Genomic DNA, 182793 nt, shown 5'->3' with positions numbered 1-182793 from the left:
GTCCGCGCGATGACGCGCTACGCAAAACTCAGACGTCGGACCCTATTTTGCCAAGGCGGCACTCACCGGAGGCGTACGAGCATGCGAAAGCTCCGGCCGTCGTGGGTGCGGTCGGTTACGAAATCATAGGCGCAGACGTGGTTCGGCCAACTCGGGCGCAGACGCACGCACGAGCCGTCGTTCAGCCACAGCCGGCCACGCTTGGGCTGCTTCTTGGGTACCTTCAGCCCCTCGCGGCGCCAGATCCGCTCGACCCGCTTGTGGTTCACCCGCCAGCCCGCCTGACGCAGCAAGGCGGTGATGCGCCGGTAGCCGTAGCGGCCATACTGACCGGCCAGCCGCAAGATGGCGGCGGTGAGCGCATCCTCGTCGGCCGGAACAACGGATACATGACGCTGGGTCGAGCGTGCCTGGCCAAGCACCCGGCAGGCCCGGCGTTCGGAGACGCCAAGGGTCTGCTGGACCTGCCCGACGCAGGCGCGGCGCCGCTCGGGGCTCAGAAGTTTCCCCGCGCCGCCTCCTGCAGGATCAGCTTGTCCAGCGTGAGGTCGGCCACCGCCTTGCGCAGGCGCTGGTTCTCGCGTTCCAGTTCCTTGAGCCGCTTGGCCTGATCCAGCTTCAGGCCGCCGAACTCGGCGCGCCAGCGGTAGTAAGTCTGCTCCGAGATAGCGTGCTCGCGGCAGGTCTCCGCGACCGTGCGCCCTTGCGCTACCGCCACCTCGATGGCGCGCAGCATGCTGATGATCTGCTCGGGGGTATGCCGCTTTCGACGGGCCATTCCTTCCTCCTGTTTTGCCCATCCCTCAAATAGGGGCTGGAGCGGGTTCAGGGGGGCAGGTCAGATGCCGACGTTCTTAATTGCTGAGGATGGGGTGGGCGGAGGTCATGCTGAACGGTCTAGGTGTCTCAAGATCAAGGGATAGACGGCGGTCGCGGCCTCCTTGCCGAAGATGCAGTCGATATGCCCGTACCCGTCGATGACATGCCGTTCGTACCATTCATGGCCGTTGGCTGCGGTCAGTCGCTCCATCGTGCGTTGCGTGCCGGTAGGCGCGAAGCAGTGGTTCAACGAACCGTGCAGAAAGGTGATGGGCAGCTTCAGCCTTCGGATATTCGGCAGGTACCGTTCCTCGCCGTGGGCATCGACCACATGACCGGCACGGGCAATGCGTCCCAGGTGCACGAAGGCGTCTATGTTGGCGACACCGAACATCTCCGGCAATGCGTCAAAGGTCGCTTGATTGAGGCGGTCAAGCTGATAGAGCTGGCCGTAAAGCGCGGTGATCCGCCGGCTGGTCAGGCTGTGGCTACGGTCTTCCGGGCGGAATGGATAGACCAATCCTATGGTCCGGTCGACCATGCGGCCCATCCAGCCGCGGGTGGTTGACGCGCGGGCGTCGAGCACACGCACGCCGACGAGGCGCATCAGGTCGGCCGCACGCATGTGGGCTAGCAGCCTCTGCGGGAACCACGGCACATCGGCATCGGCGGCGATCTGTGAGGCCACTGCGGAACGAACGCCGCACAGCCCATTCAGCATCGCCATGAAGAATGTCATCGAACCGAAGCAGTGCGCGACCATCTGCACGCTCGCAGCCCCGGTCAGGGCAAGAACCCTCTGCACAGCCGCCTCGAAGTCGTGCGTGGCAACGGTATCAGCGGTGAAGCCCTCTTCGCAGTAGGGAAGGGCGACACTCGCACGGTAGTCGAGAAGCCAGCAATCGTAGCCGGCGGCGAACAGATATTCGAGGAGGTTGGTGTCGATGGTATCGACGGTGAATATCAAGCTGGACACCCCCAGTCCATGGGTCAGGATGACCGGCCCCTTGGTGCCGCCCTTGTACTGGGTGAGCAGCAACTTCTTTCCGTCCCGCGTCTCTGCCACATGGACTTCGGGCGCGCAGGCCCGCAAGCCGCGGCGCTTCCGGACAGCGTTGGAATCATAAGCGGTGGCGCCGGCAAATACCCCGCCGAAGGTTGTGAATAGCTGTCCGGCGAAGAAGTGGCCAAAGCGGGCCAGCACCCGCAAGCCCGCTTCCGGCGTCGGAGCGTTTGTCGTGCGCATGGTGCGCAGCTGCTTGAGAAAGTCCGCAACCGCAAGTCGCAATACCCCACGGGCTATTATCTCACCATCGTCGCCGGTACGCAGCGTCACGTACAGCGTTGTCGTGTCGGGCCACAGATCGAAGCCGCGGTCGTCATGGACGATTTTCTCCCCCTCGAGACGATACCGGCTGCCGTCGACGGCGACCAGCGGCATGCTGTAAGTCATGAGCTTTGATTCGACCCGCCCGGGATCGGGGCAGAACAGGTTGAAGCGGCCGTTGGTGACGGTTAGGGGCTGCGACGAGAGTGCGGGTGCTAATACCTCGCCAATGAGTGTGGCGCTGTGCTCGGGATCGTCGATAAAGCGTGCGACGTCGTCGACCACGATCGTTGCTATGAAAGAGAGGGCGCCGGTGCTCCCGGACGGAGTGTCTCGTCCCTGCCGGGCGGCCTCCTCGAAATCGACGGCCAACGGTGGCCCAACCCACCCCGCCATGCGTTCGGTGAAGTGCAGGCCGACCGGACCGGCGGCCGGTTCGCTCCCAGTTACCGGCGGGTTCGGCGCATCGTCGAAGCGCCACCCCTCGCGCCCGGCCAGCAGCGCCATCGCCCGCTCGGCGAAGGCCGTTATGGTCAGCAGCGGGTTGATCCCCAGCGAGCGCGGCATGACCGAACCGTCGCACACAAGCAAGGTTTCGTAGACGGCGGTGTCGGCTCCTCGGAACACCCGGCAGGCATGATCCACGGCCCCGTCGGTTCCCGTCTCGCCCATTGGACAGCCGCCCAACGGGTGAACGGTGACCAGTTCATGATGGAGAAGCGGCGTCCAGAGCGGGTTGGGGATGAAGGTTCCACCGGTCGCTTCGGCCACTGCTCGCAGCCGCTCGGCGATATTTCCAAACGCACGGCGTTTGCCGACGCCGGGCCAGTCCACGCGCAGCCGGTCGTCGCGCAACGCGAGGCGACCATCGGCCCCGTCGTGCGCCATCACGAGCAGGGTCTGCGTGTGATTGATTGCGCCATGGTACGGGCCGCGCAGCAGGCTCTCCACTTCCCGCACCTTCTCCTGTATGTCGTCGGCCAACCCGTCATCGGTGTCGTCGCCGACCAGGGCCGCCGCTCCGGTGAAGGCCGCGGCGAGGAGCGGCCCGAGTGCGCCGGGAAGTGCCCCCTCCTCGATGACCATGCCGTCGTCTAGCGCGGTGTCCCGTAGGTCAATTACGCCGGTGATGGTCGGGCCCGGCGCCCGCCTTGACGACGTCCCGGGTCGGTATGTGGCGGCCTCCGTTCCCAACCCGACCCCCTCAATCGATGCGTTGTTGTTGTAGGAGAACGCGAGGACATCGCCGTTGCCGGAGAACCGCGTGCCGACGGCCGCGGAAACGGGCAGGCCCTTTTCTTTCGAGCGCAGCAGGATTTCCGTGCTGCCGAGGGTGCCGGCGGCCAGCACCACGATGCGCGCTTCCACGGCAGGGTCTTCCGCGTCAGCGAAGACGTTCTGCCCGACGCCCAGGCGGTGAAAATGGACACGCCATGCATCGTGCCCGGGTGTCCGTTCCAGCCAACGGACTCCCACTTCGCAGAAGATCTCAGCCCCATGCGCCTTGGCGTCGGGCAGATAGTTCATCAGCACGGTATTCTTGGCGCCCACGTTACAACCGGAACAGCAGTCGCCGCACAGGGTGCATCCTTTCTGGAAGACGCCGGCGTGATTAACGCGATCGGAGAAGCCGACCGCGATGGGAGGGCAGTTGGCCAGGTGGCCGAGCGACACTCCGGCTGTACGCAAGGCATCCAGCTTCTTCAGATGGACATGCTCGGGGTAGGGCACCGGCTCCAGCATGCGCCGAGCACGAGTGTAGGCCTCAACAAGTCCGCCGCCGACGTCCTGCCGCAGCGCCAGTGGGAAGCGGGGGTCGTCGAAGACCCGGGGGTCCGGGGGAAGCGCGACATTCGCGTTGATCAGCGACGTCCCGCCCAGACCACATCCCACGACCACGTGCACGTCGTCGTTAAGCCGCATGTCGAACAGCGCCGTAGGCCGCCCGATGCCGCCGGCGCCGGTGTCGATCTGGGCCTCTGCTTGCGCCTTGAGCAGGGTGTCGGGGTAGTCGCCGGGCTGCAACTCCCGGCCGCGTTCGAGCACCGCAACGCTCTGTCCGGCCCGCGCCAAACGGCTCGCCGCCACCGCGCCGCCATACCCGGAGCCGACGATTACCACATCGTAGAACGGGCGAATCGCCGTGTTCGGACGTGACAAGCGGTCCATAGCCTCTCCTCTCCATATCCGTATCGGCTGCGGATCAGCGGCCCTCGATCGTAACGGTATCAATCAGCGTCACCGATGGCGAAATGGGGCCGTCCTCGGGACGGCCGCTGCTGCGCGGCACGCGCTCGACGCCCAGGGCGTACACCGAGAGTGTGCCATCCCTAGCGATCCGAAGACGCAGCAGGTTCTTGTAGTCCGGGCAACGCAAGGCTGAGAAAGCCTCGTTCCAGTGCAGGTGCAGGCCGTTCAGCATAGCGATAAGGTAGATCCCCATGGTCGTGGCGGCGCTCAGACCGCCGGCGCCTCCGCCCAACAGGATCACGAGGAGGGAGGCGAGCGGCGAGCCCGCCTTCACGCCGAATAAGACTGCCAAGCCCTGCGAGATGAGGACGAGGGCGGCGACCGCCAGCACGAATTGTCCGGCAAAATGGGCGCCGCCGTACAGCACCCTCCACGGCCATTGCTGCTTCCCCGCGATGCGCTCTCCGGGATCGGAAAGCGACGGGTCGCTTGCTCTCTCGACATCGACGAAAGCGGTGTATGCGGCCGCCATAGTCAGGACCAGCACAATGCCGAGAGGGCTTTCGGCGAGGAATGAGACGGTTCGCGACACGCCTTCGGTCAGTGCCGTTCCGCCCAGCGATTCCACGAGCCCGGTGTTGGCGGTTACCCGGCTCGTCGCATCGAGGATCCAGATCAACGCGGCATAGACGCTGGCTACCGCGGCTGTGAAGCCGGCGTTGGTGGCGGCAAAAGCGAGATTGCGCCACGTGAGCCTGCGCGACGTCTTGGGGTCGGGAAAGCTCCCGATCAGATCGAACCGGCGCGTCCGGCGGTTCTTGGATCCGGGCTCCACGAATGAGATCCCATGCGGCAGGTGGTGCGTCGGATGAAGGAAGGCACCGCCGCCACCGGCGGTGATGTAGTGGCGCGTGCGCTCGGCATGGCTTGTCCGTTCCACGATGTGGCCCAGATAGTGGTTGTAATTGTGCATATCGCCGGATAGCACGAGCGCCAACTCATGCCCGTGATGCTCGATGATGTATTCGACGTAGGCGAGATTGCTGAACTTTCCCCGATCACAGTGCGCATAGATCCAATCGGGTTGCGCCGTGCACAGGACAACACGGCTTCCGGCTTCCATCCAGTGTGTCGCCACATGCTGGAAATAATCGATCTGTGGCTGGTCTACGTAGCTGTTGAGTTGGATGTCGAAAGCCCAGACCCACCATTTGCCGGGAAGCTTGAGGACAAAATAACTCCGATTCTGTTGCGTCTGCCAGAGCCCGATGCGCCGCCCATCGCGGCTACCGCCCCAGTTTCCGCTTGGGCGCCGTCGGCAGAATAGGCCCAGGAAGGACGACAGCCCGTCGTACCAATCATGGTTACCAGGAATAGCGTACAAGTGGGGGCGCTCTTCCTGTTCCTCGGAGTCCTTCACGTCGGGCAACGCCGCCGCGAAGGGCCTGACCAGACGCTCCCGGTAGGAATCGCGCGAGGGGGTGGGGTAGACCTCGTCACCGCCGAGGATCAGGAAACGCCCCCGCGGCAATCGCCGACCGTCCAAGTCGATCACGCTCGCGCCGAGGAGCGACGCAATGGCAAACGTCGAGTCCCAGCCGTCACCGGTGTCAGCTGCATAGTCGAACCAAAAATCATTATTGGTGTCGCTGTAGTCGAAGGCCGGATCAAGACCACCCGGCAAGATGGGTCGGCTAATCGCCTGTACCTCGCGTGCGTCGCTGTATTCTCCGAATATCGTAGATATCACGAGCCGCACGGCTGTGGCCGCCATCCGGCGAGGGGCGTACCAATAATTCATATCTGGCTTGGCGCTGTTTCGAGGCATGCCCCCTCCGTTGCTCAATGCTGCCACAAGCGCGTTGCGCTAATAATCAGCTATTAAACAATTCGGTGGCGGAATTTTCGCATATTCAGCTCAGGATGTCGAGTTTATGGAGACTCGAAGCGCGATGAATACACCGGTATTTTTTCCTGTCGGTAAGTGTCTAGACCTCGATGCCCCTGGGAACTCAAGTTGGGACGGAAGAATGGTCACAGCTGTCGAACAATTGGTTGAGGTCGGACGAAGGGCGATCCCTCTGAAGCGCCGCAAATCTCACCGCCGGCCCTCCTGGCACCGATTGCAGCACCGTGCTCGGGCCGCTAAGGACGCTTCGCGTCCGCTACCCCGCAGACTCCTAACCAAGCCAGCGCCTGCGCGCCGGTAATTTTTGTTCACCACATTAAATTCCTGCAAGTACCGTAACTATACGCGTCAGCGTGCCAATGAGTTGCGTTGCAACCTCCGCTGCGTTGATGATTCTCTTCACCCCGTCGGATAGGTCAGCAAGCTTCTTCTTGGCGGACCGTATTTCCTCTGTGAGGCCGGGATAGGCCTTTCCGCTGTTTTTGAGCTCCGCTGCATCGATCCTCATGCGCTCGGCTCGGAGATCGTCAATCAGCTGTAGTAAGGCCGTTTGTTCTGCACCTTTGGCGCTGTCCTCAGCCTTCTCACAAACGGTAATGAAATTACTGATAGCTTCTCTCGCCTCCCGGTATGTCGCCATTTCAGATATCCTCCTGTTCGTGATGGCTTAGGCTGGCGTGAACTCGGCCTATTCCTGACCTCAGCAGTAAATCGACAACTACTTTGCGCGAAAAGTATTGACCGCTTCGCGAAGATCTTCGGCTCTATCCAAGAACAGGTTAACCTGACTAAGTGTCGTTTCTACACTTGGCGTCCGGAGAGCCTCGTGAGCCTCAAGCATTTCGTCGAGGGCTGGGACGAGGGAAGTCAGCAGCATGTCCGCGTTGCCAAGGGCTTGGATCCGACCCTGGCTCTCCCGGATCTCATCATGCAAACGTGGTTTTCCAATGCTTTTGACGTCTTGTGCAAAGGTACCGATTAAGATCGTCTCCTGACCAACCAGTCGTTTCGTCGCGTCGTTCATGAGTGCCCGGAAGCCGCCAGCACTGGGATCTCCCAGATCGGCCTTAAAAGCTTCGACCCCGGCCTTCAAGTTTTCGTGTGTGCTTGATACAATTTTCGGGATTTCGTGATTGAGTTTCGCATCGACAAGTATTGCCGCAATTGACGCGAACGCTGTAGCCGCGCTATTTACTTTCTCAGCCGGGAAGTTTGCGGCGTCTCCTCTGATTGCTACTCCGAGTGCTCCAAAGGCTTTGCCCGCTTCTTCGATCTTTACCTTGACCGATGTCGCTTGCTCTGGCGACGCCGCCGCTGCGAGAGCAGAAGCATAGTCTGAGAGAGCCACGAAGAATTCAAGCCGGGGCTTTAGCACATCGTTGGTTACAATCTCGTTTTTGGCTTCGAGTTCAACATGCGCATTGCCTGGCTTCGCGCTAAGGATGGCGTTGGCGTTCTTCGCATTGATAGTGGCAAGTTCACGCTTCTGAATCTCGAAGAGACCTTGTCTGGCCGAGGTGGAAGTGGTGTCGAGCGCAGCAGAATAGGTTGCGATCGCTTCTTGGGTCGGTCGTCCAGCACATGCAGCGACGGATGATGCAATGGATACTGCCAACGCAGCACGCCAAATAGACCAACACCCAGCAGACCTCATCGGGACCTTACGCATGGTTTCTTTCCCTTATTTCAGTGTGTAGATGTCGTCATGACAAGTCTGCCTCGCACCGGGATAGCGGGTCCGAGGTAGAATCTGCACGTGATTGGCCGGTTCCGCGGATTGAAAGCGGCTTAGAGGTGTTGCGTTCCGATAGGCAGCGGTGGGTATGGACACGAACATGCCGCATGCGGAGCTCCAGTTCCATATCTTCTGGGCGCTCACCCAATATGAAGTTGCCTTAACTTACGAAGCAATACAAGGCATGCTTGTATCTTCAGGTAGCGGAAATCAAAATAGCGGCCTACCTACGACTTTTGATTCTGAAAAGTTGGAGGCCGTAGTCGCAACCTTCAACGGTGATGCCAGCAAGGCTAAGGCCTGCCATACCATTGGCATCTCCCGGTGGTGGTGCTGGGCGAGAACCCGGCGCCGCCCTCCGCCAGCACGCTCTGCGCGTCAAGCTTGACGCGGTCCATATCCGGACAATATAATCCGGATATGGACTAGAGGAGGCCTTTGCCATGCCAACCCGTGCCCACCGCAGCACTGTCCCTATCGCCACAGGACCTGCTTTCCTCCTACCGGACCGTTTTGCCCCGGCCAAGCGGCGGCAACTCAGCGCGCCGGCCCTGCGGACCTTTTTGACCATCGCTGACCGCTGGGGCTGGGCGGAGGCCGAGCGCTTGCTGGTGCTGGGTTCGCCCGGGCGCTCAACTTACTTCGGCTGGGTCGCCAAGGCGCGCGACGGCCATGATCTGATCCTGCCGGTCGACGTGCTGCTGCGCATCTCCGCCGTCCTCGGCATCCACAAGGCGCTGATGATCCTGTTCGGCTCGGAGCCGGCTGGCCTGGACTGGCTGACCGGGCCGCACGATGGTCCGTCGTTCGGCGGTCAGCCGCCGATGGCGCTGGTCACCAACGGCACGATGGACGGTCCTATGCTGGTGCGGCGCTACCTCGATGCCGCACGGGGAGGCGTGTTCGGACCACCCGGTTCAATGGACGAGACGAGCACTCCTTACAGCGACGACGACATCGTGATCGTGTGACACCGTGACGACCTCGATTGCAATACCGCAACCGACGCACCGCCTGATCCCGTCGCGGTTCCCACCGATCCCGGCCTTTGACAGTGTTGCCCGGCCGGACGATCTGGAGGCTGTCATGGAGTTGGAGGGCTGGACTAACGACCGCCTCGTGCAAGAGCGAGTCGCCCGGCTTCCCCGCGACCAGTGGGTCTACGGCGTCCACAACGCCTCCGTGGTGATGGCCGCTTTCCTGCATGCCGCTTCCGCCGGCGGGCGTTTCAACAGCGGCGAACTTGGCGCATGGTACGGGGCATGGGCGCTGAAGACCGCCATCGCCGAGGTTGCCCATCACCTCCGGCGCGAGGCCGTCTACCGCCGGCTTACCGAAATGCGGCTGACCTACCGTCTCTACACCGCTCGTCTCGACGGCGAATTCCTCGATATCCGCGGCCAGAGCACGGCGTTGCCCGACCTTTACGCGGCCGGAGACTACCGTGCTTCTCAGGCCTTCGGAGAGGAGATGCGCCGGGCAGGGCAGGCCGCCGGCATCGTCTACGACAGCCTGCGCCACCGCGGAGGCACCAACACCGTCGCCTATCGGCCGCGCCTGATCCTGGAGGTGACCCAGGCGGATCATTACGAGATCACTGCGCCCATAGAGGGTACCGTGGTCGCACGTCGGCAGGTGGTTCGCTGATTGCCTGCCGACCCAGACAAGGAGCGGACCTGTGGATGAGATTGACCACGTCGCCGTAATCCCCACCGCACCGGGTCTGTGGCGCATGGCAGAAACCTACGCAGACGCCGCTGAAGTGCTGATCACTTCCGGCGAACCAAGTTCCCACCAATTCGACGAACCGGCACTGCATCTCATTGAGCAGTCAATCGAGCTTGCGCTGAAAGGCTTCCTGCGCGGGGCTGATTGGCCTCCCAAAAAGCTGGAGGCATTTGGCCACCGTCTTCGTAACCTTGCGGAGGCATGCAGGTCCTGTGGATTGGACGAGTCCTTCCTGGCAAGCCACGACACCATCCGCGTGGTTGACGCTTTCGTGGCGCTCGGCAAATCAGGCCATGGATTGCGCTACCCCTGTAACGAGGCCTGTGTGTGGATTGAACCCAGCGTCGCCCTGGCCGTCGCGCGCAGACTGTTGGCGATCATCAAGGATCGTTGCACCTTGGAGCGCCAAAAAGTCGCCTTCGGTCAGGTGAGCGACGCGTCCATTTAAGGAGGGGAGGGGATGACTGAGCGGATTGCGGGTGGACTGGACAGTGGCTGGCTGATTGCTGTCGGGATACGGGACCCGCACCGGGTTATTATTGCTGCTTCCCACCAGCATCTTGCTTGAGAGCCGTAGAGAACTGCCTGTTCGCTTCGTCAATACTACGCAGCACGTCACTGCTCAGTATCAGACGGCGACGGGTTGACCGCTCGAACTGCTGGATCGATGCCCCGTATTCGCTTGGCCGCCTCCAGGGCTGCGGGCAGTTGGTTGATAACTTGTTCATAGAGTGCAAGCACATCATTTTGCTCGTCCGCTGACATGCTATCGATGCTTTCCACGGCGAGTGATTTCTGACACTTTCCCAATAGCAAGAGGTCGATGACTGCCCGCAGGTCGTTTCGGCGATCCGCATCATGCATGACCTACTCCGCTGTACCGTTCCTTTAAAATATTCCATCTCGCGTCTGACAGAATTGATGGTACGTCAGCCTGCTGGATAACGGAAGTAACCTGGCATCTTGCCAAAGCACCTGATCGCAGAACATTCAAGTGGTTTGGTAACATACAAGGCCAGAAGCGTTCGGCGACGGACGGGGGCGAATCAGCCACGGCGACGGGCGGGCCACCTACCAGATCGCCAACGACGCGCTGCGGCAGGTCGGCAATTGCAAGGAGATATAACGATGAACTTCATGCCCATTACGCCGATTGCCGAGACGACGTACACCGTGACGCTAAGCAGGGCCGACTATGAGGCCTTGACCGAACTGGTCGTCGACGCCTCGGATCTGATCGATGCCAACGCGGTGAAGGTTTGTTTGACCTCCGGCGAGACGGAGACGTTCCCCTTCGAACTCGCCGAACGTCTCCTCGACGGCGACCACCCTATCACCGCCTTCCGAGAACATCGGGGTTTTACGACGCGCCGGCTGGCGGAAACGGTGGGTGTCCTGCCGTCGTGCCTGTTGGAAATCGAGAACGCCCGCGAGCCCGGCAGCCTCGATACGATGGCGAAGATCGCCTCTGCGCTGCATGTCCCACGAGACCTGCTGGTGGGCCTGTAACCGACCGTCCAGAGAGGTAGCGTCTTCCGACCATGGACTGTGCCGAGGAAATTGCGCATTGCGCAGTTGAGCCCTTTCGCGCGCTCTTCCGGAAAGGAGCCGAATATGTGTATGCGCGTCTCGGGCAACTGGTGCATCACGTTCACCTTCGATGAGGTTGATGTCACCGTCTTGGACTTGGAGGATTATCGCTGATGGCCGCGCTTGATCGAAACCGCCGCCCCACTGCGCCCGGGGTAGTCCTCAAAGCCCATTACATGGAGCCGCGCGCTATCAGCGTAACCGACCTGGCGGATGCGCTGGGTTTGAGCCGGAAGCACGTCAGCCAGATCGTGAACGGCCATAAGAGGGTCGAGCCGACCACGGCGGCTCGACTGGCGCTGGTGCTTGGTACCACACCACGCTTCTGGATGAACCTCCAAGCCGCCCTCGATGAATGGGACGCCTCGGTAGAAATCGGTGACTGGACGCCCAGTGTCACGTTCGCACCGCCGCAGCCGGCCAGTAACGATCAGCCACTCCGGCGACGTAGGGCCGTCTACCAAAGGCGGGAAGTCTAAGAGCAAACATTTTTGTCGGATATCTATCGCGCATGCTGTTCACACAGGAGCTTGAAGAGCAAACTTTCTTCACGCTAGCCATAGAGCGCTCTAGAAAATTCAATGATTTAGCGCGCAATTAGGAGCAAACATTTTTGTCGGCCTACAACAAAAATGGGATATCGCCGATCGGGCATGATTTGGCCGAAAATGAAACTTTGACGAAGCGATGAGGGATTGGGCATGCATCCGGCAGATTTTCCCACTTAACTTGAGCTTGGCCGTTCCCGTTCGCTGGAGATGCTGCGGATCAAGGTCAAATGCCGAACTTTTTTGATGCTTTGACTTGGTGTTTTCGCGACAGATAGGGCGAAGGGCACCCGTGTGGCGAATGACGGGGCGAATGGAACCGAGCATGCTGCTGGTCCTGGCGACGCAAGGACGGCGAACGCTTCGATGCCCACACCCATCCGGAGTGACGGGGGCGGAGTGAAAGGGACACCGCCATGTTGCGGCGCGCAAAAAACACATAAGCAAAATTATGGAAATTAAATGCGGGCGCCGGGAGGAGAAAATTTCGGAGGTCGCGGAATAATCCGGTTCGCCTCCGGTCCACCCCCGCAAGACCGCGGCGAGACAGATCGAAGAGTTCCTTATGCGACATTCCACAGTGGCAGCCATAGCCCTCGTCCTGATGGCCGGAATAGCGGCTTCGAGGCAGGCCGAAGCCCAAAGCGCCGACGCTGCTTCAATCGAGCCGCCCGCAACGGCAGCACTCGACGAGGAAGCCCCGTTCCTCGCGGAAAACACCGTCGCCATGGACAAAATGATGTCCGGCATGGCGGTCAAGCCAACGGGCGATGTCGACGCGGACTTCACCGCGATGATGATTCCCCATCATCAGGGCGCAATCGACATGGCGCTCGCCGAACTGCGCTATGGGAAGAACGAGCAGCTTCGGCGCATCGCCCAAGAGATCATCGTCGAGCAGCAGCAGGAGATCGCCGCCATGCGCATGGCGCTGGGGCAGCCGCTGCCGCCGTCCATGCCGGTGCCGACCCAGGTCCAGCCTCGATCACCGGACCTGAAGACCGCCCCCTCCCCAATGCAGACGCATATGCACATGCACACGAACAAGGATCAGTCCCGATGAAGATTCGTCTGCTTTCCACGCTGGCGATGATCGCCGGTTCCGTGCTTGCCGCGGATCTGCCCGCCTATGCCGGGCAAGCGCCGTACGCCGGCACCGCGCCGGATTTCCCGATCAGCCATCGTGATCGCGTCTACGCGGCCGAACAGTTCTCGAACACGGTTTCGGTCATCGATCCCGTCGACAACAAGGTCCTCGGCGTCATTCGCCTGGGCGATCCGCAGCCGGCGAACTTCAGTCCGCTCTACAAGGGGCAGGTCCTGGTCCATGGCATGGGCTTCTCGCCCGACCGCAAGACCATCGCGGTCGTGTCGATCGGCTCCAACTCGGTCACCTTCATCGACACGGCAACCAATTCGGTCAAGCACACCACCTATGTCGGACGCTCGCCTCACGAAGCGTTCTATACTCAGGACGGCAGCGAGGTCTGGGTCACCGTGCGCGGCGAGGATTATGTCGCCGTCCTCGATGCCAAGACCTTCGAAGAAAAGACCCGCATCAAGACGCCGAACGGCCCCGGCATGCAGATCTTCTCGCCGGACGGAAAATACGGCTACATCTGCTCGTCCTTCAACCCGGAGACGGACGTCGTCAGCGTGGCGGACCACCAGATCGTCGCCCGTGTCCCGCAGGCAAGCCCATTCTGCCCGAATATCGCCGCGACGCCGGACGGCCAACAGGTGTGGTTCACGCTGAAGGATGTCGGCAAGACCCAGGTCTTCAACGCCCAGCCGCCATTCAACGTGATCAAGACGCTCGACACCGGCCCGATCACCAACCACGTCAACTTCGCGCACAACGCCAATGGGATATTCGCCTACGTCACCGTCGGCGGCCTGAACGAAGTGAAGGTCTTTCGTACCGATACGTTCGAGCAGGTCGCAACCATCCCCGTTGGCAACCTGCCGCACGGCATCTGGCCGTCCGGCGACGGCAGCCGCATCTATGTCGGGCTGGAGAATGCGGACGGGATGGCAGCGATCGACACCCTGACGAACAAGGTGATCGCGACCGTGCCCATTGGTCAGGCACCGCAAGCGATCACCTATGTGCCCGACGCTGTGCCCGAGGGCCCCGGTACCGACAACCTGACACCGCTCGGAATCGCCGGGCAGGCGGCGCATCTTGATCTTGCGGTCTCGGCGAACGGGAAACCCGGTAAGGTCGTCACGACGGTGTCGTTGTTCGAACAGGGCCTGATCCAGGTTCTTCAGGCCTCCGTGACCGGCCTGGAGCCCAAGAAGCCCTATGTGCTGGCGTTGGCCGAGACCGGCGCCGGCCAAGGCGCATTGCATCCGCTCGCCGCGTTCATGACGAACCCGGCCGGTTCTGCGATCGTCAATGCGTCGGGGCCGATCCGGCAGATCGTGCAGAGCACCACGAAAGCCGAAAAGCGATATCTGGTTATCGCCGAGGGCACGGCGGCCCAGCCCGGCGCCGTCGTCCAAATCCAGGCGCGATAGCATCCGGCCCGCCCGCCGCGAAAGCAGCGGGCGGGCTGGCCCGAAGTCCAGCGCCACCCAAATCTCATAGTCTACAGTCGCACGATGTCCGATCATGATCGAACTTCTCGAACCCCTCATTCCGGCGCTTCGCCGATACGCGCGTTCGCTGCTTCGCGACCGCACGGCGGCCGACGATCTGGTTCAGGACTGCCTCGAACGCGCGATCGCCCATTGGAGTCAGCGTCGGGTCGGCGGCGACACCCGCAGCTGGGTCTTCACCATCCTCCATAACCTCGCGATGACGGAGTTGAAGCGCAGGGCTCCACGATCTTCGGACATCAGCGTCGAGTCCGCCGAAAACTGGCTCTCGACGCCTCCATCGCAGGAGGATGGCCTGCACCACCGCGCCTTGCTGCACGCGCTCGAAGCGCTTCCCGAGGATCAGCGCGCGGTCATTCTGCTTGTCAGCATCGAAGACCTTTCCTATGCGGATGCAGCCAAGGTTCTGGATGTTCCAATAGGGACCGTGATGTCACGCCTGTCACGTGCGCGCGAAAAGCTGCTGAAGAGCATCAAGGACATGCCGGCCGAACCCGCCGAACGACCCCATTTGCGGAGGGTGAAATGACCAGTCGCCCGATCACCGAGGACGATCTCAACGCCTTCGTCGACCAGCGTCTCGATCCCGCCCGGCTGGCCGAGGTGGCGGCCTATCTGGAGGCCCATCCCGACGTGGCGGAGCGTGTGAACGGGTACGTTGCACAACGCGGCGAACTCAGAGCCCTTCTCTTGCCGATCGCCGACGAACCGATCCCCGCGGCGCTCAACGTCCGGCACATCGCGGAACGTCACGGACGCCGATCCCGCCTGCCTTGGTGGGCGGCAGCGGCGGCGGCCGTCCTGTTGATCGGGTTGGGCGGCGCCGGCGGCTGGACGATGCGGGGGTGGTCCGGCCCGCCGCTGCAAGGCATCGCCTCGCTCGGTCAGGAGGCCGCGGACAATTATGCCGTCTACGGTCCCGACCATGTCCGTCCCGTCGAACTGCGTGCCGGCGCCGGCCCTGAACTGGCCGATTGGATCTCGACGCGCCTGGGACGGCAGATCGCAGCCCCCGACCTCCAAGCGTCGGGCTACCGCTTCATGGGCGGACGTGTCGTCGCAACCCCGCATGGGCCGGCGGCGCTCTTCATGTATGACAACGACCACGGCACGCGCCTCGTCATGCTCAGTCGCCCGATGGCGGTCGATCACGACATCCCGATGCAGCCCCTCAGCCAAAAGGCGGCCAGCGGCTTTTCATGGGCGGCCAAGGGCATGGGCTACAGTCTGGTGGGTCCCGCCGATGCGCAGTCACTTCTGCATCCGATCGCCGACGAGGTGCGGCGTCAGATCGGCAACGATGCGTGAACGCCGCCCGGCCTCGCGACCGGACGGCGTTCGGAACCCTCCCGACGAAGGCGCGTGAGGCTCAGGCGGCGTTCTCGCTCAGCACGCCGCGGCGGATCTGGTCGAGTTCGATGGATTCGAACAGGGCCTTGAAGTTGCCCTCGCCGAAGCCCTCGTTGCCGATGCGCTGGATGATCTCGAAGAAGATCGGGCCGATGACGTTCTGGGTGAAGATCTGCAGCAGCAGGCCCTGCCCTTCCGTCGGGGCGCCGTCGACCAGGATGCGGTTGGCCTGCAGGCGCTTCAGGTCCTGGTTGTGGCCGGGCACGCGGGCATCGACGCGCTCGTAATAGGTGTCGGGCGTGTCCTGGAACGGCGTGCCCATGCCGCGCATCGTCTCCACGGTGTGGACGATGTCGTTGGTGCCGAGCGCCACGTGCTGGATCCCCTCGCCCTTGTAGTCGCGCAGATATTCGACGATCTGCGACTTGTTGTCGGCGGACTCGTTGATCGGAATGCGGATCTTGCCGCAGGGGCTGGTCATCGCCTTCGAGCGCAGGCCGGTCAGCTTGCCCTCGATGTCGAAATAACGGATTTCGCGGAAGCCGAACAGGCGGGTGTAGAAATCGGCCCACTCCTCCATCCGCCCGGTGTGGACGTTGTGGGTGAGGTGGTCGATGTAGGTCAGGCCGGCGCCCTGCGGATGCTGGTCCACACCCGGCAGCGGCACGAAATCGACCTCATAGATGCTGCCCCGCTCGCCATAGCGGTCGACGAGGTAGATCAGCGAATCGCCGATGCCCTTGATGGCGGGGATGTTCAGTTCCATCGCGCCGACGCGGTTCTCGACACCCCAGGCGCCGAGGTCGACGGCCCGGCGATAGGCGAAGGCGGCGTCGGCGACGCGGAAGGCGATGGCGCAGATCGACGGGCCGTGCTGCGCGGCGAAGTTGCGCGGAAAGCCCGACGGCTCGGCATTGACGATGAAGTTCACGTCGCCCTGGCGGTAGAGCGTGACGTCCTTCGACCGGTGGCGGGCGATGGCGGTGAAGCCCAGCTGCTCGAACAGGCGGCCCAGCGCCACCGTGTCCGGCGCGGTGAATTCGATGAACTCGAATCCATCGGTCTTCATCGGGTTTTCCCACATGTCGGCCATGATCGCCTCTCCCTTGGTTCGTTCTGCGATCAGTATGCCGGACTGTCAGTGGAAATAGCTTTCAAAGTGGGGCTGGTACACCTATGATTTTGGCAAGCTTTCCCGCTATGCTCGGCCCTGTCGGAGAAATTTGCCGTTGCCCGCGACCCTTTCGGAAATCGACATCAGAATCCTGGTCGCCCTGCAGGAGGATTCCCGCCTGACCGTGCAGGAGTTGGCCGACCGCGTCGGCACCTCGCCGTCGTCCTGCTGGCGCCGTCTGAAGTCGCTGGAGGAGACCGGGGTGATCCGCCGCTACACCGCGCTGGTCGATCCCAAGGCGGCGTCGGTCGGCGAGTGCGTCTTCGCCCATGTGACGCTGGACCACCATTCGGCCGAGACCGCCGCCGTCTTCATCGACGCGGTGCGCAAGCGGCCGGAGGTGCTGGAATGCTATGCGGTGTCGGGGGATGCGGACTATCTGCTGCGGGTCGCGGTGCGGGCCATCGCCGACTACAACCGGTTCCTGGAGGAATTCGTCTTCCAACTGCCCTTCCAGGTCCGCATCCGCTCCAACTTCGCCCTGAAGGAAATCAAGTTCGAGACGGCTCTGCCGCTGGGGGGCGGGGCGTAGCTCCCCCCTGCATCCCTCCCCTATCCCGCCACGCGGCGCTTGGCCTGCACGGCGGCGGATGCTGCGGCCGGATGCGGGCCGGCGATGCGGTCGAGCAGCAGGTCCAGGCCAATGCGGCTGGTCTCGAAGGCCACCCGGGCACGGGTCAGCGTCTGCGCCGAGGCGGCGGCAAGCGCCTCGCGGTCGTCGGCCCAGGCCGCCAGGATCGGCAGCGCCGCCTTCACGAAGTCGGCGTCCCGCGGCACCAGCCCGTCGGCCGGAATGTCGGAGCCGATGCAGCCGCGCTCATAGGCCAGCACCGGCACGCCGGCGGCCATCGCTTCGAACAGCACCAGCGGCTGCGCCTCGTTGCGGTACTGGGTGGGGAAGACGAAGACGTCGATGTCGCGATAGAAGGCCTCCTTGGCCTCGCCATGGACCGGACCGTGATACTCGACTGCCCCGTCGAAGGCCATCAGCCCGGCGGCGACCATCGCATTGTCCCTCGGCTTCAGCCCCGGCCCGGCCAGCACCAGCTTGGCGTCCACCCCTTCCAGCTGAAGGGCGCGCAGCAGGGCGAACAGCGTGTCCAGCCCCTTCTCGCCGCACAGGTTCGACAGGTGGCCGATTCGCAGCGGGCCGTCGCGCCGCGGCCGCGGGGCTGCGTCGGGCGTGGAGAAGATGGCGTTCGACATGGTCATGCAGGTGCGCGCCGCCGGATAGATCGACTGGAAGCGCATCTGCATCGCCGGGCACAGCAGCACATGGGTGCAGCCGGCGCCGGCCACCCGGGTCAGCAGCCGCATCCGCCAGGTCGGTTTGCTGATGGTGGCGAAGGAGTGATGGTGCAGCACCCGCTCGTAGCCGAACAGCCTTGCGGTCCCGGCGAGCGCGGCGGTGTAGAGCGTGCCCCAGCCGGAATCCACCGGCATGTAGAAACGGCGGTCCGGCTTGCGCAGCCCGGCGGCGAGCCGGCCCATGGTGCCGAACACCCGCGTCATCTTGCGCAGATGGTAGGCGACGCCGCCGCCGTTCCAGCCGGGCGACAGGTCGGCGACCTCCACGCGGCCGCGCCCCCGCATGCGGTCCTGCAGACGCTCCAGCACCAGGGCCGTCACCCGGCTCATCCCGTCCACCGGAGGCGGCAGGCGCCCGGAGACGACCACATGGGTGCGCGCGTTCCGTTCCATCGTCAACTCCCGGTCAGTGCCGCTCCGGTCGACCGGCCATGCTGGCCACCCTCCGGATCGGCGGAATAGTCGGACACATAGTCCGTGTCCGCGCTGCGCTCCGCCCTGGGACCGCCCAGCGCCACCACGGCCTTCTCCACCGACTGGGCGAAGAAGCTGGCGTCGGCCAACGCCTGGAAGGGCCGCCCGTTCAGACTCAGACGGCGCCACTCGTCCTCGTCCCCCGCGACCGACAGCATGTAGCGCGCCAGCCCCTCGGGGTTGTCCGGCTCCACGATGTGGCCGTTCAACCCGCTGCGGATCAGAACGTCGCGCGCGCCGCACTGATCGGACAGGATGGTCGGCACCCCCATGGCCAAAGCCTCGTTCACCACCAGACCGAACTGCTCCTCCAGCGACGGCAGAAGCAGGCAGAGCGTCGATCCCAGCGTCTCGGCGATCCCCTTCTCCTGCAGGAAGCCGCGGAAGACGATCGACCCGTCCAGCCCGCGCCGCGCCACCTCGGCCCGCAACTCCGCCTCCAGCGGACCGGATCCGCAGAGGTGGAGCGGACGGGCGGCCGGACCGGCCAACTGCCGGTAAATGTCGTAGGCTTCGACCGCCCGGAACAAGTTCTTCTTCGGGACGAAACGCGCGATGATGGTGAAGTGGCGGTCGGCGAAGGGTACTCCCCCAGGGGCCGGCTCCATCCCGGACAGTCGTCGGATGCGGTCCAGCGACAGCGTGTCGTACCCGATATAGAGCCGGTCTTTCGGGAGTCCCAACAGTCGGAAGTAATCCACCGTGCGGTGACTTCCGCCGATCCCCGCCTGATAGGGGGAGTAGAAGACGCTCTTGACCATCTCGCGCCACAGGATGCGCGGCTTGTCGTCGTACTTGGAGGCGTTCATGTTGATGACCTTGCGCCCCATCAGCCGCATGGTCAGGGCGAGCGCGAAGACGTCCGGATCCTCGTAATGGCACAGGAAGACAAAGCGGGCGTCGACGCGCCGGCATTCGCGCAGCAGGGCGCGGTACACCGTGGCCGTGGAGAGGTCCGCCTTCGACTGGCCGGGAAACAGGGTGATCTTGCGGAAATTCTGCCCCGACCCGGTCGAATCCCAGGCGTAGGTGTGCGATTTCGACCCGACTTCCAGCCCGATCACGTCATAGACATGGCCCAGCCGGCGGCCGACAGCCTCCAGCCGGTCCATGTGGTAGGGGCCGAACATCTCCCAACTGAAGACCAGCGCGGGCTTCTTCATGCTGCCTCTCCCAACAGAAGGCGGGCGTAGCGGTCCAGCGCCACGGCGCGGGTGGCATTCGCCTCCACCCAGGCACGGCCGCGCCGGCCCATGGCGGTGGCGCGGGCGGGGTCCGACAGCAGGGCCGCCACCGCCTCGGCCATGGCGCGCGGTTCCTCCGGCGGGGTGCACAGGAAGGCGCCGACCTGCGCCTCCAGCGTGGCGAGCGCCGATCCGGGCAGGCAGGTGCTGACGAAGGGCCGGCCGGCGGCGAGGATGGTCACCGCCTTGCCGGGCATGGCGAAGGCCGCCCCTTCCGGCCGCTGGGGCACGAGATGGACGTCGCCCTCCGCCATCGCCTCGTTCAGCTGGTCCTTGGGCGCCAGCGGCTGGAAGATCACGTTGCCGAGCCCCATGGCGCGGGCGCGCGACTTAAGCTCCTCCTCCAGGCCGCCTTGCCCGCGCAGCTTGATGCGGGCCTGCGGCATCAGCTCCGCCAGATGTCCCGCCATGTCCAGCACCTGCTCCAGCCCCTGCTTGCGGGCGAAGGCGCCGCTGTAGAGCGCCGTCGGCGGCTGGTCGGGGCGCGGCAGCGGGTAGACCGCGTCGGCGTCGACGTGGGGCGGGATCACATGGATCGGCCGGATGACGCCCAGCTCCTCCAGCACGCCGCGCATCGGTTCCGACAGGACGACGATGGCGTCGGCGCGGTTCAGCGCCCGACGCTCCATGGCGCGGATCGCCTTGACCGCCGCCTTGCCGCCCATGCCCAGCGCGCCGGCAAGGCCGGACTGGATGTCGTGGACGATGGCGACGTGGCGCCCGCCCGGGGCCTTGAAACGGTCGGCGACACCCACCGACAGGATCGACGGGCAGAGCGACAGCACGGCGGCGTGCCGCCCGACCCGGCCGCGGACGCGTGCGGCGGCGAAGCCGGCATGCAGCACGCCCTCGTGGATCAACCGGGCCTTCATGCCGCCGCCGGCCGGCGGGATGGTGTGCAGCCGTTCGATCAGCACCCCGTCCACCGTCTTGCTGTCCTGCGACCCGTCGGCGTAACCGTCATAGACCTTGTTGCCGGGATAGTTGGGACGCGCGGTCAGCACCGTGGTCTCGGCCCCGGCCGCCGCGAAGGCGGTGGCGAGGTCGGTCATCATCGGCGCACTGCCGGCCGGTTCCGGCCAATAGCTCTGCGCCACGAGCAGCAGCTCTTCCGGCACGGGCACGTCCGCCAGGGAAAGCGCGCCCGCTGACGCCTTGGAAGCCGGCCGGTCCAAGACCGGCGGCCGCAGATGGATGGAATCGTCCGGCATCGGGCTTTACTCCGCGGCCTGCCTGGAAGCCTGACGGCGCTCGGGCGCCGCATTTTCCAGGAACCAGTCGTAGGTGCGGCGCAGCCCCTCCTCCAGCGACACCTTCGGGCGCCAGCCGGTGGCGAACAGGCGCGACACGTCCATCAGCTTGCGCGGATGGCCGTCGGGCTTGCTCAAATCGTGGGTCAGCGTGCCGGTATAGCCGACGGTGTCGCGGATCGATGCCGCGAGGTCGGCGATGGCGATGTCGTCGCCGGGGCCGACATTGATGATCTCCCCGCTGTCGTAATGATCCATCAGATGCAGGCAGGCGTCCGCCATGTCGTCGACATAGAGGAACTCGCGCCGCGGCTTGCCGGTGCCCCACAGGGTGACGGTCGGATCGCCCGCAATCTTGGCGTCGTGGAAGCGGCGGATCATCCCCGGCAGCGCGTGCGAGGTCTCGGGGTCGAAATGATCGCCGGGGCCGTACAGGTTGGACGGCATGGCGCAGATGGCGTTGAAGCCATATTGGCGCCGATAGGCCTGGCACATGGTGATGCCGGCGATCTTGGCGACGGCGTAGGGCTTGTTGCTCGGCTCCATCGGGCCGGACAGCAGCGCCTCCTCCTTGATCGGCTGCTCGGCATGCTTCGGGTAGAGGCAGGAGGAGCCGAGGAACAGCAGCTTTTTCACGCCGGCGCGCCAGGCGGCATCGATGACGTTGTTCTGGATCAGCAGGTTGTCGCGGATGAAGTCGCCGCCGAAGCGGTCGTTGGCGAGGATGCCGCCCACCTTCGCCGCGGCCAGGATCACATGCTCGATCCCCTCGCGGTCGAAGAAGGCGCGCACCGCCGCCTGATCGGTCAGGTCGAGCTGCGATCGGTCGCGGATCACGAGGTCGGTGTGCCCAGCCTCGGTCAGCCGCCGCAGAACGGCGGATCCGACGAGTCCCCGGTGGCCGGCGACGAAGATACGGCTGTTGCGGTCCATGCGGGCCGTCTCCTTAAGGTCTTGTGCGAGCACTTGCCGCCGATTGCCCCCACCCCGACCCTCCCCCGCTGGGCGGGGGAGGGAGATTGGAGCTTTGTCGGCGCTCAGCGGCAGTCCCCTCCCCCGCCCAGCGGGGGAGGGTTAGGGTGGGGGTCTAACTCCCCCAAACGACGCCCTACTCCGCCGCCTGCCCCATGCGCCCCAGGTCCGCCCGCGCGCGCTCGGCATACCACTCGACCACGCCGGGCAGGCCGGCGGAGAGCGGGATGCGCGGGGTGAAGCCCAGCGCGGTCAGCTTGGCGATGTCGGGGCTGCGGCGGTCGGTGCCGCCCGGGGCGGCGGGACCCGGCATCACCTGGGCCTCGCGGCCGAGGCAGGCGACCGTCCGGCGGGCGAGGTCGGCGATGGTGACCTCCTCCGGGTTGCCGATGTGGTAGATGCCGAGATGCTCGCCCTTGTCGATCACCGTCACGATGCCGTCGATGGCGTCGTCGATGTGGACGAAGGCGCGGGTCTGACGGCCGTCGCCCTGGATCTTGAAGGGCACCGCCCCGCTCGGGTGGCCGGCGATCGCCTCCACCGCGCGACGGGAGAATTCCGGCACCACATGCTCCCAGCCCATGTCGGGGCCATAGACGTTGTGCGGGCGGAAGATCGCCACGCGGTCGAAGCCGCTGCGGCCCCAGTTCACGGCCAGCAGCTCCGAGATCAGCTTGGAGCCGCCGTAGCTGTAGCGGGCGTTCAGCACATCCGGCACCACCAGCGGCACCTCCTCCGGCGTCGGCACCAGCGGCGGGGTCTGGTAGGCCTCCGAGGAGGAGGCGACGACGAGGTCGCCCACGCCGTCGGCGCGGCAGGCGTCCAGCACGTTCAGCATGCCGCGCACGCCGACGTCCAGAACCACCTCCGGCTTCTCGTAGAAATGCTTGGTGCCGTTGACGGCGGCCAGATGCAGCACGCCGTCGACGCCGCGCACCGCATCGCGCACCGCGGCCGGGTCGCGGATATCGCCCTGGACGAATTCGACATCGTCCAGCACGCCGGCCAGCCGCCCGGTGTGCCCGCGCGAGTTGTCGTCCAGAACGCGGACGCGGTGGCCGTCACGGACCAGCCGGTGGACCAGGGCGGCGCCGATGAAGCCGCTGCCGCCGGTGACGAGATAGTGTTTCATGTCGGTCAAATTCCTCTTCTGGCCCGGATAACGTCAGGCCACATGCGCGTAACGGGCGGCGCCATGGCTGCCGAGAGCCACGTAGGCGGTGCCTTCCGGCAGGTCGACATCACGGCTGTTGAAGTTGTTCCAGAAGTCGTAGATCACGCCCGGCCGGTCCATCCGCTGGGCCAGGTCCGGCAGCGGCATCGAGGTGAAGACCGGGTGGTTGTTCAGAATGACCGCCAGATTGGCGCCGGAAACCGCCTCGGCCATGTTGGCCGCCGGCTCCAGCCCGAAGGAGCGGATGTCGTCCGGCCGCACCACCGCGTCGAAGCCGCGCAGGCGGGCGGTGGGGAAGCGCTGGCGCAGTTCCTCCAGCACCGGCTTTGCCATGGTGCCGCGCAGGTCGTCGGTCGCCGGCCGGCCCTTGAAGGCGAGGCCCATCAGGCTGATGGTCGGCACCTGCGGGAAGCCCTGCATCGAATTGGCGAGCTTGCCGAGGAAGTCGGCGACCTCGATCGGCTGGCTTTCGTTCACCAGGCGGCCGGCGGCGGTGATCGCCATCTCCACCCCGACCTCGCGCGCCGCCTCGATCAGGATGTGGGGGTCCTTCTCCAGGCAGGGGCCGCCGACCGGGCCGGGCAGCGGCAGGTTGGTGCGCGGATAACCCAGCTTGCCGGCGCGCGCCACCTCGACCGCCGAGATCTCCATGGCGTTGCACAGCTTGGCGATCTCGTTGGAGAAGGCGAAGGTGACGTCGCGGTAGGTGTTGTCGACCAGCTTGATCAGCTCCGCCGTCTCCAGGGTGGAGACCTTGACGGTGGTCGGCGTCAGGAAGCCGAAGATCTGCGCCGCGCGGGTGGCGACATCCATGCTCTCGGCCCCGACGATCTGCGGCAGCTGGTTCAGCTCCAGCAGCGCCTGGCCTTCCAGCGTGCGTTCCGGGCAGAAGGCGATGTCGAACTGCTTGCCGGTGGCGCGCAGGATCGGCGCCACGATGTTGCGGGTGGTGCCCAGCTTCACGGTGGAGCGCAGGATGACCAGATCGCCGTCATGCAGGCAGCTGGCGACCTGACGGGTCGCCGCCTCGATCATGTCGGTGCGGACCCGGCCGTCCTTGCTCAGCGGCGTGCCGACCGTGATGATGAAGACGCTCGCCTGGCTGCAATCGTCCTGGTTGCGGCTGAAGGTGAAGCGGCCGCGCGCGATGACGTGGCGCAGCTTTTCCGTCAGGCCCGGTTCGTGGAAGTGCGGGTTGCCCTGGCCGAGCTTGTCGAGCACGTCCTGCCGCACCTCGACCCCATGCACCTGGAAGCCGGCGTCCGCCATCGCCACCGCCAGCGTCAGGCCGACATAGCCGAGCCCGAGGACACAGACGTTACGATCGGAAAAAGTCTTGGGAAGCATCGTCGCTCCTGCCGTTTGCTGAGGCCCCGCCACCGGCGGCGGGTTGCCGAGAGTTTGGAGACGCCCCGACTGCCCAACCCTGTTGCCAAGGGTGCAGACGGAGAAACCTCGAAATTCGAAATTGTTTTATTGTTGTGACTTCGCCGTGACGATGAAGTACCCCGTTCCCGGCGTTGTGCAGCGCGAAGTGTTTCAGAAATCACCGTCCGATGAAAAGACTATGATTGCCGTTCACCGACGTATTAAGAGTACTAACCCTCGCCGCGGCCAAATGAATGCTTGGAGGGACCAACAGAGACGTTCGGAAGTGGTACAATAGGCGCAAGTCGTTACAGCTGCCGGCATGGATCTACCCGGCATTGCATAATTGAGGGTTGCATCCGACCGCCCTGCCACGACCCGCCCCCTCAGGCCGTGGCGCTGGTCAGACGGCGCAACCGTTTCAACTGCACCAGTCCCGTCAGCACGGCCATGGCCGCATAGACCGCGACCATCGCCACGCTGCCGACGACGAAATGCACCAGCGCCGGCATCCGGTCGAACAGCGGGGCGGCGAACTGGTCGAGCGCCAGTGCCGCGGCGACGGCGGCGCCGGCGCAAAGCAGCGCCTTCGCGGCGATCCCGCCATACAGCTCGCCGACCGTCTGCCGATGGATCCAGGCGATGGCGACCGTGGCGGCCAGTTCCGCGGTGAAGGTCGCCATCGCGGCCCCCTCGATGCCATAGCGCGGGATCCACCAGATGTTCAGACCGGCGTTCAGCGCGCCGCCCGACAGCATGGCGATCATGTAGCCGGTCTGCCGGTGCCAGACGAGCAGCGGATTGCCCAGGATCATGTTCGCGTAGACCACCGCCGATGCCAGCATCAGCAGCCGCAAGGCCAGCGTCGCCGGAGCATAGGCATCGCCGAACAGCGTGCCCAGGATGGACGGCGCCAGGGCGAAGCCGCCGGCGATGACCAGCCCGCCGACCGCCAGCATGACGGAGGCATAGGCCCGCATCCGGTCGCGCATCGGCCCCAGTTCGCCATAGGCCGCCGCCAGCTGCGGCAGGAAGGCGTTCATCACGATGTTGCCGACCAGATTGGCCAAGGTCTGGATCTTCACCGCCGCGCTGTACCAGCCGACCTCGGTGTGCGGGGCCAGGAAGCCCAGCATCACCACGTCCAGATGGGTGAAGATCGCCCAGGCGAAGACGCCGACGGCCATCGGCGTCGCCGCCGTCAGGATCTCGCGCCACACCTTCAGGTCGACCCTGGGGCGCAGCGTGCCGAAATCGCGGCGGAAACGGCCGATCATCACCAGCGCGTTGACGGTGATGGATCCGCCGGTGATGGCGGCCGCGGTGATGGCGTCCTCAGGCCCACGCACCAGCAGAAAGACGAGAAGCATCGATCCGATGGAGGTGCCGATCTCGCGCGTGGCGATCACCCCCATCTTCTCGGTCGCCTGGTAAACAAAGTCGAGCACCAGGGCGTTCCCAAGCAGCTGGACCGCCTGCACCAGAAGAACCGCCTTCACCTCCATCGGCTTATCCAAGGAGAGAATGAAAGCCGCATAGAGGGCGCCCACCACCACGGCAAGGACGGTGCGCAGGGTCAGCACATGCTCCGACAGCTCGGCCGCCTGCTCGCGGTCGCGGGCGATCTCGCGGATGGCGTAGGTGGACAGGCCCATGTTCACGAACAGCGCCGCATAGGCCATCAGCGAGGTGCCGAAGCCCAGCACGCCGAAACTGTCGGGCCCCAGCACCCGCGCGGTCCAGGCCGCGGTGACCAGGCCGCTCGCCATCGTCGCCGTCTTGGCGGCGGCAAGGGCGCGGATGTTCCGGAAGATGCGGTGTCCAGCCGACATTCATGGGCTCTTCAGTGGTTCAAAACGTCACGTTGCACGGCGCAAAAACTCTTCTCCCGCCCTTTCGGGGCGGGAGAAGCTGTCCTCAGTTCGCGTAATAGCGGCGGTAGCCGTGATAGCGGCCGCTGTCCGGGAACTCGTATTGGGCATGGCGGCGGGTATCGACCTGACTGAACAGGACGCCCACCACCTCGCCACCGGCTTCGATCACCTCCTTCAGGCCGGCCATCGCGGTTCCCCGCTTGGTCATGCCCCAGCGGACGATGAAGACGGTCTGGTCGGCGAGCGCCGCCAGCAGCTTGCCTTCCGACACCGCCAGCACCGGCGGCGAATCCAGCACGATGCGGTCGTAGTTGACCGACAGGCGCGACAGCAGCTGGTGCATGGCCGACGACCCCAGGGCATCCTGCGGCAGCGACGAGCCATGGCCGGCGACGATGACGTGCAGACCGGTGCGCGGATCGACCTGGATCACGTCCTCCAGCGCCGCGGTGCCGGCCAGCACCTCCGACAGGCCGCGGTTGTTGGACAGGCCCAGCATCTCGTGCAGGCTCTTCCGCCGCAGGTCGCAATCGACCAGGATCGTCCGCTGACCGGCGTTGGCGCAGGTGCGGGCGAAGGCCGCGGCGACGGAACTTTTGCCCTCGCCCGGAACCGAGGAGCTGAACAGGATCACCCGGTGCCGTCCGTCCGGATTGGCGAGCAGAAGCGAGGTGCGCAGGTTCTGCATCGATTCCGCAAAGGCGGAGATCGGCTTGTCGACCACATAGGCGGCCGGCGAGCCGCCGAAGCGCGGGATGCGCGGCACGATGCCCAGGCTGCGCACGCCGGTCGCCAGCTCGAACTGGTGCGGGCTGCGGAAACCGCCGTCGGCCCGTTCGCGCAGCATGGCCAGCAGCACGCCCAGCGTGCCCGACGCCACCAGCGCCAGCAGCAGGATCAGCTTGCGGTTGGGCTGCGACGGGTCGAGCGGGATCGACGCCTCCGACACCACGCGGGCGTCGGGCTGGCGCATGTCGGTCTGCGCCGCGATCTGCTGCGAGCGGGTCAACAGGGATTCGTACATCGCCTGGGCGGTGCTGGCGTCGCGTTCCAGCGTGCGCAGCCCGACGGTCGCCTGCTGCTGCTGGTTCTGCTTCGTCTCCGCCTGGTCCAGGCTGGCCTTCAGCGCCTGCTCGCGGCCCTTCGCCAGTTCGACCTCGTTGCTCAGGTTGGCGACGATCTTGCCGACGTCGGCCTTGATCTGGCCCTGCAGATCGCGCAGCTGGCTCTGCAGCGCCTGCAGCATCGGGTGCTTGGCACCGTAGCGGTTGGTGGCGTCGGCGATCTGCCTCTGCAGGTCGACCTCACGCTCGCGCAACGCCTGGATCAGCGGGGAGCCCAGCACGTCGCCGACCGCCGAGGCACCGCGCGCCGAATTCGCCATCGCGGTGACGTCGCGCAGCTTGGCTTCCGCCTCCTGCCGCTTGGTGCGGGCCAGGATATAGTCGGTGTTGAGCTGGCTCAGCTGCTGGCCGACAACCGTGCTCTCGTTGTTGGACGAGGTGGTCAGGCCATGCTCGGTGCGGTACTTCTCCACCGCGTCGCCGGTGGTCTGCGCCTCCTTGCGCAGGTCGGTCAGCCGTTCCTCCAACCACTGGGTGGCGCGCTTGGACGCCTTGAACTTCTCGTCGAGCTGGTCGACCAGATAGAGGTCGGCCATGGTGTTGGCGATCAGCGACGCCTTGCGCGGATCCTCGCTGTCGAAGCCGACGGCGATGACGTAGGAACGTCCCTGCGGCCGGACCGAGGTGTTGTCGAGCACCGCATTGACCACGGAGGTCATCTGGTTGCGCTCGATCTCATCCGGCGACAACGGCACGGTGCCGCCGTTCTTCCAGCTGTCGGGGATCCAGTTGCGCGGATTCAGCGCGGCAAGCCATCCGGGAGGCGGCGGACGCAGCGCCGAATTGAATTCCGGATCGTTCATCAGCTTCAGCTTCGCCACCACCTTTTCGGCGAAGGCCGGCGACTTCAGGATCGCGACCTCGCTCTGCAGCGCGCTGATGTCGGGGGTCATGTCGGACACCACGCCCTCGAAATTCAGGACGGTGTTCTTGCGGTGCTCGACCATGATCAGGGTTTCGGCGGTGTAGAGCGGCGTCATCCGGAAGGCGATCAGGGCCGCCAGCCCGGTGCCGAGCACGATCACCGTGCCGATCAGCAGCTTGTGCCGGCGCAGCAGGCCGGTTGTCCGGCGCACCGCACTGGCGGCGCTGGCCGACAGATCGTAAGAGATTCCGGGGGAGGCGGAACCGGAGCCCCGCCGAGACTCAGGGGTATTGCGTCGGGGTTGTTCCTGAAGTTCCTGGGTGGCCAAAGGGTCCTCCTCGCGTAACGACCAGAAGCGCGGCCATAGGACCGTCCGTTAGCCCGATCCTCCATTCCGGGCAGCGGCTGCTGTCCGGCGGGCAGGCTCGGCGGTTCGTCCGATTGGCTGAAACGCAGTGTTAGTCCAGCCGTTGCATCGGCCATCCAGTGCATGAGGCGAGCAATGGGCGCGCAGTGGGTAGCCTTCCTGACCCTGTTGCAGTGCAGTATGGACCGTCGATGCAGGACCGGGGATAATGGGGGTTACTCGAAAGGACAGGTTCCATGACGTTCGATCGCACCGGCTGGACCGCGGAAATCCCGGCACTTTTCCCGACTTTGGCGAAGCTGGATCCGGATCAGGCGGCTCATTTCGCCAACGCCGGCCGGCGGGTGAACGTTCCGCGCGGAACCGTCCTGTTCCGCGCCGGCGACCGTTGTCACACCTTCCTGATGGTTCTCGACGGCGCGGTGCGGGTGCAGATGGCATCGGAAACCGGGCGCGAGATCGTGCTGTACCGCGTCGGCCGCGGCGAGACCTGCATCGTCACCACCTCCTGCCTGTTGACCGACAAGCCCTACAGCGCCGAGGCGGTCGCCGAGACCGACATCGACGCGGTGGCGCTGGCGGCCGGCCCCTTCCACGATCTGGTTGCGCGCTCCGCCGCCTTCCGCGACTTCGTCTTCGCGTCCTTCGGCAACCGGCTGACCGGCATGATGATGCTGATCGAGGAGGTCGCCTTCGGCCGCGTCGACCTGCGGCTAGCCCGTTTCCTGGCCGACCGCCGCGACGCGACCGGCGGGCTGGACATCACCCATCAGGCACTTGCGGTGGAACTGGGCACCGCGCGCGAGGTGGTGAGCCGCCAGTTGAAGGAGTTCGAGCGCCGCGGTTTCGTATCCCTGTCGCGCGGCCGCATCCAGGTGCTCGACCCCGCGGCCCTGCAGGACCTGGCGGAGGAGCGGTGAGATCTATTGCATGGAAAAATGTATTGTATACGTATTTTGTGCTTAACAGCATATGAGAAACAGGATAGGATTACCCATCCTTTTGGACGGGGGACGAGTCATGCCGCACCGTCACGATACCGCCGCCGTCTGTGTGATCCGACAAATCCGCGACCACAGCCGTGAATGCCACAATCTGCCCGCCCGCGAAGTGCTTCTGCGGGTTGAACGGCGCATGATTGAACTTCTTGAAGACGGGCCGGAGTCATCGGTATCCGGCTCTTGGCAGGACCACGCTGCGGTCTCTCCAATGTGATTCCGTCACAGACGGAATAGCGGCCCAGGCGTAGTTGTGTGGGCGAAAACATCCACACATGACAGGTGCCGCCATGAATTGCCGCAACATGGGCCCGGTTGATCGCGCGCTGCGCGCCATCGTCGGGCTGATCCTGATTTCGCTGACCGTCGTCGGGCCGCAGACCCTGTGGGGGCTGGTCGGACTGGTGCCGCTGCTGACCGCCGTCGTCGGCATGTGCCCGGCCTACACGCTGCTGGGCATCAAGACCTGCCGGACGGAAGACCGCACCGCCTGACCGGTGCGGCGACCGGACATGCGAACGGCCCGCTCCCTTCCGGGGCGGGCCGTTCGCGTTTCCTGACCAAGAACCTCGGCCGAAGCCGCGAATCTTCAGGCGCGCGGGGCGTGCTTGTTCAGGATGCGCTGCAGGGTGCGGCGGTGCATCTTCAGACGGCGCGCGGTCTCGGAGACGTTGCGGTCGCACTGTTCGAAGACGCGCTGGATGTGTTCCCAGCGGACGCGGTCGGCCGACATCGGGTTTTCCGGCGGCTGCGGCAGCGGCCGGCCATCGGCCAGCAGCGCCGATTCCACCGCGTCGGCATCGGCCGGCTTCGGCAGGTAATCGACGGCGCCAGCCTTCACCGCGGCCACGGCGGTGGCGATGTTGCCATAGCCGGTCAGCATGACGACGCGGGCGTCGGGGCGGGCGTCGCGCAGGGCCGACACCACGTCCAGCCCGTTGCCGTCGCCCAGCCGCAGGTCGACCACCGCGAAGGCGGGGGCGGATTCCTGCGCCACCTCGATGCCGAGCTGGACGCAGTCGACCGCGACGACGTTGAAGCCGCGCTTTTCCATGGCGCGGGCAAGCCGCGTGCGGAAGGGGGCGTCGTCGTCGACGATCAGGAGGCTGCGGGTGACGTCGCCAGTGAATGTCAGTTTGACGGCATCGCCCGACAGCAGGTCATCGGTTGTTTTGAGGGTGTCCACCGTAAAACCTCATTTCTTGGCGTTGATGGTCTTCCAGCGCACGGAAATCCGCGCACCCGTTCCGCCCTGGTTGGCATGCCCGCCGGCGGTCTGGTCGGCGGGCGGAGTGCCGGCCGGCGGATTGTTGGTGTAGCGCACGGTCGCGCCGGTCTTTTCCAGCAGCGTCTGCGCAATGAAGATGCCGAGCCCCATATGCCCGCCGCCCGTCTGCCCCTTCGGGCCGGAGCGTTCGCCGCGCACCGACAGGTACGGCTCGCCGATGCGGCCCAGCAGATGGGGCGGGAAGCCCGGACCGTCGTCCATCACCGTGATGGTGACGCCGCGCCCGTCCCAGGCGGCGGCGACCGTCACCTTGTGGCGGGCGAACTGGTGGGCGTTCTGGATGAAGTTGCCGATGCCGTGGATGATCTCCGGGCTGCGGCGCAGGAAGGGCTCCTCCGCCTCGCCGACCGGATGCGGTTCCACGACGAAGTCGATGTGGCCGAGACGGTGCGGAGCGGCGGCGGCCTCGATCAGCGTGGTCAGCGGCAGCCGTTCGAACGGATCGCCGCCGTCGGCCTCGGGCTTGCGCGCCAGATCGGCCAGGATCTCGCGGCAGCGCATCACCTGGCTCTGCAGAAGCTCGACATCCTCGCCATAGGGGCTGTCGGGCGGCAGGTCGCGCGCCAGTTCCTTCGCCACCACGGCGATGGTGCCGAGCGGCGAGCCCAGCTCATGCGCGGCGGCGGCGGCAAGCGCACCCAGCGCGCCGAGGCGCTGTTCGCGGGCGAGCGCCACCTGCGAGGCGGCGAGCGCGTCGGCGAAGCGCCGCGCCTCGGCGGCGACGCGGAAGACATAGCCGGCGATGAAGACCGCCGACACCGACAGCGACAGCCAGACGCCGAAGGCATAGAGCGGCGCCATCGAGCGCACCGGCTCCTCCCACGGCAGCGGAAAGTGCCAGAGGGCGAGCGCGGTCAGGCAGATCAGGTTCAGCCCGGTCAGCAGCACCGTGCTGTAACGCGACAGGATGGCCGCACCGACGGTCATCGGCGCCAGCAGCAGGATGGCGAAGGGGTTGCTCAACCCGCCGGTCAGATAGAGCAGCAGCGTCAGCTGCAGCATGTCGTAGCTGAGATACAGCGCGGCATCGCGGTCGGCCAGCCGCAGCCGGCCGCCGCGCTGGGCCATCGCCACCACGTTCAGCAGGGCGGACGCGCTGATGGCGGCCAGCACCGGCCCCAGCGGCAGCGGAAAGCCCAGGCCGAGATTGACGAAGGTCACCGCGGCGAGCTGTCCCAGCACCGCGACCCAGCGGATCAGGATCAGCGTGCGCAACGTGATGCGGCCGTCGGGCTGCGCCCATTGCGGCGGCGGAGCGGCCGGGATCGGCGCGGTCAGCGCGCTGGCCATCATCACCATGATCCTTGTCCCCGGCCTGCATGCATCTGGATCGTATGCCCCTGGCGGTTGCGGCTGACGCCGCCATATTCTGTGCCCATGACCGAGCCAACCATCACTTCCCGCCCTTCGGCCGCTTTATCACCCGCCATCCGGGCGGACGGGCTGACCAAGCGCTTCCCGGCTCCCGACGGACGGGACGTGACGGCGGTCGACGCCATCGCATTCACCGTGCCGCGCGGCAGCGTCACCGGACTTCTCGGCGGCAACGGGGCGGGCAAGACGACGACGATCTCGATGCTGCTGGGGCTTTTGCTGCCGACGGCCGGGACGGTGGAGATCCTGGGCGTCGACATGGCGCGCCACCGGCATGCCGTGCTTCCGCGCATGAACTTCTCCTCCCCCTACGTCGAGCTGCCCCATCGGCTGACGGTGCGGGAGAACCTTACCGTCTATGCCCACCTCTACGGTTTGACATGCGTCAAAAAGCGCGTCCGAGAATTGGCCGAGCATCTTGACCTGTCGCGTTTTCTCGATCGCCCGTCCGGCGGGCTGTCGGCGGGGCAGAAAACCCGCGTTGCCCTTGCGAAAGCCATGCTGAACGATCCGGAAGTCTTGCTGCTGGACGAGCCGACCGCCTCGCTCGACCCCGACACCGCCGATTGGATCCGGACATATCTTGAGCGGTACCGCCTCCGCACCGGCGCTACCATCCTGCTCGCCTCCCACAACATGCTGGAGGTGGAGCGCCTGTGCGACAGCGTGCTGATGATGCGGCAGGGCCGGATCGTCGACCGCGGCGCGCCGTCTGCACTGGTCGCCCGCTATGGCCGCCAGACGCTGGAAGAGGTCTTCCTGGACATCGCCCGCGCCTCGGGCGGGGCTGCATCCGATGGCGGGATCCTGGCCGGGGAGGCCGCCGATGCAGCCGAATGAGGCGGCGATCCCCCATGCCATTCCAAGGGCCGACTTCTCGCTGCGGCGGGTCGGCGCCATGGTGCTGCGCTACTGGTATCTGCTGCGCGGGTCCTGGCCGCGCATCCTGGAGCTGGCCTATTGGCCGACCATGCAGATGATCCTGTGGGGCTACATCAACCAGTTCATGGCCTCGACCAACGGCGGCGGCAGCGGTTGGGTGGCGCAGGGCGCCGGCGTTCTGGTCAGCGCGGTTCTGCTGTGGGACGTGCTGTTCCGCGGCCAGCTCGGCGTCTCCATCTCCTTTTTGGAAGAGATGTGGTCGCGCAACCTCGGCCATCTGTTCGTCAGCCCCTTGCGCCCCGGCGAGTGGGTGACGGCGCTGATGACCATGAGCCTGCTGCGCACCCTGATCGGCGTGCTGCCGGCGACGGCGCTGGCGATTCCCTTCTTCGGCTATTCGGTTTACGCGCTGGGTCTGCCGCTCGCCGCCTTCTTCGCCAACCTGATCGTGCTGGGATGGTCGCTGGGTCTGCTGATCGTCGCGCTGATCCTGCGTTACGGCATGGGGGCGGAGGGGCTGGCTTGGATCGTCGTCTTCATGCTGGCCCCGGTCAGCGCCGTTTATTACCCGGTCTCGGTCCTGCCAGCGTGGCTCCAGCCGGTGTCGCTGGCCCTTCCGTCGGCCCATGTGTTCGAGGGCATGCGGGCACTGGTGTTCGACGGCGTCCTGCGCTGGGACCATCTGGCCTGGGCGGTCGGGCTGAACGTGCTCTACATGGCGGGCGGCATCGCGGTGTTCCTGTACGCCTTCCATCAGGCGCGCGTACGCGGGGCCTTGCTGCAAACCGGCGAATAGCGGGTAGAGTGTCCGCCCGCTTCCGTCAGCCGCATCGGAGACCGCAACCATGACCGCCCACACCCGCAGCCCTGACCTGTTCGACCGGCTCGTCGCCGAGGCGCGGCCGGACTGGTCGGCCTATGTCGACCACGCCTTCGTGCGCGGGATGGGCGACGGGACTCTGCCGCAGGCGTGTTTCCGGCATTATCTGGTGCAGGATTACCTGTTCCTGATCCATTTCGCCCGCGCCTATGCGCTCGCCATCTACAAGGGCCGCGACCTGCGCGAGATGCGGGCGTCGCTTGCCGGGCTGAAGGCGATCCTCGACGTTGAGATGGACCTGCATGTCGGCCTGTGCGCCGGCTGGGGCCTGCCGGCCGCCGAGCTGGAACAGGCGGCGGAGGCCAAGGCGACGATGGCCTACACCCGTTATGTGCTGGAGACCGGGCTGCGCGGCGACCTGCTGGATCTGCATGTGGCGCTCAGCCCCTGCGTCATCGGCTATGCCGAGATCGGCCGCCGGCTGGCCGCGCTGCCGGGTGCGCTGGACGAAACCAACCCGTACCGCGTCTGGATCGCCGAGTACGCGGGCGAGGCCTATCAGGAGGTGGCGCAGGCGGCGCGGGAGAACCTGGACCGGCTGGCGGCGGACGGGATGACGGAGGCACGCTTCCCCCGTCTGGCCACCATCTTCCGCCAAGCCTGCCGGCTGGAAGCCGATTTCTGGGAAATGGGCATGACGCTCGCGGGGTGAGGAGTCACCCCTGCTTGCCGGCCGCCGCCTTCTCCCGGTCCACCGCCTCCAGAATCCGCTGCAGCGCCTCGGTGCTCAGCGGAGAGTCCATGGTCAGGCCGTCACCGAACTTGCGGATGGCGCCGATGGCGCGGCGGCGGGCGATGAACTCGTCGTCGCCGGCCTCGAACGGCTCCACCACCGGACCCTTGTAGTAGCCGCCGCGGAAGCTCCACTGGCGGCGCCCGTCGGCGCGCCATTCGCTGCCGTCGGACAGGACCATGCAGCGGCCGCCCTCGGTGTAGCGTTCCACCGTTGCGATGGATTGCGGAATGGACTGGCCGCTGCGGATCGTCACGCGGTCGCCGACGCGGAAGCTGGCGGCAGTGAACATGCTGTCTCCCTGAATGGCGCACCCCCTCGATTGGGCCGGAGCACCGCAAAATTCGCGAAGGCGCTGTTTTCCACCAGATGCCCCGGCAAATCCAGCACCAAGTCCGATCCCCGCCTCAGCCGGCCTTCTCGGCGGACGGGGGAGCACCTGCCGGGGCGGAAGCCTTCTTGGTCAGCTGGGCGATGTAGATCCGGGCCAGCGACTTCAGGATCGGCGGCATCGCCGCCACCGCGTCCTCGAAGCTGCGCTTGTCGATGACCTCGCAGATGCCGCCGGCGATCGCCACGGCGGTGACGTCGGGCTGGCGTCCGGTCAGCAGATAGATCTCGCCGAACAGGCGGCCGGGCCCGAGGGTCGCGATGTCGTCACCCAGCGTGCCGCGGCCGGGGCGGAGTGCCACGCGGCCGGACTGGATCAGATAGGCGGCGTTCACCGGCTCGTTGGGGCCGAAGAAGACATGCCCCTCGCGGATCATCCGGCGGTCGACCACCTTCTGGAAGGAGTTGGTGGAGCGGAAATCCACCGCATTGCCGTACCGCTCGACCGCCGGCAGGCCATAGTCGCGGCGGATGGCGGCGATCAGGCTCTGCAGCAGGAACGACGCCAGCGGCGGACTGCGCTTCAGCAAGCCCTGGAAGGCCTCCCGCGTCACCTCGACGCAAGACACCTCGGTCAGCGAACGCACGGTGGCGCTGCGCTCGCCATCGTCGATCAGCGCCATCTCGCCGACCACCGCGCCCTTGCCGACGACGCTCAGCCGCCGGATGCCGCCGTCCGGCAGGGTCAGCAGAACCTCCAGCTCGCCGGATTCGATCAGCCACGCCCGGTCGGCGCGCTCTCCCTGCCGCATCATCACGATGCCGGGGCCGATGGTGTAGCGCTTGGGGCCGGGAGAGGCGGATTGCGTCATGGAAAGGCTCGGGACAGGCGGATAAACGAAGCGTCAGAGTACCCCATCACCGGAAAACCGTCAGCCGCCCGTCTTCATCATCCCGCCGCGGCCGCGCGCCGGCCCGCCACCATGACCGAGGAACTGGCGCAGGAAGGCGACGACCTCCGGCGAATCCCACTCCACCGCCCCCTCGACGCGGCCAAGCTCGCGCCCCTCCGGATCGACCAGGATGGTGGTGGGCAGGCCGCGCAGCGACAGCGCCTTCATCGATTCCGATCCGGGATCGAGGAACACCGTCAGATGCTCCACCCCCGTCTTCTTGTAGAAGGGCTCCACCGCCGTCCGTCCGCCGCGGTCCAGCGACAGCGCCACCACCTGGAAGGCGTCGCCGCCCAACTGGCCCTGCAGACGGTCGAGCGACGGCATCTCCTTCACGCAGGGCCCGCACCAGGTCGCCCACAGGTTCAGCAGGATCACCCGGTCCTTGAAATCGGCCAGATCGACCTTCCGGCCTTCGGCATCGACGAAGGACAGCGGCGGCATCGGCTTCGGCTCCGCCCCCTTGAACTTCTCCAGCTTGTCGGCACCGGTGGAGGCGACAGGCATGACGCCGCCCGCAGGCGCGTCCGGCGTGCCCAGCCGCACCACCTCGGGGGCGCCCGAGCCGGGGTTCGGCGCCGCACCGGCGCTCCACCACAGGCCGGCCCCGGCCATGCACACACAAACCGTTGCGACGGCCGCCAAAGTCCGCATACTCACGCTTCCTCGCTCCCCTTCACCCGAATGCCCCGGTATCCGTCCCCATGAGCGCCGATCAGACCCCGCCGAATTCCGCCACCACCACCGGCGCCACCACCGGCGCCGCCGCACCCGCCGCCAGCCAGATGTGGGGTGGGCGATTCGCGCGCGGCCCCGCCGCCATCATGGAGAAGATCAACGCCTCCATCGGCTTCGACAAGCGTCTCGCCGACCAGGACATCGCCGGGTCGAAGGCCCATGCCGCGATGCTGGCCAAGCAGGGCATCATAACCCAGGCGGACGCCGACGCCATCATCGACGGCCTCGACCGCGTGAAAGCAGAGATTGACGCCGGCAGCTTCACCTTCAAGGTGGAGTTGGAGGACATCCACATGAATGTGGAGGCCCGGCTGGCCGAGCTGATCGGCGAACCGGCCAAGCGCCTGCACACCGGCCGCTCGCGCAACGATCAGGTGGCGACCGACTTCAAGCTGTGGGTGCGCGACGCCATCGACCGCACCATCGCCGGCCTGACCGCCCTGCAGACCGCGCTCATCGATCTGGCGGAGCAGCACACCGGGACGGTGATGCCGGGCTTCACCCACCTGCAGGCGGCGCAGCCGATCAGCTTCGCCCATCACCTGCTGGCCTATGTCGAGATGTTCGGGCGCGACCGCAGCCGCTTCCGCGACGCCCGCTGCCGGCTGAACGAATGCCCGCTGGGTTCCGCCGCGCTGGCCGGCACGCCCTACCCCATCGACCGCTTCATGACGGCGGAGGCGCTGGGCTTCAACCGACCGACCGCCAACTCGCTGGACGCGGTGTCCGACCGCGACTTCGCGCTGGAATACCTGTCGGCGGCGTCGATCTGCGCCATGCACCTGTCGCGCTTCGCCGAGGAGATCGTGATCTGGTGCTCGGCCCAGTTCCGCTTCATCAAGCTGACGGACGCCTTCACCACCGGCTCCTCCATCATGCCGCAGAAGAAGAACCCCGACGCGGCGGAGCTGGTGCGCGCCAAGGCCGGCCGGGTGATCGGCAGCCTGAACAGCCTGCTGATCGCCATGAAGGGCCTGCCGCTGGCCTATTCCAAGGACATGCAGGAAGACAAGGAGCCGGTGTTCGAGGCCGACGACACGCTGGCGCTGTGCATCGCCGCCATGGAGGGCATGGTGCGCGACATGCAGCCCAACGTCCCGGCGATGCGCGAGGCGGCCGACCGCGGCTTCCTGAACGCCACCGACCTCGCCGACTGGCTGGTGCGGGAGCTGAACATGCCCTTCCGCGAGGCGCACCACGTCACCGGCCGCGCCGTGAAGGCGGCGGAGGACCGCCGCGTCGGCCTGACCGACCTGACGCTGGAAGAGTTGCAGGCCATCGAGCCGCGCATCACCGAAGCCGTCTATCCGGCGCTGAGCATCGAGGCATCGCTGAACAGCCGCACGAGCTTCGGCGGCCCGGCCCCCGTCCGCGTGCAGGAGGCGGTGAAGGCCGCCCGGGAGCGTTTCCTGTGAACCGCAGTCTGACCCTGACCATCCTCGCCCTGACCGGCGCCCTGGCGCTGGCGGGCTGCGGCAAGAAGCCGAAATTCGTCGACAGCCCGGTTCCGGAAGGTCAGGTCGATCCGTTCCCGCGCACCTACCCCAACCCCTCACAGGACCCGAAGCCCGCCAAGCCGGCCGGTTCCGGAGTGCAGTTCCCATGAACGCCGCCCGCCCCGGTTCTCCGAATGGCTCGCCGATGAGCGTCTTCGCCTACCGCAACGGCGTTCTGCACGCCGAATCCGTGTCGCTGGAGGATATCGCGCGGGAGGTGGGCACCCCCTTCTACCTCTATTCCACCGCGGCGCTGGAATCGCACTACAACGCCTATGCCGGCGCCTTCGCCGGCCAGGACGCCGGCGTCTGCTATGCGTTGAAGGCCAATTCCAACCTCGCCGTCATCCGCACCCTGTCCAAGCTGGGCGCCGGCGGCGACGTGGTGTCGGTGGGCGAGATGAAGCGGGCGCTCGCCGGCGGCATCCCGGCGGAACGCATCGTCTTTTCCGGCGTCGGCAAGACCCGCGACGACCTGCGCGCCGCGCTTGAGGCCGGCATCCACCAGATCAACGTCGAATCGGTGCCGGAACTGGAGGCGCTGAGCCAGATCGCCTCGTCCATGGGCGTGGAGGCTCCCATCGCCTTCCGCGTCAATCCGGACGTCGACGCCAAGACCCACGCCAAGATCGCCACCGGCAAGAAAGAGAACAAGTTCGGCATCGACTATGACCACGCGCGCGAGATCTACCGCCGCGCCGCGGCCCTGCCGGGCATCAAGCCGGTCGCCATCGCCGTTCATATCGGATCGCAGCTGACCGACCTCGCCCCCTTCCGCGCCGCTTACGAGCGGGTGGCGGCCCTGCTGCACCAGCTGCGCGAGGACGGCCACGACATCCAGCGCCTGGACCTCGGCGGCGGTCTCGGCATCACCTACAAGAACGAGGCGCCGCCCGATCTGGCCGACTATGCCGCGATGGTGCGCTCCATCACCGGCAATCTCGGCTGCCGCATCACGCTGGAGCCGGGCCGCTCGCTGGTCGGCAACGCCGGCATCCTGGTCAGCCGCGTCATCTATGTGAAGCAGGGGCTGCACCGCCGCTTCGCCATCGTCGACGCGGCGATGAACGACCTGATCCGCCCGTCGCTGTACGACGCCTATCACGGCATCGTGCCCGTCGCGGAGCCGGCCGAAGGGGCCGCTGCCGAGCCCTACGACGTGGTCGGCCCGGTGTGCGAGAGCGGCGATACCTTCGCCCTGCAGCGCCCGCTGCCGCCGCTGGCCGACGACGACCTCGTCGCCTTCCTGTCGGCCGGCGCCTATGGCGCGGTGATGGCCTCGACCTACAACACCCGGCCGCTGGTACCGGAGGTGCTGGTCAACGGCGACCGCTTCTCCGTCATCCGCCCCCGCCCGACGGTGGAGGAGATGCTGGCGGCCGAGCGCGTGCCTGATTGGCTTTAGAAAACGCTGGCTGTAAAGGACCGGCAGCGCGAAGGCGGCGCGAAGGGAGTATGCGGCTGGCCGCCGCGGTCGATGGCCCTAGGTCAGGCTCGACCGGTCCCCGCGATGGCGGCGGGCCGGTCCGACCATGACCAGCAAGGGGAGACATCACCATGGCGATGCGGCAATCGGATGCCGAATGGCGCGGCGACCTGAAATCGGGCAGCGGCAAGATGCGGCTGGGCAGCGGCGCCTTCGAAGGCAGCTACTCCTTTCCGTCGCGCTTCGAGAACGGCCAGGGCACCAATCCTGAGGAGTTGATCGCGGCGGCGCATGCCGGCTGCTTCTCCATGGCGCTGTCGGCCGGACTCAGTCAGGCCGGACACACGCCGACCCGCGTCCACACCACCGCCAAGGTGCATCTGGAGAAGGCCGGCGCCGGCTTCGCCATCAGCCGGATCGAGCTGGAGTGCGAGGCGGAAATCCCCGGCATCGACGAGGCCACCTTCCAGGAGCAGGCGAATGGCGCCAAGGCCAACTGCCCGGTGTCGAAGGCGCTGGCCGGAACCGAGATCAGCCTGACCGCCAAACTGGTCTGAGCAAGCCGGTCCGATCCACCCGACAGGCGCGCGCCGCCCACCGCCGGATGGCGCGCCTGTCGCAATTTTGCCCCCTGCGATAATAATGAGCGCTGCCGACAAGCAACTTGCCACAACGGCACAGGTGTTCCGCATCCGCTGCTCGGCCGAAGGGCAGATTGACCCCGCCGGTCCACCCACCCATAGTGCCGCGTTACGCGTGCGGGAGCCGATCTTCCGTCCGCCGATCCAATCGAACGACGGTCAATGTTTTCCGAAGTCCTCCGCCTGTTCCGCCCAATTCTGGTTCTGCTTGCCCTCGCGCTTTCGCTTGCGGCAGTACCGGCTGGCGCCGCCGGGCAGGTGGAGCGGCAAAGTGCCGGGGAACCGGTGGTGCTGGCGCTGGACGGCGAATTCGGGCTGAACAACAGCACCTCGGCCGAATCGATCGAGCGCGGGATCCTGACAGCCATCGACGACATCAACCGCGGCGGCGGTGTTCTGGGCGGCCGGCCGCTGACGCTGGTCACGCGCGAACACCGCTCGATTTCCGCCCGCGGAATCAAGAACATCCGGGAACTGGCCACCATCCCCGGATTGGTCGCCGTCTTCGGCGGCCGGTTCAGCCCGGTGGTGATCGAGGAACTGCCGATCCTGGAACAGACCCGCACCCTGTTCCTGGCCCCCTGGTCGTCGGCCGACGCAATCGTCGACAACGGGATGGAGCCCAATTACATCTTCCGCCTGTCGCTGCGCGACAGCCTGGCGATGCCATTCCTGCTGAAGCGTGCCACCGACCGCGGCCTGACCCGCGTCGGGCTCCTGCTGACCAACACCGCCTGGGGCCGCTCCAACCTGGAGGCGGCCAACCGCCACCTCGTGCGGCACAGGACGCCGGAATTGGTCGGCACCGCCTGGTACAACTGGCGCGACCGCACCCTGATCGACAAGTACAAGGCGCTGGCCGATGCCGGCGCCCAGGCGATCCTGCTGGTCGCCAACGACGACGAGGCCGCCGTGCTGGTGCGCGAGGTTGCCGCCCTGCCGCCGGCGCGGCGGCTGCCGATCCTCAGCCATTGGGGCGTCACCGGTGGCGATTTCGTCGGACAGGCCGGGCCGGCCCTGCAGGAGGTGGACTTCAGCGTGGTCCAGACCTTCAGCCCCTTCCGCATCCCCAAGGACCGGCTGGCTCCGGTGCTGGACACCGCCGGACGCCTGTTCGACATCCACCGGCCGGAAGACATCGTGTCGCCGGTGGGATTCCTGCACGCCTATGATCTGACCCGCATCCTGGCGCTCGCCATCGACCGCGCCGGCACCACCGACCGCGCCGCCGTGCGCGACGCGCTGGAACAGGTCGGCCCCTATCACGGGGTGACCCGCGACTACGACCGTCCCTTCGCCCCCGGCCGGCACGAGGCGCTGGGGCCGGACGACCTGCTGATGGCCCGCTTCCGCGCCGACGGCGTGCTGGTTCCGGTGGATTGAGGGCACGGATGACCGATCCAAACCCCACCGGCCCGATCCACAACGGCACCATCCCCCGGGTCGCCCAGCGGATGCTGACGTCCGGGCGGCTGGCCCGCCGCTTCGCGCTGGTGTCGCTGGCGCTGGGCGTGCTGATCGCCATCCTGATCGGCGCCAGCCTGTATCTGGTGTCGAGCCGCCATCTGGTGCGCCAGCACCATGCCAATGTGGAGGCGAACGCCAGCCTCGCCGCCCGCCAGACCGAAGGGCTGCTGTCCACGCTGGTGACGACGGTGCGCGAACTGACCGAAAACAGCGTGCTCGCCACGGCGCTGGTCGATTCGGCGGGTAAGGAGACCTATCTGATCCCCTTCCTGGGCAGCTTCAACCACATCGCCAGCGTGCCGGTGGCGCTGGTCTTCACCGATTTCGAAGGCGAGCCGATCGCCGACAACGGGCGCCATGTCGCCCCGCTGGCCATTGGGCCGGCCGACATGGCCTGGCTGCGCGCCGCCATCGCCGCCGGCAAGCCCGCCGCCAGGGTGGTGCAGGAGGGCGAAACCCAGTTCCTGTTGGCGGCGGAGATGCTGATCTATTCCCGCACCGCCTCGCCGGAAGGGGCGCTGCTCTACAAGGTGCCGCTCGACTCCCTGGTCCTGCATCCGGAGGCGGAGCTTCTCCACGGCAGCGGGCCGCCCCCGCCGGTTCGGCCCGACATGATGGCGGTGACGGTGCCGCTGACCGTGCCGGAACGGCTGGCGAAGCTGGGGTTGAAGCTGCGGCTGGAGGCGCCGGATACGCCGACCACGGCGCACTTGTCCTGGATGCTGCCCGCCTATGGTCTGGTGGCAATCCTCTCCCTGCTGGCGATCTATATCGGCAGCCGCGCCGTCGGCAACCACATGACCCGGTCCCTGCGCGAACTGGAACGGCTGGCCGGCGCCATCGCCACCGACGGCTTCACCGGGCAGCGCGCCCGGGTGCGCGGCAACGACGAGGTTTCGGCGCTGGCGCGCGGCTTCAACGCCATGCTGGACCACATCGCGGCGATCCAGCGCGAGCGCGAGATGCGCGCGGCGGAGGAGATCACCATCCAGCGCACCTTGGCCGAGCGCGCCGAACAGGCCCGCGCCGAGGCGGAAAGCGCCCGCAACGAGGAGGAGCGCTCGCGCCAGGAGGCGGTGATGGCGCTGATGGTGGCGGAGCGCGCCAACGCCGCCAAGACGCATTTCCTGGCGGCGGCCAGCCACGACCTGCGCCAGCCGGTGCAGTCGCTGGTCCTGCTGACCTCCGCCCTGGCGATCCGGCTGGGCGACCATCCCGCGGCATCGCTGGTCGGCAGCATCGAGGCGTCGATGGACGCGCTGTGCCGCCTGCTCGATGCCATCCTGGACATCTCCAAGCTGGATGCCGGCACGGTCTCCCCCAACATCCAGGCGGTGTCGCTCGGCACCATCTTCGCCCGGCTGGAGGGAGAATACCGGCTGCGCGCCGCGGAGAAGGGCGTCGCCTTCCGCAGCGTCCCCACCAACGTGACGCTGAACGCCGACCCGGCGCTGCTGGAACGGATCATCCGCAATCTGGTGGAGAACGCGCTGCGCTACACCGACCACGGCCGCATCCTGTTGGGCTGCCGCCATCGTCCGGGGGCCTTGCGCATCCAGGTCTACGACACCGGCATCGGCATCCCGCCCGAGCATCTGGAGCGGATCTTCCACGAATTCTACCAGATCTCCAACCCCACCCGCGACCGTGGCAAGGGGCTGGGGCTGGGGCTGGCCATCGTCGACCGGCTGGCGCGGCTGCTGGGCTACCGTGTGCATGTCGCGTCCCGGCCGAACAAGGGGTCCTGCTTCACGCTGGACATCCCCACCTCCGCCCTGCCGGCGGCCACGGCGGCATCCGGGGCACCCAATGCGGAACAGGCGCCGGAACCCGGACGCGGAACCGCCCTGGTGATCGACGACGATCCGCTGGTGCGCGAGGGGCTGACCCTGCTGATCGAGGATTTCGGCTGGCGCGTGACCGCGGCCGACAGCGCCGCCGACGCGCTCCGACTGCTGCGGGACCAGCCGCGCCCGCCCGATCTGGTGATCGCCGATTACCGGCTGGAGGCGGGCGCCACCGGGCTGGAGGCCCTTCGTGCGGTCGAAGCCGCTCTGCGGGAGCGGGGATTTCCCGCCCCGGCCTGCGTCGTGCTGACCGGCGACACCGCACCAGAACGCATCGCCGATGCCGAGGCCAGCGGCTACCGCATCCTGCACAAGCCGATCGCCGCCAAGGAGGTCGCGCAATTGTTGAGCGATTCCCTGACGGACCAGCCCACCGGCCGGCCGGAGACCGGCGACCGGCGCAATTCGACCATCCTGCAGGACTGATCGCGCCGGTCCGCCCTTACCCGTGCGTCAGCTGCGACCGTAGTGGCCGGCGGCGTCCACCTGAAGGGCGAGACGCTCGATGAAGCGTACCGCCAACTCCTGACGCAGGCTTGCCGGTTCCGGCATTTCCTGCCGCAGATGGGCGGCAGCGGCGTCCTCGAGCACGCCCCGTGCCTCCTCGACCGTGAGGAGGCCCTTTTCGACCATGGCGATCACCAGCGATTCACAAATCGAGAGAGCGGCCATACCCGCCGCCTCTTCCTCCGACGTCATCATGCCCCCCGTTCGATTTGGTTCTCCGCCCCGCCCGGCCAAACCGCCGGTAGGTCCAATTGCATAGGGAACAACACACGGGTCGGCTGCGCGTCACAGGCCGTTCGAGAAAAATATCGGGCCGATTAACCTATGTTGTGGCTGCCTCGCCTGAAAACCCTAAACGTTCGAGACATCGCGGAACCGGTTCAACGGCGCGCCCGTTTATCGAAACGCCAATATTAGGACAAAGAAGGCAAAGAGACGACCATGACTCGCGCCCCGGCGAGCCGCGCCCTAGAGTCCACTCCATTGTGGCTCAAATTGAGCAGCTACCTCGTCCTGTCGGATGAGGAAAAGATGTATCTTGCCGATCTGGAAAGGACGATCGATCGCGTGCCGCCACGCACCGATCTTCTCCAACAGGGCGAAAGATATCGGGACGTCCGCGTCATGAGGGAGGGATGGGCGATCCGCCACAAAGCCTTGCCCGACGGACGGCGCCAGGTCGTCAACTTCGTGTTGCCGGGCGACATCATCGGCATGTACTGCACCCTGTTCGAATCGGCCGACCACAGCGTCACCACCTTGACCCCGGTCGAGGTGGCGAGCTTCCCGCCGGAGAAGATCGGCGAGCTGTTCCGGTCCTTCCCGCGCCTTGCCGCCGCGCTGGCCTGGTCCGGCGCGCGGGAGGAGGCCATCGTCGCAGAACGGCTGCTCAGCCTGGGCCGCCGCACCGCGCTGGAGCGCACCGCCCATCTGATCGTCGAGCTTTTGCGCCGCCTCAGCATCGTCAACATGGTGACCGACGGGCATTTCGTCCTGCCGGTGACGCAGGAGATCCTGGCCGATGCGCTGGGTCTCAGCATCGTCCACATCAACCGCACCCTGCGGCGGCTGCGCGACAGCGGCCTGATCGAGCTGAACGGCCAGCGGATCACCGTCAACGACGTGCGCCAGCTCGCCTCCGTCGGCCAGTTCGACGAACTGTACCTCCACCTGATCCGGGCGCCCCGCCGCTTAGAGCGCGCCTTCTCCGGCGCCCACCACCACAACGGCGCCAAGATGGACAGCGAAATCCGCTCGAAGGCGTGACGGGAGTCCGGTTCGGTGCGAGGCGGGGGGCCGGCGCCTTCCACCCCCCGAAATTCCCCCCGCCACCCCTGGCCCTTCCCGGGTCCACGCGCCATCATCCCCGTCGATCAACAGCCACGACCGACAGCCATGGAAGGCCCGACGCGATGAAACAGGTGATGTTCGTGGAACTCGGCATGGGGGTGGATCTGCATGGCCAGGACGTGACCAAGGCCGCCATCCGCGCCGTGCGCAACGCCATAGAGCGCAACTCCATGCCCGGCATGCGCGCCCTGGTCGACGGCGACACCGGCAGGATGCAGGTGCGCGTCCACCTCGCCGTGCCGGCCGATGCCGACCGGCTGGACCACGAGGCGGTGAAGGCCGTCTTCCCCTATGGCGCCGTCAGCATCCACGTCACCAGCGGCGGCATGCTGGCGCCGAGCGGCATCTTCCTGGCCGACAAGAACGACCGCAACGAGCAGATCTACGTCGTCAACGCGGCGGTGGAGGTCGGCATCTGAACGGCGGCGACAGGGGCCGGGCAGTGGGTGATTTCCTTCAATACCGGCCCCCGCCCGATCCACGACAGTCCCCGGCCTGACCTTCGTCCAACAAAGGGAATGCCGGACGTGACACGCTGTGCCTTCATCATCGACCGCGCCCTGCCGCCGGGGCTGATCGCCAACACCGCCGCCGCCCTGTCGATGACTCTGGGGAAACTGCGGCCCGAACTGGTGGGCTGCGACCTGCAGGATGCCGACGGCGTCGGCCATCCCGGCATCACCTCCATCGTGATGCCGATCCTGGTGTCGGACGCCGACGGCCTGCGCGACCTGCGCCGGACCGCGGCGGAGCGCGAGGCCGAGGGGTTGGGCGTGATCGGCATGACCGACGTCGCCCAGCGCGCCAAGAGCTACGACGATTACAGCCGGCGGCTCGCCGCCACCCGGCAGGAGGAGCTGCGTTATCTCGGCCTCTGCCTCCACGGCCCGGCGGCGCTGGTGCGCTCGCTGACCGGTTCGCTGCCGCTGCTGAAGTAGGGCGGTGGCAATGATGACGCTCTACCTGTCGATGGCCGGCTTCGCGCTGGCCGCCTCGATCTCTCCCGGCCCGGTCAATGTGGTGGCGCTGTCCAGCGGAGTTTCCCACGGCCTGCGCGCCACCCTGCGCCATGTCGCCGGCGCCACACTGGGCTTCGTCCTGCTGCTGGTGCTGGCCGGGCTTGGACTGGCGGAGCTGTTGCGCGGCTGGCCCGCCGCCGCTGCGCTGACCCGCTGGGCGGGCGTGGCCTTCCTGCTGTGGATGGGCTGGAAGCTGTGGAGGAGCGACGGCGCGATCGCCGACGACGAACCACCCCCGGCTCCCTCGGTCTTTCAGGGCGCCGCCATGCAGTGGCTGAACCCCAAGGCCTGGGTCGCGGCGCTGGCCGGGGTCGGTGCCTATGCCGGGGACGATCCTGCCCGACTCTGGATCTTCGCCGGGCTGTATTTCGTCATCTGTTATCTGTCCGTCGGCTGCTGGGCCTATGCAGGCGCCCGGCTGCGCCATCTGCTGGCGGATGGGCGGCGGATGCGGCTGTTCAACCGTGCGATGGCCGCCCTGCTGGCGGCGAGCGCCATCCATATCGGCATCGCCGCCTGATCGCCACCCCCGCCTTCGTGCCGGCCTTTCACTCCCGGCGCATGTACTGGCCGGGGGTGGCGGCGACATGCCGTTTGAAGGCGCGCTGGAAATGGGCCTGATCGGCGAAGCCGGCATCCAGCGCGACCTCCACGATCGGGCGGCCGCGTTGCAGCTCCCGCCGGCCGAACTGGATGCGGCGGTTGATCTGGTAAGCGTGCGGCGTCAGCCCGTAGCGCGCCTTGAATGACCGCACCAGATATGAGGGCGAAAGGCCCGAGACCTCGGCGATCTCGCCCAGCCGCAGCGGCCGGGTGCAATGAGCGGAGATGAAGGCGGCGGCCCGGTCCAGCGCCGCATGCTCGCCGCCCCGATCCGCGCCGGCCGGCAGTCCGCCATATCGTTCACCGCCCAGCGCCTGCCGCAGCCCGGCGAAGAAGGCCCGGACCGCCGCCTCCTTCCCGGCGCAGTCGGGAAGCGGATCGAACAGCAGCCCGAACAGCCGCTCCAGCCGACCGGCCAATTCCGGATCGCGGCTCAGATGCGGGGCGAAGGGCCGGAACGCCGCCTCCCCCTCCAGCGCCGCCAGCCATGCGGCATCGGCATGCAGCATGCGATAGGACCATGGCCGGCCGTCCAGCGGGTTGCAGACATGGGCCTCGTCGGGGTTCATCAGCACGACGGTGCCGGCGGCGATCCGGTGGCAGTCGGCGCCGATGCGGAAGTCGCTGACGCCGCCGGTGACCAGCCCGATGGAAAAGGTCGGGTGGCTGTGCCAGCCGTAACTGACCTCCTGCCCCTCCTCGATGCTCCGCGCCTCCAGATGCGGAAGCGAGGGGTCCCGCCAGAAGCGGTGCCGATTCGTCGATGCGCGCGCCATGCCGGACCTGTCCTGCCCCGGAAATTTCCCGGCACCGATCTTATGACAGGAGGCTCGCGACCGCCATCCGCTGCCGCTTCAGCCCTTGCCCCCGCGCATCATTGCCGGCGACGCGCCGAACCAGCGCCGGAAGGCGCGGCTGAAGGCGCTGACCTCCGAATAGCCGAGCAGGGCGCCGATGTCGGCGATGGGGACGTGGCGCTGGCGGATGTAGACCGCCGCCAGATCGCGCCGCACCCCCTCCACCAGATCGGAGAAGCTCAGGCCATCGTCGGCCAGCCGGCGTTGCAGGGTCCAGCGGGCGATGCCCAGCCGGTCGGCGATGTCCTCGACATAGGGCGGACCTTCCGGCAGCCGCGCCCGCACCTCCGCCTTCACGCGGTCGAGCAGCGGCGGCGTGCCGGTGCCGCGGGCGATGTCGATCAGCGTGCCGCACAGCCCGGTCAGCCGCGCCATGTCGCCGCCGGGCATGCGGCGGTCCAGATGGCGGTCGCGCAGCAGGATGGCGTTGGTGCGCTGGCCGAAATGGGCGGGCGCGTCGAACAGCGCCTGATGCTGGCGCCAGCCCTCCGGCTTGGGATGCTCGAAATGCACCTCCTCCGGCATCCAGTTCGGGCCGAGGCAGGCGCGCACCACATTGGCGAACATGCCCATGGTCAACTCGGCATCCTGCCGCCGCTCGACGATGCGGCCGTCGAGGATGCGGTATTCCAGCCGCAACAGTTCGCCCTCGCGGACGAAGCGGGTCTCGGTCGCCTGCTGGTGGAAGGGAAACAGCCGGGCCAGATGGTCCAGCGCGGCCCCCAGAGTGGGAGCGGCCAGCGCGATGGAGCCGATCAGACCCAGCATTTCCGGCTGGAACTGCCGGCCGTAGAGCAGGCCGAAATTGTCGTTGCCGGTCTCCGCCGCAGCCACCTCCATCATCGCCACATAGGCGCGGAGGTCGAGCGCCACCGTCGGCTGGCCCAACGCCCTCTCCTCAACGCCGGCGCGGTGGAACACCCGGTCGGGACAGCCCCCCTGCCCGGCGATGAAGTTCGACACCCCGGACGCGGCGGCGGCCAGGATGTTGTGTTGCACAGAACCTGTGCGGCCATCGCCAAGCTGGCCGGCAGTCTGCCCAATAGTCGGTCGGTGCGGCGTCATGACACAGCCCCTCGCAGCCGTTTTGCCGCAGCGCAGCAAACATCGTGCCGGAGTTCAGCCTGCCAGAATTGGTTTGCTTAGGAAATTATACGATCGCCTTACGATCGCGTGGGAGAGCGGCAGTCCCGTCAGCCCGGCGCCTGCCGGATCGCTTCGTAGGCAGCGTTCAGCCGCTGCAAGACAGACTCCCGGACCGGCGAGCCGCTTGCCTCGGCATCCAGGTGACGCGCGCGCAATTCGCCCATCAGCGCGTCCCACAAGGGCGGGCCGCCCTCTTCGAGAAGCTGCGCGCGGATCGACAGCTCTCTGGACGCAGGCGCATGCCGCCGCCCCCATGCGCCCATCTGGGCCAGCAACGGCACAAGCTGGATCGCCGGTTCGGTCAGGCTGTAGATCGCGCTCTGCCGGTGACGCGGGTCGTCGGACTTGGTCAGCAGGCCCGCCGCGAGCAGCCGCTTGAGCCGGTCCGCCAGGACATTGGAAGCGATACCCTCTTCCGAGCGGGTGAGGAGTTCGCGATAGCGGCGCCGGTCGCCGAAAATGATGTCGCGGATGACGATCAGGCTCCAGCGGTCGCCCAGGACCTCCAGCGTCAGGTTGATCGGACACCCCGATCGATGTGCGTCCTGCAAGACCGGTCTCCTTCCGCTTGCAAAGTAGGATCAGTCGCGGTAGCTTTCAACTGCTTGCAAATCGCAAGCGGTTGGAGGTGCCCCGATGTCGCTGACGCTCTATGCACATCCCTTCTCTTCCTATTCCCAGAAGGTGCTGATCGCGCTGTGGGAGAACGACATTCCCTTCACCTACCGCAATCTGGAGGATCCGGACGCGGCGGCGGAGCGGGCGGCGCTGTGGCCGCTCGGTCGCTTTCCCGTGCTGGTGGACGACGGCCGCACGGTGGTGGAATCCAGCATCATCATCGAGCATCTGGACCTCCACCATGCCGGGCCTGTCCGCTGGCTGCCCGGGGATGGCGACGCCGCCCTGGAGGTCCGGCTGATGGACCGCTTCTTCGACAACTACATCATGACGCCCATGCAGGCGCCGGTGTTCGAATCGCTGCGACCGGACGCGACGCGGCTGGACGAGGTCAAGGAGAAGACCCGCCGGGATCTCGATACGGCCTATGCCTGGCTGGAGGAGAGGCTGTCGGGCCGACGCTGGGCGGCAGGCGAGAGTTTTACCATGGCCGACTGCGCCGCGGCCCCGTCGCTCTTCTATGCCGATTGGGTTCACCGGATCGGCCCCGGCTTCCCGAGGCTGCGGGACTATCGCTCGCGCCTGCTGGCGCGGCCGTCCATCGCGCGCGCCGTCGACGAAGGGCGGCCTTACCGGTCCTACTTCCCGCTCGGCGCGCCCGATCGCGACTGACCGGCGGAGAGCGCATGCCGGCGACCACTGGGCAGGCGATCTCTGGGCAGGCGATCTCTGGGCAGGCGGTCTCCGGATATGGCCGAGATCACGGGCTCAGACCGCCGCCGTCATCCCGCCGCCGCCCGGGGAGTTGTTCTCCCGATGGCAGTGCCGCAGCCGGAAGGCGGTCACCAGCGCCAGCACCCCGAAGGCGATCAGGTACGCCGCGACACCCCAGGCGAGCGCCAGCAGCCCCAGCGCCGGCAGCACCCACATGCTGAGCCCGAACAGGATCGACAGCAGGCCGGCCACGCCCCAGGCCCATTTCCCATGGGTGCGGTCCATCCGCCAGGCGCCCATCACCTCGGCGAAGCCGGTGATGACCGACCATGCCGCGATCAGGAACACCAGCGCGAACAGGCTGGCGGCCGGCCACAGCGCGGCGACGATGCCAGCGACCAGGCTGACCACCCCCTCCAGAATGAAGGGCAGCGAGCGCTCATGGTGGCGGGAGGCGCGGATGCCGGCCAGGATGGCGAAGACGCCGTCCAGCAGCAGATAGGCGGCGAAGGTCAGCGCCAGGGTCGCCACCGTCACGCCCGGCATCAGCAGGGCCAACACCCCCAGCAGGATCGCCGCCGCCCCGCGCAGGGCCAGAGCCCACCAGTTGCGCGCCAGCACCATGTTCATGCTGCGCAGGCGGCCCGCCGGCTCGACTCCCGTCCGGTCGGTTCCGGTCTGATGTGCCTGATCGTAGGACATGGAACGCCTCCTGTTGCCGGTCGCGCGACAAGACAACAGGAGGAGAAGGGTTTTGTTGCCCGCTCTCTGATAGGCCGGTCAGTTGTTGCGGCCGAAATCCGACCCGCGCTGCGGCTCCTTGAAATAGAACATGTCACGGTCGAAGGTGACGTCGGTGCGCGGGTTCAGCAGCGCCACCTCGGTCGTCGTGCCCTGGGCGTCCAGCACCCGCCACTTGCGCAGCTGGAACGGATGATCCTCGAACACCAGGGTCAGGGTGCCCTTGCCGGGATCCTTGCTCTCCAGCAGGCTGACCTCGATCACGCCGGGGGCCTGGAACACGTCGGTGACGGTGACGTCGCCCGACAGCCGGATGTTCTTGCGCAGGATGAAGTCGGCGAGCGTCGAGCCGATGGGCGCGCTCGACTGCTGGCGCATCTCGCCGTCCCAATAGAAGACGAAGGTGCCGTCGGCGACGATGAAGTCCTTCAGCGGCCGGTCATACTCCAGCCGCATCCTGCCGGGCCGCCACAGATAGAAGGTGCCGGTCGCCTGCCGCCCGTTGGGCGCCACCTGCAGGAACTTCGACTGCAGGGTGGTGATGCCGTTCAGATACTCCTCCACCTTGGCGACGACCGCCTGATCCTGCGCCGACAGCGAGACCGGGGTGGCCGGCGCGGCTTCGGCGGGCGAGGCGAACAGGGCCGGCAGCGGGGCCAGAAGAGCGGCGGACAGCAGGGCGCCGGTCAGCAGAGAGCGGGAAAGGCGGCGAAGCACGATCTTCATCCTTGGTCGGAGTGGCCCATGATCCTTACTCGGGCGATGAGGCGGACATAAGGCGTCCGCCCCCCGCTGCCAAGGAGCATCGATGGCGGGACCACCGAAGTGAAATTAGGCGAGAGCCGTCAAAGCGGCTGTCCCTTGATCATCCGCGGCAGGTCGCCGACCACGCCCATCGCATGCTTCATGAAGAAGCGCTTGACCGGCGGCAGCCGGTTGATCACCGCCATCCCCAGGTCGCGCGCCAGCTTCACCGGCGGGATGCTGTTGGAGAACAGATGGACCAGCCCGTCGCACACCGCCGCCAGCAGCACGGTGTCGAAGCGGCGCCAGCGCTGGAAGCGGGCCAGCACCTCCGGCCCGCCGACGTCGAGGCCGAGGCGATAGGCGTCGACCACCACCTCCGCCAGCGCGGCGACGTCGCGCATGCCCAGGTTCAACCCCTGCCCGGCGATCGGGTGGATGGCGTGCGCCGCCTCCCCCACCAGGGCCAGACGGTCGGCGATGAAGCGGTCGGCCAGCAGGACCGACAGCGGCCAGGCCTCGCGCTTGGTCAGAAGCGTGATCTCGCCGAGATAGCCGCCGGACCGGCGCTGCAGCTCGTCGACGAACTGGTCGACGGGCAGCTTCAGGTAGGTTTCGACCAGCGAGGTCTTCTCGCTCCACACGATGGAACAGCGGTTGTCCGTCATCGGCAGGACGGCGAAGGGGCCGTTGGGCAGGAAGTGCTCGACCGCGACGCCCTTGTTCGGCTCGGTGTGGCGGATGGTGCAGATGATGGCGCTCTGGTCGTAGGACCAGCGCCGCACCTTGATCCCGGCACTGTCGCGCGCCATCGACCGCCGCCCGTCGGCGCCGACCAGCAGCCGGCCGCGCACCGTGCGTCCGTCGGCCAGCCGCACCGCCACGCCCGACCGCGTCCGCTCCACCGTTACCGCCTTGGCCGGCGCCAGATGGACCAGCCCCGGCAGTTCGGCCGCGCGGGTGAACAGGGCGTGGCGGATGTCCTTGTTGTCCAGGATCCAGCCGAAGGGCTGGTGCTTGCCCTCCATCGCCAGTTCGGTGTGGTCGTAATGGATGAACAGGGGCGAGAACTGGTCGGCGATGCGGATGTCCAGCATCGGGCCGGCCTGATCGGCCATGTGGTGCCAAACCCCCGCCGCCTCCAGCACCATCTTGGAGGCATAGGAGATCGCGGTGGTGCGGATGTCGAAATCGCCGCCGCCCATGCGTTCGGGGCTGTCCTGGTCGATGCAGACCACCGGCACGCCGGCGCTGGCCAGCGCCGCCGCCATGGTCAGCCCGGCCAGACCGCCGCCCAGCACCACGACCTCCGTGGTGATGTCGCCGCCCTGCGGCGGGACGGTCGCGTTGCCCGATTCGGTGCCCGGTACGGCCATGATGCTCGCTGCCCTCTCGCCTTCGATGCCTGTGGCGCGGTCGTCGGCCGGGATTGAGCCTTGTGCCCAAGCCTTGCCGGCGCCGCCACGCGACCAAACAATTGTCGCACGGGCGCGTCCTGTCCAGTGTCCTGTCCCCGGCCGGGCGCGGCCGGCCACCGGACAGATTGTCGCTGAATGTTTTTTGGGCAGATGCCGCCCTTTTGGGCGCCCATTCGACAGGCATATTCCCATCCTTTCAGCGCAATTCAACCGGCACGATTCTTGTAATCGTTGATTTTTGCGGTCGACGCGAACAGGCTTGGGCCATCGGCGGAAGGACGGTACGGTGACAGGCCGGACTGGAACCGCAACGGGGCGGCCACAGCCTTACACGCGGCCGGAACAACGCTTTAAGGGGAAGCCACATGAAACTGGTTATGGCCATCATCAAGCCGTTCAAGCTCGACGAAGTGCGCGAGGCGCTGACGTCGCTCGGGATCCAGGGCCTGACCGTCAGCGAGGTCAAGGGCTTCGGCCGCCAGAAGGGCCAGACGGAAATCTACCGCGGCGCCGAATATTCCGTGAGCTTCCTGCCCAAGGTGAAGGTCGAGGTCGCCGTGTCCGACGACCAGTATGAGCAGGTGGTGGAGGCGATCCAGAAGGCCGCCAACACCGGCCGCATCGGCGACGGCAAGATCTTCGTGCTGGAGATCGCCCAGGCCGTGCGCATCCGCACCGGCGAGACCAACTCCGAGGCGCTGTAAGGCTTCTAGCCCCAGATTGCCGGCCATTACGGGTCCGCTCCTTCCGGCGGGAACGGACCCGATGGGCGCACAAGCCGCGCGCCTTCCCGTTTTTCAGCCGCCTTCGTTCAGATTGACGAACGCCTCCGCCGCCAGCGCACGGGCATAATCGCGCGTGTCGACCGGCCAGTCCGCCGTCAGCGCGTCGAACCGCGCGCGGTCCGCGGCATAAAGCGCCCGCACCGCTTCCTCGTATCCCGGCCGGTCGCCGGCAAGTTCCAGCATGACGCGATAGGCGGCCTCCTGTGCCCGGCGCACGCGGTCCTTCGTCTCGCTCCCTTTGCGCGCCTCGTCCACCAATTTGCGCAGCGCCACCGAGGCCCCACCCGGCTGGGCGTTCAGCCATTCCCAATGGCGCGGCAACAGCGTGACCTCCCGCGCCACCACCCCCAGCTTCGGCCGCCCCGGCCCGCGCGGCAAGGGAGGCGGCGGCGGAGCAAGACGCCACGCGACCTCCTCGTCGCTTCCCCGCAGATCGAGGTCGACCCTCTTGCCGGTGGCATCGTCGAACACCAGCACCGGCGGTCCATCCGTCTCCGCGTCCAGTGCGGCCCGCAACGCCCGCGCAACGCTCAGCGCATCCCCGGCCGCAAGCCGGCGCTCGCCCCGGAAGGCGGTACAGAGGGTCTCGGCGGTGACGGACATGATCGGAACTCCGGTTGTGAGGACGGATTTATACCCGGATAAAATAGGCGCGTCAATATCACCCGGGTGAAACGGAGAAGGTCCCTCCGCCCCCCCCTGTGACCGTTCGGCCACCTGCCGCGCTCAGCCGCAATCAAAGGCTTTGTGCGCTTGTGCCCCCCGTGCCGCGCCGATAGGATCGGCCCTTCACGAGACGTGGCCGCCTCCCCGCGCCGGGGTGCGGCATCCGGGGTGCGAAGAGGGTTGCGGTCGCCATGGTCCTCACCGATTTCAGCGTCAACAGCGGTGCCGTCTTCACCGAGGCGATCGGCAACGACCGGCTCGACCTGCTGACCGACTATCCGTTCACCCGGCTGGCCAACCTGCTGGCGCCGATCACCCCGCGCGCCAACGTCGCCCCCATCCTGCTGACGGTGGGCGAGCCGCAGCACACCCCGCCGTCCATCATCGAGGAAACGCTGCGCGCCACGGCGTCCGGCTGGAACAAGTATCCGCCGGTCGGCGGCACTCCGGAGTTCCGCGCCGCGGTCGGCGACTGGCTGGCCCGCCGCTACGAATTGCCGGCCGGGCTGCTGCATGCCGACAGTTCGGTCCTGCCGCTGTCCGGCACGCGGGAGGCGCTGTTCATGCTGGCGCTGCTGGCGGTGCCGACGCAGAAGGCCGGGCGCCAGCCGGCGGTGCTGATGCCGAACCCCTTCTACGCGCCCTATGAAGGGGCGGCGGTGATGGCGGGGGCGGAGCCGGTGTTCCTGTCGGCGACGCGCGAGACCGGCTTCCTGCCCGACCTCGACGCCCTGACGCCGGAGTTGCTGGAGCGCACCGCCCTCTTCTATCTCTGCACCCCCGCCAACCCGCAGGGCGCAGCGGCGACGCCGGCCTATCTTGCCAAGGCCATCGGGCTGGCGCGGCAGTACGGTTTCGTGCTGGCGGTCGACGAATGCTATGCCGAGATCTGGCTGGACACCCCGCCGGTCGGCGCGCTCCAGGTCGCTGTCTCCCTGCCCCACGAGGACGGCAAGCCCTGGGCCAACCTGCTGGTCTTCCATTCCCTGTCCAAGCGGTCGAGCGCCGCCGGCCTGCGTTCCGGCTTCGTCGCCGGCGACCCGGCGCTGATCGGCCGCTTCTCCCGCCTGCGCAGCTACGGATGTGCCGGCATGCCGCTGCCGATCCTGGCCGCCAGCACCGCGCTGTGGCGCGACGAGGCGCATGTGGAGGAGAACCGCGCCGCCTACCGGGCCAAATTCGCGGCGGCGGAGGCGGAGCTGGGCGGCCGTTACGGCTATTACCGCCCGGCCGGCGGCTTCTTCCTGTGGCTGGAGGTCGGCAACGGCGAGGAGGCGGCGAAGCGGCTGTGGGCGGAGGGCGCCGTCCGCGTCCTGCCCGGCGCCTATCTGTCGCGCAACAACCCCGGCGAGGCGAACCCCGGCGAGGCCTTCATCCGCGTCGCCCTGGTACAGGACGCCGACACCGTCGCCCAGGCCTGCGCGTCCATCGTCCGCATTCTCGGCTGACCGGTCCCGGCCAATCCCAGGTCCGATCAGCTCCCTGTATTTTCGGTTTCTACAGCACGAGGTTCCCGCCCCATGGCCCGACCCGCCGGCCCCTCCTCCGCGCGCCCCCGGCCCAGCCTGGGACGGCCCGCCCCCAGCCCGCGCAAGGGGGCGCCCCGCGACGGCATGAAGGAACCGACGAAGGACCGCATCCGCGCCGGCCGCGGCCGGCAGGAGAAGCCGCCCTTCTTCTCGCCCGCCATGCGCGCCTTCGTCGTCGCCCGCGCGCGTGAGGCGATGGGGTTCGTGCTCGGCCTGTTCGGCCTGCTGCTGATGGTGCTGCTGGGCAGCTACGACCCGCATGACGCCTCGCTGAATTCGGTCCCCGCCACGGCGGGCGGCACGCACAACCTGTTCGGCCTCCCCGGCGCCTATGCCGCCGACCTGCTGATCCAGTCGCTGGGCTGGGCCGCCTTCGTCATCGCGCTGGTGCCGATGTTCTGGGGGTGGCGGCTGGGTGCCCAGCGCAAGCTCGGCAACCCGCTGTTCCGCACCGTGCTGGCGCTGTGGGGCGTGTTCCTGGTGTCGATGGCGCTGGCCGGCCTGACCGACGCCTCCACCGATCCGCTCGCCCCGCTTCCCGGCGGCAGCATCGGTCAGGTGTTGCTGCGCGGGGTCGGCAACCTGTTCGGGGCCGAACCGATGGTGGCGACCGCCGCCGCCGTCGGCGGCGGGCTGGTGCTGTTCCTGGCCGCCGGTCTGACCATCGGCGAATGGATCGCCAGCGTCCGCTCGCTCGGCCGCGGCACGGTCAACGGCCTGCGCATGATCCGCCAGGGTGCCCGCAACGGCGTCGATGTCCTGCGCCGCCACGGCCGCACTGCCGCGCAGGCCGCCTCGGTCGCGGTGGACGACGCGCTGCGCGGCGACGATGCGCCGAAACGCAATCGCCCGCGCTTCGACGAGGCCGTTCAGGTGACCCCGCTGCCGCCGGCCGGCCTCGACGCCGGCCCGGTTCCCCTGTCCGCCGGCCCGGCTGCCGCCCCGAACGCCGCCGACAAGCCGGTACGCGCCGTTCCGATCATCGCCCCGCCGAAATCCGCCGCGTCGGAGCGCGAGGCGGCCAAGGCCGACCCGCGCCAGAGCCGCCTGCCGCTGGGCGAGGAAGACGGCCCGCCGGGCTACGAGTTGCCGCCGCTCGACCTGCTGCAGGTGCCGCCCACCGGCATCCGCGGCGAGCAGCTGGACGAGGCGGCGCTTCAGCGCAATGCCGGCCAGTTGGAAGGCGTTCTGTCCGACTTCGGCGTGCGCGGCGAGATCCAGAAGGTCCATCCCGGCCCGGTCGTCACCCTCTACGAGCTGGAACCGGCCCCCGGCACCAAATCGTCCCGCGTCATCGGCCTTGCCGACGACATCGCCCGTTCGATGAGCGCGGTGTCGGTGCGCGTCGCCGTGGTGCCCGGCCGCAACGTCATCGGCGTCGAGCTGCCGAACGCCAAGCGCGAAACCGTGCTGCTGCGCGAGCTGATGGCGGCGGAAGGCTTCGACAAGCATGGCGGCAAGCTGGCGCTGGCGCTCGGCAAGGACATCGGCGGCCAGCCGGTGGTCGCCGACCTCGCCCGCTTCCCCCATCTGCTGGTCGCCGGCACCACCGGCTCGGGCAAGTCGGTGGCGATCAACACCATGATCCTGTCGCTGCTCTACCGGCTGCCGCCGGAGCGCTGCCGCTTCATCATGATCGACCCCAAGATGCTGGAACTGTCGGTCTATGAGGGCATTCCCCATCTGCTGACGCCCGTCGTCACCGACCCCAAGAAGGCGGTGGTCGCGCTGAAATGGACGGTGCGGGAGATGGAGGACCGCTACCGCAACATGTCCAAGCTGGGCGTGCGCAACATCGAGGGCTACAACGCCCGCCTGCGCGAGGCGCGCGAGGGCGGCGAGTCGCTGACCCGCCGCGTCCAGACCGGCTTCGACCCCGACACCGGCAAGCCGCTGTTCGAGGAGCAGCCGCTCGACCTGACCGAGTTGCCCTACATCGTGGTCATCGTCGACGAGATGGCCGACCTGATGCTGGTCGCCGGCAAGGACATCGAAGCGGCGATCCAGCGCCTCGCCCAGATGGCCCGCGCCGCCGGCATTCACCTGATCATGGCGACGCAGCGCCCGTCGGTCGACGTCATCACCGGCACCATCAAGGCCAACTTCCCGACCCGCATCAGCTTCCAGGTCACCAGCAAGATCGACAGCCGCACCATCCTGGGCGAACAGGGCGCCGAACAGCTGCTGGGCCAGGGCGACATGCTCTATATGGCCGGCGGCGGCCGCATAACCCGCGTCCACGGCCCCTTCGTCTCCGACCACGAGGTCGAACAGATCGTCAGGTTCCTCAAGGCGCAGGGCGAGCCCAACTATGTCGACGCCATCCTGGAGGACGAGGAGGGCGAGGAGTCCTTCGACGACGGCAACCTGCCCGGCACCGGCGGCGGGTCCGGCGACGACCTCTACGACAAGGCGGTGGCTGTGGTCTGCCGCGAGCGCAAGGCCTCGACCAGCTTCATCCAGCGCCAGCTCCGCATCGGCTACAACTCCGCCGCCCGCCTGATCGAGCGGATGGAGACCGAAGGGGTGGTCAGCAAACCCAACCACTCCGGCAAGCGCGAAGTGCTGGCGCGCAACGTCGATGAATGAGTGTTTTCGGGGTGCCCGTTGACAGCGGACGGGTGCCGCACCAATATCGGGGGTAGGCAGGCCGAGGAATGGTACTCCCCGGCCCGCCCGCCCGATCTTAGTGCGTCAGAAGGTCAAGCAGCCGCTTGACGATCTCCAGCACCAGGATCAGGAGAGTGAGGATCTTCTCCATCCTCCAGCCCTCCCTTGGTACGGCGGCAGTGGCGGCCAGTCCGCCACTGCGTCCGCCGGCGGACTATGGCGCAGGCGGTCACGTCCGCAAACGGGAAATCCACGCAAGCGTATTCTTTTTCTGATTGCAGGCAGCGCTGCGCTTGCCGCGCTTTGCGTCAACGCCGCACAGGCACCAGCGATCCCAGCAGGAACAGGGCGGCGGCGGCCACCACAACGCTCGGGCCCCCCGGCAGATCCCAGTTCAGCGACGCCAGCAGCCCGGCGATGACCGCCAGAATGCCCAGGACTGACGCCAGCACCGCCATCCCTTCCGGCGTGCGGGCGAAACGGCGGGCAGATGCCGCCGGAATGATCAGCAGCGACGTGATCAGCAGGATGCCGACGATCTTCATGGCGATGGCGATCACAAGCGCGATCAGCAGCATGAAGGCCAGCCGCAGGGCGTCGACCGACATGCCTTCCACCCGCGCCAGATCCTCGTCCACCGTCACCGCCAGCAGCCGGCGCCACAGCAGCGCCAAGCCGGTCAGCGCCACCGCGCCGCCGCCATAGATCGCCATCAGGTCGCCGTCGGTCACCGACAGGATGTCGCCGAACAGATAGGCCATCAGATCGACGCGCAGCGTTTCCAGGAAGGCCAGCGCCACCAGCCCCAGCGACAGCGACCCGTGCGACAGGATACCCAGCAGCGTGTCCGCCGCGAGGTTGCGCCGCCTCTGCAGCGCCACCAGCGCCAGCGCCAGCGTCACGCACACCACCATCACGCCGATCATCGGATTGACGCCCAGCAGGAAGCCCAGCGTCACGCCCAGCAATGCCGAATGGGCCAGCGTGTCGCCGAAATAGGCCATGCGCCGCCACACCACGAAGGAGCCCAGCGGCCCGGCCAGCAGGGCGATGCCGCCGCCGGCCAGCAGGGCGCGGATCACAAACTCATCCATGGCAGCAGTCCCCGTCATGGTCATGCACGACCTTGCCGTCTTCGGCATGGGCGTGGTCGTGGTGATGGACATAGACGGCCAGATCGCGGGCATGGCCGCCGAACAGAGCGTGATATTCCGGGTGCCGACTGACGTCCTCCGGCCGGCCGGAACAGCAGACATGGCTGTTCAGGCAGATCACCCGGTCGGTGCGCGCCATCACCGTGTGCAGGTCGTGGCTGACCAGCAGCACGCCGCAGCCGCGCCGCTGCCGCACCTGGGCGATGCGGTTGAACAGTTCCGCCTGTCCATGCACGTCCACCGCCTGATCGGGTTCGTCCAGCACCAGCAGGTCCGGTTCGCCCAGCAGGGCGCGGGCCAGCAGCACCCGCTGCATCTCGCCGCCGGAAATGGTCTGCACCGCCGAATCGGCCAGCCGCGTCACCCCGGCCTCCTCCAGCGCCGCCTCCACCTTGTCGGCGGTCACCGGCCGCCACAGCGCCAGGAAGCGGCGCACCGTCAGCGGCAGCGTCCGGTCCACCGACAGCCGTTGCGGCATGTAGCCGACGCGCAGGTTCGGGCGCCGCAGCACCCGCCCGCCGTCGGGCGCCACCAGCCCCAGCACGGCGCGCACCAGCGTCGTCTTGCCGGCGCCATTCGGGCCGATCAGCGTCACCACCTCCCCCGGCTGGACGGCGACGTTGACGCGGTCCAGCACGGTGCGGCGGCCGAAGCGCACGGTCAGATCCTCGGTCCAGGCGAGCGGACCGGCGAACAACGTGGACGCATCGCGGGATGCGCCCTGCAAGAGGCTGGGTGTTGACATGTTATGTTATAACGTGACACCAGTTGAACGTGACTTCCCTATGCGCTGAAACCAGCGACCTGTCCAGCAAGTCGAGAGGATCCCTCCCATGCGCCTTACCGCGCTGTCCGCCATTCTGACCGCGGCCCTTGCCGCAACCGCCTCCCTGCCGGCCTGGGCCGGGGTGCCGAAGGTGGTGGTGTCGATCAAGCCGATCCATTCCCTCGTCGCTTCGGTCATGCACGGGGTGGGCGAGCCGACGCTGCTGGTCCGCGGCGGCGCCTCTCCCCACAGCTACACGATGAAGCCCTCGGACGCGAAGGCGCTGTCGGCCGCCGATCTGGTGGTCTGGGTCGGCCCCGAACTGGAAGGTTTCCTGGAAAAGCCGCTGCAGGCCAACGCGCCGAATGCGACGCGGCTGACCCTGATGGACCTGAAAAGCCTGACCCTGCTGCAAGCCCGCGAGGGCGGCGCCTGGGAACCCCACGACCATGGCCATGAGCAGCATGGTCATGAGCAGCACGGCCATGCCGACGAGCATGAAGAGCTGAACAGCCACATCTGGCTCGATCCCGCCAACGCCCGCGCCATCGTCACGGCGACGGCCGAGGCGCTGGCCGCCAAGGATCCGGCCGATGCGGAGGTCTACCGCACCAACGCCGACCGCACGCTGCAGGCGCTCGACGCGCTGGATGCGGAGCTGAAGGCCACGCTGACACCGCTGAAGGACAAACCCTTCGTCGTCTTCCACGACGCCTACCAGTATTTCGAGGCGCGCTATGACCTGTCGGCGGTGGGATCGATCACCGTCAGCCCGGACCGTCGTCCCTCGGCCAAGCGGCTGTCCGCCATCCGCACCAAGATCGCCGGGCTGAACGCTGCCTGCGTCTTCTCCGAGCCGCAGTTCGAACCGACGCTGGTCCGCACGGTGGTGGAGGGCACCAAGGCCAAGACCGGCGTGCTCGACCCCGAAGGCGCCGACCTGCCGGAAGGCGAATCGCTCTACCCGACCCTGATGCGCAACCTCGCCGCATCGCTGCGCGGCTGCCTTGGCGCTTAAGCCCCGGCCGGGCCTGTGCTAAACCGCTGGGAGGGCGGGAAGAAAGCCGGCCGGCAGAGCTGAACAGAGGATGGGCGTCATGAAGATCGGTATCGTCGGGTGCGCGGGGCGCATGGGCCAGATGCTGGTGCGCGAGATCGCGGCGACCGCTGGCTGCACGGTGGCCGGCGGAACCGAGCGGGTGGGCGGCCCGGCGCTGGGCAAGGATCTGGGCGTTCTGGCCGGGATCGACCCGCTGGGCGTCACCGCCATCGACGACCCGGTCGCCCTGTTCGCGGAGGCCGACGCGGTGATCGACTTCACCAGCCCCGAATCGACGGAGCGGCACGCCGCGCTGGCCGCCCAGTCGGAAACCGTGCTGGTCGTCGGCACCACCGGCCTGAACCCGTCGCAGCAGGCGGCCATCGCCACCGCCGCCACCCACACCGCCATCGTCCAGTCGCCCAACATGTCGCTGGGCGTCAACCTGCTGCTGGCGCTGGTGGAACAGGTGGCCCACACGCTGGGCGACGACTTCGACATCGACATCCTGGAGATGCACCACCGCCGCAAGGTCGATGCGCCGTCGGGCACCGCGCTGGGCCTTGGCCGCGCCGCGGCGGCCGGGCGCGGGGTGGCGCTGGAGGATGTCTGGCAGAAGGTGCGCGACGGCCACACCGGCGCCCGCCCGCGCGGGGAGATCGGCTTCGCCACCCTGCGCGGCGGCGACGTCATCGGCGACCACACCGTGATCTTCGCCAGCGACGGCGAGCGGGTCGAACTGACCCACAAGGCGTCCGGCCGCCAGATCTACGCCAAGGGCGCCGTCCGCGCCGCCCTGTGGGCGCAGGACAAGACGCCCGGCCTCTACAGCATGCGCGACGTGCTGGGCGTATAAGCTCCAAAGGGGCGCCTTTTGACGGGATGGGGGACCTACACCCCCGCCCCGTCGCACTCCAGCACCGCCAGGAAGGCGTCGACCACGCGCGGGTCGAAATGGCTGCCCGACTCCGCGCGCAGCAGGTCCAGCACCTCGGCGATGTCCCACGCCTTCTTGTAAGGGCGGCGGTGCAGCAGCGCGTCGAACACGTCGGCGACGGCGACGATGCGGCCGGCCAGCGGAATGGCGTCCCCGGCCAGGCCCCGCGGATAGCCGCTGCCGTCGAACTTCTCGTGATGGCTCTCGGCGATCTCCGCCCCCATCGACAGATAGCCGCGGCGGTCGCCGCCGCAGGCGTCGCGCAGGATGCTGCCGCCGATGGCCGCGTGGTCGCGCATCACCGCCATCTCCGCCTCGTCCAGCCGGCCCGGCTTGCGCAGGATGGCGTCGGGGATGCCGACCTTGCCGACGTCGTGCAGCACGCTCGCCAGCCCGATGGTGTCGCAGAACCAGTCGTCCAGCTCGTCCGCGAAGGCGTTGCGGGCGTAGAGTTCGCGGGCGATGGCGGTGGCCCAGCGGCCCAGCCGCTTCACATGGTCGCCGGTGACCTCGTCCTTGTATTCGGCCAGCTTGCCCAGCGCATGGACGGTGGCGATCTGCGCCTGGTTCAGCCGTTCATAGAGCCGCAGATTGTCCAGCCCGACCGCCGCCTTGGTGCAGAGCAGTTCCACCAACGGCCGGTCGCCCTCGGCAAAGGGGCCGCCAAGCAGGCAGAGCGCCAGCGGCGCGACGTCGCGGCCGCGCAGAACCGTCACCCCATGCCGGCTTCCCCAACGCGCCTGACCGTCGCCCAGCGCCGCCACGATGTCGGCCACAACCTCCGTCGGCAGGTCGGCCGGCAGCCCGGCCTCCGCCACGATCGCCGGCCCGTCGCCCTCCCCCGGCCCGCACAGCAAGGCGGACTGTACGCCGGTCAGCAGCGCTGCCGCCCGCCCGACCAGCCCGGCGAGGAATTGCGAGCGCGAGCGCAGCCCGGCCAGATGGTCGGCCGCCTCCATCACCCGCTCCAGCCCCTGCCGGCCGCGTTCGATGGTGGCGATGTGCTGGTAGGAGCGCAATGCCGCGACGGCGGCGGTGTAGAGCTTCTGCGCCGTCAGCTCGCTCTTCGCCTTGTAGTCGTTGATGTCGTAGGCGGCGATCACCTGCCGTTCCGGCGCCTGCCCCGGCTGGCCGGTGCGCAGGATGATGCGGACCTGCCGGTTGCCCATCTCCTCGCGGATGTGGCGGACCAGCTTCAGCCCGGCGTCGTCGGTCTCCATCACCACGTCCAGCAGGATGGCGGCGATGCCCGGATGCTCGACCAGCAGCGACCGCGCCTGCCGCGCGGTGTAGGCCGACAGGAAACGGACCGGCCGCTCCTCGAAGCTCATCTCGCCCAGCACGACGCGGGTGATGGCATGGACCTCGTGGTCGTCGTCGACGATCAGGATCAGCCAGGGCGGATTGCGCCGCCAGCCGTCTCCATCACCATCGGCGGCGTCCTCGGTCTCGGCGGCGAACTCCAGAACATCGCTTGCGGACTCCCGCCGGCGCTCATCCGTGCCGTCGCCGTTCCCGCCCCTGTCGCAGCCGTCGGCCATCACCGCCCCCGCGGTTCGATTCGCTCGGCCGGCTTCACGAAATTACCGGCGCGTGCATCCCCAGATGCGCCGACAATTTTCGATGAAGCCATCATGATCTGTCAACAAACCGGCGTCCGCGTCAGGCCGTCCGCTTCCAGGCGACGGTCAGCAGCCCGGCCCCCATCAGCAGCGACCCGCCGACCCGGTTGACCGCGCGCTGCACCGACGGCCTCCGCACCGCGCGCCGCGCCGCCGAAGCCAACAGGGCATAACCGGCGGCGTTCAGCGTCGCCAGCACCAGGAAGGTCGCCTCCATCACCACCATCTGCCCGGCCAGTGGCCGGCCGGTGTCGAGGAACTGCGGCAGGAAGGCGACGAAGAAGACGATGCTCTTGGGGTTCAGCGCGGTGACGGCATAGGTGTGCAGCATCATGCGCCAGGGCCGCACCGCCGATTCGTCGGCCACCGTCTCCACCCCCTTGACCGGCGCCCGCCACAGCTTGATGCCGAGATAGACCAGATAGGCGGCTCCGACCCATTTCAGCACGGTGAACAGCGCCGCCGACGTCGACAGCAGCACCCCCAGCCCCAGCATGGAGGCGGTCATCGCGGTGAAGTCGCCCAGCGCCACCCCCGCCACCGTCGCCATCGCCGATTGCCGTCCATGGCCCAGCGCATAGGACACGACGATCAGCACCGTCGGTCCGGGGATCATCAGCATGATGGCGGACGCGGCGGCGAAGGCGAGCCATAGATCGGGGGACATCGGACGGGTCTCCGGTTAGTGTCAGGAACCCGTCCATCAATCCACAGCGCGGCGGCCGGCGCAACGGCCGCTTGACGTCAAATCCGCCGCAGCGGACGCCGGGCGCTCCACACCCCGGCCAGGAAGGGCAGAGCCAGCAGGATCTGCAGGGCCGCCCAGCCCAGCGCCTCCCAGTTCGGCCGCGTCCAATCGACCTCGTGCAGCGCCTCCATGAAGGGCAGCTGGCCGTAGATCAGCGATTCCAGCGGCACGAAGCCCTCGGCCACCACCGTCAGCAGCGCCCCCAGCAGCAGCCCGAAGCCCAGGACCGCTTCGACCGGCAGGCGGCGGACGGCGCCGCACAGGCCCCGCGGTTCGCCATCTGCGGCGGGCACCGCCGGGCGGAACAGGCTGGCGATGCCCAGCGCGTTGCGCGTCTCCGTCCCGACCGGCCGGCGGGCGGCACGGATCAGCCCCAGCGCCGGCAGCGCCACCGCCGGAATCAGCAGATACGGGTTGGGGAAGTCACGGTAACGGCCGTCGAAGACGATCAGCAGCGACCACGCCAGCGCCGCGACGCCCAGCGCCACGGCGCTCCACCGCCCCACCCGCTCGGTGCGGGTCAGGGCCGGGCGGGCGTGGCGCAGGCCGACCAGCGGCTCGCGCGCCAGACCGCCGCTCGCCAGCGTGCGATGGGCGGTCAGCAGCACCGCCAGCGCCAAGGCGGCGGTCAGCGCCAGCATGACCACGGCCAGCGTGGTGTCCTGCCAGTAATGCTTGCCATGCTCCGCCACGAAGGCGGCGCGGACATAGAGGGTCGAGAGCGCCTGGGCCAGCAGGATCAGCGCCACCCAGCCGGTGCCCGGCAGATGGCGGCGGAGCAGGGCCAGCCCGCCCAGCAGCCCCAGAGCCAGCCCGCTGGACGCCGCGAACAGCCAGGGCCACGCGACATTGCCGACCACCGGCCCGGCCAGCGAGAATTTCGGCGTGCGGTCGGCGTTGTACAGGCCCCAATGGCCGCCGACGGTGCCCTCCAGCTTGGCCTTCCATTCCTGGTCGAAGGCCTCGATCACGTTGTAATCGAAGCCCTCCTGCTCGGCCATGCGGACGAAGGCGTTGACGAACTTCGCCTTGTTGACCAGCCCCGGCACGGCGGCCCCGCGCGAGCGGCCTTGCGTCGGCCAGCCGGTCTCGCCGACCAGGATCGGCTTGCCGGGGAAACGGTGGGCGATGGTGCGGTAGCTCTGGCGGATGCGCTCGGTCGCCGCTTCGACGCCGGCCGGCACGTCCTCCCAATAGGGCAGCAGATGGATGGTCAGGTAATCGACGTGATCGGCGATCTGCGGGTATTTCAGCCACCATTCCCAGACGTCGGCATAGGACACCGGCTGCTTCACCGCCGCCTTGACGCGGTCGATGTAGCCGGCGACCTGCTCCGGCGTCAGTTCGCGGCGCAGCAGCACCTCGTTGCCGACGATGACGCGGGTGATGACGTCGGGATAGCGGTTGGCGAGGTCGATCAGCGAGGCGATCTCCGCCTCGTTCTTGTCGGTCCGCGAGGACAGCCACGCCCCCATTGTGACCTGCAGACCATGCTTGCGCGCCAGTTCCGGCACCACCTGCAAGCCCTCCAGCGAGGTGTAGGTGCGGATGCCGGCCACCTGCGGTGCGAGGGCGACCATGTCCTCCTCGATCTGGGCGGTGGAGGGCAGGACGCCGGTCAGCGGGCTCTGCCCGTCGCGGAAGGGCGCGAAGGACACGCTGCGCAGCTTGCCGCCGGGCGGCGGATCGAGCGGCACCGGGCGGTTGGGCAGGGACCAGACGGCGAGATTCGCGAGGCCGGCGACGATCATCGCGGCGAGGATGAGGATCAGGCGCATGGGCGGGATGTCTACACCAAAGGCTTGACGGTTTGAACGGTGACCGTCGCACCAACAGGCCGGACGGTGATTTTATTCACCGGCCCCACCGGAAAATCGATGGACAGAAAATAGGCGCGCCCCCCGGAGGAGGCGCGCCCAGTCGGTCAAGGATTGAGTGACGTGCCTTCGTCACGGATTGGTAAACCGGTGGGAGGGGGTGTTTATTCCATGGGAAATTGCTTCCCCACCCTCCTCACCGCTCGACGAACGCCTTCTCGATGACGAAGCCGCCCGGCTCGCCGTTGGTGCCCATGACGAAGCCGCGCTTTTCCATCATCGCGGTGGTCTCGGCCAGCATCGCCGGGCTGCCGCAGATCATCACGCGGTCCTTGTCGGCATCCAGCTCCGGCAGGCCCAGGTCGCTGTACAGCTTGCCGGTCTCCATCAGCGTGGTCAGGCGGCCCTGGTTGCGGAAGGGCTCGCGCGTCACCGTGGGGTAATAGAGCAGCTTTTCCTTCACCTGCTCGCCGAAGAACTCGTTCTCCGGCAGGCTGTGGTGGATCAGGTCGTCATAGGCCAGCTCCGCCACCGTGCGGGTGCCGTGGGTCAGGATCACCCGGTCGAACTTCTCGTACATCTCCGGGTCCTTGATGATGCTGAGGAACGGCGCCAGGCCGGTGCCGGTACTCAGCAGATACAGGTTCCGCCCGGGAAGCAGGTTGTCGGTGATCAGCGTGCCGGTCGCCTTGCGGTTCACCAGCAGCGTGTCGCCTTCCTTCAGGTGCTGCAGGCGCGAGGTCAGGGGGCCGTCCTGCACCTTGATGCTGAAGAACTCCAGCGTCTCCTCGTAGTGCGCGCTGACCAGGCTGTAGGCACGCAGCAGGGGCCGGCCGTCGACCTCCAGCCCGATCATGGTGAACTGCCCCGGCAGGAAGCGGAAGGACGGATCGCGCGTGGTGGTGAAGCTGAACAGCGTGTCGGTCCAGTGGTGAACGGTCAGCACGCGCTCTTTGATCAGATTGCTCATGGGGGCGTTCCAAAACCTGTCGAGGCCAAGCTCGGTTGGCAATGTTCAATACCAAAGTCCGGGACGCTGCGTTCAGGTGGCCGGCGCGAGGACGCGAGCGGAGCTGCCGCGACGCAACGGCCGAAACCTATCAACAAACCCGGTCGAAGGCCACGGATTTCTACCAGTCGAATGACGGGCTTTCCGGCAAACAACACAAACGGCGCCGTACAACATTGATCCCGGTCAATTCTCGGTCCTATTCGGCACTGGGCGGCGCGAACAGGTAGGGAGAGAGGCCGCGCAGGTTCTCGTCGACGATAAGCCGATGATTCAGCGGCGGAAACGCCCGCTGCGAGCAGTCCAGCCGCGGGCAGAGCCGGCAATTCACCCCGATCGGCGTCGCCGCATCGGTGTTGGACAGGTCGAACCCATCCGCATAGGTGACCTGAGCCGCATGCTGGACATCGCACCCCAGCGCGACGGCGAATTGCTGCGGCGGGCTGCGGTGGCCGCCGCCGGCCTTCACCACCGTGCGGGCGATGGAGAAATAGGCGGTGCCGTCCGGCATCTCCGCCATCTGGCTGTGGATCTTGCCCGGCGTGCGGAAGGCCTCATAGACGATCCAGCGCGGACAGCCGCCGCCGAAACGGGCGAAGTGGAAGCCGGCGCCGGAAAAGCGCTTCGACACGTTGCCGGCGCTGTCCACCCGCATGAAGAAGAAGGGCACGCCCTTGGCCCCCGACCGGTGCAGCGTGGTCAGCCGGTGGCAGACCTGCTCGAACGACGCGTCGAAGCGCCGCCGCAGGATCTCGATGTCGTAGCGCAGCTGGGTCGCCGCCTCGTGAAAGCGGTCGTAGGGCATCAGCACCGCCGCCGCGAAGTAGTTGGCCAGCCCGATCCGCGTCAGCCTCCGCGCCTCGTCGTCGGACAGGTTGGCGGCATCGACGATGCCGTTCAGCAGGTCGCGGTGGCGCAGCAGCGCGATCTGGCAGGCCAGCTGGAAGGTGCGGCCCGACGGCGCCAGCATCTCCGACAGCAGGATGCGCCGGCTGTGGCGGTCGAAGCGGCGCACGGCATAGCCCATCACCTCAGACGGCAGCAGGCGGACGCGCACGCTGTGCTGGGTGTTCAGCCAGTCGACCAGCCCGCGATAGAGGTCGCCGCGCTCCAGCTTGCCGTCCTGCCACAGGCTTTCCGCCGCCGCCTCCAGCTCCGGGAAATGGTTGGAGTGGGTCTGGAACAGGTCGCGCACCTCGTCCTGCGGGAAGCCGGTGGCCTGCACCAGATGCAGCTTCTCGCGGTCGGCCACCCGCTCCGCCAGCGCCTGCAGGTCGTCGCGCGCCCCGCGGAACCCGCGATAGAGCGCCACCACCGCCTGCCCCAGCGTCGGCGCCACCGCCGCCAGTTCGCGGAAATCCTGGTTCTTGATGTCGGAACCGTCGAACAGCGGGTCGGAGAACACCTCGCGCAGGCCCGCCACCAGCCGGCTCTCCTCATCCTCGGCGAAGGCCTGGAGATCGACCCCGAACTGCTGGCCAAGCTTCAGCAGCAGCGGCACCGTGACGGGGCGCTGGTTGTGTTCGATCAGGTTCAGATAGCTGGGGGAGATGCCAAGCTGTTCGGCCATCTGCGCCTGGGTCAGGGCGTGGTCGCGACGCAGGCGGCGGACCTTCGGACCCAGCATCGCCTTCTTTTCCATGGTCGCCACGATCAGTCCCCCAACCAGTTCTCTGGAATTCAGTTCTCTGGCTTTACAAGATTTACGGATTTACAGGATTGTGAAGACGGCAGTTTACAAACGGACCTTTTTACAAACAAGGGCTTATTGCAACGCACTCGGGGCAGGTTTAAGTCTTGGTTCACGGCCGCGCTGTAAAGCGCAAGCGGCCCCGAAGACGGAAGAGTGCAGACGCAACCGGCGGGAGGAAACGCCGCTGCACAACAGCCGCAGGGACCGACAAAAGGCCCGCCCCGAGACCCCAGTTCCGCCCCGATCAACCGGGCGCACCGGACAACAAGGAACCTGACCCATGTCGCTCGATGAAAAGACCAAGGCCGCCATCCACGCCGCCCGTTACGAGGGCATCCGCCGCGACTACACCATGGACGACGTCAAGCGTCTGAGCGGCTCGGTCAAGATCGAGTACACGCTGGCCGAGCTGGGTGCGCGCCGCCTGTGGGAGCTGCTGAACACCGAGCCCTACATCAACACGCTGGGCGCGCTGACCGGCAACCAGGCGATGCAGGCGGTCAAGGCCGGCCTGAAGGCCATCTACCTGTCGGGCTGGCAGGTCGCCGGCGACGCCAACACGGCCGGCCAGATGTACCCGGACCAGAGCCTGTATCCGGTGAACTCGGTCCCGGCGGTCGTCGAGCGCATCAACAACACCTTCAAGCGCGCCGACGAGATCCAGACCTCCGAGGGCAAGGGCGACACCTACTGGTTCGCGCCGATCATCGCGGATGCCGAGGCCGGTTTCGGCGGCCCGCTGAACGCCTTCGAGCTGATGAAGTCGATGATCAAGGCCGGCGCCGCCGGCGTGCACTGGGAAGACCAGCTGGCTTCGGAAAAGAAGTGCGGCCATCTCGGCGGCAAGGTTCTGATCCCGACGCAGCAGCACATCCGCACGCTGAACGCCGCCCGTCTGGCCGCCGACGTCTGCGGCACCTCGACCCTGGTGATCGCCCGCACCGACGCGGAGTCGGCGCAGCTCATCACCTCGGACATCGACGAGCGTGACCATCCCTTCATCGACTTCGACGCCGGCCGCACCACCGAGGGCTTCTTCCGCCTGAAGAAGGGCATGGGCGTCGATCACTGCATCGCCCGCGGCCTGTCCTACGCGCCGTATTCGGACCTGATGTGGTGGGAGACCTCCAAGCCGAACCTGGACGAGGCGCGCCGCTTCGCCGAGGCCGTGCACAAGCAGTTCCCGGGCAAGATGCTGGCCTACAACTGCTCGCCGTCCTTCAACTGGAAGGCCAACCTGGACGACGCCACCATCGCCAAGTACCAGCGCGAGCTGGGCGCGATGGGCTACAAGTTCCAGTTCGTCACGCTGGCCGGCTTCCACAGCCTGAACTACTCGGCCTTCACCCTCGCCAAGGGTTACGCCGAGCGCGGCATGGCCGCCTACTCCGAACTGCAGCAGGCCGAGTTCGCGGCCGAGAAGGACGGTTACACCGCCACCAAGCACCAGCGCGAAGTCGGCACCGGCTACTTCGACGCGGTCGCCACGGCGATCTCCGGCGGCACCTCCTCGACCACCGCGTACAAGGACTCCACCGAGGCTGACCAGTTCCATTGATCGCAGGTTCCGATCATCGGGATTGGTCCGTGATCCAGTGTGCGAGCTGGATCTTTTCGAACGGCTGATGCTTTGACTTGCCGACGGCCGGGGGCCTTCCCCCCGGCCGCTTTTTTGTGCCCAAACGGATCCAGCAAGGGTCATCGGGGATAATTCCCCGGCGAAGCCACGCCCCTATGGTATGGCAGCTCTGCGCCGCATCAACCGGTGGTACGGCCCGGCTGGCCCGAAAGTCTTGAACTGGGCTGGAAAATACCGGCAAATCCACTGTCGGGGCCGGTTTCAGGGCGGCGGCGGCCTTGGGTGCGCCGCGGAATCCCTTGTTGACTTGGAACGGCATCGGGACCAATTAAGTCCGCATGCTGAAAACAAACCGATCCGGGACGTAAAGGTCCCACACGCCGGCACCTGACCTAGGGGTCCCGGCGGGCGGAACTGGCCGCCGCGCATCCCCGTGCGCGGCGATGACCGTTTCCCGACCGCCTCTTGCCCCGGCGGGTTCTCCCCTGGCCGACATGCCATCGGAGATGTTCCGGCGTTCTTTGGTGAAACGATGAAAGGACAAGACAGTATGGATCAATCGCTCGCAGGAAAGTCCATCGCCATCCTCGTCTCCAACGGCTTCGAAGAAGCGGAGATGACCGAGCCGCAACGCGCCCTCATCAAGACCGGCGCCACGCTGCGTACCATCTCCACCGAGACGGGTCTGGTCAACGGCTGGCACGGTAAGTCCTGGGGCCATTACTTCCCGGTGGACAAGCATCTGAGCGAGGCGCTGGGCGCCGACTTCGACATGCTGCTGCTGCCGGGCGGTGAGCGCAGCGTGGCGAAGCTGCAGCAGTCGGCCCACACCCGCCGCATCGTCGGCCATTTCCTGGATGCCGGCAAGCCGATCGCCGCCATCGACCAGGGCATCCAGCTGCTGGCGATCCCCGGCAAGCTGCGCGGCCGCCTGCTGGCCGCCCCGGAAGCCTACCGCGCCGACCTGACCGCCGCCGGCGGCCGGATCAGCGACGAGGCTCTGGTCGTCGACGACATCACGGTCTCGGCCCTGGGCCAGGATCAGCTGAACGAGTTCGTCGAAGCCGTGGTGAAGCTGTTCACCGAGCTGGGTTCCGTTCGCAAGGCCGCCTGATCTCCATCCTCAGCCGGTCCCGAAACGGCCGCCGCACCAACCGGGTGCGGCGGCCGTTTCGTTTTGGGGTCCTTTTTCAGACCCGCCGTCTTCCCCGACTGTGACCATTGCCCGGCCCCCCTGTGATCTCCGACCATTTCACTCACCTTCCGCGTTGATAATTTTAAACATTCGGATTAGTAAGATTGAGGGTCGAACAATTCCTTCGGGCGGGATGACGTCTTGCCGGAAGCTTGGCGGGGGTGTGGGCAAATTGGCTAAAATTCGTGCATTCGGACGTCTCACCATCCGCGCCAAGATCATCATCGCCGTGCTTGGCACCGTGGTGATGGCCGCCGCCTTCGGACTGTTCACGCTCAGCCGGCTGGAAATCCTAAACAACGCCGCCGAAACGATGCGCAGCCGCTCGCTTCCGGCGACCCAGTTGGCCGGTCAACTGACCTCCGCCGCGCAGGGCCATCGCATCGCCGAGGCCGCCTATGCGCTCGCCACCAACGAGATGCAGGTGAACCAGGCCGAAAAGGGCTGGACCGACGCGGAGGCCGAGGTGAAAGCCCGCCGTCAGGCCGCAGGATCCCGCTTCACCAGCGGCGAGGGCGCGGCGCGGCTGGCGGCGTTCGACGAAGCCTGGACCGCCTACGCCTCCAACGCCGAGCGGGTGCGCGCGCAAGCCCGCGACGGCAACGCCCAGTCCGCCGTCAGCGTCTTCAAACGTCCAAGCGCCGTCGCGTTCACCCGCGTGCAGGAGGCTCTGGACGCACTGGTCGACGGCACGATGGCCGATGCCGGCGCGGTCGCCGACCAGGGGGCGGCGGTCTACAACAGCGCCCACGGCATGGTGCTGGGCGGGGTGACGCTCTGCACGCTGCTGGCGCTCGGCTTCGGCGCCGTGCTGGTGCGTGGCATCTCCCGCCCGATCCTCGATGTGGCCAGTTCGCTGGAACGGCTGGCCGCCCGCGACTTCACCGCCAGTTTCGAGGAGGGCCGCCGCGACGAGATCGGCCGCATGGCCACCGCCGCCCGTGTCTTCCGCGACACCATGCTCGACACCGAACGCCTGCAGCAGGAGCAAGAGCGGCTGAAGACCGCCGCCGCCGAGGAACGCCGCCGCGAGCTGCGCACGCTTGCCGACGGCTTCGAGGCGACGGTGAAGCGCCTCGTCGAGGCGCTGTCGGCCTCCACCGCCGAGATGACCGCCGCCGCCGCGGCGATGGCCGATGGTGCCGCCGAGACGGCGCGCCATTCCGACGCGGTGTCGTCGGCGGCCGGCCGCGCCTCGGCCAATGTCGACAGCGTCGCCGCCGCCACCGCCGAACTGTCGGCCAGCTTCGCCGGCATCTCGCAGCTGGTCGCCGATTCAGCCGGCATCGCCGCCGACGCCACCCGCGACGCCGAACGCAGCACCGCCGTGATGGGCAGCCTCGCCGAAGCCGCGGAAGAGATCGGCAAGGTGGTAGACATGATTTCCGGCATCGCCGGCCAGACCAACCTGCTGGCGCTGAACGCCACCATCGAGGCCGCCCGCGCTGGAGAGGCCGGCAAGGGCTTCGCCGTGGTGGCGAGCGAGGTGAAGCAGCTCGCCGGCCAGACCGCCAAGGCGACCGCCGAGATCCAGGCGCGCATCGCCGAAATCCAGAGCGCGTCGGGCACCGCGGTCGACACCATCGGCGCCGTCACCCGTACCATCGCCCGCCTGAACGAAATCGCCGGCGAGGTCGCCGCCGCGGTCGAGCAGCAGTCCGCCGCGGTGGGCGAGATCGCCGCCAACATCCAGGACGCGGCCGACGGCACCCGCAGCGTCTCCGACAACATCGCCGCCGTCACTGCCGCCGCCGCGTCCGCCGAGCAGGCGAGCAGCGTCATGGTGCGGTCGGTCGAGACCGTCACCGGCGACGCAGGACGGATGCGGCAGGAGGTGGATGGGTTCCTGGGGGCTCTGCGGGCGTCGTAACCCCCCGTCGATCCTCCTCTGCCGACGACGCGTCCGAGGGCCGTCGCGACTACCGTAGAACAGGCCGGATACCCCTCGGACATACATGGGTCCGGCGGGCGGGCGTGGCGGAATCATGCCACCTCGCCCGCCCAATCCAGAGCGCCGCAGTCGGTTATATGCCCGGCGGCGCCCCTCCCCCTTCGCCTTGCTTCTTCTGCATCGCACAAAATCGGAAAAACTGCGCCGACTGTGTATCGGGGCATGCCCATACGTGCCCGTATCCGGCGGAGCGCGGCCCAAGCCATGCCCTGAACTTTCAAAGCAAGTTTCTGTTTTTCAAAAGATTTTTCAAGGTCAACCCACCCACCCCGAAAGCGACACACATTTCCGCTTTACAGTCTTTGATCTGTATCATATTTTGCTTTCAGAAAATGTTCGCTGGACGCGCAATCCATCTCGGGGATGCCGATGTACACGCAAGGTTTGGATGCCAAGACCGAGCAGAGCGCTCAACCGTCTCCCCGCCTGGTGACGGAACAGGAAGCCGCTCTCCAGGGCCGCTTCCAGGAGCGCGTCGACGCCGAGGAAAAGATCGAGCCGCGCGACTGGATGCCGGAGGGCTACCGCCGCACGCTGGTCCGCCAGATCTCGCAGCACGCTCATTCCGAAATCGTCGGCATGCTGCCGGAAGGCAACTGGATCACCCGCGCGCCGACTTTGCGCCGCAAGGTGGCCCTGCTGGCCAAGGTGCAGGACGAAGGCGGGCACGGCCTCTACCTCTACAGCGCCGCCGAGACGCTGGGCGTGTCGCGCGACGAGCTGGTCGGCCAGCTGCTGTCGGGCAAGGCCAAATATTCCAGCATCTTCAACTATCCGACCCCGACCTGGGCCGACATCGGCGCCATCGGCTGGCTGGTCGACGGCGCGGCGATCATGAACCAGGTGCCGCTCTGCCGCTGCTCCTACGGCCCCTATGCCCGCGCCATGGTCCGCATCTGCCGGGAGGAGAGCTTCCACCAGCGCCAAGGCTACGAGCTGATGCTGGCGCTGGCCCAGGGCACGGCGGAGCAGAAGCGGATGGCGCAGGACGCGCTGAACCGCTGGTGGTGGCCGTCGCTGATGATGTTCGGCCCGTCGGACGACCAGTCCGCCCACTCCGCCCAGAACATGGCCTGGAAGATCAAGCGCTTCTCCAACGACGAGCTGCGCCAGCGCTTCGTCGACGCCACGGTGCCGCAGGCGGAGTTCCTTGGCCTGACCATCCCGGATCCGGAGCTGCGCTTCAACGCCGAGACCGGCCATTATGAATTCGGCGCCATCGACTGGACCGAGTTCAACGAGATCCTGAAGGGCAACGGCCCCTGCAACCGCGAGCGCATCGAGGCCCGCCGCAAGGCGTGGGACGACGGCGCCTGGGTGCGGGAAGCCGCCGTCGCCCATGCCGCGAAACGCAAGCAGCGCGCCATGAAGAAGGCCGGCTGAGCCAAGAAATCCGAGGGAACGAGACCATGGACCGTAAAGACTGGCCGCTGTTCGAGATCTTCATCCGGCCGAAGAACGGGTTGTCGCACAAGCATGTCGGCAGCCTGCACGCCGCCGACGCCCGCATGGCGCTGGACAACGCCCGCGACGTCTACACCCGCCGCGGCGAGGGCGTCAGCATCTGGGCGGTCCCAGCATCCAGCATCGCGGCGTCCGACCCGTCGGAGAAGGCCAGCCTGTTCGATCCGGCCGACGACAAGGTCTACCGCCACCCGACCTTCTACGACATCCCCGCCGACGTCAAAAATATCTAGCTGGAAGACCATCTGATGAGCACGGATCTCAAGGATGCCCTGTTCGGCTACGCGCTGCGGTTGGGCGATACCTCGCTGGTGCTGGGGCACCGGCTGTCGGAATGGTGCGGCCATGCGCCGGAGCTGGAAGAGGACATCGCGCTGACCAACGTCGCGCTCGACCTCGTCGGCCATGCCCGCATGCTGCTGACCTATGCCGGCGAGCTTGAAGGCAAGGGCCGCGACGAGGACCGTCTGGCCTACCGCCGCGACGTCTTCGACTACCGCAACCACCTGCTGGTCGAACAGCCGAACCGCGACTTCGGCCACACCATCGTCCGCCAGTTCCTGCACGATGCCTGGTCGGTGGAGCTGTATGAGCGGCTCTGCGCCTCCAAGGACGAGACGCTGGCCGGCATCGCCGCCAAGGCGGTGAAGGAGGTGCGCTACCATGTCCGCCACAGCGGCGACTGGCTGGTGCGGCTGGGCGACGGCACCGACGTCAGCCATGCCAAGGTCGCCGACGCGCTCGGCCGCCTCTGGCCCTACACCGGCGAGATGTTCGAGCGCGACGAGGCCGAACAGGCGCTGGTCGCCGCCGGCATCGTCCCCGACCCGGCCGAGATGAAGGCCGCCTGGACCGCCCGCGTCGAAGCGGTGCTGAATGACGCCACCCTCGACCGCCCGGCCGACGGCTGGATGCAGAAGGGCGGCCGCCGCGGCGAGCACAGCGAGCATCTGGGCTATCTGCTGGCCGAGATGCAGTTCCTGCCGCGCGCCTATCCCGACGCGAATTGGTGAGGCCGAGATGCCGGATGCAGCAGGCTGCTGGGGACCGGAGCCGGGCGCCGATGCGGTCGTGAAGGCCGCCTGGGACGCGCTGGCCGGGGTGATGGATCCGGAGATCCCGGTGCTGAGCATCGTCGATCTCGGCATCGTCCGCGCGGTGTCGGCGGACGCCGACGGCCGGCTGTCGGTGGCCCTGACGCCCACATATTCCGGCTGCCCCGCCACCAACGTCATCGTGCTGGAGGCGGAAACCGCGCTGGCCCGCGCGCGCCTCGACGCCCGCGTCTCGGTGGTGATCGCCCCGCCCTGGACGACCGACTGGATCAGTGACACCGGCCGCGCAAAGCTGGCCGAGGTCGGCATCGTCCCGCCGCCGGCATCGGGCAAGCGCGCCCTGACAGCACCGGACGAGGTGATCGCCTGCCCGCGCTGCGGGTCGCAGGACACCCGCCAGATCAGCCGCTTCGGCTCCACCGCCTGCAAGGCGCTGCACGCCTGCAACGCCTGCCTCGAACCGTTCGACGTGTTCAAATGCCATTGAGCGGCTTCGGCGGAGGCCCCCTCCGCGCCGCAAGGACGGACCCCATGACCAGCCCCAGCTTCCACCCGCTGACCATCCGCGAGTGCCGCCGGGAGACGGCGGACACCGTGTCGATCGCCTTCGACGTGCCGGCCGATCTCGCCGACCGCTTCCGCTTCGTCCAAGGCCAATACCTCACCCTCAAGACCCACATCGGGGACGAGGAGGTGCGGCGCTCCTACTCCATCTGCTCCGGCGTGGGCGAGGGCGAGTTGCGCGTGGCGGTGAAGAAGGTCGATGGCGGCCTGTTCTCCACCCACGCCAACCAGTCGCTGGCGCCGGGCGCGGTGCTGGAGGTGATGACGCCGATGGGGCGTTTCCACACCCCCATCGACCCGAACGCCGCCCGCACCTACGTCGCCTTCGCCGCCGGCAGCGGCATCACCCCGGTGATGTCGATCCTGAAGACCGTGCTGGCGCAGGAGCCGAAGAGCCGCTTCGTGCTGGTCTACGGCAACCGCTCCGTCTCCTCCATCATCTTCCGCGAGGAGTTGGAGGATCTGAAGAACCGCTATATGGGCCGGCTGGTGATCCACCATGTGCTGAGCCGCGAACCGGAAGAGGCCGGGCTGCTGGGCGGCCGTATCGGCGCCGGTCTGGTGCGCGAGCTGTGCGCCGGGCCGCTCAAGGCCGAGGACATCGACGCCGCCTTCCTCTGCGGCCCCCAGCCGATGGTGGAGGAGGTGCGCGACGCGCTGGCCGCCTGCGGCACGCCGCCCGCCAACATCCATGTCGAGCTGTTCGGCACCACGACCCCGGCGCGCCCAACGGTCAGAAAGGTGGCGTCCGACACCCCCACCGACGCCGCCACCATCGCCATCCTGCAGGACGGCAAGCGCAAGGAATTCACGCTGCCCTATGACGGCGAGAGCATCCTCGACGCCGCTCACCGGCATGGCGCCGACCTGCCCTATTCCTGCAAGTCCGGCGTCTGCTGCACCTGCCGCGCCAAGGTCCGCGAGGGCAAGGTGGAGATGGCCGAGAACTACTCCTTGGAGCCGTGGGAGGTCGAGGCCGGCTATGTCCTGACCTGCCAGTCCCGCCCGCTGACCGAACGGGTCGTCATCGACTTCGACGCCGCCTAATCAACGAGAAAAAGGAAACGCCCCGCCATGACCACCACCCCGCAGAGCCTGTTCGAGACGCACGAGGCGACGCTGCAGAAGGCCGTCGAGGCCTGCCGTAGCCGCGCCTATTGGTCGGCCTTCCCCGAAATGCCGAGCCCGCGCGCTTATGGCGAGACGGCGGCGGCGGATGGCGATGCGGCCTTCGCTGCCTACCGCGACAAGCCCTTCGAACTGGACCAGCCGGGCGTCACCGGCACGGCGGGTGGCGAGCGCTCGCCCTTCGGCTTCGACCTCGGCATCACCTATCCGGTGTCGGACGTCGATGCGCTGGTGACGGCGGCCAAGGCGGCGATGCCGGGCTGGCGCAAGGCCGGGCCGAACGGCCGGGCCGGCGTCTGCCTGGAAATCCTCAAGCGGCTGAACGCGCGGTCCTTCGAGATCGCCAACGCGGTGATGCACACCACCGGCCAGGCCTTCATGATGGCCTTCCAGGCCGGCGCCCCCCACGCCCAGGACCGCGGGCTGGAGGCCGTCGCCTATGGCTGGAAGGCGATGACCGACCAGACCCCGGCGGCGCGCTGGGAGAAGCCGCAGGGCAAGAACCCGCCGCTGGTGATGGACAAGCGCTTCGAGGTGGTCGGCCGCGGCGTCGGGCTGGTCATCGGCTGTGCCACCTTCCCGACCTGGAACGGCTATCCCGGCCTGTTCGCCAGCCTCGTCACCGGCAACGCGGTGATCGTGAAGCCCGGCCCGACCGCCATCCTGCCGCTCGCCATCACCGTGAAGATCGCGCGCGAGGTGCTGGCGGAGTGCGGGCTCGACCCCAACCTCGTCACGCTGGCCATCGGCGACACCGTCGCCAAGGATCTGGCGCTGCGTCCGGAAGTGGCGGTGATCGACTACACCGGCTCCACCGGCTTCGGCGACTGGCTGGAGCAGAACGCCCGTCAGGCCCAGGTCTACACCGAGAAGGCCGGCGTCAACACGGTGGTGATCGACGGCACCGACGACCCCAAAGGCATGGTGCGCAACCTCGCCTTCACGCTCAGCCTCTATTCCGGCCAGATGTGCACGACGACCCAGGTCATCTTCGTGCCCAAGGACGGCATCCAGGCCGGCCCTGACCGCATGAGCTTCGATCAGGTCGTCTCGGCACTGGCCGGCGGCGTCGACAAGTTCCTGTCCGACCCGGAACGCGCCGTGGAGGTGCTGGGCGCCATCCAGTCCGACGCCACGCTGGCCCGCATCGACGAAGCCGCCAAGCTCGGCACCGTCGTGCTGCCGTCGCGCGCCATCACCCATCCGAAGTTCCCGGACGCCCGCATCCGCACGCCCCTGATCCTGACCATGGACGCGGCGGACGAGGACAAGTACGGCCATGAGCTGTTCGGCCCCATCTCCATCATCGTGAAGACCGACAGCACCGCCGACAGCCTGGAGCGCGCCGCCCGCCTGACCCGCACCAAGGGCGCCCTGACCACCGGGCTCTACAGCACCGACCCGCAGCTGATCGAGCAGGCGACCGACCTGTTCGTCGAGGCCGGCGTCGCCCTGTCGGTCAACCTGACCGGCGGCGTCTTCGTCAACCAGTCGGCGGCCTTCAGCGACTTCCACGGCACCGGCGCCAACCCGGCGGCCAATGCGGCGTTGTGCGACCTCGCCTTCGTCGCCAACCGCTTCCGCGTGGTGCAGAGCCGCGTTCCGGTTCTGGAGGCCGCGCAATGAGCGAGACTATGGGGAGCACCGACAAGACCATCCTTCTCGACATCGCCGACGGCGTCGCCACCATCACGCTGAACCGGCCGGACCGGCTGAACAGCTTCACCGCGGCGATGCATGAGGAGCTGCGCGAGGCCGTCGGCGAGGTGCGCGACGACAAGGCCGTGCGCTGCCTGCTGCTGACCGGCGCCGGGCGCGGCTTCTGCGCCGGGCAGGATCTGTCCGACCGCGCCGTCGCGCCGGGCGCCCAGGGCCCCGACCTCGGCGTGTCGATCGAGACCAACTACAACCCGCTGGTCCGGTCCTTGCGCGCCCTGCCGATGCCGGTGGTCTGCGCCGTCAACGGCGTCGCCGCCGGGGCGGGCGCCAACATCGCTCTCGCTTGCGACATCGTGCTGGCGGCGCGGTCGGCCAGCTTCATCCAGGCCTTCTGCAAGATCGGGCTGATCCCCGACAGCGGCGGCACCTGGACCCTGCCGCGTCTGGTCGGCCATGCCCGCGCCATGGGCCTCGCCATGCTGGGCGACAAGGTGTCGGCCGAGCAGGCGGAAGCCTGGGGCATGATCTGGAAGGCGGTGGACGACGACAGGCTGATGGCGGAGGCCGGCGCGCTCGCCCGCCAGCTCGCCACTCAGCCGACGCGCGGTCTGGCTCTCATCAAGCAGGCGCTCAACGCCTCGTCGGCCAATGACCTCGACACCCAGCTCGACCTGGAGCGCGATCTCCAGCGCGAGGCCGGACGCACGCACGATTATCGCGAGGGCGTCGCCGCCTTCGTCGAGAAGCGCGCGCCGAAGTTCGAGGGGCGGTGATGGCGGCGCTCGATCCCTCCATCACCGTCGCGGTGGTCGGGGCCGGCGCCATGGGCCAGGGCATCGCCCAGGTCGCGGCGCAGGCCGGCCACCCGGTCCTGCTGGTCGACACCCGCCCCGGCGCCGCGCAGGCCGCCGTCGAGTCCATCGCCAAGGCGTTGACCGCGCTGGTCGAAAAGGGCAAGCGCACGGCGGCGGAGCGCGACGCCACCGTCGACCGTCTTCGTGCCGTGAACGGCCTGTCCGACCTCGCCTCCGCCGGCCTGGTGGTGGAGGCCATCGTCGAGGATCTCGACGTCAAACGCCGCCTGTTCGCGGAGCTTGAGAGCATCGTCGGCGCGGACGCCATCCTCGCCACCAACACCTCGTCGCTGTCGGTCACCGCCATCGGCGCCGGGGTGCAACGACCGGAACGGCTGGCCGGCCTGCATTTCTTCAACCCGGCGCCGCTGATGGCGCTGGTGGAAATCGTCAGCGGTCTCGCCACCGATGCGGCGGTGCTCGACACGCTGTTCGACACCGCAAAGGCCTGGGGCAAAAGCCCGGTGCGCTGCCGCTCCACCCCTGGCTTCATCGTCAACCGCGTCGCCCGCCCCTTCTACGCCGAAGGGCTGCGGCTGGTGCAGGAACAGGCGGCCGATCCCGCCACCATCGACGCCGTGATGCGCGAGGCCGGCGGCTTCCGCATGGGGCCGTTCGAGCTGATGGACCTGATCGGCCATGACGTGAATTTCGCCGTCACCCGCTCGGTCCACGCCGCCTATTTCGGCGACCCGCGCTTCCAGCCCTCGCTGATCCAGCAGGAGCTGGTCGAGGCCGGCCGTCTCGGCCGCAAGACCGGCCGCGGCTTCTACGACCACAGCCCCGGCGCCGCAAAACCGGTGCCGCGCAACGCCGAACCGGCGCCCAAGCCGCAGCGGGTGACCGTGCAGGGCGACCTCGGCCCCGCCGCGGCTCTGGCCGGGCTGCTGCGCGAGGCCGGTGTCGCCGTCGAGGAGACCGCCGGTCCCGGCATCCTGCTGGTGGACGGCGTCACCCTGGCCCTGACCGATGGCCGCACCGCCACCGCCCGCGCGGGCGGCGACGGCATCGCTCCCCTGGTGCTGTTCGACCTCGCGCTGGACTACGCCAAGGCGACCCGCGTGGCGCTGGCCCCCGCCGACGGCACGCCGACGGACGCGGTCGCCGTCGCCGCCGGGCTGTTCCAGGCGCTGGGCAAGGCGGTATCGGTGGTCGACGACGCTCCCGGTCTGGTGGTGATGCGCACCGTCGCCATGCTCGCCAACGAGGCGGCGGACGCGGCGATGCAGGGCGTCGCCAGCGCTGCCGACATCGACACCGCGATGACCAAGGGCGTGAACTACCCGCTGGGTCCGCTGGCCTGGGCCGACCGCATCGGCCTGCCCCATGTGTTGGCCGTGCTCGACGCGCTGGCCCGCACCTATGGCGAGGATCGCTACCGCGCCTCCGCCCTCCTGCGCCGCAAGATTTCCGGAGGAAACCGCTTCCATGGCTGAGACCCACACCGATCCCCAAAGCCTCGCCGAAGCGGTCGGCCGCGGCATGTACGAGCGCGACCATTGCGCCCAGGCCCACGGCATCGAGCTGCTGGAGATCGCCCCCGGCTATGCCCGCATGGCGATGACCGTGCGCAAGGACATGGTGAACGGCCATGACATCGGCCATGGCGGCATGACCTTCACGTTGGCCGACACCGCCTTCGCCTATGCCTGCAACGCCGCGAACGAAGTGACGGTGGCGGCAGGCTGCTCCATCACCTTCCCGGCTCCGGCCAGGCTGGGCGACGTGCTGACCGCCGAATGCCGCGAGGTGCACAAGCGCGGCCGCTCCGGCGTCTACGACGTCACCGTCACCAACCAGGACGGCACGGTGGTCGGCCTGTTCCGCGGCCAGTCGGCGCGCATCGCGGGGACCGTGATTCCCGTGGACTAAACGCCCCTGGCGGCCACGGTCACGATCCCCATCTGATAGTTTCTGGAGCGAACCATGCGTGAAGCCTACATCTGCGATGCCGTCCGCACCCCCTTCGGCCGCTACGGCGGCGGGCTGGCCCCGGTGCGCCCGGACGACCTCGCCGCGGTGCCGCTGAAGGCGCTGATGGAGCGCAACCCCGGCGTCGAGTGGTCCGCCGTCGACGATGTGATCCTCGGCTGCGCCAACCAGGCCGGCGAGGACAACCGCAACGTCGCCCGCATGGCGGCGCTGCTGGCAGGATTGCCCGACACGGTGCCCGGCACCACGGTCAACCGCCTCTGCGGCTCCGGCATGGACAGCATCGGCATGGCCGCCCGCGCCATCAAGGCGGGCGAGGCCGAGCTGATCGTCGCCGGCGGCGTGGAAAGCATGACCCGCGCCCCCTTCGTCATGGGCAAGTCGGACAGCGCCTTCTCCCGGCAGGCCGAGATCTTCGACACCACCATCGGCTGGCGCTTCGTCAATCCGCTGATGAAGGCGAAGTTCGGCATCGACAGCATGCCGGAGACGGCGGAGAACGTCGCCGCCGACCACAACATCTCCCGCGCCGACCAGGACGCCTTCGCCGTCCGCAGCCAGCAGCGCGCCGGCCGCGCCCAGGAATCGGGCCGTCTGGCCCGCGAGATCGTCCCGGTCAGCATCCCCCGCCGCAAGGGCGAGCCGACGGTGGTCGCCGCCGACGAGCATCTGCGCCCCGACACGACGCTGGAGGCGCTGGCCAAGCTCTCCACCCCCTTCCGCAAGGAGGGCGGCAGCGTCACCGCCGGCAACGCGTCCGGCGTCAATGACGGCGCCGCCGCGGTGATCGTCGCCTCGGCCGAAGCCGTCAAGCGCTATGGCCTGACCCCGCGCGCCCGCGTCGTCGGCACCGCGGTGGCCGGCGTGCCCCCGCGCGTCATGGGCATCGGACCGGCCCCGGCGACGCAGAAGCTGCTGGCCCGCCTCGGCCTCTCCATCGGCGACGTCGACGTGATCGAGCTGAACGAGGCTTTCGCGGCCCAGGGCCTTGCCGTGCTGCGCATGCTGGGCCTGCCCGACGACGCCGAGCATGTGAACCCCAACGGCGGCGCCATCGCGCTCGGCCACCCGCTGGGCGCCAGCGGCACCCGTCTGGTCGCCACTGCCGTCATGGAGTTGGAGGACCGCAAGGCGACCCGCGCGCTCTGCACCATGTGCATCGGCGTCGGCCAGGGCATCGCCATGATGGTGGAGCGGGTCTGAACGAAAATCGGCAACGAACAAAGGCAACACTGGCCGCCAAGCGCCGGGCATCAGTACGAAGGGAGAAGCGCACCATGTCCATCATGACCGATACCGGCGTTAACCAGGGCGCGAAAGCCGGCATGGACCGCTATGAGTTCGCCAGCCGCGACGAAATCGTGGCGATGCAGACGGAGCGGCTGGCATGGTCGCTCCGCCATTCCTACGCCAACGTCCCCTCCTTCCGCGCCAAGTGCGAGGCGAAGGGCGTCCATCCCGACGACTTCAAGGAACTGAGGGATCTGGCGCTGTTCCCCTTCACCGTGAAGGACGATCTGCGCCAGGCCTATCCCTTCGGCATGTTCGCCGTGCCGATGGAGGACATCGTCCGCGTCCATGCCTCCAGCGGCACCACCGGGCGGCCGACGGTGGTCGGCTACACCAAGGGCGACATCGACGTCTGGGCGGAGGTCGTCGCCCGCTCCATCCGGGCGGCCGGCGGCACGCGCGGCGACCGGGTGCACATCGCCTATGGCTACGGCCTGTTCACCGGCGGCCTCGGCGCCCATTACGGGGCGGAGCGGCTGGGCTGCACCGTCATCCCGATGTCGGGCGGCCAGACCGAGAAGCAGGTCCAGCTGATCCAGGACTTCAAGCCGACCATCATCATGGTCACGCCGTCCTACATGCTGAACATCGCCGACGAGATGCGCCGCCAGGGCATCGACCCGCGCAGCACCAGCCTGCGCGTCGGCATCTTCGGCGCGGAGCCCTGGACCGGCGCATTGCGCGAGGAGATCGAGCGCACCTTCAACATCCACGCCGTCGACATCTACGGCCTGTCGGAGGTGATGGGGCCGGGCGTGGCATCCGAATGCGTGGAGACCAAGGACGGCCCGGTGATCTGGGAGGACCATTTCTATCCCGAGATCATCGACCCCGAGACTGGCGAGGTGCTGCCCGACGGCTCATACGGCGAGCTGGTCTTCACCACGCTCACCAAGCAGGGCATGCCGGTCATCCGCTACCGCACCCGCGACCTGACCCGGCTGCTGCCGCCGACGGCGCGCGGCATGCGGCGGATGGACAAGATCACCGGCCGGTCGGACGACATGCTCATCATCCGCGGCGTGAATGTCTTCCCGACCCAGGTCGAGGAACTGATCTGCAAGATCCCGGCTCTCGCCCCGCATTATGAACTGGTGGTGAGCCGCGACGGCCACATGGACAACCTCGCCGTCCGGGTGGAGATGCACGAAGACATCCACCCGTCGGAATGGGACGGCCATGCCAAGCACCTACAGCACTCGATCAAGTCGCTGATCGGCATCAGCACCCGCGTCGAAGTGGTGGAGCCCGGCGGCATCGCCCGGTCCATCGGCAAGGCCAAGCGCGTGCAGGACTTGCGTCCGAAAGCTTGACCCCCTCAGCCCTTCTGCGACAGCAGCGGGAAGGCGTCCAGAACACCGGTCAGCAGGATCTGGACGCCGACGCAGAACAGCAGGAAGGCGAACAGCCGCGTCAGCACCCGCACCCGCGTCGGACCCAGGAAGGCGACGATGCGGTCGGCGGAGCGGTATGACAACCAGACCAGGGCGGCGATTGCCAGGGCCGCCCCCGACATGCCGATGAAGAACTCCATCAGCCCGCCGGCCCCGCGCGTCGGACGGGTGGATCCCAGCGCGATGGCGACCGAAATGGTGCCCGGCCCGGTGGTGAAGGGGATCGTCATCGGGAAGAAGGCCGATTCGGCAAGCCGGTCGTTGTCGCCGGTCGGGGCGGCCTGTTCCTGCTTGCGCGCTTCGTGCCGTTCCGGCGCCGACAGCAGCGCCCAGGCTCGCTCAGCCACCACGAAACCGCCGGCGATCCGCAGGGCCGCCATCGACACGCCGAAGAAGTTCAGCACATAGGCACCGGCCCACAGCGCGGTCAGCATGACGATGGCCGAATAGACGCTGACCAGCCCGGCCAGCCGCGCCCGGTCGCGCGGACTGCTGTCCGCCGTCACCTGACTGAAGATCAGCGCCATCGCCAGCGGATTGACGATGGAGAACAAGGCTGTGAAGGCGAGCAGGAAACTGTCGAACATGGGATCCACAGGTTTGTCGGCCGTCCGAACAGTTAGCGGGGACTGGGCAGGACTGGCAAGGGCGGCGTTGTTTCCCTCTGCCCCTCCTTAGTCCCCTCTCCCCCCCGGGGAGAGGGTTAGGGTGAGGGGGACGCGTGGCGAGGATTCTCGGGAAGGCACACAATGCATCCCCCTCACCCCGACCCTCTCCCCGGGGGAGAGGGAGATTTCCCCACCCCTGCCCGAAAATTCATCACCCAATCAGCCTCCGCCCGAAAATTGCGCATCTTCCGAAAAGCACACCAACCCGAACACTGTCCACCCCGTCAGTTCCTGTCCCGACGGACAAGTTTTCCCTTCGTAATAACAATGCCCTACTCGACAACCTCCCCGCCCCCGCGCCATCTGGCTCGCTTCTTGCTCCCGTCCTCCTCGACAGACGACAACGCGAAGGGACGACCGCCGTGCCAGCCGCCCAGCCCGCACCGCTCACTCTGGTTCCGCCGGCCGCAGACACGGCACCGCGCACCATCGTCGACATCCGCAACCTGACCCTGACCTATCAGGCGGCCGACCATCCGGTCTACGCGCTGAGCGACGTCAGCCTGTCGATCGCCAAGGGTGATTTCATCTCGCTGATCGGCCCCAGCGGCTGCGGCAAGACCACCCTGATGCGGGTGGTCGCCGACCTCGAACAGCCGACCTCCGGCGAGGTGACGGTCAACGGCATGACGCCGGAACAGGCACGGCTGAAGCGTGCGTATGGCTACGTCTTCCAGGCCCCGGCGCTCTACCCGTGGCGGACGGTGGAGCGCAACGTCATGCTGCCGCTGGAGATCATGGGGATGCCCAAGGCCGACCGGCAGCAGCGCGCCCGCGAGCAGCTGGACCTCGTCGGCCTGTCCGGCTTCGAGCGCAAATTCCCCTGGCAGTTGTCGGGCGGCATGCAGCAGCGGGTGTCCATCGCCCGCGCGCTGGCCTTCGACCCCGACCTGCTGCTGATGGACGAGCCGTTCGGCGCGCTCGACGAGATCACCCGCGACCACCTGAATTTGCAGCTCACCCGCCTGTGGCTGAGCACGCGCAAGACCTGCATCTTCGTCACCCATTCCATCGCCGAGGCGGTATTCCTCTCCACCCGGATCGTGGTGATGAGCCCGCGCCCCGGCCGCATCCTCGACGTCATCGACTGCGACCGCGACCTGCCGCGCGAGCGCACGCTCGACATCCGCGAAAGCCCGGAGTTCCAGCGCATCGCCCACCGCGTCCGCGAAGGGCTGATGGAGGGCCACAGCTATGACGACTAAGAACATGCTCCCCGTCGCCGTGATGGCGCTGGCGGTGCTGGTGCTGTGGTACGCGGGCGCGGTCTGGCTGAACGCGCCGACGGCGACGGACGCGCTGAACCGCGCCGGCCACGACTGGACGACCGCCGACCTGATCCGCGCCACGCTGGCGATGAAGCGCCCGATCCTGCCGACACCGGATCAGGTGGCGCGGGACCTCTACACCTCCCTGACCGGCTATCCGGTGACCAGTATCCGCAACCTGCTCTACCACACCGGCGTCACCGCCGGGGCGGCGATGGCCGGCTTCGGCATGGGGGTGGTGCTGGGCGTGGCGCTGGCGGCGGGGATCGTCCAGGCGCGCACGCTGGAATCAAGCCTGCTGCCCTGGGTCATCGCCTCCCAGACCGTGCCGATCCTGGCGATCGCGCCGATGATCGTGGTGATCCTCGGCAACATGGGCTTCACCGGCCTGCTGCCCAAGGCGATCATCGCCGCCTATCTGTGCTTCTTCCCGATCACCATCGGCATGGTGAAGGGGCTGCGCTCCGCCGATCCGCTGACGCTGGACCTGATGCGCACCTACAGCGCCGGCACCGCCCAGACCTTCCGGCTGCTGCGCCTGCCGGCCTCCCTGCCCTACCTGTTCACCAGCCTGAAGATCGCGGTCGCCGCCAGCGTCGTCGGCGCCATCGTGGCGGAACTGCCGACCGGCGGACAGGCAGGATTGGGCGCACGCCTGCTGTCCGGCTCCTACTATGGCCAGACCGTCCAGATCTGGAGCGCGCTGGTGATGGCAGCATTGCTGAGCGTCACGCTGGTGGCTGCCGTCGGCCTCGCCGAACGGGTGCTGGTGCCGGGCGGACGGGGAGGTGCGCGATGAGCCGTTCCAACATGGCCCGCCCCGCCATGGCGCCTTGGCCGCTGGTTATGCTCGCTGCCCCGCTGCTGCCCTTCGCCATGCTTGACGGCGCCGCCCTCTATCTGCCGCAGATACCGGTGGCGCTGGCCCTCTTCGCCCTGAGCGTCGCCACGATTCTGGCCCGCCGCCTGCCCGCTTCCGCCCTTGGCGAGGCCGTTCTTCTGCTGGTGGGAGTCGCCGCAGCCTATGCCGCGCCGCTGGTGCTGCTGAACCAGGGCCACGCCCTCGCCCAGGCCGGTGGGCTGTGGCTCTACCTGGCCGGCGCCACGCTGCTGCTGTGGCGGGTTCTGGCCCTGCTGGCGGGCGTCACCGGCCCGGCGCGGCTGGCCGGTCCCGCCCTGTTCGGGATGGCGCTGGTGCTGCTGTGGGAAATCCTGACCCGCGGCTTCCAGGTGCCGACCATCCTGCTGCCGCCGCCCAGCCTCGTGGCAACCGCCTTCGCCGCCAATGCCGCCGATTTGTGGGACGATTTCCGCCAGACGGTGCTGATCTCGGTCCTGCGCGGCTATCTGATCGGCTGCGGCGCCGGCTTCCTCGTGGCGATCCTGGCCGACCGGGTGCCCTTCCTGGCGCGCGGGCTGCTGCCACTCGGCAACCTCGCCAGCGCCGTGCCGGTGGTGGGCATCGCGCCGATCATGGTGATGTGGTTCGGCTTCGACTGGCAATCGAAGGCCGCGGTCATCGTCGTGATGACCTTCTTCCCCATGCTGATCAACACGCTGGCCGGTCTGCAGAGCGCCGAGCGCATCCAGCTCGACCTGATGCGCTCCTACGGTGCCGGCTACTGGCGCACGCTGGCGATGCTGCGGCTTCCCTGCGCCTTGCCCTTTTTGTTCAACGGACTGAAGATCAACTCGACCTTGGCCCTGATCGGGGCCATCGTCGCCGAGTTCTTCGGGACGCCGGTGGTGGGGATGGGCTTCCGCATCTCCACCCAGGTCGCCCGGATGAATCTGGACATCGTCTGGGCGACCATCGCCGTCGCCGCCCTGACCGGATCGCTGCTCTACGGTGCGCTTGCACTGGCGGAGCGGCATGTCACCGCCTGGCACCCGTCTTTGCGCAAACGCTGACCGCCTTTCTTCAAGCCAAAACAAACTCCAGCCAGAAGAGGATCGAACGCGATGAAGACCCTTGCCTCCGCCGTCCTGCTCGCCGCCACCGCGCTCACCGGCCTCGCCGGCTGGGGCGCGCCGGCCGCCGCCGCCGATCCGCTGACGCTCCAGCTGAAATGGGTCACCCAGGCCCAGTTCGCCGGCTATTACGTCGCCGCGGCCAAGGGCTTCTACAAGGACGCCGGGCTGGACGTCACGATCAAGGCCGGCGGCCCCGACATCAACCCGACCCAGGTCATCGCCGCCGGCGGCGCCGACGTGATCGTCGACTGGATGCCCTCGGCGCTCGCCAGCCGCGAGAAGGGCGTGCCGCTGGTCAACATCGCCCAGATGTTCCAGAAGTCGGGCATGATGCTGACCTGCCGCAAGGACGCCAACATCAAGGATCCGAAGGACTTCAAGGGTCACACGCTGGGCGTCTGGTTCTCCGGCAACGAATATCCCTTCCTGTCCTGGATGAGCAAGCTGGGCTACTCCACCTCCGGCTCCAGCCCGGACGTCAAGGTTCTGAAGCAGGGCTTCAACGTCGATCCGCTGCTGCAGAAGCAGGCCAGCTGCATCTCCACCATGACCTACAACGAATATTGGCAGCTGATCGAAGCCGGCATGAAGGCCGACGAGCTGACCGTCTTCAAGTATCAGGACCAGGGCGTCGCGACGCTGGAGGACGGCCTCTACGCCACCGAAAAGGCGCTGGCCGATCCGAAGGTGGTGGAGAAGCTGGCGAAGTTCGTCAAGGCCTCGGCCAAGGGCTGGGAATACGCCGCCAAGAACCAGGCGGAGGCGGTGAAGGTCGTGCTGGAGAACGACACCACCGGCGCCCAGACCGAGGAACACCAGACCACCATGATGCAGGAGGTCGCCAAGCTGATCGACGGCGGCGCCAAGGGCACCGGCTATCTCGACCCGGCCGACTTCAACCGCACGGTCGACATCCTGATGTCGGGCGCCTCGACCCCGGTCATCTCGAAGAAGCCGGAAGGCGCCTACAGCCACGCGGTGTTCGACGCCGCGGCCAAGCTGTAAGGCGGTTGCCCGTTGGGGAGCGGGTGCCTCGCGTGCCCCCTCCCCGACCCTCCCCCGCTAAAGCGGGAGAGGGTGCCTTATGCGAAGCGGCGGCAGTTCCCTCTCCCGCGTGAGCGGGGGAGGGTTAGGGAGGGGGCCGCGGTTACCGCTCTCCCCCTACCCCCGCGCCGCCATCAGCGTGCGCAGCATCCGCTCGAACCGCGCGCCGGCGAGCGAGACCTGATCGAGCAGCCCCTCGTCCAGCTCGTCCTCCATGATCCGGCCAGCATCCATCGTCTGGCCCTTGCCGTATTTCAGCCGGTCGACGGTGCCGCGCAGGCGGTCGGCCAGGAAGATCGCCAGGGCCTTGTAGAAGCGCCCGGCGAAGCCGCCGTCGCTGCGCAGCCGCGCCTCGATCTCCCGCTTCGCCAGCGCCAGCACGATGCAGCGCCCGTCCGCCGACACGGTGGCCGAGGGCGGCGCCGAATCGACGAAGGACACCTCGCCGACCACCTCGCCGCTGCCCAGCCGCGCCACCGTCCCGACCCCGGCGACATCGACGGTCGCATGGCCCTCCAGCACGATGTAGAGCGAGTCCGATGCCTCCCCCTGGCGCACCAGCACCTGCCCGCCGGCCAGATCGAGCCGACGGCCGGCGCGGGCCATCCACTCGATGTCCTCATCGCTGAGATTTCCCAGAATATACAGGACCTTACGCATCATCCCCCCTAAAGCAGCTGCCGGCTGGCCAGCGTCCGGAACGGCCCGTCCACTGCCATCAGATCCTCGTATCGCCCGGACTGCACCAGCCGGCCGCCCTCCAGCACAAGGATGCGGTCGACGTCGCGGATGGTGCTGAGCCGGTGGGCGATCACCACGCGGGTGACGCTGAGCTTGGCGAGCGACGCCGTCACCACCGCCTGGGTGCGGTTGTCGAGCGCGCTGGTCGCCTCGTCCAGCAGCAGCACACGCGGGCGATGCACCAGGGCGCGGGCGATCATCAGCCGCTGGCGCTGGCCGCCCGACAGGGTGCCGCCGCCGTCCATCAGCACCGTGTGCATGCCCATCGGCATCTGTTCGATGTCGCGGTCCAGCCCGACCAGCCGCGCCGCGTGCCACGCATCGTCCAGCCCGAGCGGCGCGGTGCCGACGATGTTCTGGAACAGGCTGCCCGACGTGATCCGCCCGTTCTGCAGAACCACGCCGATCTGCCGGCGCACGGCGGCGAGGTCGAGCCGTTCGGCGGCGCGTCCGTCGAAGAACACCTCCCCCTGGTCCGGCCGCTCGAAGCCCAGCAGCAGGCGCATCACCGTGGATTTGCCGCTGCCCGACGCGCCGACGATGGCGACGAACTCCCCCGGCCCGATCGACAGGCTGAGGTCGTGCAGCACCGGCGGCGCATCGGGGGCATAGCGGAAGCCGACGCGGCTCAAGGTGATGCCGCCCTGCAATTCGCCCGGCGCGTCGCGGCCGGCCTGAACTTCGGGCGCGGTGTCCAGGATCGGGCGGGCGCGCTCCAGCAGCGGCAGGACGGTCAGGCTCTTGGTCAGGGCATGCGCCATCTCGGTCAGCGCCGCCAGCAGCTGGCCGAAGGCGGTGATGAAGGCCAGGAAACTGCCGGTGGAGAAGGCGGCCGGCGCCTCCTGCCCCGGCGTGGCGGCGAGCGCCTGGAGCGCCTGCTGCTTGGCGTCCGATTCCATCAGCAGCGCCACCGCCAGGAACACCGCGATGGTCGCCAGCGTCGGAAAGGCGGCGTGGAAGGTCTCCAGCGCGTTGCCGTAGCGCTGGGCGGCCACCGCGCGGGACTTCTGCGCCGAGAATCCGCGTGCCCATTCCGCCATCGCCCGCGGCTCCGCCCCGGCGACGCGCAGCTTGCCGATGCCGACGATCAGCTGCAGCACCAGCCCGTCCAAGCGGCCCTGACGGCGGATATGCTCCCGCTCGTGCCGCAGCTGGCCATAGGACAGCGCCCCGGTCACCAGCGCCGACAGCAGCGCCAGCCCGGTGGCGATCAGGGCGAGGCGCCAGTCATAGACCGCCAACAGCCCCAGGCTGACCGATCCGAACAGCCCGCCCAGCAGGCCGGTCACCGTGCTGGCGGCCAGGATCTCGCGCACAGTCTGCAACCCCAGCGCCCGGTCGGCGAGATCGCCAGCGGTGAAGCGGCGGAAAAAGCCCACCGGCAGGGCGAACAGCCGGTCGATGAAGGCCGCCTGCATCACCCCGTCGATCCGGCTTTCCAGCCGCAGCACCGCCATCACCTTGACGATGTCGAACGCAGCACCACCGATGGCGGCGGCGACCAGCCCGGCGATGATGAAGAACAGCTGCCCGGTATCGGCGCGCGGGATGGCGCTGTCGAACAGGAATCCGGTGGCGACCGGCATCAGCAGCCCCAGCACCGCCGCCGCCAGCCCGCTCAGCCCCAACCGCATCCCGTCGCCGCCAAGACCGCGCAGGGGAAAGCGGATCGCCTCCGCCGCCCCCAGCGCGCGGGCCGGCAACGGGCGGTAGAGATGCAGCGCCTCCGCCGCCATGCCGTCGGCGAGATCCTGCGTCACGCGGTGCCGGCCGCCGGGGTCCAGCATCTCGAAGCCGGCGGGAGTGGGCAGCAGCGCCACCGGCACCCTGCCCTCCTCCAGCCAGCCGAGCATCGGCGCCCCTTCGCTCCGCCACCAGCCATCGCGCAGGATCACCTTGCGACCGCGCAGGCGCGCCGCGGCCAGCATCAGGTCCAGCGTTTCCGAGGCCGGCTTGCCGGCGGCATCGATGCGGGGAAGCGGCTCCTCCAGCCCCATATGCGCCATCAGTGCGGCAAGCGCACTCGACAGCGGGTCGCCAAGGACCGGAGCCGCCGTGTTCGCCCGCCCGTCGACGAGATCGGACAGGCCGCCCAGCGCCTGGGCCAGCGACTCCCGTGCCGAGTCCCGGCTGCGCAGGGCGCGCTTCGCCTCGCCTTCTGACTGGGCGGCGACGCGGGTGCCGATGCGGTCCAGCACCAGCGCATGGAAGCGGTCGAGGGCCGGCCACAGCGTACCGGCGTCGGGCCACGCCTCGGTCACCGAAACGGCGGCCCCGCCAGCTCCCTCTATCCAGGCGCGGTCGGCCATCGGCAGCGGCGGCTCTCCCGCCGCCGTCGCCGGACCGCCCAGCCACGCGGCTTCCCCTTCCGTCACGATCAGCCACAGCGGCCGGCGCGGGTCGGCATGGAGCCGTTCGCCGGGGCCGAGCGAGCGCTCGCCCGGTTCCGCCACCCGGTCGGGCCAGACCGCCTCGCCGCCGGTCGCGGCATCGGTCAGGCGCAGGATCCAGGCCTCGGCATGGGGCAGGAAATCCTCCTCCCCGGCCAGCGCCTCCCGCTCCACCCCGCTGAGGCGCGAGCCGATGGACCCGACCGCCACCAGGGTGGCGTCCTCCCGCTTGCCGACCCCGAACAGCAGCGCCCCGGTTTCCGCCCGGAACAGGTGGCGGCGCCGGCCGCTGTTTCCCGCGAGGTGGAACAGGTCGACATAGCCGTCCTCCACCCGCCAGCCCAGCCGCGGGTCGTCCAGCGTCAGCGGCCGGTGGTTGCCGCCCTCCACCAGAATGGGGGCATTCAGTGTCGCGGGCAGGGTCGCGGGGCTGTCCAGAACGTCCATCGCCTCACCCCGCCGCGATCAGCGAGGCATACTCGCCGCCGCGCGCCAGAAGGTCCTCATGGCTGCCGCGCTCCACCACCCGGCCCTGGTTCAGCACGATGATCTCGTCGCAGTCGCGAATCGTGCTCAGCCGATGGGCGATGATGATGCAGGTGCATCCGCGCCGCCGCAGATTGTCGTCGATCAGCTTTTCCGTCGCGACGTCCAGCGCCGCCGTCGCCTCGTCCAGCACCAGGATCGACGGGTTGCCGGTCAGCGCGCGGGCGATCTCCAGACGCTGGCGCTGGCCGCCGCTGAAATTCACGCCCCCTTCGGCGACCGGCGCGTCGAGCTGGCCCTGGCGCCCGGCGACCTCGCCCAGGATGGCGGCATCCTCCAGCGCGCGGGTCAGCGCCGCTTCCGGCACCGTGCGGTCCCACAGGGTCAGGTTGTCGCGCACCGAGCCGTCGAACAGGAAGACGTCCTGGTCGACATAGGCGATGGAGGCGGCGCGCAGCCCCACCGGGATCTCCGCCGGTGCCCGCCCGTCGAACAGGATTTGCCCCGACCAGGGCTGGACGAGGCCGCAGATCAGCCGGCCGACGGTGGATTTCCCGCTGCCCGACCCGCCGACCAGCGCCACCCGCATCCCCGGCGCCAGCGACAGCGACAGCCCCTCGATCAGCGGCGGGTCGAGCACGCTGTAGCCGAAGGACACGTCGACCAGCTCCACCGCCCCGCTCAGCCGCGCCGGCCCTTCCGCAACCTCGGCCCCCTCGGCGGCAAGGCCGGACTGCGGGTCCGGCGCATGGTCCAGCGTGTCGTTCAGCCGCTGCAGGTCGGCCTTAACCCGCTGCAGCGTCCCGCCCATGCCGACCAGCTTGGCGACCGGGTCGGAGAAGCTGGCGGCAAGGCTCTGGAACGCCACCAGCGCGCCGACGGTCAGCGCCCCGTCCATCACCCGCACAGCACCCAGCCCCAATATCGCCGCCGTTCCCAGCGCGTTGAGGAAGGCCGGCGCCACCGCCAGAATCGCCGAATGCACCCCCAGTGTCTGGCGCACCGACAACAGCCGCGCCTGATAGCCGGCCCAACGTTCGAACGCCTGCCCCTCCAGACCGGCCGACTTCAGCGTCTCGATCGCCTGGATGCTGCCGATGGTGACGGCGCCCAGCTTGGCCTGTTCCGACAGCAGGCGCCGCCCGGCATCCTCCCGCCCGCGCGAGGCGCCGCGCAGGAACAGCACGTTGCCCAGCACCAGCAGGATGGTCACCGCCGCCAGCGCCACGTCGTAGGTCAGCATGACCAGCCCGAAGAAGACGACCGTCAGCAGGCTCATCGCCGCCGTCGCCATCTCCCCCGACAGCAGCCGCGCCACCCGGTCGTTGGCGGCGACGCGGCCGGCGATGTCGCCGGGATGGCGCTGGCCGAAGAAGGGAACCGGCAATTGCAGCAGCCGCCAGACATAGCGGCTGGCCATCACCATGGCGAATTTGGTCTCCAGCTTCAGCAGGGCCGACTGCTGCAATGCCGTCAGCGCCGCCCGCAGCAGCGCCGTGGCGCCCATCCCCAGCAGCAGCGGCACCAGCCAGCTGCGCTGCCCGCCGATCAGCACCTCGTCGACGAAGGCCTTGGTGAAGGCCGGCAGGGCGATGCCCGGCAGCACCAGCGCCAGACTGGCGGCCAGCGCGAATCCCACCGCCGCGCGCGACCGCTTCAACTGCCGCCCGAGCATGCCGGCAAGGCCGGGCGGCTTGACCCCGGCGACGAACTCCGGCCCTTTCTCGAAGGCCAGCGCCACGCCGGTGAAGGCCTCGGAGAACTCCGCGCGGGTGACGCGGCGCGGGCCGGTGACCGGATCGTTCAGATAGGCGTATTCGCCCTTGAAGCCTTCGAAGACCAGATAATGGTTGAAGTTCCAATGGACGATCAGCGGCCAGGGCATGTCGCCCAGCGCGTCGGGCTCCTTCTTGAAGCCCTTGGCGGTCAGGCCGTAGCGCCGGGCGGCGCGCAGCAGGTTGCTGGCCTTGCTGCCGTCGCGCGACACGCCGCAGGCGACGCGCAGCTCCTCCAGCGGCACCCAGCGGCCGAAATGGGCCAGAACGATGCCGAGCGAGGCGGCGCCGCACTCCACCGCCTCCATTTGCAGCAGCGTGGGCGTGCGCACGCGGGTCTGTTTGCGAACCGGCGGCTTTGCGCTCACAGGCCGGTCGCCTTGCGCAGGGCCGGGATGACGAAGGCCATCGGCGGCTGTTCGCGCACCGTCACCTCGCCCTCGGCCAGGGTGCCGCTGGTGATGGTCATCGCCGGTCCGGCACCGGACGACCAACGGTAGCCGGACGGCGTGCCGGCCTCCGGCACCAGATCGACGCGCACGGCGAAGGGCGGTCCCTTGGCGGAGAACTGCGTCACCAGCCGGTCGTTCTGCAGCACCGCCTGCATGCCCTGCGGGGTGGAGGGAAAGTCCGACACCCCGGCGACCCGGCCGACCAGCGTGCCGTATTCCTCCTTGCGCACCGTCGAGGGCGCGATGCGGACATCCATGCCGGGCTTCAGCTTCTTGCCATGCTCCGGCGGGACATAGAGCACCAGCTGCAGGCCGCGCGATCCGCTTTCGATGCTGACCACCGGGGTGCCGGCGGCGACCCGCGCGCCCTCCGCCACCTTCCATTCGGTGACGCGTCCGTCGGTCGGGCTGAGGATCCGCGTGTCCTGCTCCAGCTGCAGGGCAAGCTCGTCCACCCGCCGACGGGCGTCGGCGACGCGGTCGCGCCCCTCGGTCAGCGTCTGCTCGGCCCGGCTGGCCATGTCCAGCTCCTCGGTGTCGATCTGCAGAAGCTGGCTCTTGGAGTCGCTGACCTTCTGGCGGGCGGCGGCCAACTCCTGCCGCGTGTCCTCCACCCGCTGGCGGGTGGTGAAGCCGCGGCTGGCGATGTCCTCCTGGCCCCGCAGCAGGGTGTCGAGGAACTGCACCCGCGTCTCGGCGGCGGCCACCACCTGCCGCAAGGCGGCGCGGCGGGCGGTGAAATTGGCGCGGCGGGCCTGCGCCTCGCGCTCCAGCTGATTGGTGCGGCGCGACAGATCCTGCTCCCGCTCCCTCACCACCGCCCGCGCGTGGTCGAGCGTCTGTTCAAGCTCCACCTTGTCGACGCGGGCCAGCAGCTGGCCGGCGGTCACCGTGTCGCCCGGCTTCACCAGCGGCGCGACCAGCGCACCGGACGCGCTGGCGACCGCGTCGAACACCCGGCCGCCGCTGCTGACCAGCAGGCCGGAGCCGGTCACCCGCGTCGCGATGGTCCCCACCACCGCCCAGATCAGCGCCAGCCCCAGCAGCCCCAGCAGTACGGTCAATGCCAGCCAGCCCCGCGGCGTGGTCAGCGTGACCAGCCGGTCCAGCTCCTCCGGCGACGACAGCCGGTCGAGCGCCGCCTTGCGGAACAGCCTTTCCGACGGCGAGGGGGTGGTCGGCGCTGCGGTCATGCGGATCGGGCTCGCAATGGGCGGTGTAAAGGTGGGTATACGAATGGGTAGGTTGTGGAGAGTGAAACAAGCAGCCCGGCCAATGCAACCCTGCTGAACCGCCCGTCCCAAGCTGTCACAGGAACTGTTACTGGACGGCCATGAATTTCCGGCGGCAAAAGGCTTTTCGCTCACGGAAGCGCAGCGATATATTAGTAACCGCGGCATCAGGCCGAAGGACATGAACGGGACGACCATGGATTCCAATGCGGGCGATTCGAATTTGGTGGCCGTGGCCGCACCGGCGCGCCGCCGCCGTCGCCGGCCCGCCAGCGCCACCGCAAGGCCCGCGCATCGCGGTGCCACCGTGTCGGGCACCATTTATCGCGACCTGCGCGACGACATCGTCTCGCTGCGCCGCAAGCCGGGTGAGCCGGTGATCGAAAAGGAGGTGGCCGAGGCCTATGGCGTGAGCCGCACGCCGGTGCGCGAGGCGATGCTGAAGCTTGCCGACGAAGGGCTGGTGGAGGTGTTCCCGCAGTCCGGCACCTTCGTCGCCCGCATCCCCCTCGGCGCCCTGCCGGAGGCCATCGCCATCCGCCGCGCGCTGGAGGAGGCGACGGTGCGCTACGCCGCCGAACAGGCGACCGGCAGCCAGATCGCCCGCCTGCGCGCCAACCTGGAACTGCAGCGAGAGATGAAGGAGGCCGGCAACTTCGACGGCTTCCACGATGCCGACGAGGCGTTCCACGCGCTGCTGGCGGAGATCTCCGGCTATCCCGGTTTCTGGGCGGTGACCCAGCAGGTGAAGCGGCAGATCGACCGCTACCGCCACCTGACCCTGCCGGCGGCCGGCCGGATGGACAAGGCGCTGGGCGAACACAGCGCCATCGTCGAGGCGGTCGCCGCCCGCGACCCCGACCGCGCGGTGGGCGAGCTGCGCCACCACCTGACCGACCTGCAGCTGGGCATCGCCGACGTCCGGCAGACCTATCCGCAGTACTTCACCGCATGACGACGGCGGGACGCGCTCATACCTTGCGGGTCTCGTACGCCGTGAAACAGGCGGTGCGCGGGGCGTAGCCGCTGGCGAAATGGGCGGAGGAGACGATCATGTCGGCCGTCGCCTCGTTGCAGGCCATCGGGATGTTGTAGAGCGTCGCCAGCCGGGTCAGCGCCTTCACATCCACGTCGTGCGGCTGGGCGGTCATCGGATCGACGAAGAAGACCAGCAGGTCGATCCGCCCCTCCGCGATCATCGCGCCGATCTGCTGGTCGCCGCCCAGCGGGCCGCTCTTCAGCGGGGTCACGTCCAGGCAGGGGTGGGCGTCGCGCACCTTCTGGCCGGTGGTGCCGGTCGCCCAGAAGGCGTGGCCGTCCAGCGCCGCGATGTTGGCGCCGATCCAGGCGATGAGGTCCGCCTTGCGGGCGTCGTGGGCGACGAGGGCGATGCGCTTGCGGGGCTGCTGGCCAGATTGGTGGGTGGACATGACTGGACACTCCGGACGAGGAGCGTCCACTAATATATTACTCTGGTCGCCAGCGCAACGCAGGGACCCCGGCCCGCCACGGTTCGACCGCCCCCGGCGTCTTTGTCGCACCCTCCGCTGGATGAAATGTCCGGATTTCCATCAATAACCCTTGCCCGGCTTACTAGTATATTAGTATGATGGCGCCAGACCCGCCGGACAGCCGGCTGCACAGATTTGAAAGGACCACCCCATGAAAATCTCCGTCCGGCACGCTTCGCACCCCGATGCCGTCCGCGCTTTCGACACCGAGACGCTGCGCGACCATTTCCTGGTCCCGACCCTGTTCGAGGCCGACGAGACCGTCTTCACCTACAGCCACATCGACCGTTTCGTCGTCGGCGGCGCCATGCCGGTCGCCGGCCCGGTGAAGCTGGAATCGTCGAAGGAGATCGGCTCGCCCAACTTCCTCGACCGGCGCGAGCTGGGCGTGGTCAATGTCGGCGGCGCCGGCCGCGTCACCGTCGACGGTGCCGTGTATGAACTGGCGCCGCGCGACGCGCTCTATGTCGCGATGGGCAGCAAGGACGTCACGTTCGAGAGCCTGGACCGCCGCGAGCCGGCCAAGTTCTACCTGAACAGCACCCCCGCCCATGCCCGGTTCGAGACGATGAAAATCTCGATCGGCCAGGCCAAGGCCGTGCATCTGGGCGACCCGGCCCAGTCGAACGAGCGCACCATCTACCAGATGATCCACCCGGATGTGGTCCGCACCGCGCAGCTGGTGCTGGGCATGACGGTGCTGAAGCCGAACAACATGTGGAACACGATGCCGTGCCACACCCATGACCGGCGCTGCGAGGTCTATTTCTACTTCGACCTGCCCGATGACGCCCGCGTCATCCACATGATGGGCGAGCCGGAGCAGACCCGCCACATCGTCGTCGCCAACGAGCAGGCGGTGATCTCGCCGCCCTGGTCGATCCATTCCGGCGTCGGCACCCGCAACTACACCTTCATCTGGGCGATGGGCGGCGACAACCAGGACTTCACGGACATGGACTTCGTCGCCATGGACCGCCTGCGCTGACGCGCCGCCGGATTTGAAACCCCGGATTTGAAATCAACGTATAAGAACGGAAACCGACCATGAGCATTTCGTTCGACCTGACCGGCAAGGTGGCGCTGGTCACCGGCGCCAACACCGGCATCGGCCAGGGCATCGCCGTGGCGCTGGCGCAGGCCGGCGCCGACATCGCCGCCGTCGACGTGGTGTCGCTGGACGAGACCAAGGGTCTGGTCGAGGCGGCCGGCCGCAAGTTCCACGGCATCCACGCCGACCTGACCTCCATCGCCCCGGTCCAGGGGCTGGTGGAGGAGACGGTCGGCAAGTTCGGTCACCTGGACATCCTGGTCAACAACGCCGGGCTGATCCGCCGCGCCGACGCCGTCGACTTCAGCGAGGCCGACTGGGACCTCGTGATGAACATCAACATCAAGACGGTGTTCTTCCTCTGCCAGGCCTTCGGCCGCTACGCCATCAATGAAGGCCGCAAGGGCAAGATCATCAACATCGCGTCCATGCTGTCCTTCCAGGGCGGCATCCGCGTGCCGTCCTACACCGCGTCCAAGAGCGGCGTTGCCGGCATCACCAAGCTTCTGGCCTGCGAATGGGCCGGCAAGGGCATCAACGTGAATGCCATCGCGCCGGGCTATGTCGCCACCAACAACACCGCCGCCCTGCGCGCCGACGAGAATCGCAGCGCCGAGATCCTCGGCCGCATCCCGGCCGGCCGCTGGAGCATGCCGTCAGACATCGGCGGCCCGGCGGTGTTCCTGGCCTCGGAGGCCGCGGACTATATCCACGGTACCATCCTGCCGGTCGACGGCGGCTGGCTGGCGCGCTGAGGGAAAACGGCCCTCCCCGCCCCTCACGGGCGGAGGAGGGCTTTCCATTGGGGGAGGAAATCAAGCGATGACCACCGACGTGTTCGTGACCGCGGGCGACATTCCGTGGCAGGATCTCGGCGACGGCGTGCGCCGCAAGATTCTCGGCTACAACGACACGATGATGATGGTGCGGGTGGAGTTCGAGGCCGGCGCCATCGGCGCGCAGCATCGCCATCCCCATGTCCAGTGCGCCGTGGTCGAGAAGGGGTCCTTCGACGTCACCATCGACGGCCGCACGCAGCGCCTGAACACCGGCGACGGCTATATGGTGCCGTCCAACATCCTGCATGGCGTGGTGGCGCTGGAGCCGGGCGTCCTGCTCGACATCTTCACGCCGATCCGCGAGGACTTCCTGGGCGAGCCGGTGGCCTACGCCGCGGAAGCCGACGCGAAGTAAGCCCCCGGTCCCGGTTCAGGCCGGCCCTTCAGACCGGATCCCCTGGCGCCGTGAAGTAACGCGGATAATCGCGCCGGATGTCGGCGATCGAGATCTGCAGGTCGTCCAGATGGTCGTCCAGCGCCTTGATGGCGGCCGCGGGATCGTTGGCCGCCACCGCCTCGAGGATGGCGGCATGCTCCGCGATCACCTCGGCGATGCGGCCGCGCACCGGCAGGGTCAGCAGACGGTAGCGGTCGATCTGCACCTTGGTCTGCTGGATCAGCGTCCAGAATCCGGGATAGCCGGCGATGTCCGCGATCAGCGCGTGGAACGCCTCGTCGGCCTGATGGAAACCTTCATAGTTGGCGGTTTCCTGCATCTCCCGCTGCAATTCCAGATTGGCGCGGAGCGCCGCGATCTGGCTGCGGCTGGCCCGCGCCGCCGCATAGCGCACCGTCGCCTCCTCCAGCGCCTTGCGGATGGCGAAGGCCTCCGGCAGGGCGTCGAGCGGAATGCGCGACACGAAGGTGCCGGACTGCGGGAAAATCTCGATCAGCCCTTCGTCGGCCAGCTTCAACACCGCCTCGCGCACCGGCGTGCGGCTGACGCCATAGGCCTCGGCGATCTGCTTCTCGGCGATGGCGTCGCCGGGCTTGCGCTTGAGCGAAACGATCTCCGCCCGCAGATCGCGGTAGATGCGCGACGCCACGGTCGCGGCGCGACGCGGCGGACGGACCGCCGCGGCCGGGGCCGCCGCGCGGCGCACGGTTGCGGAAACCAGGCCGCCTTCATCCTCTGTCGTCGCGACCTTCTTCACCGATGGCTCCATTCCGGCAGGCATGTAACCGGGCGGCGCTCCGCCACCCGTGGGAAATTCGTCATACCCGTCAATCTACCCGTCCCCCTTCACCAAGGTCAAATCCATCGCCGTCCTCTCAAAAGGATCGGGTGCGGCGACTGGGCGCAGGCTGCCGAGGCGCCGAAGCCGCGGAGCGGGAACGATTGGGCTTGCAATCTAATCTGATATATTAATATTATACAGCCAGCCGGTAGGGACGGTCCCCCGCACGGACCCCGCCTTCTCCCCACCCTGCTTTTGCCCTTTTCTTGCAGCGTAGAGGCTTCCGATGCTTCACCCCGACCGTCTTTTCCCGAGCGACCCGACGCAACGCGACATCGCGCGCCGCCTGTATGGCGAAGTCGCCGCCCTGCCGATCGTCAGCCCGCACGGCCACACCGATCCGTCCTGGTTCGCGAAGGACGAAGCGTTCCCGGACCCGGCCAGCCTGTTCGTCAAGCCTGACCATTATGCATTCCGCATGCTCTACAGCCAGGGAATTCCGCTGGAGCAGCTGGGTGTTCCGCGCCGGGATGGCGGCGAGACCTCATCCGATTCGCGCGCCATCTGGCGCCTGCTGGCCAGCAACTGGCACCTGTTCCGCGGCACGCCCACCTCGATGTGGCTGACCCACGCCTTCGAGACGGTCTTCGGCGTCACCGAGCGTCTGAGCGCCGCCAGCGCCGACCGCATCTATGACCAGATCGAGGACTGCCTGCGCAAGCCGGAGTTCCGCCCGCGCGCGCTGTTCGAGCGCTTCAACCTCGAAGTGCTGGCGACCACCGAATCGCCGCTCGACCCGCTGGTGCACCACAAGGCGATCCGCGAGAGCGGCTGGAAGGGCCGGGTCATCACCGCCTTCCGTCCCGACCCGGTCGTCGATCCGGAGTTCGAGGGCTTCCGCGACAACCTCGCCGAACTGGGCCGCATCACCGGCAAGGACACCGCGACCTGGGACGGCTACCTCGCCGCCCTGGCCGACCGCCGCCTCTATTTCAAGAGCTATGGCGCCACCTCGACCGACCACGGCCACCCGACGGCGGCGACCGCCGACCTGTCGCGCCCCGAGGCCGAGAAGCTGTTCGACATCGTCCGCCGCGGCGGCGCCACGGCCGAGGAAGCCGAGCTGTTCCGCGCCCAGATGCTGACCGAAATGGCGCGGATGAGCCTGGAAGACGGTCTGGTCATGCAGATCCATCCCGGGTCTTTCCGCAACCACAACGACCTCGTGTTCCAGCGCTTCGGCCGCGACAAGGGCGCCGACATCCCGAGCGGCACCGAGTATGTGCGGGCGCTGAAGCCGCTGCTCGACCGCTTCGGCAACGAGCGTGACCTGACCATCATCCTCTTCACCCTGGATGAGGACAGCTACGCCCGCGAGCTGGCGCCGCTGGCCGGTCATTACCCGGCGCTGCGCGTCGGCCCGGCCTGGTGGTTCCACGACAGCCCCGAGGGCATGCGCCGCTACCGCGAGATGATCACGGAGACCGCCGGCTTCTACAACACGGTGGGCTTCAACGACGACACCCGCGCCTTCTGCTCGATCCCGGCCCGCCACGACGTGTCGCGCCGCGTCGATTGCGGCTTCCTCGCCCGTCTGGTCGCCGAACACCGGCTGGCCGAGGACGAGGCAGCGGAACTGGCCGTCGACCTCGCCTACCGCCTCGCCAAGAACGCCTACAAGCTGTAACGGCCCGGCCGCGCCGGACCCGTTCCGGCGCGGCCCAGCTTCCTTCCCAAGGACATCTTCCCATGGCATCGCTGACCATCCGCCTGCACCCCGCCGACAACGTCGTCGTCGCCGGCGCCGACCTGGAGCCCGGCATCACTCTGCCCGGCACTGAAGTCGCGACCACCGGGCCGGTGCCGGCCGGGCACAAGGTCGCGGTGCGCGCCATCGCGCTGGGCGAGCCGGTGCGCAAGTACAACCAGGTCATCGGCTTCGCCACCGCGGCGATCCAGCCGGGCGACCATGTCCACGTCCACAACATGGGCATGGGCAGTGATTTCGAGCGCGATTACGCCTTCGGCGCCGACGTCCACCCGGTCGAAATGATCCCGGAGGCCGAGCGCGCCACCTTCCAGGGTATCGTTCGCCCGGATGGCCGCGTCGCCACCCGCAACTACATCGGCGTGCTGACCTCGGTGAACTGCTCCGCCACCGCGGCGCGGATGATCGCCGACCATTTCCGCGGACCCGCGCTCGCCGCCTATCCCAACATCGACGGCGTCGTCGCGCTGACCCACGGCTACGGCTGCGGCATGGCCGGCAGCGGCGAGGTGATGGACACGCTGCGCCGGACCATCGCCGGCTATGCCCGCCACCCCAACTTCGCCGCGGTGATCCTGCTGGGTCTCGGCTGCGAGGTGAACCAGATCGACAAGCTGATGGAGGCCACCGGCCTGGAGGAGGGCGCCCGCGTCATCCCCATCGGCATCCAGGACATGGGCGGCACCGCCGCGGCGGCCCGCGAGGGCATCCGCCGGATCGAGGCGCTGCTGCCGGAGATCAACGACGTCAAGCGCCAGACCCTGCCGGCCAGCCACCTGACGCTGGCGCTGCAGTGCGGCGGCTCCGACGGCTATTCGGGCATCACCGCCAACCCGGCGCTGGGCTATGCCGTCGACCTGCTGGTCCGCAACGGCGGCACCGCCGTGCTGAGCGAGACGCCGGAGGTCTATGGCGCCGAGCATCTGCTGACCCGCCGCGCCGTCCGCCGCGAGGTGGGCGAGGCGCTGGTCGAGCGCATCGGCTGGTGGGAGGAATACACCAGCCGCACCGGCGGCGAGATGAACAACAACCCGTCGCCCGGCAACAAGAAGGGCGGCCTGACCACCATCCTGGAAAAGTCGCTGGGCGCGGTCGCCAAGGGCGGCACCACCCCGATGACCGCCGTCTACCGCTATGCCGAGCCGATCACCGACAAGGGCTTCGTCTTCATGGACACCCCCGGCTACGACCCGGTGTCGGCGACCGGGCAGGTGGCGGGCGGCGCCAACGTGCTGTGCTTCACCACCGGCCGCGGCTCCGTCTTCGGCTGCAAGCCGACGCCCAGCCTGAAGCTGGCGACCAACAGCACGCTGTTCCGCCGGATGCCGGACGACATGGACATCGATTGCGGCGCCATCGCCACCGGCGACGCCACCATCGAGGAGGTCGGCCGCGCGATTTTCCAGCTGGTTCTCGACACCGCGTCGGGCCGCAAGACCAAGAGCGAGGAACTCGGCGTCGGCGCCGATGAATTCGCTCCTTGGCAGATGGGAGCGGTTATGTAAGGGGTCCGCCCCCTTGTCGGAAACCGTTGAAGAGCCGGCGCCATGCCTGACAGTTCCACCCCTCTCTCTGGCCCCCACCGCGACCCCGGCCCCCAGCCGGTGAACGCCCCGCAGACCCCGATCCAGCCAACCGGATCGGGGGGCAAGGGCACGGAGCCGATGCGGGCGATCCTGCTGGTGGTGCTGGCGGTGGCCTGCCTGTCCTGCTCCGACGCCACGGCGAAATATCTCGGCCGGACCCTGCCGCCGGCCGAGATCGCCTGGATGCGCTATGTCGTCTTCACCGCATTGGTGATGCCGCTGGCCCTGCGCGGCGGCTCGCTGCACGTGCTGAAGACGACGCGGCCGGGGCTTCAGGTCGTACGCGGCCTGGGAATGCTGGGTTCCGCGTTGTTCTTCATCATGGCGATGCAGCATCTGCCGCTGGCCGAGGCCGCGGCGATCAGCTTCGTCTCCCCCGTCTTCGTCACCGTGCTGTCGATCCTGCTGCTGAGCGAGAAGGTCGGCATCCGCCGCTGGGCGGCGCTGCTGGTCGGGCTGGCCGGCGTCATCATCGTCATTCGGCCGGGGGCCGACGGCTTCCAGCCGGCCTCGCTGCTGCCGATCCTGACCGCCTTCAGCTGGGCGCTGGGGCTGGTGGCGACGCGCAAGATGACGGTGCAGGAGAACCCGCTGACCACCATGGTGTGGAGCGCGCTGACCGGCCTGATCGCGCTGACGGCGCTGCTTCCCCTGCACGCCGCATGGCCGACGCCGTGGGAGATGCTGCTGGGGGTCTTCATCGGGCTGGTCTACACCGCGTCGCAATGGCTTCTGATCCTGGCCTACCGCCAGGGCGAGGCATCGGTGCTGGCGCCCTTCACCTATGTGCAGCTGATCTGGTCGACCGCGCTGGGATTCCTGGTCTTCGGCGCGGTGCCCGACCATTGGACCTTCGTCGGCACCGGCGTGATCATCGCCAGCGGCCTCTACACCGCGCACCGCGAACGGATGCGGGCGCGCCAAAGCCGCCCTGCGGCGGCATGACATAAGGATTTGCCGGGGGCATCCCCGGCTTGCGGAGAACAAGCATGACCGACACGCCCAACCGCGTCGCCGCGCTCGGCGAATGCATGATCGAGATGTTCCGGCGGCCTGACGGGTCGCTGACCATGGGCTTCGGCGGCGATACGCTGAACACCGCGGTCTATCTGGCGCGTCTGGGCACGCCGGTCGACTATGTCACCGCTCTCGGCGACGACACCATCAGCGAGGACATGATCGCCGCCTGGGCGGCGGAGGGTGTGGGCACCGGCCATGTGCTGCGCGTGCCGAACCGCCTGCCCGGCCTCTATCTGATCGAGACGGACGCCAACGGCGAACGCCGCTTCCTCTACTGGCGCGACCGCGCGCCGGCGCGCGAGCTGTTCGCCCTGCCCGAGACGCCCGAGCTGTCCAAGGCGCTGGAGGGCTACGGCGTCGTCTACCTCTCCGGCATCAGCATCGCCATCCTGGGCGAGCAGGGCCGCGAGCGGCTGTTCCAGGTGCTGCAGCGGGTCCGCGCGCGCGGCGGCAAGGTCGCCTTCGACACCAACTGGCGCCCGCGCCTGTGGCCGGACATCGAGACCGCCCGCGCCGCCTTCGACCGCATGCTGCGGCTGACCGACATCGCGCTGCCCGGCGTCACCGACCTGCGCGACCTCTATGGCGATGCCGATGCCGACGCCGTGCTGGCCCGCATGCGCAACGCCGGGGTCACCGAGATCGTGCTGAAGCTGGAGCAGCCCGGCTGCGTCGTGATCGAGAACGGCGAGGCCGTCGAGGTGCCCGCGCAGAAGGTCGCCACGGTGGTGGACACCACGGCGGCCGGCGACAGCTTCAGCGCCGGCTATCTGGCATCCCGCCTGCGCGGCGAGGGTCCGGCCGATGCCGCCCGCGCCGCCCACAGGCTGGCCGCCGCCGTCATCCAGCACCGCGGCGCCATCATCCCGCGCGAGGCGATGCCGGCCTGATCGCAGGTCGACGCCCCCGGTTCAACCTTCCGCCGCCAGTTCGCGGCGGAAGGCGCGGTTCGCCATCTGCGCGAAGCTGGTGAGCGCCGCCTCGTCGGCGCCGTCACGCGCCGCCGCCGACATTCCCCGCATCGCGATTGTCACGAAGTCGGCCAGCTCGCCGGCCCGCTCCGGCGCCTCCCCGGCGATGAAGTCGCGGATCGCCGCCACGCCGGCCTTCCTCATCTCTTCGGCCAGCGCGCAGGCTTCCGGATCGGCGCTGTTGCGCGCGCCGTCGAGCACGAGGCAGCCCGCCACCCCGTTCCGCTCCGGATAGAGCCGCGCCGCCAGCAGCAGCGTGCGCTCGATCACCTCGGCCACCCCGCCGCCGTCGGCCAGGGCACGGCCGAAGATGTTCGCCTCCCCCGCCGCATAGCGCCGAAGCGCCCGCTCGAACAGCCCGGCCTTGCTGCCGAAGGCGGCATAGAAGCTCGGCGGCTTGATCCTCAGCTCCGACCCCAGTTCGGCGACGCCCACGGCGTCGTAGCCGCGCGCATGGAACAGCTTCATCGCGGTCTCGACCGCCTCGTCCACATCGAAGGACCGCCGCCGTCCCCGGGCTCCGGACGTTTCTGTAGCGACCACTATATTTTCTCCTTGCGCAAACCCCCTGCCTGAATTTATATAGCGCTCACTACATTTTCTCAAGGAGCGCATCATGGGTGAGTTCATCGGCCGCAAGATCCTGGTCCTCGGCGGCAGCCGCGGCATCGGCAAGGCCATCGTCCGCCGCTTCGCCAAGGCCGGCGGCACCGTCGCCTTCACCTATGCCGGGTCGAAGGACGCCGCCGAGGCGCTTGCCGCCGAGACCGGCGCGGAAGCCATCCAAACCGACAGCGCGAACCGCGACGCCCTGATCGCCACCGTGGCCGATCGCGGCGCGCTCGACGTGCTGGTCGTCAATGCCGGAACGGCGATCCTGGGCGATCCGCTGACCTTCGATCCCGACGCCGTCGACCGGATGATCGACATCAACGTCCGTGCGCCCTACCACGCGGCGGTCGAAGCGGCCCGGCGCATGAACGACGGCGGGCGCATCATCGTCATCGGCTCGGTCAACGGCGACCGCATGCCCTTCGCCGGCGGGGCCGCCTATGCGCTGACCAAATCGGCGGTCCAGGGCATGGTGCGCGGACTCGCGCGTGATTTCGGTGCCCGCGGCATCACCGTGAACGCCATCCAACCGGGTCCGACCCACAGCGACATGAACCCGGCCGACGGTCCGATGGCGCCCGCCATGCACAGCTTCATGGCGATCAAGCGCCACATCGACGCCGACGAGGTCGCCGAACTGACCGCCTATGTCGCCGGACCGCATGCCGCGATGATCACCGGCTCGTTCCAGACCATCGACGGCGGCTTCGGCGCCTGACGCCAGATTGCCGGATCAATTAGGAAGACCGTGGGGGGCGATCCGGGCAGGACGCCCCCTCATGCGTCAGCAGCCAGCGCTTGCGTTCCACCCCGCCGCCGTAGCCGGTCAGCGTTCCATCCGATCCGATCACCCGGTGGCAGGGCACCACGACACTGATCGGGTTGGCGCCATTGGCATGTCCCGCCGCCCTGACCGCCGCCGGGCGCCCGACCAGCGTCGCCAGTTCGCGGTAGCTGACGGTGCGGCCGCAGGGAATCCCGCGCAGTGCCGACCACACCGCGCGCTGGAACGGCGTTCCGCCGGTGCGCACCGCCAGCCGGTCGATTGCCGCAAGCTCGCCCGCGAAATAGGCATCCATCGCACGGGTCAGTCCACCCGGATCGGCGGACGGCCACAGTTCGTAACCGCCGGGATGGTGCAGGCGCAGCAGCCGCTGCAGCCGGTCCTCATGGTCGGTCCAGTCGATGGCGCGCAAGGCGCCGTCGGTGTCGGCGACCACGATCAGTTCGCCGATGGGCGTGGCGGTGCGGTCGATCAGCAGGCTGGACGGAGCGGACATGGCGGCACCCTCTATCCCTCTCGCATGAGGCGCACTGCCGAAATTGAAGGCAGCGGCCCGCTGATGCAACCCTTTGATACAGCGCAATTTCCTGTTTCCACGCTTGCGAATTCCCATGCGTTTCTTGCGCCACGCCGCCAAAAGAGGCGCCAAAAGGCTGAGTTGCGTGCAATCCGCATGGCTGGCATGATGGAGCTATGCCTGTCCATCTCGTCAGTTCTTGACCGAACAGTCAGCTTTTCCGCCGCCCCTCTCCGTTGGCAGTGCTGGTTGGTTCTCTTGGCACGCGGGTTGCTGACACTTCGGTAGACACGCCGCTCCGCGACCGAAGGGAAGCCATCCGCCATGACCCTGATCGCTCCGCTTGCCACCGCCCCAATCCCTGCCGAAGATGATCGCGCCTCGCCCTATGTCGACCTGAGCCCGGCGATGACGCCGGTGCAGGCGCTGGCCGAGTCCAACCGCTGCCTGTTCTGCTACGATGCGCCCTGCATCAAAGCCTGCCCCACCGGGATCGACATCCCCGCCTTCATCCGCTCGATCGCCACCGGCAACCTGAAGGGCGCCGCGACGACGATCCTGTCGGAGAACATCATGGGCGGCACCTGCGGCCGCGTCTGCCCGACCGAGACGCTCTGCGAGCAGTCTTGCGTGCGAAACCGGGCGGAAGATCGCCCCGTCGCCATCGGCCGGCTGCAGCGCCATGCCACCGACCGCCTGATCGATGGCGAGCCGGCCCACCCCTTCCCCCGCGCCGCCGCCACCGGCAAGCGCGTCGCCGTGGTCGGCGCCGGCCCGGCCGGCCTGTCCTGCGCCCACCGCCTCGCCACGCTCGGCCATGAGGTGACGGTGTTCGAAGCCAAGGCGAAGTCTGGCGGCCTCAACGAATACGGCCTCGCCCCCTACAAGATGGCCGATGATTTCGCCCAGCGCGAGGTCGCCTTCATCCTCGGCGTCGGCGGCATCAGCGTGGAGCATGGCCGCAAGCTGGGCGCCGACCTGTCGCTCGACAGCCTGCGCGCCGATTTCGACGCGGTGTTCCTGGGCGTCGGCCTGGGGTCCAACAATCGGCTCGGCATCCCCGGCGAGGAGCGTGCCGGTGTGGAAGACGCCACCGCCTTCATCGAGCGCGTCCGTCAGGCCCCGCCCGGCCAGCCGCCTGCGGTGGGGCGCAGCGTCGTGGTGATCGGCGGCGGCAACACCGCCATCGACGCCGCCATCCAGGCCAAGCGGCTGGGTGCCGAGGACGTCACCCTGGTCTACCGCCGCGGCCGTGCCCAGATGGGCGCCACCGCCTGGGAACAGGAGCTGGCCCAGACCGAGGGCGTCGTGATCAAGACCTTCGCCGCTCCTTCGGTGATCGGCGAGACCGACATCACCTTCGAACGCACCCGCCTGACCGACGGCAAGCTGTCCGGCACCGGCGAGACCTTCACCCTCCAGGCCGACATGGTGCTGAAGGCGGTGGGGCAGAAGCTGTCGGCCGACGCGCTGGACGGGCTGCAAATCACCGGCGGCAAGATCGCCATCGACGAGGCCTATCGCACCACGCTCTCCAAGGTCTGGGCCGGCGGCGACTGCGTCGCCACGGGAGAGGATCTGACGGTCCAATCCGTGCAGGACGGCAAACTCGCCGCGCTCGCCATCCACAGCCACCTGACCGCCTGAGGAAAGGGAGCCACATCATGGCCGATCTCAGCAGCACCATCGCCGGCATCCGCTCCCCCAACCCCTTCTGGCTGGCCTCCGCCCCGCCGACCGACAAGGCCTACAACGTCGTCCGCGCCTTCAAGGCGGGCTGGGGCGGTGTCGTCTGGAAGACGCTGGGCGAGGACCCGCCTGTGGTCAACGTCTCCAGCCGCTACGGCGCGCATCTCGATACCGACCGCCGGATGATCGGCTTCAACAACATCGAGCTGATCTCCGACCGGCCGCTCGCCGTGAATTTGCAGGAGATCATCGAGGTCAAGCGCGACTTCCCCGACCGCGCCATGGTCGTCTCGCTGATGGCCCGCATCGAGGAGGAGGCCTGGGCCGGCCTCGCCCGCCGCATCGCCGAGACCGGGGCGGCCGACGGCCTCGAACTCAACCTCGGCTGCCCGCACGGCATGTGCGAACGCGGCATGGGCTCCGCCATCGGGCAGGTGCCGGAGATGGTGGAGCAGGTCACCCGCTGGGTGAAGAACGCCGTCAATTTGCCGGTGATCGTCAAGCTGACCCCCAACATCACCAACATCCTGTGGTCGGCCGAAGCGGCCAAGCGCGGCGGCGCCGACGCGGTGTCGCTGATCAACACCGTCAACTCCATCGTCGCGGTGGATCTCGACGCCATGGCCCCGACCCCGGTGGTCGACGGCAAGGGCAGCCATGGCGGCTATTGCGGCCCGGCGGTGAAGCCGATCGCGCTGAACATGGTGGCGGAGATCGCCCGCAACCCCGACACGCACGGCCTGCCGGTCAGCGGCATCGGCGGCATCACCACATGGCGCGACGCGGCGGAGTTCCTGGCGCTGGGCGCCACCAATGTCCAGGTCTGCACCGCCGCCATGACCTACGGCTTCAAGATCGTCGAGGACATGATCGGCGGCCTGTCCAACTGGATGGACGAGAAGGGCTACCGGACCCTTGACGAACTGAGCGGCCGCGCGGTGCGCAATGTCGTCAACTGGAACGACCTGAACATGAACTTCTCGACCAAGGCGGTGATCGACCCCGCCTTGTGCATCGATTGCGGCCGCTGCCACATCGTCTGCGAAGACACCTCGCACCAGGCGATCCGCATCGACGCAGGCGAGGGCCGCCGCGTCTTCACCGTGGTCAACGAGGAGTGCGTGGGCTGCAACCTGTGCAGCCATGTCTGTCCGGTTCCGGACTGCATCACCATGGTGCCGGAGCAGACCGACCTGCCCTATGTCACCTGGCCCAACGACGCCCGCAACCCGATGCGCGTCCCCGAAGCCGCCGAATAAGAACGCTGCCCGACAACGACGTTCAGGAGAGAGCAATCATGTCCACCCCGCAGAATGTCGCCGTAAACGGCTCGCGCCTGTGGCAGAGCCTGATGGACATGGCGCAGATCGGCGCCACGCCCAAGGGCGGCGTGTGCCGGCTGGCGCTGACCGACCTCGACAAACAGGGCCGCGACCTGTTCGTGCGCTGGTGCGAGGAGGCCGGCTGCACGGTCTCGGTCGACAGGATGGGCAACATCTTCGCCCGCCGCCCCGGCCGCGACGACAGCCTGCCCCCCGTCATCATGGGCAGCCATCTCGACAGCCAGCCGACCGGCGGCAAATATGACGGCGTCTATGGCGTGCTGGCCGGACTGGAGGTGGTGCGCAGCCTGAACGACATGAACTACGTCACCGAGGCCCCGGTGGAGGTCGCGGTCTGGACCAACGAGGAAGGCTCGCGCTTCGCCCCGGCCATGGTGTCGTCCGGCGTCTTCGCCGGGGTGTTCGACCTGGAATACGGCCTGTCCCGCGCCGACCTCGACGGCAAGACGATGGGCGAGGAACTGGCCCGCATCGGCTATGCCGGCGACCGGGAGGTGGGTGGCCGCAAGGTCGGCGCCTATTTCGAGGCCCACATCGAACAGGGTCCGATCCTGGAGATCGAAGGCAAGACCATCGGCGTCGTCACCGACTGCCAGGGCCAGCGCTGGTACGAGATCACCTTCACCGGCCAGGAGGCCCATGCCGGCCCGACCCCGATGGTCCGTCGCAAGGATGCGCTGCTGGGGGCATCCCGCGTCGTCGATGCGGTGAACCGGATCGGCATGAAGTACGGCCCGCTGGCCTGCGCCACGGTGGGGCTGATGCAGATCCATCCCAACAGCCGCAACGTCATCCCCGGCCGCGTCTTCTTCACCGTCGATTTCCGCCATCCCGACGACGCCATCCTCAAAGCCATGGACGGCGAACTGCGCGCCGAGGTGGAGCGCATCGCCGGCGAGATCGGGCTGGAGAGCGATTTCCAGCAGATCTGGTACTACGCCCCGATCAAGTTCGACGAGACCTGCGTCGCCGCCGTCCGCAAGGGGGTGGAGCGCACCGGCCACAGCTTCCGCGACATCGTCTCGGGCGCCGGCCACGACGCCTGTTACCTGTCCAAGGTCGCGCCGACGGCGATGGTCTTCATCCCCTGCATCGACGGCATCAGCCACAACGAGGTCGAGGAGACGACCCCGGAATGGTCGACCGCCGGCTGCGAGGTGCTGCTGCACGCCGTGCTCGACCGCGCCAACGCCATGGCGGAGCAGGTGAAAGCGCCCGCGGAGTGATACGCTCCCTCTCCCGCCCCGGGAGAGGGCTTTGAACAACAGCAATGGCGAACGCGATGGCGCGAACGGCTGCCGACACCACCGATACCACGTCGCCCCAGGGGCGCATCCGGCGTGAGAACGTCGAGCGCATCCTGAAGGCGGCCGAGCGCATCTTCGCCGAGGCCGGCTTCGCCGGCGCCACCATGGCCGACATCGCCGAGCGGGCCGGCCTGCCCAAGGCCAACCTGCATTACTATTTCGGCACCAAGGAGGATCTCTACCGCGCGGTGCTGGACAACATCCTGCGGATGTGGCTGGCGCCGATCGATTCCTTCACCCCCGACGCCGATCCGTCCGTCGCGCTGACCGCCTACGTCACCGCCAAGATGGAGGCGTCGCGCACGCGGCCCCATGCCTCCAAGGTCTTCGCCAACGAGATCCTGCATGGCGGGACCCAGGTCGAACGCTTCCTGGCCGAAGACCTGAAATCGCTGGTCGACGCCAAGGCAGGCGTCATCGACGGCTGGGTCGCCGCCGGCCGCATGGCGCCGGTGGACGCCCGCCAGTTCCTGTTCATGATCTGGGCGGTAACCCAGCATTATGCCGACTTCGACGTCCAGATCCGCAAGGTGCTGGGCCGCCGCACTCTGACCCGCCAGGACTTCGCCGCCATGACGGCGGAGGTGCTGCGGCTGGTCCTGCGCGCCGCCGGCCTGCCGGAACTGCAAATCGCCGAACCACAAGTATCCGAACTCGAACCGCCCACCGACTCCGTCCCATCCATTTCCTGAGGGAGCGCCCGAGCATGTCCACCATCCTGATCCGCGGCGGCACCGTCGTCACCGCCGAGCATACCCGCCGCGCCGACGTCCTCTGCCAGGACGGCATCATCACCGCGGTGGGCGAGACGCTGGACGTGCCGGCGGGGGCCGAAGTGGTGGATGCCGGCGGCTGCTACGTCATGCCCGGCGGCATCGACCCGCACACCCACATGGAACTGCCCTTCATGGGCACGGTGACGACGGAGGACTTCTTCAGCGGCACCGCCGCCGGCTTTGCCGGGGGCACGACGATGATCATCGACTTCGTCATCCCCAACCCGAAGCAGAGCCTGATGGAGGCCTATCACACCTGGCGCGGCTGGGCGGAGAAGGCGGCGGGCGACTACAGCTTCCACGTCGCGGTGACGTGGTGGGACGAGAGCGTGCGGCAGGACATGGGCACGCTGGTCGCCGACCATGGCGTGAACAGCTTCAAGCACTTCATGGCCTACAAGAACGCCATCATGGCCGACGACGAGACGCTGGTGAACAGCTTCCAGCGCTGCCTGGAACTGGGCGCGATTCCCACCGTCCATGCCGAGAACGGCGAACTGGTCTTCCAACTCCAGAAGAAGCTGCTGGCACAGGGCCTGACCGGTCCCGAAGCGCACCCCCTCTCCCGCCCGCCGGAGGTGGAGGGCGAGGCCGCCAACCGCGCCATCCAGGTCGCCCGCGTGTTCGGCGTCCCGGTCTACATCGTCCATGTCTCCGCCAAGGAGGCGCTGGCCGCCATCGAGCGCGGCCAGAACGACGGCCAGCGCGTGTTCGGCGAGGTTCTGGCCGGCCATCTGCTGATCGACGACAGCGTCTACCGCGACCCCGACTGGGACTTCGCCGCCGGCCATGTCATGAGCCCGCCCTTCCGCCCGAAGGAGCATCAGGACGCCTTGTGGCGCGGCCTGCAGGCGGGGCACCTGCACACCACCGCCACCGACCATTGCTGCTTCTGCGCGGAACAGAAGGCGATGGGCCGCAACGACTTCACCAAGATCCCGAACGGCACCGCCGGCATCGAGGACCGCATGACCGCGCTGTGGACCCACGGCGTCAACACCGGCCGGCTGACGATGAACGAGTTCGTCGCCGTGACCTCCGCCAATGCCGCCAAGATCTTCAACCTCTACCCGCGCAAGGGCTCGGTCAGCGTCGGGGCCGACGCCGATCTGGTGGTGTGGGATCCGAAGGCGACCAGGACCATCTCGGCCAAGACCCAGATGCAGAAGGTCGGCCTGAACATCTTCGAAGGCATGACCGTCACCGGCACCCCGGCCTACACGCTGAGCCAGGGCCGCATCGTCCACGCGCTCGGCGAAAGCCGCGCCGTGCGCGGCGCCGGGCGCTACGTCAACCGCCCCGCCTTCCCCCCGGTCTACGAGGCGGTGGCGAAGCGCAATGCCCTGAACGTCCCGGTGGCGGTGGAGCGGTAGGGCGATAGCACCTAAAATCCCCTCTCCCCCCGGGGAGAGGGTTAGGGTGAGGGGGAAGCGCCGCAGGATTTTCTCAACGGTCCCGCCATACATCCCCCTCATCCCGACCCCCTCCCCAGGGAGGAGAAGGAAAAACTCACCCCACCGAACTGGCGAACAGGAAGTTCTCCGCCGTCAGGCTGTTGCGGTCGACGCCCATCAGCTTGATGGAGTTGAATGTACCGAGTTCGATCGACATGTCGGCACCGCTCTGCGCCGAGTGGGTCAGCACGTCGTTCAGGCTGGAGAAGCCGGAGATGCTGCGGAGGTCGATCACGTCGCCGCCGGTGCCGGCCTGGAAGTCGCCGATGCAGTCCCAGCCGTCGCCGGGATTCTGGACGAAGGTGTCCCGCCCGGCGCCGCCGACCATGTAGTCGTTGCCGCCATTGCCGGTGATGGTGTCGTTGCCGCTGCCGCCGGCCAGGAATTCGCCGGCCGAGGTGCCGGTGATGGTCTGGCCCGGAGTGCCGCCGGTGGACCCACCGGTGGAGCCCCCCGTGGAACCGCCAACCGTCGCGAAGGAGAAGTTGGCGGCGGTCAGGCTGCTGCGGGTGACGTTGGCCAGGATGGCGCTGTTGCCGTTGTCGAACCGGACGACGGTGTTGGCGCCGTCCTGTACGGTGACGGCCATGACCGAGGCGAAATCCTTCAGCCCGGACCAGCCGGCGACATTCAGCACGTCGCCGCCGCTGCCGGCCTGGAAGTCGCCGATGTAATCCCAGCCGTCGCCCGGCTTGAAGACGAAGGTGTCGCTGCCGCCGCCGCCGACCATGTAGTCGTTGCCGGCGTTGCTGATGATGGTGTCGTTGCCGCTGCCGCCGGCCAGATAGTCACGGGCGTCGGTGCCGGTCAGGGTCAGCCCGGCCGTCCCCCCCGTACCGCCACCAGTACCGCCGCCGGTTCCACCCCCGGTATCGCCGCCGCCGGTGGAGCCGCCGGAGCCGGCCTGCCCCAGCGTGATGGTGTTGCCCGACAGGCTGATGTCCGATGCGGCGAAGCTGCCGGCGATGCGCAGGGTCATGTCGGACCCGGCGGTCTGGTCCAGCCCGACATGGACCAGGGTGACGCCATTCACCGTCTCCGCCTGGACCTGCCCGGCCTGCAGCGCGCTGCCGGTGCCGGACCCGACGCTGCCGGAAAGCGACGCCCCGGCGATGGCGAAGGCGTCGCCGGTCACAGCCCCGGTGATGCTGGTGAAGCCGTTGGCCTGGGCCGCCGTCATCGTCACGGTGTGGCGCTTGCTGCCGGTCAGGGCCAGCGTCTCGACGCTGGTCAGCGTCATGCCGCTGATGTCGATCTTCGGCGAGGCGACGTCGGTGTAATATTCCAGATCGTAGCCGTTGTAGCTGGTCAGGTTGTCCGACCGCAGTTCCAGCGTGTCGGTGCCGGTGCCGCCGTCGAAGCTGACGGTGCCGGCGTCATACTGGCTGACCACGATGTAGCGGTCGTTGCCAGCCTCGCCATAGAGGGTGTCGGCCTGGGTCTGGGCATAGCTGCCCGAACTGACGATGCCGGCCAGGATGGTGTCGTCGCCGTCGCCGCCATGGATGGTGTCGCGTTCCCAGTCGCCCTTCATCAGGTCGTTGCCGGCATCGCCATAGAGCAGGTCGGCGCCGCCGCCACCGGCCACCGTGTCGTTGCCGATGCCGCCGTGAAGCTCGTCATTGTCGGCGCGGCCGTACATCAGGTCGGTGCCGCCGCCGCCGAAGATGGTGTCGTTGCCGTCGCCCGCCTCCAGCGTGTCGTTGCCGGCCCCGCCATATTCGACGTCGTTGCCGCCATGGCCCCAGAACCACACGGCGGTATCGCCGGCGGTCAGGCTGTCGGCATATTCGGAGCCGACCCAGCGCTGGATGTCGACGAAGGTATCGCCGGCCGCCTCGCCGGTGTTGTTGGCGCCGTTGGTCAGGTCCAGGGTGAGGCCGGTGGTGGCGTTCTCGTAGGTGACGATGGTGAAGCCGTTGCCGCCGACATAATGATCGCCGCCAAGCCCGCCGTTCAGCGTGTCGCCGGCCGACTGGCCGCTGTTGCCGCCGCCGACCAGCGTGTCGTTGCCGATGCCGCCGAGCAGGCTGTCGTTGCCGGTGCCGCCGACGATGCTGTCGTTGCCGGCCAGCCCGTTGATGGTGTTGCCGCTGTTGTCGCCGATCAGCGTGTCGTTGCCGCTGGTCGCCGTGCCGCTGTAGGCCAGCCGGTGCGGCCAGGCCTCCGCCCCCGCGAACGGGCGGGCGGCAAGGATCGGGCCGGTCACGACATCGAGATCCCACGAACCGCCCTGGTCGGCATGGCCCACCGGATGGCTGGCGGCGGCGACGCGGGCGCCGGTGACGGCGGCCAGACGCTCGACGAAGCGGCGCCCGTTGCTGCCGGCGCCGACGTCGCAGGCATGGATCAGGATCTCGCAGCCGGACGCATTGGGCCAGCGGCGGTCGAACAGGGCGCTGGTGTCGAGCGGCGTCGCCCCCAGCTTCACCACACCCGGCGCGCCATGGGCGATCAGGTGGACCGCGTTGGCTCCCGTCGCCGATGCCGTTTCCAACGCCTCGACAAGCAGGGCGACGGCGTCCTCGTCGGCGGTAACCCGGACCACCGTCATGTCCGGCGCGTGCGGGCCGATCAGCGTATCGATGTCGGACAGGTCGGCGTCGGCAAGAATGATCCCGTGCATGAAAGCCCCTTTCTGGGGAGTAGTTGGAAATCGTTTTGCTGGTCTGTGATGTACGGGATCATGTCCACAGAACAACGTCCAATAAGCCGATCATTCCTTGGGAAGCATCGGCCCCGGCTGGGCGACCTTTTTCTCTCCGGAAGCGCAAGCAGTACAGTCGCTATCGATTTCGACGCCATCCGGCTGGTCCGGCCTGTTGCGTCGGCTTGCCACTCTTTTTCCCGAACTGGGGAGTCTCCTGCTCGATTACCTCCAATTCGGGATAGGTGCGGCCCGATGCACAAAAAAATTGGGCCACCGGGAGGATCCCGATGGCCCAGTCCAGGAGAGAAGTCGTTCAGGAGACCCTGAACCCGCTCCCTCTCAATGCATCAGCATGCGCGGCAGCCACAGTGAGAAGGCCGGGACATAGGTGACCAGCAGCAGCGCCACGAACAGCGCCCCGTAGAAGGGCGTGATGGAGCGCATCACCTCGCCCACCGACACGCCGCCAATGGCGCAGCCGATGAACTGGGTGGTGCCGACCGGCGGGGTGTTCAGGCCAAGGGCACAGTTGATCAGCATGACGATGCCGAACTGCACCGGGTCCATTCCGTACTGCATGGCGATCGGCAGGAAGATCGGCGTGCAGATCAGGATGGTGCTGGCCATGTCCATGAAGGTGCCCAGCAGGAACAGGATGATGTTGATCAGCAGGAAGATGACGATCGGATTGGTCGACACGCCGGCCAGAAGCTCGCCGGTCATGTCCGCCACCTCATAGAGACCCATGAGGTACTGGAACATCGTCGACACGCCGATCAGCAGCAGCACCACGCCGGTGGTCTTCACCGTCTTGGCGGCGGCGGCCAGGAACTTCTCCCAGCTCAGCGTGCGGTAGACGAAGGTGGTCAGCAGCAGCGCGTAGATCACGGCCACCGAGGCCGACTCGGTCGCGGTGAACACGCCGGTGGTGATGCCGGCCAGGATGATGACGACGATCAGCAGGCCCGGCAGGGCGGCGGCGAAGGAGTGCGCCAGGATGTCCCAGCCGGGGAAGGTCCCCTTGGGATAGCCGCGCTTAACCGCGACATAGTAGGCCGCACCCAGGTTGCACACCATCAGCAGCAGCGCCGGCATCAGACCCGCGGCGATCAGCGCCCCGATGGACGCCTTTCCGCCGGCGGCCAGCGCATAGATGATCATGTTGTGGCTGGTCGGCATCAGCGCGCCGACGAGTGCCGCATGGGTGGTGACGTTGACCGCATAGTCGGCGTGGTAGCCTTCCCGCTTCATCATCGGGATCATGACGGCGCCCATGGCCGACACGTCGGCGACGGGCGAGCCGGCGACGCCGCCGAACAGCGTGCAGGCCACGACGTTGGACATGCCCAGGCCGCCGCGGATATGGCCGACCATGCTCTTGGCCGCGGCGACGATCTTGTCGGCGACGCCGCCGTGCAGCATCAGCTCGCCCGAGAAGACGAAGAAGGGAATGGCCAGGAACGAGAAGACGTTCATGCCCGACATCATCTGCTGGAAGACCACCGCGACGGGCAGGCCTTCATAGAGGATGGTGCAGAGCGCCGACAGGCCGATGGCGAAGGCGACCGGAATGCCGAGGATGAGGAAGCCGAAGAAGGTGATGGACAGGATGGTCAGTTCCATGACGGCTTGACCTCCTCGCCGCGCACGATGGCGACGATATGCTCGATGGAAAACAGGACGATCAGCACGCCCGACAGCACCAGCGGCACGTACCGCACGGCTTCGGAGATATGAAGGTTCGGAATGGTGTAGGAGGCGACCGAGCTGCCCAGGATCCAGCCGTTGTAGGCCATGCAGCCGCCGAAGATGCCGACCAGGGCATAGATCAGGACGTCCATCTTGCGGCGCGCGCTGTCCGACAGCATCACCAGCAGCGACTCCAGCCCGATATGGCCGGCATCGCGGACGCCGACGGCGGCGCCGATCAGCGTGACGTAGAGCACCAGCACGATGGCAAGGCTTTCCGCCCAGGTCGGCGAGCTGTTCAGCACGTAGCGGCCGAACACCTGATAGAAGACGACGCACACGATCATCATCAGGCCGATGATGGCGACATACATGCCGGTCTTGGCCAGCACCGCATTCATGCGGGTCAACCAGCCGGCCGCATGCGGCGGGCTGACGTCCATTGCTTGCAGCTCGATATCCATGCTGCGGCTCCCCTCGGATGGCGCGGCTCGTCCCACCCGGGACGAAGCCGCGAAGCCACCCCTTCTTGGCGTTACCGAAAAGTCGTCACTTGGTTTCCTGGACGCGCTGGACGAGGCTCTGCAGCTTCGGCGTGTTCGCGAACTGGGCGTAGACCGGCTTCATCGCGTCGATGAATTCCTGCTTGTTCGTCACCTCGACGATCTGGGCACCGGCCTGGGTGACGATCTCCTTGGACTTCAGCTCGCGCTCGTCCCACAGCTTGCGCATGTAGGGCACCGAATCCTTGGCGGCCTTGCGGATCAGTGCCTGATCGTCCTTCGACAGGCGGTCCCAGGCGACCTTGGAGAAGACCAGCACTTCCGGCGCCATCGCGTGTTCGGTCAGGGTGAAGTACTTGGCCGCCTCGAAGTGGCGCGAGGATTCATAGGACGGGTAGTTGTTCTCGGCGGCGTCGACGATGCCGGTCTTCAGCGCGGTGTAGACCTCGCCGAAGGGCATCGGCGTGGCGTTGGCGCCCAGCGCCTGGATCATGGCGACGAACAGGTCCGACTGCTGGACGCGGATCTTGGCGCCCTTCATGTCGGCCAGCGTCTTGTAGGGCTTGGCGGCCGAATACATGCTGCGCGAACCGCTGTCGTAGAAGGCCAGCCCGATCATGCCCTGGCTTTCCATCGCCGCCAGGATTTCATCACCGATCGGGCCGTCCAGGACGCGGCGCATGTGGCCGGTGTCGCGGAAGATGAACGGCAGCGCGGTGACCATCGTCTCCGGCACCACGTTGTTCAGCGGCGCCACGTTGATGCGCATCATCTCCAGCGCACCGATCTTAAGCTGCTCGATGGTGTCCTTCTCGGTCCCCAGGGCGCCGTTCGGAAACACCTTGACGCCCAGCTTGCCGTTGCTGCGCTCGGCCACCAGCTTGCCGACATAGCGCACCGCTTCGACGGTCGGGTAGTCGGTCGGGTGGATGTCGGCGGATCGGAAGTCGCGCGCATCGGCCGGCGCCGACAGCATGGGGGCGGCCAGGATGCCGCAGATCGCACAGGCGGTCAGCATCGCAGTGCGGATCGAAGTCAGACCAAACTTCATTAGGATCTCCTCCTGATTACGGAGCCGGAGCCTTAGGCAATCCGGCCTCTTTTGTTCTGGTGTTTCCGGTTTTACCTGGCGGGCGGCAGACCGCCCGCACGTGACTGGACGAATTGGGGACCGGCGGCAGGCGGGGAATGGGTGAGAGGCCATTGCGACGCCCGGCTTTCGCAGCGCTGCGATCGGACCATGCGACCGGGAAGTCGCACTTGGCCGCCGCCGGCCTTGCCCTCGCCCCCATCCATATCCGGCCCCCGCTTGGCTGCGGCGCCCTGTTCTCGTCGCTTAAGATATTAGTATATCAATCTGCGCGCAACCCTGAAAGTTCAAAGCGGCAACTACCATTTGGACTTTAACTCAATCGGATTGGCGGCGAGAGGGGCAATGTAAGCGCGGAAACGCTGTTTCAGACAGCGCACGGATTGCCGCAGGGGGATGGCGCGACATTCCGCCTCAGCTCTCGCCGCAGCCATTTCCCCCACTCGCCCGAAAGCGGCGTCCGGAGCCCCCCTTGGCCGATCAGGCGTGACCGTTCACCAGGGGCCACACCTCCATGGCGCCGCGGTAGATCATGTGCAGGGCGACGTAGAGGATGATGGAAAGACCGACATAGGCCAGCCAGCGGTGCTTGTGTAGGACTCTGGCGATGACGCTGGCGGCGAGACCCATCAGGGCGATGGACAGTGTCAGGCCGATGACCAGCACCCCCAGATGTTCGCGCGCCGCACCGGCGACGGCCAGAACATTGTCGAGCGACATCGACACGTCGGCGACCACGATCTGCCAGACCGCCTGACCGAGGGTCTTCCGCGGCCCGGAGGCTTCGGCCCCGCCATCGTCCTCCAGCGCCTCGACCGCCTCGTCCTCCTCATGGGACTGCCGCAGTTCGCGCCACATCTTCCAGCAGACCCACAGCAGCAGCACACCACCGGCCAGCAGCAGCCCGATGATCTGGAGAAGCTGGGTGGTGACCGCCGCGAAAGCGATGCGCAGCACGGTGGCGGCCAGGATGCCGATCAGGATTGCCTTGCCGCGTTGTTCCCGCGGCAATCCGGCGGCGGCCAGACCGATGACGATGGCGTTGTCGCCGGCCAGCACCAGATCGATCATGATGACCTGGAGCAGCGCAAAGAGCGCATCCGTGGTGAATAGTTCCGTCATTTGGGCACAAGTCCTCGCATCACGATCAGTGTCGGAGGAGAGGCCGCGCGGGAGTCTGCTGACCGGTCGGGCCGCGCCGAAGGCATCGGACGGAAAGCCCCCGGTCAGGGGCACGAGGCGCGGGCCGCTCCTTGTCTTCCCAGTCCGACATCGCAACCGGTGACGGTTGCCAGAGGGGCCCGGCCTGGTTCTGGCGCTTTACGCCAAAGTGGTGGATTCCGCAAGGCCGCGCTTGCGACCTCCGGAACCGCGATGGGGAATGACGATCAGGAAGTACCGACCTCCACGCTTCCGCCGCTGCCGGACGCCTCCAGCATCGCCTCGATCAGCCGGTGCACCTTCAGCGCTTCGCGCCCGTCCACCCGCGGCCGGCGTCCTTCGTCCAGCGCGTCGAGGAAATCGGACAGCACCGCGCGGTGATGCTGGTGGGAGAAGGCCATCGGGTCGGCCCCGCCGCCCAGCGTGGCGCCGTCCGCGCCGGCGGTGATGCGCTCGCCATTGACCAGTTGCACCTCCAGACGGTCGCCGGCCAGAACGGCGGAGCCATCGGACCCCGCGATCTCGATCCGCTCCGGATAGCCGGGATAGACGGCGGTGGTGGCATTCACGGTCGCCAGCATGCCGTTGCCGTAGCGCAGGGCCATGGCAACCACATCCTCCGTGTCCATGTCCGATTTGCGCAAAACGCTCGTCGCGGCAAAGCCCGCGACCCGGTCCGGCAGGCCGAGCAGGCTGACGAAGGCGTCCAGCGTGTGGATCGCCTGGGTCAGCAGCACGCCGCCGCCGTCGCGCGCCCTCTTGCCGCGGCCGGGTTGGGCGTAATAGGCGGCGTCGCGCCACCAGCGCACCGAAACCGCCGCCGTCAGCGGCCGGCCCAGCGCACCGTGGCGCATCAGCCCGGCCAGCCGTTCCACCGACGCCCGGAAGCGGTGCTGCAGCATGACGCCCAGCGTCAGCCCGGCCGCCTCCATCGCGGAGACCACCGCCCGCGCCCCTTCCGGGGTGGCGTCCAACGGTTTTTCCAGCAGTACATGCTTGCCGGCGGCGGCGCAGCGCGCCACCAGTTCGGCATGGGTGTCGGGCGGGGTCAGCAGCAGGACGGCCGACAACGCCGGATCCTCCAGCAGCGCCTCCAGCCGGTCAACCACCGGCAGACTGTGGCGGGCGGCGAAGGCGGCGCGGCGTTCGGCCGACGGGCTGAAGCAGCCCGCCACCTCCACCCGGCCAGCCAGATCGATCAGGCTCTGCGCATGCGGGGCCGACGCCATGCCCAACCCGATGACGCCGACGCGGCGGCTGACCTTGCTCATCATCAGGGTGCTCCATCGGAAAGGGCGGTCCCGTCGGTCAGGCTGCCGGAGAAATAGAGCGGGGCGGCGTTGCGCACGTCGTCCACCGTGATCTGCAGATTGTCGAGATGGCGGATCAGGCTCTGTTCCGCTCGGTCGGGGTCGTGGCCGGCGATGGCCTCGACGATGGCCTCATGCTCGGCGATCACCGTGCGCATGCGGCCGGGAACCGGCAGAGTCAGGCGACGGCAGCGGTCGAGCTGGACCTTGGCCTGCTGGATGATGCCCCAGAAGCCGGGATAGCCCGCCATCTCGGTGATCTGGGCGTGGAAAGCTTCGTCAGCCTGATGGAAGCCGTCGGCGTCGCCCTCCGCATCGACTTCGCGCTGCTGTTCCAGGCAGGCGTGCAATGCTGCGATCTGGCTGCGGGTGGCCCGTTCGGCGGCGAAGCGAACGGTCGCCCGCTCCAGCACCTTGCGGATCACCCCGGCTTCCGGCAGGGCGCCCAAGGGTATGCGGGCGACGAAGGTGCCGGACTGCGGGAAAATCTCGATCAGCCCCTCGTCCGCCAGCCGCAGCACCGCCTCGCGCACCGGCGTGCGGCTGACGCCATAGGCCTCGGCGATCTGCTTCTCGGCGATGGGCTCGCCCGGCTTGCGTTTCAGCGACACGATCTCCGCCCGCAGGTCGCGGTGGATGGCGTCGGCGGCGGTCGGACCGCGCCGCATGTCCCGGCGTGCCGGCGGGCGGCTCAGGAGCGGAGCGGCCTTGGCCGACAAGGTCGGCGTCGTTGATGGCGGGGGGGCCGCGATGGAACCGGTTTTGGCCGGCGGGTTGCCCGATGGCATGGCGTCCAGCCTCCTCAGAAGCACATGCCTAAGAATACTAATATATCAGCTGTAACGGCAAGCAATTTCGCTCGTGATGCGTCCGCCCACGGGTGTGACAAAGACGCCCTCATTCCCGCCATGGCTGTGGGGAGAGGGCGCGTTGCCGTTACAACCCCGCCGCCAGCCGCGTCCCCTGTGCGATGGCGCGCTTGGCGTCTAGCTCCGCCGCCACGTCGGCGCCGCCGATCAGGTGGACGGCGATGCCGGCGGCCTCCAGCGGGGCGTGCAGCTCGCGCAACGGCTCCTGCCCGGTGCACAGCACGATGGTATCGACCGCCAGCGTCTGCACCCGCTCGCGCTTCTCGCCGAAGCTGACGGTCAGCCCCTCGTCGTCGATGCGCTCGTAGTTGACGCCGGACAACGCCTTGATGTTCTTCATCTTCAGCTGTGCCCGATGGATCCAGCCGGTGGTCTTGCCCAGTCCCGCGCCGGGCTTGGTCGCCTTGCGTTGGAGCAGCACGATCTCGCGCGCCGGCAGCGTCAGATGAGGGCGGATGCCGGCGACGCCGCCGCGCGCCTCGGCCGGATCGGCCACCCCCCATTCGGCGCGCCACAGCGCCGGGTCGAGGCTGGGCGACGGTTCCTCCTGCGCCAGGAACTCGGCAAGGTCGAAGCCGATGCCGCCGGCCCCCACCACCGCGACGCGCCGGCCGACCGGCTTGGCGCCGCGCAGCACGTCGACATAGGTCAGCACCTTGGGGTGGTCCTGGCCGGGGATCTTCGGGTCGCGCGGCGCCACCCCGGTCGCCAGCACCACGTCGTCGAATCCCGCGCCCGACAAGTCGTCGGCCGTCACCCGCCGCCCCAGATGCAGCGCCACGCCCGTCTCCGCCAGCCGGTTGCGGAAATAACGCAGGGTCTCGTGGAACTCCTCCTTGCCGGGAATCCGCTTCGCCATGTTGAACTGGCCGCCGATCTCGTCGGCCGCGTCGAACAGATGCACCTCATGCCCGCGCTCCGCCGCCGTGGTGGCGCAGGCGAGGCCGGCCGGGCCGGCGCCGACCACGGCGACGCGCTTGCGCTTCGCGGCGGGGGCGATCACCAGCTCCGTCTCTTGGCAGGCGCGCGGGTTGACCAGACAGCTCGCCGTCTTGCCGGAGAAGATGTGGTCCAGACAGGCCTGATTGCAGGCGATGCAGGTGTTGATCGCCTCCGGCCGGCCCGCCGCCGCCTTGGCGACGAAATCCGGATCGGCCAGGAAGGGCCGCGCCATCGACACCATGTCGGCCAGCCCCTCGCCGATCACCGCGTCGCCGACCTCCGGCGTGTTGATGCGGTTGGTGGTGCAGAGCGGGATGGACACCGCCCCCTTCAGCTTCCCCGTCACCCAGGCGAAGTTGGCGCGCGGCACGCTGGTGGCGATGGTCGGCACCCGCGCCTCGTGCCAGCCGATGCCGGTGTTGATGATGGTGGCCCCGGCCGCCTCGATGGCCTGGGCAAGCTGCACCACCTCCTCCCAATTGCTGCCGTCGGGGATCAGGTCCAGCATCGACAGGCGGTAGATGATGATGAAGTCGCGCCCGACCGCCTCGCGCATGCGCGACACGATCTCCACCGGGAAGCGCATGCGGTTCTCATAAGCGCCGCCCCATTTGTCGGTGCGCTGGTTGGTGTGGGTCACCAGGAACTGGTTGATGAGGTAGCCTTCCGACCCCATCACCTCCACCCCGTCATAACCGGCCTCGCGCGCCAGTTCGGCGCAGCGGACATAGGCGCGGATCTGGCGCTCCACGCCCCGCGCCGTCAGGGCGCGCGGGGTGAAGGGGGTGATCGGCGACTTGATGCGCGACGGCGCCACCGACAGCGGGCTGTAGGCATAGCGGCCGGCATGCAGGATCTGCAGCGCGATCTTGCCGTCTTCGGCATGTACCGCGTCGGTGATGACCCGGTGCGCCCGCGCCGCGCCATGCCGGGCCAGGGTGGAGCCGAAGGGCGACAGCCATCCCTCCACATTGGGCGAGAAGCCGCCGGTCACCATCAGCCCGACCCCGCCGCGTGCCCGCTCCGCGAAATAGGCGGCCAGCCGGGGGAAATGGCGGCGCCGATCCTCCAGCCCGGTGTGCATCGACCCCATCAGCACCCGGTTCTTCAGCACCGTGAAGCCGAGATCGAGCGGGGCCAGCAGATGCGGGTAGGGCTGGGAGCCGGGCATGGTCACGGGCTGGGTCACGGGACGCTTCCTCCGGTTATGGAACCCGCGCTTCTTGCGGCGCCGGGCAGACCAATCATGGATACGGATGATTGATGTCGCGAAGCCTAGTTCAGGTTGACGTATGCGTCAACTGAGTTCCGTGACCGCCCTCAACGGGATCGTTCGCGCACCCCGCTTTCCGCTGTGTGAAAAAGCCGTTCGGCGAACTGGCTCAAGGGCCTGCGCGGCGGTCAAGCTCCCTTCCCAAGGGCCGCCCCTCCATCCGCGGCGGCCAATTCGCGTAACCGGGAGTTCGGTCATGGTGCAATTCGCCGCCAACCTGACGATGCTCTACAACGAGCGTCCCTTTCTCGACCGATTCGCCGCGGCGGCCGATGCCGGCTTCCGTGGGGTCGAGTACCTGTTTCCCTATGATTTCCCCGCCGACGCGCTGGCCGAGAAGCTGCGCCAGCATGGGCTGACCCAGGTCCTGCACAATCTGCCGGCCGGCAACTGGGGCGGCGGCGAGCGCGGCATCGCCATCATGCCCGACCGTGTCCAGGAATTCCGCGACGGCGTCGCCCGCGCCATCGACTATGCCGGCACGCTGGGCTGCAAACAGGTCAACTGCCTCGTCGGCATCCTGCCGCAAGGCGCCGACGCCGCCGCGGCCGAAAGCACGCTGGTCGGCAACCTCGCCTATGCCGCCGACGCGCTGGCCGGCGCCGGGATCAAGCTTCTGATCGAGCCGATCAACACCCGCGACATCCCCGGCTTCTACCTGACCCGCACGAAACAGGCGCTGGACCTGATCGACAAGGTCGGTTCCAACAATCTGTACGTGCAGTACGACATCTACCACATGCAGATCATGGAAGGCGATCTGGCCCGCACGATCGAGGCCAACCTCGCCCGCATCGCCCATGTCCAGCTGGCCGACAACCCCGGCCGCTTCGAACCGGGCACCGGCGAGATCAATTATCCCTTCCTGTTCAAGCATCTGGACGCCATCGGCTACAGCGGCTGGGTCGGCTGCGAATACAAGCCGAAGACGACGACGGACGAGGGGCTCGGCTGGTTCGCCCCCTACAGGACCGAACCGGCGAACGCCTGAAACGCCCCCAACATCACGCGAGAAAGGACCAAAGTCATGAAGGTCGGATTCATCGGTCTCGGCATCATGGGCACCCCGATGGCGGGGCACCTGCTGGACGCCGGTCACACGCTCTATGTCCACGACATCAAGCCGGTCCCGGCCGACCTGACCGACAAGGGCGCCATCCCCTGCCCGAGCGGCGCGGAGGTCGCGGCGGCGGCCGAGGTCATCATCACCATGGTGCCGGACACCCCCCATGTCGGCGCCGCCCTGTTCGGCGAGAACGGCGTCGCCGCCGGCCTGTCGTCGGGCAAGATCGTGGTCGACATGTCCTCGATCTCGCCGATCGAGACCAAGGAATACGCCAAGCGCATCAATGACCTGGGCTGCGCCTACCTCGACGCGCCGGTGTCGGGCGGCGAGGTCGGCGCCAAGGCCGCCTCGCTGACCATCATGGTCGGCGGCCCGCAGGAGGCCTTCGACACGGTCAAGCCGCTGTTCGACAAGATGGGCAAGAACGTCACCCTGGTCGGCGGCAACGGCGACGGCCAGACCACCAAGGTCGCCAACCAGATCATCGTCGCGCTGACCATCGAGGCGGTGGCCGAGGCCCTGCTGTTCGCCTCGAAGGCCGGCGCCGATCCGGCCAAGGTCCGTCAGGCGCTGATGGGCGGCTTCGCCTCCTCCCGCATCCTGGAGGTCCATGGCGAGCGGATGATCAACCGCAACTTCACCCCCGGCTTCCGCATCGAGCTGCACCAGAAGGACCTGAACCTGGCGCTGAGCGGCGCCAAGGCGCTGAACCTGTCGCTGCCGCACACCGCCAGCTGCCAGCAGCTGTTCAACGCCTGCGCCGCGCAGGGCGGCTCGGCCTGGGACCACTCCGGCATGCTCCGCGCGCTGGAACTGCTGGCCGGGCATGAGGTCGGGTCGAAGTGAGGTGATGGGGCGTCGTCGGCGGACGGTGCCCCACCCTAACCATTGGCCCACCCCTCATTTGTGTGCATTCTACCCGCCCCGCTCCCGACGCGACCATGAGCACCGCCATGACCACCGAAGCCCTGCTCCACGACCTGTTCCAGGCGGCCCTCACCGCGGTGACCGCCGAGACCCGGCTGCCGGCGGCCCTGCCGCAGCCGCCGAAGGGCCGCACGGTGGTCATCGGTGCCGGCAAGGCGGCGGCGGCCATGGCGAAGACGGTGGAGGACCATTGGCCGGGCCCGCTGACCGGTCTCGTCGTCACCCGCTACGACCATGATCTGCCGACCGAGCGGATCGAGGTGGTGCAGGCCAGCCACCCGGTGCCCGACGCCGCCGGGCAGGAGGCCGCGCGGCGCATCGTCGACATGGTGCAGGGGCTGGCCGCCGACGACCTCGTGCTCTGCCTGATCTCCGGCGGCGGCTCCGCCCTGCTGGCCCTGCCGGCGCCCGGCATCACGCTGGAGGACAAGCGCGCCGTCGCCAAGGCGCTGCTGAAGAGCGGCGCCGACATCGGCGAGATGAACTGCGTGCGCAAGCACCTGTCGGCGGTGAAGGGCGGCCGGCTCGCCGCCATGGCCCACCCGGCCCGCGTCGTCTCGCTGCTGGTCTCCGACGTGCCGGGCGACGATCCGTCGGTGATCGCCAGCGGCCCGACCGTGCCCGACCCGACCAGCTTCGCCGACGCCCGCGCCATCCTGGCCAAGTACAACATCACCCCGCCGCCCGCCGTCGCCGCCTTCCTGGAGGCCGCGGAGGACGAGACGCCGAAGCCCGGCGACCCGCGGCTGAGCGGCGCCGAGACCACCATCATCGCCACCCCGCAGGACGCGCTGGAAGCGGCGGCGGCGCTGGCCCGCGACCGCGGCTACACCCCCGTCATCCTCGGCGACGCCATCGAGGGCGAAGCGCGCGAGGTCGCCAAGGTCCATGCCGGCATCGCCCGGCAGGTCGCCCGCCACGGCCAGCCGGCGGCGGTCCCAGCCGTGATCCTGTCCGGCGGCGAGACCACGGTGACCGTGCGCGGCCAGGGCCGCGGCGGCCGCAACGTCGAATTCCTGCTGGCGCTGGCGGTGGCGCTCGACGGCCAGCCCGGCATCTGGGCCGCCGCCTTCGACACCGACGGCATCGACGGGACGGAGGACAATGCCGGCGCCATCCTGCGCCCCGACACGCTGACCCGTGCGGAGGAGATGGGCCTCGACGCCAAGGCCTTCCTCGCCGACAACGACGGCTACAGCTTCTTCAAGGCGCTGGGCGATCTGGTCGTCACCGGCCCGACCCGCACCAACGTCAACGATTTCCGGGTGATCGTCATCGACCGGACATGATCGACCGCAGCTGACGGCGGGGCGGCCTACAGCGAGAAGGTCGCCACCACCGGCGCGTGGTAACTGACCGGCGAGGGCTCGTCGGCATGGTCGACCTCGTCGGTCAGATCCTCGTTGTGGATGGCGATGTCGCGCAGCCGCTCGGTCAGGCGCGGCGAGGTCATCAGATGGTCCAGCAGCACCGCCGTGCCGGCATGCAGCACGGTGTAGCGCCGCTCCTCCGGGATCGCCTCCTCCAGCGGCTCCAGCACGCGGCCGGCCAGGTCTGGATTGCCGGTGAAGTCGGAGGCGGCGCGGATGATGCGGACGGCGGTCTGCTCCAGATCGGCGTTGCAGTCGCCGGCCACCACGATCAGCGCGTCGGGATCGGCGTCGAACAGCCGGTCCACCGCCATCCGCGTCTCCAGCGCCTGACCCGCCCGCTTGATCGAGGCGAGATAGAAGCCCTCGGCCCAGCCGGACGCCGTCCTCCAGGTCTGGGCGCTGGTCTTCTGCCCCGGCACCGGCGCGGCGATGGGGGCGCGCAGATGCAGGTCGAAGACATGCAGGATGCGGCCGTCCGGCATCTCCACCTCGGCATGCAGCAGCGGCCGGTCCCAGCCGACCTCCGTCTCCGTGTCCGCCGCCGGGTCGGCGGTGGCGAGGCGCACGCGGGCCGGCGGCACCAGATGATGGCGCAGCAGCCGCGCCGCCCGGATCGGCCAGCGGCTGACGATCACCGGGTTGTGGCGGTCGGCCGGCGACGGGCCGTCGCCGGCGGTGACGTGGTAACCGGCATAGCGCGTGCCCTCCAGCAGGCGGGACAGCGCGCGCAGGGTCCGCGGCTCGCTCTTCACCGGATGCTGGGCGTCGACCTCCTGCAGGCAGAGGATGTCGGCCTCCAGCCGCTCCAGCTGCGGGCGCAGCGTGGCGATCCGCGCCTCGAAGGGCGGCTCGTCGGCATCGTCGTCCAGGTTTTCCAGGTTGAAGGTGGCGATCCGGAACAGCGTGTCGGCCATGAAGGGCTCCGCGGAAGGACGGCGGGTGTCGGCGGCGCAGCCCATCGCTGACGAAACGCCGCCGGTCGAGCTTATCAGAACAGCTCGACGTCGCCTTCGATCCGCGATTTGCGCAGATGCTCGATGTAGGACGATTCGTTGCGGGCGATGTCGTGCAGAGTCTCGTCGCCGATCAGCCGGCGCTGGCTGCGCCCGCTGGTGGGAAAGAAGCGCACGGCGCGCGGGCTGGCGCCGCCGACGTCCCAGCTGACGGTGGGAATGCCCTCCGTCGCCAGATACTCCATCACGAATTCGACGTTGCGCTGGCCGATGTTCGCGGTGCGCAACGTGGTCAGGTTGACGTTGGCCCCGCCGAACAGCTTGGCGCGCAGCCGGTCGCGCCGGCCGGTGACCTTCAGCAGCCGGTTGATCAGTTGCTCCATCGCCGTGGCGCCGTAGCGCGAGGACAGCGACAGCGTGTCGCTCCCGGCGTCGGGCAGCAGGAAATGGTTCATCCCGCCGATCTCCGCCACCGGATCATACAGGCAGGCGGCGACGCAGGAGCCCAGCGTGGTGGTGATGACGACGTTCGGGTCGTCGGTGACGACGCAGCCGCCGACGACGATGTTGACGACCTCCGCCCCCAGCCGCCGGTCATGATAGCGGTTGGCGGCGACGTCCTGACGTTCCAGCCGGCGGCGCAGCACGTTGCGCGCGGTAGAGGTGCAGGAACGGTCTGTCATCATCGGGTCTGGGGTTCTCTCTGCCGGGTGTGCACGGATATGGGGCGGCCGGGACGGCGATCAATCCGTTGCAGGCCGCTTGAGACCGATTCAACTTTGATCTGCATTTTAGCGAAGGCGCGATCTTCCCTCCTATGACTTATGTCAGTCAATAGGTGGAAACCCACCGCTCCAGAATCTCGCCCTGCAACCGGCGGGCACCGGCGGCCCAGGCGCGCGCCTCCGCCGGCGTCGCGGTCACCCGGCGGTCGAGCGCGGCATCCATCGCCGCGCGGCGCGCCGGATCGGCGATGAACAGGACGAATCCCAGCCTCCGGCCGCTGGCCGCCGTCAGCAGCCCGGACAGCCCCTTGACGTAGGCCAGCGTGCCCGATTTGGCATGGACGCCGGGGGGCAGCGCCTTGCCGTCCTCCTCCCCCGGCAGCAGGTCCCACAGGGCCGGTCCGCCGGCCTGCAGCAGCGCCGCCATCTGCCGCGGCGTGGCGCGCGACCCGGTGCCCAGCCCGGAATGGTTGGCCAGCCGCAGACCATTCCAGCTACCGCTCCAGTTCACCGCTCCGACCGGCTGCCGCGTCAGCCAACGCTGCAGCAGCCCCGCCGACCGGTCCAGGGTGGTGGCAGACGGATCCAGCCGGCGCGACGCGGCCAGTCCGATCACTTCCGCCGACAGGTTGTTGGAATGGCGCAGCAGGCCACGTGCCAGTTCCGCCAGCGGCAGGCTGTCCAGCACCGCCAGAGCCGCCCCACCCGCCGCCCCACCCGCCGCCCGGCCGACGACGGGCGCCGGCAGGGCGATGCCGGCATCGGCGGCCAGCCGGCGGAACAGCATGGCGGCGGCCAGCCCCGGCCGCGCCACCGGCACCCAGGCGCCCCCCGCCTCGCCGGAGGAGGGCGGCGCCATCAGCCAGCGGTCCACCCCGTCCGGCAGCAGCGGAAAGCCTCCGCCCATCGCCATCGGCCGGACCGTGACGCTGTCCAGCGGCAGCCGCCCGGCATCGGCCACCGTCAGCGCGTCCGGCCCGGCAGGAGTGCCGCCGCGCCGCCAGTTCAGCAGGGCGCGGTTGTAGTTCAGCGACAGCGCCCCGACCCCGGTGTTGTAGGGCGCGGCCCAGGGCTGTCCGGAATCGATCTCCGCCAGTTCGGGCAGCAGCGCGGTGTCGTACAGGAATCTCCCTTCCACCTGCCGCACTCCGGCGGCGCCAAGCGCGCCCAACAGCTGCAGCAGCCCTTCGGTCGCCAGGGCCGGATCGCCGCCGCCCTGCAGGATCAGGTCGCCGCGCAGCACCCCGCCCTCCAGCGGCCCGGTGCCCAGCAGGCGGGTGGCGAAACGGTGGTCCGGCCCCAGCAGCGCCAGCGCCGCCGCCACCGTCGGCAGCTTCGCCACCGATGCCGGGATGAAGGCGGTGTCCGCCGCCTGCTCCTCCAGCGCCCGGCCGCTGTCGGGATCGAACAGGAAATATCCGACCGAACCACTTTCTAAACCATTGGTGGTTCGTGACGATCCTGCCGCCCAGGCCCCGCCACCCGGCAGGGCCAACGCCCCGAGCGCGCCCCCGAACAGTCCGAGGAACGGGCGGCGGCCCAGCAACGACCGGGGCGACGGCGGGGGCGGGTTGGAGTCCGAATGGAAACTTGCGGTCAAGGTCCGGGTCTTTCCGCTTCTGATGTTAAGGTTCATAAAGTATTTTGGTGAAAAATCGCTGGAAATAGCGGATGGGGACGTAGCCGGACACCATGCCGGATCGGGCATGGCCAAGGGGGGACGCTATGGCGATGTCCAAACGGCGCGAAGCGCGCTTCGAGGTGGTGGTCGAACAGGGCGGCAAGCCCAACATCGACGGCGTCTTCGACGACGAGAAGTCGGCGACGGAACGTGCCAACTTCCTGTTGCGGCTTGCCAAGTTCCCGGTGGTGCGCGTGGTGAAGGTCACCGGCACCGGACGGGAGGAGACGATCTTCCAGAAGACCTCCTCCGGCGGCGCCAAGCTGACGACCATTTCGCCGATCGACAGCGCCAACCTCTGCACCGACGTGCTGCAGGTCTTCTCCTTCGACAGCCGGATGACCCTGCTGCGATTGCTGCGCGGTTACTGGGACGACCAGGGCGTCATTCCGTCGGAGCAGCTGCACCGCTACTATCCGTTGCGCTACTTCGAGCGCGAGGCGCTGCTGTTCAACCCTTCGATCAGCCGGCTCGCCACCCTCCAGGCGCCGATGCTGGGGGTGAAGCCGCATGAGCGCTACGACCAGCTCAGCCGTCTGTTCACCGCGCTGAAGGACCTCGCCCAGAAATCGGAGACGCTGGCCCCCTTCGACCAGGCGCTGATGCGCGGCGGGGTTTCCGGCCTGCTGCTGGCCGCCGTCGACCGCCCGGTTGAGGAGCGCGACCGCATCGTCACCCATGCCTTCGGCACCCTGCTGGAACCGCACCGCGAATGGGGGGCCAAGCTGTCCGCCGTCCTGCGCCTGCACAATGAGGAGGACGGCGAGAGCACCCGGCTGGTCGACGAATTCGCGGCGGAAATCACCGACGGGCGGGAGCCGATCCGCGCCCTGATCGGCTATTCGCCCGACCTCGCCTCCGCCATCCTGGCGCTGCTGGCGGCGCTGCGCGGCGACCTGGACGACCGGCTGCCCCACACCGAACCGCTTCTGGCCCTGTCCAACACGCTGGCCTCCGACGGGACGGGGCTCGGCTTCGCCCGGACGCGCGAGGCGCTGCTGCATCGCATCCGCGGCGGGCTGGACGGGCTGACTCCGCTGACCCGCACCGGGGCGGCCAGCGACGCCCGCGCCTTCTCCGCCATCGTCGACGGCATGATCGCCTTCGACGGCTACATGGGCGGCCCGGCAATGGCGGAATCGCTGACCCGCCGCGGCAAGACCGTGTGGGCGGCCGGCGGCAGCGACCTGCCCTTCGAAGAGACGATGACGCGGCTGGCCGGCCGCTTCAACACGGCGGCGGGGCGGCTCGGCTACCTGCTCGACCTCGGCGCCAGCCCCTACGGCCACAAGAAGATCAGTGTCGTCATCCAGCGCGTCGCCGACGAGTTCAACCGGGTCAAGACCGCGGCGGAACTGGCCGCCCCCGGCGCCTCCATCCAGGAGGTGCGCGAGGGGCTGGGCCGCCGCCTGCGCGCCGCCGGCATCCCGCGGGCTCTGGCCGACGGGCTGATCGCCAAGATCGCCGCCATTCCCGACGACCGGCGCGTGTCGGTGACCGGCAGCGGCGTTGTGGCGGGTCAGCGCCTGGCAGCGCAGCCGACGGACATGACCGTCGACATGCAGGCTCCGCCGACGCCGGCCCCCCGCCTGACGCTCAGCTACCAGGGCCGGACGGTGGCCCTGCGCGATGCGGGCGAAGACGTCGTGATCGGCCGTTCCGCCGACTGCGGGATCGTGCTGGACCATGCCTCCGCCTCGCGCCGGCATGCGGTGGTGCGGCTGCGCGACGGCGCCTTCACGCTGGAGGATCTCAGCCGCAACGGCACCCGTCTGGTGCCGCAGGACGGCGAACAGCGGCTGCTGAAACTGGGCGACGTGGCACCGCTGTCCGGCCGGGGGGAGATCGTCATCGGCTCCCTCGACCTCGGCGAACATCCGGCGCGCATCGCCTGGGATCTGTCGGGACGCTGAAAGGCCGCTCAGTCGCCGGCGCAGGCTTCGGCCGCCAGTTCCGTATTGGCAGTCATCCGGTCATCCAGCATCGCCACCGCCCACACCGCCAGACCGCCCAGCGCCAGCGCCGCACCGACCCAGCCGGTGGAGGTCCAGCCCCAGCCCGCCGCGATCGCCATGCCGCCCAGCCAGGGGCCAAGCGCGTTGGCGGCGTTGAAGGCGCTGTGGTTCAGCGCGGCGGCCAGCGTCTGCGCATCCTCCGCCACATCCATCAGCCGGGCCTGCAAAGGCGTGCCCAGCCCGCCGCCGCAACCGATCATGAAGACGACCACCGACACCAGCCAGACATTGCCGGCGGCGAAGGGATAAAGCGCCAGCGACCCGGCGCTCCACAGCAGGATGAAGGCGACGGTCGGCATCAGGGCGCGGTCGGCGGCCCAGGCGCTGACCAGCGTGCCGACGGTCATGCCGGCGCCGAACACCGCCAGCACCACCGGCACCACCGCCGGCGACACCTGCGTCACCTCCATCAGGGTTGAGGCGACATAGGTGTAGACCGCGAACATGCCGCCGAAGCCGATGGCGCCGATGCCCAGCGTCAGCCAGACCTGCCGCCGCTTCAGCGCCCCCAACTCGCGCAGCGGGCTCGACTCCGGGTGCGGCCGGTCGTTCGGCGCGAAGATCCAGACCAGCAGCACCGTCAGCAGGGCGAGCAGCCCGACGACGCCGAAGCCCCAGCGCCAGCCCAGCACCTGCCCGATCCAGTTGGCCATCGGCACGCCGACGATGGTCGCCACCGTCAGCCCCAGCATGGTCCGCGCCACCGCCTGCGCGCGGCGCTGCGGCGGCACCAGCGAGGCGGCGACCAGGGCCGCCACGCCGAAATAGGCGCCGTGCGGCAATCCGCTCAGGAAGCGGAAGACCAGCATCCAGCCGTAGGAGGGCGAAAAGGCGCTCGCCACGTTGGCGGCGGCGAAGACCGCCATCAGTCCGATCAGCAGGGTCCGTCGCGCGACCCGCGCCGCCAGCACCGCGATCACCGGCGCGCCCACCACCACGCCCAGCGCATAGGCGCTGATGACGTGGCCGGCGGTCGGCTCGTCGATGCCCAGGCCCTGGGCGAAATAGGGCAGCAGGCTCATCGTCGCGAATTCGGTCGTTCCGATGGCGAAACCGCCCATGGCGAGCGCAAGCAGCACCAGCCCGGGATGGGCCGGGGCCAGCTGTGCCCCGGCACGCATGTCGCCGTTATGGGCGGCAGAAGCCATGATCGTTACTCCGCTGTCGCGCAGGATGGGGACGGGAAAGGCCCGGCGGCAGGGAGGGACGGAAAGCAACCGGGGCGAGGTCAGGATATTTGCCGGACCCCCGATGAGGCAATCCGCCGCAGGCCGTCATTTCCGCAGGTGCGAAATGAGCGGCGGGCATGGCTGACGGCCGGTTCGTCCCGGCGAAGCGGCCCGTCCGGGCCGCCCGGCCTTGCCAGTCAGGCCACTGCCGCCATCGGCGTCAGGCCGCGCGTCAGGCGCTCCACCTCGCGGTCGAACGCCTCCTGATCGGCGTCGGACAGGTCGAACTTCACATGCAGCCGGTCGTGCTCGCTGGATTTGATCCGGGCGGTCAGCGGGCGGGCCACCCCGTCGATGCGCAAGCTCAGCGTCCGGCCGGTCACGCCGCCGATCATCTGGTCCGGCACGCCGGTCAGCATGGCGCCGCCGGCCGACAGGTTGGCGATGGTGGCGCGCATCGGGCCGGCGCCGGCCCCCTCGAGCACGCAGCCGACCGACAGGGCGAAGCGCGGGCGCTGGCGGCGGTCGACATCGGCGGTGGCGGTGCGGACGACGCGGATCAGCACGTTGCGCAGGGCATCGATGCCGCCGGCCACGTCGGCGGCGACCGTCCGCACCTCTCCGGCGCGGCTCTGGGTCGCGTCGGCCTCGGTGGAGACGCGGCCGATGCGCACCGACACCTCCTTCGCCGCGTCGCTGGTCTGGCTGACGGAGCGGGCGATCTCCTGGGTCGCGGCCGCCTGCTCCTCCACCGCCGCGGCGATGGAGGACGAGATGCCGGCCACCTCGTCGATGGTCTCCGACACCTCGCCGACGGCGCCGACGGCCGATGCCGTCACCGATTCCACCTCGGCGATCAGCGACCCGATCTCCTCGGTCGACCGCGCGGTCTGGCTGGCGAGATTCTTCACCTCGTTCGCCACGACGGCGAATCCGCGCCCGGCCTCGCCGGCGCGTGCCGCCTCGATGGTGGCGTTCAGCGCCAGCAGGTTGGTCTGGCTGGCGATGTCGCCGATCAGCCGGGCGACCGCGCCGATCCGCTCGACCGAGGCCGACAGCCGTTCGATGGTGGACCGCGCCAGCCCGGCCCGTTCCACCGCGCGGCCGGTCACCCGCGTGGCGGCCGACACCTGCATGCCGATGTCGCCGATGGACGCCGACAGCTCCTCCGTCGCGGCGGCGACGGTCTCGGCATTGTTCAGCGCCTGCTGGGCGGCGGCGGCGACGTTCTGGGCGTTGTCGCTGACCTGCACCGCCGACTCCGCCATGGCGCCGGCATTGCTGCTCATGCGGTTGGTGCGTTCGGCCACATGGTCGACGGCGACGCGGGTCTCGCGCTCCACCTTCTCCGCCATCGATTCCAGCGCCTGGCGCCGCTCTTCCTCGCCGCGGCGGCGCGTCTCCTCCTGGGCGGCGCGCAGGCGCGCGTTCTCCTGCGCGCCTTGCTGGAACACGCGGACGGTGTCGGCCATGTGGCCGATCTCGTCGCGGCGCTCGGTCAGGCCGATCTCGACCTCCAGGTTGCCGCCGGCCAGCGCCACCATGGCGCGGCGCAGCCGCTCCATCGGGCGGATCATCGCCGCCTCCAGGAAAACGACGCAGGCCGCCGCCATCAACAGGATGGCCAGCCCGGCGCCGATCAGGGTCAAGCGCAGCCCGTCCGCCGTCTCCCGTACCGCCTCGATGCCCGCGGTCAGTTCCGTCAGCCGGTCAGAACTGACGGCGACCACGCTGGCGCCCAGCGCCTCCAGGCTGTCGCCCATGGCGTCGGCGACCTTGTCGAACTGGCCCATGATCTGGTTGCCGGCCGCCGGGCCGCCGTCGACATAGGCCTGCGCCATGCGCCGGCCCATCTCGTAATAGGGGCCGAAGGCCTTGTGGGTGCGCTCGATCTCCGCCACCACCTGCGGCAGCTTCAGCGCCCGCGCAAGTTCGGTCGCCCTGGTGGTGTGCTCTTCGAACCGGCGGGCGTAATCCGCCGCCTTTTCCGGGCCGTCGTTCATCCCGTCCAGCCCGCGGGTGGCCGACACGTCGGTCAGCCACTGCTGCGTCTGCACCACGTCGAACCGGATCTCGCCCACCAGCGAGACCAGGGGAATGACGCTGCCGACCACCTCGTGCGTCTCGCGCTGGACATCGGACAGGCGGTCGGTCTGCCGCCCCATGTCGCGCATGGTGAGGACAGAGGACAGGCCGACCGCGGCGAAGACGAACACCGCGACCGCCACAACCTTCGCCCGGATGGAAATGACGTGGAGAATGTTGCCGGCAGCGATCATGTTGAGGACTTCACTGGTTAAGAGTACGAATGATCGGCAGCAGCCGACCACCACGCACTCTAGACCTTCCAAGCCATTCCGTCACCGATAACACTGATGATACTAAAGATCTGCGACCGCAGGCCGCTGTTTTTCCTTGAGAAATTACCTCATCCACATCCAGAAACAAAGTAATCGTCAGAGGGATGTTTCATTTCCTCATACCGCCGCATGTTCCGCTTGGCTGCCGGCCGCCGGCTGGACATGGGACGACAGCGCGTCCAGCGTGGCGTCGGCAACGGGACCGAGCGCTTCGGCCAGCGGATCGCCGGCAGGGCAGCCGCCGAGGCTCTGCACCCGCTGTTCCAGCAGCGAGGCCAGACGGCTGAGCCGCACGGCGCCGACGTTGGCCGCGGTTCCCTTCAGGGTGTGGGCCATGCGGACCAGGGGCGCCCCATTCCTTCCGGCCCCATCGCGAATCGCGGCCACGCTGTCGTCCACCGTCCGCCGGAAGGCGGTCACCGTCTGGATCCAGGCCTCGTCGCCGATCACCGAGCGCAGCGAGTCGGCCTGTTGGGCATCCAGCAGCGGCGCCGTGCGCCAATGCTCCGGGTCCCTGGCGCCGGGCGATGGGTCGGAGGATGGGGCGGGCGGCGGGACGGGCGGCAGCAGGGCGGCGGCCGGCCTGGGAGAGGACTGCTCCGCACCCCGTTGCGTCGGCGCGGCGCCTCCCGATCCGGCGTCCCCCCCAACCTCCGCCCCAGCCTCCGCCCCAACCTCCGGCGTCCGCGGCGCAGCCGCCGTCGCCAGAACCTCATACAGGTCGGCCGACACGATGGGCTTCGTCAGATAGGCGGTCATGCCGGCGGCGAGATATTCGGTACGGTGGCCGGGCATGACGTTGCCGGTCAGCGCGACGATCGGCAGGCGGCCCGCCTCGCCCGGCATCGCGCGGATGTGCCGGGTGGCGGTGACGCCGTCCATCACCGGCATCTGCACGTCCATCAGGACGAGGTCGAAGCCGCCCTCCTCCACCAGCCGCACCGCCTGCAGCCCGTCCTCCACCGCGGTCACGCGATGGCCGGCGCGGCGCAGCATGGTGACGACGATGTCGCGGTTGATCTCGTTGTCCTCGGCCACCAGCACATGCAGGCCCGCAGCAGCCGGAGTTTCCGAAGCGCCGGCCGGCACCGGTTCCGGCGCGCAGGGCACGGAGAGCACGCCGGCCGACGGATCGGCGGCGGGTTCGCAGCGGACGGTGAACCAGAAGGTGCTGCCCTTGCCCTCGGCACTGGTGACGCCGATGCGCCCGCCCATCAGCGTCACCAGCTCGCGGCTGATCGCCAGCCCCAGCCCGGTGCCGCCGAAGCGCCGGGTGGTGGAGCTGTCGCCCTGGGTGAAGCGGCGGAACAGGGTCGGCTGCACGTCCTCCTGGATGCCGATCCCGGTGTCGGCCACCTCGAACCGCAGGAAGAAGGCGCCGGCCGCCGGCACCTCCCCCTCCAGCCCGACCCGCACGGCGACGCCGCCGCGGTGGGTGAACTTCAGCGCGTTGCCCACCAGATTGACCAGCACCTGCCGGATGCGGCGCAGGTCGGCGCGCACGCGGTCGGGCACGGCGGGCGCCACCTCCCGCGTCAGGATCAGGCCGCGCCCGCAGGCGGCCGGTTCCAGCAGGTCGATGCTGTCGCCCAGCACCGCGCGCAGTTCGAAATCGACCGGCTCGACCTCCGCCTTGCCGGCCTCCAGCTTGGACAGGTCGAGGATGTCGTCGATGATCTGCAGCAGCGCGTTACCCGACCGGTTGGCGACGTCCAGCAGCTGGCGCTGGTCGTCGTTCAGGTTCGGCCCGTCCACCAGGGCGAGCGCGCCCAGAACCCCGTTCATCGGCGTGCGGATCTCGTGGCTCATCGTCGCCAGGAATTCGCCCTTGGCGCGGTTGGCCTGATCGGCCGCCTCCTTGGCGCGGCGCAGGCTGGCCTCGATCTCGCGCTGGGCGGTGACGTCGCGCAAAGCGCCGGTGACGTAACGGCGGTCGCCCTCGCGCCAGCCGGCCAGCGTCACCTCCAGCGGGAACTCGCTGCCGTCCTTGCGGCGGCCGGTCAGCTCCCGCACCTCCGACCGCGGGACCGAGGCGTCGCTCTCGCGGTATGTGGCCAGCAGCCCGTCATGCACCGCGCCGACGGCGCTCGGCATCAGCCGGGTCATCGGCCCGCCAACCACGTCGGCGGCGCGGTAACCGAACAGCCGCTCCGCCGCGCGATTGAAGGCGTCGACGGTCCCATGTTCGTCGATGGTGACGATCGGCTGGCCGACCGCCTCGAACATGGCGCGGTAGCGGGCTTCACTGGAGGCCAGGCGGTTGGCCGCCAGCTCCCGCTCGGTGACGTCGGTGGCGGAACCGCGATAGCCGCGGAAATGACCGCCCTCGCCGAAGACCGGACGGCCGCTGACGCTGAAATAGCGCAGGCCGGCCGCCGTCATCACCCGGTAGCGGAAATTCCGGAACGGCTCCCGCCGTTCCATCAGCCGGTGGTGCCGCTCCCACTTGGCGGCATCCCCCGGCTCGCGCAGGGCCACATCCTCCCGCCGCAATCCGATGGGCAGCGTGCCGTTGGCGACGTGCGGAACCAGCGGCCCGACCAGATGGGAGAACCGCAGGTCGGCGTCCATCTCCCAGAACCAGTCGGAGGCGGTCTCCGCCTGATCGCGGAACCGCTCCTCGCTCTGGGCCAGCTGGCGGGCCAAGGCCGCGAGCCGCGCCGCCTGCCGCGTCGCCAGCAGCGCCATGCCGACCAGCACGACGCTGCAGGCGGCCGCCGCCAGCAGATAGAGCCGCTGCCGCGTTCTGGTGTCGGCCAGGAAGGACGCCTCGTCGAAGGCGGCGATGACGATCAGCGGATAGGTCGTCAGGGTCCGGAAGGACTGGAGACGCGGAATGCCGTCGATCACGCTGGTGACGCGCAGGAATCCGGTGGGCTGGCGGCGCGCCATGAGCTGAACCGGCGATTCGCCGACATCCCGGCCGACGATGCGGTCGTTCATCTGCGACCGGGCGCGCAGGATGCCGTCGGTTCCGACGATCGCCACCGCCCCGTTGGGGCCGACGTCCAGTTCCTCCAGCGAGCGGCTGAAATAGAAGGGGTCGATCGACGCGACCAGCACCCCGGCGAAGCTGCCGTCGTCCTTGTCGACGCGCCGCGTCAGCTGGATCGACCATTTGCCGGACGCCCGGCCGAACACCGGCTTCCCGATGAACAGCCCGGCATTGGGGTTGTTGACGTGGACGCGGAAATGCTCGCGGTCGGCCAGACGGACGCGGGCCGGCGCATCCTCCACGCTGGTGTGGATGAGATCGCCGTGCTCGTCGATCACCGCCAGCTGGAGCAGGATGCCCGAGCGCTCCACCGCCTGGCGCAGCATGCGGGTCAGGCCCGGGGTCCAGCCGTCGCCATGCTCGTGGAAGTCGTCGATCAGGAACAGCAGGATCTGGTCGGCTTCGGCCATGGTCCGGGTCGCCTGCTCGGCGACGACGCGGGCGAGGTTGCCGCTGTCGCGCTCGGCCCGCGCCATCGCCTCGGCATCGTCGTAATGGGCGAGCGCCAGGGCAGCCGCCCACAGCCCGGCGGCGATCACCAGGGTCGCGGTCCAGATGGCGGCGATGAAGCCTTGCAGATGAAGGCGCCCGCCCATCAGCGCCGCTCTCCCGCATCGTCCGCGTGCCGCGGACCGCCTGCATCGTCCGCGTGCCGCGGACCGCCCGCATAGTCCGCGTGCCGCGGACCGCCCGCGGCGAGCGCCGCCACCCCGCGCGCCAGCCGCGGCAGATCGACCGGCAGCGGCAGCAGCAGGTCGGCCGGCCCGCCGGCCTCGGCCCCCAGCCCCGCGGAAGCGGGGCCCGCCGCGGCGTAGAGGACGCAGGGCAGGTCGGTCCGCAGCGACTTCAGGCGGCCGGCCAGCGCCCGGCCGGCCGGAAGCGCGCTCAGTCCCGGCCCGATCACCACCGCATCGAAGAAGCCCGGCTCGTCGGTGACGACCTCCAGCGCTTCGCGAAGATCCTCGCAGACCGAAACCTCAAACCCCTGCCGCTCCAGCCCGGCCTGGAACCGGTCGCCGGACGCAGGATCGGCATCCACCACCAGGATCTTGTATGTCGGCGCGACATGGTGCCGGGCCGGGGCTTTCGCCCCATACGGAAAGGACGCCGCCAGGGCTGAAGCTGGGACCGGGGCCGGCGATGCGGCCGGAATATGCAGCCGCACCGCCATGCCTTCCGCCGGGTGGGTCAGCAGGCTGAGGCCGCCGTCGTGGCGCCGCGCCGTCTGCAGGGCCGCCGGCCAATGGGCGTCCTCCGTCCCGGCCGACTGGCCGCGGCGATAGCAGGCGCGGGCGGCCAGCAGGGGATCGGCCAGCCCCGCCAGAACCTCGTCCGCCAGCGGCGGGCCATCGACCCGCAGTTCGAACAGGGCGTGCGGACCGGACAGCGGCGTCAGCAGCGGTCGGACGGTCCAGCCGGCCGCGACGGCGTCGGCATCCGGATCGTCCGCGTCCGCCGGGAAGAAGGCGCGCAGGCAGAGCCGGGCGTCGCCGCCCCTGCCGGTGGCGGTGAGGATCTCCGCCGCCAGTCCGGCCAGCGTCCGCGCCAGCAGGCCGGCGTTGCAGATGGGGTCGGGCGTACCGGCGTCATGACGGATGGAAAGGCTGCCCGGTGCCGCCGGTACCGAGCGCAGAAGCGTCGCGGCCTCGTCCACAACCGTCGCGGCCCGTTCGGGCTTCAGATGGACCCGCTCCGTCCTGGCTTCCGCCACCAGCCGGCGGAGGCCGGTGCGGGCGCGGTCGACGGCAGCGGCGGCCCGGCCCGCGTAATCGGCCTGGGGCGAGCCTTCCGGCAGGTCGCAGACGAGGAAGTCGGCATAGCCGGCAACCGCGCCCAGCGTGTTGTTCATGTCGTGGACAATCGCGCCGGCAAGGTCGGCCCGGGCATCCATCGCCGCGATCTGCTGGCCGCGCAGCCGCGCGTTCGCCTGCCGGCCACACTCCCGCAATGCTTCCTGAAGGGCGGCGATGTGGGCGGCGTTCGCGGCGGAAGTATCCGCCTCCGGCACCTCCGCCCTGTCGGCCGATGCGGAGGGAAGCGGCTCGGGATGGACCTGCGGCCTTTCGTCTCCGGCGGGACGGCGGCGCGCGTTCCGGATCGACAGAAGCGCCAGCCCGCCCGCCGCACCGCTGCCGGCCGCCGTCAGGGGAAGCAGCCAGGGCAACGACTCGCGCAAGGGGGCGAGCGCCGGCAGCAGAAGCACCGCCGCCCCGGCCAGCGCGGCGATCGCCGGCGCCGCCATGCCGCTGCCGGAAGCGCCGGCCGGAACCGCCGGAACGGTTCGGCCCACTCGTGGCCCGGACAGGGAATGGTCGGATGGGCTCATCAGCGACTCGGAATGCGGCCGTATTGCGGTTGCGTCCGCCCCAACGGCGCCGGACGAAAACGGACGGCCGGGCCAGTGGAGCGAGGGCGAGGTGACCATACCAGAAAGGGCGGGATCATGCTGCTGGGACCACCCCTATACGGTCCCCCATTTGCCCCAACATGCGACCATGCCACTCATCCACCATAGCCCGGGCAGGCGGCGGGTCAGGGCGACGCTTCGTTCAGGCTGCGCGACAGCAGGCCGGCCTGCTGGGCGCGGCGCACGGCGTCGGTGCGGTTGCGTGCCCCCAGCTTGCGCAGGATGCGGCGGGTGTGCAGCTTGACCGTCACCTCCTGAAGGCTCAGGTGCCGCCCGATCTCCTTGTTGGTGGCGCCGGTGGCGAGCATCGACAGCACCTGCTGCTCCCGGTCGGTCAGGGGGGACGACGGCGCCCCCTCCCCCTCCGCGGACGGCCCCTCGCCCTCCTCCGCCTCGTCGATGTCGAGCGACAGGTCGGTCATGTGGATCAGGTCGAGCGCCACGCATTTCGGCACGAAGCTGCCGCCTTCCACCACCAGACGCAGGGCCTGGGCCAGGACGCGGCGCGGCGTGGTCTTCGGCAGGAAGGCCTCGGCGCCGCATCGCAGCACCTCCAGCGCGGTCAGCGCATCCTCCGCCCCGGTCACGACGGCGACCGGCCCCTGGACCCCCGACCGGCGCAGCACGCTGATCGGGTCGCTCCCCTCCGCGCCCGGCATGCGCCAGTCGAGGACGATGAGGTCGTACCGGAAGACCGCAGCGGGAACGTCGTCGCCCAGGTTTCCCGCGGCCGGCAGTTCCAATAACGAACCGATGCAGCCGACCTCCGCATCCGGCCATGCCTGACGGATCGACAGCTCGAGCGCGTCCCGGAACAGGGGGTGGTCGTCTGCCACCAAGATCTTCATCAGCCAGCCTCCGCCACCTTCGGCCAACGCTCATCCAAAGGTATCAACATTCCCTTTTATGCCGGCCGAAATCTTAAGTTTTCGTGGCTTTGCCATATTTCACGTCGGTCATATTCCGCAGCCGCTTCCGGCACGGCTTTTCCGGGGCCGCGGGATAATACCCCCGCTATCCCATTTCCCGCCGCCGCTATCCCAGACACAGCGGGTGCGCGCGCCGGTGGACGGCTATGGTTAGGCTTAGCGAATTCCATCCGGTGCAACCCACCGGTGTGCGGCGGAAGACGGAAGCGGCGACCATGGATATGACACTTTACGAGCTGCGGCCCAAACCAGCCCCCAGTTCCGCTCCCGCCGCCGCTCCCGCCGGCTCCGTCCTGCTGGTCGACGACGATCCCGATTTCCGCGAGATGGTGCGCACCGCCTTCGTCCGCGCCGGCTACCGCGTGCTGGAGGCGGAGAACGGCAATGCCGCGCTGGCCATCATGGCCGTCCATCCGGTCGATCTGGTGGTGACCGACATCATCATGCCGGAGGCCGACGGGTACGAGGTGATCCTGCGGCTGAAGGACCAGAAATCGCGTCCGCCCCTGATCGCGGTGACCGGCGGCAGCCTGCGCCTGCGGATGGAACTGCCGGGGATGGCCCGGCTGCTGGGCGCCGAGGCGGCCTTCGAAAAACCGGTCGACCTGAAGGCCCTGCTGGCCGAAGCCGGCCGGCTGATCGCCGCCCGCAAGGCGGCGGAAGGCAGGATTGCCGAACACAAGAGCGCCGAAAACGAGGCGGAGAGCACAGGGTGAACATCCTCATCGTCGACGACGACCGCACCAACCTGTTCATCATGGCCGCCATCGTCCGCCGGCTGGACGATGTCGAACCGGTCTCGATGGAAAGCCCGCTCGACGCCGTCGAGTGGCTGCGCGGGAACGAACCCGACCTGATCCTTTTGGACCAGATGATGCCGGACATGGACGGCATGGAACTGCTGCGCCACATCCGCGACGATGGGCGGCTGGACAATGTCCCGGTGGTGATGGTCACCGCCAACACGGCGGTCGACATCCGCGTGCGGGCGCTGGACGAGGGTTGCAACGATTTCCTGACCAAGCCGGTCGTCGTGCCGGAGGTGCAGGCGCGGCTGCGCAACCTGCTGGCCCTGCGCCAGAGCCGCGCCCTGCTGCGCGACCGCGCCGCCCTGCTGGCCGACGAGGTGGAGCGGGTGACCGCCGTCCTCCAGCGCCAGGGGGAGGAACTGGTCAAACGCCTGTCGCGCGCGTCCGAATACCGCGATCCCGAAACCGGCGCCCATATCGAACGGATGGCGCTCTATTCGCGGCTGATCGCCGAAGCGGCCGGCTGCGGCGCCGCCTATGCCCAGGAGCTGATGAAGGCGGCGCCGATGCACGACATCGGCAAGATCGGCATTCCCGACATGATCCTGCTGAAGCCGGGTCGCCTGACCCCGGAAGAGATGACGGTGATGCGCCAGCATGCCGCCATGGGCCACCGCATCCTGGCCAACAGCGATATCCCGCTCCTGCGGCTGGCGGCGGAGATCGCGCTCAGCCATCACGAGAAGTTCGACGGCAGCGGCTATCCCAACGGCGTGGCCGGGACCGGGATCCCGCTGTCCGGCCGCATCGTCGCCATCGCCGACGTGTTCGACGCCCTGACCTCCACCCGCCCCTACAAGCGGTCATGGACGCTGGAGGAGGCGCGCGCCTATCTGGTCCAGAACCGCGGCCGGCATTTCGACCCGTCCCTGCTCGACGCCTTCCTGTCGCGCTGGGACGAGGTCTGCAGGATCCACCACGAGAACGCCGACGAACTGGCGCATCCGGTCCCGCTCGACGTATGAGCCGAGCGGGGGCTTTCAGTTGACGATGCGCCAGGTCCCGTCGGGCTGGAGACAGGCGGTGCCGTAGACCGGCTGCGACCGGCCGCCGACCATGGCGCGGCTCTGGTATTCGCGGCATTGCTGACCGCTGCGCGAATAATAGACCGGACCGGCCGGATCGACGCCGACCGCGGCGGGCGGCGGCGCATAATATTGGACCGGCGGCGGGGGCGCATAGACGACCGGCGGCGGCGCGTAATACTGCACCACCGGCGGGGGCGGGGCATAATAATGGTAGGGGCGGTAATAGCCGTAGCCGGGGAAAACCGGCCCGATGCCGATGCCGACCGACACCGACGTGCGCGCCTGCGCCGTTCCCGGAACCGACACCACCGCAACGGCGGCCACGGCCGCCAGAATCACAGCACCCAGGGCGACCGCCCTCCGCACCGTCTTCATCATCTCTCTCCCGCCACGACGCGAGGCCGCGGCCCCGCCGATCGCATGGCTCCGGCAGGCATCATACACCGGTCCCGCGGCGCATCACAGGGGCTGCGCGCGCGGGGCCGCGTCCAGGGCGGTATGCAGGACGATCAGATGTCGAGCGGCAGATTGTCGGGGTCGAAGCCCAGCTGCTCCACGATGGCGCGGGCGAGCGGGATGCTGGTCTCGAACCGCCATTCGGCCATGCCGGGGCGGTATTCCGACACGTTGGGCCGGCCATTGGCGAAGCGGCGCGGGTGCAGCTCGTACCAATAGATGTCGCTCAGCGACACGCCCTGTTCCTGCGCATAGGCCTCGGCAATGCGGGGCCAATCATTCACGGCGGGCTGGGGCGACCCGGCCGCCTTGGCGATGTCGGTCTGTTCCAGGAAAGCGACGATGCGCTTCCCCTCGCGCTCGAAATCGGCGACCCGGATGGTGACGGGCTGCCTTCCTTCACGCTGATAGGTCCACTCGCGGTTCTTCTCGACCAAGGCCTTGTCCACGGCAAATGCTCCGGTTTACTCCTGCAAAGGCTAACCGACCGGCCCGCCTTAAGCCAACTGTTCCGTTGCCTTATCCGAACAGGCACGGCGCATCGCTGCCGCGTGCCGTCCGGCAAGGGAGATCGCAGGTTACCAAAGCACGCTGTTTTTTCTTTGTATACGGGAATTGTGACGCCCGGCCGTCAGCCGGGCGCCTCGTCGCTCCTCTCCCTCAATATCCAATCGTCATGCCGTCGGGGTTGCGCGGGTCGGAATAGCCGTACAGCCCGTCGTCGCGCAGTTGGATGGTCTGGGTGCGGCCCATCGTCGGCTTCACCGCCACCTTGTGGCCCATCTGCTCCAGCAGACGCACGGTATCGGGGCTGAGACCCTTCTCCACCCGCAGCTCGTCGGGGGTCCACTGGTGATGGACGCGCGGCAGGGCGGCGGCCTCGGCCGGGTTCATGTTGAAGTCGATGTGGTCGATCACCGTTTCCATGGTGGTGGTGATGATGCGGCTGCCGCCGGGGCTGCCGGTGACCAGCCAGGGCTTGCCGTCCTTCAGCACGATGGTCGGCGACATCGAGCTGAGCGGCCGCTTGTAGGGCTGGACGGCGTTGGCGTCGCCGCCGACCAGGCCGAAGGCGTTGGGCACGCCCGGCTTGGCCGAGAAATCGTCCATCTCGTTGTTCAGCAGGATGCCGGTGCCCGCGGCGACGATGCCGCTGCCGAAGTTGAGGTTCAGCGTGTAGGTGGTGCTGACCACGTTGCCCTGGCTGTCCGCCACCGAGAAATGGGTGGTCTGGTCGCTCTCGTAAGGGGCCGGCTTGCCGGGCTTGATGCTGCTGGCCGGGGTCGCCTTCTCCGGATCGATCTTCGCCGCCAGCTCGTCGGCGTATTTGCGCGAGGTCAGGCCCTTCACCGGCACCTTGGTGAAGTCGGGATCGCCCAGATATTCGGAGCGGTCGGCATAGGCGAGCTTCATCGCCTCCGCCATCAGGTGGATCGCCTTGGCGCTGTCGGGGCCGTAGTCCTTCAGCGGCCAGCGTTCCAGGATGTTCAGCATCTGGATGATATGCGTCCCGCCGGAGCTGGGCGGCGGCATCGACTTGACCGTATAGCCGCGGTAGGTGCCGCTGACCGGCTCGCGCTCCACCACCTTGTAGGCCCTCAGGTCCTCCTTGGTGATGTAGCCGCCGTGTTTGGCCATCTCCGCCGCGATTTTTTCGGCGATGGCGCCTTCATAGAAGGCCTTCGCCCCCTGCTGGGCGATCATCTCCAGCGAATTGGCGAGGTCGGGGTTGGCCAGCGTCTCGCCGGCGGTGAGCGGGCGGCCGTCCTTGAAGAAGATGGATTTGGTGGCGTCCCACGCCGCCAGATGGTCGCGCTCGACCTCCAGCAGGCCGGCCAGCTGCGGGGTGACGGTGTAGCCGTCCCGCGCCAGCTTGATCGCCGGGGCCATCACGTCGGCCAGCTTCATCGTGCCGTATTTTTCCAGCGCATGCGCCAGCCCGGCGACGGTGCCGGGGATGCCGACCGCCAGATGGGTGTAGAGCGAGCGGTCGGGGACCACCTTGCCCTGCTGGTCGAGATACATGTCGCGGAAGGCCTTGGCCGGGGCCATCTCGCGGAAGTCGATGGCGACGTCCCTGCCGCTCTTGGCGTCATGGACGACCATGAAGCCGCCGCCGCCGACATTGCCGGCGTTCGGCAGCACCACCGCCAGGGCGAAGCCGACGGCCACCGCCGCATCGACCGCATTGCCGCCGCGCTTGAGGATGTCGACGCCGATCTCGGTCGCCAGCCGGTGTTCGGAGGCGACCATCCCGTTCTGGCCGCGGACGGGATAGAAGATGTCGTAGCCGATGTCGTAGCGGACCGAGGCCGGTGCGGAGGTGGCCTTCTGGGCGAGCGCCGGCACCGGCAGCACGAGTGCCGAACCTAGGGCCGAGCCGACGCAGAGCGCCGCCAACGCCGCAACGGCGGAACGGGATCGAATAGCGGGGAACCACATGCGGTGAATCTCCTGAGCGGGACGTCAGGTCGGGGGCCGCAGCCCGGTGGAAGGCAGGATGTCACACCCGCCTTCCCCGGTCTTCACCCCGTCGCTGGTCTGCCCAACAATTCACCATCAGGGTTAATGGCGTCGCGCATTCCCGTGAATGGAATGCGACAGACGGTGAACGGATCCGATCCGGCGTGCCGCCGGTCAGTAGGTCTCCGCCATGCGCGAATGGCCGACATGCCCCGACTCGCCATAGGAGCCCCGGGGGCCGTCATGGCCCAGCCGGTCATGCTGGTGGCCGGACAGGCGTTCCTTGACCGGGCAATGGCCGCTCATGCCACGGGCGACCAGGGCGGCGCCGACCAGCCCCATGATGGCGCCGGGAATGCTGGCGCCCTTGCGCAGGCCGCCCGCCGCGACGGCGAGGCCGAGACCGGTCGAGACGATGCGCTCGCCCATGCCCAAGTTGGTGTGGCCTTCGAACACGCTGTCGTAAGCGTCGCGGATCGTGGATTGGGCGTTCATGGCTGCTCCGGGGCTGAAATGGACTGGGACCGCCCTTCCAACGCCGCGACGCCCCTTCCTGTTCCCTCCGGAGACCTCACGGGGCCGCGCTCAGCCCTCCACCGCCGCCATGTCGCGGATGGAGCGGACCAGCCGGGACGGTTCGATCGGCTTGGACAGCACGGTCAGCTCCACCTCCTGCGCCGCGGCGGTGGAGGTCAGATCCTCGGCATAGCCGGTGACCATCAGGATCGGCGTCGCGTCGCGACGGGCGCGCAGGGTGCGGGCCATCTCCAGACCGGTCATCCCCGGCATCATGTGGTCGGTGACGATCACGTCCGGCCGGAAGCCGTGGTCGAGCAGCGAGAGGGCCGCCGCCGCGTCGGCCGCCTCGCGCACCGCGAAGCCCGCCTGTTCCAGATAGCCGGCGGTGGCGCTGCGCACCAGCTCCTCGTCATCCACCAGCAGGACGGCACAGCCCTCGCCGATGCCCACCGCGTCCGCCCTCTCCGTCTCCGGCGCCGGGGGCGCTGCCGTCCCGGTGGACGCCGGTCCGGCGGAGGGTGCATCCGCCTCCTGACGGGCGCGCGGCAGATAGAGCGTCACCGTGGTGCCCAGCCCCTGCCGGCTGTCCAGCTCCACCCCGCCGCCGGACTGGGTCGCCAGCCCGTGCACCATGCTGAGGCCCAGCCCGGTGCCGCGCCCGACCTCCTTGGTGGTGAAGAAGGGTTCGAAGGCGCGTGCCTGCACCTCGGCCGGCATGCCGGTGCCGGTGTCGCGCACCCGCAGCACGACATAGTCGCCGGCCGCCATGCCGAGCACGGGCCCGGCGCCGACCGACCGGTTGCCGGCCAGGATCCACAGCGTGCCGCCGCCGGGCATGGCGTCGCGGGCGTTCAGCGCCAGGTTCAGCACCGCCATTTCCAACTGGGTCGGGTCGATCATCGCCGGCCACAGGTCGGGCGCGACCTCCGTTTCGATCCGCACCGACTGGCCCAGCGTGCGGCCGAGCAGGCGGCTGACCCGCTCCACCAGCGCCGCGACGTCGACCGGGACCGGGCGAAGCTGCTGCCGGCGCGAGAAGGCCAGCAGATGCTGGGTCAGGGTCGCCCCCCGCTCCACCGCCTGCAAGGCCAGCCGCGCCGGGCCGGTGATGCGCTCGTCCTCGGTGCGGCTGTCGATGACGTGCAGATTGATGCCGATGGCCTGGAGAAGATTGTTGAAATCATGGGCGACGCCGCCGGTCAGCTGGCCGATCGCCTCCATCTTCTGGCTTTGGCGCAGGGCGTGTTCGGCCTGCTCCCGCCCCTCCACCGCGCGGCGGGCGGCGTCCATCGCCCAGGTCGCCGCCTCGTACGCGCTGAACTGGCGGGCCAGCGCCCACAGCGACAGCAGCAGTGCGGCGATGCCGATGGTTCCGGCGGCCCCGATGGTCCAGGCCTGGATGCGCCACTCGCTCAGCACGGCGTCCAGCCTGCGGGTGACGTTGACGACCAGCGGATAGTCGGCCAGCGCCCGCGTCGCCACCAGACGGGCGCCGTCGTTCAGCCCCTTGGCGGAGAGGAAGACGCCCGACCTCGCATGCTCCAGCACCTTCAGGAATTGGCCCTGGCCCAGCGGCCGGCCGATATCCGGCAGCATCGGATGGCGGGCCAGCAGGATGCCGTCGCGCCGCCACAGGCTGATGCTGCCGTCGGCATCCGGCTGCAGGGCCTTGTAGATCCTCTCGAAATAGCTCAGCTCGATGGCGCCCAGCACCAGCCCGACGAAACCGCCGTCCGGGCCGCTGATCCGGCGGGCCAGATAGATGGTCCAGCTGCCGTTGCCGCGGTTGCGCACCGGTTCGCTGATGAAGGGTTCGGTGGTGTCGTGGTCGCGCAGATAGGCGAAATAATCCCGGTCGGACACGTTGACCCGCGGAATCGGGTAATAGCGCGAGAAGTTGATCAGGTGGCCGTCGGCCGCGATCATCGTCACCGCGTCCAGCTGCGGCAATCCGGTGATCCGCGCGCGCAGCATCTGGTAGGTGTCGCGCCCGCCCATCCGGCGGACATAGTCCTCGGGCGTCGCAACGCCCTCCGCCTTCAACTGCTCGATGATGGTGGTCAGGACCAGATCGACGCTCTGCGTCGCGCTGGCCGTCTGTTCCGCCAGCGACAGATTCAAGGTGGACAGCTCGCGCTCCGCCCCCGCCAGTTCGCGCTCGCGCATGCTGACGATATAGTGGATCGTCGCCGTCAGCAGCACGGCGACCGACAGCCCGCCGATCAGCAGCAGGATGCGCATTGGCCGGCTGGCCCGCAGATGGGCCAGCCACTGGTAGGCCGGCGGAACCGGTGTGCCACCGTCCGGCTGCGCGGTCCTTTCGGGAGAGATCAAAGCTTGCCTATGGTTTAGTGACGCACCGACCGAGCGGAATGATCCAAAGGCCATAACGCCGCGTCAAGCATGTCAAGGTTAATAGAACCTTGACGATTTCGGTTTCCGGGCCGCCGACCGGCGACGGATCGCGGCGGTCAGGCCCGCGCCCGCAGCGGGGACGGCAGCTTCAGGACCGACAGCGCCAGACCGGCGAAGACCAGCAGCCCGCCGGCCAGCTTCGCCGCGGTGAAGGTCTCGCCCAGCAGCAGCGCGCTGGAACTCATGCCGAAGATCGGCACCAGCAGCGAGAAGGGGGCGACCAGGCTGGCCGGGTAATGGCGCATCAGGAAGCCCCAGGCGGCGAAGCCGAACAGCGTCGCCGCCGCCGCGATGTAGACCAGCGAGCCGACCCCGACCAGCGTCAGCGTGGTGAAGGCGTGAAGGATGCGCTCCGGCCCCTCCAGCGCCAGCGACATCGCCAGCAGCGGCAGCGGCGGGATCAGGCTGACCCAGACCATCAGGCTGAACAGGTCCGGCGCCTTGGCCTGCTTCATCACGATGTTCGACACGCCCCAGGCCGCCGCCGCGGCCAGCGTCAGCCCGAGGCCGAGCAGCGAGTCGCCCGCCGGCATCTCCAGCGCGATCAGCCCGACGCCGGCGAAGGCGACCACCATGCCGCCGATCTGCCGCGGCCCCGGCCGGTCGCCCAGCACGAAGGCGGCGAAGATGGCGGTGAAGAAGGCCTGCGCCTGCAGCACCAGCGAGGCGAGCCCCGCCGGCATGCCGACGTCGATGCCCAGGAACAGCAGCGGGAACTTCACCACGCCCAGCATCACGCCGATGCCGATCACATAGCGCCAGGGCACCGGCGGCCCCTTGCCCCAGCCCAGCACCACCACCGGCAGCGCCGCCAGCGCGAAGCGCAGGCAGGAGAAGAGAAGCGGCGGGAAATCGCGCAATCCGACCTTGATCGCGACGAAGTTGAAGCCCCAGACGGCGGCAACCGCCACGGCGAGCAGGATGTGGGAAGCACGCATGATGGGGAGGCTAAACGGGCGCTGCGGCGGCGGTCAATCGGATGCGGGGCGCGCTTCCCGCGTGGCTGACCTGCGCCCCGCAACCAAGGGCAGGCGTCACGAATCCGCGTGCAGGATCCGGCATTCGTCCGACGCGTTGATCGCCCAGGACGATCCCGCCAGCAGCATCGTGCCGAGTTCACCAAGGCCGGTGCTGCGGAAGCTGACGCGGTGGGCGCGGGCCAGCGGCTCCATTTCCTCCAGAAAGCCCTTGGTCGGCACGGCGACATAGAGGCTGCCGTTCGGCAGGCCGCGGGCGCTCAGCGACAGGCGCGTTCCCAGATCGGGGCTGACGGTCAGGTCGTAACGTTCGCCGGGCTTCACCACGGCCCCACTGTCCGACGGGGTGAAGCCCGACAGGATGAAGCCCGATTCGGTGGAGGCGGTGCGGAAGGTCAGGCGCGGCGCGGCGTTCTGCCCGACCGGGATCCCGCGCTCCGCGACGCAGAAACGCTTGCCGTTCGTCGGCGTGTGGATGGTGACGGTCCAACCCTTGCCGGAACCGAAGGGCTTGGCCGGCCCGTCCTCCAGCCCGGCGGCGGGCGGCGCTGCCGCCGGCGGCGGCGGCACGGTCTCGCAGGCGGAAAGCGCCAGCGCCAAGCCGGCCAGCAGGGCCCCGGTCAGCAGGGTCGAAGGCGTCGCCGCCCGGACGGCGCGGCGGTCCCTGAAGGCCGGCCGCAGTCGGACGACGGGTGCAAGGTGCGGCCGATCCATCGCGGCGTCCTCCCCATCCCTGATCATGATGCGGCGACTTCCATACCACGTTCGCATGCCCCCGCGCGACGGTCGCGGGAATGGTTTCGGCTGTGCTAGAACCAGGGGCCCTGTCGCAGCAAGCCCCCGGTTGCCATGCCCCACGCCGACTTCATCCACCTGCGCGTGCATTCCGCCTATTCGCTGTCGGAAGGCGCCATCAAGGTGAAGGAGCTGGTCAAGCTCTGCCTGAAACAGCAGATGCCGGCCGTCGCGGTCACCGACACCGGCAACCTGTTCGGCGCGCTGGAATTCGCGCTGGCGGCATCCGATGCCGGCGTGCAGCCGATCATCGGCACCGTGCTGGGCATCACCCGCGTCGGTCCCGCCCAGACGAAGCCCGGCTTGCCCGGCAAGGCGGCGGCCACCCCCGACCAGCTCGTCCTGCTCTGCCAGAACGAGGAGGGTTACCGCAACCTGACGGCGCTGGTGTCCAAGGCCTTCCTGGAGTCGGACCCGCTGGCCGGCCCGCAGGTGACGCTGGACGCGCTGGAGGGGCGGTCCGCCGGGCTGATCGCGCTGACCGGCGGCCCCGGCGGCTCCATCGGACGGCTGCTGCACGAGGGGCAGAAGGATCTGGCGCTGGAGGTGCTGCAAAAGCTGAAACGCCTCTTCCCCGGCCGCCTCTATGTCGAGCTGCAGCGGCACGAGGGCGGGCGCGGCCATTTCGCCACGGTGGAGAACGCCGTCGAGCCGGCGCTGATCGACCTCGCCTATGCCCACGGCCTGCCGCTGGTCGCCACCAACGACTGCTATTTCGCCACCGCGGACATGTACGAGGCGCACGACGCGCTGCTCTGCATCGCCGAGGGCGCCTATCTCAGCCAGGAGGACCGCCGCCGCCTGACCCCCGACCACCGCTTCAAGTCGGCGGAGGAGATGCGGCTGCTGTTCGCCGACCTGCCGGAGGCGGTGGACAACACGGTGGCCATCGCCCGGCGCTGCTCCTTCCTGCTGAAGCCGATCAAGCCGATCCTGCCGCCGTTCGCCTGCGAAGGCGGCCGCACCGAGGATGACGAGTTGCGCGCCCAGTCGCGCGCCGGCCTGGAGATGCGGCTGGAGAAGGTCGTCTTCACCCCCGACATGACGCCGGAACAGCGCGAGGAAACCCGCAAGACCTATTTCGAGCGGCTTGAGTTCGAGCTGGACGTCATCGTCAAGATGAAGTTCCCCGGCTACTTCCTGATCGTGTCGGACTTCATCAAATGGGCGAAGAACCACGACATCCCCGTCGGCCCCGGCCGCGGTTCGGGTGCCGGCTCCGTCGTCGCCTGGGCCCTGACCATCACCGACCTCGACCCGCTGCGCTTCGGCCTGCTGTTCGAGCGTTTCCTGAACCCCGAACGCGTGTCGATGCCCGACTTCGACATCGACTTCTGCCAGGACCGCCGCGAAGAGGTCATCCGCTACGTCCAGAACAAGTACGGCTACGACCGCGTCGCCCAGATCATCACCTTCGGTAAGCTGCAGGCGAGAGCCGTGCTGCGCGACGTAGGCCGCGTGCTGCAGATGCCCTACGGGCAGGTCGACAAGATCTGCAAGATGGTGCCGAACAACCCGGCCAACCCGGTGACCTTGCAGCAGGCGCTGGACAGCGAGGAGATGCTGCGGCAGGCACGCGACAGCGACGACACCGTGCGCCATCTGATCGACATCGCGCTGAAGCTGGAAGGGCTCTACCGCCACGCCTCGACCCACGCCGCCGGCGTGGTGATCGCCGACCGGCCGCTGCAGGAGCTGGTGCCGCTGTACCGAGACCCGCGCTCCGACATGCCGGTCACCCAGTTCAACATGAAGTATGTCGAACAGGCCGGTCTGGTGAAGTTCGACTTCCTGGGATTGAAGACGCTGACCGTGCTGAAGACGGCGGTGGATCTGATCCCCGAGAAGCCGGACCTGACCACCGTTCCGCTGGACGACGAGAAGAGCTACCAGCTGCTCAGCCGGGCCGAGGCGACCGGCGTGTTCCAGCTGGAAAGCTCGGGCATGCGCGACGTTCTGCGCCGGCTGAAGCCGAACCGGCTGGAGGACATCATCGCGCTGGTGTCGCTCTACCGTCCCGGCCCGATGGACAACATCCCGAAATACATCCGGGTGAAGAACGGCGAGGAAAAAGCCGACTACATGCATGACAGCCTGGAAGGCATCCTGAAGGAGACCTTCGGGATCATGATCTACCAGGAACAGGTCATGCAGATCGCCCAGGTGCTGTCCGGCTATTCGCTGGGCGGCGCCGATCTTCTGCGCCGCGCCATGGGCAAGAAGATCAAGGAGGAGATGGACAACCAGCGCAAGATCTTCTGCGACGGCGCGGAGGCGCGCGGCGTCAAGGCCGATCTGGCCAGCATGATCTTCGATCAGGTCATGAAGTTCGCCGGCTACGGCTTCAACAAGTCCCACGCCGCCGCCTACGCCCTGGTCGCCTATCACACCGCCTATCTGAAGGCGAACCATCCGGTGGAGTTCATGGCGGCGTCGATGACGCTCGACCTCGGCAACACCGACAAACTGAACATCTTCCGCCAGGAGCTGTTGCGGCTTCGAATTAAGCTGCTGAGTCCGGACATCAACAGATCCGACTCCATCTTCGGGGTGGAACAGCTGCCCGACGGCACCAAGGCGGTGCGTTACGCGCTCGCCGCCGTCAAGGGCGTCGGCCTGCCCGCAATGAAGGCGGTGGTGGAGGAGCGACGGAAGAACGGTCCGTTCAGGAGCCTGTTCGACTTCGCCCGCCGGCTCGATCTGAAAACCATCAACAAGCGCCAGCTTGAGAATCTCACTTGCGCCGGTGCCTTCGATGGGCTGAACCCCAACCGCGCCCAAGTCCATGCCGCACTCGAAAGCATCATTAGCTATGCTCAAACCGAGGCCGCTGAGCGCGCGGGTGGCACTGATAACCTCTTCGGCCGCGGGGAGGGCGGCCTTCCGGAACCAAGACTGCCCAAAGTTAAGGAATGGGAACAGCTAGAAAAGCTGAACCACGAGTTCGGCGCCATCGGCTTCCATCTGTCGGCTCACCCTCTAGATGCCTATTCCGGCCCGCTGGGCCGCATGAAGGTGGTGCGTTCGGCCGAACTCCAGACCGCCATCGCGAAGGGCGGCTCCACCCGCTACAAGATGGCCGGCATCATCGTCTCGAAGAAGGAGAAGACCGCCAAGTCTGGCAACCGCTTCGCCTTCGTCGAGCTGTCGGACACCACTGGCAGCTATGAGGTGATGCTGTTCTCGGAGGTGCTGGCGGCTAACCGCGCCATGCTTGAGCCTAATAGCCCGGTGCTGATGACGGTGGACGCCCAATTGAACGGCGAGGAGGTCCGCCTGACCTGCCAGGAGATCAAGCCGCTGGAGGAGGCCGTCGCCTCGGTCAGCGCCGGCCTGCGCGTCGTGCTGCGCGACCCCGGCCCGATCGAGCATCTGCGCGCCACGCTCGACCGGCTGTCGCGCGGCAAGAGCCGCATCAACGTGCTGGTGGAGGTCGACCCGCTGAAGGAAATCGAGATCGAACTTCCCGGCAGCTACACCATCACCGCGCAGAGCCGTTCGGCCCTGAAGGCGGTGCCGGGCGTGGTGGAGGTGGCGGAACTGTGAGCAAAGCGGCGGCACCCGCCTTCGGCCGCTTTATCGCCATCGACTGGTCCGGCGCCCGCGGCAAACGCTATGCCGGCATCGCGGTGGCGGAGTGCGGGACGGGCGACGCCGCCCCCAGGCTGGTCGAGGGTCCCGGCGGCTGGTGGTCGCGGACGGCGGTGTTCGACTGGCTGCGCGCGGAACTGGCGCGCGAACCGGCCCCGGTCGGACCAACATTGGTCGGCATCGACTGCGCCTTCTCCCTGCCCTTCGCGGTGGCGGCGCGCGGCTTTCCCGGCCGGCAGGCGACGGTCTTCGACCTGTGGGACGCGGTGGAGGAGGTCTGCGCCGGAGAGCCGGACTTCAGCGGCGGCCCCTTCGCCAGCCATCCGCTGCACGGGCTGGGCTTCTGGCATGGCGGGCCGCAGCCGGACTGGTACGAGGACCCGCACCGCGCCACCGAATGGGCCTGCCGCGCCGACGGGCTGGGTCACCCGCAGAGCCCCTACAAGCTGATCGGGTCAAAGCAGGTCGGCAAGGGCGCGCTGGCCGGCATGCGGGTGCTGCGCGCGCTGCGCACCGCCCTGCCCGGCCGGCTGGCGGTCTGGCCCTTCGAGGATCCGGCGCCGGGGACAAGCGTGATGGTGGAGATCTACCCGCGCCTGTTCCTGAAACACACCGGCTTCGGCCAGCGCAAGATCCGCGACGGCGCAGAAATGGACGAGGCGCTGCGCCGGCTGGGCTCGCACCCTTTGCGGCGGTCCGGTATGGTCAGCGACCATGACAGCGACGCGCTGGTGTCGGCCGCCGGCCTTCGCCGGCTCGCGGCAAAGGCGGCAGCCTGGACGCCGCCGGGACTGGACGACACCGCGCGGCGGCGAGAGGGTTGGATTTTCGGGGTGGGGATGACCGGATCATGACGGCAATCGGCATCGCGCCGGCACAGGACCTTGCGCGGGGCTCCCGCCGTCCGGCCATCGACGTGGCGCGCGGGCTGGCGCTGGTCGCGATGGCGGCCTATCACGGCAGCTGGGACGCCACCTATTTCGGGCTCGCCCGCTTCGATTTGCTGGGCGATCCGCTGTGGCTGGCGGCGCGCGCCGTGATCCTGTCCAGCTTCCTGCTGCTGGCCGGCATCGGGCTGGTGCTGGCGACCCGCGACGGGCTCGATCCGGGGCGCTTCCTGCGCCGGCTGGGACGGGTGGCGGCCGGGGCCGCGGCGGTTTCGGCGGCGTCCTACGCCCTGTTCCCCGACAGCCCGATCTTCTTCGGCGTGCTGCACCACATCGCGGTGGCGAGCGTCATCGGCCTTGCCTTCGTCCGCCTGCCGGCCGCCGTGACCCTGGCGACGGCGGCGGTTGCTGTGCTGATCGGGACGACGCAAAGCCTCCCGCTGTTCGACAGCCCGTGGCTGCGCTGGATCGGGCTGACCACGGTGGCGCCGGACTCCAACGACTTCGTCCCGCTGCTGCCCTGGATCGGCGGCGTTCTGGCCGGAATCGGGCTGGCGCGCCTGTGGCCGGCGATGGGCGAGGGCGTGGAGGTGACCGGCGGCGGCGGACGGCTTCTGGCATGGGCTGGGCGGCACAGCCTTGCGGTCTATCTGCTGCACCAGCCGCTGCTGTTCGGCATCGCCTGGGCCGCGGCGCAGCTGTCGCCGGTGGAGACGCCTGCCGCACGCGATTTCCAGGCGGCCTGCGTGTCGAGTTGCGAGCGCGCCGGGGTGTCGTCGGCGACCTGCACCGCCAATTGCCGCTGCGTGCAGTCGGAACTGGTGCGGAACGGAGTGTGGGAGGGATTCGTCGCCAACCGCCTCAGCGAGCGCGATCAGCGTGGCCTTGAGGCTGCGGTCGCCGCCTGTCGCAAGCCCTGACGGCAGCGGTCGGATCGGCCCCGGTTCCGACGGCCCTGGATCAGACGGCCCCGAGTCAGACGGACTGCCGCTTCTCCAGCAGGCCGCGCAGCAGGCTGGTCAGCGTCTCGGCCAGCTTGTACTGGTCGTCGCCCGGCAACCCGGCGATGACGTCGGCGAAGTCGTTCAGCGGGTCGTGGCGCAGCAGTTCCAGCGCCTTCGGCGTCGGGTGCAGCTGGGTGACGCGGCGGTCCTCCGGAACCGGCACGCGGACCAGCAGCTCCTTGCCCACCAGCACCTCCACCATCTGCGAGGCGGCCCCGCGGGTGGTGGCGTGGAAGTCGGCGAAGGCCGACACCGTGCGCTGGCTGTTGTTGGCACCGGCGAAATAGCGCAGCGCCGTCCACTGCGACGGCTTCAATCCGTGGGTATAACCAAGGCTGTCGGCGATGTGGGCGATCTGAAGCATGACATCGGCGATTGCCTGCGGCGACGCGCCGCCGGCATGATCCGGTTCGGTGAAGTCCATGGCCACTCCGATGGATCCGGCTCCCGTGGCGCCGGCACCGATGGGTGCCCCGTTGTTCCGCATCGCCATCCGGCCCGCAGAAACGCCGCGCACTTTTGCAAAGTCCATTTGTTCCACTCTACAAAGTTTAGTGGCTATACGATGGCTGTACCAAAAGGCAGGCGGCTATCGCGGTAAGGCGGCAGCCACATCGATCATGACACCACCACGTATATTAGCGTGGTAGAACAAAAAACGAAACATCGAACACTTCATCTTTTTGTTGCAAATTGTCGCATTGCTTTGCGCCCGGCAAAAGGGCCGGAGGCCGGAAAACTCCAGGCAAACTCAGGCGAAATCAGCATATCGGCCATGCCCACGCGCTCTGCTGCCATGTTTCACTGGCGTAATCTTCGATTCGGCGGTATACGCGCGCGATGACCACATCCCCCGTTCCGAAGTCCGCATCGCCGGCCGCCGCCCAGACCATGGGCGCCCCGAAGGTCGGCATCGTCAGCCTCGGCTGCCCCAAGGCGCTCGTCGACTCAGAGCGCATCCTCACGCGCCTGCGCGCGGAGGGGTACGAGATCTCTCCCAGCTACGACGGCGCTGACGTCGTTCTGGTCAACACCTGCGGCTTCCTCGACAGCGCCAAGAAGGAGTCGCTGGACGCCATCGGCGAGGCGATCAAGGAGAACGGGCGGGTCATCGTCACCGGCTGCATGGGCGTGGAATCGGACATGATCCGGCAAATCCACCCCGACGTGCTGGCCGTCACCGGTCCCCACCAGTATGAACAGGTGGTCAGCGCGGTGCATGACGCGGTGCCGCCGACGCACAACCCCTTCACCGATCTGGTGCCGCCGGAAGGGCTGCGGCTGACCCCGCGCCACTACGCCTATCTGAAGATATCCGAAGGCTGCAACAACCGCTGCAGCTTCTGCATCATCCCGTCCCTGCGCGGCGATCTGGTCAGCCGGCCGATTCATTCGGTCCTGCGCGAGGCGGAGAAGCTGGCGGTCGCCGGCGTCAAGGAACTGCTGGTCATCTCGCAGGACACCAGCGCCTACGGCGTCGACGTGAAGTACAAGACGGAGAAATGGTACGACCGCGAGGTCCGCACCCGCTTCTTCGACCTGTGCAACGAGCTGGCGAATTTCGACCTGTGGGTCCGCCTGCACTACGTCTATCCCTACCCGCATGTTGACGAGGTCATTCCGCTGATGGCGGAGGGCAGGATCCTCCCCTATCTCGACATCCCGTTCCAGCATGCCTCGCCCACCGTCTTGAAGGCGATGCGCCGCCCGGCCGCCCAGGAAAAGCAGCTGGACCGCATCCGCAAGTGGCGTGACGAGTGCCCGCATCTGGTCCTGCGCTCCACCTTCATCACCGGCTTCCCCGGCGAGACGGAGGAGGACTTCCAGTTCATGCTGGACTGGCTGAAGGAGGCCCAGCTCGACCGCGTCGGCTGCTTCAAGTACGAGCCGGTGGAGGGCGCCGCCGCCAACGACCTGCCCGGCGCCGTCCCGGAAGAGGTCAAGCAGGAGCGTTGGGAGCGCTTCATGGAGACGCAGAAGGCGATCAGCGCCGAGCGGCTCCAGCAGAAGGTCGGCTATACGCTGGGCGTGCTGATCGACGAGGTCGACGAGGACGGCGCCATCGGCCGCTCCTACGCCGACGCGCCGGAGATCGACGGCAACGTCTTCCTGAACGGCGAGACCGGCCTGAAGCCGGGCGACATGGTCGACGTCACCATCGAGCATGCCGACGAATACGACCTGTGGGGCAGCGTCGAACGCGACCTCTAACCCTGCCGACAGACTGGAGAGCGCCATGCCCGTGACGCCGGACGATGCCAGGCTGATGGACGTCCAGCAGGGCGGGCGCTGCTTCTTCTGCGACGGGCCGGTGGGGGCGAAGGCCACCTTCGACCACCTGATCCCCCAGGCCTATGGCGGGATCGACGATCCGGCCAACGTCGTGCTGGCGCACCGCCGCTGCAACCAGCGCAAGGACGACCGGCTGCCGACCGCGGAGGAACTCGACCGCTTCATCGCGCTGCGCCGCTCCAGCCGGCTCGGCGTCTGGCCCCCCTTGCGCGCGCTGCGAGACGCCGATGAGGGGGCGGAGGAGGAGGAGCGGTGGATGGCGCTGGCGCAGGCCATCGCCCGGCAAAGCTGAGGTCAACCGCAACCACGACCGAAACCAAAGCGGGCCGATCCGGTTAAGGGGGGACACCTTATATAAGGGAGACCCAACCGATGACCGGCCAGCAGAACAAGCAGCCCCACACCGAACAGACCGTCCGCCACACCGACGGCGAGCAGAACACCGGCAACCACAAGAAGCCGGACGCCCCCGACGCCAAGGGCGCCGACCGCTTCGGCGGCACCCGCGCCGGCGCCGAAAACGTCGAACCCAAGAAGTAAGCGACCGAAACAAGTGTCCGGCATGGGGCCTTTTCAGGCTGGCGTCGCACCGCCGGCCTGTGCGAGATCCGGGGGACGGCATCCAGGGACCCGACTCCCCTCGTGACCGCCCCCACTTCGCACCCGTGACCTGATGGCCCCTTCGATCTTCAAGCGCTACAAGCTCCACTTCACCCGCCCGCTGCCGGGTTTGCGCCCGGGGCGGCCGGAACGCGACGCGATGGTGGAGCGGGTGCGGCGGCTGGCCAGCGAGAACGGCATGGCCGGCGACCTGCACACCATCGCCCCCAACGCCGGCTTCGGCATCCTCGAAATCCGCTGCACCGAACGTCTGGCCCGCCGCCTGTCCGACCTGTCGGAGATCGAAACCGTCCAGGAAGCCTGACCGATCCTTCCGAAAAGCGGCGGGCCATCAGGACAAACCCCGAGGGGCCGTCCGGTCGAATCCCGCATCGGGCCGCCCGGATTCGTGATAGTTTGAGCCTGAAGCATTGTTCGGGCCGCGTCGCGCATCGCCACAAGAAGGCGGCACATGAAGACGGCATAAGAAGGGGGATTCGTGGGACGCTTCCTACGGGGCGCGCTGGTGATGGTCGTGGTGCTGGCCGCGTTGGCGGGCAATGCGGGCCACCGGATCTACCACGATTACCAGGACACGCTGCAGCGCCGCTTCGCCATGGTCCGGGACATGGCCCGGCTGGTCGACGACCATGTCCACCGCACGGTGCGCACTGCCGACGTGGCGCTCGACCAGACCGCGGCGATGGTGGCGGAGGCCGGCGGCCCGCAGAAGGTGCGCGACCTGAAGCATTGGACCCGGCTGCGCGAATATGCCGCCCAGCTCGAGGGCGCCGACGCCATCTGGATCTATGACGCCGACGGCCGGGCCGTCCTGGAATCGGCCAGCTTTCCCAACCGCATCGCCGACTTCGCCGATCCGGCCGGGCTGGCGGCCCTGCGCGGCGGCGCGCGCCTGCATGTCGGTGCGGCGCAGGCCGTCCGCGGCGCCGGCCAGCCGCCGGTCTTCCCGGTCTCGCGTCCCCTGTATGACGATGAAGGGCGTTTCGTCGGGATGGCGTCGGCCACGATCCGGGTGGACTCGCTGACCGATTTCTACGCCCTGCTGGGGGTCGAGTTCGATCCGCTGATCGGCGTCTATGGCCCGGCCGGCGAGGTCATCGCCCGCCGCCCGGCCACCGGGGAGTCGGTCGGCAGATCGGTGGCCGCCGGGCTGCTGTTCCAGTCGAAGCTGCGCGAGGCGCCGGCAGGCCAATTGCTGCTGCAGTCGGTGCTGGACGGGGTGTCGCGCATCGCCGCCTACCGGACGGTGCGCGATTATGGTCTGGTGGTGCTGACCGGCATCGGCCGGGACGAGGCGATGGCCGACTGGCGCACCCGCACCCTGCACACGGTGCTGGAGACCGCCGTCGGGCTGCTGGCGATCCTGGCGATGCTGGGCTGGGGCCTGCGCTACCTCGACCGCGAGCGCAAGGCGCAGGTGGCCCTGGCCGAGGCGCGCAGCGCCGTGGAGCGGACCAGCGCCGAGCGCGACGAGACCGCGCGGCTCGTCGCCGAACTGGATCAGGCCCGCGACATGGCGGAGACCGCGCGCCGGGCCGCCGAGGCCGCCAACCGTGACAAGGGCGAGTTCCTGGCGGGTCTGAGCCACGAGCTGCGCACGCCGCTGAACGCGGTGATCGGCTTCTCCGACCTGATCGCCCGCGAGGCGGAAGGGCCGGTCGGCACGCCCTCATACCGGCAATATGCCGCCAATGTCCGCGATTCCGGCCAGCATGTGCTGGAGCTGATCAACGAGATCCTCGACCATGCGCGGGCGGAAGCCGGGGCGCTGACGCTCGAAGAGGGCCCCTGCGACCTGGACGATGCCGCCGATTTCGCCGTCCGCATGCTGACCCCGCGGGCCGAACACGCCGGCGTGCTGCTGTCGGCGGTGGTGGAGCCGGCGGTGCGCAACCTGCACGGCGACGACCGCCGCATCCGACAGATCCTGCTGAACCTGATCGCCAACGCGGTGAAATACACGCCGTCGGGCGGGTCGGTGACGCTGTCCGCCGCCCTGGACGACGGCGCGCCGGTGATCCGCGTCATCGACACCGGGCTCGGCATCCCGGCCGAGGACATCGACCGCGTGCTGGAGCCCTTCGCCCGTGCCGGGAACGCCGCCAGCCGCGAGGTGGAGGGCGCCGGGTTGGGCCTGCCCCTGACCAAGCGGCTGGTCGAACTGCATGGCGGCACCCTTTCTCTGCGCAGCACGCTGGGCGTCGGCACCACGGTGACGGTGCGCCTGCCGGCGAGCCGCCTGCTGGCGGCGGAGTCGGCCCCCAAGGAGGCGGGGACGCCGCCGGTCGGGCCGGCCGCCGCACCGGACTTTATCCTGGATTCTGCCCCGGCACCTCCCGCTCCGGCCCCCGTTCCGTCCTGGCCGCCGTTTTCCGGGCCGCTGTCGGTCCTGCTGGTGGACGACGACCCGACGGTGCGCGACATGGTGGCCGGGCTGCTGCGCGGCTGGGGGCATCGGGTGATCGCGGCGGCCAACGCCAACGAGGCGCTGGTGGTGCTCGACGGGCATGAGCCGCTGGACCTGCTGCTGAGCGACGTCGTCATGCCGCCGGGCATGGACGGGACGGAGCTGGCGCGGCACGCCGCCCGCATGCGCCCCGGCCTGCCGGTGCTGCTGGCCTCCGGCTTCGCCGCCCATGCCGCCGGCACCCCGTCCGCCTTCGGCCCCGACGTCGCGATGATCGCCAAGCCCTTCGCCATCGACGACCTGCGCCGGCAGCTCGCCCGCATCGCCGCCCGGCAAGACGGAGGAGCCGCACGCCCGGCAACGGCCGCCGGTCTGCCCTCCCCGTCCCCCGCAGCCCGTCCCGCCGTCCATACCACCGAGCGCTCCCCCGAACGCTCCCCGGGGCCGCCGCGCCTGCTGATCGCCGAGGATCTTGCGATCAACCGTGAACTGCTGGCAGCCCTGTTCCGCGACAGCGGTTACGCCATCGATCTGGTGGCCGACGGTGCCGCGGCGGTGGAGGCGGTGGAAGCCGGCGACTACGACCTCGTGCTGATGGACGTGCAGATGCCGGGGATGGATGGGCTGGAGGCGAGCCGCACCATCCGCGCGATGCCGCCGCCGCGCGGCGACCTGCCGATCCTGGCGCTGACCGCGGGTTCGTCCGAGGAGGAACGGCGGGATTGCCGCGAGGCCGGGATGAACGGGCACGTCGGCAAGCCCTATGACCGCGAGGTCCTGCTGCGCCAAGTCACCCGCACTCTGGACGCCACGCGGAGCCGCACCGGCACCGCCTGAGACCGGTCGGGCGTCCACCGCTCAGGGTTGGTCGAACACCCGCGGAAAATGGGCGAGCCGGCGGCCGAACAGGCTTTGCGGCGCGGAGTCGGTCGCCGCCGGCGCCGTCTGCGCCTGTGCCATCGCGGGGGCCATCGCCGCATTGGCCGGCAGCGCCGTCACCGGCAGGGGCGTGGACGACAGCGCGCGCGCCGAGGTCGGGCGCGGGCGGCGTTCGGATTTGTCGGGCGGGGCGTAGAAATGCAGGGTCAGCTGGCCGTCGGCTTCCGCCGCATAGGGCAAGCCGGGGACCGTCCGGCGTTCGGTGCCGGGAAACACATACTGCTCACCTTGATCGGTGCGTTCGATATGCGGCATGACCGGTATCCTGTCTCCACCGCACCGATCCTGCCGTTACCGCCCTTGCGGGTCAAGGCCGCGCTGCATCACGAAGGGCTTATCCTTTCGCCCCATCGTTCTGCGGGCGTTCTCCCCCCGGAAAGGCGCCCTTACGGGCGCAGCACGGCGGCGACCAGCAGGTAGGACAGCCAGGCGACGATGCCGGAGGCGGGAATCGTCAGCACCCAGGCCCAGACGATTCGCCCCGCCAGCCCCCAGCGGACCGCCGAGGTGCGGCGGGCGGAGCCGACGCCGACGATGGCGCCGGTGATGGTGTGGGTGGTCGACACCGGAATGCCCAGCCACGTCGCGCCGAACAGCGTGATGGCGCCCGCCGTCTCGGCGCAGAAGCCCTGATACGGCTTCAGGTCGGTGATGCGCGACCCCATGGTGCGGACGATGCGCCAGCCGCCCATCATCGTGCCCAGCCCCATCGCGACCTGACAGGCGATGATGACCCAGAAGGGAACGTGGAAGGTATCGCCCAGCATGCCCTGGCTGAACAGCAGCACGGCGATGATTCCCATCGTCTTCTGCGCGTCGTTGCCGCCATGGCCCAGGCTGTAGAGCGCCGCCGAAACCAGCTGGAGGTGGCGGAACTGCCGGTCGACCGTGAAGGGCGCGGCGCGGCGCAGAACCCAGGACACCACCAGCATCAGCAGCAGCGCCAGCAGCAGGCCGATGCCCGGCGACAGAACGATGGCGACCGCCGTCTTGGTGAAGCCGCTGGCGACGATGGCGCCGAACCCCGCCTTGGCGATGCCCGCCCCGGCGATGCCGCCGACCAGCGCGTGCGAGGAGGAGGACGGCAGACCCAGCCACCAGGTGATGAGATTCCAGCCGATGGCGCCGACCAGCGCCGCCAGGATCACCGCCGGGTCCATCACCAGCGGATCGACCAGCCCGGTGCCGATGGTGGTGGCGACATGCAGGCCGAAGAACAGGAAGGCGATGAAGTTGAAGAAGGCCGCCCACAGGACCGCCAGCTTGGGCGACAGCACGCGGGTCGACACCACGGTGGCGATGGAGTTCGCCGCGTCGTGCAGGCCATTGATGAAGTCGAAGGCGAGCGCCACGAAGACGATGACGACGATCGCCGGCAGACCGAGTTGCAGGGCCTCCATCGACGCCGCCTCAGACCTGATCGAGCGTGATGCCCGCGACAAGGTCGCCGACGTCGTCGCAACGGTCGGTCACCGCCTCCAGCATCTCGTACAGCTCGCGCCGGCCGAGGAAGGCGATCATGTCCGGCTTCTCCGCGATCAGCGCCTTCAGCGCGTCGCGCAGCACATCGTCGGCCTCGTCCTCCAGATCGGACAGCCGGCCGCAGAGATGGTCGATCCGCTCGGCGTTGCGGGCGATGGCGCCCAGGAGCGGCATCAGTTCCAGCAGCACGTCGGCCTGCTGGCGGATCAGGGCGACGAAGCGGCGCATCGGCTCGTCGAACACCTCGACGCCGTACAGGCCGGCATGGCGCGGCACCTCGTCCATCAGGTCGATGGCGTCGTCCAGCGCGTTGATCAGCGACAGGATGTCCGACCGGTCGAACGGCGTGATGAAGGCGCGATGCAGGTCGCGCCCGGCATCCTTGGCGATGCGGTCGGCGTCCTTCTCCACCCGCTTCAGCGCCGCGATCTTCTGCGTTCGGTCGTCCGGCCCTGCGTCCATCACCGCTTCCAGGGCGGCGGCGGCTGCCACGATATGGCGGGCCTGCTCGACGAACTGGTCGACGAAGCGTTCCTCCTTCGGCATCAGCGAACGGAATGCGCGCAGCAGCATGGGACGGTGACTCGCCTGTATCTGGATAAGGGACTGGTGAGATTTCGGGCTGCTCTTACCACGCTTCGCGGTGCGGTGCAGCGGCGGCATGTCATGTAAACGCCATGAAAACGTCATTCGGTAGCAAAATCGCCACAGGTCGCGGCATATCGCCGCTTTTCCCGCCACCGCACCGGCCGGACCTCGCCCCATGAAGGGGGGCATGGAAAGCTGTCCGCCGCCTCCCCAAATCTGCCGAAGGCCCCCTTCGACCGCAGGTCCTCCCGCATGACGTGCCCCATCAATCCCCTCCGCCGCCTTGGCATCTCGGCCCTCGCCGCCCTGCTGCTGAGCGCCGCACCGCTGCACGCCCAGACGACGATGCCGCCGGAGGACCCGGCCGGCCGCTGCAGCCCCACCGTCTCGGCCGCACTCGGCGCCTGGGACACCGGTCTGGCGGCGGCTGAGCGGTTCGGCGACAAGGCGGTGGCGGTGGCGCGCGAGAAGGGGCGGGAGTATCTGCTGCCGCTGCTGGGCATCGACCCGAAGACGGCGCAGCCCGACGCCAGGGGCGGCAACACGACGGATGATCTCGGCCGCGCGCTGGAGGAAAGCCGCGACGATCCCCAACGCCGCGCCGCGCTCTGCGCCGCCATCACCCGCGCCGCCGACGAGGCGAAATCCTCCGCCGGCGCCGGGCTGGACGCGCTGAGGCGGGCGCTGGACAACTGGCAGCTTTCGCCGCCCGCCACCCCGACTCCAACCCCAACGCCGGCCCCGCCGAAGCAGGACGGCCTGATCCGGACCTGACCGGCGGCAATCGCCGCCTCCACCCCATGGGCAAAACCGCGCCCGGCGCAAGAGGGGATTGCCGAAGGATCGGGCCGGAATTTGCCGCGTCAGACCCGCGAAACGGTCACAGGCGGAATATTTCGCCCCGACCTATGTTGATGACGATATCGGCCGGTCCGCGGCGGCATCGCCGAACCGGGCGCCGAAATGTTCGATGCGACACCATCGTTGAATTGTCACAGCCGAACGTCATAGGCACCATTGTGGAAACCGGTCCGAAGGTCTAGTCTGTTCGTGTTCCCAACAAAATCCCGAACATGGGAAGGTGCCATCCATGAATCTGCACAGTCTGGCCAGCGACATGGTGCAAACCGTCCTGGCCTGTGAAAAGGCGCTCCCCGGTCGGGCGAACGCCGATGAACATGATCTCGCCCGGCACATCCTGGTCGAACCCGACCATGCCTGGCACGTTTGCGAGACCTACGCCCGCGCCGTCCGCATTCCGGTCGAACAGCTCCCGGTCAGCCAGCTCCGCGGCCTCATCAGCGACATCGTCCTGTCGAAGCTTCCCCGTTACGACTGAGTTTCTCGATCCCTAGGGCCGGCACCGTATCCGGCGATGGCCGGAACGATCCGGGTTTTCCAATCCCGCACTTCAAGTTCCGTGGTGCCACCATGGCGATCGAGCTTCATTCCTTTACCGTAACGCTGGCCGTCGCGGATGCGACCGGTTGCGCCAGCGCCGCCGAACATCGCGCCCGCATCTGGAGGGCCGTGTCCGAACTGTCGGCTGCCGTCCGCAATGCCGGCATGGCGACCGAGGCCCGTTTCCGCGGCCAGGACCGCCAGGGCCATGTCCTGTTCGAGGCGACCGACACCGGCGCCGCCTTCCTGCGCGGCCTTCCCGTCATCGCCAGCGTCGACGACGCGCGCAGGAACGGCGGGCGCGTCCAGCTTCGCCACTGAGCTGGCGGCGACTCCGCCGCCGCCGCAAAAGCGAAGGCCCGCCGCCCCGGTCCGGGGCGGCGGGCCTTGCCGTGTTCAGCGACCGATTTCAGCGCGCGCGATGCCGCAGCGGCCGGACGTTGCTTTCGGTCTCGACCTCTTCCTCGGCCGGGCGCACCTTCTTCAGCTGGACGATGAAACGCTCGGCACCATTCTCCATGACGGCGATGCCGGTCAGGCCATGCGCCCAGTCACAGGGAACGACGTGGATTTCCTTGATGGTGGCGGTGCCGGCCGCCAGTTCCGCACGGTCCAGGACCACGTCCCCGACCCGGAATCCCAAATAGGCGTCGATCAGCATTCTCTTGGGCGTCCGTCTTCCGTTTCAGGCCACGCACCGGGGCCGGCACCGACGGCCGGTCTCCCTCACGATGGACCATCTTGCCATAGATTGGACCGTTCGTGGCGCTTTCCCAGCGAGGACGACGCAGTAAACCGACAGGGACCCCCGTTTGCCCCACGTCCGCCGGTCCAAAACGGCAGGCGCGGAAGCGGCCGTCCCCGTACGAGGGAGGAGACGGAAACGGCCGCTTCGGCGGTCCCCGATCCTGAGCGGCTGCCCAAGGCCGGGAGCAGGAACGCCAACCGTCGCACCAGCGGCGACCGGGACGGCGGCGTCCGACAGGCGCAGAATAGTTCGAACGGCGAACCATGTGCGCCCCCTACCTTCGTTCAGCTCTGCACAGTTTTTGGGCAACATCGAGCCCGGCCGTTGTTGGCGGGTCAAACCTTGAGATAGGCTCAGGCACCATTTCCCCTCCCCCGGCAAGAGGTCCGTCGGTCGTGCAGAGTTGGCTGGTGCTGGCCGTTTCGGCGGCCTATCTGGGGGTGCTGTTCGCCATCGCCTGGTGGGGCGACCGCCGCACCGCCGGGGGTGCGCTGCTGTCGGCGTCGCCACGGGCGGCCGGCATCCTCTATGCGCTGACGCTCTGCATCTACAACACCAGCTGGAGCTTCTACGGCTCGGTCGGGCGGGCGTCGGCCAGCGGCTTCGATTTCCTGCCGATCTATCTGGCGCCGATGATCCTGCTGCTGGCGGCGCGGCCGGTGCTGACCAAGACCATCGCCATCACCAAGGCGCAGAACGTCACCTCCATCGCCGACTTCATCGGCGCCCGCTATGGCAAGAGTCAGGCGGTGGCGGCGCTGGTGACGCTGACCGCGCTGGTCGGCGTGCTGCCCTACATCGCCTTGCAGCTGAAGGCGGTGGCCGCCAGCTTCGACGTTCTGACCGCACCCTCGCTGGCCGCTCCGGCCGCCCTGCCGCCGCCGATCTGGGGCGACACCGCCTTCGCGGTGGCGCTGTCGATGGCGGTCTTCACCATCCTGTTCGGCGTCCGCCACATCAACGCCAGCGAGCATCACCGCGGCCTGATGCTGGCCATCGCCTTCGAGAGTCTGGTGAAGCTGACCGTCTTCCTGGCGGTGGCGGCCTTCATCGTCTGGGGCATGTTCGACGGCTATACCGACCTGATCGCCCGGCCGCAGGCCGATCCGCTGCTGTCGCCCGACTTCACCGACCCGACCTGGTGGTCGAACACGGCGATCTCGATCATCGCCTTCCTCTGCCTGCCGCAGATGTACCATGTGATGACGGTGGAGAATGACAGCCCCCGCCATCTGCGCGCCGCCGCCTGGATGTACCCGACCTACCTGCTGGCGCTCAGCGCCCTGATGATCCCCATCGCGGTGGCCGGTCTGGTGACGTTCGGCCCCGGAAGCAATGGAACTGGAGGGATCAACCCCGACACCTTCATGATCACGCTGCCCATCGCGGCGGGGGCGAGCGGCTTCAGCCTGCTGTCCTTCATCGGCGGCCTGTCGGCGGCGACCGGCATGGTCATCGTCGCGGCGGTGTCGCTCAGCACCATGCTGTGCAACGACGTGGTGATGCCGCTGTTGCTCAGCCGTCCCCGCTTCGCCGCCCGCGTCGGCCGGCGCGACATGGTCGGCACGCTGCTGCTGGTGCGGCGGCTGTCGGTGCTGGGGATCCTGCTGCTCGCCTATGTCATGCACCGGCTGGTCGACCGCGATTACCCGCTGACCGTCATCGGCCTGCTTTCGTTCGTCGCGGTGGCGCAGTTCGGGCCGGCCTATTTCGGCGGGCTCTACTGGCCGCGCGCCAACCGGGTCGGCGCACTGGCGGGGCTGGGCGCCGGCTTCCTGCTGTGGGTCTACACGCTGCTGGTGCCGTCGATGGGCGGCATCATCCCGGTGTCCGCCGATTTCCTGGATTTCGGCCCCTGGGGCATCGGCTGGCTGCGCCCGCAGGCGCTGTTCGGGATCGAGGGGCTGGACCCCATCTCCCACGCCAGCCTGTGGAGCCTGCTGGCCAACCTGATCGCCTTCGTCGCCGGCTCCCTGCTGGCCCGCCCCAGCGCGGTGGAGCGCACCCAGGCCGTCTTCTACACCACCGCCACCGCCGACCGCGACGAGGACGATACCCCCCAGGCGCTGGCCAAGCTCGCCGACCTGCGCGCGCTCGCCATCCGTTTCGTCGGGGCGGAGCGCGGCAACGCCGCCTTCGACGCCTACGCCGCCAGAGGCGGCTATCTCGCCTACGCCGCCGGAGGCGGCCTCCTCAACTCCGCCGGCCGCAAGGGCGAGACCGGCCCCGCCGACCTCGACGCCGTCCGCTTCACCGAGACGCTGATTGCCGGCGCCATCGGTGCCGCGTCGGCGCGGGTGGTGATGGCCGCCTCGCTGCAGGGCCGGTCGCTGTCGCGCGGCGACGCCATGGCGATGCTGGACGAGGCGTCGGAAGCGTTGCGCTTCAACCGGAAACTGCTGCAGGCGACGCTGGAGAACATCGGCCAGGGCATCTGCGTGATCGACGCCGACCACCGCATCGCCGCCTGGAACCACCGCTATCTGGAGCTGCTCGACCTGCCGGCGGACATGGTGCGGGTGGGCGTGCCCTTCGCCGACCTCGTCCGCTTCAACGAGCGGCGCGGCGAATACAGCGCCCACGACATGAAGGCGCTGCTGACCAACCGCGACACCGCCAACCAGCAATGGCCCTACCGCTACGAGCGGCGGCGTCCCGACGGCACGGTGCTGGAAATCGTCGCCAACCCGCTGCCGGAGGGCGGCTACGTCTCCACCTACACCGACGTGACCGAGCGCTACCGCGCCGCCGAGGCGTTGCGCGAGGCCAACGAAAGCCTGGAGCACCGCGTGCGGGAGCGCACCGACGCCCTGCAGCAGGCCAAGGCGGAGGCCGAGGCGGCCAACGCCAGCAAGACCCGCTTCCTGGCCGCCGCCAGCCACGACCTGCTGCAGCCGCTGAACGCCGCCCGCCTGTTCGTCTCGGCGCTGGAGGAAAGCATGCGGGGGGCCCTGCCGACGCCCGACCAGCGGGCGGCCGAATGCGGCATGATCGACAACGCCGCCGCTTCCCTGCGCTCGACCGAGATGCTGCTGGGCGGGTTGCTCGACATCTCCTCGCTGGACGCCGGCAATGTCCGGGTGCAGATGCGCAGCTTCGCCATCGACGAACTGCTGGGCGGGCTGGGGGTGGAGTTCTCCGCCCTGGCGCAGGAACGCGGCCTGACGCTGAAGGTGGTCGGCTGCGGCGCGGTGGTGCGGTCGGACCCGCAGCTTCTGCGCCGGGTGCTGCAGAACTTCCTGTCCAACGCGATCCGCTACACGCCGAAGGGCCGGGTGCTGCTCGGCTGCCGCCGCCGCCGCGACCCCATTCATGGCGACCGCCTGCGCATCGAGGTGTGGGATACCGGCCCCGGCATCCCCGAGGCAAAGCGCCGCGAGGTGTTCGAGGAGTTCCGCCGGCTGGGCGGCGAAAACGGCGGCGGCAACCCCGCCGACAAGGGATTGGGCCTCGGCCTCGCCATCGTCGACCGCATCGCCCGGCTGCTCGGCCATCCCGTCAGCCTGCGCTCCACCGTCGGGCGCGGCACCGGCTTCGCGGTGGAGGTGCCGTTGGAGCAGGCCCGCGCCGCGCCGGTCGACCGCCCGGTCTCCACCCCCGCCGCCCTGTCGGCCGGGCTGCTGGTGCTGTGCATCGACAACGAGGAGCCGATCCTGGCCGGCCTGCGCGCCCTTCTCGGCCAATGGGGTTGCCGGGTGGCGACGGCGTCGGACGTCACCGGGGCGCTGGCGGCGCTGGCTCCCTTCGACGGGGCGCTTCCCGATGTGGTCTGCGTCGATTATCACATCGGCACTGCGGGCGGCGGCGAGCAGACGGGGCTTGCGGTTCTGGAACGGTTGCGGGAATTGTGGGACCGTCCGGTCAAGGGGCTGCTGCTGACCGCCGACCGTTCCGAAGCGGTGCGGGCCGAGGCGGAGCGTTGCGGCTGCGGCGTGCTCTACAAACCGGTGAAGCCGGCGTCGCTGCGCCGCTTCCTGAACGGGGCGGCGCTGCAGACGGCGGCCGTGGCCGAACGGTAAGGCCGGAACCGGACAAAAGCCGGGCGGCCGCAAATGGGGGGAGTGCGGAAGCCATGGGCGAGGACAGCGCAGTAAGCGCGGCAGGACAAGAAGCGACGGCCGAAAAAACGACGGCCGGACAAACGACCATCGTCATCGGCGACGACCATCCGTTGGTCCAGGCCGCCTTGCGCGACGCGCTGGGCAAGGCGATGCCGGAGGTACGGGTGATCGAATGCCCGGACCTCGACTCGGTGATGACCGCGGTGGGGCGAGGACCCGACGACATCGACCTCGTTCTTCTCGACCTCAACATGCCCGGCACCCACGGCTTCGCCGGCCTGTTCCTGATGCTGGCTCACCACCCGACCGTGCCGGTCGCCATCCTGTCGGCCCTGCAGGATTCCGACACCATCCGCCGGGCGCTCGCCTATGGCGCGTCGGGCTACATCCCGAAATCGCTGTCGATGCCGGCGATGGCCGACGCCATCCGCGCCATCCTGTCCGGCGAGACCTGGGCGCCGCCGCTGTCCGCCGCCTCGACGGAAGCCGACGAGGCAGACGCCGCCCGCCGCTTCGCCTCCCTGTCGCCGCAGCAGCTGCGCATCCTGACGATGATCGTCGACGGCAAGCTGAACAAGCAGATCGCCGGCGAGTTGAACGTGTCGGAGCAGACGGTGAAGGTCCACGTCTCCAGCATCCTGCGCAAACTGAACGTCGTCAGCCGCACCCAGGCCGCCGTCGTCGCCGGCCGGCTGGCGGTGGGTGGGGATGTTCTCAGATAATCCCTACAGCCGCTGAACGGCGGCGAGCCGCAGGCCGAAGCCGATCAGCAGGGCGGCGAAACTCCAGCGCTGCACCGCCTCCACGATCCGGTGGCGGGCGACCAGTCCGGCAAGCGCCGCACCGGCCAGGGCATAGAGGCCGTCGAAGGCCATCCCGACGCCGACCAGAATCGCGCCCAGCAGGGCGAACTGACCCGCGACGCCGCCGGCATCGGTCTGGATGAATTGCGGCAGCAGGACCGAGCAGAACAACAAAGCCTTCGGATTCAGCAGGTTGGTCAACAGGCCGCGCAGAATGTCGGCAAGGTAGGATGCAGCGCCTCCCTCCCCCTGCAGTCCCGCCACACCACCCGCGGCAGCGGCGGTAAGCGGCGGCATGCGCAGGACGCCGATGCCCAGCCACACCAGATAGGCGGCTCCGGCGATGCGGACGAGATCAAAGACGGCAGGCGCGGTTTGCAGCAGCGCCGCCAGCCCCAGGGCGGCCAGCGCCACATGGGTCGCCCGCGCCAGCGCCAGTCCGAGCGCCGTCGCCAGCGCATGCCGCCGTCCCTGCCGCGCCCCCGTCTGCAACAGCAGCAGCATGTCGGCCCCCGGCACCAGATAGGCCACCGCCAGCGCGCCGACGAAGATCGAAAGTCCCGGCATTTTCGCCTCCTTCGTCCGAAATCGATGACCGAATTTAGCTCCGGGAGCGCTGGCAGGTCCTTGCGAGTTGCGCTGCTGGAAAGCAGTATCCTGGTGGATCATGCCAAAGAATTGGCGTTCGGTATAAAGGTCGTGCCAATTATGAAATTCGATGCCATCGACCGCCGCATTCTGGCGGCTTTGCAGCGCGACGCCCGGCTGACCAATGTCGAATTGGCCGAGGAGGTCGGGCTGTCGCCCTCCCCCTGCCTGCGCCGGGTTCGCCTGCTCGAAGAGGCGGGCGTCATCGCCGGCTACCATGCCTCGCTCGACCGCAAGGCTGTCGGCCTTGGCCTGACCGTGTTCGTCGGTATCAAGGTGGAACGCCACCACGACCGCGAGGCGACCGCCTTCCGCGAAGCGGTGAAGGCGCTGCCGGAGGTGGTGTCCTGCCATCTGGTCTCGGGAGAGTCCGACTTCCTGCTTCAAGTCGTCGTTCCCGAACTGGCCGGGTACGAGAAGTTTCTTCTGGGAACCCTGCTGAAGCTACCGGGCGTCGCCGACATCCGCAGCAACTTCGCCATCCAGACGGTCAAGGCCGGCGGTGCCTTGCCGCTCGACCACCTGCCGGCGCACTCCCCGCCGGCCAGCGGCAAGCCCTGATACGGCGCTGATCCGGCCCTGACACAGACTGTCAGTTCCGTTCACCATACGTACCCAAACACTGGCCCCCACTGCCGCGTATTGCTACTCTCGGCCTTTCCGACCGCCGGACCGAGAAAGCCACGGGTCAGCCACGATGACCGCGCCCCAAGACAGTGCGCAGCACAGCGTCTGCCGCGACTGCGCCGCCGCCCTGCCAAGCGCAGGATCGGGCGAGTTGACGCGCTGCCCGAAATGCGGCAGCCGGCGGCTGTTCCGCCATGCGGAGCTGCACAGCCTGTCCATCGGCCACATCGACTGCGACAGCTTCTATGCCACCGTGGAGAAGCGCGACCGGCCGGAGCTGGCCAGCCGGCCGGTGATCGTCGGCGGCGACGACCATCGCGGGGTGGTCGCCGCCTGCTGCTATGTCGCGCGCATGTCGGGCGTCCGCTCCGCCATGACAATCCGCGAGGCGCTGGACCGCTGCCCCGACGCCACCATCATCCGCCCCAACATCGCCAAGTACAAAGAGGTCGGCCACCAGGCCCGCGCGATCATGGAGGCCTTCACCCCCCTGGTCGAGCCGATCAGCATCGACGAGGCCTATCTCGACCTGACCGGCGTCGAGGACCGGCTCAGCATCAGCCCGGCCCAGGCGCTGGTCGAGATCGTCCGCCGGTTCGAGAGCGAGCTGCGCATCACCGCCTCGATCGGCCTCAGCTACAACAAGCTGCTGGCGAAGATCGCGTCCGACCTCGACAAGCCGCGCGGCTTCTCGGCGCTCGGCCGGGCGGAGGCGGCGGCCTTCCTGGCGCCCAAGCGCGTCACCATCCTGTGGGGCGTCGGCCCGGCGCTGGAGCGTAAGCTGTTCGCCGACGGCATCACCCGCGTCGGCGATTTGCAGGACAAGGACGAGCATTGGCTGGTCAAGCGCTACGGCGCCATGGGCCGGGTGCTCTACAGCTACGCCCGCGGCGAGGATTCCCGCCGGGTGCATCCGGAATCGCCGAGCAAGAGCATCTCGTCGGAGGAAACCTTCGACTGGGACGTCACCACCCTGCCCGCCCTGGCGCAGGAGCTTCGCCCGCTGGCCGACAAGGTCGCCCGCCGGCTGGAACGTGAAGGGCTGCTGGGCCGCAGCGTGGTTCTGAAGCTGAAGACCAAGGATTTCCAGCAGCTGACCCGCTCCCGCCGGGTGGAGCCGACCCGCTCGGCCGAGGCGATCCTGGCCGCCGGCATCGCCCTGCTGGAGCGCGAGGTCGACGGCCGCGCCTTCCGCCTGATCGGCATCGGCTGCACCGACCTGACCCACCCGGAAACCGCCCCCGACCCGGAACTGGACCTGTTCGGATAACAGGGCTTCAGTCGGCGGACTCCTCCAGCGCCGGCAGGCTGCCGGGACGCACCACACTGCGGATGGCGAAGCTCGACTGGATGCGCACCACGCCCGGCAGGCGCGACAGCGAGTCCTTGTAGATGCGGTCGTAATCGCCGGGGTCCTGCGCCACCACCCGCAGCAGATAGTCGGAACTGCCCGACAGCAGGTAGCATTCCCGCACCTCCGGACAGCGGCGGACGGCGGCGTCGAAGCGGCGGAGGTAATCGTCGGTCTGCCGTTCCAGCGTGATCTGGACGATCACGGTCACCGACCGCTCCTCGTCCGCCGTCTCGATGATAGCGGTATAGCCGCGGATGACGCCGGAATGCTCCAGCATGTGCAGGCGGCGCAGGCAGGCCGATGGCGACAGCCCGACCTCCGCCGCCAGCTTGGCGTTGCTCATCCGGCCGTCCTTGCGGAGAAGGCGCAGGATCTTGTGGTCCAGGGCGTCCAGGGTGTGCATGCAATTTTATTCGAAGACGTGGCGGATCGTGCGAAAGCACCACCACACTATGGGGGATTCATGCAAGGCTTTGCAGAGATTCTCTCCGTCCGCCGGCCGTATAGTGACTTTGCTGAGACAATCCGCCACACCGATGGTTTCCCCGGTTACCAGATCGGGGTTACCAGATCGGATCGGCCGGATTGGCTGGAGCGGGCGTTCGGATCGGGAGTTCTCGCATGGTCACGCGCATCGGCGTTCCCAAGGAAATCAAGAACCACGAGTACCGCGTCGGGCTGACGCCGGCCTCGGTCCGCGAACTGGCGGCGGACGGCCATGCCCTGCTGGTGCAGAGCGGCGCCGGTGCTGAGATCGGCTTTTCCGACGAGACCTACCGCGCGGCGGGGGCCGAGATCGCCGGCTCCGCCGAGGAGGTCTTCGCGAAGGCCGAGCTTATCGTGAAGGTCAAGGAGCCGCAGCCGGCGGAATGTCGCAGGCTGCGCCCGGATCAGGTGCTGTTCACCTATCTTCACCTCGCCCCCGATCCCGAACAGGCCCGGCTGCTGATGGAAAGCGGCTGCACCGCCATCGCCTATGAGACGGTCACCGACCGCGCCGGACGCCTGCCGCTGCTGGCGCCGATGTCGGAGATCGCAGGCCGCATGGCGATCCAGGTCGGCGCCGTCGCCTTGCAGAAGAGCAACGGCGGCTCCGGCATCCTGCTGGGCGGCGTGCCCGGCGTGCTGCCCGGCAAGGTGCTGGTCATCGGCGGCGGCGTGGTCGGCACCAATGCCGCCCGCATGGCGATGGGGCTGGGTGCCGACGTCACCATCGCCGACCGCTCCATGCCGCGGCTGGCCCAGCTCGACGACCTGTTCGGGCCGCGGCTGAAGACGGTCTATGCCTCGGCCGACGCGCTCGACCGGCTGGTCGCCGATGCCGATCTGGTGGTCGGCGCCGTGCTGGTGCCGGGGGCTGCGGCACCGAAGCTGGTGCGCCGCGACCAGCTGGCCGGCATGCGCCGCGGGTCGGTGCTGGTGGACGTCGCCATCGACCAGGGCGGCTGTTTCGAAACCAGCCACGCCACCACCCATTCCGACCCGACTTATGTGGTCGACGGCGTCGTCCATTACTGCGTCGCCAACATGCCGGGCGCCGTCGCCCGCACCAGCACGGAGGCGCTGAACCACGCCACCCTGCCCTTCGTCCAGGCGCTGGCCGGCAAGGGGTGGAAACGGGCGCTGGCCGAGGATCCGCACCTGCTGGCCGGGCTGAATGTCCAGGCCGGCCGCCTGACCTATCGGGCGGTGGCCGAGGCCCTGGGACAGCCCTTCACCGATCCCCGCGATGCGATCGGCGGATGATGTGAACAGCTGTTGACAAGGATCTGAAGGATGTTTCCCTTGCACGCAAGCTCGGGAAATTTTCATCGGAACAGCTCCATGCGTTCAGAATGATTGTTGTTTTTTTCGGCCTGCGGAAAGAGAGTGTTGCGCCTACTGATCAAGTTGCATTACCTGTCTGTGTCAAGAAAACTGACAGCATACGCAACCGGTACCTAAGTGCCGGGGCGGAAGACCAAGAACAGTTTTGAACAGGGTAAGGCGCGGCGCCTTTCGCCGATTGGTCCGGACCGGGCGGTCATTCCGTCCGATCTGAGCCGTGATTCACAAACAGGACGTCCGGCAGCGATGCCGGTGGGGACGCCACGGCCGCAGGCCGTGCCGCGCAAGTGGGAGCTGTTGGCTATGGTCGAACGACGGAACGCCGCTCGGGTGCAGAACCGCACCCCCGCGCTGTCGTCGCATATCCGGATGACGGAAGGCCCGATCCCGGGCCGCCGGACGATTCCGGCCGGTCACGTCCAGACCCGCCAGACGCAGACCCGCGGCGGTCCCCGATAACGAATTCGCCCGAAGCCCCGCCGGATCCCGCATCCGGCGGGGCTTCGGCAAGAACCGGGTGCGGCGGCGGGGTTCCAAGCGTCCCCTGCCTCGGTCCTGGATGTTCTCCCCCGTTCATCCGGATCGGAACTCCGCTGCCGCACACGGCTTAATTCAAGTCTTGAGCACCAAGTCTCGCGTGCCTGCCTAATCGGTGTCCTGGGAGAGTGGGAGAAGCCTGTCTGATGGATTATTTCATACAGCAATTGATCAACGGCTTGTCGCTTGGGGCGATCTACGGCCTGATCGCGATCGGCTACACGATGGTGTACGGCATCATCGGGATGATCAACTTCGCCCATGGCGAGATTTACATGATCGGCTCCTTTGTCGCGCTGATCACTTTTCTGGCCATCGGCGCGCTCGGCATCACCTGGGTGCCGTTGGCGCTGCTGATCATGCTGCTCGCCTCCATGCTGTTCACCAGCGTCTATGGCTGGACGGTCGAGCGCATCGCCTACCGGCCCTTGCGCTCCTCGCCAAGGCTGGCGCCGCTGATCTCCGCCATCGGCATGTCGATCTTCCTGCAGAACTACATCCAGATCCTCCAGGGCGCCCGCTCCAAGCCGCTGCAGCCCATCCTGCCCGGCAACCTCACCCTGATGGACGGCGCCGTCTCCGTCAGCTACGTCCGGCTCGCCACCATCATCATCACGCTCGTCCTGATGATCGGCTTCACCACGCTGATCAACCGCACCTCGCTGGGACGCGCCCAGCGCGCCTGCGAGCAGGACAAGAAGATGGCGGGGCTGCTCGGCGTCAACGTCGACCGCGTCATCTCGCTGACCTTCGTCATGGGCGCCGCGCTCGCCGCCGTCGCCGGCAT

The 182793-nt window shown here is 68.2% G+C and carries 159 protein-coding genes and 1 pseudogene; 86 read left to right on the top strand and 74 right to left on the bottom strand.

All coding sequences use genetic code 11. The features are described 5' to 3' along the window. Positions 1-77: 77 nt before the first annotated feature. The 5 genes and pseudogenes from FZ938_RS25405 to FZ938_RS25385 all read right to left on the bottom strand — a co-directional run. Positions 78-778: pseudogene (locus FZ938_RS25405) on the bottom strand (transposase); the annotation flags it as partial. Between the two features lie 105 nt (positions 779-883). Then, the gene (locus FZ938_RS25400) at positions 884-4315 is read right to left on the bottom strand and encodes an alpha/beta fold hydrolase (RefSeq protein ID WP_149201188.1); all 3432 of its coding nucleotides are present in this window, start codon (positions 4313-4315) and stop codon (positions 884-886) included. Between the two features lie 34 nt (positions 4316-4349). Next, entirely contained in the window at positions 4350-6164 is a 1815-nt protein-coding gene (locus tag FZ938_RS25395; RefSeq protein WP_149201187.1) for a metallophosphoesterase, read from the bottom strand. Between the two features lie 397 nt (positions 6165-6561). After that, positions 6562-6885 carry a hypothetical protein gene (locus FZ938_RS25390; RefSeq protein WP_149201186.1) on the bottom strand — a complete coding sequence of 108 codons (324 nt, stop codon included), beginning with the start codon at positions 6883-6885 and terminating at the stop codon, positions 6562-6564. Positions 6886-6963: 78 nt separating this feature from the next. Then, positions 6964-7914: a hypothetical protein gene (locus FZ938_RS25385; RefSeq protein ID WP_149201185.1), complete on the bottom strand. Its 951-nt coding sequence runs from the start codon at positions 7912-7914 to the stop codon at positions 6964-6966. Positions 7915-8543: 629 nt separating this feature from the next. On the opposite strand from FZ938_RS25385, the gene FZ938_RS25380 reads away from it, so the two are divergent. The 3 genes from FZ938_RS25380 to FZ938_RS25370 all read left to right on the top strand — a co-directional run bounded on the left by FZ938_RS25380 (position 8544) and on the right by FZ938_RS25370 (position 10156). Continuing rightward, positions 8544-8951 carry an MbcA/ParS/Xre antitoxin family protein gene (locus tag FZ938_RS25380; RefSeq protein ID WP_211101161.1) on the top strand — a complete coding sequence of 136 codons (408 nt, stop codon included), beginning with the start codon at positions 8544-8546 and terminating at the stop codon, positions 8949-8951. 148 nt (positions 8952-9099) lie between these two features. After that, positions 9100-9627 carry an RES family NAD+ phosphorylase gene (locus FZ938_RS25375; RefSeq protein ID WP_211101160.1) on the top strand — a complete coding sequence of 176 codons (528 nt, stop codon included), beginning with the start codon at positions 9100-9102 and terminating at the stop codon, positions 9625-9627. A gap of 31 nt (positions 9628-9658) precedes the next feature. Then, positions 9659-10156 carry a HEPN domain-containing protein gene (locus FZ938_RS25370; protein ID WP_149201183.1) on the top strand — a complete coding sequence of 166 codons (498 nt, stop codon included), beginning with the start codon at positions 9659-9661 and terminating at the stop codon, positions 10154-10156. A gap of 167 nt (positions 10157-10323) precedes the next feature. Here the strand turns inward: FZ938_RS25370 and FZ938_RS25365 are convergent, their stop codons facing one another. Beyond that, on the bottom strand, positions 10324-10572 hold the full coding sequence (locus FZ938_RS25365) for a hypothetical protein (protein WP_149201182.1): 249 nt from the start codon (positions 10570-10572) through the stop codon (positions 10324-10326). 264 nt (positions 10573-10836) lie between these two features. On the opposite strand from FZ938_RS25365, the gene FZ938_RS25360 reads away from it, so the two are divergent. The 6 genes from FZ938_RS25360 (at position 10837) to FZ938_RS25335 (ending at position 15758) form a co-directional block, all read left to right on the top strand. Continuing rightward, the gene (locus tag FZ938_RS25360) at positions 10837-11217 is read left to right on the top strand and encodes a helix-turn-helix domain-containing protein (protein ID WP_149201181.1); all 381 of its coding nucleotides are present in this window, start codon (positions 10837-10839) and stop codon (positions 11215-11217) included. Between the two features lie 194 nt (positions 11218-11411). Further along, entirely contained in the window at positions 11412-11777 is a 366-nt protein-coding gene (locus FZ938_RS25355; RefSeq protein ID WP_149201180.1) for a HigA family addiction module antitoxin, read from the top strand. A gap of 634 nt (positions 11778-12411) precedes the next feature. Further along, on the top strand, positions 12412-12909 hold the full coding sequence (locus FZ938_RS25350; protein WP_246457302.1) for a DUF305 domain-containing protein: 498 nt from the start codon (positions 12412-12414) through the stop codon (positions 12907-12909). After that, complete coding sequence (locus tag FZ938_RS25345) at positions 12906-14369, top strand: YncE family protein (RefSeq protein WP_149201179.1); 1464 nt, start codon at positions 12906-12908, stop codon at positions 14367-14369. The genes FZ938_RS25350 and FZ938_RS25345 overlap by 4 nt, the downstream gene beginning before the upstream one ends. 94 nt (positions 14370-14463) lie before the next feature. Further along, the gene (locus tag FZ938_RS25340) at positions 14464-14979 is read left to right on the top strand and encodes a sigma-70 family RNA polymerase sigma factor (protein ID WP_149201178.1); all 516 of its coding nucleotides are present in this window, start codon (positions 14464-14466) and stop codon (positions 14977-14979) included. Then, complete coding sequence (locus FZ938_RS25335) at positions 14976-15758, top strand: anti-sigma factor family protein (protein WP_149201177.1); 783 nt, start codon at positions 14976-14978, stop codon at positions 15756-15758. Before FZ938_RS25340 ends, FZ938_RS25335 begins: the two co-directional genes overlap by 4 nt. 61 nt (positions 15759-15819) lie before the next feature. On the opposite strand, the gene hppD is transcribed toward FZ938_RS25335, so the two are convergent. Further along, the gene (gene hppD / locus FZ938_RS25330) at positions 15820-16893 is read right to left on the bottom strand and encodes a 4-hydroxyphenylpyruvate dioxygenase (RefSeq protein WP_149201176.1); all 1074 of its coding nucleotides are present in this window, start codon (positions 16891-16893) and stop codon (positions 15820-15822) included. A 136-nt stretch (positions 16894-17029) separates the two neighbouring features. Here hppD and FZ938_RS25325 point away from each other — a divergent pair, with 136 nt between their 5' ends. After that, positions 17030-17506, top strand: coding sequence for an Lrp/AsnC family transcriptional regulator (locus tag FZ938_RS25325; RefSeq protein ID WP_149201175.1), 477 nt, complete (start codon positions 17030-17032; stop codon positions 17504-17506). A 20-nt stretch (positions 17507-17526) separates the two neighbouring features. Here FZ938_RS25325 and FZ938_RS25320 read toward each other — a convergent pair whose 3' ends face one another. From FZ938_RS25320 to FZ938_RS25285, 8 genes are all read right to left on the bottom strand, one after another. Continuing rightward, a complete protein-coding gene (locus FZ938_RS25320) occupies positions 17527-18675 on the bottom strand; it encodes a glycosyltransferase family 4 protein (protein WP_149201174.1) in 1149 nt (382 codons plus the stop codon). Between the two features lie 2 nt (positions 18676-18677). Further along, entirely contained in the window at positions 18678-19919 is a 1242-nt protein-coding gene (locus FZ938_RS25315) for a glycosyltransferase family 4 protein (RefSeq protein ID WP_149201173.1), read from the bottom strand. After that, positions 19916-21211 carry a glycosyltransferase family 4 protein gene (locus FZ938_RS25310; RefSeq protein WP_149201172.1) on the bottom strand — a complete coding sequence of 432 codons (1296 nt, stop codon included), beginning with the start codon at positions 21209-21211 and terminating at the stop codon, positions 19916-19918. Before FZ938_RS25310 ends, FZ938_RS25315 begins: the two co-directional genes overlap by 4 nt. A gap of 6 nt (positions 21212-21217) precedes the next feature. Further along, complete coding sequence (locus FZ938_RS25305; protein ID WP_149201171.1) at positions 21218-22183, bottom strand: GDP-L-fucose synthase family protein; 966 nt, start codon at positions 22181-22183, stop codon at positions 21218-21220. A 175-nt stretch (positions 22184-22358) separates the two neighbouring features. Continuing rightward, on the bottom strand, positions 22359-23354 hold the full coding sequence (locus FZ938_RS25300) for an NAD-dependent epimerase/dehydratase family protein (RefSeq protein ID WP_149201170.1): 996 nt from the start codon (positions 23352-23354) through the stop codon (positions 22359-22361). 33 nt (positions 23355-23387) lie between these two features. Further along, entirely contained in the window at positions 23388-24743 is a 1356-nt protein-coding gene (locus FZ938_RS25295; RefSeq protein ID WP_149201169.1) for a nucleotide sugar dehydrogenase, read from the bottom strand. A 407-nt stretch (positions 24744-25150) separates the two neighbouring features. Next, positions 25151-26596 carry a flippase gene (locus FZ938_RS25290; protein ID WP_149201168.1) on the bottom strand — a complete coding sequence of 482 codons (1446 nt, stop codon included), beginning with the start codon at positions 26594-26596 and terminating at the stop codon, positions 25151-25153. Between the two features lie 85 nt (positions 26597-26681). After that, entirely contained in the window at positions 26682-28838 is a 2157-nt protein-coding gene (locus FZ938_RS25285; protein ID WP_246457301.1) for a GumC family protein, read from the bottom strand. Between the two features lie 392 nt (positions 28839-29230). On the opposite strand from FZ938_RS25285, the gene FZ938_RS25280 reads away from it, so the two are divergent. Both FZ938_RS25280 and FZ938_RS25275 read left to right on the top strand, forming a co-directional pair. Next, on the top strand, positions 29231-29914 hold the full coding sequence (locus FZ938_RS25280) for a Crp/Fnr family transcriptional regulator (RefSeq protein ID WP_149201166.1): 684 nt from the start codon (positions 29231-29233) through the stop codon (positions 29912-29914). A 383-nt stretch (positions 29915-30297) separates the two neighbouring features. Continuing rightward, positions 30298-30486 carry a YgaP family membrane protein gene (locus tag FZ938_RS25275; RefSeq protein ID WP_246457300.1) on the top strand — a complete coding sequence of 63 codons (189 nt, stop codon included), beginning with the start codon at positions 30298-30300 and terminating at the stop codon, positions 30484-30486. A gap of 95 nt (positions 30487-30581) precedes the next feature. On the opposite strand, the gene FZ938_RS25270 is transcribed toward FZ938_RS25275, so the two are convergent. Both FZ938_RS25270 and FZ938_RS25265 read right to left on the bottom strand, forming a co-directional pair. Beyond that, complete coding sequence (locus FZ938_RS25270; protein ID WP_014189610.1) at positions 30582-31178, bottom strand: ActR/PrrA/RegA family redox response regulator transcription factor; 597 nt, start codon at positions 31176-31178, stop codon at positions 30582-30584. A gap of 9 nt (positions 31179-31187) precedes the next feature. Next, complete coding sequence (locus FZ938_RS25265; protein ID WP_246799102.1) at positions 31188-32573, bottom strand: ActS/PrrB/RegB family redox-sensitive histidine kinase; 1386 nt, start codon at positions 32571-32573, stop codon at positions 31188-31190. An 84-nt stretch (positions 32574-32657) separates the two neighbouring features. On the opposite strand from FZ938_RS25265, the gene FZ938_RS25260 reads away from it, so the two are divergent. Genes FZ938_RS25260 through tenA form a run of 3 tightly spaced genes read left to right on the top strand, consistent with a single transcriptional unit; the run spans position 32658 to position 35068 of the window. Next, complete coding sequence (locus tag FZ938_RS25260; protein ID WP_149201164.1) at positions 32658-33494, top strand: ABC transporter ATP-binding protein; 837 nt, start codon at positions 32658-32660, stop codon at positions 33492-33494. Further along, complete coding sequence (locus FZ938_RS25255) at positions 33481-34332, top strand: ABC transporter permease (RefSeq protein WP_149201163.1); 852 nt, start codon at positions 33481-33483, stop codon at positions 34330-34332. The genes FZ938_RS25260 and FZ938_RS25255 overlap by 14 nt, the downstream gene beginning before the upstream one ends. Before the next feature lie 49 nt (positions 34333-34381). Continuing rightward, a complete protein-coding gene (tenA, locus tag FZ938_RS25250) occupies positions 34382-35068 on the top strand; it encodes a thiaminase II (protein ID WP_149201162.1) in 687 nt (228 codons plus the stop codon). Positions 35069-35072: 4 nt separating this feature from the next. Here tenA and FZ938_RS25245 read toward each other — a convergent pair whose 3' ends face one another. The 3 genes from FZ938_RS25245 to FZ938_RS25235 form a co-directional block, all read right to left on the bottom strand. Continuing rightward, entirely contained in the window at positions 35073-35441 is a 369-nt protein-coding gene (locus FZ938_RS25245) for a hypothetical protein (protein ID WP_149201161.1), read from the bottom strand. Between the two features lie 115 nt (positions 35442-35556). Beyond that, positions 35557-36351, bottom strand: a complete 795-nt coding sequence (locus FZ938_RS25240) for a cyclic nucleotide-binding domain-containing protein (RefSeq protein ID WP_149201160.1) — start codon at positions 36349-36351, stop codon at positions 35557-35559. 60 nt (positions 36352-36411) lie between these two features. Further along, the gene (locus tag FZ938_RS25235) at positions 36412-37047 is read right to left on the bottom strand and encodes a TlpA family protein disulfide reductase (protein ID WP_246457299.1); all 636 of its coding nucleotides are present in this window, start codon (positions 37045-37047) and stop codon (positions 36412-36414) included. A gap of 89 nt (positions 37048-37136) precedes the next feature. Between FZ938_RS25235 and argH the strand changes: the two genes are divergently transcribed. From argH to FZ938_RS25205, 6 genes are all read left to right on the top strand, one after another. Continuing rightward, a complete protein-coding gene (gene argH, locus FZ938_RS25230; RefSeq protein ID WP_174757045.1) occupies positions 37137-38585 on the top strand; it encodes an argininosuccinate lyase in 1449 nt (482 codons plus the stop codon). Then, the gene (locus FZ938_RS25225; RefSeq protein ID WP_149201158.1) at positions 38582-38776 is read left to right on the top strand and encodes a hypothetical protein; all 195 of its coding nucleotides are present in this window, start codon (positions 38582-38584) and stop codon (positions 38774-38776) included. The genes argH and FZ938_RS25225 overlap by 4 nt, the downstream gene beginning before the upstream one ends. A gap of 35 nt (positions 38777-38811) precedes the next feature. Beyond that, complete coding sequence (lysA, locus tag FZ938_RS25220) at positions 38812-40071, top strand: diaminopimelate decarboxylase (RefSeq protein ID WP_149201202.1); 1260 nt, start codon at positions 38812-38814, stop codon at positions 40069-40071. Between the two features lie 152 nt (positions 40072-40223). Then, positions 40224-40649: an OsmC family protein gene (locus FZ938_RS25215; RefSeq protein WP_149201157.1), complete on the top strand. Its 426-nt coding sequence runs from the start codon at positions 40224-40226 to the stop codon at positions 40647-40649. 246 nt (positions 40650-40895) lie between these two features. Further along, a complete protein-coding gene (locus FZ938_RS25210) occupies positions 40896-42116 on the top strand; it encodes an ABC transporter substrate-binding protein (RefSeq protein WP_149201156.1) in 1221 nt (406 codons plus the stop codon). A gap of 8 nt (positions 42117-42124) precedes the next feature. Next, positions 42125-44473: a hybrid sensor histidine kinase/response regulator gene (locus tag FZ938_RS25205; RefSeq protein ID WP_149201155.1), complete on the top strand. Its 2349-nt coding sequence runs from the start codon at positions 42125-42127 to the stop codon at positions 44471-44473. A gap of 27 nt (positions 44474-44500) precedes the next feature. Here FZ938_RS25205 and FZ938_RS25200 read toward each other — a convergent pair whose 3' ends face one another. Continuing rightward, positions 44501-44749, bottom strand: coding sequence for a hypothetical protein (locus FZ938_RS25200; RefSeq protein WP_149201154.1), 249 nt, complete (start codon positions 44747-44749; stop codon positions 44501-44503). 246 nt (positions 44750-44995) lie between these two features. Between FZ938_RS25200 and FZ938_RS25195 the strand changes: the two genes are divergently transcribed. From FZ938_RS25195 to FZ938_RS25180, 4 genes are all read left to right on the top strand, one after another. Further along, positions 44996-45820, top strand: a complete 825-nt coding sequence (locus FZ938_RS25195) for a Crp/Fnr family transcriptional regulator (RefSeq protein WP_149201153.1) — start codon at positions 44996-44998, stop codon at positions 45818-45820. Between the two features lie 146 nt (positions 45821-45966). Further along, complete coding sequence (locus FZ938_RS25190) at positions 45967-46323, top strand: Lin0512 family protein (protein ID WP_149201152.1); 357 nt, start codon at positions 45967-45969, stop codon at positions 46321-46323. A 108-nt stretch (positions 46324-46431) separates the two neighbouring features. Continuing rightward, complete coding sequence (locus FZ938_RS25185) at positions 46432-46842, top strand: DUF2000 domain-containing protein (RefSeq protein WP_149201151.1); 411 nt, start codon at positions 46432-46434, stop codon at positions 46840-46842. Positions 46843-46852: 10 nt separating this feature from the next. After that, a complete protein-coding gene (locus FZ938_RS25180; protein WP_211101159.1) occupies positions 46853-47443 on the top strand; it encodes a LysE family translocator in 591 nt (196 codons plus the stop codon). A gap of 28 nt (positions 47444-47471) precedes the next feature. Here the strand turns inward: FZ938_RS25180 and FZ938_RS25175 are convergent, their stop codons facing one another. The 3 genes from FZ938_RS25175 to FZ938_RS25165 form a co-directional block, all read right to left on the bottom strand. Continuing rightward, on the bottom strand, positions 47472-48302 hold the full coding sequence (locus FZ938_RS25175) for an AraC family transcriptional regulator (RefSeq protein ID WP_149201150.1): 831 nt from the start codon (positions 48300-48302) through the stop codon (positions 47472-47474). A 78-nt stretch (positions 48303-48380) separates the two neighbouring features. Next, positions 48381-49382, bottom strand: a complete 1002-nt coding sequence (gene qhpR, locus FZ938_RS25170) for an AraC-like transcriptional regulator QhpR (protein WP_149201149.1) — start codon at positions 49380-49382, stop codon at positions 48381-48383. A gap of 194 nt (positions 49383-49576) precedes the next feature. Then, positions 49577-50080 carry a winged helix-turn-helix transcriptional regulator gene (locus FZ938_RS25165; protein ID WP_149201148.1) on the bottom strand — a complete coding sequence of 168 codons (504 nt, stop codon included), beginning with the start codon at positions 50078-50080 and terminating at the stop codon, positions 49577-49579. Positions 50081-50165: 85 nt separating this feature from the next. On the opposite strand from FZ938_RS25165, the gene FZ938_RS25160 reads away from it, so the two are divergent. Beyond that, positions 50166-50819: a glutathione S-transferase family protein gene (locus FZ938_RS25160; protein WP_149201147.1), complete on the top strand. Its 654-nt coding sequence runs from the start codon at positions 50166-50168 to the stop codon at positions 50817-50819. 96 nt (positions 50820-50915) lie between these two features. Here the strand turns inward: FZ938_RS25160 and FZ938_RS25155 are convergent, their stop codons facing one another. The 3 genes from FZ938_RS25155 to FZ938_RS25145 form a co-directional block, all read right to left on the bottom strand. Then, on the bottom strand, positions 50916-51563 hold the full coding sequence (locus FZ938_RS25155; RefSeq protein WP_149201146.1) for an HdeD family acid-resistance protein: 648 nt from the start codon (positions 51561-51563) through the stop codon (positions 50916-50918). 78 nt (positions 51564-51641) lie between these two features. Then, positions 51642-52328 (bottom strand): LolA family protein, encoded by a 687-nt coding sequence (locus tag FZ938_RS25150; protein ID WP_149201145.1) that lies wholly within the window; start codon positions 52326-52328, stop codon positions 51642-51644. A 119-nt stretch (positions 52329-52447) separates the two neighbouring features. After that, entirely contained in the window at positions 52448-53722 is a 1275-nt protein-coding gene (locus tag FZ938_RS25145; protein WP_149201144.1) for a UbiH/UbiF/VisC/COQ6 family ubiquinone biosynthesis hydroxylase, read from the bottom strand. A gap of 407 nt (positions 53723-54129) precedes the next feature. Here FZ938_RS25145 and glnK point away from each other — a divergent pair, with 407 nt between their 5' ends. Beyond that, the gene (glnK, locus tag FZ938_RS25140) at positions 54130-54468 is read left to right on the top strand and encodes a P-II family nitrogen regulator (RefSeq protein WP_014189833.1); all 339 of its coding nucleotides are present in this window, start codon (positions 54130-54132) and stop codon (positions 54466-54468) included. 93 nt (positions 54469-54561) lie between these two features. On the opposite strand, the gene FZ938_RS25135 is transcribed toward glnK, so the two are convergent. Beyond that, positions 54562-55152: a DUF2239 family protein gene (locus tag FZ938_RS25135; RefSeq protein WP_149201143.1), complete on the bottom strand. Its 591-nt coding sequence runs from the start codon at positions 55150-55152 to the stop codon at positions 54562-54564. 254 nt (positions 55153-55406) lie between these two features. Between FZ938_RS25135 and FZ938_RS25130 the strand changes: the two genes are divergently transcribed. Continuing rightward, entirely contained in the window at positions 55407-56663 is a 1257-nt protein-coding gene (locus FZ938_RS25130) for an aminotransferase class I/II-fold pyridoxal phosphate-dependent enzyme (RefSeq protein WP_149201142.1), read from the top strand. A 72-nt stretch (positions 56664-56735) separates the two neighbouring features. Further along, entirely contained in the window at positions 56736-59333 is a 2598-nt protein-coding gene (locus FZ938_RS25125) for a DNA translocase FtsK (RefSeq protein WP_246457297.1), read from the top strand. A gap of 329 nt (positions 59334-59662) precedes the next feature. Here the strand turns inward: FZ938_RS25125 and znuB are convergent, their stop codons facing one another. After that, positions 59663-60448 carry a zinc ABC transporter permease subunit ZnuB gene (gene znuB, locus FZ938_RS25120; protein WP_149201141.1) on the bottom strand — a complete coding sequence of 262 codons (786 nt, stop codon included), beginning with the start codon at positions 60446-60448 and terminating at the stop codon, positions 59663-59665. Beyond that, positions 60441-61205 (bottom strand): zinc ABC transporter ATP-binding protein ZnuC, encoded by a 765-nt coding sequence (gene znuC / locus FZ938_RS25115; RefSeq protein WP_149201140.1) that lies wholly within the window; start codon positions 61203-61205, stop codon positions 60441-60443. The genes znuB and znuC overlap by 8 nt, the downstream gene beginning before the upstream one ends. A 136-nt stretch (positions 61206-61341) precedes the next feature. Between znuC and FZ938_RS25110 the strand changes: the two genes are divergently transcribed. Continuing rightward, the gene (locus FZ938_RS25110; protein ID WP_149201139.1) at positions 61342-62292 is read left to right on the top strand and encodes a zinc ABC transporter substrate-binding protein; all 951 of its coding nucleotides are present in this window, start codon (positions 61342-61344) and stop codon (positions 62290-62292) included. A 79-nt stretch (positions 62293-62371) separates the two neighbouring features. Next, a complete protein-coding gene (gene dapB / locus FZ938_RS25105; protein ID WP_149201138.1) occupies positions 62372-63169 on the top strand; it encodes a 4-hydroxy-tetrahydrodipicolinate reductase in 798 nt (265 codons plus the stop codon). 35 nt (positions 63170-63204) lie between these two features. Here the strand turns inward: dapB and FZ938_RS25100 are convergent, their stop codons facing one another. The 5 genes from FZ938_RS25100 to FZ938_RS25080 all read right to left on the bottom strand — a co-directional run bounded on the left by FZ938_RS25100 (position 63205) and on the right by FZ938_RS25080 (position 70088). Continuing rightward, positions 63205-64791 carry a response regulator gene (locus FZ938_RS25100; protein WP_149201137.1) on the bottom strand — a complete coding sequence of 529 codons (1587 nt, stop codon included), beginning with the start codon at positions 64789-64791 and terminating at the stop codon, positions 63205-63207. 121 nt (positions 64792-64912) lie between these two features. Next, positions 64913-65539 (bottom strand): LysE family translocator, encoded by a 627-nt coding sequence (locus FZ938_RS25095; protein ID WP_109155675.1) that lies wholly within the window; start codon positions 65537-65539, stop codon positions 64913-64915. Between the two features lie 77 nt (positions 65540-65616). Further along, positions 65617-67398 (bottom strand): glycoside hydrolase family 17 protein, encoded by a 1782-nt coding sequence (locus tag FZ938_RS25090; protein WP_149201136.1) that lies wholly within the window; start codon positions 67396-67398, stop codon positions 65617-65619. 235 nt (positions 67399-67633) lie between these two features. Continuing rightward, positions 67634-68407, bottom strand: coding sequence for a ferredoxin--NADP reductase (locus FZ938_RS25085; RefSeq protein WP_149201135.1), 774 nt, complete (start codon positions 68405-68407; stop codon positions 67634-67636). Between the two features lie 238 nt (positions 68408-68645). Next, a complete protein-coding gene (locus FZ938_RS25080) occupies positions 68646-70088 on the bottom strand; it encodes a helix-turn-helix domain-containing protein (RefSeq protein WP_149201199.1) in 1443 nt (480 codons plus the stop codon). Positions 70089-70419: 331 nt separating this feature from the next. Here FZ938_RS25080 and aceA point away from each other — a divergent pair, with 331 nt between their 5' ends. The 14 genes from aceA to paaK all read left to right on the top strand — a co-directional run bounded on the left by aceA (position 70420) and on the right by paaK (position 86123). Then, positions 70420-71697 (top strand): isocitrate lyase, encoded by a 1278-nt coding sequence (aceA, locus tag FZ938_RS25075; protein ID WP_085092124.1) that lies wholly within the window; start codon positions 70420-70422, stop codon positions 71695-71697. A 571-nt stretch (positions 71698-72268) separates the two neighbouring features. After that, positions 72269-72832: a DJ-1/PfpI family protein gene (locus FZ938_RS25070; protein ID WP_042697580.1), complete on the top strand. Its 564-nt coding sequence runs from the start codon at positions 72269-72271 to the stop codon at positions 72830-72832. A gap of 253 nt (positions 72833-73085) precedes the next feature. Further along, the gene (locus FZ938_RS25065; RefSeq protein WP_149201134.1) at positions 73086-74783 is read left to right on the top strand and encodes a methyl-accepting chemotaxis protein; all 1698 of its coding nucleotides are present in this window, start codon (positions 73086-73088) and stop codon (positions 74781-74783) included. A gap of 450 nt (positions 74784-75233) precedes the next feature. Next, entirely contained in the window at positions 75234-76247 is a 1014-nt protein-coding gene (gene paaA / locus FZ938_RS25060; RefSeq protein WP_149201133.1) for a 1,2-phenylacetyl-CoA epoxidase subunit PaaA, read from the top strand. A 26-nt stretch (positions 76248-76273) separates the two neighbouring features. Next, positions 76274-76561, top strand: coding sequence for a 1,2-phenylacetyl-CoA epoxidase subunit PaaB (gene paaB / locus FZ938_RS25055; RefSeq protein WP_085092120.1), 288 nt, complete (start codon positions 76274-76276; stop codon positions 76559-76561). 15 nt (positions 76562-76576) lie between these two features. Next, complete coding sequence (gene paaC / locus FZ938_RS25050) at positions 76577-77341, top strand: 1,2-phenylacetyl-CoA epoxidase subunit PaaC (RefSeq protein ID WP_149201132.1); 765 nt, start codon at positions 76577-76579, stop codon at positions 77339-77341. A gap of 7 nt (positions 77342-77348) precedes the next feature. Then, positions 77349-77870: a 1,2-phenylacetyl-CoA epoxidase subunit PaaD gene (gene paaD / locus FZ938_RS25045; RefSeq protein WP_149201131.1), complete on the top strand. Its 522-nt coding sequence runs from the start codon at positions 77349-77351 to the stop codon at positions 77868-77870. A 44-nt stretch (positions 77871-77914) separates the two neighbouring features. Next, positions 77915-78994, top strand: a complete 1080-nt coding sequence (paaE, locus tag FZ938_RS25040; RefSeq protein ID WP_149201130.1) for a 1,2-phenylacetyl-CoA epoxidase subunit PaaE — start codon at positions 77915-77917, stop codon at positions 78992-78994. 27 nt (positions 78995-79021) lie between these two features. Further along, positions 79022-80701, top strand: coding sequence for a phenylacetic acid degradation protein PaaN (gene paaN, locus FZ938_RS25035; RefSeq protein ID WP_149201129.1), 1680 nt, complete (start codon positions 79022-79024; stop codon positions 80699-80701). Next, the gene (gene paaG / locus FZ938_RS25030; protein ID WP_246457296.1) at positions 80698-81507 is read left to right on the top strand and encodes a 2-(1,2-epoxy-1,2-dihydrophenyl)acetyl-CoA isomerase PaaG; all 810 of its coding nucleotides are present in this window, start codon (positions 80698-80700) and stop codon (positions 81505-81507) included. Before paaN ends, paaG begins: the two co-directional genes overlap by 4 nt. Then, entirely contained in the window at positions 81507-83024 is a 1518-nt protein-coding gene (gene paaH / locus FZ938_RS25025) for a 3-hydroxyacyl-CoA dehydrogenase PaaH (RefSeq protein ID WP_149201128.1), read from the top strand. The genes paaG and paaH overlap by 1 nt, the downstream gene beginning before the upstream one ends. Beyond that, positions 83017-83460, top strand: a complete 444-nt coding sequence (paaI, locus tag FZ938_RS25020) for a hydroxyphenylacetyl-CoA thioesterase PaaI (RefSeq protein WP_149201127.1) — start codon at positions 83017-83019, stop codon at positions 83458-83460. Before paaH ends, paaI begins: the two co-directional genes overlap by 8 nt. Positions 83461-83514: 54 nt before the next feature. Continuing rightward, a complete protein-coding gene (pcaF, locus tag FZ938_RS25015; protein ID WP_149201126.1) occupies positions 83515-84723 on the top strand; it encodes a 3-oxoadipyl-CoA thiolase in 1209 nt (402 codons plus the stop codon). Between the two features lie 74 nt (positions 84724-84797). Continuing rightward, positions 84798-86123: a phenylacetate--CoA ligase PaaK gene (gene paaK / locus FZ938_RS25010; protein WP_174757042.1), complete on the top strand. Its 1326-nt coding sequence runs from the start codon at positions 84798-84800 to the stop codon at positions 86121-86123. Between the two features lie 5 nt (positions 86124-86128). Here paaK and FZ938_RS25005 read toward each other — a convergent pair whose 3' ends face one another. Continuing rightward, positions 86129-86791, bottom strand: coding sequence for a MarC family protein (locus tag FZ938_RS25005; RefSeq protein ID WP_149201125.1), 663 nt, complete (start codon positions 86789-86791; stop codon positions 86129-86131). A 443-nt stretch (positions 86792-87234) separates the two neighbouring features. On the opposite strand from FZ938_RS25005, the gene FZ938_RS25000 reads away from it, so the two are divergent. The 4 genes from FZ938_RS25000 to FZ938_RS24985 are packed head-to-tail and all read left to right on the top strand — an operon-like array spanning position 87235 to position 91119. Next, positions 87235-88077 (top strand): ABC transporter ATP-binding protein, encoded by an 843-nt coding sequence (locus FZ938_RS25000; RefSeq protein WP_149201124.1) that lies wholly within the window; start codon positions 87235-87237, stop codon positions 88075-88077. Continuing rightward, positions 88067-88939 carry an ABC transporter permease gene (locus FZ938_RS24995; RefSeq protein WP_149201123.1) on the top strand — a complete coding sequence of 291 codons (873 nt, stop codon included), beginning with the start codon at positions 88067-88069 and terminating at the stop codon, positions 88937-88939. The genes FZ938_RS25000 and FZ938_RS24995 overlap by 11 nt, the downstream gene beginning before the upstream one ends. Next, positions 88936-90051 (top strand): ABC transporter permease, encoded by a 1116-nt coding sequence (locus FZ938_RS24990; RefSeq protein ID WP_149201122.1) that lies wholly within the window; start codon positions 88936-88938, stop codon positions 90049-90051. Before FZ938_RS24995 ends, FZ938_RS24990 begins: the two co-directional genes overlap by 4 nt. A 51-nt stretch (positions 90052-90102) precedes the next feature. Beyond that, positions 90103-91119 carry an ABC transporter substrate-binding protein gene (locus tag FZ938_RS24985; protein WP_149201121.1) on the top strand — a complete coding sequence of 339 codons (1017 nt, stop codon included), beginning with the start codon at positions 90103-90105 and terminating at the stop codon, positions 91117-91119. A 156-nt stretch (positions 91120-91275) separates the two neighbouring features. Here FZ938_RS24985 and FZ938_RS24980 read toward each other — a convergent pair whose 3' ends face one another. From FZ938_RS24980 to FZ938_RS24965, 4 genes are read right to left on the bottom strand one after another with little or no spacing between them, the layout of a single operon-like run. Continuing rightward, positions 91276-91818: a cyclic nucleotide-binding domain-containing protein gene (locus FZ938_RS24980; protein ID WP_149201196.1), complete on the bottom strand. Its 543-nt coding sequence runs from the start codon at positions 91816-91818 to the stop codon at positions 91276-91278. An 8-nt stretch (positions 91819-91826) separates the two neighbouring features. Beyond that, positions 91827-94736: an NHLP bacteriocin export ABC transporter permease/ATPase subunit gene (locus tag FZ938_RS24975; protein WP_149201120.1), complete on the bottom strand. Its 2910-nt coding sequence runs from the start codon at positions 94734-94736 to the stop codon at positions 91827-91829. A gap of 4 nt (positions 94737-94740) precedes the next feature. Beyond that, positions 94741-96882, bottom strand: coding sequence for an NHLP family bacteriocin export ABC transporter peptidase/permease/ATPase subunit (locus FZ938_RS24970; protein WP_246799100.1), 2142 nt, complete (start codon positions 96880-96882; stop codon positions 94741-94743). Positions 96883-96914: 32 nt separating this feature from the next. Continuing rightward, positions 96915-98195, bottom strand: a complete 1281-nt coding sequence (locus tag FZ938_RS24965) for an NHLP bacteriocin system secretion protein (RefSeq protein ID WP_174757041.1) — start codon at positions 98193-98195, stop codon at positions 96915-96917. Between the two features lie 235 nt (positions 98196-98430). Between FZ938_RS24965 and FZ938_RS24960 the strand changes: the two genes are divergently transcribed. Continuing rightward, entirely contained in the window at positions 98431-99189 is a 759-nt protein-coding gene (locus tag FZ938_RS24960; RefSeq protein ID WP_149201118.1) for a GntR family transcriptional regulator, read from the top strand. Between the two features lie 16 nt (positions 99190-99205). On the opposite strand, the gene FZ938_RS24955 is transcribed toward FZ938_RS24960, so the two are convergent. Then, positions 99206-99664: a methylglyoxal synthase gene (locus tag FZ938_RS24955; RefSeq protein WP_149201117.1), complete on the bottom strand. Its 459-nt coding sequence runs from the start codon at positions 99662-99664 to the stop codon at positions 99206-99208. Positions 99665-99896: 232 nt separating this feature from the next. On the opposite strand from FZ938_RS24955, the gene kduI reads away from it, so the two are divergent. From kduI to FZ938_RS24940, 3 genes are all read left to right on the top strand, one after another. Continuing rightward, the gene (kduI, locus tag FZ938_RS24950; protein WP_149201116.1) at positions 99897-100733 is read left to right on the top strand and encodes a 5-dehydro-4-deoxy-D-glucuronate isomerase; all 837 of its coding nucleotides are present in this window, start codon (positions 99897-99899) and stop codon (positions 100731-100733) included. 59 nt (positions 100734-100792) lie between these two features. Further along, the gene (gene kduD, locus FZ938_RS24945; protein ID WP_149201115.1) at positions 100793-101551 is read left to right on the top strand and encodes a 2-dehydro-3-deoxy-D-gluconate 5-dehydrogenase KduD; all 759 of its coding nucleotides are present in this window, start codon (positions 100793-100795) and stop codon (positions 101549-101551) included. A gap of 67 nt (positions 101552-101618) precedes the next feature. Further along, positions 101619-101990, top strand: coding sequence for a cupin domain-containing protein (locus tag FZ938_RS24940; RefSeq protein ID WP_149201114.1), 372 nt, complete (start codon positions 101619-101621; stop codon positions 101988-101990). Between the two features lie 28 nt (positions 101991-102018). Here FZ938_RS24940 and FZ938_RS24935 read toward each other — a convergent pair whose 3' ends face one another. Then, positions 102019-102801, bottom strand: a complete 783-nt coding sequence (locus tag FZ938_RS24935) for a GntR family transcriptional regulator (RefSeq protein WP_149201194.1) — start codon at positions 102799-102801, stop codon at positions 102019-102021. A gap of 298 nt (positions 102802-103099) precedes the next feature. Between FZ938_RS24935 and uxaC the strand changes: the two genes are divergently transcribed. The 4 genes from uxaC (at position 103100) to FZ938_RS24915 (ending at position 108077) form a co-directional block, all read left to right on the top strand. Then, positions 103100-104500, top strand: coding sequence for a glucuronate isomerase (gene uxaC, locus FZ938_RS24930; protein WP_149201113.1), 1401 nt, complete (start codon positions 103100-103102; stop codon positions 104498-104500). Positions 104501-104562: 62 nt separating this feature from the next. Continuing rightward, entirely contained in the window at positions 104563-106086 is a 1524-nt protein-coding gene (locus FZ938_RS24925) for a UxaA family hydrolase (RefSeq protein ID WP_149201112.1), read from the top strand. Between the two features lie 42 nt (positions 106087-106128). Next, positions 106129-107112, top strand: a complete 984-nt coding sequence (locus FZ938_RS24920) for a DMT family transporter (RefSeq protein WP_149201111.1) — start codon at positions 106129-106131, stop codon at positions 107110-107112. A gap of 44 nt (positions 107113-107156) precedes the next feature. Then, positions 107157-108077, top strand: a complete 921-nt coding sequence (locus tag FZ938_RS24915; RefSeq protein ID WP_149201110.1) for a sugar kinase — start codon at positions 107157-107159, stop codon at positions 108075-108077. 21 nt (positions 108078-108098) lie between these two features. Here FZ938_RS24915 and FZ938_RS24910 read toward each other — a convergent pair whose 3' ends face one another. Further along, positions 108099-108701: a TetR/AcrR family transcriptional regulator gene (locus tag FZ938_RS24910; protein WP_149201109.1), complete on the bottom strand. Its 603-nt coding sequence runs from the start codon at positions 108699-108701 to the stop codon at positions 108099-108101. Between the two features lie 73 nt (positions 108702-108774). Between FZ938_RS24910 and bdcA the strand changes: the two genes are divergently transcribed. Next, complete coding sequence (gene bdcA, locus FZ938_RS24905) at positions 108775-109488, top strand: SDR family oxidoreductase (protein WP_149201108.1); 714 nt, start codon at positions 108775-108777, stop codon at positions 109486-109488. A 19-nt stretch (positions 109489-109507) separates the two neighbouring features. Here bdcA and ogt read toward each other — a convergent pair whose 3' ends face one another. After that, a complete protein-coding gene (ogt, locus tag FZ938_RS24900; RefSeq protein ID WP_149201107.1) occupies positions 109508-110050 on the bottom strand; it encodes a methylated-DNA--[protein]-cysteine S-methyltransferase in 543 nt (180 codons plus the stop codon). Positions 110051-110395: 345 nt separating this feature from the next. Here ogt and FZ938_RS24895 point away from each other — a divergent pair, with 345 nt between their 5' ends. The 5 genes from FZ938_RS24895 to hydA are packed head-to-tail and all read left to right on the top strand — an operon-like array spanning position 110396 to position 116559. After that, positions 110396-111718 carry an NAD(P)-dependent oxidoreductase gene (locus tag FZ938_RS24895; RefSeq protein WP_149201106.1) on the top strand — a complete coding sequence of 441 codons (1323 nt, stop codon included), beginning with the start codon at positions 110396-110398 and terminating at the stop codon, positions 111716-111718. Positions 111719-111735: 17 nt separating this feature from the next. Next, positions 111736-113019 (top strand): NAD-dependent dihydropyrimidine dehydrogenase subunit PreA, encoded by a 1284-nt coding sequence (preA, locus tag FZ938_RS24890; RefSeq protein WP_149201105.1) that lies wholly within the window; start codon positions 111736-111738, stop codon positions 113017-113019. Between the two features lie 38 nt (positions 113020-113057). After that, complete coding sequence (locus tag FZ938_RS24885) at positions 113058-114329, top strand: Zn-dependent hydrolase (RefSeq protein WP_149201104.1); 1272 nt, start codon at positions 113058-113060, stop codon at positions 114327-114329. Positions 114330-114385: 56 nt separating this feature from the next. After that, positions 114386-115102: a TetR/AcrR family transcriptional regulator gene (locus FZ938_RS24880; protein ID WP_246457294.1), complete on the top strand. Its 717-nt coding sequence runs from the start codon at positions 114386-114388 to the stop codon at positions 115100-115102. Between the two features lie 14 nt (positions 115103-115116). Further along, positions 115117-116559 (top strand): dihydropyrimidinase, encoded by a 1443-nt coding sequence (gene hydA, locus FZ938_RS24875; protein WP_149201102.1) that lies wholly within the window; start codon positions 115117-115119, stop codon positions 116557-116559. A 136-nt stretch (positions 116560-116695) separates the two neighbouring features. Here the strand turns inward: hydA and FZ938_RS24870 are convergent, their stop codons facing one another. The 8 genes from FZ938_RS24870 to FZ938_RS24835 form a co-directional block, all read right to left on the bottom strand. Beyond that, positions 116696-119266, bottom strand: coding sequence for a DUF4347 domain-containing protein (locus FZ938_RS24870; protein ID WP_149201101.1), 2571 nt, complete (start codon positions 119264-119266; stop codon positions 116696-116698). 363 nt (positions 119267-119629) lie between these two features. Beyond that, complete coding sequence (locus tag FZ938_RS24865; RefSeq protein ID WP_149201100.1) at positions 119630-120913, bottom strand: TRAP transporter large permease; 1284 nt, start codon at positions 120911-120913, stop codon at positions 119630-119632. Beyond that, complete coding sequence (locus FZ938_RS24860) at positions 120904-121443, bottom strand: TRAP transporter small permease (protein WP_149201099.1); 540 nt, start codon at positions 121441-121443, stop codon at positions 120904-120906. Before FZ938_RS24860 ends, FZ938_RS24865 begins: the two co-directional genes overlap by 10 nt. Before the next feature lie 85 nt (positions 121444-121528). Beyond that, positions 121529-122533 carry a TRAP transporter substrate-binding protein gene (locus FZ938_RS24855; RefSeq protein WP_149201098.1) on the bottom strand — a complete coding sequence of 335 codons (1005 nt, stop codon included), beginning with the start codon at positions 122531-122533 and terminating at the stop codon, positions 121529-121531. A 519-nt stretch (positions 122534-123052) separates the two neighbouring features. Beyond that, positions 123053-123694 (bottom strand): TerC family protein, encoded by a 642-nt coding sequence (locus FZ938_RS24850; protein WP_149201097.1) that lies wholly within the window; start codon positions 123692-123694, stop codon positions 123053-123055. A 266-nt stretch (positions 123695-123960) separates the two neighbouring features. Beyond that, complete coding sequence (locus FZ938_RS24845) at positions 123961-125004, bottom strand: Gfo/Idh/MocA family protein (protein ID WP_149201193.1); 1044 nt, start codon at positions 125002-125004, stop codon at positions 123961-123963. Positions 125005-125006: 2 nt separating this feature from the next. Beyond that, complete coding sequence (locus tag FZ938_RS24840) at positions 125007-125831, bottom strand: GntR family transcriptional regulator (RefSeq protein WP_149201096.1); 825 nt, start codon at positions 125829-125831, stop codon at positions 125007-125009. A gap of 148 nt (positions 125832-125979) precedes the next feature. Then, complete coding sequence (locus tag FZ938_RS24835) at positions 125980-128043, bottom strand: NADPH-dependent 2,4-dienoyl-CoA reductase (protein WP_281497576.1); 2064 nt, start codon at positions 128041-128043, stop codon at positions 125980-125982. 280 nt (positions 128044-128323) lie between these two features. On the opposite strand from FZ938_RS24835, the gene hyi reads away from it, so the two are divergent. The 3 genes from hyi to FZ938_RS24820 all read left to right on the top strand — a co-directional run bounded on the left by hyi (position 128324) and on the right by FZ938_RS24820 (position 131409). Next, positions 128324-129118, top strand: a complete 795-nt coding sequence (gene hyi, locus FZ938_RS24830) for a hydroxypyruvate isomerase (protein ID WP_149201095.1) — start codon at positions 128324-128326, stop codon at positions 129116-129118. A 36-nt stretch (positions 129119-129154) separates the two neighbouring features. After that, positions 129155-130039: a 2-hydroxy-3-oxopropionate reductase gene (glxR, locus tag FZ938_RS24825; protein ID WP_149201094.1), complete on the top strand. Its 885-nt coding sequence runs from the start codon at positions 129155-129157 to the stop codon at positions 130037-130039. A 107-nt stretch (positions 130040-130146) separates the two neighbouring features. Then, positions 130147-131409: a glycerate kinase type-2 family protein gene (locus tag FZ938_RS24820; RefSeq protein WP_149201093.1), complete on the top strand. Its 1263-nt coding sequence runs from the start codon at positions 130147-130149 to the stop codon at positions 131407-131409. 26 nt (positions 131410-131435) lie between these two features. Here FZ938_RS24820 and FZ938_RS24815 read toward each other — a convergent pair whose 3' ends face one another. From FZ938_RS24815 to FZ938_RS24805, 3 genes are all read right to left on the bottom strand, one after another. Continuing rightward, on the bottom strand, positions 131436-132407 hold the full coding sequence (locus tag FZ938_RS24815) for an endonuclease/exonuclease/phosphatase family protein (RefSeq protein WP_149201092.1): 972 nt from the start codon (positions 132405-132407) through the stop codon (positions 131436-131438). Positions 132408-132481: 74 nt separating this feature from the next. Further along, positions 132482-133132 carry a chemotaxis protein gene (locus FZ938_RS24810; RefSeq protein ID WP_149201091.1) on the bottom strand — a complete coding sequence of 217 codons (651 nt, stop codon included), beginning with the start codon at positions 133130-133132 and terminating at the stop codon, positions 132482-132484. A 145-nt stretch (positions 133133-133277) separates the two neighbouring features. Then, positions 133278-134771 carry a D-alanyl-D-alanine carboxypeptidase/D-alanyl-D-alanine-endopeptidase gene (locus FZ938_RS24805; RefSeq protein ID WP_246457293.1) on the bottom strand — a complete coding sequence of 498 codons (1494 nt, stop codon included), beginning with the start codon at positions 134769-134771 and terminating at the stop codon, positions 133278-133280. Positions 134772-134896: 125 nt separating this feature from the next. On the opposite strand from FZ938_RS24805, the gene FZ938_RS24800 reads away from it, so the two are divergent. Beyond that, on the top strand, positions 134897-136765 hold the full coding sequence (locus FZ938_RS24800) for an FHA domain-containing protein (RefSeq protein ID WP_149201089.1): 1869 nt from the start codon (positions 134897-134899) through the stop codon (positions 136763-136765). 8 nt (positions 136766-136773) lie between these two features. On the opposite strand, the gene FZ938_RS24795 is transcribed toward FZ938_RS24800, so the two are convergent. The 5 genes from FZ938_RS24795 to FZ938_RS24775 all read right to left on the bottom strand — a co-directional run bounded on the left by FZ938_RS24795 (position 136774) and on the right by FZ938_RS24775 (position 146646). Beyond that, positions 136774-138015 (bottom strand): MFS transporter, encoded by a 1242-nt coding sequence (locus tag FZ938_RS24795; RefSeq protein ID WP_149201088.1) that lies wholly within the window; start codon positions 138013-138015, stop codon positions 136774-136776. A 218-nt stretch (positions 138016-138233) separates the two neighbouring features. Continuing rightward, entirely contained in the window at positions 138234-140315 is a 2082-nt protein-coding gene (locus tag FZ938_RS24790; protein ID WP_246457292.1) for a methyl-accepting chemotaxis protein, read from the bottom strand. 198 nt (positions 140316-140513) lie between these two features. Beyond that, entirely contained in the window at positions 140514-143987 is a 3474-nt protein-coding gene (locus FZ938_RS24785) for a PAS domain S-box protein (protein WP_149201087.1), read from the bottom strand. Further along, a complete protein-coding gene (locus FZ938_RS24780) occupies positions 143987-145717 on the bottom strand; it encodes a response regulator (RefSeq protein ID WP_149201086.1) in 1731 nt (576 codons plus the stop codon). The genes FZ938_RS24785 and FZ938_RS24780 overlap by 1 nt, the downstream gene beginning before the upstream one ends. 206 nt (positions 145718-145923) lie before the next feature. Further along, a complete protein-coding gene (locus FZ938_RS24775) occupies positions 145924-146646 on the bottom strand; it encodes a LuxR C-terminal-related transcriptional regulator (protein ID WP_149201085.1) in 723 nt (240 codons plus the stop codon). Between the two features lie 296 nt (positions 146647-146942). Between FZ938_RS24775 and FZ938_RS24770 the strand changes: the two genes are divergently transcribed. Together FZ938_RS24770 and FZ938_RS24765 are read left to right on the top strand one after the other, a co-directional pair. Continuing rightward, the gene (locus tag FZ938_RS24770) at positions 146943-147443 is read left to right on the top strand and encodes a response regulator (RefSeq protein ID WP_149201084.1); all 501 of its coding nucleotides are present in this window, start codon (positions 146943-146945) and stop codon (positions 147441-147443) included. Further along, entirely contained in the window at positions 147440-148501 is a 1062-nt protein-coding gene (locus tag FZ938_RS24765; protein ID WP_149201083.1) for an HD-GYP domain-containing protein, read from the top strand. Before FZ938_RS24770 ends, FZ938_RS24765 begins: the two co-directional genes overlap by 4 nt. 15 nt (positions 148502-148516) lie before the next feature. On the opposite strand, the gene FZ938_RS24760 is transcribed toward FZ938_RS24765, so the two are convergent. From FZ938_RS24760 to FZ938_RS24730, 7 genes are all read right to left on the bottom strand, one after another. Beyond that, entirely contained in the window at positions 148517-148939 is a 423-nt protein-coding gene (locus FZ938_RS24760) for a hypothetical protein (RefSeq protein WP_149201190.1), read from the bottom strand. Positions 148940-149073: 134 nt separating this feature from the next. After that, on the bottom strand, positions 149074-149469 hold the full coding sequence (locus FZ938_RS24755) for a hypothetical protein (RefSeq protein WP_149201082.1): 396 nt from the start codon (positions 149467-149469) through the stop codon (positions 149074-149076). Positions 149470-149680: 211 nt separating this feature from the next. Continuing rightward, positions 149681-151462 carry a gamma-glutamyltransferase gene (ggt, locus tag FZ938_RS24750; RefSeq protein ID WP_149201081.1) on the bottom strand — a complete coding sequence of 594 codons (1782 nt, stop codon included), beginning with the start codon at positions 151460-151462 and terminating at the stop codon, positions 149681-149683. 195 nt (positions 151463-151657) lie between these two features. Next, on the bottom strand, positions 151658-151978 hold the full coding sequence (locus FZ938_RS24745) for a YgaP family membrane protein (RefSeq protein ID WP_149201080.1): 321 nt from the start codon (positions 151976-151978) through the stop codon (positions 151658-151660). Between the two features lie 90 nt (positions 151979-152068). After that, complete coding sequence (locus FZ938_RS24740; protein WP_174757096.1) at positions 152069-154336, bottom strand: hybrid sensor histidine kinase/response regulator; 2268 nt, start codon at positions 154334-154336, stop codon at positions 152069-152071. Between the two features lie 137 nt (positions 154337-154473). After that, the gene (locus tag FZ938_RS24735) at positions 154474-155355 is read right to left on the bottom strand and encodes an EamA family transporter (RefSeq protein ID WP_149201078.1); all 882 of its coding nucleotides are present in this window, start codon (positions 155353-155355) and stop codon (positions 154474-154476) included. A gap of 96 nt (positions 155356-155451) precedes the next feature. Next, positions 155452-156108, bottom strand: coding sequence for a hypothetical protein (locus FZ938_RS24730; RefSeq protein ID WP_149201077.1), 657 nt, complete (start codon positions 156106-156108; stop codon positions 155452-155454). Between the two features lie 135 nt (positions 156109-156243). Between FZ938_RS24730 and dnaE the strand changes: the two genes are divergently transcribed. Genes dnaE through FZ938_RS24715 form a run of 3 tightly spaced genes read left to right on the top strand, consistent with a single transcriptional unit; the run spans position 156244 to position 161587 of the window. Continuing rightward, positions 156244-159735, top strand: a complete 3492-nt coding sequence (gene dnaE / locus FZ938_RS24725; protein ID WP_149201076.1) for a DNA polymerase III subunit alpha — start codon at positions 156244-156246, stop codon at positions 159733-159735. Next, on the top strand, positions 159732-160634 hold the full coding sequence (locus FZ938_RS24720) for a hypothetical protein (RefSeq protein WP_149201075.1): 903 nt from the start codon (positions 159732-159734) through the stop codon (positions 160632-160634). Before dnaE ends, FZ938_RS24720 begins: the two co-directional genes overlap by 4 nt. Next, on the top strand, positions 160631-161587 hold the full coding sequence (locus tag FZ938_RS24715) for an acetyltransferase domain-containing protein (RefSeq protein WP_149201074.1): 957 nt from the start codon (positions 160631-160633) through the stop codon (positions 161585-161587). The genes FZ938_RS24720 and FZ938_RS24715 overlap by 4 nt, the downstream gene beginning before the upstream one ends. A 55-nt stretch (positions 161588-161642) precedes the next feature. On the opposite strand, the gene FZ938_RS24710 is transcribed toward FZ938_RS24715, so the two are convergent. Further along, positions 161643-162095, bottom strand: a complete 453-nt coding sequence (locus tag FZ938_RS24710) for a MarR family winged helix-turn-helix transcriptional regulator (RefSeq protein ID WP_149201073.1) — start codon at positions 162093-162095, stop codon at positions 161643-161645. A 467-nt stretch (positions 162096-162562) separates the two neighbouring features. On the opposite strand from FZ938_RS24710, the gene rimO reads away from it, so the two are divergent. The 5 genes from rimO to FZ938_RS24690 all read left to right on the top strand — a co-directional run bounded on the left by rimO (position 162563) and on the right by FZ938_RS24690 (position 167828). Further along, positions 162563-163882: a 30S ribosomal protein S12 methylthiotransferase RimO gene (gene rimO, locus FZ938_RS24705; RefSeq protein WP_149201189.1), complete on the top strand. Its 1320-nt coding sequence runs from the start codon at positions 162563-162565 to the stop codon at positions 163880-163882. Positions 163883-163907: 25 nt separating this feature from the next. After that, positions 163908-164255: an HNH endonuclease gene (locus tag FZ938_RS24700; RefSeq protein WP_149201072.1), complete on the top strand. Its 348-nt coding sequence runs from the start codon at positions 163908-163910 to the stop codon at positions 164253-164255. Positions 164256-164335: 80 nt separating this feature from the next. Next, on the top strand, positions 164336-164503 hold the full coding sequence (locus tag FZ938_RS30710) for a hypothetical protein (RefSeq protein ID WP_174757095.1): 168 nt from the start codon (positions 164336-164338) through the stop codon (positions 164501-164503). Positions 164504-164636: 133 nt separating this feature from the next. Beyond that, positions 164637-164888, top strand: coding sequence for a hypothetical protein (locus tag FZ938_RS24695; protein ID WP_109076199.1), 252 nt, complete (start codon positions 164637-164639; stop codon positions 164886-164888). 174 nt (positions 164889-165062) lie between these two features. After that, the gene (locus FZ938_RS24690; protein ID WP_149201071.1) at positions 165063-167828 is read left to right on the top strand and encodes a response regulator; all 2766 of its coding nucleotides are present in this window, start codon (positions 165063-165065) and stop codon (positions 167826-167828) included. A 21-nt stretch (positions 167829-167849) separates the two neighbouring features. Here FZ938_RS24690 and FZ938_RS24685 read toward each other — a convergent pair whose 3' ends face one another. From FZ938_RS24685 to FZ938_RS24675, 3 genes are all read right to left on the bottom strand, one after another. Beyond that, a complete protein-coding gene (locus tag FZ938_RS24685) occupies positions 167850-168185 on the bottom strand; it encodes a hypothetical protein (protein ID WP_149201070.1) in 336 nt (111 codons plus the stop codon). A gap of 131 nt (positions 168186-168316) precedes the next feature. Continuing rightward, on the bottom strand, positions 168317-169330 hold the full coding sequence (locus FZ938_RS24680; RefSeq protein ID WP_149201069.1) for an inorganic phosphate transporter: 1014 nt from the start codon (positions 169328-169330) through the stop codon (positions 168317-168319). A 10-nt stretch (positions 169331-169340) separates the two neighbouring features. Next, entirely contained in the window at positions 169341-169985 is a 645-nt protein-coding gene (locus FZ938_RS24675; RefSeq protein ID WP_149201068.1) for a DUF47 domain-containing protein, read from the bottom strand. Between the two features lie 267 nt (positions 169986-170252). On the opposite strand from FZ938_RS24675, the gene FZ938_RS24670 reads away from it, so the two are divergent. The 3 genes from FZ938_RS24670 to FZ938_RS24660 all read left to right on the top strand — a co-directional run bounded on the left by FZ938_RS24670 (position 170253) and on the right by FZ938_RS24660 (position 171722). Next, positions 170253-170774, top strand: coding sequence for a hypothetical protein (locus FZ938_RS24670; protein ID WP_174757093.1), 522 nt, complete (start codon positions 170253-170255; stop codon positions 170772-170774). A 316-nt stretch (positions 170775-171090) separates the two neighbouring features. Continuing rightward, on the top strand, positions 171091-171339 hold the full coding sequence (locus FZ938_RS24665; protein WP_149201067.1) for a hypothetical protein: 249 nt from the start codon (positions 171091-171093) through the stop codon (positions 171337-171339). 92 nt (positions 171340-171431) lie between these two features. Next, positions 171432-171722 carry a hypothetical protein gene (locus FZ938_RS24660; protein WP_109076206.1) on the top strand — a complete coding sequence of 97 codons (291 nt, stop codon included), beginning with the start codon at positions 171432-171434 and terminating at the stop codon, positions 171720-171722. An 88-nt stretch (positions 171723-171810) separates the two neighbouring features. On the opposite strand, the gene FZ938_RS24655 is transcribed toward FZ938_RS24660, so the two are convergent. Further along, a complete protein-coding gene (locus FZ938_RS24655) occupies positions 171811-172062 on the bottom strand; it encodes a hypothetical protein (protein WP_109076207.1) in 252 nt (83 codons plus the stop codon). Positions 172063-172544: 482 nt separating this feature from the next. Here FZ938_RS24655 and FZ938_RS24650 point away from each other — a divergent pair, with 482 nt between their 5' ends. Both FZ938_RS24650 and FZ938_RS24645 read left to right on the top strand, forming a co-directional pair. After that, on the top strand, positions 172545-176168 hold the full coding sequence (locus tag FZ938_RS24650) for a hybrid sensor histidine kinase/response regulator (protein WP_149201066.1): 3624 nt from the start codon (positions 172545-172547) through the stop codon (positions 176166-176168). 53 nt (positions 176169-176221) lie between these two features. Beyond that, positions 176222-176932 (top strand): response regulator transcription factor, encoded by a 711-nt coding sequence (locus FZ938_RS24645; protein WP_149201065.1) that lies wholly within the window; start codon positions 176222-176224, stop codon positions 176930-176932. A gap of 3 nt (positions 176933-176935) precedes the next feature. Here the strand turns inward: FZ938_RS24645 and FZ938_RS24640 are convergent, their stop codons facing one another. After that, positions 176936-177580: a LysE family translocator gene (locus FZ938_RS24640; RefSeq protein ID WP_149201064.1), complete on the bottom strand. Its 645-nt coding sequence runs from the start codon at positions 177578-177580 to the stop codon at positions 176936-176938. Positions 177581-177721: 141 nt separating this feature from the next. Here FZ938_RS24640 and FZ938_RS24635 point away from each other — a divergent pair, with 141 nt between their 5' ends. Together FZ938_RS24635 and FZ938_RS24630 are read left to right on the top strand one after the other, a co-directional pair. After that, a complete protein-coding gene (locus FZ938_RS24635; RefSeq protein WP_211101156.1) occupies positions 177722-178222 on the top strand; it encodes an Lrp/AsnC family transcriptional regulator in 501 nt (166 codons plus the stop codon). Positions 178223-178358: 136 nt separating this feature from the next. After that, on the top strand, positions 178359-179558 hold the full coding sequence (locus FZ938_RS24630; RefSeq protein WP_149201062.1) for a DNA polymerase IV: 1200 nt from the start codon (positions 178359-178361) through the stop codon (positions 179556-179558). A 7-nt stretch (positions 179559-179565) separates the two neighbouring features. Here the strand turns inward: FZ938_RS24630 and FZ938_RS24625 are convergent, their stop codons facing one another. Then, a complete protein-coding gene (locus FZ938_RS24625; RefSeq protein ID WP_149201061.1) occupies positions 179566-180045 on the bottom strand; it encodes an Lrp/AsnC family transcriptional regulator in 480 nt (159 codons plus the stop codon). A 218-nt stretch (positions 180046-180263) separates the two neighbouring features. On the opposite strand from FZ938_RS24625, the gene ald reads away from it, so the two are divergent. Further along, on the top strand, positions 180264-181388 hold the full coding sequence (ald, locus tag FZ938_RS24620) for an alanine dehydrogenase (RefSeq protein ID WP_149201060.1): 1125 nt from the start codon (positions 180264-180266) through the stop codon (positions 181386-181388). Between the two features lie 764 nt (positions 181389-182152). Next, positions 182153-182793, top strand: a 641-nt coding sequence (locus FZ938_RS24610) for a branched-chain amino acid ABC transporter permease (RefSeq protein ID WP_149201058.1), incomplete at its 3' end; no start/stop codon positions are given.

The sequence above is a fragment of the Azospirillum oryzae genome (assembly GCF_008364795.1).
Classification (GTDB): domain Bacteria; phylum Pseudomonadota; class Alphaproteobacteria; order Azospirillales; family Azospirillaceae; genus Azospirillum; species Azospirillum oryzae.
This window is presented reverse-complemented; position numbering and strand designations above follow the sequence as displayed.

Bases quoted from the DNA above. Each gene is read 5' to 3' on its own strand.
- FZ938_RS25265 (WP_246799102.1), bottom strand. From the start codon at position 32,573: ATGATGGCCAGCGCGCTGACCGCGCCGATCCCGGCCGCTCCGCCGCCG.
- FZ938_RS24975 (WP_149201120.1), bottom strand. From the start codon at position 94,736: ATGGACGTTCTGGACAGCCCCGCGACCCTGCCCGCGACACTGAATGCC.
- FZ938_RS25210 (WP_149201156.1), top strand. From the start codon at position 40,896: ATGTTTTCCGAAGTCCTCCGCCTGTTCCGCCCAATTCTGGTTCTGCTT.
- rimO (WP_149201189.1), top strand. From the start codon at position 162,563: ATGGGCGCCCCGAAGGTCGGCATCGTCAGCCTCGGCTGCCCCAAGGCG.
- FZ938_RS25080 (WP_149201199.1), bottom strand. From the start codon at position 70,088: ATGGAAAAGAAGGCGATGCTGGGTCCGAAGGTCCGCCGCCTGCGTCGC.
- paaN (WP_149201129.1), top strand. From the start codon at position 79,022: ATGACCACCACCCCGCAGAGCCTGTTCGAGACGCACGAGGCGACGCTG.
- paaH (WP_149201128.1), top strand. From the start codon at position 81,507: ATGGCGGCGCTCGATCCCTCCATCACCGTCGCGGTGGTCGGGGCCGGC.
- FZ938_RS24635 (WP_211101156.1), top strand. From the start codon at position 177,722: ATGAAATTCGATGCCATCGACCGCCGCATTCTGGCGGCTTTGCAGCGC.
- FZ938_RS25095 (WP_109155675.1), bottom strand. From the start codon at position 65,539: ATGTCCCCCGATCTATGGCTCGCCTTCGCCGCCGCGTCCGCCATCATG.
- znuB (WP_149201141.1), bottom strand. From the start codon at position 60,448: ATGGATGAGTTTGTGATCCGCGCCCTGCTGGCCGGCGGCGGCATCGCC.
- FZ938_RS24990 (WP_149201122.1), top strand. From the start codon at position 88,936: ATGAGCCGTTCCAACATGGCCCGCCCCGCCATGGCGCCTTGGCCGCTG.
- FZ938_RS24985 (WP_149201121.1), top strand. From the start codon at position 90,103: ATGAAGACCCTTGCCTCCGCCGTCCTGCTCGCCGCCACCGCGCTCACC.
- FZ938_RS24710 (WP_149201073.1), bottom strand. From the start codon at position 162,095: ATGGACTTCACCGAACCGGATCATGCCGGCGGCGCGTCGCCGCAGGCA.
- ogt (WP_149201107.1), bottom strand. From the start codon at position 110,050: ATGTCCGCTCCGTCCAGCCTGCTGATCGACCGCACCGCCACGCCCATC.
- FZ938_RS25245 (WP_149201161.1), bottom strand. From the start codon at position 35,441: ATGTTCACTGCCGCCAGCTTCCGCGTCGGCGACCGCGTGACGATCCGC.
- FZ938_RS25195 (WP_149201153.1), top strand. From the start codon at position 44,996: ATGACTCGCGCCCCGGCGAGCCGCGCCCTAGAGTCCACTCCATTGTGG.
- FZ938_RS24920 (WP_149201111.1), top strand. From the start codon at position 106,129: ATGCCTGACAGTTCCACCCCTCTCTCTGGCCCCCACCGCGACCCCGGC.
- FZ938_RS24880 (WP_246457294.1), top strand. From the start codon at position 114,386: ATGGCGCGAACGGCTGCCGACACCACCGATACCACGTCGCCCCAGGGG.
- FZ938_RS25155 (WP_149201146.1), bottom strand. From the start codon at position 51,563: ATGTCCTACGATCAGGCACATCAGACCGGAACCGACCGGACGGGAGTC.
- FZ938_RS24645 (WP_149201065.1), top strand. From the start codon at position 176,222: ATGGGCGAGGACAGCGCAGTAAGCGCGGCAGGACAAGAAGCGACGGCC.
- FZ938_RS25085 (WP_149201135.1), bottom strand. From the start codon at position 68,407: ATGAGCAATCTGATCAAAGAGCGCGTGCTGACCGTTCACCACTGGACC.
- FZ938_RS24850 (WP_149201097.1), bottom strand. From the start codon at position 123,694: ATGACGGAACTATTCACCACGGATGCGCTCTTTGCGCTGCTCCAGGTC.
- tenA (WP_149201162.1), top strand. From the start codon at position 34,382: ATGACCGCCCACACCCGCAGCCCTGACCTGTTCGACCGGCTCGTCGCC.
- FZ938_RS24870 (WP_149201101.1), bottom strand. From the start codon at position 119,266: ATGCACGGGATCATTCTTGCCGACGCCGACCTGTCCGACATCGATACG.
- FZ938_RS25130 (WP_149201142.1), top strand. From the start codon at position 55,407: ATGGTCCTCACCGATTTCAGCGTCAACAGCGGTGCCGTCTTCACCGAG.
- FZ938_RS25320 (WP_149201174.1), bottom strand. From the start codon at position 18,675: ATGGAACGGAACGCGCGCACCCATGTGGTCGTCTCCGGGCGCCTGCCG.
- FZ938_RS24895 (WP_149201106.1), top strand. From the start codon at position 110,396: ATGACCCTGATCGCTCCGCTTGCCACCGCCCCAATCCCTGCCGAAGAT.
- FZ938_RS25200 (WP_149201154.1), bottom strand. From the start codon at position 44,749: ATGATGACGTCGGAGGAAGAGGCGGCGGGTATGGCCGCTCTCTCGATT.
- FZ938_RS24960 (WP_149201118.1), top strand. From the start codon at position 98,431: ATGGATTCCAATGCGGGCGATTCGAATTTGGTGGCCGTGGCCGCACCG.
- FZ938_RS25390 (WP_149201186.1), bottom strand. From the start codon at position 6,885: ATGGCGACATACCGGGAGGCGAGAGAAGCTATCAGTAATTTCATTACC.
- FZ938_RS24770 (WP_149201084.1), top strand. From the start codon at position 146,943: ATGGATATGACACTTTACGAGCTGCGGCCCAAACCAGCCCCCAGTTCC.
- FZ938_RS24860 (WP_149201099.1), bottom strand. From the start codon at position 121,443: ATGGATATCGAGCTGCAAGCAATGGACGTCAGCCCGCCGCATGCGGCC.
- FZ938_RS25135 (WP_149201143.1), bottom strand. From the start codon at position 55,152: ATGTCCGTCACCGCCGAGACCCTCTGTACCGCCTTCCGGGGCGAGCGC.
- FZ938_RS24700 (WP_149201072.1), top strand. From the start codon at position 163,908: ATGCCCGTGACGCCGGACGATGCCAGGCTGATGGACGTCCAGCAGGGC.
- FZ938_RS24785 (WP_149201087.1), bottom strand. From the start codon at position 143,987: ATGGGCGGGCGCCTTCATCTGCAAGGCTTCATCGCCGCCATCTGGACC.
- FZ938_RS25275 (WP_246457300.1), top strand. From the start codon at position 30,298: ATGGGCCCGGTTGATCGCGCGCTGCGCGCCATCGTCGGGCTGATCCTG.
- FZ938_RS24800 (WP_149201089.1), top strand. From the start codon at position 134,897: ATGGCGATGTCCAAACGGCGCGAAGCGCGCTTCGAGGTGGTGGTCGAA.
- FZ938_RS24885 (WP_149201104.1), top strand. From the start codon at position 113,058: ATGTCCACCCCGCAGAATGTCGCCGTAAACGGCTCGCGCCTGTGGCAG.
- aceA (WP_085092124.1), top strand. From the start codon at position 70,420: ATGTCGCTCGATGAAAAGACCAAGGCCGCCATCCACGCCGCCCGTTAC.
- FZ938_RS25360 (WP_149201181.1), top strand. From the start codon at position 10,837: ATGAACTTCATGCCCATTACGCCGATTGCCGAGACGACGTACACCGTG.
- dnaE (WP_149201076.1), top strand. From the start codon at position 156,244: ATGCCCCACGCCGACTTCATCCACCTGCGCGTGCATTCCGCCTATTCG.
- FZ938_RS24735 (WP_149201078.1), bottom strand. From the start codon at position 155,355: ATGCGTGCTTCCCACATCCTGCTCGCCGTGGCGGTTGCCGCCGTCTGG.
- paaI (WP_149201127.1), top strand. From the start codon at position 83,017: ATGGCTGAGACCCACACCGATCCCCAAAGCCTCGCCGAAGCGGTCGGC.
- FZ938_RS24780 (WP_149201086.1), bottom strand. From the start codon at position 145,717: ATGAGCCCATCCGACCATTCCCTGTCCGGGCCACGAGTGGGCCGAACC.
- FZ938_RS25300 (WP_149201170.1), bottom strand. From the start codon at position 23,354: ATGAAACACTATCTCGTCACCGGCGGCAGCGGCTTCATCGGCGCCGCC.
- FZ938_RS24655 (WP_109076207.1), bottom strand. From the start codon at position 172,062: ATGCTGATCGACGCCTATTTGGGATTCCGGGTCGGGGACGTGGTCCTG.
- ald (WP_149201060.1), top strand. From the start codon at position 180,264: ATGGTCACGCGCATCGGCGTTCCCAAGGAAATCAAGAACCACGAGTAC.
- paaA (WP_149201133.1), top strand. From the start codon at position 75,234: ATGTACACGCAAGGTTTGGATGCCAAGACCGAGCAGAGCGCTCAACCG.
- FZ938_RS24665 (WP_149201067.1), top strand. From the start codon at position 171,091: ATGAATCTGCACAGTCTGGCCAGCGACATGGTGCAAACCGTCCTGGCC.
- paaE (WP_149201130.1), top strand. From the start codon at position 77,915: ATGACCAGCCCCAGCTTCCACCCGCTGACCATCCGCGAGTGCCGCCGG.
- kduI (WP_149201116.1), top strand. From the start codon at position 99,897: ATGAAAATCTCCGTCCGGCACGCTTCGCACCCCGATGCCGTCCGCGCT.
- FZ938_RS25340 (WP_149201178.1), top strand. From the start codon at position 14,464: ATGATCGAACTTCTCGAACCCCTCATTCCGGCGCTTCGCCGATACGCG.
- FZ938_RS24965 (WP_174757041.1), bottom strand. From the start codon at position 98,195: ATGACCGCAGCGCCGACCACCCCCTCGCCGTCGGAAAGGCTGTTCCGC.
- FZ938_RS24760 (WP_149201190.1), bottom strand. From the start codon at position 148,939: ATGAAGACGGTGCGGAGGGCGGTCGCCCTGGGTGCTGTGATTCTGGCG.
- FZ938_RS25305 (WP_149201171.1), bottom strand. From the start codon at position 22,183: ATGGACCGCAACAGCCGTATCTTCGTCGCCGGCCACCGGGGACTCGTC.
- argH (WP_174757045.1), top strand. From the start codon at position 37,137: ATGAGCGCCGATCAGACCCCGCCGAATTCCGCCACCACCACCGGCGCC.
- lysA (WP_149201202.1), top strand. From the start codon at position 38,812: ATGAGCGTCTTCGCCTACCGCAACGGCGTTCTGCACGCCGAATCCGTG.
- FZ938_RS24790 (WP_246457292.1), bottom strand. From the start codon at position 140,315: ATGATCGCTGCCGGCAACATTCTCCACGTCATTTCCATCCGGGCGAAG.
- FZ938_RS25215 (WP_149201157.1), top strand. From the start codon at position 40,224: ATGGCGATGCGGCAATCGGATGCCGAATGGCGCGGCGACCTGAAATCG.
- FZ938_RS24915 (WP_149201110.1), top strand. From the start codon at position 107,157: ATGACCGACACGCCCAACCGCGTCGCCGCGCTCGGCGAATGCATGATC.
- FZ938_RS25005 (WP_149201125.1), bottom strand. From the start codon at position 86,791: ATGTTCGACAGTTTCCTGCTCGCCTTCACAGCCTTGTTCTCCATCGTC.
- hydA (WP_149201102.1), top strand. From the start codon at position 115,117: ATGTCCACCATCCTGATCCGCGGCGGCACCGTCGTCACCGCCGAGCAT.
- FZ938_RS24745 (WP_149201080.1), bottom strand. From the start codon at position 151,978: ATGAACGCCCAATCCACGATCCGCGACGCTTACGACAGCGTGTTCGAA.
- FZ938_RS25175 (WP_149201150.1), bottom strand. From the start codon at position 48,302: ATGGCGCGCGCATCGACGAATCGGCACCGCTTCTGGCGGGACCCCTCG.
- FZ938_RS25240 (WP_149201160.1), bottom strand. From the start codon at position 36,351: ATGACGCAATCCGCCTCTCCCGGCCCCAAGCGCTACACCATCGGCCCC.
- FZ938_RS25145 (WP_149201144.1), bottom strand. From the start codon at position 53,722: ATGGCCGTACCGGGCACCGAATCGGGCAACGCGACCGTCCCGCCGCAG.
- FZ938_RS25205 (WP_149201155.1), top strand. From the start codon at position 42,125: ATGACCGATCCAAACCCCACCGGCCCGATCCACAACGGCACCATCCCC.
- FZ938_RS25345 (WP_149201179.1), top strand. From the start codon at position 12,906: ATGAAGATTCGTCTGCTTTCCACGCTGGCGATGATCGCCGGTTCCGTG.
- FZ938_RS24845 (WP_149201193.1), bottom strand. From the start codon at position 125,004: ATGAGCAAGGTCAGCCGCCGCGTCGGCGTCATCGGGTTGGGCATGGCG.
- FZ938_RS25255 (WP_149201163.1), top strand. From the start codon at position 33,481: ATGCAGCCGAATGAGGCGGCGATCCCCCATGCCATTCCAAGGGCCGAC.
- FZ938_RS24935 (WP_149201194.1), bottom strand. From the start codon at position 102,801: ATGGAGCCATCGGTGAAGAAGGTCGCGACGACAGAGGATGAAGGCGGC.
- FZ938_RS24625 (WP_149201061.1), bottom strand. From the start codon at position 180,045: ATGCACACCCTGGACGCCCTGGACCACAAGATCCTGCGCCTTCTCCGC.
- FZ938_RS25355 (WP_149201180.1), top strand. From the start codon at position 11,412: ATGGCCGCGCTTGATCGAAACCGCCGCCCCACTGCGCCCGGGGTAGTC.
- FZ938_RS25290 (WP_149201168.1), bottom strand. From the start codon at position 26,596: ATGTCGGCTGGACACCGCATCTTCCGGAACATCCGCGCCCTTGCCGCC.
- FZ938_RS24815 (WP_149201092.1), bottom strand. From the start codon at position 132,407: ATGGCCGACACGCTGTTCCGGATCGCCACCTTCAACCTGGAAAACCTG.
- FZ938_RS25070 (WP_042697580.1), top strand. From the start codon at position 72,269: ATGGATCAATCGCTCGCAGGAAAGTCCATCGCCATCCTCGTCTCCAAC.
- FZ938_RS25295 (WP_149201169.1), bottom strand. From the start codon at position 24,743: ATGCTTCCCAAGACTTTTTCCGATCGTAACGTCTGTGTCCTCGGGCTC.
- FZ938_RS25260 (WP_149201164.1), top strand. From the start codon at position 32,658: ATGACCGAGCCAACCATCACTTCCCGCCCTTCGGCCGCTTTATCACCC.
- FZ938_RS24810 (WP_149201091.1), bottom strand. From the start codon at position 133,132: ATGATGACAGACCGTTCCTGCACCTCTACCGCGCGCAACGTGCTGCGC.
- FZ938_RS25110 (WP_149201139.1), top strand. From the start codon at position 61,342: ATGCGCCTTACCGCGCTGTCCGCCATTCTGACCGCGGCCCTTGCCGCA.
- FZ938_RS24980 (WP_149201196.1), bottom strand. From the start codon at position 91,818: ATGCGTAAGGTCCTGTATATTCTGGGAAATCTCAGCGATGAGGACATC.
- dapB (WP_149201138.1), top strand. From the start codon at position 62,372: ATGAAGATCGGTATCGTCGGGTGCGCGGGGCGCATGGGCCAGATGCTG.
- FZ938_RS25235 (WP_246457299.1), bottom strand. From the start codon at position 37,047: ATGGCCGGGGCCGGCCTGTGGTGGAGCGCCGGTGCGGCGCCGAACCCC.
- FZ938_RS25400 (WP_149201188.1), bottom strand. From the start codon at position 4,315: ATGGACCGCTTGTCACGTCCGAACACGGCGATTCGCCCGTTCTACGAT.
- FZ938_RS24640 (WP_149201064.1), bottom strand. From the start codon at position 177,580: ATGCCGGGACTTTCGATCTTCGTCGGCGCGCTGGCGGTGGCCTATCTG.
- FZ938_RS24940 (WP_149201114.1), top strand. From the start codon at position 101,619: ATGACCACCGACGTGTTCGTGACCGCGGGCGACATTCCGTGGCAGGAT.
- FZ938_RS24630 (WP_149201062.1), top strand. From the start codon at position 178,359: ATGACCGCGCCCCAAGACAGTGCGCAGCACAGCGTCTGCCGCGACTGC.
- FZ938_RS24685 (WP_149201070.1), bottom strand. From the start codon at position 168,185: ATGCCGCATATCGAACGCACCGATCAAGGTGAGCAGTATGTGTTTCCC.
- FZ938_RS24680 (WP_149201069.1), bottom strand. From the start codon at position 169,330: ATGGAGGCCCTGCAACTCGGTCTGCCGGCGATCGTCGTCATCGTCTTC.
- FZ938_RS24840 (WP_149201096.1), bottom strand. From the start codon at position 125,831: ATGCCATCGGGCAACCCGCCGGCCAAAACCGGTTCCATCGCGGCCCCC.
- FZ938_RS25280 (WP_149201166.1), top strand. From the start codon at position 29,231: ATGACGTTCGATCGCACCGGCTGGACCGCGGAAATCCCGGCACTTTTC.
- bdcA (WP_149201108.1), top strand. From the start codon at position 108,775: ATGGGTGAGTTCATCGGCCGCAAGATCCTGGTCCTCGGCGGCAGCCGC.
- FZ938_RS24955 (WP_149201117.1), bottom strand. From the start codon at position 99,664: ATGTCCACCCACCAATCTGGCCAGCAGCCCCGCAAGCGCATCGCCCTC.
- glnK (WP_014189833.1), top strand. From the start codon at position 54,130: ATGAAACTGGTTATGGCCATCATCAAGCCGTTCAAGCTCGACGAAGTG.
- FZ938_RS24695 (WP_109076199.1), top strand. From the start codon at position 164,637: ATGGCCCCTTCGATCTTCAAGCGCTACAAGCTCCACTTCACCCGCCCG.
- paaK (WP_174757042.1), top strand. From the start codon at position 84,798: ATGTCCATCATGACCGATACCGGCGTTAACCAGGGCGCGAAAGCCGGC.
- FZ938_RS24730 (WP_149201077.1), bottom strand. From the start codon at position 156,108: ATGGATCGGCCGCACCTTGCACCCGTCGTCCGACTGCGGCCGGCCTTC.
- FZ938_RS25310 (WP_149201172.1), bottom strand. From the start codon at position 21,211: ATGCCGGACGATTCCATCCATCTGCGGCCGCCGGTCTTGGACCGGCCG.
- hppD (WP_149201176.1), bottom strand. From the start codon at position 16,893: ATGGCCGACATGTGGGAAAACCCGATGAAGACCGATGGATTCGAGTTC.
- paaC (WP_149201132.1), top strand. From the start codon at position 76,577: ATGAGCACGGATCTCAAGGATGCCCTGTTCGGCTACGCGCTGCGGTTG.
- pcaF (WP_149201126.1), top strand. From the start codon at position 83,515: ATGCGTGAAGCCTACATCTGCGATGCCGTCCGCACCCCCTTCGGCCGC.
- FZ938_RS25190 (WP_149201152.1), top strand. From the start codon at position 45,967: ATGAAACAGGTGATGTTCGTGGAACTCGGCATGGGGGTGGATCTGCAT.
- FZ938_RS24855 (WP_149201098.1), bottom strand. From the start codon at position 122,533: ATGAAGTTTGGTCTGACTTCGATCCGCACTGCGATGCTGACCGCCTGT.
- FZ938_RS24865 (WP_149201100.1), bottom strand. From the start codon at position 120,913: ATGGAACTGACCATCCTGTCCATCACCTTCTTCGGCTTCCTCATCCTC.
- paaD (WP_149201131.1), top strand. From the start codon at position 77,349: ATGCCGGATGCAGCAGGCTGCTGGGGACCGGAGCCGGGCGCCGATGCG.
- FZ938_RS25365 (WP_149201182.1), bottom strand. From the start codon at position 10,572: ATGCATGATGCGGATCGCCGAAACGACCTGCGGGCAGTCATCGACCTC.
- FZ938_RS24660 (WP_109076206.1), top strand. From the start codon at position 171,432: ATGGCGATCGAGCTTCATTCCTTTACCGTAACGCTGGCCGTCGCGGAT.
- ggt (WP_149201081.1), bottom strand. From the start codon at position 151,462: ATGTGGTTCCCCGCTATTCGATCCCGTTCCGCCGTTGCGGCGTTGGCG.
- FZ938_RS24675 (WP_149201068.1), bottom strand. From the start codon at position 169,985: ATGCTGCTGCGCGCATTCCGTTCGCTGATGCCGAAGGAGGAACGCTTC.
- kduD (WP_149201115.1), top strand. From the start codon at position 100,793: ATGAGCATTTCGTTCGACCTGACCGGCAAGGTGGCGCTGGTCACCGGC.
- glxR (WP_149201094.1), top strand. From the start codon at position 129,155: ATGAAGGTCGGATTCATCGGTCTCGGCATCATGGGCACCCCGATGGCG.
- FZ938_RS24670 (WP_174757093.1), top strand. From the start codon at position 170,253: ATGACGTGCCCCATCAATCCCCTCCGCCGCCTTGGCATCTCGGCCCTC.
- FZ938_RS24995 (WP_149201123.1), top strand. From the start codon at position 88,067: ATGACGACTAAGAACATGCTCCCCGTCGCCGTGATGGCGCTGGCGGTG.
- FZ938_RS25335 (WP_149201177.1), top strand. From the start codon at position 14,976: ATGACCAGTCGCCCGATCACCGAGGACGATCTCAACGCCTTCGTCGAC.
- FZ938_RS25180 (WP_211101159.1), top strand. From the start codon at position 46,853: ATGATGACGCTCTACCTGTCGATGGCCGGCTTCGCGCTGGCCGCCTCG.
- FZ938_RS30710 (WP_174757095.1), top strand. From the start codon at position 164,336: ATGACCGGCCAGCAGAACAAGCAGCCCCACACCGAACAGACCGTCCGC.
- paaG (WP_246457296.1), top strand. From the start codon at position 80,698: ATGAGCGAGACTATGGGGAGCACCGACAAGACCATCCTTCTCGACATC.
- FZ938_RS25090 (WP_149201136.1), bottom strand. From the start codon at position 67,398: ATGCGCCTGATCCTCATCCTCGCCGCGATGATCGTCGCCGGCCTCGCG.
- FZ938_RS25350 (WP_246457302.1), top strand. From the start codon at position 12,412: ATGCGACATTCCACAGTGGCAGCCATAGCCCTCGTCCTGATGGCCGGA.
- FZ938_RS25385 (WP_149201185.1), bottom strand. From the start codon at position 7,914: ATGCGTAAGGTCCCGATGAGGTCTGCTGGGTGTTGGTCTATTTGGCGT.
- FZ938_RS25315 (WP_149201173.1), bottom strand. From the start codon at position 19,919: ATGAAGAAGCCCGCGCTGGTCTTCAGTTGGGAGATGTTCGGCCCCTAC.
- FZ938_RS24715 (WP_149201074.1), top strand. From the start codon at position 160,631: ATGACGGCAATCGGCATCGCGCCGGCACAGGACCTTGCGCGGGGCTCC.
- hyi (WP_149201095.1), top strand. From the start codon at position 128,324: ATGGTGCAATTCGCCGCCAACCTGACGATGCTCTACAACGAGCGTCCC.
- FZ938_RS25160 (WP_149201147.1), top strand. From the start codon at position 50,166: ATGTCGCTGACGCTCTATGCACATCCCTTCTCTTCCTATTCCCAGAAG.
- paaB (WP_085092120.1), top strand. From the start codon at position 76,274: ATGGACCGTAAAGACTGGCCGCTGTTCGAGATCTTCATCCGGCCGAAG.
- FZ938_RS24775 (WP_149201085.1), bottom strand. From the start codon at position 146,646: ATGAAGATCTTGGTGGCAGACGACCACCCCCTGTTCCGGGACGCGCTC.
- FZ938_RS25100 (WP_149201137.1), bottom strand. From the start codon at position 64,791: ATGGCCGACGGCTGCGACAGGGGCGGGAACGGCGACGGCACGGATGAG.
- FZ938_RS24795 (WP_149201088.1), bottom strand. From the start codon at position 138,015: ATGGCTTCTGCCGCCCATAACGGCGACATGCGTGCCGGGGCACAGCTG.
- FZ938_RS24820 (WP_149201093.1), top strand. From the start codon at position 130,147: ATGACCACCGAAGCCCTGCTCCACGACCTGTTCCAGGCGGCCCTCACC.
- FZ938_RS25125 (WP_246457297.1), top strand. From the start codon at position 56,736: ATGGCCCGACCCGCCGGCCCCTCCTCCGCGCGCCCCCGGCCCAGCCTG.
- FZ938_RS24925 (WP_149201112.1), top strand. From the start codon at position 104,563: ATGGCATCGCTGACCATCCGCCTGCACCCCGCCGACAACGTCGTCGTC.
- uxaC (WP_149201113.1), top strand. From the start codon at position 103,100: ATGCTTCACCCCGACCGTCTTTTCCCGAGCGACCCGACGCAACGCGAC.
- FZ938_RS25150 (WP_149201145.1), bottom strand. From the start codon at position 52,328: ATGAAGATCGTGCTTCGCCGCCTTTCCCGCTCTCTGCTGACCGGCGCC.
- preA (WP_149201105.1), top strand. From the start codon at position 111,736: ATGGCCGATCTCAGCAGCACCATCGCCGGCATCCGCTCCCCCAACCCC.
- FZ938_RS25395 (WP_149201187.1), bottom strand. From the start codon at position 6,164: ATGCCTCGAAACAGCGCCAAGCCAGATATGAATTATTGGTACGCCCCT.